Below are 230,686 nucleotides of genomic sequence, written 5' to 3'. Positions count from 1 at the left end.
GACTGGACCTCCCAGGAGGTGACCAGGGGCGGCAGGCCGCGCAGCTCCGACAAGGCGGCCTCAAGTGCCGCCGGATCCGGGTAGGTCGCCTGTTGCAGTGCTCCGTGCGACTGCCAGGAGCTTGGAGACCAGTCGCTCATCTCGGGGGACGCCCCCGGCCTTGCGATTCCGACAGGTGATCGGCGATCGGGAACCGATGGCTCCTCGCCTGCCGGTCGGCCTTACCGACGCTTGGACGCACGGAGGCAGCCACGCGGGATTCCGGCTGCCGGGGGTTCACCGCCGTCTCGGGACTCGAGGTCGCACGCTTCGAGGTCATCTCAGGCCCCTACAAGCTGTCGCCCAGGTCGGCGCGGAACTTGGCCACCAGCGCCTCCTGCCAGTCGGAGGTGGGAACGAGGCGTCCGAAGAAGAAGCGCAGGATGCTCGGCTCCTCGACGAAGCGCAGACCGCCGACCAGATGGCGGTTCTCGTAAAGCCAGACGATGCGGTCGACGGCGTACTTCACCTGCGACATGGTGAAGACCCGGCGCGGCAAGGCGAGCCGCAGCAGCTCCATGTCGGCGAGCTTCTCGCTCCCGTCCGGGTTGCGCTGCTCCGAAAGCGTGCCGCGCTCCATGCCGCGAACGCCGCCGACGAGATAGAGGGCGGAACCCAGCGCGCCGGCGGGATACTCGGCCTGAGGGACATGCGAGAGGAAGGCCCGAGCGTCGATGTGACAGCCCAGCCCGCCGGGCGGCGTGATCACCGGGACGCCCTTGCGGGCCAACTCCTCGACCATGAAGCGAATGAACTGCGGTCCCTGGCTGACCATGTCCATGTCCATCGTCTCCTCGAGGCCGACCGTGATGGCCTCGATCTCGCGCACCGACATGCCGCCGTAAGTCAGGAAACCTTCGTAGAGGGTGATTTTCTCGCGGATCGTCTTGTAGAGATCCTCGCTGTTCATGCAGATCCCGCCGCCGCGCGCGCAGCCCAGCTTGCGGGCCGAGAAGTAGATGAGGTCGTATTGGTCGGCCACGGCGCGGGTGATCTCGCGCAGACTCATGTCCCGACACTCAGGCTCGCGGATTTTGTTGAAGTAGAGGTTGTCGGCCAGGAGGCTGGCATCGAGCACGGCGAGGATGCCGTGCTCTCGGCAGACCCGGCCGACATCGCGCATGTTCTGCAACGACACGGGTTGTCCGCCGATCAGGTTCGTGCCGGCCTCGCAGCGCACGAAGGCGATCCGCTCGGCCCCCTGCTCCGCGATCAAGGCGCGGAGCTTATCGAGGTCCATATCCCCCTTGAAGGGCTTCTCGCTGGTCACCTCCAGGGCATCGGAGGTGAAGATCTCCTCGACCGTGCCGCCGTTGAGCGTGATGTGTGCCTTGGTCGTTGTGAAATGGTAATTCGTCGCCACGACGGTGCCCGGACGCACGAGCACCTGGGCGAGGATATTCTCGCAGGCGCGCCCCTGGTGGGCCGGCAGGAAGTAGCGCGTCCCGAAGATCTCCTGGATCTTCTCCTCCAGGCGATAGAAGGTCTCGGACCCGGCGTAGCTGTCGTCGGCGACCATCATGGCCGCCTGCTGCCGATCGCTCATGGCGTTGACGCCACTGTCGGTCAGCATATCCAGGAAGATGTCGCGGTTCTTGAGCAGAAAGGTGTTGTTGCCCGCCTCGGTGATGGCCGCATGACGCTGCTCGATCGGGACGAGATGAAGTTTTTGGACGATGCGGACCTTGTGCATCTCCAGCGGAACGGATTCACCGGAGTAGAATTTGACTTCGGACACGGACGTTCTCCTTGATATCGTGATCGGATCGCCTGGCCAACACGGCGCTCCAACGATACCACCGCGCCGTGTCGCGATCGACGGCGGGACCGGTGCCTCTCGACGCCCGTCGGGTGCAGGAATCCCTCGCGACGAGGCGCACCTGATTGGGCACCAGGCACCCGGCCCCGGATCGTTCTCCGGAACTCTTGCGGTTCAGCCGTGCAGCGCGGCGTCATGCAGGCACCAAGGCGCTGATCACTGAACGGTTGCGCCCGCGCGCCTTGGCCACGTAAAGCGCCCGATCCGCGATCGCCACGGCCTCGGACCAGCCAACGCCCGCCGGAATGCCCCAGCAGGCGCCGATGCTCAGTGTCACGAAGCGATCGACCGGCGACGCTGCATGCGGGATCTCGAGGCTTGCGACGCGCTCTTGGATCCGATCGATCACGGCACTCAGACCGATCTCGCCCGTTTCGGTCAGAACGACGACCAATTCATCGCCCCCGTAGCGCGCGACCAGATCTCCGGCGCGCCCGGCGGCCGTCCCGAGCGCACCGACGATGCGAATCAGGCAGTCGTCGCCGGCGAGATGCCCGTGTGTGTCGTTGTACAGCTTGAAATGGTCGATGTCGCAGAGCAGGATCGCGAGCGGCCATTGCCGACGCGCATGGCGGATCCATTCACGCTCCAGAAAGTCATCGAAGCAGCGCCGATTGGCCGCGCCTGTGAGACCGTCGGTGGTCGATAATTGCTGCAATTCGGCATTGGCTTGCTGCAGGCGCTCGTTGACCTGAGTCAGCTCGCCGGTGCGTTGGTCCACCATGTCCTCGAGGTGGGTATAGAACTCCGCATTTTGGATCGAGATGGCCATCTGACCCGAGAGCAGGTCGAGGACTCGTCGCCGGCTCTGCGTAAAGGCACCCGTCATCAGGTTGTTCTCCAGATAGACCAGGCCCAGCAGCTCGCCCCGCAGCGCCAACGGCAGGCAGAGCACGGACTTCATTGCGCTCGCCGAGAAATAGGGGTCTTTGCGGTAGGTGCGGTCGGCGGACGCATCCGTGAGCACGACCTGCTGCCGGGTCCGGATGCAGTAATGGACGAGTGTCAGCGGCAGCGCATCCCCCAAAGACTCGATGTCGGGGTCCGGCAGCCGCGACGGGCCCGGCCAGCTCGTGCGCGACTCCGCCTTGGCAACCCAACGCTGCGGTTCGGCGAGCATCAACACACAACGGTCTGCGCCGGCGTTCTCCATCAGGATCGCCATCATCCGGTTCAGCAGTCCTTCCAGGCGAAGCTCCTCGGCAAGACTCTGGGAGGCATGCAGGATGGAGATCATATCCAACGCGTCCGACGAAGCGGACACCTCGCAATCCGGGGGTGCGATCGATGCCAACGTCGCCGTTCCATCGTGCCCGCCGCGCGTCTCGAAGTCGTACAGCGTCGACAACAGCCGCGGCCAACGGCGCTCCAGCTGTCGGACTTTGGCGGCAGCGCCCGATTTGCGCCACAGGTAGCGGGCTTCGTTCATGTAAAAGGCGGCCGGCCGCTCCAAGCCATGCTCCGCACGGAGCACGGCGGAAAGCTCATACGCCAGGGCCTCGTTGTTCAGATAGCCAGCCGTGTGGGCTGCCTCGATCGCCCGCTCGAACAGTTCCAGCGCATGCCAAAGGTTCCCGTCGACGCGAGCAAGCTCGGCCTCCACCAGCAAACGCTTGTGCAAAAAGTTCTGCGGGCTCGCGTCCGCCCAGCGCCGCAACTGCTCTCGCCAGACGCGCACCCTGACCAGCAGCGCCGGGCGTTCATCGGCGGCGAAGCGGGACAGGCCGGCGAGAACGGTCAGCGACGCGAACAGGTACATCTCCGGCACCTTTGCCTGGGCCAAGGCAACCGTCGCGACGAATTCGACCTTGTCCACCAGCGCCATCGCCTCGTCGAATGCCCCCATCCAATACAGGGCGCGCAGCTTCACCACGTAGAAATAGGACAGGGCCAGAGCATCATCGCGGTGGGCGTCGAGGAACGCGGCCTCGGAAAAATCCGCGTCATCGAAGCGAGTATCGGCCTCGGTCATCCCCATCAGACACAACAGTGGCCCCAGACAGACCGGCCGGTAGAAGGCCTCCAGCACGACCGGGGCGTTGGCTTCCAGGAACGGGATGTACCGGCGGGCTTCCTCCAGCAGCGTCCGGCAGTCGCGCCCCGCGATCATCGGGTCCGAAATCATGAACTCCGCGCAGTAGCCGGCATAGGTCCAGTCGCCGTTTTCCGCCAGCAGCGGAAACGCCTTGCGACTGTGCTCCAGCGATGAGATCAACGGCGCTCGCCAGTGGTTGATGAACACGGCGAACAGCAGATGCACCTTGCCGCGCAGCAACAGGTCGTCGTAGCGCTCGGACAGCCGCAGTGCAACCCGGCCGAAGCGATGGCCGCGCTCGTATTGATCAAGCAGGGCGACGCAGACGAAGCCGTAGTTCATATACGCATAGGCGGTCAGGTGATTGTTGCCGTGCCGCAGCGAGATATTCGTCATCCGGCACGAGGCCCAGGCGACCAGCTCCTTGCGCGCATCCAGATAGGCGCTGGTCCAGAGGCTCATCAGCACATCCATCACCATCTGCTGTTGGCGAGAGCGCATCGTCGGGGCGTCGATCAGGCTCTCGATACTGCGCTCTCCAGCGTTCGATTCGACATCCGCCAGCTCGCGATGCAACAGTTGACGCAACGCCTCGGGGTCCTCCGGGACCGCGACTCCGAGCTGATCGAGGGCCTCGAGCTGCAGCCTGATGGCACCCGCGTAGTCTCCGCGCAGATGCGAGTGCTCCATCAGAATGCGATAGACCGCGACCCGGTCCGCCACGTCGGCAGCGTATTTCAGGAGCAGGTCGAACAGGTCGCCCAGGTCGTCGATCTCACCGGCAAGACAGCAACAGCGCGCCAGCTCGCAGAGGATCGCAAAGGTCAGATCGTAATGATCGGTCCAGCCGTCGGGCGGCAACAGCTCGCGTGCGATGCGTAGATAGCCGACCGCCGCCGCATAGGCCGCCGCGGACTGCGCTGTCCGTGCGGCCTCCAGGTTGAGCCGTGCCAGCGCCAGCCGCTCGTCGGCATCAACGATCAACACGAGACCGGCGTCGAGCTGGGTGACGATGTCGAAGACGCGTCGCTCCGCCGGGAGTCGATCGCGCTCCCGCAGCAGTGTTCGGCCGATCTGCAGATGCGTCCGTACACGTGCCTCCTCGGAGATCAGCGAATAGGCAGCCTGCTGAATGCGGTCGTGCGCAAACCGAAAGCCACTATCGCTATCCGGGAGCAGCAGCCCCTCCGAGACCGCCGCCTCCAGAGCGCGCGCAAGCCGTGGCTCATCACCATCCCCGGCGCCGATCAGTGCCAGGATACCGGCCCCGAAGCGATTGCCGACGCAGGCCGCCAGCTCCAGCGAGCGTCGGACATCCGGGGCAAGCGCGCGGATCTTGGCGGCCATCAGCGCGACCACGTCGTCCGCGATGCCATGGCGCTCGATCGCCGGGGTATCGCAGTTCCAGCGACCCGCGGCTGGATCGAAGCGAATCAAACCTTCCTGATGCAGCATCTTGAGAAGCTGATGGACGAAAAAGGCATTGCCCAACGTCTTGCGGTGGATCAGCACCGCAAGTCGCTCGATTTGCGAGGCTTCGGCCAACAGCGCGTCGGCGAGCAGTGCCGCGACGTCCTCGCACCCGAGATTGCCGACCTGGATCCGGCCCGGCGTCACGCCGTCATCTCTCAGTTGTCGGAGCAGATCGGACAGCGGGTGGCACTGGTCGACCTCATTGTCCCGATAGGCAGCGATGAGCAACAGATCGCGAATGTCGCGGTCCGTCAGCAGCGCACCCAACAGATTCAATGAAGCGAGATCGGCCCAGTGCAGGTCGTCGATAAAGACCACCAGCGGCTGCTCGCGGGTCGCCGCCGCCTTAAAGAAACGCCGACAGGCGAGATTGAGCCGGTTCTGGGCCTCGATTCCGGTGAGTTCCGGGAGCGCGGGCTGCGGACCGATGATGACGGCAAGCGTCGGTACCAGCTCGACCAGGACCTGGCCAAGGTCGCCGATCGCGGCCAGGATGCCGCCCCGCCTGACGGCCAGCGCATCGTCCGGCTCTGAGAGCCAGGCGGCGACGAGCCGCTCGATGGCGTGGCGGATCGCCGAATAGGGCTCGGCCCGCTGGTACTGATCGAACTTGCCCTCGGTGAAGTAGCCGTAGGTCCCGGCGATCGTCTTGTACACCTCCTTGACCAGCGACGTCTTCCCGGTACCGGAATAGCCCGACACCAGTAGGCATTCGAACGAGCCTGCGTCGGCGCGGCACTGCTCGAAGGCGTCCAGCACCCGCCGGACCTCCGCTTGTCGGCCGTAGAGCCGTCGGGGCAGGTAGAAGACGCCGGCCCGATCCTGTTGGCCCAACGAGAACGGGGCAACGCCCCCGGAAGCATCGAAACGCTGCAGGCACTCGCGCAGATCGTGCTCCAGTCCCGCGGCGCTCTGATAGCGGGCCTCGGCGGTCTTCGCCATCAGCCGAGCGACGATCTCGGACAAGGTCTCGGGAATCCTCCGGTCGACGGAGTGCACGGGCTGCGCCACCCGGGCAATCTGCGCATGCACCCATTCCAGCGCATGGCGTGCCGTGAACGGCAGACGGCCGGTCAAGAGCTCGTACATGGTGATGCCGAGGGCGTATAGGTCGGAGCGGAAATCGACGACCCGGTTCATCCGTCCGGTCTGCTCGGGAGCGAGATAGGCGAGCGTCCCTTCCAATCGATTCATCGCCTCCAGCTGCGGATTGCTCGGCGAAACCACCGCGGCAATACCGAAGTCGATGATCTTGGTCAGTCCTGTTGTCGGATCGTAGACGATGTTCGATGGATTGACGTCTTTGTGCACGACGTAGCGTGCATGCAGCTCACCGAGGGCCCGCGCTACGGCGATACAGATCCGCAATACGTCAGCCAGCGGGAACGCCTGCCGACCCGAGAGCACCCTCAGTGAATCGGCGCCGAAGTCCTCCAAGACGAGAATGCGTGTATTGCCGTAGTCCAGGAGTCGGATCGGTCGTATGACCCCTTCGATGTCCAGCGAGCTCAAGACCGCGTACTCATGCTCGTAGCGGGCGAGCTCATGGGCGTCCGGATGTCGGCCCTTGAGGATCTTGAGAACGACGGGCGTATCGTCGTGCCGCTGGCGCGCCCTGAAGACCAGCGACGTATCGCTCTCGTAGAGCGTATCGCCGAGCTCGTAGCCACGGATGTCGATCGTGTCGATCATGTCGGGCCCCATCCATGACGGTTGGAATGCTGCATGGTGCGGCATGCGGACCGAGCCCGTTGGCGGCGCCAAGGGTCATGCCCGCCGTAGTGTGCAACACTGGTCCCGGTCGGGCAAGCGGAGACGATTCCGATCACCCGCCACGGACGGCCCGCAGGTGCGGTGCTTGATCCGGTTGAGGTGCTGGACATCTCGTTGCCCGAGGTGCCTCAACACGGCCACGACCCCCGTGTCACGCTCCGCGGTCGTCAGCGGGTGGAGATGGCCGCCCCACCTCGGGCGGCCCTGCCGGTGTTGGCGAGGATCGTGGCTAGCCGTTCCGGACGCCGTTGATCCACACAGGTCAACGCACCCGAGACCGACCACGAGTGAGCCGGGTTTCGTTCATACGCCAGTCATCCGACGGGTTGGCGGCGGGCGCTCGATCTGCCGAAGACGGTGGCGGCGACGGCGCTGCTTCTGAAAGCATCCCGGTCGGAGATCATGTCCAGCAGCGGTTGCAGGGCAACCAAGGCATCGTCGGGTCCGGTAAAGTGGGCGGCGGCGCTCGACCGCGCCCGATCCTGCACGCAGGCGCAAGCAGGTCTCGCTCATCCATAAGGTGCAGCTCGACACACTGAACTGGGCGGCTACCATCGTCGGCAAGCGATTCAAGATCGAGCCAGTCGATCGAGATTGGCTTCACTGGCACCATGCCGAGACACGCATTGCGGTGACAGTGTGCTTCGGGATACGGTGTCCATCGACGAGGCAAGATAGGCCGTCTACCGGAGGAACCCGCCGTATGGTTGTTCTCTCGCTCATCACTCCACCGCAAACCGAGAACCGGCGACCGACTCCTGAAAGCCAGCGGCAACAGCATGTTGGATGACAGCGCGCCCTCCGCAAGCCCCCTAGCCGTCCAGACGCTCGGCGCCATGGGTGCGCAGATCACGCGGGTCGTGTCCTTGCTCGGGCGTTTCGACCTGGGGCTCAGCCTTCATGACGCAGGCAAGCCCATTCCCGGCTCTTATTGGGGTGAATCGGAAGCCGGCCTGGTCGGCGACGTCCTGCATGCCACACCCGAGACGCCTCTGCACTCGGTTCTGCACGAGGCGGGGCATTGGATCTGCATGGACCCGGATCGGCGCGCGCGCCTGCATACGGATGCCGGCGGCGACGACGCGGAAGAGAACGCCGTCTGTTATCTCCAAGTGTTGCTGGCGGACGCCGTCCCTGGTCTCGGGCGCGAGCGGATCTTCGCGGACATGGACGCGTGGGGCTACAGCTTCCGGCTGGGCTCGACAAAGCACTGGTTCGAGCAGGATGCAGAGGATGCCCGACTCTGGCTCTTGGCGAACGGCCTCGTGGATTCGGTGGATCGCCCGACATGGCGGGTGCGCCAACGTCCTCCGCCGCCCTATACTTGACGTATCGGATCCCCGCAGATGTAGGAGTCACCGATGCGTATCGTTCACCTGACCGTCGCGATTTTGATCATCGCTGTTTCCGCCCCGACCTTCGCGTGGGGTCCTTACGGACCGCCACCGCCCGGAGCCTACTATCCCGCAGCCCCATGGGCCGGCGAGTGGAGCAACCCGGGTTCCTTCGCGGATCCGGGCAATCCTTATGGGCAGGGGTCTTTCGGACCACCGCCGTTCATGGATCCGCCTGGGTTGCCTGCACCGCCGAGCGCCCCCTTCGCCGGACGATCGGATGCACCTCCCGCGCAGCCCGCAACCTGGAGCCAGCGGGGAAGACATCTTTCGATCACGCGACGGACGACGCCCGACGCCTACCTCGTCGAGATCAGGCTCGCGAACATCGATCCCGAGCAGGTTCAAATCATGTCCCGAGGGCGTGGATTGAGGATTGCCTACCGGACTCGTGCCGAAGAGTATCGGCAAGACAGCTTCGGCGCGGGCTATGGTCGGGGCTACAGTGTCGTGAGCGGGTCGGCGAGTCAGCATCTGGCATTGCCGCCGGACGCCGACATCGCGGCCATGGCGCGCGAGGTGACCTCCGACCGGATCCAGCTGCGCATCCCTCGTGTGGATCTGCGGCGACCGGCGCCTTGGTTTAGTCCGCCCGAGTCGGAGCGGAACACGGAACCGGGCCCGAGCGCATCCGCACCGGAGTGAGCCACAACCTCCGGGGCGAGCGGGGGCTATCAGCTTTCAGAGGATCGGCCAAGATGTAGGGGCGACTTCAGTCGCCCCTACCCGGCACCCCGCCTACCGCCAAAGATCAACCCATCAGTCAGGAACCCACGCCAATGCCGTTCGACACACCTCAGGACGCCGAGGACGCCTTCTACGATGCGCTGGAGGCGGGCGACCCCGCGGCCATGGTCCAGGTGTGGGAGGACTCGGAGAGCATCGCCTGTCTCCTGCCGATGACGCCGCTGGTGATGGGGTGGGAGGTTCTGCAGCTGTGGCGATCCATCTTCGAGCAGGCCGGGGCCTTCGACATCCAGGTGCGGCACATTGCCTGGATCGAGGCCGGCGAGACCGCGATCCACCTGATCGAAGAGCGTATGCAGGGCGGGGCACCCGGTCAGCCGGGCCCCGCGATCTACGGCACCAACGTCTTCAGAAAAGGGGCCGATGGCTGGCGCCTGCTGATCCACCAGAATTCGCCGACGCCGCAGGCGCCGAGTGCACCGGGGGCTTGAGATCGGACCCGATCAAGACGGGCCCGCAGTAAGCCTCGGTCGTCGGGTCCACATCACGACCCTCGGCTGCCGGCTCAACGAGGCCGAATCCGAGGAGTGGGCCGAGCGTTTCCGGGACGCGGGTTATCGCGTGGTCGATGCGAACGCCCCCGCAGACCTGGTCGTCGTCAACACCTGCGCCGTCACACAGGAGGCGGTGCGCAAATCGCGCGGAGTCCTGCGGCGCAGCCAACGCGCCAATCCAGGGGCGCGACTCATCGTCAGCGGCTGTCTCGCCACGCTCGGAGACAGCGCCATCTCCGCCGAGACCGGCGTCGATCTGATCGTCGCCAATCGCGACAAGGACCGCCTGGTCGAGATCGCGCTCGCCACCCTGAGCCTTCCGGCCATGCCCGAGACGGCCGCCACCGACGCCGCCGGGGCACTATTCGCGCGCGGCCGTCAGCGTGCCTTCATCAAGATCCAAGACGGCTGTCGCTACAGCTGTACCTTCTGCATCACCACCGTCGCGCGCGGTGCCGAGCGCAGCCGGACCCCTGCCGAGATCATCGGCGCCATCAATCGACTGGTCGAGCAGGGCATCCGCGAGGTTGTCCTGACCGGCGTGCATCTCGGCGGATACGGCAGCGACTCGGGCAGTACGCTCTCCGAGCTGATCGCGCGCATCCTCGGCGAGACCCGGATCCCCCGTCTGCGCCTCGGCTCGTTGGAACCTTGGGATCTCGGCGAGGCGTTTTGGCGATGCTTCGAGGATCCGCGACTGATGCCGCATCTGCACCTGCCGCTGCAAAGCGGCTCGGACCGCGTCCTGCGACGCATGGCACGGCGCTGCAAGACCGCGGAGTTTGCGACCCTGGTGGAGCAGGGTCGCGCGCGCGTGCCGGACCTCAACATCACGACCGACATCATCGTCGGCTTCCCCGGCGAGAGCTTCGATGACTGGGACGAGACCCTCGCCTTCGCCGAGTCGATGCGATTCGGGCACATCCATGCCTTTGCCTACTCGCCGCGGTCAGGAACCCGCGCGGCCGAGATGCCGGGCCAGGTCGATAGCCAGACCAAGCATCCGCGCTTGATGGCGCTCAAGGACCTCGCACTGAACATGCGCAAAGCGGTCCTGCACGAGCAGATCGGGAAGGTCGTCGAGATCCTCTGCGAGGGCAACCCCGGCGACGAGCGGCGGGAGTCCCGATTCGGCTACACCCCCAACTATCTGCCAGCTCAGGTCGCGGCACACCAGACCGCGATCGACGGCAATCAACTCGTCAAGGTCGTGCTTTCCGGATTGGAGGAAGGCGGACTCGCGCTGGTCGGGCAGCCAATCGATCCGGCGGATCGTGGAACAGGCATCCAGGACTAAAGGGATCCGAGACCGGGCTCAGAGGCCCCGGTCGATCTGCGCGGCGCGTGCGGCGCTGAGCTCGGTGGCAACGTAAGCGAGCGAAAGGCCCATCTCGCGCGTCCAGGACAGCTCGATGCGCCACGTCGGCGACGGCGTCCAGACATGCATGGCGACGCCTTCGCCGCGACGGATCGCCACCAAACGGCGCCCGGGCGTGGTCGCATCGGGGGAGAAGCGGCTGCGGTCTTCGCCGAGCCCGTAGATGTCGCGCAAGGCGCCATAGGTCTCCTCATACCGCAGTTGCGTCGAGACGCCGAAGGCGAGCACGACCTTGTAGATCTTATGATTGAAGGCGAGCACATAGAGTCGATCCGGGCCATCGACGAACACCAAGGCCAAACTCGCGTCCTGCTCCTGGCGCACAAGCGGCGGCGGCACGACCTGCAACAGCGGCCCGACATCACCGCCCAAACAATAACGCCCGAACACCATTTTGAGGCACGGCTCGTTGGCGAATGCACCTGAGGAGGCAAGCGCAGCGATGAGAAAGGTGACGATCGCGGCGATTCGGATTTCCATGGTCCCGCGCATGATGCCTCCGAAGCAATCTTGAAAGGCTGGGGCCATCATCGGCTGCACCCGGCGCCTTGAGCGATGAGGGCCGCGCCCTCTCTGAAAATCGGTGTCCCCGCCTCCCGGGTCAAGGGATGCAGCTCCAGAGGTGCACCCCAGAGCCGTTCCATCACCGCAGCGACCTTGGTTGGCTCGCCGCTCGTCCAGAAGCGCTCGGTCCCGACACGGCCGGACGGCGCCAGCAATCCGGCCTCGGCCAGACGGCGGTGAACCTGCCGCGCAACGGCAGCGCCGGAGTCCAACACGACCGTCCGCGGTCCGGCGATCTCGCCGATCAGCCTAACCAGGTGCGGATAATGGGTGCAGCCCAGGACCAGGGTATCGGCACCCTGCGCCAAGAGCGGCTCGACGTAGGCCCTCAACAGGGCTCGCGTGCCTTCGCCTTCCAAATCGCCAGCCTCGACTCGCTCGACCAGCCCCGGACAGGCCTGGAGGAGGATCTCGGGCCCCTCACCCAAGCGCGCGAGTAGCTGCTTGAAGGTGTGGCTCGCCAGGGTCTGTCGCGTGGCCAGAACACCGACCACACCCGAGCGGGTCTGCTCGATGGCTGGCTTGACCGCGGGTTCCATGGCGATCACCGGCACTGAATAGCGGGTCCGAAGCACCCGGGCCGCTGCGCCGGTCGCCGTATTGCATGCCACGACGATTGCCTTCGCCCCGCGTGCGAGCAACAGCTCCGTGACGGCAACGGCGCGACGCTCGATCGCATCGGCAGACTGATCGCCGTAGGGCGCATAGGCCGAGTCGGCAACATAGAGCAGATCTTCGTGCGGCAGCTCGCGATGAATCTCGCGCAGGACCGAGAGACCGCCGACACCCGAGTCGAAGACGCCGATCGGTTGAGGGGACGTCATCGCGTGAGCACGCTTGCCGAAGCAGGTTTTCGGGACATGATGTGAGGCATCAGGATCGCCGTGTTGATTAGGAAATGTTAAACCGCGCCCGGTGCGGCATGCGTGGTTTGTTGGATTGGCTTGGCCGCGCCAGCTCCGACAACGGTCGGAGCTGGCGCGGTTTCGACGCTCGACCTCGAGGGCGGACTCACAGATCGAACCGCGCCCAGACCGGACAATGGTCCGAAGGCTTGTCCATGCTGCGAATGGCATAGTCGATATCGGCATCCAGCAGACGCTCGCGCAGGGGCGCAGTCACCAGGAGATGATCGATCCGCAGCCCGTGCTTGGGGTCACGCTCGAAGCCGCGCGAGCGATAATCGAACCAGCTGAAGCGGTCGTCGACCTCGGGGTGCACCGTGCGATAGGCATCGACCAGACCCCAATCGGTCAAGGTCTCGAGCCATTCGCGCTCCTCCGGGAGGAAGCTGCATTTGCCGGTGCGCAACCAGCGCTTGGCGTTGTCCGCCCCGATGCCGATGTCCAGGTCGAGCGGCGCGACATTCATATCGCCCAGCACGACGAGGTTCTGGTCGGACGTGCAGAATTCCCGCAGATAGGCCGTGAGATCCGCATAGAACTTGCGCTTGTTCGGGAACTTGGTCGGATGGTCACGACTCTCGCCCTGCGGAAAGTAGCCGTTGATCACCGTGATATCGCCACCGCCGGGTGAGGGGTAGCGGCCGATGATGGCGCGCCGCTGAGCATCCTCGCCGTCTCCCGGAAAGCCTTTGACGACTGCGAGCGGCTCGACTTTGCTCAAGAGCGCGACACCGTAGTGCGACTTCTGGCCGTGGAAGTGGGTCGCAAACCCAAGCCCTCGTACCAGATCGACCGGAAAGGCATCGTCGGCGACCTTACACTCCTGCAGGCCCAGGACATCCGGATCATGGGCAGCCTTGATCGCTTCGAGCTGATGGGGTCGCGCGCGAATTCCATTGATATTGAAGGAAATAATCTTGAACACGACGAAGACGCTCGCTAACCTCGGTGGCCGACATGGCGCGAAAAGGCTACCACGGCGACGGCGGGCATCCAAACCGGTCGTTCACTGCGTCCGAGCAGCACGATCGAGCCGACTCAGATCGCGTCGACGACCCTGACAGCACCGGCTGGTGTATCTTGGGACACCCTTACAAGAGTCCACCCGTTCTCACTCATGAAGGCGATGATCCTCGCCGCCGGCCGCGGCAATCGAATGCGCCCCCTGACCGATCAGGTCCCCAAGCCCCTGCTCGAGGCCGGCGGTCGCCCCTTGATTCAGCATCATCTGGAGCGTCTGGCCGCGGCCGACATCCGGGACATCGTGATCAACCACGCCCATCTCGGCGAGCAGATCGAGGCGGCATTGGGTGACGGCAGTCGATTCAGCGTCCGCATCCGCTACTCCCCGGAGCAAACGGCCCTGGAGACCGGCGGCGGCATCTTCAAGGCCCTGCCGCTGCTTGGACCGGACCCCTTCCTCGTGATCAACGGAGACATCTGGTGCGATATCGATCCGGGCGCCCTGCACCTCGCCGGGACCGACCTCGCCCACCTGGTGCTGGTCGACAACCCGCAGCACCACCCGAGCGGCGATTTCATTTTGACGGGCGGCCGGGTTCAAGCCGGTGGAGAGCAAACCAGGGGCGACCACACCGCGGGGCCGAGGCGTCTGACCTTCAGCGGGGTCGGCGTCTACAGCCCGAGTCTGTTCGTGGGGTGTCGCCCCGGGGCCTTTGCGCTGGCGCCTCTGCTTCGAGAAGCAATGGCGCAGGGCCGGGTCGGCGGAGAGCGCCACCGCGGATGCTGGTTCGACATCGGCACGCCCGAGCGGCTCGCCGAGCTGGATCGGCTCCTGCGGGAGTGATCCCAACGCACTTCGCCTATCGAGCGGCCCGAGATCCGACCATAATGAAGCCCAAGTCAACCCTGATGGGGGACAAGGGATGGGCCAGGAGATTGCGGAGGCGCATTTCACCGAGCAGGACTTCGTCGAGTTCGCCGCCAGGCTGCGCGAGGAGACGGCGCTCCTGGAGCGCTGGCTCGCCTCCGATCGGTTCGAGACCGACGGGCCGACCGCGGGATTCGAGCTGGAGGCTTGGCTCGTGGACCCGCGGCTGGATCCGGCACCCGAGGTCGAGTCGCTCCTTGCGGGTCTGAACGACCCCTTGGTGGTCGCGGAGCTCGCGACCTTCAACGCGGAGATCAACGGCTCGCCGATGCCGCTGACGGGCGATTGCCTGTCTCGACTCGCGACCGAGCTCACCGCGACGCTGCAACGCTGCGACCGTGTGGCGCAAACCCTGGGGACCCGTCTCCTGACGATCGGCATCCTACCGACCGTGCGCCCGCAGCATCTGAGCCTCGGCGCGATGACACCGCGACAGCGTTACCGCGCCCTGAACGACCAGATCTTCGCCCTGCGGCACGACCGCCCCTTGAGGCTCGAGATCGCGGGTCGCGAGGGCCTCGCGCTGGAGTGGCACGATGTCATGTTGGAAGCCGCCGCAACCTCTTTTCAGATCCACCTCAAGGTAACCCCGGGGGAAGCGGCGCGCGTCTACAACGCCGCGAAGATCATCAGCGGGCCCATGGTCGCCATCACGGCCAACTCGCCTTATCTCTTCGGACACGACCTCTGGGACGAGACCCGGATCCCGCTGTTCGAGCAGGCGGTCTCCCCGGGCGGCCCCATCCTGCAGGAACGCGTGAGCTTCGGTTTCCGGTATGCCGCGCGTTCGATCATGGAGACCTTTCGCGCGAACCTCGACCGCTATCCGGTCCTGCTCCCGCACCTCATGGCGGAGGAGCCACAGGCGTTGGCCCATCTGCGTCTTCACAATGGTACCATTTGGCGTTGGAACCGCCCGCTGCTCGGCTTCGATGCAGCAGGGCGACCGCATCTGCGCATCGAGCACCGTGTCGTGCCGGCCGGCCCGACAGTGTCGGACATGCTCGCGAATGCGGCCTTGTATCTGGGTGCCGTACGCGATCTGGCCGGACAACCCGAGCCGCCGGAATCGCGGATGCCCTTCCTGCAGACCCGCGCGGCCTTTTATGCCTGCGCGCGCGAAGGGCTCGATGCCGAGATTCAGTGGCTCGACGGCGCGATCCTGCCGGTCAGACGCATCCTCGGGGAGGATCTCCTACCCCGAGCGCGACGTGGGCTGCAGGCTGCAGGCATCGACCCGCCGGAGATCGCACATTGGCTCAGCATCATCGAGCGACGGCTCGAAACGGGCCGAACCGGCGCCCGTTGGCAACGCGGCTGGGTTGAACGCCATGGCCCCGACATGGCCGGCCTGACCGCCGCCTACCTGGAACAGCAAGGCTCCGGGCGGCCGGTACACGAGTGGACCTTGCTCGGCTGATCGGAACCGGTCAAACCCCCGGCTCACTCGAATCGACCACGACAGGCTCGACTGGATACCTAAACCAACTCCCGTATCGACGACAAAGACGCCATGCTCCAAGAGCTCGATCACCTTCCGGAAGGCATCCTCGAGGCCGCAAGCCATGAGCTTGATTGGCTGCTCGGCGTGCCGACCTTGATCCATCTATCCGGCGCCCGCGAGCCCGCACTCTTCGTGTCGGTGCTCATGCACGGCAACGAGACGGTCGGGTGGGAGGCGATCCGAGCTTTGCTGCGCGACCGGCTCGAACGCTTCGGCGAGCTGCGTTTGCCGCGGTCACTGAGCCTCTTCATCGGCAACGTCAGCGCTGCGGCATCCGGGGTGCGCCGTCTGCCCGGACAACCGGACTACAACCGTGTGTGGCCCGGCACCGATCGTGCGCACACCCCCGAGCACGATCTCATGGCGGAGGTCGTGCGCATCATGGCCGGGCGCGGGCTGTTCGCCAGTCTGGACCTGCACAACAACACGGGCTCAAACCCGCACTATGCCTGCGTGAATCGGATCGACAACCGGTTTCTGAACCTCGCCAATCTGTTCGGGCGCATCGTCGTCTATTTCACCCGACCGACCGGGGTGCAATCTCTTGCGATGGCCGAGCTGTGCCCGTCCGTGACGGTGGAATGCGGCAAGGTCGGAGAGCAGCAGGGGATCGAGCACGCCCGCAGCTTCATCGAAGCCGCGCTGAATCTCGCACGCATCTCTCCCCATCCGGTCGCGCCGCAGGATATCGATCTCTTCCACACGGTTGCCCAAGTGAAGATCCGCGAGGAGGTCGGGTTCGGATTCTCTCCGGAAGAGGCCGACCTGCGGCTCAATCCGGCCTTGGAGCATCTCAACTTCTGCGAGCTACCCAGAGGCATGGCCTTCGCTCGCGTCAACCCAGGTCTCGGAATCGGTCTGGACGTGCGCGACGAGCACGGCCGGGATGTCGGCGAGCGCTATTTCCACGTCGAAGACCACGAGCTGCGGCTGTGTCAGCCTGTGATGCCCTCGATGTTGACGACCAATCAGGTCGTCATCCGCCAGGATTGTCTCTGTTACTTAATGGAGCGCTACAGCGACCATCTACCCACCGAAGACTAAGGCGGTTCCCGGAAACTTCCATGGCCGTAGGTTGTGCTGACGATAGGAAGCACAACCTGCACCGACGGTTGGTTGTGCCTCGCACGGCTCGGCACAACCTGCGGCCATCGGCGCCGGGGCGCCATCCGTCAGACATCCGCCGACGTCGCGCCGTCGAGAACCTCGCTCGCCTGACGATCGGCATGATAGGAGGAGCGGACCATCGGCGCGCTCGCGACATTGGAAAAGCCGATCGACTCGGCGAAGTGCCTGAGGTCGTCGAACTCGCCGGGCGTCCAGTAGCGCTTCACGGGCAGGTGATCGCGACTGGGCTGGAGATACTGGCCCACGGTGAGCATGTCGCAACCATGCGCGCGCAGGTCCCGCAGGGTCTCGTCGACCTCATCGCGCGTCTCCCCGAGCCCCAGCATCAACCCCGATTTGGTCGGAGCTCCGGGGTGCGCCGCCTTGAACGCAGCGAGTAGCCGCAGCGACCCCGCATAGTCCGCCCCGGGACGCACCTCCCGGTAGAGCCGCGGAACCGTCTCGAGATTGTGGTTGAAGACGTCCGGAACCCCGGCACCCCCGAACTGCGCCAGCGCGAGCGCCTCACGACCGCGGAAATCCGGCACCAAGACCTCGAGCTTGATCGCCGGACTGCGCTCCCGAACCGCGGCCAGGCAGGCCGCAAAATGCGCGGCTCCGCCGTCGCGAAGATCGTCTCGGTCGACCGATGTGATCACGACATAGCGAAGGCCCATCGCCTCGATCGACTCGGCCAGATGTCGCGGCTCATCCGGATCGACAGGCTGCGGACGCCCGTGCGCCACGTCGCAGAAGGGGCAGCGCCGCGTGCAGATATCGCCCAAGATCATGAAGGTCGCGGTGCCGTGACTGAAGCACTCGCCCAGGTTCGGGCACATCGCCTCTTCACAGACGGTCGACAGCTTGCCTTTACGCAGCAGGGCCTTGATCCGGCTGACTCCCGCACCGACGGGCGCCTTGGCACGGATCCATGCCGGTTTGCGCAGGATCTCCGTTGCGGGTTCAACCTTGACCGGGATACATGAAACCTTGTCGTGTCCGCGCTGATGGGTGTCGGGGGTCGTGCGAGAAGGGGCGTCTAGCGGATGTTCGGGTGGCATGGCTGATAGAGGGCACGGTTTGGAATGAGCAATCGGCACGTGGCGCTCGCGTCCACCGGACGGAGAGGCTGCGGGGTATGCCGGCATTCGCTGTTGTTGCTTGCAAATTCGCGCCGATCGGATTCGGCCGGGAGAGCAGTCGCGTCGCGATCACAGAGGGTTGGGGTGCGCTAGGCCGATCACCAGACCGACGTCCCGAAGGAACGGGAAAAAAATAAGTAACACAGCTCGACGAGAGAATATCTTTGCCACGCTCATCGTTGTCGTTGTCGTTGTCGTTCTCGATTACGACAACGACAACGACAACGACAACGATTGGATTCGGTGCCCAGTTTATTTCCGAAACGTGATTAAGGGCATTCTTGCGCGTGGGATTCTCGTCCGGCGGACGAACCCGTCGGATTCTGCTTCACCGCGGAAAAAGGCGATCCATCAGCAGTCCGAACCAGGGTGTAAACCACTCCGGTCGGCGTGTGAGGGTGCGATGAATGGCCGGAACGGACATCCATCGCCAAGCCCCGATCTCGGTGGGATCTGGCCGCGGATCCCCCGCGTAAACGCCGAAAAAGACATGAAGGTACTCATGCTCGACCAGACCCGATGCCTGATCCTCCGCGCGATAGACCATTTGGGTGCGCTCGGTAAGCGGCACGCGGAATCCGAATTCTTCCTTCAGACGCCGGCCGGCAGCCTGAATCGTCGACTCATCCGGCCGGGGATGGCCGCAACAGGTGTTGGACCAACGTGTCGCGAAATGATATTTGACATCGGCGCGTCGCTGCAGCAGTACCCGGTCGTCCGCGTCGAAGACCAGGATCGAGAAGGCGCGATGCAGTTGACCATCGCGATGCGCATCGATCTTGCCGGCGCGACCGAGGGCAAGATCCCGGTCGTTGACCAAGATGACCTGTTCGCAAGCGTCTCGTTGCGATGCCCGCTCCAAGGCATCGGCCGCAAGCGGCGGTACGATTCGAGCACTCAAGAATGACCTCCAACGAAACGTCTCGGCGCGACGTCGCCGCAGTCCAACTCAGGCGCTGCAACCGAAGGCATCGATCGCCGCGCTCAGCTCCGCGTGATGAATGGCGTGATCCTCGATCGGGATACCGGCAGCAATGGCATCCCAGGCCTGACGGATGCTTGCGGCACCACCGCGCGGGCCCATCGGATGCCCGAAGACGCCTCGCCCCGGCACGAAGCCGAAATCGCGCGTTCCGAGGTCATCGTAGACCCGCTTGAGCGTCCCGGCCCAATCGCTTCCGCCGGGCACCGGCAGACTCGGACGAAGATGACCCATCGGCCCAAGGCATGCGGCGGCGTTGCGGCGAACCTCGGCATCCGACATGAACATGCGACCGCCGAAGCCCGGCATGATGATGACGTCGAATCCGGCCAGCCGCTGCAACTTGGTCATGACCACGGAGCCGATGCCAAACCGTTCCAACCGACTCAGGGCGGCAATCATCGGGAAGTGCGCGACCAAGGGCACGCGAGTTTGCCGAGCAAGCATTCGAACAGCACTCAATCCGACCGGCAAGGCATTGACGAGCAGGGCATTCGCGCCGTTCTTAACCGCCATGTCGTGCAGATCGGTCAACCGACCCACCTCGTCGGTGACGTTGGCCAGGTAGACCTTAGCAGTCCCCGTCTCCGCTTCCGCCCGCCGCCGAGCCGAACCCAAGAGCGCGGATCGACGCTCAAGGCTACACCAATCGGTATCGCAAAGCATCTCGTCGTCTTTTGCGACATCCAGCCCACCCAACCAACCTTGGAGACCGAGCTCCGCCATATCCTCCGGTGCCAATCCGATATTCGGCTTGATGACCCCGAAGAAGATCGGACGATCGTAAACCCCGAGCAGGTTTCGGAAACCGCCGACTCCGTAGCGCGGACCGTCGAACCGGCTCAGATAGGCGTCGGGAAAATGAATGTCGAGCAGCTTCACGACCGGGGCACCGGGCGAGAAGAAGGTGCCTTCGCCGCAGACCGCACTCAGTAGGTTCGGGATACGCGGGCCGAAGTTGCGATGTGGATGGGCGATGCGGACACGACAGGCATGGATCGCGCCCTCACCCGGCGCCCTCAGACCATAGCTGAAGTCCGGGAGTGTCGCATCGACGGAAAGATGGACGACCTTCGCGCCGAACTCGCCGCGCAGATCCTCGCCCGAGCCGACCCGGTGCCATTGGGCGGTCGACTGCTCCGAGCAGAAGTGCGCAACGGCAACGCGCGGGTCTCCCCGGCACTCCAAGTAGTAGTCGAGACGCAGATAGGCGTCGGGATCCAGGGTATCCGCATCCGCAAAAAACCCTTCGAGATCGGCTGGCGTCATCCGCTATTGCTCTCCGCTGACCTGCATCAGAAGCCGACGCTCATCGCGCGGGCCATCCAATTCGACGAAAAAGATCGACTGCCATCCGCCGAGAAGCAAACGTCCATCGGCAACCGGGATGGTCTGCGATGCGGTCATCAGGAGCCCGAGCAGGTGGGAATGTGCGTTCAGCCGACCATCGACCGGCTCGCGATTGTGACGAAAATCCGAGTCGGCGGGAACGAGGCGGTGAAGGAAATCGAGCATGTCGCGCTGCAACATCGGCTCTTTTTCATTCAAGGACACGAATGCGGTCGTGTGGGGCGAGAACAAGGTCACTTGACCTTGAGCAATTCGGCATCCCTGAAAGCGTGCCTGGACGAGTGCCGTGATATCGATGATCTCGATCGGTGCGGCCGTGCGTAGGAAGATCGATTCGCAGGGAAAGAACATGCTTGGTGCTTCGGGGGGGCTTCGTGCGTTGCGATCTCGGGCGGGGGCCGCGTTGCACGCCGCCCGCCCGAGATCGCAACTCGCCGCCTGATCTAACGGCCGGCAGGCAGGGGAGCCATCTGTGCCGCAGGCGTCACAGCGGCAGCCTTACCGGAAGCCGGCACGCCGTCGGACAGCCAGTTGAAGTCGGCCGTGCTGAGCAGAATGAAGTGGATCAACAGCCCGAGCACCAACAGGAAACCGAACAAAGCAACCAGTGTTCTGCGCGGATCGAAGATCTGCCAAATCTTATGCATGAGTTAATCTCCTAAAGACATAGGCCGGGACGGCGCAGATCGCTGCGCTCCTCCCGTCGGAATCCATCGCGAGTCTAAGGCGCTCGACTACAGCCAGGGGCGCCAGAACCAGGCAAGGATGTGAGCAAAGACAGCAACCCCGACGAATCCGGACATGCTCTGCACGAAGATGCCGTGAAACTCCTTCGCCTCTTCTTCGGTCAGCCCGGACATGCTTTTCTCTTCAGCCATGGAATTACCCTCACTTGTCATGTTTTGGCCAGTTGGCCGTTACCGCGATCTTCCCCGCGGCGGGAACCACATTGGATCGGATCGCCCATAGGTCTCGAAGGCCAATGCGGACGATCCCGATGCGAACACCGGACTAAACGCCACCGAGCCAGTTAAAGGCAGGACTGCTGAGCAGGATAAAGTGGATCAACAACGCCAGGACGAGCAGGAATCCAAGCAAGCCTGAGAGTGCTCTACGCGGATCGAAAATCTGCCAAATTTTGTGCATTTTCAAACTCCAGTGTCTAAAAGATGGGACTTGCTGTGTCAGCAAACGCCCGGTGGGTCATCATTTGACGCCCGCCGCCTCGGTTAAAGCCAAGGACGCCACAACCAAACCAGGATGTGCGCAACGACCACGATCGATGTGAAGGTGACGAAACTCGACACGAAGATGCCATGAAACTCTTTCGCCTCGTTTTCTGTCAGACCCGATGTCGTGACGTTCCGGTTGGTCATCGATAGCTCCTCGCCTTGTGACCGGGACCCTTTCCCTATCAGGTGTTATACCCTAGCCTGAGCAACCTGACGGTTGCGAGCGGCAGGATAAGGGTGCGGTCTGCTGAATCATCTCACCCGCTATGCGCCGGACCGGAATCAGGCGCTGCCTTTTGGCATCCTTGCCTTTCCGGCCAGCCGAGCCGGCCGACTTGCTCACAACTGCTTCAGCCCCTCCGCGGGCGCTGCTTCTGCCGCGGGCTCGACCGGAGCCGCTTCCTCGGGCACCGCAATCAGGGTCGGACCTGCAAGTGCGGGGTAGTCCTTGAGCATCTGAGCACCGTAAAGTGGCTTATAAGCGCCCTGATGGCAAGTCACGCAGCTCACACGGTAGGGATCGCCCAACGGACCCTTTCGTGTTTCGGGCAACACCTCGTTCAACGGCCAGATGTATTCCTGGTTCATCTCACGCACCATCCGGATCCCATACCAGGCGGTGGTCCGCTGCGGGGTGCTCTGATCCCAGGCAAAGAAGGAGCGACTGTTGTGGCAGAAGGTGCAGTTGACGCCGAGTGCGTCGGACATGTACATCATCAATCCATAGGTCCACTCCGCCTGCTTGGTCGAAGCCAGATTGCCGCTCGGCAGGGCCGAATCGCCGATCACCCGAATCTCGTTTGCCTGATCGAGGAAGGGCGTGAAGGGGTCGAACGGCAAAGACGCATAGGCAACCGTCGACGCCGCGATGTTTTGGCCCGTCGGAGCCACACCGGAGGGCAGATTCGGACCCGGATCGGTCGTCCAGACATACTCGGGTACCGGCTTGCCGCGATGACAGGTGTAGCAGGTGACGCCCGTATCCGCGACATGGTCCTTCCAAGCGGAGTTGGCTTGCTGCGTCATCTGGAACATCTTGCGCGATACGACCTTCGTATAGATGTCGTCGGACGCCCAGTTGCCGGGAACGTGGCAGTAGTTGCATCCCTGCTCCGGAGAGACCCAAGTCGTTACGGCCACCATCAGACGGGTGAAATCCGCAACGGTGAGATCGCTCAGGACCTGGACATTCTCATAGACCTCGGAGACCTTCGGTCCACCTGGCGGTGCCGCCGGAATCGCCTCGGGGGGCTGGTTCGCCTTAAAACTTCGAGCCAGATTGCCGGGGTTTTGGACGTGCTCCATCGCCAGACCGCGGTAACCCAGTTGGACGGTCTCGGGAGGCGGCACTTCACAGCCGGCAACAAAAACCGAAGCGACAACAGCGGCGAGCGGGATCGACCTGTAATTAGCCATCTTCATTGCGAAACCCCCTGCAACAGCGTCGGATCCACAATGCCGCCATCAAGCGGGTAGACGGGAGCGACGCCATGCTTCACGGCCCACAGATACCAGTTGTCGACCACCGTGCCGGTCAGGAGAATCCCGATGCCGGCGGTGATAACCGTCAAGACCGCGAACCACCAAGCCCAGCGATGAATCGATTCCATCGTGGCATTGAAGCCCATCGTCCAGCGCCAGAAGAGTGCTGCCCGCTCCGATGCCGTGCCGCGATGCGTGATCTGGTCGATCTCACGATCGCCTCCGAACCGGCTGACGGCGAGGATGGTCGCACCATGCATGGCAAAGAGTAGGGCCGAGCCATACAGGAAGGCAATCGAGAGCATATGGAACGGGTTGTAATAGAGGTTCCCGTATCGGATCGAGAAGGCCGCGGTCCAGTCAAGGTGAGGGAAGATACCGAAAGGCACTGCCTCCGCCCAGCTTCCCATCAACACCGGGCGAATGAAGCCCAGGCTTAGATAGAAGAAGATCGCCGCTGCAAACGCCCACGACAGCCACTGACTTAAACCCAGATCCGCAGCACGCTTGTAGGTCCGGATCCACCAAAGGATGATGGAGGTGGTCAGGAAGAAACCGGCGATCAGCCACCAGCCGCCATCACCCAAAGGAGGGATACTGAGGCCGTAGGACGGTGGTGGCGGCTCAAGCGCCAACCAGAAGAAGTTCTTGACGAACTCGATCGGGCTCCAATTCACGGAAGCCGCCATGTTGAAGCCGATGATCTCGATGGCGATAAAGCCAAAGAGCAAGGATGCAACACCGGTGAATCCGAGGTAGATGGGACCAATCTGAGCGTCGCCGATCTTGCCTGCCCAGTAGGAGAAGATCGGCGTGCCGATACGCGGCAGATTGCCTTTCGGCATGGGCGTTCCGGGGTAAGCCGGAGAGCGCACCTGCACGCTTGTAAAAATGTTCTGATATTCAGCCATTGTTGTCTCCTAGACCCTACCAGAGCGGAAGCTCAAGCCACCAGTTCCACCATTCCGGCCAGCCGCGCGTCCAGAAGGGTCCGCTGATCACGATGCAGACGGCGCTCCAGAAGACTGCACTCAGCGCCAGGAAGAGGCCCAGGCGATGGATACCAAGTGCGCCGACGGAGTAGCCGATCAGATCCCGGAAGAAGGTGTTCTCGTGCTCACCGGTCTTGACCGGCTCGCCCTTCTTGGGATTAGTCACCGACAGGATCAGTGAGCCGTGCATCGCCAGCGCCAGAGTCGTGGTGAAGAAGAAAGTGATTGCGAGCATATGGGCCGGGTTGTAATGGAAGTGCAGGTACTGGTAACCCACATTCGAAACCCAGTCCAAGTGGCTCATGATTCCGTACGGGAAGCCATGACCCCACGCGCCCATCAAGATGGGACGAATCACCACGAGCGTGACATAGGCACCGATCGCGAAGCTGAAGGCGAAGGGGACGTGGAAACCGATTCCGAGCTTGCGGGAAATCTCGACCTGCCTCAACGCCCAGGAGACGAATGCCCCGATCGCGCAGACTGTAATGAACTGCCAAAGACCGCCCTGATCAAGCGGCGCCATTCCTAGCCCGTAGCTGAGATCCGGGGGAGCGATGTTGATCTGCCAGATGTTGTACGTCTGCAGCTCAGGCGTCGGACCGAGGGTGGCGCCCCAGACGATCAAGAGCGTACCTAACAATGCGAAGAAGAACGCCGAGACTCCAAAGAAGCCGACATAGAACGGCCCCACCCAGAAGTCGAATAGGTCGCCCCCTATCAGCGTCCCGCCACGGACGCGGTATTTTTTCTCAAAACTGAGCATGGCCATCGTAAAATCCTCTGCTGGGGAGGCATCCGATTCGGCTGCCTCCTCTTAGCACTGTCGGCGGTAGGTGGGGCCTGGCCAATGGGTCCAGCCTCCCCTGCCACCCCCGTAAAGGACGCTATTGCCTTTGCGGCACAACCGGCGTCACTTGCATCTGGCTGACCGCCGACTTGGCCGGGATGCCGTCTTCGAGCCAATTGAAGTCTGCAGTGCTGAGCAGGACCAAGTGAATGCCTAGGGCCAAGACGAGCAGGAACCCAAACAGGGCGATCAGGATGGGGCGTGGATTCATGATCAGCCAGATTTTCCACAAGCTTTCAGTCGAGATCATATTCATTTCTCCTCGAATCAGTACGAGTTAGATCATCTTGCGACCGGCACCCTCGGGCGCCAGCGCTGAATGGGTTGCCGTTACAGCCAGGGGCGCCACAGCCATGCCAGGATGTGCGCAACGATCACGATTCCGAAAAAGGTGGTCATGCTCTGCACGAAGATCCCGTGGAACTCTTTCGCTTCTTCTTCGGTCACGCCGGACATGCTGGTGTTTTCAGCCATTGATCGATCCTCCAGTAGGAGATGAACCTAAGTGACGCCGCACCGACCCCGTGCGGCGGGGGTTTCGTCGCGGACCAACGGACCGCGACGGAGAAGCCAACCGGATTGTCCGGGCAGGCTCTCGATTCCACCGCCCCTCAATCGGGGACGGACAACCTATGCCGAGCGAGGCGAAGCCCCCGACCGACGAACAAGACCCGGCTTCGCCCCGCAGCGCACCTTGCCCGTGGACCTCGACCTCGAAGGATGTCTTGAGCGACGCAAACGGCGTAACGTTCGGTGCTACGAATCGCGGATTGTTTAGGTCGGGTCTCACGGGTGCGGCACGAAAGCCTTGCGGGGTGGCTGGATTTAGGTGTCAGTCTAGCTTGACTGACGTAGATGTCAATCTACATTTACACCTCTTTTGCGCCGCAGTTGCGCGCGGACAACTCGCGGGTCGGGACCGGTCCCGGGGTCGCAGAGTCGAAGGAGAGATCGCTTGATAAACAGGGCCGGAAGGGTCGACAGGCGGGCGCCTGCCGATCCGACGCGCAGAGAAGGAAAGGGAGGAAGAGACACCGCCGCCGACCGGCCCGCTCGAGTGCGGGCGGGTCAGGCGACTCGTGGTCCGCTGTAGAATTCCCGAGATCGTTTGAGCGCCTCGTGCAGCACGGCAGAGGTGTCGGGACGTTCCTTGTCGTTGTCGACGATCGATACGACCACGATTACGATTACGATTACGATTACGATTACGACAACGACAACTAAGGTGATTTCCGCAAACTTCCATACCCGTAGGTTGTGCTGACGATAGGAAGCACAACTCGCGCCGACGGTTGGTTGTGCCTCGCGCGGCTCGGCACAACCTACGCTGTTGGTATGAGGGTTTCCGGTATTCGCCTAAGATGATCTCGGACGGTCTCGGAATTTCTGAACCCTTGCACTAGACCGAGCGCTGCGCCTCAAGCACGCGCTCGAGACCCACGCGGTCGTCGGCCGCATTGCGCGAGGCCCGCTCGGCGGCATCGCGCAGGCGTTTGGCGGCCGAAATCCGCACCAAGACGGGCTGGGCCTCGACAATCCGGTCGAACGCGGCGAGTGCGTCCTCGTCCCAAGGCAGCTCGCGATGCAACCGGGCCGGCGTGGCATCGACCTTGTCGAGATCGGTTCCGAGCGGGATGATGTTGAAGAGCGCGTCGAAGAGTGCGTTGCAGACCTCTTGGACGATGTAGGTCGCGCCCGAGTAGCCCATGAAGGGCGTGCCGGTATGTCGACGGATCACGGTGCCGGGGAACGACGCCGGGATATAGGTCGCGCGTGCGCCGACCTCGGACAGATACATACGCTCGTTGTAGCTTCCGAAGACGATCAGCGGCGTCTTTTTATGCACCGCCTCGCGTACGACATCGTTGTCCGGTTTCACGCCGGCCTTGCGCGAGAAGGCGAAATGGCAGGGCAGACCCAGCTCGTCTTCGAGGAAATGACGCAAGCCCCGCGCATAGGTGTCCGTGGCCACAACGCCGAAGCTGGCCGTGCCGAAGAAGTCCTGTGTCACCGATCGCCAGAGATCCCAGATCGGCTTGATGGTCGTGTGCTTTTCCTGCTCGATGAAGGGTTCCGGATCCAGCTCAAGCAGCTCTCCGAGGGTACGCAGGAACTTGGTTGTACTGTGCAGGCCGATCGGGGCCTGGATATAGGGCCGCTCCAGCGCCTCGCAGAGGCTGCGCCCGAACTCACGGTACATGCAGATGTTGACATCTGCATTGACTAGCTCGGGCACCAGATCGAGATGGCTGCCCAACGGGAAGACCTGATTGACCGTCGCCCCGATCCCTTCCACCAGCCGCCTGATCTCGGCGAGATCGGACGGGGTGTTGAAGGTCCCGTACATGGGTCCGATGATATTCACGCGCGGGGGCTCGCCCGGCTTGCGCGGCTTGGCCTTGGGCATCCCGCCCTTCTTCAGGCCGTACTGGCTCCACAGCCAGTACATGGCGCGATTCGCACTCTGCCACTGATCCTCGTCGATGGTGCGCGGCAGGAAACGATGGATGTTGGTCCCTTCGGGCGTCACCCCGCCGCCGATCATCTCGGCGATCGATCCGGTCACAACCACGGCGGGCTGCTTGGGATCCAGTGTGGCGTAGGCGCGACGCATCGCCTCCTCGGTGCCCTTCTGGCCCAGCTCCTCCTCGCCCAGACCGGTGACGACCACCGGCAGCTCGTGCGGCGGCAACCCGTCCGTATAGTGCAGAACGGCGGTCACCGGGAGGTTCTCGCAGCCGACCGGACCATCGATGATGACCTGCAGGCCCTTGATGGCCGCGAAGACATAGACGGAGCCCCAATAACCGCCGGCGCGGTCGAGGTCGTTGATCAACATGGGTAAAACGTCCTCGTGACCGGACTCATAGCGGCTTGACGACTGGGGATGGGACGGGCGCGGCGACAGAAACGGGCGGCTGATCCCAGATCCCGCAGGTCTCACCCACGCCCACGCCCTCGAAGAAGCTGCGCATGGCGGTGAAGCGATGCCGGTTGGCCAGCGCCGTATTGATGACCTGCGCCAGAGAACCGGCACCCGCGGGACCCATCAGCGGACGCGCCGAGATGAGATTCGTGAAGTAGAGCGCCGGGATGCTCATCTCCTTGGCCGCCTGCACGACCGGCGTGGTCCCGATCGCAAGATCCGGCTCCAGCGCCTTCACCGCCGCGATGTCCTGCTCCAGCGACGCACGGAACTGAACCGGCACCCCGCGCGACTCCAGCCAGGCCAGATCCGCTTCGGACCAGGGGGTGCGCCCGCAGGCGGTGCCGACATAGGGGACGTCCGCGCCGGACTCGATCAGCAGACGCGCGACCAGCAGCTCGGACCCCTCGTAGCCGGAGACCGTCACCCGGCCCTTGATCGGACTGCCCGAGAGGGCACCGGCGATGGCCGGCAGGATCTTGTTCTTGGCCAGATCGACCTTGGCCTGTGCGATCCCGCAGGCCGCTCCGATCGCATCGAGCCAGCTTGCGGTCCCTTCGCACCCGACCGGTGCCGAGCCGACGACGGGGCGACCCGCCAGAGCAAACTCGCGTGCGCTCGCGGCGTACTGAGGGTGAATCGCCGCGGCAACCCGACAATCGAGCGCCCCGTAAAGCTCGCGCCATTCGCGGGTCGGCACGACCGGCCCGGGTGCCAGCCCCATCGGCTCAAGCATCATCCCGATCCCCACCGGATCGGCCGGGAACATCTCCCCGAGCAGGGTCACGGTCGGCCGCTCGCTGCGACCGCCGCGCGGTGCCTGCACCGGGCCTTGCTCAGCTTCCGTGCGTGCATATTGCAGCATGGCACCGGCGAGCACGTCCTTCGCCTCGGCATGGGTCGGCACCCCGAATCCGGGTACGTCGATACCGAGGATGCGCACGCCGTTGAGCGCTTTGGGCAGGAGACGCAGCGGCACCCCCGAGGCGGTCGGCACACAGAGGTTGATCACCACGACCGTATCATAGTGCTCCGGATCGGCGAGCTTAAGCACCGCCTCGCGCACGTCCTCGAAGAGTGCGCCCGAGACCAGCGTCTCCGAGTCGAAGGGCACATAGCCGACCGAGCGACGCGCGCCGTAGAAATGGGAGGTGAAGGTCAGACCGTAGACACAACAGCCCGAGCCGGCGAGCACCATGGCCGTGCGCCGCATCCGCAGCCCGACGCGCAAGGCGCCGAACGCCGGGCACATCGTCTGGGGTTGATCGTGCGGGCCCTTCGGATAGTCCTTCGCGAACCGCTCCAACAACTCGCGGTTTCCCGACGCGACCGCAGCGGCGTGCAAGGTCTCGGCGCCACCGTGACAGCCGCTCCCCTCCCCCGCGTCGGCCGAGCGATCCCCGATCGGCCCTTCGCGCTCGGATGGCTCAGACATCGTCGTAGATCACCTCGAGCGAGGGTTTTTTGAAGGTCGCAGCACTGCACATGTCCTCGGCCGTCGCCGGCTCGAGCACCACATGACGGCCGACCACATCGCCCGTGAAGAGACCCAGCAGGCCGTCCTGATCGAGGGGTTTCGGATGAATCGGGGGCGCCAGGCCCACGTTGGTCGCCAACTCTTCGAACAGCGGACCCCAGCGATCGCCCGGTCGGCCGATGATCTCGTAGTTGGCGCTCATGCGGCGGATTTCGTCGTTCGCCGGGATAGTCGCCAGGATCGGGATCTCGACCGCCTTGGCAAAGGCTTGAGCCTCGCCGGTGCCGTCGTCTTTGTTGATCACCATACCCGCCACGCCGACGTTGCCGCCGAGTCCACGGAAGTACTCGACCGCGGAGCAGACGTTGTTGGCGACATAGAGGGATTGCAGATCGTTCGATCCGACCACGATCACCTTCTGACAGAGATCGCGCGCGATCGGCAGACCGAAGCCGCCGCAGACCACGTCGCCGAGGAAGTCGAGCAGGACATAGTCGAAGTCCCACTCGTGGAAGCCCATGCCTTCGAGCAGCTCGAAGCCGTGAATGATGCCGCGACCGCCGCAGCCCCGACCCACGTCCGGACCGCCCAGCTCCATCGCGAAGACACCGTCGCGCTTGAAGCAGACGTCGCCGATGCTGACCTTGTCGCCGGCGCGCTTCTTCTCGCCCGAGGTTCCCAGGATGGTGGGACAGGCACGCCCGCCGAACAGCAGGGTCGTGGTGTCGCTCTTGGGGTCGCAGCCGATCAACAGGACCTTCTTGCCCTGCTGCGCCATCATGTAGGAGAGGTTGGCTAGCGTGAAGCTCTTGCCGATGCCGCCCTTGCCGTAGATCGCGATGATCTGGGTCTCCTTGATGGCGGGCGTGGCGATCGAGGGTGCGCCGACCGGATCCTTGGTCGATTGGCGCCCGGGCACCAATGCGGGACTCTTGACGGATACACTCACGAGATCGATCTCCAATCCAGGATCATTTTCAGACAGTTGGGATCACCGAACGCGATGCGATAGGCCGCATCGGCACGGGTTGCGGGCTCGCGATGGGTGATGAGCCCGTCGAGCGACAGACGTCCCGAATCGACCAGCTGTTTGACCGCGACGATATCCGGCGGACGCCATTCGGCGGCGACCTGGATGCGCGTCTCGCGCATGAAGGCCGGCGGGAACGAGAAGGACAGGGGCTGGCTATAGAAACCGGCCAGGATGACCTCCCCGCCCGGCGCCATCCGAGCGATCAGGGTATCGAGGATCCCCGAGTCGCCGCTGACGTCGCAGATGCGCCGATAGTCGGTGCGGTGGTCTTGATCCGGCGCGACGACCTGGTAGCCGTGACCTTCGGCGCCTCGCGCACGTTCCGGATTGGTTTCCCAGACCGTGGGGCGAGCGCCTTCGATGAGTGCAGCGATCCGCGCCACCAGGCGACCCAGCACGCCGTGTCCGATAATGAGGTCGACGGGGCCGGCATTCAGGCCGCCGATCGCGTGATGAGCGGTCGCCGCCAGCGCGAGCAGAACGGCATCCTCCCCGAGCGCATCGCTGACCGGCACGGCCCGCTCGCCGGGGAGCACGATCAGCGAGGCCGCTCCGCCGAACAGACCGCGCGCCTCGTTGTAGCAGCGCGCCCCGGGCACGAAGACCCGCTGCCCGACCTCGAGACCCGACCGGTCTCCGGCCCAAGTCACACGGCCGACCGATTCGTAGCCGGGCACCAAGGGATAGCCCATGCCGGGAAAGCTCGGCATGCGCCCGGACCAGAGCAGACGCTCGGTGCCCGTGCTGATTCCGCTCCATTCAATCGCGACCATGACATCCGCGTCGCCCGGCGGGGTGAGCGTCAGCGGTTTGAGCGCGAGGGATTCAGGCTGATCGAGAACGACGGCGAGGGTATCGAGGTTCAATGTTCGACCCTGACAATGGCAATCAAAGGCGTTCGAGTTTAACCCAACTCAACCGCGTCAGGCAGAAGCTGCCGGACTTTTCCATCGAGAGGACCTCACGCCATCCGGGTCGCGGCCAACAGACGCGTCAGGCTCGGCCCCGCGGTCGGCACTAAACGCACCGGATCGAAGATGTTGATCCTCAGCATCTTCTCGATCCCCAAGGGGATACGCGAACGCCCGCCGCCCATGGCGACCAGGCGCAAACTGACCGCTGCGCGCAGCAGGCAAATCGAGCGAAATGGGGTCATTTTCACTTTGGGTTTGGCTTTGGGGATATCCTCGATCTCGGCGAGACGCGATTTAAGAGTTAAATCTTAATCTTTTTAATGCCTTAAACTGCGCCAGCTCCGACAGTCGTCGGAGCTGGCGCGGCCAAGCCAATCCGACAAACTTCGCATATCTCAACGGGCGCGGTTTAAGCGCGATCGGCGAGACCCTTCGGCATGATGTGGCGCGACTCGGACATCAGGACATCGGCAAGCTGCGCGGACCCCGGACATGGCGGGATCGCATCGATGGCGCCCTTGACCAGACCGCGAAGCAGCGCAACCGCACCGTCCACGCCGAGCTCGCCGGCAGCGCTCGGACGATTGAGCACTGCATCGCGCCCGACCGGCTTGCCGACCTCTTGCGCGCTGGCGGCGACGTCGCGCAGATCATCAGCGACCTGATAGGCTTCGCCGATCTTGTCGCCGACCACCCGCCAGGCATCGGCATCGGCGCCGGCCACTTGAGCGCCGGCGGCGGTTGCAGCGGCAAAGAGCGCGCCTGTCTTCGCCCGGTGATAATCTGCGACCGACACCTTGGGCTCGCACTCCCAGGCCTGCCCGGCGACGATGCCGGTCGGCATCCCGACGGCACGGCTGACGGTCATCAGAAGGGGCGCCAAACGCTCGGGGTTGTTGCCGAGGACGCGGGCCAAATTTTCGAAGGCGAGGACAATGAGCGCATCGCCGGCCAGCACGGCCAGCGGCTCGCCGTAGGCCCGATGGACCGAGGGCAAACCCCTGCGCAACGGGGAGTCGTCGAAACAGGGCAGATCGTCATGGACCAGAGACGCGCAGTGCAGCAGCTCGATGGAGGCGCCCGCCGCATCCGCCGCCTCGACATCGCGGCTGCCGCACGCCGCAGCGACGGCCAAGCAGAGCCTCGGTCGCACGCGCGCACCGCCCGGGAAAACGGCATGGCGAACCGCCTCTGCAAGCCTGGGCGGACAGGACGACGTCGTCACCGACTCCAAGGCCGCTGCCAATGCTTGCTCGATTCGCGTGGTTGGATCCATCGCCGCTCCCCCGGTCACCGCCGATCTGTAAATTTTAGTTGACACTTCGTAGTGTCATGTACAATAGACACGGACGCCAACGGCGTCAAATGCAAATCAGCATAGAGGCCATCATCCTGACGCTCGAACCGATCGAGATCTTAGCACGCCACGCTTGGAGCGAGCATGAGCGCTTCGACCTCTACGCCGACGAAGAGCGTATCAGCGAGGCGATTGGCGATTTCGCCGGCGCGAAGGATGGTCGCCTGTATCAGCTTGTGAGGGTATCAAGACTTCCACTCTGCGGCACTAGACCAGCGCGAGCCCCCGTGCACGATGCCGCATCAACAGGGTACACAACAACGCCCCCACCAAGATGGCGATCCCGGTCGCCCCGAGCTCGACAAGGTTCTTTGCCACCCCTAAGCTCGGGTCATAATCGCGATACAAGGCAACACCAAGCACGAGCACTGCGCCGATCAAGTCGGAGCGCCTTGGCGTCAGGCTCTGCCGCCAGGCACTGGGCATGGTATGCAGAGAAAAATGCAGGAACGCCAGCAGCCCCACAAGTAGATAGAGGCTGTTGATGGCCCCATGCTGGAGAGGTCCCCATAACGCGCGCTCGCTGCCGAAGAAAGGGACCGCGCAGCCAAGCGCAAGCAAAACCAAGGCAATGGTGACGAAGCCACGCAGACACCGCGAGCGAAAGGCATCGACATAGCACATCATCAGCATGGTCGCGCCCAGATAGATGGCCGCCTTGGTGATCGCTTGTGCATCAAAAACGGCCAGACTGAAGGACTCGGGCACCGCGTAGACGCCGAGCAAGATCGCCAGTGCGGCGATGACGAAGACCAGGATGAATGGAATAGGCCGACAATCGGCCGCGGATTCTGTCATGACAGACACTCTCTCGTGATGGTTGCAGGACCGCCCAACGACTGCTGCGCGCAGTCGTGCAGTAAACGCTGACTAAACCGCGCCCGGTGCGGTATGCGTCATTTGTTGGAGTGGATCGGCCGCGCCAGCTCCGACAACTGTCGGAGCTGGCGCGGTTTAGAAGAATGATTAGGGCTGTTCCGGGGTCCGCGCACGGCGCCCCCAGCCCTTTGGTGTCCAAGGGGCACCGACGTACATGATCCGCCACCAATCGACCAAGGTCGTTTCCATCGCAAAGAACCGGTGGATAACCGCGTCTGGCAGCAAATAGAAGCGCTCCATCAAGCGCCGCCGCTTATCGTCATGGAACCAGCGGAACATCAGCAGATTCAGCGCGGCAAGGAAGATCGACTGGAAGCGCAAGTAGCGCGTCATGCGACGCCAATCACGACCAAAGAGCTCGTCGAAGGGCGTTTTCGACAGATGCTCGGCTAAGCGCGAGGCCGCCGCCAATGAATAGCCCGTACTCGGATTATACCAACCCCCGGCATAGCCCGCCACGATCGGCCCGCGGGACTTAGGATGAAAGGTGCTGAGTGCCGGCATCGGCAAGACGCCGACCTCGGTGCGCAAGACCGCGTCGACCTCTAAGCCTAAATCAGTCGCTTCGGCCAAAATGGACGCTTTGATGGCATCGACATCCAGATCCGGGCGATTGGAGAAATAAGTATCCTCGATCAGCACCCGATCGGCAGCGAAGGGCAGGATGTAGAAGAAGCGAAAGCCATCGCGCTGCCGACAGCGTGAGTCCATCAGGATCGGCACTGTCGTCGGCGCGGGACGGCTGAGGCGGCATTCGAGACCAACGAACTTCTGATAGCCCCCGCCCGGGCTATGACCGCCTTGCTCCGGCCCGCGCGCATCGATCACCAGGCGCCCGCGCAACCGTGAGCCATCGGCAAGCTCGACCTCCTCGGCCTGCACCCGGCGCACCTCGACTTCAAACCGCAGCTCAATCCGCGATGACGCGTCGGCGACAGCACGCACGACCCGATCGAGATGATCGGAGCTCAGCGATCGATAAGCCCCCTTGACCCAACGCGAGGACTCCTTGAAGAACAGCTGATAGCCCGGCCACTCATACTCGATCAGCGGGACGGCCCAATCGAAGGCCGACTCCGGCAGATCGCGGGCTTGGAAGGACCAAATATGATTGCCGCCGATTCCGGCGTCGCGCTCAAGCAAGATGATCGACGCATCTGGCCGGCGCCGGGCGAGGGCCATCAAGATGAGTGCATTCTGAAGGCCACCGCCGACAAGCAGATAATCGGCGTCGGCCCGCAGTTGTACCTGGGTGGTCATGGCTATGATCTCGGGGTTTTGGAGCGGAGGGAAGGGGGAAACGGATCGGGATCGCGAGCTCTGTCCGTACTGGGCTCGGTGCTCAGGGGGGCGTATACTACCATTTTCGCAACAGACTCGTAGCGCCCTCGAGCCTACTCCGATGGTTGCTTGATCACCGTCTGCGCCCCTGCTTGAGCTGTCGATAGCCTTCGATGCAATCCTCCTCACACCCCTCTCATCCTGTCCGGGTTCGGATCATGCCTGCCTGCGGCGCACGGCGGCAGCGGCATCGAGACCCTATCCCGCACACTGCTTCATCGTTCCGGAGAACACCATGCACCGTCGCCACTTCATTCGAAATGTAGGGCTCATCACCGTCGCCGGCACCGCGCTCGGCACCGCTGGCTTGTACGCCATCCAGCCGCGGCGCTCTACCCTGCCCTTTGCCTCCGACAATAATGCAGCGCTCCCACTGAGCCCGAGCACACGCAAGCGGGTGGTGGTGGTCGGCGGCGGACTCGCCGGCATTGCCGCGAGCTATGAGCTCGCCAAGCGCGGCTTCGACGTCACCCTGGTCGAGCGCTCCAGCAACCTTGGTGGGCGGCTCACGGGCTGGGATGTCGACGTGAACGGCGAGACCATGGCCACGGAGCACGGCTTTCATGGCTTCTTCAATCAGTACTACAACCTCAATGGGCTACTCGCCGAGAACGGCCTGCGCGACAACTTCAAGCCGGTCTTGGATTACCCGGTGATTTTCAAAGACCCGGCCAAAGGCACCGAGAGCTTCACCAACACCACGACCCTGTTCCCATTCAACCTCTTCGCCGTCGTCAATCAAGCCAAGTCGGTCTCACTGCTCGACTTCAACAACCCAACCGGCCGGCTCTACGAGGTGATGCGCTACGATCCGGAGAAGACCTTCGCGCGCCTCGACGACCTCGACTTCAAGACCTTCTGCGAACGCGTCAACAAGCCGATGGTCGACACCATCATCGAGCCCTTCGCGCACACCTCCTTCAACCAGTTTCATCGCTACTCGACCGCCGAGGGCATCAAGTTCTTCCATTTCTTCTTCCTCGGCAATCCCGATGGCATGGGCTACAACCAAACCATCGACGATGCCATGACCTCGGTGATCACCCCATTGACCAACGCCCTCACCGAGCTTGGTGTCCGCGTCACTACCGGGGCGGAGGTTGATCGCTTGGTCGCGCATGATGGACGCATCAGCAAGATTATCCTCAAACGTCCCGGTGCCATCCTCGGCGCCGAGCACAGCATCGATGCCGCCGCCATCGGCACGGAATGGACCCCCTTCTGGAACGGCCCCAACCTCTACTACGCCAAGCGCGACGCGCAGGGCGAGATCCAGGGGGTCTCCGGGCGTTGCACCCACATGGGCTGCCCGGTCGGCCTCGATGCCGCCACGGGCGGCTTCGCCTGCCCATGCCATGGCGCCAAGTACGACAGCAAGGGCGTTCCCACGGCTGGACCAACCATCGTCCCTCTAGTCGAACTCGACGCCACTCCCATACCCGACGGGCAGGTCAAGCTCAGCGCTCGCCCCGAGCAATCGAACATCGAGCTGGAGGCAGACTATGTGGTGCTGGCCTGCGATGTGCCCGGTGTCAAAGCCATCATCGCCCAGTCCGAACTCCCAAGCCCCGAGCTGGTGAGCAGCGTCGAGCGCCTCGGCGTCGCCGATCCCTACATCGTCTGGCGACTCTGGCTCGACGGCGAATGCCCGCCGATGGCGGTTCCCTTCTATACCGTCAGCGGCTGGCGCTACACCGACTCGATCGCGATCTACTCACAAATGCAGCCCGAATCGGAAGACTGGGCGCGTCGTCATACGGGTTCGATCATCGAGCTGCATGCCTATGCGGTCGAGCCGGAGAACGTCATCGACGAGGCCGAGATCAAGCGCATCATGCGCGCTGAGCTCGACGAGCTGATCCCGGCCCTCAAGGGCGCCAAGATCATCTACGACATCTACACGATGCAGGAGAACTTCCCGCGCTGGGCGCCTGGCGACTATGCAGGGCGCCCAGGCGTGCAAACACCCATCGATAATCTGTTCCTCGCCGGCGACTACCTGCGGCTCGAGGTGCCGGCCAACCTGATGGAGGCGGCGACCATGACCGGCCGTATGGCAGCCAATCAGGTTCTCGTCGCCGAAGGGCTGCGCGAGAATCCGATCCCGACCGTCGACCCCAAAGGACCACTCGCACTCTAGGTCATCGCCTGGCTCGCGGCCGTAAACTGCGGGCCGGCGCTTCCAGTTAAGTTGAGTTGACGAAAACCACTAAAAACTTATGTAAATCGACCTTGACACACAGAGATGTCAGGTTAGAATGACAACCGTGGATTGAGGAAACACCAGCAACTGTATCGGGGCGGGCATCGACTCTTCCACACATGAAACACGGCGCAGCGATGTGCCGGACAGCACCTGAACCACGACCTTTACAGGAGCGTTTCCGATGGCCGAAGCCAAGAATCTCTCGGGCCTGAGCGACGAGCAAGCAAAAGAGTTTCATGAGCACTGGAAGCATGGCGTATGGAGTTGGGTCTCAATCGCCACCGTCGTTCATGTGGTGACTTGGGTCTATCAGCCCTGGTTCTAACCCGCTAGCCCAAACTCGACAAGGAGACACTGCATGCAAGTTCCTTACTTGATGGCCGACCCTTCCATTGCGAAGCCTGATCATCCAGAAGAAGACTGGAAGATCTGGACCGTAATCAATCCGGCCGTCTGGATGGTCCCGTTCTTCTTCATCCTGTTCATTCAGATGTGGATGGTCCACTCCTACGCGCTGAGCCTGCCGGGCTACGGCTTCAAGGATTCCGTGCGAGTTGCAGCGCCAGTCGCGGTTGTCGCGCCTGCACCGCAGGCCGAATAAGCGCCAGACGCATTGCTGACCGCGGTCCAGCCCTCGCAACGAGGGCGCCGCGGTTAGTGGCTTTAAACGATCGCACCTCCCTCCTGACGTTTCCGCCTCACGGCCTTCCTCGTTCGCGACCCTCTTACGATTCACTCAGATTCACATCGATCCTCGCTTCCTTTACCAGATCCAAACCACCGCGCTCCACCCGTTTGAAGGTCAAAGCCCGAGAATAGTCATCCCGACTGCGCATACCTGGATGGCATCGAACCCCCTTAGGCGATTTCCGCAAACTTCCATACCCGTAGGTTGTGCTGACGATAGGAAGCACAACTTGCGCCGACGGTTGGTTGTGCCTCGCACGGCTCGGCACAACCTACGCCATTGGCATGAAGGTTTCCGGAATTCGCCTTAGCCCTCAGTCTTGAGCAAACCGTCGCAGAAATTATCGTTGTCGTTGTCGTGTTCGTGGTTGGCCGGAATCCGATTACGATTACGATTACGACAACGAGTAGAGCCTTCGACCACTGTTCCTGGCTCCGGCTCTACCGGTAGATGCTTTTCCGGAAATCACCTACGGCATCTGATCCAAGCCGAATTGCGAGGGGGCACTGCTCGCTCCATCCCGACGTCGACGCAACAGCAGCGGAATCAAAACGACCAACGCAGCGAGCAGCAATAGGATCTCGATACCGTAAACGACACGATAGCCGAATGACGAGCTTGCCCCGCCGGGTCCAAAGGTTCCAGCGACAGCCATTGCCGAGACCAGATCACGCAGCGCGCCGCCCAGAGCAATCGCCACACCTTGCGCTGTTGCCTGAACCGCTCCCCAGGCACCGAGCGCCAGTCCAACGTGGCCGCGCTCGGCAAGCTCCATCGCCGCGGTCAGGGTGCCGACCGCAAACAAACCGGTCCCGAAGCCGATCAGCGCGGTGCCGACCCGGAACACCAAGGCCGACTCCACGGTTGCCGCAAGGATCACAAGGAGTAAGGCGAAGACACCAACCAAGGCGCCTATGCTGGCCAGCTGATAAGCGTTTCCGCCGCGGCTTAGGACATAGCCCGACAAGGCAAAGGCGATGAAGGCGCCACCGGCAAGGATCGCGGTCAGCGAGGTGGTTTGCGCAACCGTCAACCCCAGCACCTGCGCGCCGTAAGGCTCAAGCAGGATCTCCTGCATGCTGAAACCGGCGGTGCCTAAGCCAACAACAATCAGAAGCCGACTCGCATAACCGCCGCGCAGAAACTCGTTCCAGGTCTCACGGAAAGGTGGTCGCGGAATATTGGCCACCGCCCGTTTCAGATCGATCGATTCCTGCTTCCAAGCCGCGATCAGATTCATGATGATGGTGGCCAAGGCAGCGGCATGGACCACCCTGACCAGCTTCTCGTGCGAGAAGTCCTCGAGCAAATGACCAAACAGCAGCGCACTACCCACCATCCCGAGCAACAGCATCGAATAGAGTAGCGCAACCACCCGCGGCCGTTTCTCACGCGGCGCCAGGTCAGTCGCCAAGGCCAGTCCAGCGGTCTGCACGATGTGCAGCCCTGCCCCGACCATCAGGAACGAGATTCCGGCAAAGAACTGTCCGACGAAGACCAGATTATTGGTTTCATCGGAGAGGATCAGGATCGCGTACGGCATGATCGCGAAGCCGCCGTACTGCAGCATGCTACCGAGCGCGATATAGGGCACGCGACGCCAGCCGAACGCCGAATGATGGTAATCCGATCGATGCCCGATCAACGCACGCAACGGCGCGAAAACCAGCGGCAAGGCCACCATCAGAGAGACGAACCAGACCGACACACCCAGCTCGACCACCATGACGCGGTTCAAGGTGCCAAACAGCAGCACCATCGCCATGCCAACCGAGATCTGAAATAGCGACAGACGCAAGATCCGCCGCAGCGGCAGCTCGGTCGTCCCGGCATCGGCAAAGGGAAGGGTCACGAGATACTTGGTCAGGCGATTCATAGCTCACTCCAAGGCAGGCTTATTGCGTGCATCATCCGCATGATCGATGCCCGGCACAGGCAACAAAACGACCCCATTTCCGACGACGGACGGCTGCGAGGATGGGGCACAAGGCGGAACAGCGCCTTGCCGACATCCCCGCAATGGCCTGTCCTGCGCTCAAGCCGCCTTGGCGACGACGAGCCGAGTTTGCAGCGGCCGGCGCGTGCGGACGAAGCGAATCTGGTCGAATCCTGCGGCTTGCAGCATGGCACGATGCTCGCGCGGCGGACGTGTGCGCCCGCTGCCCATCGCCAGCAGATAGAGGCCGAAATAGGCGTCACCGACGGGCTCGGCCCCCGGCGTCTCCGACATCGGCTCGGTGATGATCAGGGTACCGCCCGGCTCGAGTGCGGCCCTAACGGCACGCAAAATGGCCATCGCGCCGTCGTCGTTATGGTCCAGGATCACGCGCACCAAAGAAATGATGTCCGACCCTCGCGGTAGCGGATCGACCTTCACATTACCGCCGAAGACCTCGGCACGGCCTTCAATTCCGGCATCGCGGAAGCGCTCACGGGCCCGGTCGACGACCGCGGGCAGATCGAACAGACGCAACTGCAGGTGCGGCCAGCGCTGGGCCGCCTGCAACAAGAACCGACCCTCGCCACCACCGACATCCATCAAGCAGCGATAGTCGCTCAGGGGGAAGGCATCGAGCGTGTCCTCGGCGACGAAGCCGCTCGACGCCGACATCAACAAACTGTACTCCGCCACCCGCTCGTCACCATCGGCCGCGGGGTCTGCGGAGCCTGCGTAAGACCAGTAGCGCCCCAGCTCGGTCTCGCTGCGCTCGCCGCGAAACAGCGCGAGCGGGTCATCGAGATCGTGATACAGCATGCGATGATGACGCACCATGGCCGCGATCCCCGGATTGCCCGGCATTGCAATCCCCAGCTTGCCGAGCCCGTAACGACCATTGCCGCGCCGCTCCAGGAGATCGATCGCGACCGCCGAGCGCAAGAAGCGGTCTGCCGCCGCCGGCGTCATACCCATCTTACTGGCCAGCTCATCGGCGCTACGCGGACCATCGGCCAGCTCGTCAAAGAGCCCCAGCTCGACACATCCATAGAGGATTTGGGAATAGACGAAGCCGGCGGTGATATCAAACAGTGCTCGGGCACGCTTTGATGCCTCGTGCCTGGTCAACGGGAAATCCGCTGCCCAGCGCTGAAAGCTCGGGCTAGCGAGCTTGCGATCGCGCCAAACGCGCCAACGCTCGATAAATGGAAGTTGCAACTGGATACCTTCGCGAGTTGAACCTGGCGATAGAAAAGAAGCGTATAGGGCTGGGACGGACGGGCGACACTGCTGGACTCGCCCCGTTAGCGGCGGGGTTTTAACATAACCCTAACGAAAGCGAAAGAAGGCCGGCGCTCGCCCTGCTTGCCGATGGTCTCGGCGCAGCACCGCAAGCAGGCGCGCGATCGTGCCTTAGGCCCGGCTCAGGTCGCCGCCGCCGAAGGCATTCAGGTGATTGATCACATGGCAGAGATTGTATAGCCACTTGCGCACCGGATCATCAGGCGACAGCAGCCAGGCCTCCTCGGTGCATTGCGACACGCTGACGCCAAGCAGCAATAGCCTCACCGCAACCCCCCCGAAACAAAACAGCGCCCATTACGGGCGCTGTTTACCACGTCCCTGTGTCATGATCCTTGGCTTGGCGCCAAAGCGGACGATCTAAGATCTCGTCCAGCGAGCGGCTCAGTTTGACGTGAAACGCTCCGCATCAAGCAGGGTCTTATTGGACCTGTGCAATCTGCTGACCTTGGACCTGCTCGACGACGACGGCGGTGCGAGCGTCAACCGCGGCTTGCGCCGAATCCTTGAAGCCGTAGCCCGGCAGGCTCAGCGCGTAGGAGTGAACCATCCACATCTGAATGAAGAGGATGAAAAAGAACGGGACCATCCAGGTGGCCGGGTTGATCACGGTCCAAATTTTCCAGTCTTCTTCTGGATGATCAGGCTTCGCAATGGATGGGTCGGCCATCAGATAAGGAACTTGCATGGTATCTCTCCTAATTAGACGTTAGACAGTGCAACGATGCGGAGTGCAAATGCTTTCAATGAACGACCGCGGGCTTAGAACCAGGGCTGATAGACCCATGTCACCACATGCACGACGGTGGCGATTGCGACCCAACTAAACACGCCGTGCTTCCAATGCTCATGAAACTCTTTCGCTTGCGCGTCGGTCAGCCCGGATAGGTTCGGTGATTTTGCTGCTGCTGCTTCGGCCATTGCCATTTTCCTCTGATCGGGGTGAGGGTTTTGGCACTTGTCATTGGACAAGTGCCTCTAGGTAACCGCAGCAGGTACAGGGCTTGTTGGCAGATGACCCTTGAACCAACTGCGTTCTAACTGAGTGTCAGTTTAACATGACACTTTGCCGTGTCAAGTGCGGATTACAAATTTTTCTGAGCCGCTGCCGAGGTTAGGGCTCGTGTCGAGCGCGCACGGACTACCAGGCGTTGAAGAGCCATTTGGCGAGAAAGATCGCGACCAAGAAGAAGAGCAAGGCTGCTCCGCCAGCCTTAACAAACATCAAGACGTTGGCGATGACACCGCGCCAGGCACCGGCAATTGCCTCGACCCCGCCGTAGTTGTCGTCCCCGCCCGCCGCGGCGGTTGGGTCGTCCTGCGGCGCGGCCTTGCCAGGGCCACTCTCGCTTTCGACCCGTGGGGCAGCCGTCACCAGTCCGTATGGCGAGACTCGCGTGACCTTGAAGAACTCGATCTCGGATTCCGCGCCGGCCTTTTCGATGACGACGAACTCGGTGTCGACCGTGAGTGCCTTGTCGGTTGCAAAGGCCAGGGCGAACTCTTCAAGGCTTTCGGACTCGCCCAGGTACTCCCATGATTTCGATTTTTCAGGCCAAGTACGTCTAGCGGTATACTTCATTTTGTCTGCGACTCCTCGTTACGATAATGAGGTGCTGGAGGGGGGCCGGTTGGGTTTCATCGGTTGCCCGATCAGCACTCGCTGCGCGAGCTTAACGGCGTCGTTGCCCGATCTGCCATCTGTCAAGTAATCTAGACATCTGCGGGTGTCTAGTTTAGCATACACCCGCACTAACTTCGCTAATTCGACGTACCTCAGCCTATGCCGACGCGCAGAAAACAGGTCATTGTGATCGGAGCCGGGATGGGCGGTTTGACCGCCGCTTTGAAGCTCGCTTTGAACGGCCTCGATGTCAGGGTGTTCGAGCGCGGTCATCACCCGGGTGGCAAGCTGCGCGAGCAACAGGTTGACGGTCAATCCTTCTACACCGGACCTACGGTGCTCACGATGCCGTGGGTCTTCGAGGAGATCTTTCGCGAGGCCGGTGCAAACCTGGGCGAGCGGGTTAAGCTGCATCAGGCAGATGTGCTTGCCCGCCATGCCTGGAGCGAGACCGAACGCTTGGATCTGTTCGGTGATCACGAGCGCTCCGCGCAGGCCATCGTCGCGTTTGCCGGAGCCAAAGAGGCGGACGGTTTTCGCCGCTTCGCAGCCCACGCCAAGCGGGTCTATGCGGCCTTGGATGTCCCTTTCATCCAGTCGCAACAGCCCACGCCGGTGACCATCTTCGCTCGCTTCGGCTGGAACGGGCTCGGCGAGCTGATGCGGATCAAGGCCGTGTTCACGCTGTGGCAAGCGCTCGGCAGTTATTTCAAGGACCCGCGCCTGCGGCAGCTCTTTGGCCGTTACGCCACCTACGTCGGTGCCTCTCCTTATCATGCCCCGGCCACCCTGATGCTGGTTGCCGATGTCGAAAGCCGCGGCGTGCATGCGGTGGAAGGAGGCATTCATCGCTTGCCCGAGGCACTGGCGGATCTGGCCGCGGAGAAGGGCGTGGAGCTGAACTATGGCGCGGGCGTGGCAGAGATCTTGATCGAAGGTGGGCGCGCTCGCGGCGTGCGCTTGGAAAACGGCGAGCGGATCGAAGCCGATGCGGTGATTTGCAACGCGGATGCGGCCGCGCTCGGTGCCGGTCTGTTCGGCGAGCAAGCCAAGCGTGCGGTGCCGCCGATTCCGCCCAAGAATCGCTCCCATTCGGTGGTAACCTGGAATCTGCTCGCGCGCCCGGCCGGGTTTCCGATGCAGTATCACAATGTCTTCTTCCCGCGCGACTATGCGGACGAGTTCAAGGCGGTCTTTGACGACCTACGACTCCCGGCGCATCCGACCGTCTACCTCTGTGCGCAGGATCGCGGCGATCCCTCGGCGCCGGAGCCAACCGAGCGCGAGCGGATGCTGATCGTGGTCAATGCGCCGTCGCGCGGTGATTCCCAGGTCATCCCCGACGAGGAGATAAGCCGCTGCGGTGAGCAGGTGACCGCCTTGCTCCGGCACTGCGGGCTGACGCTCGTCGAGCGTGAAGACATTGCCGTCACAACCCCGGTGCATTTCGAGCGTGCCTATCCGGCCTCTGGCGGGGCGGTATTCGGTCGCGTCAATCATGGCTGGTGGGGATCGTTCGATCGTCCCGGCGCGGTGACCAAGATCGAGCGGCTCTTCACCGCCGGCGGCAGTGCACACCCAGGCCCGGGAATCCCGATGGCATCGATTTCCGGACGTCTGGCGGCCGATATGGTCCTGAAAAGCCTTTGATCGAGACACTTGTTGAATCATTCCCGCAACCGCGTCAGCCGCTGGCCCGTTAGGCGTTGCGCTGCTCAAGCCGCGTTCCTCGCGACCGTTGTTCGCGACCGCGCAAAGTCGCGGTTAGCCGATGGCTGAGCCGCACGTCGTCGTGATCGGCGCCGGGATCGGCGGTCTGGCCGCCGCGATCAGGGTTGCCGCCCAGGGGATCCGAGTCACCTTGTTGGAGCGCTCGGGCTATCCGGGCGGCAAGATGCGTGAGGTCCAGGTCGCCGGTGCGCAGATCGATTCCGGGCCGACCGTGGTGACCATGCGCTGGGTGTTCGACGCTCTCTTCGCCGCGGCTGGAGCCAGGCTGGATGATTACCTCAGCTTGCGTCCGGTCGAGATCCTGGCGCGCCATGCCTGGAGTGAGGACGAGCGGCTCGACCTCTACACCGACATCGATCGCTCGGCAGAGGCGATCGGGGACTTTGCCGGTGCCGAGCAGGCGCGTCTGTTTCGCGCCTTCTGCGCGCGCGCCAGCGACATGTACCGCACCTTGGAGCATGCCTTCATCCAGCTTGCGGAGCCAACCCCCCTCTCGCTCGTGCTCGATTCCGGCCTGATTCCGGTTGCGCGCCTGAAGCCCTACTCGACGCTCTGGCAGGACTTGGGGCGCTTCTTCCCGGATCCTCGGCTGCGCCAGCTCTTCGGTCGCTATGCCACCTATGTCGGCTCCTCGCCGTTCCGCGCGCCGCCAACGCTCGGGATCGTCGCGCATGTGGAGCAGGCTGGGGTCTGGTCAGTCGATGGCGGTATCCATCAGTTGCCTAAGGCCTGTGCGGCGCTCGCAGAGGAACGAGGCGTCAAGCTGTGCTACCACTCCGGCGTCCGGGAGATCCTCGTCGAGCGCAAGCGCGTCGTTGGCGTGCAGCTTGAGACCGGTGAGCGTATCCAGGCGGATGCCGTGCTCTGCAACGCCGATGTCGCGGCTCTGTCCGCTGGATCCTTTGGGGCGGCAGCGCGCCGCGCGGTCTCGGCGCATCCACGCTCCGCGCGCTCTTTATCGGCGGTGACCTTCTGTGTCAATGCCAAGACTCATGGCTTCCCGCTGGTGCGGCACAATGTGTTCTTCTGCCGCGACTATGCCGAGGAGTTCAAGGCCATCTTTGGGCGTGGCGAGCTGCCCAAAGAGCCGACGGTCTATGTCTGCGCACAGGATCGCGATGACGACTCGGAGGTCCAGGGGCCGGAACGGCTGTTGTGCCTCGTCAACGCACCCGCGCGGGGCGATATCAAACCTTTCACGAGCGAAGAGATCGAGCAATGCGAGGAGCAGACCTTCAACCTGTTGCGCCGCTGTGGCCTCAGGGCCGACCTCAGTCCGGAGCGTCGGGTGATCACCACGCCAACGGAGTTCGAGCGCCTGTTTCCGGCCACCGGTGGCGCGCTCTATGGCCGCACCTCGCATGGATGGCGGGGGCCGTTCAGCCGCTCGGCGGCTCGCTCGCGTCTGGCGGGGCTGTATCTGGCGGGGGGCAGCGTGCATCCGGGCCCGGGGGTGCCGATGGCGGCGATCTCGGGGCGCCTGGCGGCGGAGGCGATCCTCAGGGACCTGACCTGAGCGTACAGGTTCCGCCGCGCGGGTATGCCTGGTGGTATGTGGACGCGCTCAGTGATGACGGCCGCCATGGGCTGACCCTGATCGCCTTCATCGGCAGCGTCTTCTCGCCGTACTACTTCAAGGGTAGGCGTCGTGGACGCGACGAGCCGAGCGATTATTGCTCGTTGAACGTCTGTCTCTACGGCAAAGAGCGGCGCTGGACCATGACCGAGCGGCGTCAGCATGCGCTCGCGCAAACCGCTTCACGCCTGCAGATCGGACCAAGCGCCCTGCAGTGGGATGCCGATGGTGGCCTGACGGTGGAGCTGGACGAGATCGGCACCCCGATCCCGCAGCGTGTGCGAGGGCAGGTCAAGCTCGCGCCGGCCTTTATCAACGAGCAGGTCTTCACGCTCGATCAGGCCGGTCGGCATCGCTGGCAACCGATAGCACCAAGCGCCACGGTTGAGGTGAGCTTCGAGCGGCCGGCGCTGAATTGGACCGGTCATGCCTACTTTGACCGCAACTGGGGCGACGAGCCGCTGGAGGATGCCTTCCGGTATTGGGATTGGTCGCGTGCCAGTCTTGGTGGCGATGAAAGTCTGATCCTCTATCATGCCGATCGGCGTGAGGGAGGAAGGCTGTCGCTCGGGCTGCACTTCGGTGCCGACGGTGGCTTGAGTCACTTCGATGCGCCGCCGGATCATCGCCTCGCGCGCACCCCGATCTGGCGCATGCCTCGCTCGAGTCAAGCCGATGCCAAACATCCGCCACGGGTCGTCAAGACCTTGGAGGACACGCCCTTTTATTCACGCTCGGTGATTGCTTCACACCTGCAGGGCCGTCCAATCGAGGCAGTTCATGAGAGCCTATCGCTGGATCGCTTCCGCTCGGCTTGGGTCCAGCACCTGCTGCCCTATCGGATGCCCCGACGCTAATCGGAGCGGTCTTGTTCCGTCGGATACGGATAGGAAGTCCGAGCCACCCTGAGCGTCTAGGTTGGCTCGGGAGAGGACGATCGCCGGATTGACGGAACACTTCGGACTCAGGGCTGACTTCCGGCAGGGGCCAGATTGGTCAATCCTTATCAGAAGCTTTTGATTACGAGCCGTTCTTGACAGCGGACAGCAGTGTCCAAGCGGCAGAAGTTTCCACTGACCTTCTGCCGCCGATCGGCCTCGAACATGAAGGAGCAGGCTCCCGGCCTAGCAAGGAGTGGTCGCCGGGATCAGAGTGTTCTCCAGACCAGCCGCTCTACGCCTAAGGCGACCACGGCAAAGGCGCGCAGGTCGCTCAAGCCATGACGCTGGGTCAAGGTGCCGCCGTAATCGCGCGCTTGAGCTTCGGCCTCGTCAAGCTTAGCCGCCACCGCCGGCAACTTGGCCAGCGCCGCACGCGATTGCTCGCGCACCTGCGCGCCACTCAGCCGCAGCTCCTGCAGGCTCAGGTATTTGAATTCCAGCAGCAGGTCCAACGCCTGGAAGCGACGCATGTCCGGCCGCAGGATCAGCGCGAGGTCGGCATAGCGGCGCCCGGTCTCCAGCTCGGAGACGGCCATGTAGAGTCGATCGTCGAACAGCAGGGTGAGAAAGGCGAATTTGACCAGCAGCTCGTTGCTCCAGCGGTAGTCACGATTGGACAGCACACTGAAATAGCGTTGCTCGATCAACTCGCAGAGTGGCTCCAGGTCGCCTTGCAAGTAGAGCGACTCGCTGGCCTGCCGTGCCAGGTCGCGAGTCTCGGGCGCCGGCAGCCAGCGCTCGCGCAGTCGCTCGACATAGAGCCCACGCGCGACCAGATTCGGGATGCGCAGAACCAACTTGGCCAATGCGCCTTCTTCGCCGGCCAACGTCAGGATGCCGAAGAAGTACAGCAGCGAGGCCATGAATGGCTGATCCTTGACCGCAGCGAGCACATCAGCGACGCCAAAACGCTGCACCAGCTCAGGGACCAGCACTCGGTCATCGCCGCTCAGGGCCTCGATCAGCAGTTCCTCTCCCTGCGGTAAGGAGGCGATATAGAGCAGCTTGTTGCGATCCATCGCCAGATTCTCGTCCAGCATGCGGCGTGGGTAATGACCCTGACGTCTTAGGGCATCGAAAAAATACAGGCTGAGGGTCGGATTGTAGAGACTGGTCGCGGCCTCTTCGCTGAACCGATACCCGTTGTAGAAGGTGCGCATGGTTTCCAACGCCTTCTCCGCAGACCAGCCACTGCCCGCTAGCGCCCTGGCCATCGCCACCTCACCGGCCTCCAGCGCCTCACCAGCCTCGTGCACCTCTTCAGTTCCCTGCGACTCGCCCTCCAACTGGCTCAGCACCGCCGCGACTTCAGGTTCAGTGAAGCCGCAGAGGTCGTTGAAGGCCGCGTCCAGATAGATATCCTTGGCGACGTTGTAGCCGCTGGTCATGTCGCTCAGCACCACCGGTGAGACGCCGGTGATGAACACCCGGTCCAGTCCCAGCCCGCCAGCAGCGGCCTTGATGGCTTTGAACACGGTCTTCAGAAGACCTTCGCCCTGCAGCAGCGTCTGGTAGCGGTCCTGGCTACCAAGGCGCGCGGCCATCAGCACTTCGTTGGCGAAGTTGTCGTATTCGTCGATCAGCAGGTAGAGCTTGTGTGGGGTCGCGTGAACCGCCCCGAGCACCGACTGGAAGGATGCCAGGGCGTCTTCGGGATGGAGATGAATCGCGCGCGTCCAGTGGCTCTGATAATCGGCGACGAATTGGGTGAGGCAGCCATTCAGATGCCGATGCAGCGCCGCTTCGATGTCCCCGATCTCGCCGTGCGCGGCGACCAGAGAAAAGTCCCACTTGAGCACGAAATACTGATTGTGCAGCGGCGTCGGCTCACGCCCGATGGCCAAGTTGCCGAACAGGGACTCGAATTGCTCGGCGCGATTGAGATCGTAGTAGTGCTCCAGCATCGAGAGCAGCAGACTCTTGCCGAAGCGGCGTGGACGCAGAAAGACCAGCTGTCGTCCAGCCTGCTCGAGGGCGGGAAGACGCTCAGTACGATCGAGATACCAATAGCCGTATTGCCTCAGGGTGCCGAAATCGCTCAGACCATAGGGAAACTGCATGCGCGTTCGACTCCATGAGGGGGCCAACTGATCTCTACGGATAGGAAATCCAAGCCACCCTGAGCCTCCGGGTTGGCTCGGGAGAGGACGATAGCGGGGGCGCGATACGTGGTCAACACCGACCAGCGTGGCTGACGGGCGTCGGGCGGTCAGGCGCATGTCCGCGCCGCAATTGGGGCAAGGCAGGGGCAGCGACTCGAACAGCCGGGCCAGCAGCATGCCCCAGAGATAGCGCACCCGGGAGCGCATCTTGGAGCCGGGCGTAGTTTAAACCGCGCCCGGTGCGGTATGCATACTTTGTGGGAGTGGATTGGCCGCGCCAGCTTCGACGACTTTCGGAGCTGGCGCGGTTTAAAGTGTTAAAAAATCTTAAATTTTAGACCGCGTCTCACCGAGATCGAGGGCATCTCCAAAGCCAAACGCAAAACGAAAATGACGCATGTCGCTCTGGACGCGGTTTAGCCTGATTTTTTCTCGTAATTTACTGCTAATCTGCTCCTATAAGGGTCTGCGGCAGACAGCCGCCTCAAGTAGGCACCCGCGATGACGGATCGTCACTGACCGGCGCAGGCCCTCGCGGTTGGCTCGCATCGGCTCCTGCTCGCAAACACCGGCGACTGGGCCCGCGAGTCAAGCTCTATGGATGGTGACAAGAGGGGTCATTGCACCCATGGCGGCAGACAATCAGAAGATCGCGCCGGCACCGCGCGAGGAGAGTCCCGGCGTGGTGCCGGAGACGGCCGAAGCGCTCCCGGAGCGCCTCCCCATCGTCGGTATCGGCGCCTCGGCCGGGGGGGGGGTGGCGGCCTTTGAAGCCTTTTTCTCCGGGATGCCCGCCGACACCGATCCGAACATAGCCTTCGCGCTGGTGCAGCATCTGGCCCCGGATCACAAGAGCATCCTCAAGCTACCGCCGGCCGAGATGCCCGCCCAGCTCATCGCCTACGCGATCCACGCCTTCGGACGCCCGACCCGGGCGGGTGCGGTCCCGCCGTCACGGACGCCGACTCGCGCATTGCCGCGCTCAAGGAGGAACTCACCTTCGTCGATCTCACCGAAATCGTGCAGGCGCGCGAGGCGTTGCGGCGGTCCGAGGATCTGGTGCGCCTGGCCGTGGTGGTGCGCGACGCGAACGATGCCATCACCGTGCAGGATCTGGATGGCCGCATCCTGGCCTGGAACCCCGGCGCGGAGCGGCTGTTTGGCTGGAGCGAGGCCGAGGCGCTGCGGATGAACGTCCGCGACCGCATCCCCGAGGGACTGCGCGAGGAGGCCCTGGCCAAGGTCCACCAACTGAGTCAGGCGGAAATTCCGGAGCCGTTTCTGACCCGGCGGACGACGAAAGAGGGGAGGCTCTTGGACGTCTGGCTGACCGCGTCCGCCTTGAGCAACGCGGCGGGACAGATGTACGCGATCGCCACCACGGAACGGGCGAACCGATCCGGGAGCGAGACATGACGAGCCGGGATCCTCGACCCGAGCACGACACCCCGGAGTCGGATGTGGCACGGGCGCTGCGCCGGCAGGCCGAGGCGCGCATCGGGAAAGACGCGACACACTCCTCGACGGACCTCGCCGCGCTCACGCCCGCGGAGATCCGGCGCACGCTCCACGAACTGCAGGTGCATCAAATCGAGCTGACGATGCAGAACGAGGAGCTGCGTCGGGTGCAGGCGGAGATCGACGCCGTGCGGGCGCGCTATTTCGATCTCTACGATCTGGCGCCGGTGGGTTATTGCACGCTCTCCGAGAGGGGATTGATCCTGGAGGCCAACCTGACCGCGGCGTCGCTGTTGGAGATGCCCAAAAGCGCGCTGATCAAGCAGCCGTTCTCCCGCTTCATCGTCAAGGACGATCAGGATCTGTATTACCTGCAGCGGAAACGTCTCTTCGAGACGGGCGAACCCCGGGAATGCGACCTGCGGCTGGTCAAGCCGGATGACGCACGCGTCTGGGTCCATCTGACGGCTACGGCCTCCCAGGCAGAAGATGGCGCGCCGGTCTGCCGGCTTGCGATCAGCGACATCACCGGGCACAAGCGAGCAGGAGAAGAACTGAAGGAGATCGAATGGATGCTGACCGGCAAGCCACCGGTGTACCCGTCGATTCCACCGGACAATGATATCGAAAATCAAGGCTACGGGGATTTGACCGCGTTGAACCGGGGCGGCCTCATTTCGCGCTCCATTGACAAGGGTACGCTGAGAGACATTTCTTCGGAATATCTGAACCTTCTGGAGTCATCCTCCGCCATATATGAAAAGAACGGCGACTACGCATTTGGGATTTTCTGTTCCGGTTGGTGTCGCCTGATGGACAGCGCGTCGCGAAAACTCTGCAACACCGAGAACAACGAAGCCGCACTTGCTTCCGGTCAATGGCTCTGTCACGAGTCATGCTGGACGGATTGCTCCAAACGGGCCATCGAGTCCCAATCACCTGTGGACATTCAATGCAACGGAGGGATCCATCTTTACGCAGTACCCATCTTTTCCGCAGGTGAGGTCATCGGGGCCATCAATTTTGGATATGGAGCCCCCCCAAAAGATGCCGCAACATTGAGATCCCTGGCCGATTCCTACGGATTGGATCCAGAAACATTGGCCAATGAGGCTGATGCATATGCCTCCCGACCGTACTTCTTTATCGCATTGGCCAAGCAACGGTTGCTGTCTTCAGCTGGATTAATTGGAATCATGGTCGAGCGCAAGGAGCACGAACGCCGGCTTGAACATCTTGCCCAGTTCGACACGCTGACCGCGTTGCCCAACCGCGTGCTGCTGGCCGACCGCCTACATCAGGCGATGGCACAGACCCAGCGGCGGGGACAGGGGCTGGCGGTGGGCTATCTCGACCTGGACGGCTTCAAGACCATCAACGACCGGCATGGACACGAGGTGGGTGACCAGGTGCTGGTCGCTGTGGCGGAGCGGCTGCAGGCGGTCCTGCGCGAGGGCGACACGCTCGCCCGGCTGGGTGGCGACGAGTTCGCCGTGGTGCTGATCGATCTCACCGACCCCGACGTCAGCGCGCCACTGCTCGAGCGCCTGCTCGCCGCCGCCGCCGAGCCGGTGCGGATCGGTGATCTCCTGGTGCAGGTCTCGGCCAGCCTCGGCGTCACCTTCTATCCGCAGGCCGGCGCGGTCGATGGGGATCTCCTGCTGCGTCAGGCCGATCAGGCCATGTATCAAGCCAAGCAGTCCGGCAAAAATCGCTTCTGCCTCTTCGACACGGAACTGGACCAGCGCATCCGTGGCCATCACGAAGACCTGGAGCAGATCCGCCACGCCTTGGCCGCGCGCGAGCTCGTGCTCTATTACCAGCCCAAGGTCAATCTGCGCACCGGGACGGTCGTCGGCGCCGAGGCCCTGATCCGCTGGCGGCACCCGCAACGGGGTCTGCTGGCCCCGGCGCTCTTCCTGCCGACGACCGAGAATCACCCGCTGGCGGTCGAGCTCGGCGAGTGGGTCATCAAGACCGCCCTCGCCCAGACCGACGCCTGGCGGGCGCTCGGCCTGGCGCTTCCGGTGAGCGTCAATGTCGGCGCCCGGCAGTTACAGCAGGTGGATTTCGTCGCACGCTTGCGCGCCCTGCTGGCGGAGTACCCGGGGGTCGCGCCGTCCGGTCTCTGTCTGGAGATCCTCGAAACCAGCGCGATCGATGATCTGGTCGGGACCTCCCGGGTGATCGATGCCTGCCGCGAGCTCGGGGTGAGTGTCGCGCTGGATGATTTCGGCACGGGCTATTCCTCGCTGACCTATCTGAAACGTCTGGCGGTCACCCAACTCAAGATCGATAAAAGCTTTGTATCCGGGATGCTGAACGACCCGGAGGATCTGGCGATCGTCGAGAGCATCTTGAGCCTGGCGGGCACCTTCAATCGTCAGGTCATCGCCGAGGGGGTCGAGACCCTGGAGCACGGGGAGATGCTGCTGAGATTCGGCTGCGACCTGGCTCAGGGCTTCGGCATCGCGCGTCCCATGCCGGCCCATGAGATGCCCGGTTGGCTGGCCGCCTGGCAGACCCCTGCCGGTTGGGCCGAGCTCCCGGCCGCGCGCCGCGAGCATCTGCCCTTGCTCTATGCCGGCGTCGAACACCGCGCCTGGGTTGCCGCCATCGAAGCTCATCTTCGCAGCGAGCAGGGCGTACCGCCGCTCCCGCCGCTGGATCGACGCCAATGCCGTTTCGCGGCCTGGTTACGGGCCGAAGTCGCGTCGGGTGATGGCGCGGAGCCCGGCTTCCAGCGCATCGATGCCTTGCACCGGCAGGTGCATGGGGTGGTGGACGAGCTACTGGAGCTGCGGGCGCGCGGTCGACATCCGGAGGCGCTGGCCAGACTGGGAGAGCTCCATGCCCTGAGGGACAGCTTGGTGGAGGCACTGAAGGAGTGGGTGCGGGCACGGGATCGGTCGACCGCGATGATCGGTGAGGCGCGGTTGAGCGACTTGTACGGCCATCTCGGACACGCGAGGTGATGGCATGTCAACAAGCGATCGCCATCGCTCTGGACGCGGTTTAATGCAGATCACGTCTAAAGAATCCTGGCTCGCCTGGGTGGTGCTCGGTTGCGGACTCTTGGCGACGCTCTTAGTCAGCGTTCAGGTCAAGCAGGGGATCGAGGCGGACGCCGTGCGTCAGTTCGCCTTCGACTGCGACCAGGTGACCCTGAAGATCCGCGAGCGTCTGGGCGCCTATGCGCTGATTCTGCGCGGCGGCGCGGCACTGTTTGCGGCATCGGGGACGGTCGACCGTCAAGAGTGGCGGCTCTATGTTGAAACCCTGCGGGCGCAGGACAGCCTGCCCGGCGTGCAGGGGGTCGGTTTTGCGCAAGTGATCGCGCCGGATCAGCTCGCCGGCCATCTCGCCCGCATCCGCGCGGAAGGCTTTCCCGACTATCGCCTGTCGCCACCGGGCGAACGCGCCAGCTACACCGCCATCATTTATTTGGAGCCCTTTCGCGACCGAAATCTGCGCGCCTTCGGTTACGACATGTTTTCCGAGCCGGTGCGACGGGCCGCCATGGAACAGGCGCGCGATACCGGCGAGGCGGCCTTGTCCGGCAAGGTCAAGCTGGTGCAGGAGACCGCCGCCGAGGTGCAGGCGGGAACCCTCATGTATGTCCCCGTCTATCGCAACGGCTGGCCCCTGGAGAACCTCGAGCAGCGACGGGCGGCCATCTTGGGCTGGTCGTACAGCCCCTACCGGATGAACGATCTCATGAGCGGGATTCTGGGCGATTGGTCGCATCACGAAGGTCAGTCGATCAATCTGCGCATCCACGACGGTGCTCTGGCGACCCCCGAGACGCTGCTGTTCGACAGCCGGAGAGAGGGGCCGGCACACGCCCCTCCCGTGCGGCGCCAGCAGGTACGGCAGCTCGATTTCAACGGTCATCGCTGGCTGCTGGTCTTCGAGCAAACCTCGCCGACGTCCGGGATTCGCGATGCCTTGGCCTGGGCAACCCTGAGCGGCGGACTGGTGCTCAGCGGCCTGCTGTTCGGCCTGATGCTGTCGGTCGTCAACACGCGCGCCAATATCCGCATCGCCCACAACCTGGCCGACAGGCTCCAGCGTCGCGAGCAATTGTTGGAAGAAAGCCGTCAGGCGCTTGCCGATGTGCTCGACAACGCCAGTATTCACATTTGGGCATTCAACGGGATCCGGTACAGTTACCTCAACAAGGCCTACTACGATTTCACCGGCATCCGGAAGGGCCAAGAACTGACGTTAGAAACCTGGGCTAACTACGTCCATCCCGACGACCTGGCCAGCGCGGGTGCTGTCTGGCAAGCCGCTTACGCGGCCAAGGCCGAACACGACAACTACTTTCGGCTCCGCAACACCGGGGGGGAGTACCGTGATTTTTGGTGCCATGCGGTCCCGATTTTTCACCGCAACGGAGAATTTATTCACTTTCAAGGCTTTAATGTCGATATCACCGATCGCAAACAGGCTGAATCCCGCCTGCGATTGGCCGCCAGCGTCTTCACCCACGCCAGCGAAGGCATCATGATCACCACCGCCGAAGGCACGATCATCGATGTCAATGACGCCTTTACCCGCATCACCAGTTACGCCCGCGAAGACGTGCTGGGTCGCAATCCGCGCCTGCTCAGCTCGGGGCGTCAGGGACGCGAGTTCTACGAGTCGATGTGGCGGACCCTGATCGAGAATGGCCGCTGGAGCGGCGAGATCTGGAATCGTCGCAAGAACGGCGAAGTGTACGCCGAGATGCAAACCATCAGCGCCGTGCGCGATGCGCTGGGCAGCCCCCAGCACTACGTCGCCCTATTCTCGGACATTTCCGCGCTCAAGGAGCATCAACGTCAGCTCGAGCATATTGCCCATTATGATGCGCTGACCTCGCTACCCAACCGCGTGCTGCTCTCATTCCGTCTGCTGCAGGCCATGGCGCAGACCAAGCGGCGCGCACAACGCCTGGCGGTGGCCTATCTCGATCTGGACGGTTTCAAGGCCATCAACGACACCCACGGTCACGAAACCGGCGACCAATTGCTGATGATCGTGGCGGGGCGCATGAAGCAGTGTCTGCGCGAGGGCGACACCCTGGCCCGTCTGGGCGGGGACGAATTCGTCGCCGTGCTGGTGGATCTGGGGGATGATGCGGGGAGCGTGCCGATGCTCGCCCGCTTGCTCATGGCCGCGGCCCAGCCCGTGCTCGTGGATGGTCTTACCCTAAGGGTCTCGGCCAGCATCGGCGTCACCTTCTATCCGCAGTCCGCCGAGGTCGACGCCGACCAACTGCTGCGCCAGGCCGACCAGGCCATGTATCGGGCGAAGCTGTCCGGCAAGAATCGCTATTCCGTTTTCGATGCCGCCGAGGATCAGAGTATCCGCGGCCATCATGCCAACCTGGAACGTCTCCGTCAGGCGTTGGCGGAACGAGAATTTATCCTCCATTACCAGCCGAAGGTGAACATGCGGACCGGCGCGGTCATCGGCGTGGAGGCGCTGATTCGCTGGCAGCATCCGGAACGCGGCCTACTGGCCCCGGCGCTGTTTCTGCCGGCGATCGAGGATCACCCGCTGGCGGTCGAGCTCGGCGAATGGGTCATCGAGACTGCGCTCACCCAAATGGACGACTGGCGCACGGGTGGTCTGGAGCTCCCCATCAGCGTCAATATCGGCGCCCGCCAGTTGCGGCAGGCCGACTTTTTAGCGTGTCTGCGCGCGCGGCTGCGCACCCACCCGGATCGCGTCCCGAACGGTCTTGAGCTGGAGGTGCTGGAGACCAGCGCGCAGGAAGATCTGGCCAGCGTCTCCAAGGTGATCGATGCCTGCCGGGAGCTCGGCGTCCTCTGTGCTCTGGATGATTTCGGCACCGGGTATTCCTCGCTGACCTACCTGAAACGCCTGGCGGTCCGTCTGCTCAAGGTCGACCGGAGTTTCGTGCACAACATGCTCGACGATCCGGGAGACCTGGCGATCGTCGAGAGCGTCCTGGGTCTGGCCGCCGCCTTTCACCTCGAGGTGCTCGCCGAAGGGGTCGAGAGCCTGGAACATGGCGAGATTTTGCTGCAGCTCGGCTGTGATCTGGCCCAAGGGTATGTCATCGCCAGACCCATGCCGGGCGAGTCTATCCCGCCGTGGGTGCGCGCCTGGCGGCCTGATCGACTCTGGACCCGGCAGCCGCCGCTGCGCAGCGAGGAGTTCCCGCTTTTGTTTGCCATCGTGGAGCACCGCGCCTGGATGCACGCGATCGAAGATCACTGGAGGGAGGATGGTCCGAGCACACCGCCGTTGGATTTCAACCACTGTCATCTCGGGCAATGGATCGCGCTGGATGGCAATGCACGCTATGGCTCTGAACCGATCTTTCAGTCAATCGCGCGGATCCATCGGCAACTGCATGAGTCGGCTCGGGAGCTACTGGACAATCGTGCCAAAGGCGATCAATTCGAGAACGCGACAAGGTTAGAGACGTTGCGAGGCTTCCATGCTTCGCTCCTGGAGCAGATGCGGCAATTTCTGGATGAGCGTTGTCGGAAATCGCTTTAGGTGATTTCCGGAAATGCATCGACCAACGCGTAGGGGCGACTTGAGTCGCCCGGTAAGCATTGGTGACGCGCACGGCCGGGATGATCATTCCCGGAAATCGCCTTAAACCGCGCCAGCGCCGACAGTCGCCGGAGCTGGCGCGGCCAAGCCACTCGACAAATTTCGCATACCGCACCGGGCGCAGTTGATTGACTATCCATTATCCGTCGCCTCAGGCGGCGCGCTGATCGAGCCTTGGGGCATCGGCGCAGAGGTCGACGTGCTCCATCTCCATCCTGACGCTGGACAGGATGCCGGCGGCATCGAGTCCGCAGACGCGTAGCTGTTCCTCATGCCCGGCTTGCTCTAGGCAGAGATCGGGCAGCCCGAGGTGCAGGCAGTAGACATTCAGGCCATGCGCGGCGAGCACCTCGGAAACGGCAGAGCCGGCGCCGCCGGCGATCGCATTCTCCTCGACCGTGACCAGCAGCCGATGGCGATCGGCGAGCTCAAGGATGAGTGCCTCATCCAAGGGCTTGACGAAGCGCATGTTGGCGACGGTAGCCTCCAGTATCCGCCCCGCTTCTTCGGCGGCGGGGACGCGACTACCGAAGGCGAGCAGCGCGATATCGCGTCCCATGCGCCTGATTTCGCCACGACCGATGGGCAATGTCTCGGCTCCGCGCTTAAGGGCGACGCCGGGGCCGGTGCCACGCGGGTAGCGCACCAGGGCCGGACCCGGATGCTGATAGGCGGTTTCGAGCAGTTGCCAGCATTCGTTCTCGTCGGCCGGGGCGGCGATGACGAGATTGGGCTGGGTGCGAGCGAAGCTGAGGTCGAAGCTGCCGGCATGGGTCGCTCCATCGGCGCCGACGAGCCCGGCGCGATCGACCGCGAGGGTGACATCGAGACCCTGCAGACAGACGTCGTGCACGAGCTGATCATAGGCGCGCTGGAGGAAGGATGAATAGATCGCGACCACTGGCTTCAGTCCCTCGCAGGCCATGCCCGCGGCAAGGGTGACGGCGTGCTGCTCGGCGATGCCGACATCGAAGTAGCGATCCGGAAAACGCTCGGAGAATTGCACGAGCCCGGAGCCCTCGCGCATGGCCGGGGTGATTCCGATCAGCCGGGCATCACGAGCCGCGGCGTCGGTGATCCATTCACCGAAGACCTCTGTATAGGTCGGCCCGGTGCCGCGCTTGCTGTGCATCTTGCCGGTCGCGCGATCGAACGGGGTTACCCCATGGTAGCGGGTGGGAGACTGCTCAGCCGGGGCGTAGCCGCGCCCTTTCTGGGTGATCAGATGCAGCAGGCGTGGTCCCGGCATCTGCTTCATGTTGGTCAGGGTGGTGATGACGGCGTCGAGGTCGTGACCATCGATCGGCCCGATGTAGTTGAAGCCGAGCTCCTCGAATAGGGTGCTCGGCATGAACATCCCCTTCAGATGTTCTTCCCAGCGGCCGACGAACTGGCGCAGCTCGGGCAGACTCGCAAGCACCTGCTTGCTGCCTTCGCGCACGTGGGTATAGGTGCGCCCGCTCAGGAGGCTGGCGAGGTGCTTGCTGAGGGCGCCCACCGGCGGGCTGATCGACATCTCGTTGTCGTTCAGGATCACGAGCAGGTCCGGGTCGAGCGGACCACCGTGATTCAATGCCTCGAAGGCCATGCCGGCGCCCAAGGAGCCGTCGCCGATCACGGCGACGACTTGCCGCGACTCGCCCTTGAGCCGAGCGGCGATGGACATGCCGAGTGCCGCGCTCAGCGACGTGCTCGAATGGCCGACACCAAAGGTGTCGTAGACGCTTTCGGAGCGTTTCGGGAAGCCCGAGATCCCGCCTTTCTGGCGCAGGCGCCCCATGCGTTGGCGGCGTCCGGTGAGGATCTTGTGTGGATAGGCCTGATGGCCAACATCCCAGACGATGCGATCGTGCGGCGTATCAAAGACGCGATGCAGGGCGATGGTGAGCTCGACCACGCCGAGTCCTGCGGCAAGATGGCCACCGGTGCGCGAGACGCTGTCGATCAAGAAGGCGCGCAGCTCGCTCGCCAGCGGCCTCAGGGCACTGCTCGGGAGGGCACGCAGATCGGTTGGGTCATCGATCAAGTCGAGGAGCGGATACTGTGGCGGGGCCGAAGGCTCGATATCAGTCATGGCGGACGCTCCGTAACGAGGTAACGCCCTCGGCACTCGGCGTGAGCTCGAGCTGCGCCAGCGTGGCCAGCGGCTTGCCGCCAGCGGCGAGCGACGGCAGCCAGGCACGCTTGCGGTGATGCCAGGGCAGGGGACGCAGCAGATTCCGCTGCGCGCGAAAGCGGATGCGCGGGGCCATCCCGGTGTAATCGCGCGGGTCCGCGATGCCAAAGCGGAAGCGGGTGCGCATCCGCCGAAAGGTGTTGCCAAGCCGGGAAAAGGCGAGCAACGCCGGATGATAGCCATCGACCAGGAGATCGGCCCCGGCGGGCGCCAGCCTGCCCAGTGCGGCGAGACAGTCTGCGACCTGCTCGGCATCGAGGTAGGGTAGAACCCCTTCCAGGATAAACACCGGCCGCGTCTCTTCGAGTGCCGCGGCGAGCTCATCGAGCTGATCGGGCAGCGTCGCGCGGACGTGCCGAATCCGCTCCGACGCCGGCAGGAGCTGGTCGCGTAGCGCCATGACCGGCGGCAGGTCGGCGCAGACCCAGCGGCGCACGCGCGCCCGCCGTGCGGGTGCGAGGGTTGCATCAAGCCGCACAGGAAGGGTATCGAGACCGCAGGCGAGCAGCACCAGGGTGCGCTCGATCGGCTCGCTCAGTAATGTACCGAGCGCTTCCTCGATCGCCAGTGAGCGGCTGATACAGAGCCGCATCGGGAAAGGGTCCGATCCCACCTCTGCGCGATCGACAGCAAGCCTTGCCGCCAGGTCGCGCGCTGCGGCATCGTCGAATGCGACCCCCGGCCACAGCCTTTGTGCCTCGGCGCGGGCAAGCAGCGGGATCAGTAGGGTGCGGCTGACGCCGTCGAGCGTCGGCGCCACCGGCGCAGCGCCGCCAGTGCTCGGAGTATCGGCGTTGGCTGCTTCGCTCACCGCGGGGTCACATGCAGCAGCAGCGGTGCCGAGGGCACCATCATGCCGGCAAAGCGAGGCTCGATCGGACCCGCGGTAGCGCGATCGAGCTGCAGTCCGCGCACGAGATGGGCCAGCAGCAGGGTGCCTTCGATCAGGGCAAAGCGACGCCCGATACAACTGCGCGGTCCACCGCCGAAGCCCAGATGATGCGCCTGCATCAGATGGTCCGGATTGATGTTTGGGTAGCGATCCGCCCGGAAGCGATAAGGCTCCGGCCACAGCCGCGGGTCGTGGTGGATGGCGAGGATGTTGATGATGAGTTGATCGCCGGCACGGATGAGGTAATTGCCAAGAACATGGTCGCTGACGGCATCGCGGAGCAGGATCGGTGGCTGCGGGTAGAGACGGAGCGCCTCCAGGAAGGCGCCCTGGGTCAACGGCAGGGCCTGCACTGCGGCGGCCTCGGTTGGCGCCTTCTCCAGCGGGTCCACCTCGGCGCGCAGATGCTGCTGCAGGTCCGGGTCGCCGGCGATCTCCCAGAGGGCCCAGCTCAGCGCGATCGCGAGCGAATGATGGCCGGCGATGAGCATGGTCATGAGCTCGTCGCGCATCTCGTCCGGGGTGAAATGCTCTGGATCTTGCTCGCGCTGGCGAAGCCATTGGCCGAGCAGATCGCTCGGGTCCTGGTCGTCGTTTAGATGGCGGCGACGGGTGTCGATGATACGCGCCAGGATCGCTTCCGCCTCGGTGATCTTGCGCCGAAAACGCAGGTTGGCAGGCGTCGGCCAGCTCAGCGGCGGTGCGAGGAGGCTGCTTCCGCGTTGTACGAGTGCATCGAGCAGGCGGTGAATGACCTCACTGACATCCGCGTAGCGCGCGTCGTAGTCGATGCCGAAGAGCGTCCGCAGCAAGGCGATGAGTGTCGTGCGGGAGATCTCCGCGATCAAATCCACCGACTGTCCCGCCGGAAGGGCACGCCAACGTTCGACCAGGAGTCGAGCTGATTCGGCCATCGCCGGCGCATAGCCGTCGAGGCGACGACCGGACATGGACGGATTGGCGAGACGGCGATGCTTCTTCCAGCGCTCGCCATCGTTGATCAGCAAACCCTCGCCGGTCACGGCGCTGAGCCGACGCATCAGGCGGCCCTTACGATAGCGACGCTCCTTGTCGAGCAGCACCTCCCGAATCAGTGTCGGATCGTTGAGCTGAAACAGCCGAAAGCCGAGATAGTCGAGACGAACGAACGGCGTCTGCGAGGCCCGCGCAAACAAGGTCAGGAGATCCCGACGGAACAGCGGGGGCAGGGACGCAAAGACCGACAAGGTAGGCGGTCTGGCGACGACCTGGTCGGGGGGCGTCACGGGGTCGGTGGCGGGATGCAGGTGCATGCTCAATCCTGACCGGCGGTGGTTCGTCGCGGCCCCAACCGCTTAGGCATCCAGGTCGGCGACCAAGCGCTGTTTCACTGTGCTGTTTGTGTCGGCGCTGCCGCAGTCGTCTGCGCCGGCTTCACGTCGTCGGCCTTGGTCCAGCTGTATTCCGGCATTGCGAAGACCAGCGCTTAGACGACGCCATCGCCCGAGGCCGGAGCGACAACTCCGGCCGTCGTCGGGCTTTTTCGGTCGGTGCACAGGCGGGGATGCACCGCCGGTGACCTAGGCTCAGGTCCGAAGGACCGCCACCAGGAGTCTGTCCGACTTATCGGATCTCGGTCTGGACATCGCCGAAAACCGGTCACGCAATGATCAAAGCCAGTGCACTACGCAGATTTCGGCGGCTTCGACATGCTCGAAACCGCGGAATCTCGCGCGAGCGCGTTGCGCACCGAAGTCGGACAGCCTCCCAGGCCGCGAGGAATCGGCTGAGGACTCAGCCGATGGCGCCGCTTATTGGGCAGCCGGAGCGGCCGGAGCGGCCGGAGCCGGGGCGGCAATCGCAGCGGGCTCGGCGACGCGCACGCTGTCTTTGAAGCCGTAGCCCGGCAGGCTCAACGCGTAGGAGTGGACCAACCACATCTGGATGAACAGGATGAAGAAAAACGGAACCATCCAGGTGGCCGGGTTGATCACGGTCCAGATCTTCCAGTCTTCTTCCGGATGATCGGGTTTGGCAATGGAGGGGTCGGCCATCAAATACGGGACTTGCATAAATATTCTCCTTGTCGCTCAGAGCTCAGAACCAGGGTTGGTAGACCCACGTCATCACGTGGACCAGAGTCGCGATCATGACCCAGCTCCACACGCCATGCTTCCAATGCTCGTGGAACTCCTTCGCTTGCTCGTCGGTGAGACCCGACAGGTTCTTCATTTCGGCCATCGAAATAACCTCCGGCTGAGGGATTGGTGCGAGTGCCGCCCGGCGATCCCGGACAGGACACTCCGACGTGTGGAAGGCGCTGCCTGCTTGCCGTCGAGTCCGGGAAACCCGGATGCGAGGTGCGATCCACAAGTGTTAGTTTAACCTGACAGTCGCATGTGTCAAGGCCGATTTACATATAATTCTTGTGGTCAGCCGACTCTGTGATTGGGATGCCGAGGAGCGGCGGGGGATAACACAAGTCTTCGGGATTCAAGCCTTCGAGGCGGTTTGCGCCATGGCGCGGATCAGGCTCCGGTCATATTTTCCTGAATCAAGGAGCGGAAGCTCGGCGACTCGCCTAAACGCGCGAGGGCGCTCGGCGCCCGACAAGGCTTGCTCGCACCAGGAACAAAGAGCCGGCTCGTCCGGTTTGCCGCGATAGATCGCAACCATGCGGTGGCCCCAAACCGGATCGTCGAGCGCGACCACCACCGCCTCGGCAACACCTGGAGCCTGAAGTAGCACGGCTTCGACCCGTGCAAGCGAGACATTGGTGCCGCCGATGACCAAAACCTCGTCGGCCCGCCCGACAACCCGCAGCTCACCGTCGTCGCCGACGTCGCCGAGGTCCGAGGTCTCGAACCAGCCGTCATCGAGGCCCCGCCCCGGCAGCCGCTGCGGATTTGCATAGCCGATCATGACCATCGGACCGCGGACTCTCAACCGAGCCGGGCTGGTCTCGGGCGGGCCGGAGGCGATCTCGACGCCGGGAAGGAGCGGGCCGATGCTGCCATCAACGCAAACGCGCTCCAGTGCACGGGCCGAGGTCGCGATCTGGGATGCGGTCTCGGTCATTCCATAGGTGAGATAGAGCGGCCATCCCGCGGCCAGCGCGCGCTCGGCGAGCGCCGGGCTGAGTGCTTGGCCGCCGACCAAGAGGACACGAAGGCTCCTAGGCGGGGTCGCGTCGACACCCAAGAGACGATCCAGCATCGGTGGCACCAGGGAGACATGGGTCACGGCATGCCGGTGCAGATCCTCGGCCAGCGTTTGCGCGTCGAAGCGCTCGTGCAGAACAAGACTCGCCCCCGCAAGCGCAGTGCGATCCAGAATCGCCAACCCGCCGACATGGCTCAATCGAAGACAACAGAGCCAGACATCGTCGACGCCAAACCCGAGCTGTCGATTGACGGCGGCGGCCGAGATCTGGAGATTTTTCGCGCTCAGCATGACGACCTTAGGTTGCCCGCTGCTGCCGCTCGTTTTCACCAATCGAGCAACCGGCGATGCTTGCGGGATCATCACGGCGGAAAGCACATCGGTGCTTACAAGGACACCGGACTCGGGCTGCCATTGCCACTCGGTCCCCGTTGCGACAGCCAGAGCATCCAGTTCCGCGCGTCCGAGGCCGGCACGAAAGGGAAACACGGCAACACCGAGCCGCGCTGCGGCGCTGCTCATCAAGAGCACATCAAGAACGGGGGCGTCGGGACAGAGGACGACGTGGCCGGGCTTGAGACCCCGAGCCTGGAGAAACGAGGCCCGTTGCCGTACGCGCGCTTCGAGCATCGAACCGTCCCATCGCTCGCCGCCGACGAGAACGGCCCGATAGGCCGAATCTGGTTGGGATGGTAGCCGGAGATCGAGACTGTCCATCGGATCTGGACGAGCACTCACGAAAGACGCGCTACCAGCGGACCTCGAAGACACAGGATTCCGCGCCGCCGGCCTGGCAGGCGATCTCCGTCACGCGGGCATTCTTATGGACGAGTTTTGAAAACAGCCGCTCGAAGCTACCGGCGTAGAAATCACAAATCGGCTCGCTCGCCTCCGCGCCGCGACAGATCGGACCGTCGGTCACGGTGAGACGGGTGGGACGCCCAGGGGTGCCGTCGAAGACCCCGCTGCCCACGAAGGTCCAGGCATTGCGGCGGATGGCCGAGATCAAGATGCGGCTCGCCAAGCGCGCGGGTAGGAAGGTCAGGAGACGCTGGACCGGGCGAGGGATCCGGTTGGCGAGTAGATAGTCGCCGGTGCGCAAACCCGCGTCCATCGAAACGGACCGAGCCAACGCCAGGCCCAGTTGCTCGCGCAGGGCCGATTGAAGGCGCGAAACCTCCTGCTCCTTGACCATCTCAGTCGGCAAGGTCGTCAGGTAAGGCTCAAGATCCGCGGCCCGGAAGACCCGCCCGACGACATCCGTTCCGCAAGCCTGCTCCAGCGCTTCGGCGACGCGGATGATGGCATTCGGACCGACCTTTGCCGCGGTCGGGCCGCGCCCGGTCGACGGGCTCAAGAACCGGCCGTCGCGCGCCACTGGGTGCATCCCCAGTCGACGGAGGCGTCCTGCTCGACACAGAGTCCGTGCAAAAGATAACGACCCTCCTCGGTGACCCGGATCCCGTCGTCCGTCACCTTGAGTAGGCCGCGTCCGCCGTCGCGGCAGAGGCTCTCGTACTCGAGCTCTATGCCATGCGCGGATGACGCGGGGAGCTCGAGGTTGCACATCAGATAGAGAATGGCCTCGCGGCGGCGCCGATCCTGCTCGCTCAGACGACGCCCCCAGGACACGGGAAGCAGCCCGGAGTCCAAACAACGCTGCCAGGTCTTGAGGTCCGGCGCGTTCTGAACCAGTGCACCTCCAACCTCGCCGATCCCGCTCGGACCGAAGGCCAACACCTGCTTGGCGGGCATCGGGGTGTAGCCAATTGTGTTGCGATAAAGGCGCCGCTCGTCCTGGGCACTGGTCAGCTCGTCGGCCTCACGAGCAAAGACATCCAGACCGACCCATCGATAGCCTGCCGCCGAGAAGGACTGCACGGCTTGGTGGAACAGGGCCAGCTTCTCGGCGGCGGACGGAAGTTGATCTGCACTGATGGCGTGCTGGTGGGGCCTGCTCACGGGGTCGTGAGCGTAGCTGAAACAGGCGACACGATCCGGCCCGAGCGCGACGATCTGGTCGAGTGTCGCCTGAAACCCCTCCGGCGTCTGGAAGGGCAGGCCGTAGATCAGGTCGAGATTGATGCTCTCGAACCCGGTGTCGCGTGCGGTTAGAAAGACGTCGCGCACCATATCGAGTGACTGGACGCGGCCGATGGCGCGCTGTACATCTGAGTTAAGGTCCTGCACACCGAAACTGATGCGCTTGAAACCGAGGCCGTATAGGAGGTCGAGCTGACCGGCGGAGGTGCGGCGCGGATTACATTCGATCGAGGTACAGGCTCGATCCGAAATCCGGAAGTGACGCTCGACGGTCTCGATGAGGCGAGCCAGTTGCGGCTCGTTGAGATGGTTTGGCGTGCCACCTCCGACGTGTAGCTGATCGGTGACCCGACCGCGGCCGATGATGTCGGTCACCAGCCCCATCTCCCGGTCGAGGGCGTCGAGGTACTGGTCGACCTTCTCCTCGCTGTGCGTGATGGTGGTATTGCACGCACAGTAGAGACAGCGCACGTGACAGAAGGGCACGTGCACGTATACCGAAACGTGCTCGTCGGGGCTTTGACGAAGCCCCATGAGCGCTTCCTTATAGTTCGAATCCGAGAACGACGCGTCACCGCCCATTTGCGATGTCGCCAAGGCACATCCCGGCGGTAAATGTCCGAACCGCTCGAGAAGCTCGATCGGTAGGCTTGAAGGGAGTGGAGGCGCCATGTCTTGAACCCGTTTAGTCAGGTTGGACTGCTGTCATCTTGGGCTTGGAGACGGCAGGCCTGACCGGGAGATCCGATTCCGAAACCTGCAGATCGTCCGGAGCGCCACACGCCACGACCTTGACCGGCGTCCCTTTGAAGTTCATATCGGCAGACAGCTCGGGGCGATCCCGCTTCAACTGCGCGATCTCGTCTGCAGTGAGGACCTTGGATGCATCGAAGCCCAGATCCACCTCGGTCGACATTCCCTTCATCTTGAGCCGCTCAAGGTCGTAGAACTTTTTCGACGCCGTGGTCTTGGCGAATGCCTTGAGGCAGCCGAGCATGTAGCGCCTGCGGAACTTGTCCTTGATCCAAGGATACTCCAAGAAGCTCTTGCGCATATAGAAGCGCGCATAATTCTTCAGCACGCCCTTGAGCACCTGCTCGCGCGTCATCGCTTCGGGCTTCATGATCGGCGTCACGAAATTGTACTTCGAGTAGTCGCGAACCTCCACCCTGTCGCCCAACTCCTCGAACAGCTCCGCGAAAGGCCATGGCGTGTACATGTTCCAGTTCGCCATGTCGGGTTTCCAGTCCTGGGCGAGTTTGTAGGTCTCCTCGATGGTCTCGGGCGTCTCGTTCTCGAGACCCATGATGAATTGGACCTCCGCGACGATTCCGGCCTGCTGCAGGAGCTTGACCGCCAGCTTGTTCTGCTCGACCGTGGTCTGCTTGCGGAAGGTGTCGAGGTTCAACTGCGAGACCGCCTCGGTGCCGAGCGAGACATGGACCAGACCGGCCTTGCGATACAAGGGCAGCAGCTCGCGATCGCGCATGATGTCGGTCACCCGCGTGTTGATGCCCCAGTGCAGCGGGAGATCGCGTTTGATCAACTCCTCGCAGAGTGCGACGAACTTCTTCTGGAAGATCGTCGGCTCCTCGTCGGCAAGGATCATGAAGCCGACGTTGTAGTCCCGAACCAGGGTCTCGACCTCATCGACAAACTTCTTGGGATCGCGATGACGATATTTCCGCCAGAACTTCCACTGCGAGCAAAAACGGCAGGTAAAGGGGCAGCCACGCGCGAAGTTCGGCACGGCGACCCGGCAGTTGAGCGGGGTATAGATGTATTTGTCCCAGTCGAGCAGGGACCAATCCGGCGTCAAGGTATCCAAGTCCTCGATGACCGGCCGCGCCGGTGTTGCGACCACCTGGCCGTCGTCGTCGATATAGGCAATCCCCCAGATCCGCTTGCGATCCTTCCGATGGGTTCCCGCCTCGATCGACTGCAGGAGTGCGACCGCGATCTCCTCGCCCTCGCCGCGCACGATGTAGTCGATCCAGGGCGCCTCGCTGAAGACCTGGGTATACATGAAGGTCGGATGGATCCCGCCGAGCACGGTAACACAATCCGGTAGCACCTCTTTGGCGATCTGCAGCGTGGTCTGCGCCTTGTAGATCTGCGGGGTGATGGCGGTGGCGAGCACCACGTCGGGCTGGTTGACTCGAATGATCTCACGCAGTTTCTCATCCGGGATATCGTAGGTCATGGCATCGATGAACCGGATGTTCGTCATGCCCGCGTGCTTGAGCGCACCTCCGATGTAGGCGACCCAACCGGGTGGCCAGTTGCCCGCGATTTCCGCACCACCACAGTGATAATTTGGCTGGATCATCAAAATACGCATGAGAATTCCTCAGGAACGGGTCGAACGGCAAACGGCCCTTCGAGCCTGACCGCATCAGTCCGATCTCGGGCGTAGCCGAGCTCATCGAGCCAGCGGGACCGGCGGCAACACCGAGTCGCGAGGTCACCCGGACGCGGTGCCTCCGCGATGCGTTGGCCTAGAGCTCGAGCCTGTCCGAATCGGGTCGTTTCGTATCGCGCCGTCCAGGCGCGCATTGCTTCACACCTTAGCTGATTCCCGAGCGTCTCGATATGATTCGCGTCAACCGGGCCGGGCGCTGCGACGTCGTCTTCCGCGAGTCGCCGTGATCGACGCGGGCGTAAGCCTAGCCGAGTCTCGGGCTCGGATCAAAGCGCACCTGCGGCCGAGAGTCCCGACACACCCTTGTCCCGGGTTCATGGGTGCTCCGTTATCGGAGCCCCGCCTCGACCGCCCACGGCGCAGCGGCCGGGTGACGGCGAGGCCGTCCGTGGCCGCAACGCTTTTCGGGAGGCGGCCATTCTGCGGGGCGATCCATCGGACCGCGTTCCGCCCCGACCGCCTTCTCCATCCGCTTCCCCGCCCGGTTCCCCGTCGGCATCCCGCGCAGGCAACGCCCAGGCCCAGAGCGCTTCATCCGGCAGGGGAAGCACGAGGAACCAGTGCTCGAGGATCCCCATCGCCAAAAGGGTCGCCACCAGGATCAGGCTCACGACCTCGAACGCGCTCGCACCCGGATTCAGCGCACTGGACACCATTAGAACCACGATCAGGGTGGCAAGGGTCACCGAGATCGGAAACAAGAGGTTCATGCTCCGCTTGGGCATGTAGGACTTCAGATACGCCAGATGCTCGGGCAACCAGTCGTTTAAATTGGGAACACCCAAGAAGAGATTGAGCTTTGCGCTCCAGCGCATCAGCCAGAGCACCACGAAGGTCCAGGTCCCGACCTGATTGGGCTCGCCCCATGTGATCAAGACCAGGAAGGCCACCGCCGAGAGGACCGCGAGCTCATGATAGAGGCTGGTCAGAATGGCGAGACCGAAGCGCTTCCAGGCCGCACAACCGGGTGGGCACGGCGTCTTGCGCGGCCCGGTCAAGAGACCGGTGAAATAGCTCATCTCCAACACGCCCCAGACCACCACACCGGAGGTAAAGGCGATGTAGGCCGCGCTCAGAGAAGTGGATGTGCTGCTGACGACAAGCGCAAAGACGGCAAAGGCCAGCACCGCGGAGCCGCCGAGCATCGTCCAACCAAAGGTGCGACCCGGCAGATTGTCCAGATAGAGCACCACACCCGTGCTGAACCACCAGAGCCCGAGCGCGAAAAGAACGGGGTAACCATATTCGAGCATGCAATTCGCCTTATTCTCTGGCCGATGGCGATCGGAACAACTCTCCTTCCGAGATCACCCCTGCCTTGCAGCGAAGGACCTCGCCGACGCCGGGTCGTGGATCAACCGACGCGTCGCTCGGTTGGCGCCGATCCTGCGGACACGGAATATCGAGGTCGGGGCGTCGGATAATAACAGGCGAGACGCCGCACGAGCATTCTTCGCGTCGTCGCGACGGCGGCCGCGCAGAGGGCAGCGCTCGCCCGAATACCCGGCCACAACCTTACTGAAGCGATGGCTGTGCCGATAGAAATCGGCCGACAGCGGCCTCGTTGGTCGGACCGAATGCCCTGAGATCGATGTAGAAATCGGTCGTTTGATCCTCCAAGGTAAAGCGACCGTTCTCGCGAAGGCTCAGCCGATAAGGTCCATCCAGAGCGACGCTGTGCATCCGACGCTCGCGCTCGAGCGTACGAAGCAGGCCGCGGATGAAACCGTCCTCGCCCGGCGGGAGTGTCTCCAACAGCACCCCGGACTCGGCATCGTAAACCGCCAAGTCGCCCTGGCCGACCTCGACGAAACTCAAATCGCGAACCACAACCTCGGGCGAGACGGGAGCCTGGCTCGGATCGAAGCCGGTGAGTCTTGCGACAGCGACGGCCAGGATCGTAAACCCGATCAGCGAGGCAACCGCGATCAGCATGCCCCGCGGAAACGGACGATCATGCAATTCAGTCAAGATTCAACCTCTTCTTCAGGATGTCGGTGCAGCATCGGATTCGACGCGATCGTCCGTGTCCAGGTCGGTTTGGGCCGCACCCGTTTCTGTTTGGGCCAGATAACGGTTGAGGGCATCCGAGAGAATTTCGGCGACCCGAGCCACGTCGGGAATCGCCCGGAGCATCGGCTGCGGTTGGGCGAAATGCCAGGGGCGAACATGCGGCCACAAGACCATATAAGACGTCCGCGCGGATGCAACCAGGATGATGGGAATGTTCCCGGTATCGTCGCGATAGCGCTTCATTTGCGCGGAATGGATCTGAGCAAACGGAAAGTTCACGATCATCGGCAGTGCCACACCGAAACGCATCACCACGCGACGCGTTGTAATGGTGTAGACCGTGGATCTCGCCATCGCCCAAGCGAGCAGCACAAGGCCGCCGATCGAGACGACACCGAGGGCCAGGATCCAGAGCGCACCGACTAGGATCTCTGCCGTGGTCTCCCCCCCGGAGAGATCCGCGATGATCCTCCAGATCAGGATGATGGCGAAATAGACGGCGACCTTCCGAACATGAAAAGCGCGCCGCGCCAGAGCGCTCCAGCGCGGCGCACCCTGCCAGAGCATCTCCTCGCCGGGAGGAAGATGCTCGGGCAAGCCCCGAATGGGCTCGAACTCATACTCTCTCACAGGAGAGGCTCAGACCGATCCGCAGTTGCGTAAAGTTGGCCACCGGCATAGTAGGCGCAGATCTTGTCCTCTTCATAAAGGGTGATCTGATCGGGCTTGGCCAGAACCGGCACGTTCGCAAAGTGCTTGCCTGCGAGCGTTTTGACGTTGACCTTGCGGTTCTTCTTGTCGAAGCGCGTGAAGTTGATCGGCAGCAGAACCTGCTTACCGCCCTTCGCGACCTTCACCTCAAGGTAACGGATCTGCGGCTCGGAGCGATCGACCCAGACGTCGGTTACGGTTCCGCCGACTTCGCCGTCGAATCCGACAACCGACATACCGCGCGGATCCGGATCCTTCTCGGCGATCGAGAAGTCGGTGGCAACGCGCAGCGGGACGATCTTGGGCGCGCCCTCGTAGGTCAGATCCGGGTGCTTCGCACGGTCCGGGGATGCAGACGGACCGAATCCGGAGAGCATCGGATCGCCGATCGGGATGAGCGGCGAGCCCGGATACGGCTGAGCGGGCGTGGCATTGACCTTCTCGGCGGCCTCGACACGCGGCACGGAGACGGTTCCGCCGTTATGCGGAAGCAGATAGGTCTTCGGCTCCGGCATGGACGGGAAACCTTCGATCTTGACGTTACCGCCACGCGTGGACTCAAGCGGATAGCCTTCCCGCTTGTTTTCACGATGCAGGTGGAAGATCAGTCCGGCGAAGAAGAACCAGAAGACATAGAGGACGAGCTGAGCGACGTCGATATAGCTGGTGATGGCTGCTGACATGAGGTGACCTCCGTAGGACGAAAGACTAACCGCGGGAACCGGTTAGGCCGAAGCGCGGTAACTGCCGATGACCGGGTTCGTTCGGGGGAGCGACGAGCGGGTCAATGGCGGCCAACGCGGGGAAAGATGCTCTGGATCTCGATGTGATAAACGCCCCCCTTGCCAGTGAAAGGGCCGGCACTCGCCAGCCCGAGACGACACCCGAGCGCCGCGCCGCAACAGGCAGCGGAGCCACACGCATGGGCGCGCGAACGGCAGTCTCGCAGCTCCACACTCGACGGCTCATGCCGGCACCAACTCCAGTGCCTGCGACGTATAAAAACCGACGGCGATCCGCCGGGTCCGCTGCGGCTCCCAGCCCGCGAGCGCCGGCTCGGCGGCCAGGAGCGCGCGCAGGCGATCCGGTCCGACCGGCACGATCGCAGGCGAACGGTTGCCACGCGGAAAGAGCTGACCGACGGCGTGCATGACCGCCAGCACGGGCGTCTTGGGCGCGAAGGTGAAGAGGATTGAGCCACCGGTTCGCCCGGCCAGCCCGGCCAGCACCTTCACCACATCCGCCGGTACGTAATGGATCAAGGAATCCATGGCGACCACGTGATCGAATCGGCCGTGCGCCGGATCCAGCATGTCGCCGGCCTCGAAACGGACCGACCCTGGACCGAGATCCTCCGGGGTGCGCTCCTGCGCGATCCGGATCAGGGTCGGTGCAACGTCGATAGCCACGACCTCCGCACCCCGCCGCGCCGCCTCGAAGGCCAGGGCGCCCGTTCCGCAACCGGCGTCGAGCAGTCGTTTGCCCGTCAAATCGGCGGGCAGCCAATTCAACAGGGTTGCCCGCATGTCGTCGCGGCCCGCGCGCACGGTCGCCCGGATGCGGCTGACCTTCACATCGGATGTCAGCTTGCGCCAGGCGTCGGCGGCGGTGCGATCGAAGTAGGTTTCGATCTCTTCGCGGCGCTCTTGATACGAGCCGTTAGCCATCAATCGAACCCCAGAAAATCAAAGATATCGCGGTCGCGCATGGGCTGCGCGTCCAATGGCTCGACCCCGTCCCACAGCATCTGAGCCAGGCGAAGATACTCGGACTTGGCATGCTCGAGTCCGTCTGCATCGTCCATCTCAAACAGCGTCGACTTCTTCAAACGGCTGCGCCGGATGACGTCGAGGTCCGGCAGATGGGCGAGCCGCTTCAGACCCACCGCGTCGTTGAAACGATCGATCTCGTCGGTGTTCACGCTGCGATTGGCGATGACGCCGCCGATGCGCACGCCGTAATGCTTGGCCTTGGCCTGGATCGCCGCAGCGATGCGGTTCATCGCGAAGATGGAGTCGAAGTCGTTTGCGGTGACGATCAGCGCACGCTCGGCATGTTGCAGCGGCGCGGCAAACCCGCCGCAGACCACGTCGCCGAGCACGTCGAAGACCACCACGTCGGTGTCTTCGAGCAGGTGATGCTGCTTGAGCAGCTTCACGGTCTGGCCGACCACATAGCCGCCGCAGCCGGTGCCGGCCGGCGGCCCGCCCGCCTCCACGCACATCACGCCGTTGTAGCCCTCGTAGACATAGTCGCTCGGCCGCAGCTCCTCGGCATGGAAGTCCACGGATTCGAGGATGTCGATGACCGTCGGCACCAAGCACTTGGTCAGCGTAAAGGTCGAGTCATGCTTCGGGTCGCAGCCGATCTGCAGGACGCGCTTGCCAAGCTTGGAAAAGGCGACCGACAGATTCGACGAGGTCGTGCTCTTGCCGATACCGCCCTTACCGTAGACGGCAAAGACCTTGGCTGTATCGATTCGGATATCCGGATCAAGCTGGACCTGAACGCTGCCTTCGCCGTCCAAGTGCCTTGGAAAGTCGCCGAGCATGCCGGCCGGGATCTCTTGGACCGTCACGCGGCGGCCTCCTCGATAATGCCTTCAAGACGGTCTTCAAGCTCCTCGCCGGCCTGACGCAGCGCCTCCAGCGTGGCCGCATCGGGCGACCAGTAATTGCGTTCGTGGGCCTCGATCAGCCGGTTCGCGACCTTGGCCGATGCCGTCGGGTTGAGCTGCGCGAGACGGTTGCGCATCTCCTCGTCGAGCACATAGGTCTCGGTGAGCTGCTGATAGACCCAGGGCGCGACCTGACCGGTGGTCGCCGACCAACCCATGGTGTTGGTCACATGGACTTCGATCTGGCGCACACCCTCGTAGCCGTGCTTGAGCATGCCCTCGTACCACTTGGGATTGAGCATACGCGTGCGCGTTTCGAGCGCGACCTGCTCGGCCAGGGTGCGGACCACGCCGTCACCGCGGGTCTGATCGCCGATATAGACGGGGACGTCATCGCCCTTGAAGCGCCCCACCGCGCGGGTGATCCCGCCGAGGGTGTCGAAATAATGGTCGACGGTGGTCACGCCCAGCTCGACCGAGTCGAGGTTCTGGTAGGCCAACTGTACGGTGGAGAGTACGCTCTTGAGCAGCTCGGCCTGACGGACCGGCTGACCGGAGCGCCCGTAGGCGAAGCACTTGCGACGCGTGTAGGTCTCGGCCAGCTCGTCCTCACCGTCCCAGTTGCTGCTGTCGACCAGGTAGTTGACGTTTGCGCCGTAAGCCCCGTCGGCGTTGCTGAAGACCCGCAGCGAGGCGGTCTCCAGATCGCAGCCCTGCGCCTCTTGATAGGCCAGTGCGTGCTTGCGCACAAAGTTCTGCTCAAGCGGCTCGTCGGCTTGGGCGGCAAGGAATGCGGCCTCGGCCAGCAAGCGAGTCTGCAGGGGCAACAAATCGCGGAAGATGCCCGAGAGCGTCATGACCACGTCGACACGCGGACGGCCCAGCTCTTCGAGCGGGATCAGGGTCGCGCCGGCCAGACGGCCATAGTTGTCGAAACGCGGGAGCGCGCCGAGCAGCGACAGGGCCTGTCCGATCGGTCCGCCTTCTGTCTTGAGGTTGTCGGTCCCCCAGAGCACGAGCGCGATGGTCTCGGGGAAGCTGTTGCCCTCCTCCGACATGTGACGCTCGATCAGACGCTGGGCCTGGCGCGCGCCGTCCTTGACCGCGTAGGTGCTCGGCAGACGGAAGGGGTCGAAACCGTGCAGGTTGCGCCCGGTCGGCAGGATCGCCGGGGTACGCAGCAGATCGCCGCCCGGCGCGGGACGAATGAAGCCACCGTCAAGCGCATGCAGGATGGCCGGCGTCTCGGTGTCCTGAACCAGAAGCCGGTCGGTCTCGGCCAGCTCGCGGAACAGCTCGAGGTTCTCGTGGGAGGTGGCCATACTGCCGGCCTTGAGCGCCTTCTCGGGCGTCTTGCCGGCGACCAGTGCCTCGACGGCCGCGCGCGTCGGGTGCATGTCCTTGGACGCCTCGGCGACCGCGAGCAGCAGGTCGAGCCGCTCCTCTTCGCTCGGCGCCTCGCCGACGACATGCAGCCCATGCGGGATCAGGGTGTATTCGAGCTCCAGCACCTTGTCGTGGAGCTTGGCGATGCGGCTTTCCGCATCGTCGGTCCAGGTCGGCTCAAGCTCTGCCAGATCAAGCTCGGCGGCCTGGGCCTGAATCAGCACGGCCAACTCGGCGCGCTCGTCTTTCTCCTCGGGGGGCAGACCGCGCATGCGCTCCATCGAGCCCTTCAGATCGATCAGACCCTTGTAGAGTCCGGCGTGGGCGATCGGGGGCGTGATGTAGCTGATCAGGGTTGCCGCGGCACGCCGCTTGGCGATGGTGCCCTCGGACGGATTGTTCGAGGCGTAGAGATAGACGTTCGGCAGATCCGTGATCAGACGATCCGGCCAGCAGGCGCCCGAGAGACCGGCCTGCTTGCCGGGCATGAACTCGAGTGCGCCGTGCGTTCCGAAGTGCAGCACCGCATGGGCGCCGAAGTCGTCGCGAATCCAGCGATAGAAGGCCGAGAAGGCATGGGTCGGGGTGAAGCCTTTCTCGAAGAGCAACCGCATAGGGTCACCCTCGTAGCCGAAGGCGGGTTGGATGCCGACGAAGACATTGCCGAACTGGGCGCCGAGCACGAACAGCGAGCCGCCGTCGGTCTGCTGCTTGCCGGGTGCCGAACCCCACTGGGCCTCGATCTCGGCCAGCCAGGGCTCGCGCCGGACATGATCGTCGACCGGGATGCGAACATGCACGTTGGCGTGGGAGCCGAAACGCCCGGAGTTGCCGTTGACGATCTGCTCGCGCAGCGCGTCGACATCCTTGGGCACATCGACCTTGTAGCCTTCCGCGTGCATCGTCTTGAGCGTGTGATAGAGCGAGGCGAAGACGGACAGATAGGCGGCCGTACCGGTGTTGCCGGCGTTCGGCGGGAAGTTGAAGAGGACGATGGCGACCTTGCGCTCGGCGCGCTTGGCCCGACGCAGACGCACCAGACGCTCCACACGCGAGGCCAAGCGTTGCGCGCGCTCGCCGTGCGACTGCATATCGCGTGCGCCGTCGCCCGAGCCGCCGCCGCTGCGACCGCCGTAGACCATGGAGCCGGTCGCGCCGTCGAGCTCGGGGATGGCGACCATCATGGTCGCCTCGACCGCGAGCAGACCCTGGCTCGACGCCTCCCATTGGTCCACATGCTGGAACTCCACCGCCAGGGTGGAGAGATAGGGCACGTCCAGTTTGGTCAGGATCTCGTCGGCGGCCTTGGAGTCGTTGTAGGCCGGCCCGCCGACCAAGGAGAAGCCGGTGAGCGAGACGACGGCGTCGACCGTCGCCTTGCCGTCCTTGAGGAAGAACCGCTCGATCGCCGGGCGCGCGTCCAGACCGCTCGCGAAGGCCGGAACGACCTGCAGGCCGCGAGCCTCGAGCGCCTCGATCACGCCGTTGTAGTGGGCGGCGTTGCCGGCCAGCACATAGGAGCGCATGAGCAGCAGGCCGACGCAACCGTTGGGGCGGCCGTTGACGGGCGGCAGGCTCGCGAGCTGATCGGAGATCCGGCCCTTCATTCTCGGATGATAGAGCCCGACGTCCGGATACTCGACCGGCGGCGCGGCCTTGATGGTCCCGCGCAGATGGCGCCTCGGGCCGTCGGCATAGCGGTCGACCAAGAACCGGATCATGTTGCCCAGGTTCTCGTCCGAGCCGGCCAGCCAATACTGGAGGGTCAGGAAATAGGCACGCACGTCCTGGGCGGTGCCCGGGATGAAGCGCAGCAGCTTGGGGATGCGTCGCAGCATCGACATCTGCTGGGCGCCCGCACTCTGTTTCTTTTCCTTGCCGCCGCGCAGACGCTTGAGCAGCGCCATCGGGCCGCCCGGGGATCCGTCCATCTTGAAGCCGCCGAGCCGGGTCATCTTCATCAGCTCGCCGGCCGACATGCAGACGATCATGGCGTCGCAGTCGTCACGACGGGCCGCCAGCGCGGGCAGGATGGGTTTGAAGTGCTCTTCCATGACCAACATGGTGATCATGATGATGTCGCCGCGGGCGAGGTCCGCGCGACAGCGATCGAGCATCTCCGGGGAATCGGCCCATTCGGTCGCGGCGTGCAGACTCAGCTGCAGACCGGGCAGCTCGCGCTGCAATGACGGACGCGCCCGCTCGGTCGTACCGGCGAGGTGCCCGTCGAGATTCACAATGACCACACGGACCGGGGTAATGTCCGTGGTCGAGGCGCGCCTGTCAGCGGCCGAAGTGCGCTTTGGCATCGTAGAGCGTCTCCACAGTGATGGTCTGGATGCCCTGTTCCTCCGCGAAGCGCTCGGTATTCCGACGCGCCTTGCCGCGCACGAAGAAAGGGATCTTTTTCAGCTCCTGCTCGGCTTCCGGTGCCCAAGTGATGGTGGAAGCATCGTCGGAAACCGGCAGATCCGCCGGCTCGGCCGCTGCTTGCGACTCGGACCCGGCGGGCCGACTCGCGCCGACCCGCGAGCCGAGATGCGACGGCGTCGCCGCATCGTGAAACTCGAAGTCCTCCCGAAACATGGTGATAAGATGCTCTTCGAGCCCCATCATCAAGGGATGGACCCAGGTGTCGAAGATCACGTTCGCACCTTCGAAACCCATCTGCGGCGCATACCGCGCCGGGAAATCCTGGACATGCACGGGCGCCGAGATGACCGCGCAGGGAATACCCAACCGCTTGGCGATGTGGCGCTCCATCTGGGTGCCCAACATCAGCTCGGGCTGAAGCTCCGCCGCCCGTTTCTCGACCTCGAGATAGTCGTCCGTGATCAGCGACTCGACCCCGTAGCGTTTCGCGCATTCCCGAACCTCGCGAGCAAACTCGCGGGCATAGGTCCCGATGCCGACGACCGTGAACCCCAACTCTTCGGCACACATCCGCGCCGCTGCGACCGCATGGGTTGCGTCGGCGAAGATGAAGACACGCTTGCCGGTTAGGTAGGTCGAATCCACCGACCGCGAGTACCAGGGCATTCTAGACGAAATCGGCGACTTGGCATCAGCCACGTCGATCCCGGCGATGCGCCCGACCTCGTCGAGAAAATCACGGGTCGCGCCGATGCCGATCGGCACCGTTTTCACCGTCGGCTGACCGAACCTACGCTCCAGCCACAGACAGGTCTGATCAGCCGTCTCGGGATAGAGACAGACGTTGAAGTCGGCCTCCGGGATCCGGAGCAGGTCTTCGGGGGTCGCCCCCAGAGGCGCGACCACATGGACATCCACGCCGACCGAGGCGAGGAGACGCGTGACCTCTTCCACATCGTCGCGGCAGCGGAAACCCAGCGACGTCGGGCCGAGCAGATTCGCACGCGGGCGCCGATCGGCCGGTCTGGGCTCGGGATGACGCCCCGCTTCCGGGACGCGGGGCTTCAGCAGACCACGGACCAATTGATAGAAGGTCTCGTTGGCACCCCAGCACTCCTTGCGCGCATAGGCCGGCAGCTCAAGCGACAGGACCGGCACCGGCAGACCCATCCCGCGCGCCAGCGCACCGGGCTGGTCCTGGATCAGCTCGGCCGTGCAGGCCTCGCCCACCAGGAGCACGCGCGGCTTGAAGCGCTCGAAGGCGTCGCCGACACTGTTTTTGACCAGCTCCGCGGTATCGCTGCCGAGCTCGCGCGCCTGGAAAGTTGTATAGGACACGGGCGGACGGGTGCCGCGCCGCTCGATCATGGTGAAGAGCAGATCCGCGTAGGTGTCGCCCTGCGGCGCATGCAGGACCAGATGCACGCCTTCCATGGAGGCAACGACGCGCATGGCGCCGATGTGCGGGGGTCCTTCGTATGTCCAGAGTGTGAGCTGCATCGCGTCAGACCCGCAGCAAGGCGGCACGCCGCAGCGGCCGCGCGAAGAGCTCGGCAAGATCGGCGGCCTGATCGAAGCCATGGACCGGCGTGAACACCAGCTCGATGGACCACTTGGTCCGCAAACCTTCGGATTCCAGCGGATTGGCCAGACCCAGACCGCAGACCGTGAGATCGGGACGATCCTCGCGCAGACGATCGAGCTGGCGTTCGAGATCCTGACCCTCGGTGAGGCGCACGCCTTCCGGCAGGAGACGCATCTCCTCGGCCATGAGCTGACGATCCAGGAAGGGTGTGCCGACCTCGACCAGCTCCATGCCGCATTCGCGCTGCAGGAAGCGCGCAAGCGGGATCTCAAGCTGCGAATCCGGAAGAAAGCTGATGCGCTTGCCCTCGAGAGACGCGCGATGATGCGCGAGTCCGCGTTGCGCCCGCGCGATCGCCGGCGCCGTCACGGCGTCGAGTACCTCGCCCGTTACGCCCCACGCCTCGGTCGCCGCACGCAGCCAGCCGAGCGTGCCTTCGATCCCGAAGGGATAGGGCGCGGACAGCAGACTGGCCCCCCGCGCCTGACAGGCCCGCGCCGTCTCCCCTAAAAAGGGCTGGGCCAGCAGGACCTTGGTCCCGCTGCCCAGGGGAGGAAACTCGGTGGTCCGGCGCGGCGGCAGGAAGTGCAGAGGCCCGATCCCCAGCTCGGCGAAGAGTCGGGCGAGCTGATCTTCGACCACGTCGGGCAAGGTTCCGAGGACCAAGAGCGAGCGCTCGCCGCTCGGCAGCTGCGGCAACTCGGGCACCAGCGCCTTCAGGCAGGCGTCCTCGCCTTGCGTGAAGGTCGTCTCCAGACCGCTCGCCGAATAGTCGAGGATTCGCACCCGTCCGCGATAGACAGCGGATAGACGCTCGGCGGCCTTCGCCAGATCGAGCTTGATGACCTCCGACGGACATGAGCCGACCAGAAAGAGGGTGCCGATGTCGGGGCGCCGCTCCAACACCTCCGCAACCACGCGATCCAGCTCGGCGTTGCAGTCTGCCAGACCGGCAAGATCGCGCTCATGTAGAATCGCCGTCGCAAAACGCGGCTCGGCGAAGATCATCACGCCAGCCGCGGACTGCAGTAGGTGCGCACAGGTGCGCGAGCCGATGACCAAAAAGAAGGCGTCCTGGATCTTGCGGTGCAGCCAGACGATTCCGGCCAGGCCGCAGAACACCTGCCGCTGGCCGCGCTCGCGCGTGACGACCGGGAGCCTATCGCCGGCGGCGGATCCCCGATCGTGCGTCTGCAGCCCGCTCATTCGGCCGCCTCCGCGAGGGTCTCGCGATCCTTTGCCTGATCGCGCGCTTGGTCGAGGGCCTGATCGAGTCGGGCGGCGCGCAGCTTGATCAGGAACTGGCCGGCATTGATGACATAAGCCGCATAAGCGGCCAATGCCAACCACATGAGTCCTCGCATACCGAGCGCGCCGGTGGCGAGGGCCACCAGATAGGCGGTGTGCAGGGCCAGCACCAGCATGCTGAAGACGTCTTCCCAAAAGAACGCGGGCGCGAAGAGATAGCGCCCGAAGACGACACGCTCCCAGATTGCGCCCGTAATCATGATGGCGTAGAGCACCAGCGTCTTGACGACGATCGAGACGGTCGCGGCGAACGCGCCATCGCCTGTCGCCAAATAACGCAGCACCAAAAAGAGGCTCACCAGAAAGACCAGAAACTGCACAGGCGCAAGTATGCCCTGGACCAGCGTCCACGGGGACTCGTCGCGGCGGAGGCGCTCCTCCGGTGTGTAGAGAGGTCTGCGTTGCTGCGGTTGCATTCCAGGATGGTTCATCAGTTGGCGAACTAGGGTATGATCCGTCGTCGCGTTCTACATATGACGAATCTAGTCCGCTTTCAGAGATGCGTCAACCAAACTTTACGTAAACCTGACTTGACAACCCCGCACCAGGCACCACAATAGGGTAGTGAGCCCGACAGTGGAACCGGCGTTTCTGCGTTGCCATCGGCAGCAGCTGCGCCCCGCAGCGAAGAAGCAACGACTGCGGCAAGGCCCCCGACTCGGACTCCGCACAACGGCGGCGCTCGGACGATCCAGATTGGAGCGACAGGGCGGCAGGCACCTCGCGCCTCGGCGTATTTTTTCGTTGACGAATGACGTCCCCGAGCGGCGCAAGCGGTCTCTTGTGATCATCGATACCAGACAGGATCCGTTAGAAGCCGGAAGCCGCGTCGAACGATGCGCTCGAGGCCGCCTGGCGCAACGGTGCGGGTGTTGGATACCGACGGGCATGCCGCTCCGTCTAGAGCGCTCCGGCGAGCCGGCCGCTCTCGGCATCGATAACGGGTTGCGCGGGCGCGCCCCGAGACATTGGAGGGTCTGGTCGTCGTGAGTCCGTTCAGAGCCCCGAAGGAATCGTTCGGCACCCTCGATGCCGAAACGGCGGCGACGTTGGTTGAAGGCGCAACCGATATTGCGGTCGTGGTCAATCAAGCGGGCATCGTCTGCGACATCTCGTTCGGCAGCGAGGATCTTTCGAGCGAGCTCAGCAGGGACTGGGTCGGACACCCCTGGCTGACCACCGTGCTGCCGGAGAGCCGCGCAAATCTCGAAGCCTTGCTCAGCGAGGCATCTGACTCCCGCGTCACCCGTTGGCGACAAGTCAACCATCCCTCCGTACGCGGGACCGATATCCCGATCCAATACCGGGCTTTGCGTCTTGGAACAAGTGTGGTTGCGCTGGGGCGCAACCTCCAGGGCATGGCCGCCCTGCAACAGCAGCTTGTCGACGCACAACAAGCCCTCGAGCGCGACTATTGGCGGTTCCGCCAGGTCGAGACTCGTTATCGTTTGTTGTTTCGCATGGTCTCGGAGGCCATCCTCATCATCGACGCGCCGACCCAGCGGGTCGTCGAGGCGAATCCCGCCGCCGGACAGCTCCTCGGCGAATCGCCGACACGGGTCATCGGCCGTCCCTTCCCGGAGGGATTCGACACCGAGGGCACACAGTCGATCAACGGACTTCTGGCCGCCGTTCGAGCCGCCGGTCGGGCGGACGACGTGCGGGCCAAGCTCGCCGACGGCATGCAGGAATTCTTGGTCTCGGCCTCGCTGCTGCGCCAGGAGAACCTCTCTTTTCTGCTCATTCGTCTGTCGCCGATCATCGCCGAGAGCGCCACCTTCACCTTGCCGGAGAACCGGGCTCGCTATCTTCGCGTCCTCGAGAACGCACCGGACTGTGTCGTCATCACGGATGCGGACGGTCGGGTGTTGAGTGCCAACAACACCTTCCTGGCCTTGACCGAGATCGCCGCGGAGCAACAGGCGCGAGGCGAGTCGCTCGACCGTTGGCTCGGGCGTCCGGGCGTAGACCTCAATGTGCTGATGGCCAACCTGCGCCAGCACGACACGGTCCGGCTCTTCGCGACCACCTTGCGTGGCGAGTATGGATCCACGACCGATATCGAGATCTCGGCCGCCGCAGTCCGCAACGGGGAGCGCCCCTATTTCGGGTTCTTCATCCGAGATGTCGGTCGCCGCCTGCACGCCGAGCAACCGACAAATCCGGAGCAGCCTCGCTGGCTCGATCAGCTCACCGACCGGGTCGGACGCGTTCCCCTCAAGGAGTTGGTGCGCGAATCGACCGACACCATCGAACGGCTCTGTATCGAGGCGGCACTGAAGCTGACCGGAGATAATCGAGCCTCGGCGGCCGAGTTGCTGGGCTTGAGCCGCCAAAGCCTATACGTCAAAATCGACCGTTACGGGATTTGAGACCAAGCAGCCGAGCCATCGGCGCCATCCGACAAGTGAGCGGCATGAATCGAAGCGCCTTGCCTGCGGCAGCGTCCGCCTATCCGTCCATGCCCGCGATCTTGGAAGTATCGCATCCCATCACTTGGTTCCCGCCGATGTGGGCCTTCGCGTGCGGCGTCGTGTCCTCAGGCGCACCCATCCTGCAGCAGTGGTGGCTCCTGCTCGCCGGAGTGCTGCTGGCCGGCCCCCTGATGTGCGGAACGAGTCAGGTCGTGAACGACTGGTACGACCGTCACGTCGACGCCATCAACGAGCCGAATCGCCCGATCCCCTCGGGGCGGATCCCGGGGCGTTGGGGCCTCTATCTCGCACTCATCTGGACCGCGGTCTCGCTGCTGCTCGCTTGGGTGCTCGGACCCTGGGTCTTCGGGGCATCGCTGATCGGCATGGCTCTGGCCTGGGCCTACAGCGCACCGCCGTTTCGTCTCAAGGGCAACGGCTGGTGGGGCAACCTCGCCGTCGGATTTTCCTACGAGGGATTGGCGTGGGTCACCGGGGCCGCCGTCATGCTCGGAGGCGCCATGCCGGACTGGCGGATCCTCGCGCTCGCCGTGCTCTACAGCATCGGCGCGCACGGCATCATGACGCTTAATGATTTCAAGGCGATCGAGGGCGACAAGCAGATGAACGTGCGCTCGCTGCCGGTTCAACTCGGTGTCGACGGGGCCGCGCGCCTGGCCAGCATCGTGATGGCTGTGCCTCAGGCGATCGTGATCGCGCTGCTTCTCGCCTGGGACACGCCGGCCCACGCCATCGCCGTCGGCGTGGTCCTGCTGATCCAACTGCTGCTGATGATTCGCTTCCTGCAGAGTCCGCGCGAGCGGGCGACCTGGTTCAGCGGACTCGGTGTCAGCGTCTATGTGACCGGTATGATGATCAGCGCCTTCGCCGTGCGCGGGCTTCTCGTTTGAGCCAAGCTCGACAAACGACTTGATCGCGCCTGCCCGGCGCCTTTGCTCCGGGCTTCGGAACACTTCGATTTACCCAACATCAGGGCCAGCATGCGATGACAACTCTTGAAACATTCGACGTCGTGATCGTCGGTGGCGGGCCCGCCGGTGCAACTGCCGCAACCGATCTCGCCAAGCGCGGGCGCCGTGTCCTTCTGCTCGATCGCGGCGGGCGCATCAAGCCTTGCGGCGGCGCCATCCCGCCACAGGCGATGCGTGAGTTCGAGATCCCGGAATCCATGCTGGCCAATCAGGTCAACTCAGCCCGCATGGTTTCACCGTCCGACCAGCGTGTGGACATGCCCATCAACGGCGGCTACGTCGGCATGGTGGATCGCGAGCATTTCGATGAGTGGCTTCGCGAGCGCGCCGCGCAAGCCGGGGCCGAGCGGCGCACCGGCACCTTCGAGGCGGTCGAGCGCGACACCGACGGCGTGGCACTCATCCGCTATCGACCTGGCGCCGGGCGCAGCGGCAACGCGTCCGAGCGGGTCCGCGCCCGTGCCGTGATCGGCGCCGACGGGGCACACTCGGCGGTCGGCAAGCAGTGCGTTCCGGGCGCCGACAAGATCAAATATGTCGCCGCCTATCATGAGATCGTGCGCACCCCGCCCAACGGCGGTCCGGCCGACTTCGACGGCACGCGCTGCGATGTCTACTACCAAGGCGACATCTCGCCGGACTTCTACGGCTGGGTCTTCCCGCACGGCGACACCACCAGCGTCGGCGTGGGCACCGCGGTCGAGGGCTTCTCGCTGAAAGGCGCAACCACCGAGCTGCGTCGCCGCGCGGGACTGGAGCACGCGGAGACCCTGCGGCGCGAGGGCGCTCCCATCCCGCTGAAACCGCTCAAGCGCTGGGACAACGGTCGCGACCTAGTACTGGCCGGCGATGCCGCCGGGGTGGTGGCCCCCGCCTCGGGCGAGGGCATCTATTACGCGCTGGTCGGCGGACGGTTGGCCGGTGACGCGGTCGACACCTTTCTCGCCACCGGCGATGCGCGCGCACTCAAGACCGCGCGGGTCCGCTTCATGAAGTCCCATGGCAAGGTCTTCTGGGTGCTGGGGATGATGCAGCACTTCTGGTACGCCAGCGACAAGCGTCGCGAGCGTTTCGTGAGCATGTGCAAAGACCCGGACGTGCAGTATCTGACCTGGGAAGCCTACATGAACAAGCGTCTGGTCCGTGCCAAGCCGGCTGCCCATCTGCGGATCTTCTTCAAGGACATGGCGCACCTCCTGGGTTTCGTTTCGGCACGCTGACGGGACGCGAGCACTCCGGGAGGCAACAGCGTGGCCGAGCTCTTCGCAAACGGGCGCTTGATCGATCTGATCCTCGGCTTGGTCGTGGTGGAGGCGATCGCACTGACTGTTATGCACCGCGTGACGGGGAAAGGTGTCGCTCCGCGCGATCTGGTCGGACTGCTGCTCGCGGGCGCGTTCCTGCTGGCTGCGGTACGTTTTGCCCTGACCGGCGCCGAGTGGGTCTGGATCGGACTCTGGCTGGCCTTGGCCCTGATCGCACATCTCGCCGATCTGGCCCTGCGCTGGCGCGCTTAAACCGCGCTTGGCGCGGTTTAAGCTGATTTCCGGAAAAGGATCTACCGGCAGAGCCCCAACCAGGAAAAATGGTCGAAGCCTCTTCTCGTTGTCGTTGTCGTGTTCGTCCGGAATCCGATGACGACAACGAAAACGACACCGAAAACGACAACGACAACGACAACGAAAACGACAACGAAAAATTCTGCGACGATTTGCTCAAGACCGACGGCATCAGGGACTCGATGCCCTCGAGGCACTCGCTGTCGGGATGACTATTCTCGGAAATCGCCTAACCCGCTCGCGTCAGTTACCGACAGGCGGATCGCCCTTAGTGTACTGCGCCGAATACCAGGCGAGGTGCTCGAGGAGCTGGGTGGTCCGCTGGACCGATGACTGAACGGCGTCGACCAATGCGGGCACCCGGCCCAAATCGACGCAGTCGGTCACCTCGAGCGCGGCAAGCTGCGCATTCGCGACAATGGCCGAGAGTAGCTCGCGGTACATGGGGTTGGCACTCCATTGCAACTGCTGGCGCATGATCTTCTGCTGCTCGAGCAGACCGGCCTGAACCCGATGCCGGGCATCCTCGGCCCGTTTGCGCTCGCTCAGGTCGGTCAGCAAGAGCACAAAGCCCAAGACCAGCTCCGGCGAAGAAAAGACTGGATCGGCGCGTACCAGAAATGGACGAAGGCCGATATCGCCGGTGTTCAACTCCACTTCTCCGCGCCAAGCCCGACGATGCGTCACCAACTCATCGAGACGGCGGCGTGCCTCCGCCTGCGTCGTCTCCGAGAACAAATCCAGTAGATCATCCAGACATCGCGGACGGGATTGGTCCGGATGCAGGAGTCGCTCGAAGGACTGCGTCGTCAGCAAGAAAACGCCGTCCGCATCGGCGATGAGGATCGGCTGCTCGGAGGCTCCGACCTGAGAGCGAACCTGGGCGAGCTGCGCTTGGGCGATCAGCACACGGACCGAGCGAAACTGCTGGATGACATCCGCCACGGATTCACCGATCAATCTGGCCGTCGCCAGATTTGCGGAGGTCCAGGGGTCGGACGTGCCCTCCACGACCTGATGCCATTGGGCGAAGGAACGCCGCGGCGAAAGCTGCGAGGGATCGTCTCCGCTGAAGACTGGCTTGAAGGGATTGCCACCCCAAGTCACTGTCCGTACCCGCTCGGGACGACACCAGATGAGGTATTCGCCCCTGCAGCTCGACACCGGCGCCGCGAGGATGCCGCTCGCCACCGGGGTCAGATCCGCGAGGCTCAGCTCGTCGCGCCGCAGCGAGGCGGTCGCCATCACTGCGCGCCGCGGCTGCGTATCGAGCCAGGCGCCGATCTCGCGCAGGTCACGGGTTCCGGGTACCTCTCCGGTAGTCAGAATTCTGCCGTCGCAGATCAAGGCCGCTCCCGCTGCATCGACGGTCTGAAGCAAGGTTCGGGGGTCGTCGAAGAGGGCGGATGTCCAGTCACCCTCGCGCGAGATCGCCTCCACCATCCGCTGCTCGAGGCGCCGAACCGATAACTCCGCCTGAGCCTGGACGAAGCTCTCCAAGGCGGCGATGCGTGTCGCCACCGCCTCGGCCAGCAGCTCGCAGACGGCGCGAATCTCGTACTGCACGAAGCGCGGCCCGCAATGATGACACGCGATCAGCCCCCACAGCCTGCCCCCGACCAAGAGCGAGGCGACCAAGGTCGCCCCGACGCCCATGTTCTTCAAATATTGGATGTGGATCGGCGACATGCTGCGCAGGCTGCACAGCGACATATCCAGATCCTCCCCCGTGACGGGCGAGGCCCGGGGATGGATGCGTACCGGTTCGTAGTCGACATCGACCAAGAGGCGGATCCGGTTGCGCTCGTAGAGCCGACGCGCGATTTGAGGGATATCGGAATCCGGATAACGGTTTCCGAGGTAGGCATCGAGCTCGGGCTCGCGCTGCTCGGAAAAGATCTCGCCGTGGCCCTCGTCATCGAACCGATAGACCATGACCCGATCGTAACCGACAATCGACTTGAAGATGCTCGCGGCCTCGTCGCACAAGGACCGCAACGAAGCCGATGCGATGATCGTCTGCAGCGCGGCATTGATCCGAGCCGATAGGTCGACCGCGGCCCCCCACGGCTCGAGCTCGACGACCAATCCACCCGCCGGCGGACGATGCACGATGGCATCGAAATCCCGCGCCGAGTGCGCCCCCACTGGCGTTCGCAACACCAGCGGGACCTGCGCCAGATCATCGTTGAGTCTCGGACGAACCCTCGCTGCCAGGATCGGTACCAACTCGTCGAGACGGGCGCCGATCGGATCCCGGTCGAGCCGCAACAGGGAGCGCGCATTCTCGCTGGCCTGGATCACGATGAGATCCGGCTCCGAAAGAACGATCATGGCGCCGTGCGGTTGGATGGATGCGGCGAGCTGAATCTGTTCGCGCTCGCAATTGGAAAGGTCGGCGTGCCCGAACGCCGGCGAGGAAGAAAGATCGGGGGTCAATTGGGCTGCACTCCGATGCTTAAACCGCGCCCGGCGCGGTATGCGATGTTCTTGGATGGGATCGGCCCCGGCAGACTTGACGACCGTTGGAGTCGGCGCGGTTTGAAAATTATATTATCTAAAACCGCATCCCCGCTAAGGGTTGCGGATGCACGAAACATCGAGCTCACTCGAACATGAGCATCGCGCTCGGGACGCGGTTTAGGGTCGATATCCCTGATCCGTGATCGTATCCTGATCGATCCCGTAGCGCTTGAGCTTGACGTAGAGACTCTGACGACTCAATCCCAAAAGATCGGCAGTTGCGGTGCGATTGCCGCGCGTGAGGTCCAACGCCTCTTCGATGTAGTGCTGCTCGAGGACGCTGACCGCCTCGTCCACCAGTGCACGCAAGGGACCTTTGCCGATCCGCCCGGTCAAGGCCGCCAGGCGTCCACCGAGACGTTCATCGTTGTCCTGCCGCGGCAGGCGCCTGCCGACATCACGGAACAAGATTCCGATCGACGTCGGCTCACTGTCCAGATCGCCAGCCGCCGAGATCTCGACCTCCGTCTCGGCACCGAGATCGCCGCGGAGTCTGGTCAAGAACGGACGTACGACACCGAGTCGCGCGATCGTCGTCAACAGCACGCCCATATCGGCGCCCGGTCGGTCGAGCCAACACCCGAGGCTCTGCTGCAACACCCCGCCCGAGGTCGGCATTTGAACGAGGTCTAGGAAGGCCGGATTCACCCAACGAATCAGGCCACCTCGATCGGTCACGACGAATCCATCGGGCAAGCGCTCGATCAGGACGTCGGCGAGCTCACCTTCGGCAGACTGCCGAGACGCCAACGCGGCCTCGGTGGCGGTCAATTGGAGTAGGTAGAGTGAACCGGCCTCGGATGCGAGCCGCGAAGCACGCACCATCCAAGCCGCTCGCTCTGCACCGAGATGCAACAGAATTCCGGGCGCGCTGCCGTGATCGTCGAGCCGTCGGAGCATCGCGCGAAAGAGGTCGCGCTCACCGTCGACCAACTCGCCGGAAAAGTCTTTACCGACCAGCGGCCGCTGCGCTCCGGTCGGACCAACGAGGGCGCGCGACGCAGCCGGGTTGACGTCCTGGATCGCGAGACTGTCGACTCGCAACAGAATGACCGCGTCGTTGGAGGATCCGAATAGGAGCCGATACCGTGTCTCGACCTCGCGCAGCTTCCAATAATCACGCTCCATCGTCTGCTGCGCCTCCACGAGGCGCGTCTGCAGCTCGGTCACGGCTTGGAGACTGCGGCCGATGGCGACCAGACCGGCATCGCATCCCAAACTCACCGCGGTATATTCGATCGGAAGACGCAAACCGGATGGAAAGATCTGGTTGACCTGCCGGAAGGCCGAGACACCCGAATCCCGGGCGTCGTCGACGAGGCTCTGCAGTCCCTCGCTTCCGACCGACTCGACCGTCTCGGCCCAGGGACGCCCGACCCAGGCATCCAGGGCCTCACCGCGAATCGCAGGCGACAGCGCCGCCCGCCGGATCACGCCGGCGTGATCGAGAAAGATGGTGACGTCGGGCTGGGCCAGATTGGTCATGGACATGGACGTATAGACCTGATCACGCTTCAATAATCACCGCTTCGCGGATGGATTTCAAACGATATCGGCATGGATCGGGATGGTAACCGGTGCCTGTCGCCATTCCCCGGGTTACACTAAAGCCGTTGGTGCACGACAGCACGCCCTCGTAGCTCAGTTGGATAGAGCGATCGCCTCCTAAGCGGTAGGTCACAGGTTCAATTCCTGTCGAGGGCGCCAAATCCCCGCACGCGACCGTCTGCTGCTCTCCACGCGCCGCGAGCCGAAGCACCTGTTCCAAGCCCAACCGGCGAGGCGGACGCTCATCCGATGTCCGGGGCTTCGCCCGAGACGACCTCGAACAGTCCCCGAAGGACCAGATCAGGCACCACCCGAGCGGGCCGATCCATCGCCGGAACCAGACGCTCGGCATCGCCGCCGGTCAAGATGAGCGCCGGGGGCGTCTGCGCCTGCTGCTCGAGTCGGTCGTAGAGCCGCGTCGTCAGGGCCGCGAGTGCCTGAAGACTGCCGGCTGCAACGGCGGGCCCCGTATCGACCGCCCAAGGTTCGTCGGTCGGCTCGGAAGCGATCCGCGGGATGAGGGTGCCGGCCAGAAGGCTCGCACGCATCATCTCGACCCCGGGCAGGATTAGGCCGCCGAGATGACGGCCATCGACAAGCAGGAGGTCGAAGGTGGCCGCCGTTCCGGCATCCACGACCAGCACTGCATCGGGAACCAGGCGATGGGCGGCGACCAAGGCCAGCCAGCGGTCGACACCGAAGCGCTCAGGCTCAGGATACGCGATGCGCAGCGCGCCGAAGCTCGCTCGGGTCTGCACGAATTCCACGTCGAGCCCCCAATAGACCCGGGTCGCGCGACCGATCGCCGCGGCGACCGATGCGCCGCCCACGTTGCTCGCGACGACACGCTCGGGCGCATTCAATCGCTCCCAGTCGGCCAAAAGATCGATCGGCGCCGCTCCGCCGTGGCGCACGACCCGCACCTCGCCGGGAGGGCCTCCGTCCGAGACCGCCCAGCGTAGGTTGGTATTTCCGATATCCAGCAGCAGCTTCATCGCTCGCCAACACCCTCGCCCTCGCGTCGCAAACTGACCTCTCCGGCATGGAATCGCCTTTCTCCGTCGGCGGTCTCAAGCCGTAAGGCGCCGTCCGACGCGATCCCGAGCACCCTGCCCCGAATCTCCCGGTCTGCAAGCAGGATGCGCGCCTGCTCGCCGCGAAAGGCGTCGAACCCGTCCCAGAGTGCAAGGAACGGGGTCAGGCCCTCGCAATCGAAACGCTCGAAGGCATCGATCAGGGCGTCGGCAACCCGCGCCGCCAAAGCGTTACGATCGACCCGCAAGCCACCGAGCACTTCGGCAAGATCGACCCACGGCTGGTCGATCGCGTGACCGTGATCGTGCGCCATCCGTACATTGATCCCGATCCCCACCACCAGAGCGCTGGGGCCTTGAGCCTCGCCGGCCACCTCCAAGAGCATCCCACCGAGCTTACGCCGATCCCAGAGCAGATCGTTCGGCCATTTGAGCGCAAGACCCTCGGCGCCGATCCGACGCAACGCGTCGGCGACGACGGCACCCGCAACCAAGCTGAAGCCACCTAGGACGGCTGGCGGCGCTTTGAACCGCCAGAGCATTGAAAGATAAAGGTTGGCCCCATACGGCGAGATCCAGGGACGTCCGAAACGGCCCCGTCCGGCAGTTTGGCATTCCGCAAGGCAAAGCGTTCCGCAAGGCGCGCCCGTCGCCGCCTCGCGCATCAGGTAGCGATTGGTCGAGTCGATCTCGGTGTGAACCTCCAGACGAGCAACCGCGCGGCGGGCGCCTGAGGACAGTGCTGCCAGAATCCGCTGCGCATCGAGGAGATCGGTGGGCACGTTCTGGCCGTGAAACGTCGAGTCGGGAATCACGCGTCGTCCCGGCCGTTAGAGACGACGCTGGCGAGCCAACGCGTGCGGGCCTCGAGCACCTCCGGCGGCACTGCATCCATGAGCATCAAATCACAGGTATCGGATCGCGCCGGCGTCGGGACGGCGAGCACCTCGATCAACTCGTCACGCCGAAACAGATGGACCCGGACCCCGGACGGGGTCGCAGCGCGTACGACCAAGGAATCGAAGTTCTCCGCAGTCGCACGCAGCCCGTCGACCGCGACCAAGACGTCTCCCGGGGCGATACCCGCGCGCTCGCCCGGACCGCCACGGATCACATTCTGCACGACGGCCTCGGAGGCGCCCGGACGCAAGCGCAGATCCAGGGTCGGGCGCGCCTCCCGGTGATCGAAGCACTCCGGACACCCGCCTTGGTCCTTCGGCCCATCCGCGGGGCGCAGCCGCATCGCGATCCCGACCCCCGCCAAGAGCGGCTCGAGATCGAGCTCCGCGGTCCCGTCCAAGGCGGACGAGAAGAAACCGTCCAGATCGAGTCCCGAAACCTCGGTCGCAACGGCCTCGACCCCGTGCTCGGGAACGCCGAGACCGGCGCGGCCATAGCGGCTCCAGAGCGAGCGCATAACGTCATCGAGCGATGCCCTGCCCTGCGTCCTTGCCCGAATGATCAAGTCCAGCGCCAACGCAACCAAGGCGCCCTTGACGTAATAGCTCACGATGGCGTTCGGCGCGTTTTCGTCTTGCTTATAGAACTTGATCCAGGCATCGAAGCTTGACTCGGCCAGGGTCTGCACCTCGCGCCCGGGGGTGCGCATCAGTCGGGTGATGGTCGCGGCGAGCAAGCCGAGATAGGCCCGGGCATCGATACAACCGCTGCGCACCAAGGCGAGCTCGTCGTAGTAGGACGTGATGCCTTCGAAGGCCCAAAGCGTGCGGGTGTGGATCTCCCGATCCAGCTTGCCATCCATCAGCGCCGCGGGCCGAATGCGCTTGACATGCCAGAGATGGAAATATTCGTGACTGCACAGGCCCAAGAAGCGGACATATGCATCGGTGCGCTTTTCGTCGGTCGGATGCGGTAGATCGGTGCGTGAGCAGAGCAGGCTGGTGGAGAACCGATGTTCCAATCCGCCGTAACCCTCGCCCAGCGCGGTGACGAGAAAGAGATAGCGGTCGATTGGCAGTTCGCCGAACAAGGCTGCGTGCTCGGCACAAATACGCAGGAGGTCGTTCTCAAGTCGTGCCTTATCGGTATGCTGGCGACCCGTGATCGCGATACGATGCGGCACGCCCGCAAGATTGAACGCGACGCGCTCGAAGCAGCCCATCTCGACCGGATGATCGATCAGGTCGTCATAGGTCTCGGCGCGATAGAGACCGAAACCGCGCGAATCGATCTGCTCCGGTACGAGACTGGTTGCGACCTCCCAAACCCCGTCGACACGCCCGTCGGGCGGCAATAGGTCGACCAGACGGGGGCGGTCGTCCATTTCGTGAACCCGCATCAGGAGAGCGGCGCCGTTGAAATAGGCGTGCGTCGTATCGAGATGCGCCGCGCGAACCGAGAGCTCCCACGCGTAAACGTGATAACGCACCCTGACCGCACTGCCCTCTGTACGGCAGACCCAGGTTTGTTTGTCACGCTTTCGACACTCGAGCGGCGTGCCGTCGGCCGATTCGGCGACGAGCGTCAGGATATTCCGAGCGAAATCCCGAATCATATAACTGCCGGGAATCCACGCAGGCAACGACAGCGCAACGGACTGGGCGCCCGAACCCGGAATCTCGACTTCGACGGTAAACTGATGGGCTTGCGGAGAGGCTGGGCAAACGCGATAAATCAGGTCGAGCAGCATCGGGAGTGCGCGGGGTGCGGTAAAGGGAGAATTCGCTTCTTAAGGTGCTCGAGGCCAACCTCGATAACGACCTCGGGGCAATGCCCCGAAGCCGAAGTCAGCTTACCAGCGCGGCCCGCGCGAGGGACGCTCACCGCGTGGCTTGGCTTGGTTGACCTTCAGGTTGCGGCCCTTCAGCGGCGTCTCGTTCAGCCCCTTGATAGCGGCATCGGCCTCGGAGTTGTTCGGCATCTCGACAAAGCCGAAGCCTTTGGATTCACCGGTGAACTTGTCGGTGATCAAGTTCACGCTCGAGATCTCGCCATAGGCGGAGAATGCGGTCTTCAGCTCGTCTTGGGTCACGCCGTAGGCCAGGTTGCCAACGTAAATATTCATCATTCAAGAGTTCCGTGAGAGCGCATTGAAGAGAAATTGAGAACGGTCGAAAAATCAATACGCAACTGTTTCGACAGTCTTTGTCCCCAACCGTTGGAGACGAAGGTATTGCGGGAGCGGCTTGACTCGCTTCCCCGCGAGGCCAATGCCTCAAAAACTAAGGCGTCACGACGCGCCCGCGCCGGTCACCGCCACGCCACGGACGTTTCGCCGACGGCGAAGCCGCCGCGGCCGGCTTTCGCGCCGGACGGCTCGGCCCGCGCGAATCGCGGCGACCGCCGAGGCTTCGATCGGGCTCGGACTCGGGCGGAACCAACGACGGCTCGAAACCGACCACGGGATTCATCGCGATCTCTTTACGCAGGAGCCTCTGTATCCCCTGCAGCAAACCCTGCTCGTCATGACTGACTAAAGACAACGCATTTCCGTCTGCGCCGGCTCGACCGGTTCGACCGATACGGTGGACATAGTCTTCGGCGACATTCGGCAGCTCAAAATTAACGACTTGGGGCAGATCGACGATATCCAATCCCCGCGCGGCAATATCGGTGGCCACCAGCGCCCGAACACTCCCGCGCTTGAAATCGTCCAGGGCGCGTGTTCTGGCCGACTGGCTCTTGTTGCCGTGAATGGCGGCAGCCGTAATGCCCTCTCGGCTCAGGTGCTCGACAAGCCGATTGGCGCCGGCCTTGGTCCGCGTGAACACCAACACCTGATGCCAGCCCTCGCGACGGAAGAGGTGCGCGAGCAGATCACGCTTGCGGGCCTTGTCGACCGGATGCGCCGCCTGCGTGACCGACTCGGCGGCCGTGTTGCGGCGTGCGACCTCGATGAGCTTAGGGCGCTTGAGAAGCCCGTCGGCCAGACGGCGGATGTCGTCGGAGTAAGTCGCCGAGAACAGGAGATTCTGACGCCGCTCGGGGAGCAACTGAATGATACGCCGGATGTCATGGATGAAACCCATATCCAGCATGCGATCGGCCTCGTCCAGGACGAGAATCTCCACGCGTGAGAGATCGACGGTGCGTCGGCCGGCGTGATCGAGCAGGCGGCCCGGGGTTGCGATCAGAACATCCACGCCCCGCTGCAACTGATTGATCTGCGGCTGCATACCGACACCACCGAAGACGATCGTCGAGCGCAAAGGAAGGTGCAGGCCGTAGGCGTGCACGCGCTCGCCGACCTGGGCCGCGAGCTCGCGCGTCGGCGTCAAGATCAGTGCGCGCGGATGCCGTTGCGGGTGACCCTTCTCGGAGAGCCGCTGCAGAATCGGCAGCACGAAGGCCGCTGTCTTGCCGGTTCCGGTTTGCGCCCCGGCAAGCAGGTCATGACCGGCCAAGATCTCCGGTATTGCCTGCAGTTGAATCGGGGTCGGACGGGCATAACGCTGCGTTGCTACGGCACGCAGCAAATCGGCCTGAAGGCCGAGTGAATCGAATGACATGAAAACTCCTGAAACCGGCCTAAAACCGTGCGAGCACGGGACCGGCCTAGGCAGAAAAGAGGCGTTCGGGGATGAAGCCTTGGGCAAAGGTGGGGTCAGCCGCGAGACGACGCATCGACCGGATGATGCGAAACCCGGAGTCTACGCGATGCGCTCAATGAAAGCCAGCGCCGCGAATATCCTATTTTCGGGGTTTACCCGAGTCAGCTAGGCCGGGTCAGCTAGGCCGGAGGTCGTAAACAGTCCCGACCTACCATCTCGACATCCGAGCTCGAAAATGCATCGCGCGACCCGAAGGAGACCGTCCGATGTCGACATAGATGCCGAGGTGGTTCTTCGGAAATCGCCGCAGTCATCGCGCGGCCTTGTTTATAACTCCGACCACATGGTCGGCCACCTGCGTAGTCAGGCCATCCTGGCCAGACAGAATCAGGGCTGGAAACCCTGACTACGCATTGTTCCTCAGCCACTGGCCGGAACGATGATCAAGGCCTAATCGCGCCTAGTCGTCGACCGCCTGGAGATAGCTTGATTTGAAGGCTTCGCGATCGGTCTTGGAAGACGGGTCGTAGCCTTGCTCCGCCATCTTCTGCTTCATCCAACCGGGAAGAACGCCACGCACATAAACGTTGTCGCCATTCTCCGGGTCGACATATCGCGTATACTGACGCTCCCCGGTGGACGAACGCCGGACCGACCCGACCGCACGCCGACGCTTGGATTCCACCAGAGGCAGAATTTCTTCCAATTCGTAGCCGTATTGCGCGATCAGCCCTCTGATTTGTTGCGCGACTTCCGATTTCGCCTCCTTACGGCGTACTTCCAGCGCGCGATTCAGCTCGGCCTTGCTGCTTTCGATCTCGGCAAGCTGCTGCCGAATTTCGTCGACGCTAAGGTTAGCGTACTCCACGTGGTATACCTCCAGAACGGTTAAAGGGTAATCTCTAAAAAGATTAGCGAGCCGTCATGCGGCTCGGTGTCTATAATTTATGCGATCTACATTGGATGTCAAGAAGAAACGGCAAAACGTGATCGGATGATTTGCCGGCAGCGATCCATGGTACATCTTTAAGAGAGCGTCCCCGCACGCGAGTTGAGTGAGAATGCCTGCAAAATCGCACACGCCGATTGAGCAATTCGGGGCCGAATCCGATTCGGCAGACCGGATGCTCATCGGCTCGATGATGGCTTCAGCGCCGCATCCTCCTCAGTGCAGCTCAGAAACATCGCGTCGCCGTAGCTGAAGAACCGATACCGAGCATGCACGGCGTGGCGGTAAGCGTCCATGACGAGGCGATAGCCCGCAAAGGCCGAAACCAACATGAGCAGCGTCGATTCGGGTAAGTGGAAATTGGTGATCATCGCGTCCACCACTCGAAACCGATAGCCGGGCCGAATAAAAAGGCGACTGTCGCCCCGAAAAGGTTTGATCTCGCCGTCGGCCGCAGCGCTCTCGAGGCTACGCACGCTCGTGGTGCCGACGGCGACGACACGTCCACCACTCGCGCGGGTCGAATGCACCGCACGGCAGACATCCTCATTCACGTCGATCCATTCGGCGTGCATCTCGTGCCGATCGATGTCATCCACTCGGACCGGCTGAAAGGTTCCCGCACCGACGTGCAGCGTCACCTCCGCGAGCCTGACGCCCATCTCCCGCAGACGCGCCAACATGGCCTCATCGAAGTGAAGACCCGCCGTCGGGGCGGCGACGGCACCGCTGTGGCGGGCGTAAACTGTTTGATACCGCGCATCGTCCGAGGCGTCGTCCGGACGCTGGATGTAAGGCGGCAAGGGGATATGACCATGCTCCGACATTAGATCGGCGAAGGTGCCCTCGACCAGACCGAGCCGGTGGATATCGCCTTTGCGCTGCCCCACGAGGAGCCGCGCACCTCCATCGAGCTCGATCCAGCCGCCCGGCTTGGGCGACTTACTCGCCCGAACCTGGGCCAATGCCGCGCGCGCATCCAAGACGCGCTCGATCAGGATCTCGACCCGACCGCCGGTATCCTTACGCCCGAACAACCGGGCACGCATCACCCGCGTGTTGTTGAACACCAAGAGATCGCCCGGCCGGAGCAACCGCGGCAAATCGGAGAAGAGAAGGTCGCGACACCCATCGCACTCGGGGTCGAGTGCAAGCAAGCGCGACGCGCCGCGATCAGGCAGCGGGCGCTGGGCGATCAGCTCGGCGGGCAGGTCATAGTGAAAATCGCGAAGGCGCATGGAGCGAACAACGAAGCAGCAGGATTCAAATGGTCTTCGACACGGGTCTCGAAGCCATGTCATTACCCCTATTTCTACGATCCTCTCACGGAGACACGGAGACACGGAGACACGGAGAGGAAGCACCCGACAACAGAGCCCGGCATCTCCATGACCAAGGCCGAAAGCGGGTCAGGCAGGCGGTAGGTATTGGCACGATCAAAATACGGCACGTCGTCACGGGCATAAACTATAGTTTCTCAAGTATTTCTTTCTTGGCGCCTGCGTGTCTCCGTGAGAGAAATTCTCTTTTTGAGGCAGGTTTGAGACAGGGATAAAGGGATGGCCTCGGCGAGGCTGGTCGGCGAGCGCGGCGAGCATGATAGCACCCGAAGCACGATCGTCTTCGGTTATCCTTCACGGCTGGATATCTCAATGACGCCCGCCTGAACATCGTGAGACTCGGTATCGATCGGCTATTGGAAGACCACGCGCTGCGCCGACCCCTACAAGGTCGCCGAGTCGCGCTCCTCGGGCACCCCGCGTCCTGCACATCCGACGGTCGGCACAGCCTGGATGCACTGATGGGCCTCGGCGAGCTGACTGTCACGGCCGCCTTCGGCCCTCAGCACGGGATGCGCGGCGACAAGCAGGACAACATGGTCGAGACCGAAGACGCACTGGATCCGCGACACGGCATCCCGGTCTTCAGCCTCTACGGCAAGGTGCGCTATCCGACCGACGCGATGCTCGATCGTTTCGATGTCCTGCTGGTGGATCTGCAGGACATCGGCACCCGCATCTACACCTATGTCACGACGCTGGCCTATCTAATCGACGCCTGCGCCGCGGCGGGCAAGGCCATCCGGGTACTGGACCGACCCAACCCCGCCGGTCGCCCGATCGAGGGCAGCATCCTGGAACCGGGCTGGGAGAGCTTCGTCGGCGCGGGTCCGCTCATGATGCGTCACGGGCTGACCTTCGGCGAGCTGGCCCGCTGGTTCGTCGACTATCGCGGTCACGATATCGACCTCGATGTGATCGCGATGGACGGCTATCGCCCCGAGGTCGGCCCCGGTTTCGGCTGGCCGGTCATGGAGCTGCCTTGGATCAACCCCAGCCCCAACGCGGCGAGCCTCAACATGACCCGCTGCTTCCCGGGCACCGTCTTGTTGGAGGGAACGACGTTCTCCGAAGGGCGCGGCACCACGGTATCGCTCGAGGTGGTCGGCGCCCCGGATATCGACTTCGAGCGTGTGCTCGGACGCATGCGCGCCGAATGTGCGGCCTGGACCGAGGGCGCTTTGATCCGCCCCTGCTGGTTCGAGCCAACCTTCCACAAGCATGCCGGCCGACTCTGCTCGGGGCTCCAGATTCACACCGACCATCAGGGCTACTGTCACGATCGCTTCAAGCCGTACCGACTGATTGCGCTTCTGTTGAAGGCCGTCCGATCGGAGTACCCGGACTATCCGATCTGGCGTGACTTCCCCTACGAATACGAGACCGAACGTCTCGCCATCGACCTACTCTCGGGCGGCACCTTTCTGCGCGAGTGGGTCGAGGATTCGGAAGCCTGGCCGGGGGACCTCGAGCGGCGTCTGAGTGCCGACGAAGCGCAGTGGGCCGAGTCGACAGCGGGGGTGCAGCTTTATTAGTGGCGAGTGGAAAGTGGTGAGTGGACAGCCGGAGCGTCGATTCGGCGTTACGCGGTGGAGGGGCGAGCATCGCGGAAGCGGATCGTCACGAGAAGTCCGTTGGCGTCGCCGCCGAGCGCGATGGATGCCTGATGTAGATCGAGCACGGCCTTCACGAGGCTCAGGCCGAGTCCGCTACCGGGCGTGGAACGGCTGTCGTCGAGGCGAACAAAACGATCGAGGACCCGTTCACGCGCCTCGGGCGGAATACCCGGCCCGGAATCGCGAATCGTTACCGTCACGCCATCCTCGCCAGAGACCCCGGCAAGCGCGATGGTTCCGCCAAACCGCGTGTACTTGATGGCATTGTCGACCAGGTTCGCCAAGGCTTGGAACAGGAGGTCGCGATCGCCCGTAACAGGGGCCGGCCCGTCGCACCGAAGCGTCAAGTCCTGCCCCTTCTCGGCCGCGAGCGGCTCGTAGAGCTCGGCCAAATCCTCCATCAAGGCGGCGAGATCCACACGGGCGAAGGCGGCCCGCCGGGTGCCGGACTCGATGCGCGCGATCCGCAACAGCGCATTGAATGTGGACAGCATCTCCTCGGTATCGGCGATCGTCTCCGCGGCGAGCGAGCGGGCGTTCTCGCAGCCGTTGAGCTCGGTGCGCAGCAGCTCGAGCTTGGTCCGCACCCGCGTCAGGGGCGTGCGCAGATCATGGGCAATGTTGTCCGAGACCTGTCTAACGCCCGCCATTAGCTGCTCGATGCGCTCGAGCATCCGGTTGAGATTCGCGGCGAGCGCGTCGAAGTCGTCGCCGCTACCGTTGAGCGGGATGCGTCGGGAGAGGTCCCCCGCCATGATCTCGCCGGCGGTCTGGTTGATCGTCTCGAGCCGCCGCATCACGCCTGCGCTCATCAGCCATCCTCCCAGCAGGGCCAGGGCCGCGGTAATCGCCAGCCCCCAAGCGAGCGCATCCAGGATCAGGGCACGCGTAGCCTCCAGATCACGAACGTCGCGCCCGACCAGGAGTCGCAGGCCGCTGCGCAGCAAGAAGACCTGTCCGCGTGCCGCATGCTCTTCGGTGCGGTCCGGTCCGCGCTCGCGTAGACGGAAACCGATCCAGCCCTCCGGGTCCGGAAAGCCAGCGGGCCAACGATCGAGATTTCCGGCAAGCGGCTTGAGGCTGTCGTCGACCAGGAGATAGACGTTCGACCCGACCGGATCGCGCGCGACGCGCTCGCTGATCACGGACGACAGACCGGCGAGACCGCGGCGCCGGTACTGCTCGGCAAGCCCGCGAATCTCGGCCTCGATGGTGGCCGCGGTCTGGCGATCCATGTAACCGGCGGTCGACCAATAGAGAAAGGCCATGAGGATGCCGACCGAGACGCCGAGCAGCAGCACATAGAGGACGGCCAGACGGAAGGTCGAGCTTCGCAGAATATTGGCGGCCCGCGCACGCAGGGCCGACGGTGAAGGCACTGCGTCGCTCACGCGCCGCGGATCATGTAGCCGACACCGCGAACAGTCTGGAGGAGCGGCGGGTCGAAGTCCTTGTCGATCTTGCCGCGCAGGCGGCTGATGTGGACATCGATGACGTTGGTTTGAGGGTCGAAATGATAGTCCCACACCTGCTCGAGCAGCATGGTACGGGTCACCACTTGGCCGGCGTGGCGCACCAGATATTCCAGCAGCCGAAACTCGCGCGGCTGGAGCTGGATCTCGCGGCCGGCGCGGGTCACCTCGCGCTTGAGCAGATCCATCTCGAGATCCGCGACTCGTAGGCGCGTCTCCGGGGTCTCGGCCTTGCCGCGACGCAGCAGGACATCGAGACGCGCATGCAGCTCGGAGAAGGCAAAGGGCTTGACGAGATAGTCGTCGCCGCCCGCCCGCAGACCCTCCACACGATCGTCGACCTCGCCCAAGGCGCTGAGAAAGAGCACCGGCGTGCGGTTGCCCGAGGCGCGCAACGTCCGCACGATGCCGACGCCGTCGAGGCCGGGCAGCATGCGATCGACGATCAGGGCGTCGTACTCGCCGCCGGCGGCCTGCAATAGGCCGGCGCGACCGTCCGCGACATGGTCGGTGACCGCGCCGGTTTCGGCGAGCGCCTTCAGGAGATAGTCGGCCGTCTGGCGATCGTCTTCGATCAGGAGGACTCGCATGGGTTCGGGGTTCGGGGTTCGGGGTACAGAATAGCGCGGAATCGGCTCGGTCAAGATATGTCGCGAGGCGCTCCAGCAATTCCAAGCTCGACCCACAAACGCCCGGGGCGACCCCCGGGCTGACGCAAATTTAGAACTGCTGGATGCGTTCGGTTGCGATCGCGGCCTTGCCTTTGAGCAAAGCCGCAATCGCGTGTCGCACTGCGTTCGATGCGCCTGAGGTGCGCGTGGGATCAGGTTGCGAACGTGACGGCGATGAACAGGGGGCGCCCGTCCTTCTCGACACGCAGAATCAGGCTCTCGCGCTTCTCCTCGATCGCTTCGCGGACCGCCGCAACGACCTGCTCAGGTGTGTCGACCGATTCCGTCCCGACCATCGAGATGAGGCTGCCCGCCTGCACTCCGGCGCGATCGGCCGGGCTGTCGGCCTCGACCTGCGCCACGAAGACGCCTGCGGCATCCGCGTCGAGCCCGCGCTCGGCACGCAACTCGGGAGTGAGCGGCGACAGATAGAGTCCCAGCCGAGGGCGGCTCGGCGCATCGGCCTCTTCGCTCGGCGCTGCGGCGACTTGGTCCTCGTCGGGCATCCGACCGATCGTCAATGTCAGGTCGCGAGGCTTGCCGTCGCGCAGCACGCGCAGCGTCATGGCGGTGCCGGACTTGGTCACGGCGACCAGCTTCGAGAGGTCCTTGGCGCTCGTGAGCTGCTGCCCGGACGCACTGAGGATCACATCGCCTGCTCGCAGATCGGACGCAGCGGCCGGACTGCCGGCAATGAGATCCGCGATCAAGACACCGGTCACCTCGGCGAGCCCGAGTCCGGCGGCCAACTCCTCGGTCACCGGCTGAATCTGCACGCCGAGCCAGCCGCGCTCCACACGACCGTTCTCGCGAAGGTCGGCCACCACACGCTCGACGGTCTCGGCCGGGATGGCGAAGCCGATCCCGACATTCCCGCCGCTCGGGGAGAAGATAGCGGTGTTGACGCCGATCACCCGGCCATCGATGTCGAACAGTGGCCCACCCGAGTTGCCACGATTAATCGGCGCGTCGATCTGCAGATAGTCGTCGTAGGGACCCGAATTAATGTCGCGTCCACGTGCGGAGATGATCCCGGCATTCACCGAGCCACCGAGACCGAAAGGGTTACCGACCGCCAGAACCCAATCACCTACGCGGGCCTTGCTCGAACCTCCGAGCTCGACGGCGACCAGCGGGCGATCGACATCGATCTTAAGGACGGCGAGGTCCGTCTTGGGGTCGACACCGACCACGCGCGCCACATGGCTAGTGCCGTCGTTCAGGACGATCGTCACCTCGCCAGCGCCTTCGATCACATGATGGTTGGTGACGATATGGCCGTCGCTGTCCACGATGAAACCCGAGCCCTGTCCGGTGGCTTGGCGCGGCATGGCCCGCCCCGGCTGTTCGAAGAAACGGCGGAAGGACTCCGGCACGTCCCCATCCGGCGGAAGCGCCGGGTGGCCGTGCATCGGCATCGGCGGGACGCCCTCGGCCTTGACCGACACGTTGACCACCGCAGGGGTGACCCGCTCGGCCACGTCCGCGAAGCCGGGAAACGCCGCCGATGCTGCGCGCGCATTGACAGGGATGGGTTGATCGGCAGCCACTGCACTACGGCCGTTCCAGTAGATGGCACCGGATGCGAGGGCAAGCGCCAAGGTCGCACTGACGAGTGCCGGGTAACGCAATGACGGCGACGGGGCCACGGCAATCGAACGAGTCGGGGTCGTGATTCGGCATTGTGACACGGGATTCTCCTGAACAAGATCTGGGCGACATCGCCGTCGAGACGGCTGCGCACCGGGACGTTACTGAACAAGCCCGGAGTATCCGGGCGCCTCCATTGCCCGAGGATGTCCGACACCTTAATTCTTGTTCATCCAAGCGCCGGCCCCGGGGCGCCGTCTTCGGAGCGCTTGCGAGGGTCGCGCGGACGGGGTACCGTGCGCGAACGGTCTGCACCGCTTCGGCGCTATTTGCAGCTCGGCGGGAATCCGAGAAACCGTACCTTCGCGCAAGCACCATTCACAGGTATAAACAGGCGGGTCGACGGCTCCGACAGAAGGATCCGAGTCGATCCGACGGCACAACAGGAGAGCGCATCATGAATGGAAAACCAATGGCTTTGGCCTTGGCTTTCGCACTTGCAAGCGGGATCATCGTCGTGGCTTCGACAGCGCAGGCGGACGTGACAGTCATACCGGTGACGGGCGCCGAGGTGACCTCGGAGATCAGCGGGATCGTCGAGATCGTCAACGTCGAGCGACGCATGCTGACGATCAAGACTCCGGATGGCCGGTTCCACGTTATCCATGCGCCGGAGCAGGCCGGGCGTCTCGACGAAATCAAGATCGGCAACAGGCTCACCATCACGGAGACCGAGGCCGTCCTCGTCGATCTGATCAAGGGTCCAGACGAGGCCGCCGTCGGCACGACTCAAGAGACGGTCGTGGACCGCGAGAGCGGGGCGAAGCCGGCAGGCACCATCACCGATACCATGACCCTTTACGGTCGGATAGCAGCGGTCGACAAGGCCAACCGCAGGGTCAGCGTCCAGGGCGCGCAGGAGACGGTCGATTTCACCGTCAACGACCCGGCGCTCCTCGACGAGGTGGCGGTTGGCGACGGCGTGGTCGCAACCTTCATCCGGTCGGTCAAAGGCAAGGTCGAGGTTCGCTGAGTACAGGTCTCCATATCGGGCATCGGCTCGGGGCAGCACCGACAGCATCGGCGTTGCCCGAGCAGCCGATCGACTCGAAGCAAAGCCGCCCGGTGATGCAGCCCGCATCCGAATCAATGTAAAGCCTTCCCGAAAACGATTGGAGGTCGATATGGCAACGATCGAAGAAGTCGAGATGGGACGATACGCGCAGGAGCTCGAAGACGACGTCCGCCATCTGGTGCGCAAGTATTGCCGCATCATGGCTTGGGACATCCCCGACCTCGACGAGCAAGCTGCGCGCAGGCTCATCCTTGCGGCACTAAGCTCCTCCTTGACCCGCGTCGAATCCGAGTAACCTGGCATCGATACGTCCAACGGGGTTGCCGCCCTCGCGGCTCGCCGACGCGATCGAACATGCGAAAGGTCGGCGCCCGTCCGGCTCGGGTTGGGTCCTGGCATACTCGGCGTTTTGATCTGCGTACTCGTGGTGGCCGGCTGTCAATCCAGGGCATCGAGCTCTCGCGGCGATGCCTGCACCTTCGTCCCCGGCATGACGACGGATGACCTGGCGCGTTGCGGCTGCATCGCCGGCAACTCGCGAAGCGACGGCTCCGTCATGCTGATGTCGGAGGAAGCACTCAACAACACGCGGACCGTCGCCATAGTCAACTACATGTGTCCGCTCGGCGCAGCCGGTGTCGCGAGGGTCGCGGTCATGAACGGCATCGCCACGACTGTCTACGAATAGACGATGAGAGCACTGGACAGGCTCGTGCGACGATGGCAGCTCAAGGCGATGGGCCGGATCGACGCGGCGGTGCTCGTACAGGCCGGCAATCGACGTCTCCTCGAGCGGTTTCAACGTGTTGCGCGCGACGTGCCGGCCTACGCCGCCATCCTGAATGCCCACGGCATTTCAGCGGACCGGATTCGGACGCTGGATGACTTTACCCGGTTGTGCCCGGTCATCGAGAAGCAGGACATCTTCGGCGCTTATCCCATCGATCAACTCTGCGTCGGCGGACATCTCCGCTCCCTCGGCGGCGTCCTGACGAGCTCCGGGCAAGGAGGGCAGTTCGCATTCGGCCTTTCCACGCGTCGACAAGCCCGTCGCGCCGCACAGGCGATCGAGCTGGCGCTGGAGCTCAGCTTCGGGACCGACCGCTACTCGACGCTTCTCATCAACGCCCTCCCGATGGGGGTGCGCTTTTCCTGCTCGACCGTCACCATCGCCGAGACCAGCGTCCGGGAGGATATGGTGTGCGCTTTGGTCGAGCAGTTTGCTCCGCATCACCAGCAAACGATCTTGGTCACGGATCCGCTGTTCTGCAAACGCATCCTCGATCAGGGTCACGATTGCGGTCTGAACTGGGGTCGTTTCAAGGTGCATGTCGTCCTCGGCGAAGAGACCTTCGGCGAGGCGTTTCGGGATTATTTAATGCGCGGGCTGGGGCAAGATCCGGACGGATGGACGGCTGGATTGGCGATCTCGTCCATGGGTGTCGGGGAGCTCGGCCTGAACCTGTTCTTCGAGACGCGCGAGACCGTTCGTTTGCGGCAGCTCGCCCACCGGCAACCGGAGGCATTACGCCCGGCCATCGGCGATTGGCGGGGCCGCGTCCCGCCTCTGCTCTTCGTCTATGACCCGCTGCGGATCTTTGTCGAGGTGATCGAGCCCGAACCGAGCGGATTCGGCGCCTTGACGATCTCCACCCTGGACCCGGCCTCGATGCTTCCGCTCATCCGCTATCGGACCGGCGACCGGGCCAGACTGCTGGACACCGAGACCGTCGCACACTTCGTGAGCGACATCGACGGACGTCCTCTGGATCTACCGAGGTTACCCATGATCGCCGTTGCCGGTCGCGACAGCGATCGTCTATCCGACGGACGCCCGCTGCTCGACATCAAGGATGCGCTCTACACAAGGCACGACATCGCGGACCGCCTGAGCGGCGCCTTTCGAATCGAGCATGAGGACATGGGCTGCTGCCTCCATGTGCAAATGGGCGCCGGTGCAGGGAATGGAGGACCGGAGCTCGCCGACGCAATCGACGCCTGCCTTCCCAAGCCGGCCTCCGGTGCCCACGACCGAATCCAGATCTGGCCACACGCCGAGTTTCCGTTTGGTCAAACGCTTGATTACGAGAGAAAATTCAACTATCTCAATGCTGTAGAAAAACGCTGATACGCATCCGGCAACCGCCGGCAGGCTCGACCAATCAGGTCAAGTCGCTCGGGCGCCGTCTTAACACCGATCAGTTGACTCCGGCACCCTGGTTCCAGCTTAAGTTGCCTCTCACGGAGACACGGAGAGCACGGAGAATTCGAGATCTTTCCTGAGTGACCTCTGTGTCTTCGTAAGTAACCTGTCAGAAATAAGTTGAGCACCGAATCCAGTCGTTGTCGATTACGACAACGACAACGACAACGACAACGACAACGACAACGACAACGACAACGACAACGACAACGATAACCGTGGCAAAGGTATTCTCTCGTCGAGTTGTTTTACTTTTTCTTGAGCCGTTCCCAAGAGATCTTGGAATCTGACCGGTGCGAAGGGCGCACCGGGCCGATGCGCTCACCGGGTGTCCTCATGCACAAACGGACCAGATCATATCGTCGGGCCCGATGCACTCGGGCAGGAGCTCGGGCTCCAGGCCATGAGCCAGGTACCGCAAGGTCGCCGGGAAGGTCGCGTGCAGTGCGGTCTCGAATGCCTGGATACTGGTCACATAGGGCCGTACGGGGCCGAAATAATCGACGTCCGGACCGGCGGGGATGTATCGGAAACCCAATCGTCTCAGCATCAGGTACAGCCCCCTCTCCATGGCCAACATCCAATGGGTAACCCCATGACGCTTGCTCTCCTGATACAGCAATCTGGAGAGTCCGATCAAGATCTCAGGCGTATTCCTCGGAGGGGCGAAGGGCACGACCTCGGCAGCCTCGTTGTGACCGGCGTCGGGACGAGGCGGGCCGCCAAAGATGGAATCGCCCTCGCGACGTCGAAAACTCTTCGAAACCGCCAAACGCGAGATCTCGGCAAAACCTGCCAGTGCAGGATGCGACGGGTCGTTCAAAAAGGCGTAATCGCCGGTGAAGACACAGTGACTCATGAGAGGAAAGCCGAGCGGTGAAGGCATGACGAGCCGTGCCGTGCCCGCGGGATGACCGGCACGGTGGGTGGCGAGCATGTGCAGGGAATGCGCGTCGAACTCGTCTCGCTCCGCTTCGTCCGGGTAATCGTTCTCGTCCAAAAAACCACGCTCTAGGCAATAGACCTGATAGCGGATTCGATAGGCGGTGTCCAGATCAGAGGCATCCTCGACACGGTTGAACCGAAAGTAGGGCTCTTGAACCGGCCCCGCCCCGGGATGACCTGCCGACTTGAAGGCATTCATGCTCATCCTACCCCCGTTGACATAAGCTAAACATGCGACCAGAGGCCACGAGAAAGCGAACAGGAAGCGAGATTGCGCTTGCGTCGAGCATCTCGTAAAGGTTTTCCCGACACGCGCTTGCATTCTCCCCGAGACTGAGCTTTATCCTGCCAGGAAGGCCATCACATCAACAACATGCCAGGTCAACCCAAGGCTTACAGATCCGCTTCACGCTCGGCCTTCGGCATCGACGCGACATGCAGCGTTTTCCGCAATGACCTAACCCTTGTGTCTAAGCCCCATCACCGACTAGACTTGAACCGTCGATTCATCTCCCCAGGCCCGGCCGCGACTCACGCGGCCGGGCTCGAACATGGCGAAGATCATGACAAGAGTTGCGATTCGCCGACGCCCAGATAAGACAGTCCACGCCGGCGCGCCCGTCAAGGGGGCAGAGCGGCAAGGCATCGGTGCCGGTTAAAATGGTGACCCGTCCGTAATCGTTTGGGTCGCGGCTGCCTTCGATACCTTCAACCGGCGCTTTTAGGGACCTCGGCACGGGGCATCGACTCTCGAGCGCACCCGTGATGGATGAGTCGATTCAGGACTTCTGGAACACGCCTTGATCTTCCGACGGTCTGTGCGCAACCTCCTCCAATGCTCGGCCGGTGTGGCCTTGTGCTGCATCTCCCTGTACGCCTGCCCGCAAGACTTGATCGCTCACCGGGGCGCGGGTGTCGAGAGATTGACACGCAACGAGGCGCGTCTTTTCTTCACGATGCGCCTCAAGAACTGGCCCAACGGAACGCTTGTCAAGGTTTTCGTGCTCCCCGACGACAACGCACTTCACAGTCGTTTCTCCAACGGAGTCCTCGGACTCTACCCCTACCAACTTCGCCGCGTTTGGGACCGACAGATCTTCTCCGGAACAGGGCAGGCGCCGACGACTGTATCGAGCGAGCAGGAAATGCTCGACCGCATCGCCACCACGCCGGGAGCGATCGGCTATGCAGACGGACCGATCGAGAATCCAAGCATTCGCCAGTTGGAGGTGCGTTGAGATGCGTACCCGGCCCTTAATAGCGGTCATCCTAGCATGGATGATTCCGAGCACGGCCCCGGCCATTGAGTTTGTCGAGGGGAGCTTGCAGGTCCACGGCTTCGCCAGCCAAGCCGTCATCAAGTCAACCGACAATCAGTATTTCGGCAACAGCCCCGACACCTCGTTCGACTTCACCGAGATCGGGCTGAATGCCTCTTACCAGAGCACGCCGAGCCTGCTGTTTTCCGGGCAGCTTTTGGTACGACGCGCCGGGGAGATGTACGACGGTACCCCATCGATCGACTATGGCTTGGTCGATTTTTCGCCCATCGCCGATACCGAGCGGCGTCTCGGGCTGCGTGTCGGGCGCATCAAGAACCCGTTCGGACTCTACAACGAGACACGCGACGTTCCCTTCACGCGTCCGAGCATCTTTCTTCCTCAGGTCATTTACTACGACAAGGTTCGGAATCTGCTGCTGTCATACGACGGGATCATGCTCTACGGCGACCGTTATCTCAAGCAGGGCAATCTCTCCTTGAACCTCGGCGTCGGGCAATCCGTCATCGACAACAACGTCGAATGGGCCTATCTCGCCAGCGACTTCGAAGGCGATCTCCGAGCCGAAGGCATCAACTGGGGGATCGGAAGCCTGTGGTTCTCGACGCCGGCCGACGAGCTCAAGCTGGGCCTCAGCGCGATTCTGACTGAAATGGACTTCAATGCCGGCCCGGAATCTCCCTTGAGCTCCGGGACCATCGATGTCTTCGACTGGGTGGCTTCGTTTCAGTACAACGCTGCGGATTGGACAATCTCGGCCGAGTACTCCCGAGCACCCACGCGCTGGAACGATCTCGGTCCCTACTGGCCTTTCAAAGACCAGGTCATGGAAGGGTACTATCTTCAAGGTGCCTACCGGATTCGCCCGAATCTCGAGATCATGGCCCGTTACGAGGAAGGCTTTGCAAATCGCACCGATCGCGACGGGCGGGGTTCCTCGAAGCTCACCTTCGGAACCACCCCGCGCTCTGATTTCTTCTCCAAGATCTGGACCGCGGGTCTGCGCTGGGACATCAACCCGAACATCATGTTTCGTCTCGAATTTCAGCGGCACGATGGGACTTATGCCTTGTCGATCAGGGAGAATCCGGACCCGGGCGATCTCGTCCGTGAGTGGAATGTCTTCGCCGCTTCCATTTCGGCTCGTTTTTGAGGCTCCCCGATGGACGACGCCGTTGTCGAGGAGAGACCGTCGGTCGACCTGAGTCTCCGCTGGAAGGCACTCATCGCCATGGCCCTGGCGCTCGTGCTGGTGAATGCATCGCTCGCGTTGATCTCGAACTTTCAGCTGACCGGTCAGTTCGAGCTCCAACAGAGCGCCGTTCGCGATCAGCAGGCTCGACAGTTGCGCGCTCTCGTCGAAGAGGACACCCAGGAGATGTCGAAGCTCGCCAGCCTGGTGCCTCTGCTCGGTGGCGGCGAATCGGCGATGACGGGCCCGGACGCAGTGCTCAAGGATGCGCTGCTCACCAACGGCGCTATGCTCGATCTGGAATGGGACATTCGATCCGTTCAGTGGATTCGACCCGACGGCTCCACGGCCATCGTGTGGCCGGAGGATGCTCAGGATATTCCGGACGCACTGCGCGCGGAGCTACTCATAGCGCCCGAGGAGGCGGTTGCCACACTCTTGTGCAGCCCGGAGTGCCGTCAGTACAAAGCAACCCCGCTGCTCTGGAAGGGTTCCTTCGCCGGCAACCTGGTCCTCGGTCGGTCGCTCGCCGACGCATTGCTCGCCTTCAACGCCTTGACCGGGGCCGAGGTCGCCATCACCTGGCGCGATGATGTCCGATCTGCCGAGCTGCTGGATCCGCGCAGCCCGGACTACCTGCGGTTCCCTGCCGTGACCTACCCCGACGACACCCTCCCCGTTCTACGCGCGGCCGCGCCGGCGCTCACGAGCGGCGACAGACTACAGGAGCCGCTGCTGATCCCGCATGGGCCGGGTTGGTACGAGATCTTTCGTATCCCGGCAATTGCCTCCGGCATCGACGCCCTGGTGGTCAACGACGTGACCACCCAACGCGAGGCGATTCGCACGGCCACGATCGGCAGCATCCTACTCGGAATCCTGGGCCTGATCCTCTCGGGCTCATTGCTCTTGCTGATCATCAAAGGACCCTTGTACCGACTCAGGGATCTTGCCACGGTGATCCCCTTGCTGGCCGAAAACCGCTATTCGGACCTGCGACGTCAGCTCCCGGTGCGCTCGAAGTCGCTCATGCTGCGCGACGAGATCGATCTCATGACCGACACGGTCAGAAGCCTCACCGACCGCATGGAGCTGCTCCAGTCCGACCGCGAGCAGGCCGAGGCCCGTCTCGTCTGGCTCGCCGACCACGACCCCTTGACACAACTCTGCAACCGGCGCCGTTTCAACGACGATTTCGAGCGCATCCTGGATCAAACCATCCGCTTCGGCCATCAGGGCGCCCTGCTGTTCCTGGATCTCGATCAATTCAAGGACGTCAACGACCTGAGCGGCCACCGCGTCGGCGATACCCTGTTGCAACGCGTCTCGGAGCAATTAAGGCAGGTCACTCAAACCAGCGACCTGCTCGCACGCTTGGGCGGAGACGAGTTCGCCCTGGTCCTGCCGGAGGCAACGGAGGACGACGCCCTCGCCACCGCCGAGTCGGTTCAAAAGGCAGTCTGCTCCATCAGTCTACAAGAGCACGGCCGCCGCCACAGGGTCACGGCAAGTATCGGCATCGTCATGTTTCCGACCCAGGGCACCGATATCGGCCAACTCATGGCGAGCGCCGATCTGGCCATGTATCAGGCCAAGGAGAAGGGACGCGGACGCTGGTATCTCTTTTCCGAAGAGGATCAAGGAAAGGAGCAGCTCGATGCCCGCGTGCTCTGGCGCGAGCAGATCAATCAGGCATTGACCCAGGGGCGATTCGAGCTGCACGTGCAACCCATCATCGAGATCGCCACCGGACTGATACGGCACATGGAGGTCTTACTCAGGATGCGCGACGCACGCGGCGGGATGATCTTTCCGGATCGGTTCATCCCGGTGGCGGAACGCACCGGGCAGATCCAGGCGATCGATCGATGGGTCATCGACAATGCCCTCGCCGCCATGGAGCTACGGGCCGACCTGAACCTCTCGATCAATCTCTCCGCCAGCGCCATGGACGACCCCTTGCTGCTGACGGACCTGCGACACCTTTTGGAAAGACACCGCATCGCGCCCGAACGGATCTCCTTCGAGGTCACCGAGACCGCCGCGATCAACAGCCTGCTGAATGCGACACGTTTAATGCGCGGAATGCAGGAGCTCGGGTGTCGTTTCGCACTGGATGACTTCGGCAGCGGCTATGCCTCTTACGCCTACCTGCGCAAGCTTCCGGTCGATGAGGTCAAGATCGACGGGGCCTTCGTGCGCGACATCGCCAGAAATCCGGAAGACCGGATCTTCGTCAAGGCGATCACCGATATGGCCCACGGCATGGGTAAGCGCGTCATCGCCGAGTTCGTCGAGAACGCCGAGATCTTAGGTATTCTGAAGGGGCTCGGCGTCGACGACGCCCAAGGGTACTATTTCAGCAAGCCGGTCAAGCTGGAGCAACCGGGCACGCCGATCGCATTTGACGGCGTTCTTCGATCCTAGGCGATTTCCGCAAACTTCCATACCCGTAGGTTGTGCTGACGATAGGAAGCACAACTTGCGCCGACGGTTAGTTGTGCCACGCACAGCTCGGCACAACCTACGCCCTTGGCATGAAGGTTTCCGGAGTTCGCCTTATTTCCGACGCGTGACTCAGAAACATCGGCTGGGGTTCTTGCGCCGATGCCGGAAGAGATCTACCCCTCGCCGACCGCCCCCCGGATCACCTCGAAGATGGCCGCGGAATCATCCTCGCCCATGCCTCGCTCGACCAGCAGATTCAGCCATTCCGTGACCATCGCCGCAGTCGTCAAGGAGATCCCCAACTCCTGCGCAGACTCAAGCACGATCCGCATGTCCTTGCGGTGCAGACGTGACTTGAAACCCGGGGTGTAATCGCCCTCGATCATCCGCAGGCCATGCACCTCAAGGATGCGGCTGCCCGCAAAACCGCCGAGCAGGGCCTCGCGCACCTTCAGCGGATCCACACCGCTCGCCTGCGCCAACAAGACCGCCTCTGCCACGCCGGCAATGGTCGCGCCGACGACGATCTGGTTGCAGGATTTGCAGACCTGGCCGGCACCGTTGGGGCCGACGTGCACGATATTTCCGCCCATCGCCTCGAACAGCGGCTGCACCCGTGCGAAGGTGGCGGCCTCGCCTCCGACCATGATGGACAGGGTACCGGCGGTTGCCCCGGCCTCCCCGCCCGAGACCGGGGCGTCGAGCATCGCGGCTCCGGCAACGCCGAGTCGCTCGGCCATCATCCGCGTGGACGCGGGCGAGATCGTGCTCATGTCCACCACCACCGCATCGGGTCGGACACCTTGGATGACACCCTCCGGCCCGAGGATTACCTCTTCGACATCCGGGGTATCCGAGACCATCGTGAAGAGGATCGACGCGTCTCGAGCGACCGCCGCCGGGCTTGAAGCCGTCCGGGCACCGGCCTCGGCCAGCGGCGCCATCGATTCGGGACGCCGGGCATGGACGACGAGGTCGTAACCGGCCTTGACGAGATTCAAGGCCATCGGCCGACCCATGATCCCGAGGCCGATGAATCCGACAGGTTCGGTCATGGTGCCATCCTCATTGATTGCCGAGAAAAGGAGCCGGAGACATTGATGCGGACGGCTGTCGCCGAACCGCGCAGCACACGGCCCCCGGGGCCTTGCCACCGATCGGTTGACGTCGGCACCCTGGTTCCCGCTCGAAATGTCTCTCACGGAGGCACGGAGACACGAAGCGCACGCAGAACAGATCTCGGATTCTCCGTGCCCTCCGCGTCTCCGTGAGAGATTCCGGAACCTGAAAGGTGCTAAGGCACAGGGCTTTGATCCGTTCGTGTTTCGCCCAAGCGGCGCCCCGCCGAAGGCAATCCGAGCTGACCGACCGCGGCTCAGCCGTCGAGCAGCTCAAGCAGCTCGAGCCAGTGGACGACGGGGATCTCGGTGCCGCCGCCGATCTGGAGCTGACAGCCGATGTTGGCCGTCGCGATCAGCTCCGGTCGACCCGACTCCAGGGCGGCGACCTTGTTCGCAAGCAGACGTGCGGAGAGCTCGGGCTGCGTGATCGAATAGGTCCCGGCGGAGCCGCAGCACAGATGGCCGTCCGGCACCGAAGTCATCGAAAACCCGAGCCGCGACAGGACCGGCTCGACGACCTGTTTGAGCTGCTGGCCGTGCTGCAGCGTGCAGGGCGCGTGGAAGGCGACCTTGCGGCCTGCGCCCGGCAAGCCGAGCGGTGCGAGATCCAGGCTCGCGATGACCTCGATCGGATCGCGTGCCAAGGCCGCCACGCGCGCGGCCCGCTCGGCGTATTGGGGATCCTCGGCCAGCGCATGACCGTAATCCTTCACCATGGCACCGCAACCACTCGCGGTGACCAGGATCGCCTCGCAGCCCGCCTCGATCTCGGGCCACCAGGCGTCGATATTGCGCCGCATCGCATCGAGCCCGTCCGTCAAGGCGTTCAGGTGATAGGCCGCAGCACCGCAACAGCCGGCGTCCGGCGACTCGACCAGATCGATCCCGAGCCGCGCCAGCACACGCGCCGCCGCGGCGTTGGTCTTGGGTGTGGCGACCGACTGCACGCACCCGCCGAGCACCAGCATACGACGTCGCCCGGCGGGCTTCGGCCAAGTACCGGCCGCACGCGGTGTCGGCAGCTTCGCCTTGAGCTTGGCCGGCAGCAGCGGCTTCATCCAACGCCCGATCCGCATCAAGGGGCCGAAACGCGATGGATAGGGCACCGTCTTCACGAGCGCCCAGCGCAGCAGCCGCTCGGACACCGGACGCTCGACCCGCTCCTCGACCAGGTGCCGCCCGATATCGAGCAGACGCGCGTAACGCACACCCGACGGACAGGTCGTCTCGCAGGATCGGCAGGTCAGGCAGCGGTCGAGATGCTGCTGGGTGATGCGGGTGGGCGTCTGGCCCTCCATCACCAGCTTGATCTGGTAGATGCGCCCCCGCGGACCGTCGAGCTCGTCGCCGAGCAGCTGATAGGTCGGGCAGGTCGCGGTGCAAAAGCCGCAGTGCACGCAGGTGCGCAGGATGGCGTCGGCCTCGCGGCCAGCGGGCGTGATCAAAAACTCGGGCAGGATCTCGGTCTGCATGCCTGGCTCCTAGAGGGTCGCGTAGAGTCGACCGGGATTCAGGATGCCGTTCGGATCGAAGGCCCGTTTCATCTCGCGATGCAGTGTCATGAGTCCGGCCGGGAGCGGGTGGAAGACCTCCGAGCGGCGGTTACCCCCACGAAAGAGCGTGGCATGCCCGCCGACCGAGCCGACGGCGGAACGGATGACGTCGGCCGAGGCATCGCTGCGTAGCCAGCGTTGCGCGCCGCCCCACTCGATCAGCTGGGCGCCCGGCAGAGACAGAGGCGTGACGGTCGGAGGCACCGACAAGCGCCACAAGGGTGCATCACCGGCAAAGTAGGGATGGCCTTGCTCGCGTATCCGATCGCGCCAGAACGCCAACGCTTCGGCCTCGTCGACCGCCTCGCCGCCGATGCGCTCGGCGGCGGCCGAAACCCCGCCGTGGTTACCGGATAACCGAACCCAAAGCTGCTCGCCGTCGAAGCAGGTTGCGCTGATCGGCAGAGGCTTGGCGGCCCAGCCGGTCATACGGGCGATCGCCTCCGCCTGCGAGCAGGTCTGCACCAGCGTCCGGCCGGTCGTCGGGTGGGGGAGCACCTTCACGCTGATGTCGAGTAGGACGCCGAGGGTGCCGAAGGCACCGGTCATGAGCCGCGAGATGTCGTAGCCGGCGACGTTCTTCATCACCTCGCCGCCGAAGCGCAGGACCTCGGCTCGCCCGGTCAGCACGCGGGTTCCGAGCACCAGATCGCGGGCCGAGCCCGCATAGGGTCGCGCGGGACCGGAGAGACCGCAGGCGATGGTTCCACCCAGGGTCGCACCCAAGGTCGAGGCGCCCCCGTCCGAGTCATCGCCGAAATGCGGCGGCTCGAACGGGAGCATCTGCCCCTGCTCGGCAAGCGCGGCCTCGATCTCGCGAAGCGGCGTACCGCAGCGCGCGGTGACGACCAGCTCCTTGGGCTGATAGTTGAGAATCCCGGTATGCCCCGACAGGGACAGGACCTCGCCATCGACCGCACGCCCGAGCCCCGACTTGGTCCCGTTGCCCTCCAAGCGCAGGGGTAACGAGGCATCGGCCGCATCGCGGACCCGATCTTGAAGCTCGGCGGTCAGGTCGTTGCTCACCCGTTTCCCCACACAAGAGTTTTGAACCACAATGGCGCATAGAGCGCAAAGGGTTTGAAGGATGTCATCTCGAAAACACCGGTCGTGCCGAGCAGGAGCGAGGCACGACAACCCCGAGCCGCAGCTCGACCTCCATCCGCCGACAGGCCCCACGCACCCCGGATCCTGCTTCACCGCAGTCGCTGTCGGACCGCCTTCCGAGCATATCACCGCCGGCGTTGCCCACGCACATTCAGCAGACCCAACCCAGCCGTTCTAGATTTGCGTCAGCCCGGAGAGCGTCCCGCTCCCGGGACCGCCGACTTCAGTCGGCGAAACATGCCGCGGACCCGCCCCACCCCCTGAAACCACAGCGCCTTCGCCTCGCGCCGACTGAAGTCGGCGGTCCCGGGGGTCGCCCCGGGCGTTCTTGGGTCGAACTTGAGAATTGCTGGACCCAAACTTTCTGAGGCCATCTACCCTGGTATCGCGTCAAGGGATTGCAACGAGCTGCGAGCTTCCGCTATCGGCTCTGAGCTCCAGGGTCGGGCAGAGAGAGATCATGAACGGCAGGGAGCCCTCCAGTCGGAACGGATACAGCGCGGTCGCCGCCTGCAGTGCAGCCACGGGCAAGGCTCTGCCGGCATAGCGAATCGCGGCTTCGATCAGCCAAGTGACCAGTGTCTCCTCGCGGATCATCAACGGCTCGCGCCGAACGATGCGGCGACCCTCGTCGGTGCGCACGATGCCGGTCCAACTGGCCTGCGTCTGAATCACCCGGTTGGTGGCACGATAGGCGGTCTCGCGCTCGCCGTAGGTCTCCGCCATGCGGCGCTGGACCTCGATGGTCGTGCAGTCGCCTTGAATGGCCGAGAGCCGCCCGATCACTTCCGCCACCTTGCCGAAAAAGGGATAGGCCGTGATCGCCATCCCCCAGCAGAGTGCCGGGATCGCGGCATCGGATGTCGCACGCGCGATCGCGGCCCCGCGATCGGCGAAGTCGCTGAGCTCGGGCCGTGGCTCCAGCCACAAGCCTTTCAGAACACTGCGGCTCTTCTTCCGGGACGCGGCGCCTGGCTCGGCCGCCTCGATCAGGGCGTCCAGGGTTTCCAAGCTGTCTTGACCGTTGCGCACCCGCAGCGCGCACTGCGCCCAATCGAGCGGAACGAATCGATCGAAGCCGATTTGGGGCGGGATGTTCGGACGCTTGCTCAACGGGTGCGACTCACCTTGACGAAGGGGACAATCAGCTCCTCGACTGCAAGGCCGCCATGAGCCACCAGCCGCTCGTCCTTCGGCACGAAGGCCGTGCGGCCGCCCGCGAAGAGCGGGAGGAAGTCCGGCGGCAGCGCCGGGGTCGCCAGGCTTGCCGTGCCGGGAAACGCCTGAGCCGATGCGGCGCGCAGCGCCTCGGTTCGATACACCCGAACCCGCTCGCCGGCCATATCGACGATCACGCCTTCTTGGGGTCGACCGATTCCGACGGCCGCGACGTTGCCGTGATCGGCAGTGACATAGACCTGGAAACCGGCATCGAGCAAGCCCGAAAACAGCCGATCGGCAAAGCCGGTGTCGCACCAGTCACGGATCTGGCCCGCGACGTTGGCCTTGCCGAGGAAAGCGCCATGGGCCATCTTGTCGACGGTATCGACGACGATCCCGGCGACCTTCACCGCAGGGTCGGCGAGCGTTTCGAGCAAGGTGTCGAGCTGGGCGTTCTCGCGGATGCTTTTGCGATAGATCACGGCGGACGTCGGCAAGCCCTCATCCCTCCAGAAGCGCTCCCAGAGTTGCGGCTCCCGGCCGGTGGTCTCAATCGAATCGGCCAGCTCTCGCGGCTGCATCCCGGCAAACAGCGCTTGCCGAGACACCGAGGTCAGGGTCGGCAGCCAGGCGAAGCAGGTCCCTTCGTCGAACGCCAGCGTCGGGGCACGCTCGGCGAGTCGTTCTCGGATCTCGATCCAATCGTCGATCGCCAGGCCATCGAACACCAGCAACGCGAGCTTGGTTTCACCCGCGCCACGGCGCAATGCAAGAAAACGCGGCACATGATGCACCATGACCGGTGCACCCGCGACAGGCAGCGACGGCAGATTCCAGTAATGTGCATCGAGCCATGACAGGAGGTGCGCGTCGGCTTCCCGTTGCACGCGTTCAAGCAGATCCCGGAGCGGCTCGGCGTAGCCGGCACCAAGCCGACGGAACCGCACCAGGACTTCCCCGAGTCGCTTGGCGAAGGCACCCCAATCCCGATGTGTCGCCGCCATTGTCGGCAGGCCGTCCAGAAGGGTTTGCAGACCCTCGGCCACCAGCCTTTGCAGCGCCGCCGGATCCTTCAGGATGCCGACCGCCGCCCAGACCGGAAGGTCCGACGGGACATGTCCGACCAAGAGCGGATGGAGACTTCCGTCCAGAAACATCGACTCCACCAACACGCGAATCTCAGGATGCGCGAACGGGATCTCGATCCGCACCGCGGGTCCGCGTGTCACGGTCTCCGCAATGCGGGAGCCCTGGATGCCGAGTCCCTGTAACTCGCTGGTCCAGGCGTCCTGGACGGTACGCAGCAGCAGCCCCGACGACGAGAAGAGTGCGCGCACGGGCAGTCCCGTGAACACCGGATTGGTGCTCAGGATGCTCTCGACATGCTCGGCCAAGACCTCGGGCAACGCGACATGCCGACGATGAAGCCGCAGCAGCTCGCGCCAGAGGTCTTGCGGACGCTCGATCAGGTGCGGAGCCAGACGGAAGACGTGGAGGAGGATGAAGTCTTTGGTCGCCACCTCGCCTAAGGTCTGCGACGCATGCCGCGCCTGGGCGTCGAACAATGTGGCCCGGTGCGTCGCATCGATCCGACGCACGACAGCGTAGCTCAAGCGCGGAAACAGATGCGCCAGGCTCAGCGCGGCGATGCGCGCCTGGCGCAGATAATCCCAGGGTAGATCGGCGTACTCGGCGGAGCGCCGATGCAGGACCAGCGCCGGGCGAGCGCCGGACTCGCCGCGGTCCCACGGCGTGCGATAGCGTTCTTCATAGTCGGTACGAAAGCCGATCGAATCGTCGAACGGCAGCACCTCGAACCCGCGCGACTGCAGCTCGGCGAGAATCTCCTCGTCGAGCAGCACGTCATCCGGATCGGCGGCGATCCAGAGCCGCGAGAGGTCGGGCGGAAACTCGCTCAGGATCCGCTCGCTCCAGGCGCTCATCGGGGTTCTCCTTGGGAACGGTTCATGAATAAGCTAAACACATCGATGAGCGAATGCCTTTGTCGACATAGTCGTTTGGACTCTGGTGACGAAGCTCCGGCTTCGTCACCCGCGAGAAGAAGCTCCGCTTCGCGAATCGGCCGTCCGTGCCGACGCCTCATGAAGCAGAGCTTCATCGCCTGGGTCACGCAGCCGGAGCTGCGTGACCAGAAAAACCCGGAGCCGGCCCCACGCGCAGCAGCATCAGCGGTTCAAGCGCCGGAATGCTGGTCTCGGCATCATCGAGCGACGCCAACCGCAGCGCGTGGTCCTACTCCAATCGACGCCGACGGTAAGCGCGCACCTCCGGCAGTCCGATCCGGCCCAGCGCCTGCCAGCGCGAATCAAAGGCGTCGCGCGCACGCGCTCGTGCCTCTCGGATGCGTTGTTGATGGCTCTCCAGCAGACCGGCGAAGATCTGCTCGCCTTGGCTCGTGGCCGCCTCACGGGATACTCCGAACGCCTGTTGCGCATCGCCGCCAACGTCGCACCCGAGCCCGACCACCCGGATCTCCTCAGTCAGCAAAAGGTCCCAGATGCGTCGCGCGGTCGGCATGAAGGTCCGCCCTTGATCGTTGACGAACACCGGCAGCCCTGTCGTGATCGCGCGTTCCAGCCAGAATTGGGCCGGGTGGTCACGCCAGCGGCGCGCATCGTCCGTGGAAAACAGCTGCCCTTCGGCCAGCAATGCGCTGTCAATGCGTGACTCGGCCATCTTGTCGCGGATCCGATCGAGCGCGGCATCGCACTCCCGGTCGATGGATGCCGGGTCCTGAATGCCACTCAGGTACAGCGCATCGACCAAGGGCTCGGTGTCGACCGAGTCCATCACGTCCGCAGCCTTGTCGACGCCGAACTCTTTGGCGATCAACTCAAGCTTTTCCTCCAGGACCTGGCGCACGCGCAACTCGACCGTGTCTTCGAGCACGAAGTTGGTCGCCCGCACGACATGCCGCTGGCCGATGCGATCGACCCGCCCGATGCGCTGCTCGACACGCATCGGATTCCATGGCCGGAACGACTCGCCGAAATGCAGCCGCATCTCCGCCTGCCATTGCCGGACCAGCCCCTTCGGCGCGACCACCAGGATCCGCCGCGCCAGACCGCGCAGCTTCAATTCACGCAGGATCAGTCCAGCCTCCACGGTCTTGCCGAGACCGACCTCATCAGCAAGCAAGAAGCGGATCCGCCCGCCGCTGCTCCCTCCAATCGCCCGATTCAACGCGTGGAGTTGATGCGGCAGAGGCACCACGCTCGATTGCATCGGCGCCAACAGCAGGTTGTCTTCCAAGGCGTCGAGCAGCTTCGCGGCGGCGGCGGTGTGCAGGATCTGATTCACCGTCGGCTCGGCGGCATCCAGCGATCCGAGATCCTGCGAGCGAACGCGGATGACGGCGTCCTTGGTCGGTAACCACACCCGATAGACGACATCGCCCCACATCTCCTGGCGATCCAGGATGCGGCAGGGTGTTGCCTGGCGGCTGTGCCAACACCAGTCGCCGACGGCCCAAGGCTGCCCGCGATCCATCGTCAGGTGATCTCCGCGATCAGGCTCCGCAACCCGTCGCGCAGCTTGCGGAAGCTCGGAGAGGTGTTGCGTTCGATATCCACCAGGATCTCGATGTGCATCCCTACCTCGCATCGAGATAATCGCTGTACCAAAGACCGCCCAGAGGCAACCCCTCGGACACCAGGTGACCGACATCGGCGAGCGCCGACGCCCGCTGGATCGCGGAGAAGCCGTCGGCACCCTTCTGGAGCACCCAGACCTCTTCCGGCGCCAAGGCATCGACGAAATAGGGCTGGTGCGTCGTCACGAAGATCTGCGGGGCGCCCTTTCGGCCCGTCGCATGGGCTCGAAACTCCTGGGCAAGCGCCTCAAGCAGCTTGTGATACAGGCCGTTTTCGGGTTCCTCGATGCAGATGAAGGGCGGCGGATCCGGGTCCTCCAAGAGGAGCAGATAGGCAAAGACTTTCAGGGTGCCGTCAGACATCTGTTGGGCGAAGAAGGGGTCTTGAAAAGCGCCATCGTTGAAACGCAGGAGGACCCGCTTGTCCGCGGTTTCCAAGGTATCGATGTCCGAGATCCCCGGGATTTTGGCCGCAATGCGCTGAAGGATGCGCTTGAACCGATCCTTGTGGTCGCGCTCCATGAACTGGACGACATTGCCGATGTTATCCCCGTGGATGTTCAGATGCCGCTGAGGACCGGCACTCGGTAAGCCGCGCGCCGCGTCGGGGTGAAAGTACGACAGATACCAACCCTTCAAGAAATCCCGAAAACGCTTGATGCGCGGATGCTCCATCAGCGTGCCGAGTGTGGCGATGCCCAATTGCCGCCGGTCGGTCAATTCAACATCCAAGCGCGCTTTGCCCTCCTCCTCGGCACCCTCCACGGCATCTTCGCCCGACCAAACCGTCCCTTTTCCATGCTGCAGGCGCAGAAAGGGGAACAGCCGGCCACGGGTGGTGCCTTTGCGCGCCTGTTTAAGCACCTCGGACTCGACGAAGGGACGCCCGGTCTTATCCAAAGCCACGGAAAGCTCGTAGGAGATCGGCCTCTCGTTCGGGGCCTCGCGATAGAAGACCTCGAATCGAATGGGACCCTGTTGGCCCTTGGACAGCAGACGCTCGTATCCGCCGCGTTGCTTGATGTCGCAGGCCGTCTCGACATCGGTCGCCAAGCAGTCCGCGACGAATCCGAAGGCATCGAACAGCGAGCTTTTCCCAGAGCCGTTCTTGCCGATGACGACCGTGAACGGGGTCAGCGGCTTGCCTTGACCGCCGGAGAGCCGGCCCAGCGCCACATCCTTCAGCGGCCGGAAGTTCTGCACCCGAAACCCTTCAATAATGGCCATTCAGCGTTCCTCGATGCGACACTCGAACCCCGTGCGGCTCCAGGCCCGCGGGACCCAACGCCGAATAATGGCATCAATCGACCCGGAGCGGCGCAATGTCCTCGTCGGCGAGCACCGGCACAAGCAGAGCAGTCAACACACGATTGAGGTCTGCCGTGCTCACTCGGTCCGGCGCGGTGATCTCGATCCCGATTGGCTTGCCGTCGGCCGTGTAGTCGACCAAGAATCCCGCGTCCATCGCCCCGACACGGTGGCTCTTGTCCCCGGATGCCCGCGGTAGGTAGAGATAGGCCGCGAGCGCGCGGCCATGGAGGAAGGTCACGTCGAGAGAGGGTGATCTCATCGGTTCAACTTCATACGCTTCAACAGGTGCGGTGCCAGGTCAAGATCCCAATCCGGTACGACGGCTCAGTTTGGTCGGCCAGCGGTCATCGCGGAAACCACCCGTGAAGCGTCCGGACGATCGAAGCGAAAGAGTCGCACTTCTGTAGAGACGTGACACTCGCCCGCTTGCCGATCTCCTCAAAGTCCCGTGGCGAAATCGTTCGCCTCAGCCGGTCGCGCATGATGTACTCGAACAGTTCCTTCGGCTGCGCTTCAATGAGCTTTGCGACCGGCAGCGAAAGCTTATCAGCCCTATCCTGCATCCACGCCCGGAGCTGATCCGGCGTGATCGAGCAGTAGCTGGCGATGGCACCTTCGCAAAACCAAAGCCATTGCTCCAGCTCCGGGACCAGCACAGCGACCGCGCTGTTGCCGCTCCAACTGACAGCATAAAGCTGTTGTCGGTCACTTTATTCCACGGGAATTCCTCAAAGTAATCCACGCTGACCCTACCGGATTCGTCCACCGCTTTTGCGGCTGCCTGCGGTCCAGCTGGTCGTAGGTCGGTTCAGGCGACCCTAACGGCAACAAGCGGCCCTGACCGCTCACCCATCGCCCGAAAGGCTGTGACTCTCCGATGCTGATACCGGTCACCTGCCGTCCGGCGATCGACGGACCGGTCACGACCCGGACCGGCCACCGAGCCGAGCCAGCCGACTGATCGCTGTGCCCCATCAGCGGTCACTGGATCCGAAAGGTCTGAGGGGAAGGACGCGGCCGGAACCGTCGTTGCGCATGGTTTTGCTCGCGGCGGCTAAGAGACGTTAAGCGGTCGTTCGTTAGCTTTCAGCAAAGGACTTGTTGTCCTTACGATAACGACAACTCATTCCAGACTGCCCCACGCTCGATCACTCCGACGAACGCTTCGGCCGAGAACCCTTGGGGATATAGGGTCGCCTGCTGATGAGGGTCTTCGAGAGGAACGAAATCGGGGTCCAAGAATCGACCCGAACAGATGCCGTCGGGATCGTTCAAGAGATGCCGATCATCGCGCAGCGCGATCAAGACTTCTTCTAGGGACACCTTGAGGAATCCGTCAAAGTATTCGTGATCGCACTCGATCGAGGTATCGACGATCCAGCCGAGCAGGTTCACGGTCTCGCGCGCATCTTCAAGCCCGAGCCTTCGCGCGAGCCCGGCATCCCGTCCCAAGGCTCGCCGGACGGCTGCAACTTTGTTTCTAACCTGCTGGCCAGCCTTGCGGAGGGTCGTTGTCCGGTGCAACCAGGCATCACGTTGCGACTGCCGAATGAAAGTCGACTTGAGTTCGACGACCAGCAGCGTCAGATCGAGGGCGCAGATCAGATCGACTTCGCCGGCCTGCGGATCGTCATCGGAAATCCAGTTCAGCACGACCCGAAAGCCACGCGACTCAAAAGCAGCGCCGAGTCGTTTCTCGATGCGCTGCGTTTCAAGTCGAGCCTCCTCGCGTCGCGCACCCAAACGTCGAAGGTTGTTGATGGCTGCCGTGCTGTTGTTCTGCAGACCAAACACCCAAGGCAACTCGATCAGTTGTTGACCGATCTTCAGGACCGGTCGTTCCAATAACTGCGGTGTAAGCCCAGGTTCCTGCTTCCGTAGTCGTTCAGCCAACGTTACCCAATCGTTTGTCCAGAAATCGAGCACCGCAGCGGCCATGGCATGGCTGCCACGCGGAGCCGCTTCGCAGACTGTCCAGCCCAGGATCCGATTGATCTTTGCCTTTCGGTCCGACCAACTGAGAGGAAAACGGTTCTCGAAACCGTTTTCCAGACCTTCGAGCGCGAGTCGGCTGAGAGCGGCTGCCCAATGCCCAAGGCTCGCAGCATGAGTAACGAATGCCTGGAGGAAATCGCTCTGATAAAAGGCATTCATCAACTCCGACGCGAGCAATGCCTGAAACAGATCGACACGCTGCCCGGTCTCAGATGTCACGGTTTGATCCAATCCGTAGACCTCAGTCAGCTGAAGCTGGGTGCGAATGGCTTTGATGTAGGCCAGCCGATTGGCTTCGTGGTTCTCCGGCCGGCCAATGGTGTGCCAACCGAGACCACGAAGGATGAACTCGTCCATAGCGCGGTAAAGCCAATAGTTGTGCAAACGCTCAAGTTTTTTACCATCCCTCGCCCAGGTCTCCCGCGCAGCTGGGTCTCGCTCGACAATCTCGAGCACCTTGCCCTGACGGACGAACTCGATGCTGTCATCGAAACTGAAGGCATCGGCTGACCGCGACTTGAAGGCATTCAGCTCGACTTGCGCGGAGACCGCTAAATCGAAGGCGGCGCGCAGATCGTGCCTGGGCTTTGGTCCCTGGGGGGCAGGAAAGAGGTACGGCGACAAATGTGCTTTGAGTGATCGTCCGAGGTCCTGCTCACGCAGTCGCAACATCGCTGGACGAGCGGTTCCGAGCTTCCAGATCAGCAGATCGTTGATCGCCTTCCATTGCGCCTCTGTGTCGTCTCCCGACTCGGAAGTGGGCGACGGCTGCGCGAAGCTCTTTGGAACCAAGTGTTCAAAAGCATAGAGGCTGGCGTAGATCAGGAGCTCGAAAGGCGTGAGTTCGGCGAGTTGGGATCGCCACTTTTCGACTGTCGCCATGCGCAGTCCATAGGCATCATCGAAGATGTCCAGCATGCGGCACAACTCGGCAATCTCAGGGCTGGAGTCGGCGATTTCGAAAAGCTCCTTCCGACGCGGCGACTCATGCTTGAGGACCAATCCAGACCAACGAACTGCTCGCTTCACCGCTGTCGGGCAGGCTTTGGCAATGCGTTCGATAAGCCCCGGATTCGCCACAGGCTCCTGTGCGAAGTAGCGCGACAATGCGAGCGTCCATCGGTCCGTGGACCAAGTCTCAAAAGGCAGGCAGTCGACCACTTGGCTGAACCAAAATGCCTCGTCGCGCTCACGCCGGTTATATTTGTGCTTTCCGCGTGCCACTGGCTTGCCGTCGAGGTACGCCTCAAGAACTGCGCCAATCGTGTCGCCCTGCTCAAAGCCCGGCGCGCATAGGCGATCGAGCATACGGTCGTAGAGGTTGACTCTTACGTCATCCAAACAACTCATAAATATCCAGAAATAGCCTCGGATTTCGGACGTTGAAGTAAGTGTCCTCGGGGTCAGACTGCCATCGGTTGCGGGATCGATTGAGCATGCAACGGGGGTTGGGGAAGTGCGAGCGCATTATGGCAGCATTGGGCGTTGAAGAAGGTGTCCGCGGGCTATCGCATGGATAGGTGGCCGCCATGTGGGGCTCAAACGACACCAAGGCTCCAAACCCGAAACTAAGCTGACAGCTCCCTGCGTGAAGTGATTCGGTGGCGTAAGCAGCCGCGGGAGTCCGCGAAGCTCGTCTTCTTGCTTTCTGTCGTGTCGCCGGGATCGCCGACGGATGGGCCCCATCAGCGGTCACAGGATCCGAGATGCGTGGGGTGAGGCGCTCGGCTAAAAACCAGAGGGTGATTCTCCTAAAACAGACGGCTGGTTGATTGCCATCACTGGCCACCCCGATTCAGCGTATGCAGCCGACAGTGCTCAAACTAGCTCCGGTCGCGCTCGTTTCGACCCACTTTAAACCCGAGCCTTGGCCCGACCCGCCTGCCTCACCCTCAACCGACCCCGAATCTGAGTGTAGAGCCGTGCACGCTCGTTCGCCCGATCCCGCAGACAGACCACCAACACATAGGGCTCCTCCGTGTGGCTCAGAGCCTCACCCCAGGGGTGATCGTTGCGCGTCACGACGACGAACAAGCGCTTTGTCTTTAGGATTGACCGTCCATTGATTTGCCGAAACCGCCAGGTGGCCTTCTGGACCGTACCCTTGCCACGCACCTGAGCACTGCAGTCAGGCGTCTTCAGCTCCGGGATGTTCTCGTGGTCGTCCTTGTCCGTAGCACGACTGAACATCCTGGAGACGTGCTCGATATCCGGCCCGGCCACAAGCTTGAAATCCATGCGGGTGGCCTTGTATGCAAGCCGGGTGGAGCGAACCGCCGGGGTGTACGCAAGCGCGATGGAGATCTCACGATCCCTGCGGCCGGAACTCAAGAAGTCTTTCGGAACCAGGATCTCGTAAAAGTGGTGGCGCTTGTTCGTGATGTTCTCGATGGCAACCAACGAGACATCATTCTCAAGGGAACGGAACAAGGCCAGACTATCAATCTGACCGTACCCGGCCACCGAACGGCACATATCTGGCTGGGGAATCAAATCTCTCGTGGATTCCGGAACGTTCGCATGCGCCAACAGCAGTGCCCGCAGCAGCTCCGGCGGTGCGTCGTGGCGCTCGACCAATATCCGCGCCGCCAGCTGCGCCACCTGCGGCGCGGCGAAGCTGGTCCCGGCATCAGCGGCAAGCAGGTTGCCGCCTGCGAACCCCAGATTCGTCGAGACCTCGCCGAGACCCTGGGTCACTAGGTAGTTGGCCCCGCCACGGGTATTCAGCGCCCAGTTTCCGCCATAGGCGACGACCTCAGGCTTCACGGCACCGCCCACCGATGGTCCATGACGGGTAAATGGGGAAGGCTGACCACGGCGGGCGAGCGGAACTTCCGACGGATCTGTCGGATGACGGCCACTGGCATGGCTCCTGTCGAAGCGGGCAATACTGCCGACTGTGAGCGCATTGAGCGCCGTGGCCGGATCGATCAGGGTCCAATCCTCCGACGACAGGTAACCGGGGTAATCGTCCTTCCAGGCGAGCCCAGTCAATTGGTCGCCGGACACGTTGCCGGTCGAGACGACAAACAGGATACCAAGCTCGCGGGACAGGGTATCGAGCGTAAGTGCCAGGCCGCGAACATGGCCGCCAAGGTAGGGCTTGTTACGGTCTCCGAAGGACAGGTTGAAGACCCGGCACCCGTATTGGCCACGGAAATAGCGGACGGCCTCGGCGATCTGGTTCTCGACGAACCCCGTTTCGTTCTCGTTGTTCCGGTCGAGGATTCGTCCGCTGAAGAGCCGAAGCTCCGGAACGAATGCCCCCGCTTCGAGTGCCTCCTGCACGTCGCCGTAGAGGGCCAGACCGGCCACATGGGTTCCGTGACCGTGCTCGTCATCCGGGCCATGGCCGGCAAGAAAGCTCTCCACGTGGCCAACCGCCGGGGCCAACAGCGGGTGTCCGGTCGCCAAGCCGCTGTCGAGCACCACGATACCGGGTGCGTTTTCCTTGGGTGAAGGCACCGGGGGAATGTCCTGGATGTCGGTCGTGAGGACGCGGAGGTCCAGGCCGTACCGGGGCGGCAGGTCAACGGTTCGAACGTCGCGATGCCGGAGCAGCCGTTCCGCCTGGGCGCGGCTACAGCGAACGCGTTGGAGCAGAAGTCCCGGCTGCCGGACGCTATCCAAGGCATCGATCCCGTTCTCGGCGAGCCAGGCCCGAAAGGCATCCCAGAGGGCGTCACGCTCCGCCGGGCGGGCATCCACAGGCCAAAGCTCCAAGTCGAGAAGGAAGGGCTCTCCAGCCGGCATCCCTTCTTTGCGCAACGCCCAGCCGGTGCGGTCTTCGGCGCTCCAGCCGTCGATGCCCTGTAAGGCATAGATCACCTGCTTATAGCTGACGGCGTCACCCTGGGCCATCGAGGCGAGCCGCGCCTCGAAGGAGGCGAGCGCAGCCTTGCTGACGAAGGCGACGACGACGGTATCCGCCTCCTGGCTGACCACCTCTATATCCGCGGAGAGATGCCCGATGTCGTCCGGGTTGAAGCCCTTGGTCACCTCGAAGCGGAACAGCCGCCGGTCGTCGAATCCGCCGAGATCACCGTCGGTCTGTTGCAACGCATCCGCGACGCGAGCCTTCAGGCCGCGGGCATGGGCGGCAGGATCGTCCGGGGCAACTGGACGCGGTCCGGACCCTTTGCGCTTCTCGGTGATTGGCACCTCCCGCTCCAGGGTCAGGTGCGAATAGCTCTCATCCATGGTCCGTCAACCCCGTTTCATGCGCGCCCTTCTTGCATCTTCGCGCCGCACTGCGGCCTCGACATTGCGACGAGTCAGGAACTCGACACCGTTGAGAACCATGTCCTTCACCGCGCGGCGCAGCACACGCTCCACGTCGGCATGGGACATACCTTTGAACATTCCGATGATGTCGCCGTCATCGGTTTCGAACTGGCGGCGCACCCCGCGGAGTTTGATGGCGAGCAAGCGCTTGACCTGTTCCTGGTTAGGCGGATCGAAGACCAGCACCTCGTCGAATCGGCGCCAGATGGCGGTATCCAAGATACGCTCGTGGTTGGTCGCCGCAATCAACAGGCTTGTGCCGCGGTAGCCATCGAGCATTTGCAGGAACGCATTAACCACCCTCTTCAACTCGCCGTGGTCGGAAGCATCCGACCGCTCCTTGGCCAAGGCGTCAAATTCGTCGAATAGGACCACCAGCGGGTAGGCCGTGATGAAATCGAACACCTGGCGCAGATTGGCGGCCGTCTCTCCCAGGTAGGACGACATGACACTGTCGATACGGACGATGGCGAGTGGCAGACTTAGCTCGCTGGCAACAATCTCCGCGGTGATGGTCTTTCCGCATCCGGGAGGGCCACAGAACAACAGGCGGTCCGCGGGATAGAGGCCGTGGCTGCGCAACAGTTCGCTACGATGATGCTCCGTGAGCAGTTCGCCCACGATGGAGCGGTTCTCGTCCGAGAGCACGACATCGTCCATCAGACGTGCGGGCTCACGGATCTGCAACAGCGGGAGCCCGCGCTCCTTGTCCTTGGGCAGGCGGTCGGCAAAAATCGGGGGTGCCCCCGGGATCTCTGCACGGCCGTAAAGGATCCGCTCTAGATCGTTTGCCAGCAGGTGGTGATTTTTGCTGCGCTCGTCGCGGATCACCGCCTGGGTCGCCTGCAGAAAGGCGTCCCGGTTGCCCTCCGCACCCGTTTTGATAAGCTGTCTCAAGAGCCTTCCGGATGCCATGATCTGGTTCTCTATTTGGTCGTTGCTCGCTGTGAGGCGAAGTTTACCCTGGATGCCTGAACAGCCTTATCGCACGATTGACAATGATTGTGAGCGATTTCGTGACAGAAAGGCGAGCATGCACTCCCGGCTCTGTCTTGCCCTAGCGGCCGCATCCTCTTCGGCATCAACGGTCGTCTAGCGTCGGCAAAGTCTGACCTTTCCTTTTCCCGCGAGGCAAGACGAACCGGATCGTGCCGTCTGCTGACCGCGCTATAGCGGACGCTCACGTGGCGTACGCGACAGACAGATCAGGGTCCTGCCTTGTCACTCGGCGAAGGTCGATCGACTTTCCGCTTCCAGGATTGAAGAGTCACCACGCTACGAAAGACCGGTGACGGCTTCCTGGAACACAGCGATCGGTCGGCTGGCTCAGCTCGGTGGCCGGTCTGGGTCGAGAAGGGACCCTTCCGCCGCCTCTCGGCCGGTGCCGCAGTCAGGAAAGATCGGCGGAAATCAGGTGAGCGAAGCTTAGAAATCTGTGACGAGATCATGCTTGGGTCCGGGGGTCACGTGCGTGCCGTCGCCGTCGCGGGAAAAGCACAGGAGGGATTCGAGCCCGCACTGTTGAACCACGAAGGGCGAGTGAGTCGCGAGCAGCATCTGCCCGTCCGGGATCGCCGAGAGCGAGCGCAAGATGATCTCCAGGGCCTTGGGGTGCACCCCGTTCTCCGGCTCCTCGACCATATAGAGTGCAGATTCAGCGGGAAGAAAGGCAGGCAAGGTCAGCGCCAGCATGCGCAAGGTGCCGTCGCTCAACACCCAGCTCGGGGCTTCGAGGCCATTCTCGTAGCGCAGCACCAGGAACTCGGCGTTGTCCGCCTGCCGCCGGTCCCAGCCGATGTTCACGAGGTCCGGCAGTGCATAGCGCAGGTGGTCCACCCAACGGGTGACTGCCGTGTCCGGCGTCGCCCACTGGGTGCCCGGCTCACCATTTCGCCCCAGCAGGCGGCCGACGACCCTGGCCATATTGCTTCCGTCCAGATCCAGATCCGTTCCACGGGTCGCCGGACAGGGCAGGCGCATCGCGCGGCTGTTGAGCTGGATGTACCGCACCCCCTGCATTAGGAAGCGGCGCACGGCGTTGGCCGTCGGGTAGCGCTCTTCGTCAGGTGGCGTGAGCGCCAGGGTCAGCTTGTCCAGGCCGAAATTGAAGGAATCCTGGTAGCTCCCCTTCTCTCGCGCGTAATAATCCGTCCCCTTTGAGGTCTTGCCGAGCAGCCGCTTGGGTTTGACGTTGGCGCTGAAGACCAGATCCCCGCTCTTGGGAAGCCAGGCACGCGAGTATTGACGCAGCGCCTCGTCCTCCACGCAGACGCCGAGCTTCGGGTCCTGCCGCACGGCGAGGCGATACTGCAACAGGCTGTCCGCCTGGTCCGGCAGGTCCTTGGACAGGTCCAGCCAGAGCTCGATCTCCACCGACCCGCCTTGGCGCAGCCAGGTCAGATCATTGAAGTCTGCAATGCCGCGCGATTCGACCGCACCGACCGGACCATGGGTCAGACAGTCCCGAACAAAGTCGATGGAGTCCAGCACGGTCGTCTTGCCGACACCGTTGGGGCCGACCAGGACTTGAAAGCGTCCGAGCTTGAGCGGTGGGCCAGGCCGAAGAACCTTGATGCGACCGGCAGGCGGCTCGAACCTGTCGGACAGCGACTGCACGCCTTTGAAGTTATGCAGTGTCAAGGCGGCAATCATGTCTGCGCGTCCGATAGCGTCAGCGCTTGGTCATACCAAAGCAGCAGTTTCTCGTCTTCCTGCAGCGCCAGCTCGGGGATCTTGCGGGCCACGGAGATGATGGTCCGATGATCCTTTTGGGACCAGGCCGCTTTGAAACCGGCGCGCAGCACCTCCAGCCGAAACTCCTTCAGGCGTCGCGCGGGATTGGCGCGATAGGTCTCGAACTCCTTGAGCAGGGTCTTCTCGCGTTTTTTCTCCAGGTCGGCTGCCTTGTTCGGGTCCGGGACATACCAGCGTTCCTTGGCCTTGGCGACCAGGCCCGGATCGTCCTTGCTCAGGCCGCGATACTCGTGAAAGTTCTTCGACAGATAGTTCGTGATCTGGGTGGGGACGTCCCCGGCACCCTCGTAGCGCAAAAAATTGTCTTCCAGAAGGGCGCTCAGCTCGGGCTTCTCCTCATGCTTACGCCAGCCCGCGCCGAGTTGGGCGATGTACTCGGGATGCACCTCTTGGTAGGTCGATGGGCGCTTCTTCAGGAAGTCCGTCAGCCAGTCGATCGCGCTGCGCTCATCCGAGACGAACAGCTCCATCTGCGGCGCCCGGGTGACTCGCGCGCGCTGCTTGTCGTACTCCCCAACTTGCTCGGGCAAGAAAACCATGCCGTCGCGCTCCGGGAAGTCGCGTTGGCTCAGCCCCTCCAGAAACGCGTCGCTCGACAGCGGAACCGGGGCGTCATGCCGCACGAACCAGGCGATCATCCGGTCGTAGATCCGCCTCGGGTCGCGCTCGACAATGAAATCCAGCTCGCCGTCTTTGGGCTTGGTCACCGAAAGCTGCTTCAAGTGGGTCTGTACGAAGTCCCAGGCCGACTCCGGGGTGGCGCCCCGTTGCGCGAAGCGCTGCTCCAGACCGCCGTTCGGTTTGTAGGCGGAGATCACCAGATCCTGTTTGACGGCGGTGGTCGAGGTGACCTGCCGATAGCTGCCCTGCTGTTTGTCGAGCGCGGTCACCTCGGCGACCACGAAACCGGCCTGTTGCAAGGCGACCTGGATGGCATTCCAGACGCTCGCCCGGCTGTTGGAGAAGACCACCGTCATCCACCGGCCCGGCTTGAGCACCCGGTAATACTCGGCGAAGCAACGCTGCATCAGACGCTGGTATTCGGGCAGGGCCTTCTTCTTGAAGCGATCGATGATCGCCTCGGGCCGCGCGTCGGTGGTCACGCCATGCCAGGACTCGACGAGGAAATTGAGATCGGCGTAGTAGATGTTCTCGCCGAAGGGCGGGTCGGTGAAGATGTAGTCGATGCTGGAGTTCTGCAGGAGTAGGTGGGCGGCGGTGCCTGTATTGAGTGCTCCAACCCCGGCGCTGGGGCGATAGCCGCAAAACGCCTTGCTGAGTCGTTTCAGCTTGCCTCCTAAGTTGTATGACGGGCTGCATTCGGAGTGTTGCGACGCGACGTAGTAGACGCCAGTGAGCTGGCGATTTACTTGTGATCCACCGGGACGGCCTTGCTGGATCGGCTGATAGCGATTTAGGACAGACAGGCCCCAAACTGCCTGTTCCACCATGAACAGCAGCATCTTTCGGGTCCGCGGATCCGGACATGCCGATGCCTTGCGCCAAAGCAGCGCCATCGCATGAGCTGCGCGGGGCAGGAAAAAGTGATGAACATGGCTGAAACCTTTCGGAGCGATTCGCGAGCCGTGGTACATCGCCTCGATGGGAAACCGAGCCGTCGGCATATCCGGCGGTAGCGGCTGTGACTCGATCTTCACCAGAAGCGCAAGATCGTCCTTGTCGGGTTGCTTCTCGTAAACCGATCGACCGACGAAATAGGAGATCAGCGCTGGGCGGAACTTGATGCGCCGCCATGCACTGTCGGTCGCCGGATCGGCGCGTGTCTCCAGTACACGCTCCAAGCGGTCCTTGTTCAAGTCGGCGCTGCAGTGGGGGCACGGAAAGGAATCCCTGACCCGCTTGCTGACCTGATCAAGCGCTTCGTCGAGAAAGTTCACCTCGCCTGCGCACTCGGGGCAGGTAAAGACCTCGCTCCAAACGGTGTATTGGATCCGCCCCTTGGTTCTGCCGTCCGTATGCAGCGTCTCGTACATCCAACCGATCTCTTGCTCGACCTCCTTGAGCAGTTGCTTGCCGGCTGCTGCGAAGGCGTCGACATTGAAGGGCAGGTTGTAGTTGGCCGCGATGAAGGTCGCCGCCGGAGACAGGTCGTTGAGGATCACCCGGCGCGCACCCCACTTGGGCGCCGCCTTGCCCTGCCGCTTCCACTCCTGCTCCAACTGAAGCCGGTAGACGGCGGGCGCGGAGCCGCACCACTGAGCCGCCACCCCGGTCATCCCCGAGCCGGCAAAGCCGTCCAGCACCAGATCGCCCGGCTCGGTGTAATGCAGGATCGAGGGCACGATGGCCAGATGCGGCACCTTGGTGTGATAGGAATGCGCCTTGTAGAGCTGATCCGTCTTGCCCACCGAGACATCGATCGCCAGCGGCTCGCGGCTGTAGCTCACCGCCGGATCATAGGGCGTGCCATGGTGCCGGACGAAGTCATCAAGCCAGGGATTCGGGCAAGCGGTGTAATAGGGCGGATCGGACATGGCGAGGATGGCCTCGTCCGCGCCCTTCGGAAAACCCTCCTGCGCGCGAAACGCCGGATCCTTGAGCTTCTCGGCCAGTAGTGCTAGGTAATGCTCCCGGCGCGCCTGGTCGCTCGGGAAGGTATGCCCGAGGCATTTGACGGGGCAGGATTGCGCATCCTTGTCGTGGAAAACATCATTCATCGGTTCTTGATCCCAATCATGCCAATCCGTTACTCCGCCGGGCAGTCATTTTTTGTCGGCTCGCTCGCGATAACGTAACCACATGTTTTCGAGACTGTGCTCCGACGCTCGCCCCCAGAAACCTTAACCTCCGATGCTCGACCAGAGGGAACCACTCAGGCACGCCACATCTCGCATCGGCACACCAATATGGACGACACTGAACTCCGTCGCTCTATATGCGCACTCTATGCGGCATGCCCATCTGCGTCGGCATAGATCGGCTCTTATGCGAATGTCTATGCGCAGTCATCTTGAGATCGCATAGCGCGCCCAGCGCCGCTCCCCATGTTGCTCCAGATTTCGGGTTCGCTCCAGTGAGCCGAGGGATGATCAACCACTCATTCTTTTCTTGAGCTCATCGACAAAGCGCTTAGCCCAACGTGAAGCGGAGATGACTTTGGCTGGATCGATTCTCGCCAGCAACTTGAATGAATGCTCGCCCTTGCCGTATTGGGCCTTGGTCTTACAGTCCTTGGTGGCATCGGCAAGGGCGTCGTAGAGCTGCGACTTGGCTACCACCTCGATTGAATCGGCCGACGCAGGGAGTTGGGCCTCGCGAAAGCCTTGACCGAAAAATGCCTTCAGCGCCAATTTGTCGGCAAGCAGCCAGCCCTCCATACATTGAACCATCAGATGGCAATCGGTGTCGGCGACGTTCGCTGGCTTCTCCCATCCATCGCCCTGGCGCTGCTTGAGATGCTGCCAAGGCGTCCAGTGCCGTGGTTCGCCGTTTTGATACCGCCCATCGACGGGAGCTTCGCTATCGACCAATAGAACAGCGTCCTCTCCGTTGGCGATGGCGGTGCAATAGGAGTCGTAAGCGTCTTTGCGACTACCGCAGGCCACGACGCGCGGCCGGCGATCGATGCCGGCTCGCGTGATGAAGCTGGTGAAACCCTCGCGGCATGCGGTCTTGAGCACGGCCGTATTGCCGCCGCCTTCAACATAGAGCTTTACCATCGGGTTCCCCCGATCTCCCCGCGTGTCCAGAGTTCACCCAGCCGGTATTTCTCCAGCCAGGGTTTGAGCTTCTCGGCATCCAAACGTGTCAGGGTGCTGCCGTTCGGGGTCTTCTCCGCGACCAACACGACCTCCGGTCGGTCGGTGAGCGCATCGACCAACACATCCGAGTGTGTGGTCACGATGAGCTGTGTCCGTTCGGATGCCTCCTTCAGGAGCTCGGCCACCGTTGGCAAGACGTCGGGATGGAGACCCAGCTCGGGTTCTTCGATACAGACCAGGGGCGGCGGATTGGGGTGACAGAGGATGGCGAGCAGACAAAGATAACGCAATGTGCCATCCGAGAGTCTGGTGGCCGGTATGGTGAAGCGTCCCTCGTGGAAAAAGACCTGAACCGTCCCGCCTTCGATCTGAACGTCGAAATCGTCGATTCCGTCGTACAAAGCGCGCAGGGCTTCGAGCACGCGTCTCTTTACCGTGGGCTCACGGCGCAGACGATTGAGCACCAGCCCAAGGTTACCGGCATCGGGCTCCAACCACTCGTTGGGAAGGTCTGCCTTTTGCGGGAGGCGTGGCAGGGTATAACGACCGAAGCTCCACTCTCGGTAAAGGCGTATCTTTGAAAAGGTGTTGCCGAGATAGGTCAACTCCGGATATTGATCCGGATCTTTTCGCTGGGCCATAATCGATGCAGTGGAATCGATCTCGTCATGCTGTAGGCGCCGCTGATTGCCCTTGACGTTAAAGACGGCCTGACCGTTATCGAAGCGATAGTAAAAAGAGGATTTCCAGTGACGACCCTTACCAGGTTCCTCGTTCTCGATACGCTCCTCAAGGATTTCGAAGCGCTGCGCCACTTCGGTAAAACGCAACAGATAGCGCAGATTGGGTGGTCCTTTCGGGTTGGCAAACACGGCATCGATCGTGGCAGCAGGGGTCTTCGGCGTGCCCTTGAACAACCAGTCGTGCACGCCCCCGCCGTCGCGGATCGCCGTCACCAGGTCTTTTGGTGCGGATCGAATCAGGTCGATCGCTTCGAGCAGATTGGACTTCCCGGAACCATTTGGGCCAATCACCACGTTGAGGGACAACAGCTCCACCGCTTGGGTCGGATCGCCGAAGCTCAGGAAGTTTGTGAGTTTGATGGACTTCAGCAGCATGGTCACTCCGCTGTGCAGGACCGAACGGCAACTCGCCTATATCGGTACGCCTGTGCCGATGGACTTACTCTCTCCGAGGCATGGCCAGCCTCAACGGCGGCTTGATCAGCCTGGCGGGCGGCGATCCCCGGCAGGCTGCTCGGCGAGAGGGCCCAGCATCGCGATGATCTCACGTGCGTCGCACATGCATCATTCCACCACGAACCGCAGCTTCCCGGCATCCTTGCCCTTGCAACGCTCGGCGAGAAAGGTCTCGAACCGCTTGCGCAGATCATCCGGCGTCGCCGGCGAGCCACCGGCAAGCAGGGCTTGTTTGATGTCGTCGCCGCTGACCGCGATCTTCTCCAGTCCCGACAGGGCCTCTTGGATCGCGAGAACGAACCCGGGCGTGACCGGACCGGGGAGCACCCGTGTCGCCATGAAGCTCTGGACGAGATCACGCTGGGGCGCCTTGAGCAGATCGAAATTGGTCTGGATGATGGGATCGTCCAGATTATCCAAGAGCGTCTGCTGCCAGCCGTCGACCAGCCGATCCAGCTCCTCGTCCAACGCCGTGAGGAGGTTCGCGGCCGGGAGCAGGTCGCCTTGTTCGTTGGCGGGCCGGAAGCCGCAGTGCGGGCAGACCGGGCTCACGGCCAGCTCGGCATCGACCAGCGCGGCGCAGCTCTTGAGCTTGTCGAGCTTGTCCTCGAACGCGGTGAGCTGGCCGGTCGGCATCAGGGCGATGCCGGCCAGGGTGCGCAGCATCGCCAGACGCGGGTCCTTGCGCAGCGCGGACTTGGTCTTGTCTTCCGACACGCCCAACCGGGCCTTGCTGTGCTGGGCGACATAGGCGGTCAGGTAGTCCTTTTTCAGCGCGGCGAGGCGTTGGCGATACTCAGGGGCGTGCTGCGCGGCGGGATCCTGCTGCAGTTTGTCGAGGATCTCCTTGCGGGCGATCTGGGCCTGCTTCACCCAGGCATGGCCGTTGTCGAGCACCAGCTCGGCCTGGGACAGGTACGCGGCAGCCGTCCCCAGCTCCGCGACCAGGTCGCGGAGACGCTCGACCTGGCTCAAGGTCTCCAGGTTCTTTCTCTGGGCATCGATGTCGTCCTGGGTCAACCGCAGGTTCTTGAGCTTGCCGACGCTGTTGTATGGCGACAGCCCTTCCAGGAAGGTCTTGAGTGCCGAGAGCCGCGCGAGCGCATCTTTGAGCGCGTCATCGCGCAGCAGCGTCTGACCCCAGAAGCTCAGGCGGCTCTGCAGATCCGTGCCGACGGTCAGCACCAGGCCGACCCACTTGGCGACGGCGCCCTGCAGCTCTTTCACCGGCTCTTCTTTGCCTTGGGTCGCCATTTGGGCCAAGCCTGACGGCAGGCCCAACAGCTCAAACAGCGCACGCAGAATGTCGACGTTGATTCCTTTCGGCACCTCGATGTACTTGAATGCCTTGAGTTCATCCAGGGAACGCTCGACCAGCAGCGAGAGCTTGCCGGAATCGACCTTATCGCCGGTAATCGCGAGCACCAGGTCACCCGAGTGAACCAGGCCGGCCAGCACGACGGTGAAGAGGTCGGGCTCCAGACGAAAGCGCACCGGCGCGAAATACTCAATGTCGGTGGCGCCGCTGACCAACTCGCCGCGGTTGAGAACCTGGCCGTGGCCTTTGGCCTTGAGACGGTTCAGGACCTCCTGCGCGTACTTGGATCGCGTCGGCTCGATGCGATCGCCGTCGAGCATCTCCAGCGCATCCAGCACGGCAACCGCGTCCTTGGTGCGAGGACCGCCCGCCAGCCAACGCAAGGCGCCGAGCATGAGCTGCTTGCGGTTCATCTCGGTCAAGAGGATCGAGAAGGTTGGATACTCGGGCGCCATGTCGGCAAACGATTGGCCCAGCGCCAGGCCGGAGACCACGTTGACGACATCCCGGAAGTTCACGCGTTCGTCCGCGCCCAGGTGGGCCTTGTCGCGCAGACCGACACCGCGCACCCAGTCCTGCAGCGGCTTGGTCTTGCCGCCGAAGGTGACATCAAGCGCCGTCATCTGTTTCTCTTGCAACCACTTGCTCATGGCCTGCAGCGACTCATTCGCCTTTGAGACATAGACCGACCTGGCGTTGCCACTCGCGGTGGCCGCCAGATCCAAGGCTGCGGCGTAGCGGGCGATCTGGTGCCGGATCTCGTCGTCGAGACCCTTGAGCCGGAAGAAGACCTCGTCGCTCAGGTGCTCGTCGCGAAAGCGCGGCGGGTCGAACGGCTGGATGAAGTAGATGTAAAAGTCACGCGGCGGCTGGGCCGTCGGACGGTCGTTTGGCGCACCGAAGAAGAGATAGCCGGTGCGCTCGACGCGGCGCTCCAGCCATTCAATCTGGTACTGCCAGATCTGAAAGCCGGAGACGTAGGTGCTTTCGTCGGTGCGCTCCATGAGCTGGCGAATCGCGCTGAAGTAGGCGCGGTCGAGGGCGTCGTCCGAGAGTGCATCGGCGCGCTTGTCGATCTGCGCGTCGTAGTCGATATCCTTTTTGAGGTCCAGGTAGAACTGGTCGGTGCCGGATGCCTTGGAGATGAACTGCCCGTTGACGGTCTTGAGGATCTCGCGCAGGCAGGTCAGGACCATGGTGAGGAGATCGGCGGCCGGCTCGCCGCCCATGTCCTCGATACCGGGGTGATACAGACAGAGGGTATCGCGCAGCTCCTCCGCCGTGGCCCCGATGGCGATGTAGATGTCGCCGCCGGTCGTGAGTCGATGCACCGAGAGGGCCGCGATCAGGCGCAACGCCATCGGCGTGTAGGCCGGTCGGGTGAAGGCTTGTTTGACGCGCCCGGTCAGCACCTCGGAGACCTTGATGACGGGGCTGATGCTCGGGTCCGAGCGCAACACGGAGTTGGCGGTGACGGTGTCCCAGAAGCGGTCGTAGGCGATCAGGCCGGGCCGATCCGTCGGGATCTCCTCGTCGAGGATGGCGTGGATCTGGTCGCGAATGGTGACGAGGGCGCCACGCTTCTCGGTGAAGATGAGCCGATCGAAGGTGGCGATATAGTCCGGGTGCACGGGGAACAGGCGGACGTAGTCGTCCATCCGTTCGTTCATGTTGCCGTAGAAGCGGGCAAAGGGTGTCAGGTAGGTCCGGATTTTCAGGTGTTGGTCGGAGGTCTTTTTGAGCAGCCGCTCGGCGACCACGAAGCTCACATCCTGACGTGCCAGGAGCACCTGGGTGAAACGATCCTTGACGCGGCGCAGGCTGTCGGCGACATGCTCGAAGCGGCTGCTGTCGAAGACGGCCTCCTGTACGCCGGCGACGAAGCGAAAGCGCAGATGCTTGCAGACCTCGCCGATCTCGCGCAGGAAGGACAGATCCAGCACCAGGGCGTGATCCTTGCGCGAGCGCAGGAACTCCAGGAACTCGTCGACCACGAGCAAGACGCCCTGGTCGGGGTAGACCTCGGCGAAGGCGGCCATCATCTGCTCGAAGGCGGCTTTGTTGTTGACGACCTGGTCGGCCGGCGGAAAGCTGAATTCCACCCCGAGCGTCGCGAGAAAAAGGGTCAACTCGCCGGTGACGATCTCGCGCAACGACATCTCACTCGAAATCTCGATGCGGTGCACTTTGAACTTGCCGGCGATACTCTCTGCCGCCGCCGCGACCTTGGGGTGGCCGAGCAAGGGTGTGTAGGCCGCGTTCTCCGCGACCAGCGAGACCACCGACATCAGGTGCGATTTACCGATGCCGTAGTTGCCGACCACGAGGACGCCTTTGTGGTCGACGGCCGGATCGAACGAGAGCTGCGGGATGATGACATCGGCGATGCGCGTGGCCATCTCGTCGGAGATCACATAGGTCGAAACGAGCTTTTGCGCCTCATCCGGACGGTTGGCGTCGAGCAGTTGGATGACCGACTCGATCGGCTCGAATTGAATGAGATCCCGGTAGCGCATGGCAGCGTCCTGTTTGGTCAAGGCGGTGTTCCGTCAATCCTGGAGGTCGAGGGTGACGACGCCATCCAGGGCGTCATCGCGATATTCCGGATGCCCCGGCTCGGCATAGGTCAGCCGCGGCCCGCGTTCGGTGTGGCGCAGCTCGCCCGGCCAGACGGCGACGATCACCCGCGCCTGTGCCAGGCGTTTGAGCAGAGCGAGTGGATTCAGCTTCAGGGAGGCATCGAACAAAAGCTCGATGTTGTCGACGAGTAACGGGGATGCTGTCGCACGGGTCGTCTCGGCGATCTCCCGCAGCAGAGTGCCGGCGAGCAGATGGCGTTGGGTGCGCGGCAGCGCGGCGAGACGCCTGCCCAGTGCCGAGCCCAAGGGACGGCGCTCGACACCACGATGCTCAGCGTAAGCGGCCAGCAGGGCCGTTTTTCCGCACCCCGGAGGGCCAACCAAAAGGATCAGCTTGTTGTGAAGGCTGGCGACGTCGTCGACCAACGCACTCAACCGCGTCAACATGGTGCCTATCGTCTCCTCGGCGCGGCGCCAACAGGGCGGCACTCGTCCGTGACTGTCAAATCCACGCGTTGCTCCCGATTGGCTCCAATCCACCAAGTCTCATGTCACGCGATATCGGGGCTATCTGGGGCCCTTCCGGTGATGGAACACACCGCAAGTAGCGAGCTCCGGCGCGATGGCTTGTGGACTCCGCCCGGAGCATATCACCGCCGGTGTCGTCCGCGCACATGCCGACGACCGAGCCTATCCACCGGAGCCTGCCCTCCCATCGCTGACGCGGATTCGTCCCCGGCGCTGTGCCCTCTCGTGTGGATAAGCTGATGGCCAAAGGCTCCGGACGGGGCAAATGCCCCGTCCGGCAAAAAGGAATCGATCAGGAGACGGGGTGGCTTCAGCGAAAGCGCTGAAACAGGGTCGCGAAATCCATGCTGACCGGGCAGTACACCTCCGCGAAGTCAAAGCGTCCGGTGCTGCACTCCGCAATCAGGCGAAATCTCTCGCCATCGTGACGATGGATTGCGGCGCGCAGCTCATCCGGGTCGATGAGCACGTAATACCGCACCCCTGCCGCCTCATATTCGCGCAGTTTCAGTCCCTGATCGCGCGTGGCGGTGGATGGGCCGAGGACTTCGAAGATCAGCTCCGGAGTCTTGGCGATGTGTCTCGGGTTGTCGTCCCGGCACACCAGGGCGACATCCGGCCGGAGCACGGTGTCAGGCCGGACGACCCAGTCGGTCTCCAAGAGGACCTCACCGTCAGGGCAATCACTCACCTCTGCCAGCAGTCCGCTACCGATGGCCAGCGTCAGCATCTGATGCCGTTTGACCGGTGCCGGCGCCATCGCGTAGGGGATCCCGTGGATCAACTCCCAGTCGCCTTCCCATTGACGATAGTCTTGGTCGGTGTAATGCGGCAGATCTTCCAGACGGAGGGGTGTGGTCATGGGTGTTGGGCCCTGTCAGGATCGTGATCTTGGAGTGTAGTCTGCGTTGGCCATCGTCCGGGCACCAGACGTCAGAACCCAATCTCAAGCCGCTGCTCACTGATCGATTCATCCCGCGTTCGCTACTGCGTCAACCGGCGATCGATCTCGGCAGCACAGGCTCCGACTCGGCCGGGTCCAGACGACCGGCTTGACGGCGCCGCACCAGGGTACGGCTCGGAATGCCGGCATAGGCAGATGGTCTCGCCGAATGTGCGGGTGGGGTTCGAGATAGGGTCGGAAAATGGTGCGGAACGCATCATTACATCCTGACGGTTGGCGTCGAGCAGTTGGATGACCGACTCGATCGGCTCGAATGAGCAGAGGGCCGGCGAGCAGATGGCGTTGGGTGCGCGGCAACGCGACGATTTAGCGCCCGCTCGCGGCCCGCAACGCGCTGCGGATGATCTCCTCCGCTCCGCCGCTGCCGTCATCCGCCGTGCGGGCCATCCGCGTCGCATCGACGGGGCGATAGCCCAAGGCCACCAGCGCGCTCACCGCATCGGCGAGCGCCTGCTCGCGCGGGTCCTCGGTGCCGGCACGCGTCTCGGGGAGATGGGGGGCGCTGCCCGGAATCAGATCCAGGCTGTCGCGCAATTCCATCACCAAGCGCTGGGCCGTCTTCCGGCCGATGCCCGGGACCCGAATCAGGGCATCGAGGTCTTCATGCTCAAGACAGTGCGCAAAGCGCGTGGCGTCCATCGAGGAGAGGATCGCCAAGGCCATCTTGGCGCCAACGCCAGTGACCTTGAGTAGACGACGAAAGAGCGCGCGCTCCTGCTCGCGGCCGAATCCGTAGAGCGACCAGGCATCCTCGCGCACCATCAGATGCGTGACCAGGGCGACGGTTTCGCCGACCGCAGGCAGGTCGTAAAAGGTCGACATAGGCGCCTCGACCTCGTAGCCGACACCGCCCACGTCCAGCAGCAGCTGAGGCGGATGCTTGGCGAGAATCCGGCCTTGCAGACGGCCGATCACGGGCGCCAATCCCGCCAGGAGGCAGAGGCCCGTCCGCGCGCCGGGATGCCCATCGAGTGGGCGTGGCAGAGCGCGATCGCCAAGGCGTCGGCCTCGTCCTCGCAGGGCGTCTCGGTCAGCGCAAGCAAGACTCGGATCATGTGTTGGACCTGGGACTTGTCGGCCCCACCGGTGCCGACGACGGCGAGCTTGACCGTCTTGGGACTGTATTCATGCACGGTCACGCCGGACTTGAGCCCGGCGCAGAGTGCCGCGCCACGCGCCTGACCGATCTTGAGTGCCGCGGTCGGATCGCGGGCGAAGATGAGCTGCTCGACCGCCATCTCATGGGGTGCGTGCTCGGCCACGATCGCGGCGACACCGTCGAAGATGCGGCCGAGACGATCCGGCCAGGGGAATTCGCCGACACGCAATGTACCGCTGGCGATCCACAGGCTGCGCTGACCGTCGGTGTCGATGACCCCGTAACCGGTCGTGCGCGAGCCGGGATCGATGCCCAGGATGCGATGGCGGAGCTTTGCCGGGGATCCAATCGGCGCGCGACCGGCGAATGCGCCTGCCGGCCGCTGCAGATCCTCAGGCATCGAGCTCGGCCAGGATCTCGTCGGCGATATCGGCGTTGTGGTAAACCTCTTGGACGTCGTCCAGATCGTCGAGGACATCGACCAGACGCAGCAGCTTCTCGGCCGTGTCGCGGTCGAGCTCGGCGAGGGTCGCGGCGTTGTAGGAGACCTCGGCGACCTCGGTATCGAACCCGGCTTGAGTGAGCGCGTCCTTCACCGAAGCGAACGCCTCGGGGGTGGTGACCACGTCGAGCGAGCCGTCGTCGTTGGCGAGGACATCCTCGGCACCCGCCTCCAACGCCGCTTCCATCACCGCATCCTCGTTCGTGCCGGGCTGGAAGCTGATGATGCCCTGCTTGGTGAAGAGATAGCCGACCGAACCGTCGGTGCCGAGGTTTCCGCCGTGCTTGCTGAAGGCATGACGAACCTCGGCCGCGGTGCGGTTGCGGTTGTCCGTCATGCAGTCGACCATGATGGCGACGCCGCCGGGGCCGTAACCCTCGTAGCGGATCTCCTCGTAGTCGTCGCCCTCCATCCCGCCGGCGCCCCGCTTGATGGCGCGCTCGACCGTATCACGCGGCATATTGGCGCCGAACGCCTTGTCCATCGCCAGACGCAGCCGGGGATTGGCACCCGGATCACCGCCACCTTCGCGGCTCGCGACCGTCACCTCGCGAATCAACTTGGTCCAGACCTTGCCGCGCTGTTTGTCCTGCGCCGCCTTGCGATGCTTGATGTTGGCCCATTTGCTGTGACCCGCCATCGATGACCTCTCTTCACTCGAAATCGATCAAGCGCAAGCCCCACACCCTGAACCCGCCCTGAGCCGAGCCGGTTGACACCGCGGGAGTCGCGCTGCATGTTGTTTGGCCGGCCATTCTAGCATCGGCCGGGAAACACCGGGTAAACCCCGGCGCGCGGATGCAAACGCGGTCCGCAGGCGGACTCGCGCCCGTACCTCGATCCGTCTCCGGCGACAACCCGGCGACACCCAAGTAACATCAGGACCAGAACATGTACGCGACCCCCGAAACCGGCGACGGTTGGATCACGGCCCTCGTCGGCACCGACGAGGAAGGCTTTCGGGTCGAGGCGCGGTTCGCGATCTCGCCACGGTTTCGCGCGATCGTGAAGGGACGGGAGTCCGATCTGGTCTTCGCCGCCCGTAGTCGGCTCGCACGGATCGGGATCAACATCTGTCCGCTCGACGAGCCGCTCTTCAACGGAGACCATTGCACAATCAAGCTCCAGGTCGTCTCGGCGATCCACTCCTTCGGCATCGCCGAGCATCTGCAGCATATCGTGGTGCCGGGCCTGCGGGTCGGACGCCTGGTGTTCTGCCCGCAGGACAACCGGCTCGACTCCGCCGCCATCCACGGACTTATCCAGGGCAACGAGATCCAGGTCCCGGCCGGCTTCTCGGTCGACAGCAACGGCTATCTCATCCTGCGGCCGCAGCGACAGATCTTCCGATTTCTCCACCCCTTGACGCTTGAGCAAATCACCGCGATCGCCACCCATGCCGACGGCAAGGACCTGCTGAACCGTCTGCAGATCCGCGAGGCGGTCGATCACATCGCGCTGCCCCCGCACGACGGCCTGGTGACGGCCTGCTCGATGTTTCTGCATCGTCATTACGTCGTGCTGCGCAATCTGGACGACGCGCTCGGCTTTCATCTGCAGGCGACGGTCCTCGACCCGGTCTCCACGCGCGGCACGAATGTCTATTTGGAATTCATCAACCGCTCCGAGCAGTTGATCATCAACCCGAGCGTCGCCGCATCCGTGCATGACGCGATCCCGGTCACACCGACTCGACGCTATTGGCACGGTCGCGCGAGCACCGCGTCCGCCGACGCGCAGCGCGGCAACGATTACCCTCGGCTCGCTGAGATCTTCGATCGGCTCGAAGCGGGTCCGCTCGAGGACCGCTACTCGCATCGCATGATGGCGGTCACGCAGCATCCCGATACCCTGCTCGACGGCGCTCGACCCGATCGCATCTGGACCCAGCCCGAGGAGCCGCGCGACCCACGCGGCGGAACCGACCTGGCGGCCGGTCTGGTCGCCGAGGGCCTGAAGCTCGATACCCGCACCGAATACGGCACCGGGATCCTGGAGGATCTGGCCGACGGGGTACGCGCCACGCTGCTGCTCGGCTATTTCCCGAATCTCATCGAGCACACCGAGATCTGCGCCGCGGCGCTGCGCCAACGTATCGGTCGCATCGTCTTTCGACGCGCATCCTTCGAGCATGGCCACTTCCTGTCCGCCCGCGACCACGGCCGACTGGCCGACTACGAGGGTCTCGGCATCGAGGTCTTCTGGTGCAACGATGCGCGCACTCAAGTCGTGCGACACGTCTTCCGCGGGCTACGCGGTTATTTCACCTCGCCCGAGCAGGTCGACCGCTTCCGCTCCAGCCTGGTCTTTGCCATCTACGGATCCATTAAGCCCTTGGACGAGGCCTCCGCCCTCCAGATCGAGCGCCTGCTGACCAACCTGAAGGGTCTGTTCGGCAGCGACATCAGCATCCTCACCGGCGGCGGCCCGGGCGCCATGCTTCAAGTCACCGAGGCCGCGCACCGGCTCGGCCTGCTGGTCGGCTCCAGCTATATCGAGACGCTGGACCAGAGGCCCAATCAAAGTGCCGACTATTACCAGACCTTCCAGGCACGCAGCCGCCAGTCGCGTCAGCGCTGGTTCGAGATCGCCAGCTTCCACATCTTCCTCTCGGGCGGCGTCGGAACGCTCGAAGAGATCGGCCTGACCCTGACGGACATGAAGCTCGGCGTCATCGAGGCCGGACCCATCGTCTTCTTCGACGGCTCGGGCGAGGGTTTCTACTGGGACGGCCTCAAGACCCAACTGACTCGCATGGCCGTCCAGGGCCGACTGCCGAGCTGGGTGCTCGACAACATCCTCATGACCGCAGACCCGGACGCCATCCCGCGCTTCTACAAACAGACGCTGCGGCTCGGGTGACCTTCACGGCGGTACGCGACCCGATCAGCCCGATATACTCGCGTTCAGCACAGCAGTGCCCCAAGGCAACTGGCCGATGATAGAGGCATCCGAAAAACGGTGGCGCAGTGCCCTGGGCATGCGACCCTGCCGCGCAGCGCGAAAACCGGCGGTTTTGGCGAGATAGCGTGACAACCCCTCGCGAAATCGGGAGAATTCCCGCCATGGTATCGCGCATCGCTTCGATGGGTGCGTGACGTTGGAACGACCGCCGCGCCGACCGAGCCGAGATGACCGGATCCGGGTCGCGCCGAGCCCCGAGGCGCCTTTGTGTCGACACTGATGACCTTCGAGCATCCGCTGAACGAGCGCGTCCGCACCTTCCTGCGGATCGAGCATCTGTTCGAGCGACTCAACCATTTCGCGCCTCAGTACGACGCCTGGGCGACCCGGGTCGCTGTCGAGACCTTACTCGACATCGCCTCGGTGACCGCGCGCGCGGACGTCAAGAACGAGCTGCTCAAGGAGCTCGATCGCAACATGGCCGCCCTCAAACGTTTCGGGGATCAGCCCGGGGTGGATCCGCGGGCATTGGAGCAGGTGCTCCGCGACCTTGCAGATGCCGTCGGCGGCGTCCAACGCCTGTCCGGACCCATCGGGCAGATCGCCCGCGAGGACGATCTTCTCAAAAGCGTCTCCCAGCGCAGCAGTATTCCGGGCGGGGCCTGCAGCTTCGATTTGCCCCAGTTCCATCACTGGCTCATCCAGGCGCCGGAGGTCAGGCAGGCGCGACTCGACCACTGGCTGCAGGATCTCCGGCCGGCGGAGCGGGCGATCCGACTCCTCCTCTCGCTTGCCCGTACCAGCGCAGCGCCGCGTCAGGTGCTCGCGGAGGGCGGTTTCTTCCAGGAGTCACTCGATGTCCAGGCGCCTGCGCAGATGGTACGGGTCGGCATCAACGGGTCCGGCACACTCTATCCCGAGATCAGCGGACACAAGAGCCGCTTCAGCATCCGTTTTATGAAGACCGGATCCCAAGGGCGGCCGTCTCAGATCCCGGAAAACATCCCCTTCAAGCTGACCTGCTGCGTCTTTTGAACCGCGTCCCGCACACGATCGTCGCCTGTCCGCGTTGCGGCAAGTCTGTCGTTTGGGGTCCGGAGTCACCGTGGCGCCCCTTCTGCAGCAAGCGCTGCCGTTTGGTCGATCTGGGCGAGTGGCTGGACGAGAATCACCGAATCCCCGGAACGGAGGAGGATCCCGACGAGGATTCGCCTATGAGCGAGCGTTCGCCGGGGGCACATTAAACCGATCAATCGATCGGCCAAAAGCCTCGAATCGCCGCCACACCCTGCGCGCCATGCTCACGGGCGACCTCCAGATCCGAACCCGTCAAGCCGCCCAGCGCATAGACCGGGAGTGTCGCCGCGTCGGCAAGCTCGGCGAAGCGGCGCCAGCCGAGCGGCTCGACGTCCGGATGCGAGGCGGTCGGCTGAACGGGCGAGAGCAGCGCATAGTCGAGCCCGAGGCGCGCCGCGCGCAGGAGGTCTTCGGCCACGTGACAAGAGGCACCGACGAGGTCGTCGGGCAGACCCGGACGCCCGCTCAGTCCTGCGAGGGTCTGGCCGTGGAGATGCAGGCCGTGACGCGGGATATCGAGCGTCTCGTAAGGATCGCGATTCAAGAGGAGACGTGCACCGCTTTGCGCGCAGAGCCTGAAGGCGTCTCGTGCCAGATTCCGATAGTCGGCCTGATCCAGCTCGTGCGCACGCAATTGGACGAGCCTTATGCCGCTCGCGACGGCGCGCGCCAGGCGCGCCAGAAAGACCTCGGGTCTGAGCGGGTCCGGACCCGTGATCAACATGCGGCCGGGCAGACGCAGCGCGGTGATGATGGGGCGATCGGCCGCGGGGAAGCAGGCCGGATCCATGGTCTCGGGTCGTTGCCAGGCGAGGGGTTGACCCTCCAGACCGACAGGGACGCCCGCGTAGGATCGGACACGGCGGACATCCAGCAGAACAAGCCGGTCGCCGTAATGGTGTCGGATGCGGATCAGCGGACGGCTGTCGCGGACCTCGATGCCCAGCTCTTCGGCCAGCTCGCGCGCTAGGCCCTGCTCGGGCGACTCGCCGGACTCGAGCTTGCCACCCGGAAACTCCCACAGTCCGCCCTGATGGACGTGATCGTGGCGCTTGGTGACCAGCACGCGTCCCACCGGGTCGGCAATCGCGCCGACCATCACATGAATCAGCTCGACGCTCAACTGCGGTATTCGGCGTTGATCCGGACGTAGTCGTAGGAGAGATCGCAGGTCAAGACCCGTGCCTCGGCCGGACCCCGACCAAGCGAGACGCTGATCAGGATCTCGGGCTCGGCCATGACGGCGGCTCCGGCCTCCTCGGTATAGTCGGGTGCGCGACCGCCGGCATCGACGATCAAGACCTCGCCAAGGTGGATTCGGATCCGATCGATATCGAGATCCCGAAGACCCGCACGTCCTACGGCGGCCAGGATGCGGCCCCAATTGGGATCGGACGCGAAGAGCGCCGTCTTCACCAAGGGCGAATGGGCGATGGTGTAGGCGACCGCGCGGGCCTCCTCGACATCGGCCGCGCCTTCGACTTGCACGGTCACCAGCTTGGTCGCACCTTCGGCATCGCGAACGATGGCGGTCGCCAGCTCAAGGCAGACCGCATCGACGGCGCTCTGGAGTGCAGCGTACTCCGGCGACGCGCCGTCGCGGATCTCTGTGTTCCCGCAGGCCCCGGTTGCAGCCAGCACGCAGGCGTCGTTGGTCGAGGTATCGCCGTCGACCGTAATGGCATTGAACGAGCGGGCGACCGCCGAGCCCAAGCAGGCGTGGAGCAGATCGGGCGACACGGCGGCATCGGTCGCGATGAAGGCGAGCATGGTCGCCATGTTCGGACAGATCATCCCGGCGCCTTTGGCGATCCCGGTGATCGAGGCGGTGCACCCGTCGATCTGGAAGCGGCGCGAAACCAACTTGGACACCCGATCCGTGGTCATGATGGCCCGCGCCGCGGCGGGCCAATCGGATGCATGCAATCGACCGAGCAAGCCCGGCAGTGCGGAGGAAATACGATCGACCGGCAAGTGCTCGCCGATCACACCGGTCGAGAAGGGCAGGACCTCCTCCGCGACACAGTCGCCGACAGCAGCGAGTGCCACGCAGCTCGCCTCGGCGTCCGCCATCCCGCGCCGACCTGTCCCGGCGTTGGCGTTACCGGCGTTGATCAGCAGGTAGCGCGGCATCCTTTGACCCAAGTGGGCCTTGGCGACCCTCACGGGCGCGGCGCAGAAGGCATTGCGGGTAAAGACGGCCGCACATCGGCTGCCGGGGGCGAGCTCCAGGATGACCAGATCGTCACGTCCCTGATAACGAATGCCGGCCGCCCCCGTGGCCAGACGCACGCCCCCGACGGGAAGCCAGGTTTGGTCCGACTCGCCGTGATCGGAGGTGGGCTGCTCGGACGGCGTCATGGTGCCGCTCAGCTCGCCTTGCCGTGGCATTGCTTGTACTTCTTGCCCGAGCCGCAGGGACAGGGCTCGTTGCGGCCCACCTTGCGATCGCCGCGGACATAGGGTTGAGCATGCGCGTCCTCGGCACCGCGGGCGCTCGCCCGGTCGCGACGGTCGGGCTCCGCGTCCTCCGCGGACCCTGGCCCCGGCCCGAAACCCTCGAAGCGCTCGTGCTTGAACTCGAACTCCCTTTCCCGAACAGGCGCCGCCCCGAGCGCGGCGACCGGCTGGGCCTCGGAACCGGGCTGCGTCTGCACCTGGAGTTTGGCGAGGGTGGCTACGACGTCGTGCTTGATGCTGTCGAGCATCGCGGAGAACATCTCGAAGGCCTCGCGCTTGTACTCCTGCTTGGGGTTTTTCTGTGCGTAGCCACGCAGATGGATCCCTTGGCGCAGATAGTCCATCGCGGCGAGATGGTCCTTCCACTGGGTGTCGAGAGTCTGGAGCATGACCGCCCTCTCGATCTGGCGCATGGTCGGCGAGCCGACGAGCTTCTCGCGCTCGGCATAGGCCGAAGCCAGGGTATCGTGGATGCGTGCGCGCAGCGGCTCCTCGTGGAGAGAGTCATCCTCGTCGAGCCACTTGCGGATCGGCCAGTCACCGCCGAAATGCTCGTTCAGCGCGACACTCAGTCCCTCCACGTCCCACTGCTCTTCGAGACTCTCGGGCGGCACATAGGTATTGATCAGACGCGTCAGGGCATCGTCGCGCATCGCGGTGACGGTATCGGAGACATCGACGCAGTCCATCAGCTCGCGGCGTTGGCGATAGATGACCTTGCGCTGATCGTTGGCGACGTCGTCGTATTCGAGCAGCTGCTTGCGGATATCGAAGTTGCGCCCTTCGACCTTGCGCTGGGCGTTCTCGATCGCCTTGGTCACCCAGGGGTGCTCGATCGCCTCGCCCTTCTGCATGCCGAGCTTCTGCATCATCTTGCCGACGCGGTCGGAGGCGAAGATACGCATCAAATTGTCTTCGAGCGACAGATAGAAGCGCGAGGAGCCCGGGTCGCCTTGGCGACCGGAGCGACCGCGCAGCTGGTTGTCGATACGACGGGACTCGTGCCGCTCGGTGCCCACGACATGCAGTCCGCCGGACGCCACCACCCGGGCGTGGCGTTCCTTCCAGGCGGCGCGGATGGCGTCGCGATCGGCGTCGGGACCGGCCTCCTCGAGCTCGGACTCGAGATTGCCGCCGAGCACGATATCGGTCCCGCGACCGGCCATGTTGGTGGCGATGGTGATGGCGCCGGGACGGCCGGCCTGGGCGATGATTCCGGCCTCGCGCTCATGCTGCTTGGCGTTCAGGACCTCATGCGGGATCTTCTGCTCGCCGAGCAGTCGGTCGATCAGCTCCGAGGTCTCGATCGAGGCGGTACCCACGAGGGCGGGCTGGCCACGGGCGATGCAGTCGCGGATATCCTCGACGATGGCCTCGTACTTCTCCTCCTGGGTCAGATAGACGAGGTCGCCCCGATCCTCGCGGACCATGGGCTGATTGGTCGGGATGACGACGACCTCCAAACCGTAGATCTGCTGGAACTCGTAGGCCTCGGTATCCGCCGTGCCGGTCATGCCCGAGAGCTTGGGATAGAGCCGAAAGAGGTTCTGGAAGGTGATCGAGGCCATCGTCTGGTTTTCGGGCTGGATCGCGACCCCTTCTTTGGCCTCGACCGCCTGATGCAGACCCTCCGACCAACGCCGGCCCGGCATGGTGCGCCCGGTGAACTCGTCGACGATGATGATCTGACCGTCGCGCACAATGTACTCGACGTTCTTCTGAAACAACGCATGCGCACGCAGCGCCGCGTAGACGTGGTGCATCAGGACGATATTGGCCGGATCATAGAGACCGCCTTCCTCGGCGAGGAGACCGATCTCCACGAGCATCTGCTCGACGTGCTCGTGGCCCTCCTCGCTCAGATAGACTTGGCGCGCCTTCTCGTCGACCGAATAATCACCGGGACCGAAGTCGGGCTGACCCTCTTCGTTGGTGATGGGGGCTTGGCGGGTCAGGCGCGGGATGATCTTGTCGATGTGCTTGTAGAGATCCGTGCTCCCCTCGGACGGACCGGAGATGATGAGCGGGGTACGCGCCTCGTCGATGAGGATGGAGTCGACCTCGTCGACGATGGCGTAGAAGGGGTCGCGCTGCACGCGCTGCTCGGCCACGAAGGCCATGTTGTCGCGCAGGTAGTCGAACCCGAACTCGTTGTTGGTGCCGTAGGTGATGTCCGCTGCGTAGGTCTCCTTGCGGGAGACCGGGCGCATGTGGCGGTAACCTTGACCGACCGGCGGCTCGTAGCTCGGATCGAAGAGGTAGGATGCGGAGTCCGGACCCGTCCCGCCCGATGAATTGATGACGCCGGTGGACAGGCCCAGGAAATGGTAGATCTGCCCCATCCAGGCCGCGTCGCGGCGAGCCAGATAGTCATTGACCGTGACCACGTGAACGCCTTTGCTCGGGAGCGCATTGAGGTAGGCCGAAAGGGTCGCGACCAGGGTCTTGCCCTCGCCGGTGCGCATCTCGGCGATCTTCCCGTCGTTGAGCACCATGCCGCCGACCATCTGCACGTCGAAGTGGCGCAGGCCGAGCGTTCGCTTGGATGCCTCGCGCACGACCGCGAATGCCTCGGGGATCAGGCTTTCGAGATCGGCGCCCGCGGCAAGACGCTCCCGAAACTCGGTCGTCTTCGCGGCGAGGGCCTGATCGGAGAGTGGCGCGAGCTCGGGCTCGAAGGCGTTGATCCGTGCGACGGACTTGAGCAGGGTCTTGACGAGCCGGTCATTCCGGCTGCCGAAGACCTTCTTGAACAGATGCTTGACCATCGGATACGTTTGAGACCTATCGGGAAAATCCCGGCATGATACCGGAATTCAATGACAACCGCAGGTGGCATCGGATGCGCGCCCGGGGCCGATCCCATCCAAAAACCTCACATACCGCACTGGGCGCGGTTTAGCCGGGTTGATCCTCGGACGCGCCGGCCAGCACGGGCCTGGGCTGACGGTCGATATAGCGGAAGGGATCGACCGCCTTACCGTCCTTGAGAACCTCGAAATGGACATGCGGACCGGTCGCGGTCCCGGAGGACCCGACCGTCGCGATCTTCTGTCCCTGCCGGACCATCTGGCCCTCCTTGACCAGATTGTCCTGGTTGTGGGCATAGCGCGTGACCAGCCCGTTGACATGCCGGATATCGACCATGCGCCCGTATCCACCCTTGCGACCGCTAAAGGTCACGACACCGTCGGCGACGGCGACGATCGGTGTTCCGCGTGGACTTGCGAAGTCGACGCCGTCGTGAAAGAGGCGCCTTTTCTTAATGGGATGTACCCGAAAACCGAATCTCGAGGTGATGTAACCGGAGCGGACCGGCCAACCGGAGGGCATCGCCTGCGCGGTGAGGTCCTTGTCCAGGATGACATCTTCGAGGACCTCGAGCTTACGCTTGCGATCCTGCACCAGACTGACCATGCTGCCGAGCTCGCTCGCGATCTCACGGATCGTAAAGTCTCGCGCCGGCCCGTCTTCGGCACCGCCCCGCGGAGGGGGATTCTCGAAATCGAATTCTTCGGGGCTCAGTCCGGACATCTGAACCAGTCGCTCGCCGAGTGCGTTGAGCCTGAAGAGCTCGGCTTGCATCTCACCGACGCGGGAGGCAATCGCATCGAGATCGTCGGAGGCGGCAGGATCGGCAATAGGTAGAAGAGGAGCGGGCGAGGATCGGGGAGTGAGCGCCGGCGGAGCTTGATTGTCGACAAGTGTCGTCAGATGTTGGTAATGCCCTATCCAAAATCCCAATCCTACGCCAGCTACGGTGAACAAGGTTACGGCCAAGAGTGTTATAACGGCCTGTCCACGATCGGTTTTTCGTCGGTCGAGGTGGTGCATCGTCTTCCCTCTGCTGCGGTCTTAAGCTGTATTGGCGCTGGGCACAAAGCGCGATTGTCGCCACAATCCGGCCTCAGGTCGATTCGTTTTTCGGCGCGAGCAACCATCGGAATGGCTCTCGGTCAGCCATTTGCATGTCGAGGATTACCTCCGATGCTTCATCCGGGATTGGCTCATGTTCGCGAGCTGCTTCAGTCCAACCGTCTCATTCGTAAGCATCTGGAGCACAGAGACCGCGAGCTGGCATTGCTCGGGATGGTGCTGAGTCGACTCCCGGATCCGCTGCGGGCGCATTGCCGCGACGCCGTGCTTGCCGATGGTGTCCTGACACTCTTTTTCGATTCGCCGGCCTGGGTTACCCGCGCACGCTTCCTGATCGAGGACCTGAGTCGATCGCTCGAGCGCGACGGCGTCGTCAAGGTCGCGACTCAGGTCCGGATTCGGACGGAACGCGACACTAAAACGGGACAACCAGCCGAGCCAGCTCAAGGTCCAGCGGTGCCACCGAGCGGCGGCAGCCGGTTGAGCCGTCGAGCGATCGCACATCTGCTCGCCGCGGCGGACGGGATGCCGGACCCGACGTTGGCCGAGGTCTTTCGGCGTTTCGCCAACCACCATAACCCGGCCGCTAAAACGGCGGCCGGGGACGGAAGGGATGAGCCGCTGGGAGCGCCCGACGCCGGAACGACGCACGCTCCGAATGCGGACTAAGCCAGTGCCAACGGATGCGCATAGCAGATGGGAGATTCGGCGGAGTCTGCGAACACCACCTCTTCCCACGCACTGGCGTCGGCCACCAAGGCCCGCAGCAGGTTGTTGTTGAGCGCATGCCCGGACTTGTGTGCCTGGAAGGACCCGATCAGGGTATGTCCCAGGAGATAGAGGTCGCCGATCGCATCCAGGATCTTGTGCTTAACGAACTCGTCTTCGTAACGCAAACCTTCGTCGTTGAGAACACGGTATTCGTCCACGACGACCGCGTTGTCCAGACTGCCGCCCAAGGCAAGATTCTGAGCACGCAAGGCCTCGATCTCGCGCAGAAAACCGAAGGTTCGTGCCCGGCTGACCTCCTTCACGAACGAGGACGTCGAGAAGTCCACGATCGCTCGGTTGGACCGTGCATGGAACGCGGGGTGGTCGAAGTCGATCGAGAACTCCACCTTGAAGCCGTTGTAAGGCGTAAAGCGGGCGTACTTGTCGCCGTCGCGCACCTCGACCGGCCGCTTGATTCGGATGAATCGTTTGGCGCGATTCTGCTCTTCCATCCCCGCCGACTGAATCAGGAACACGAAGGGCCCGGCACTGCCGTCCATGATCGGCACCTCGGCGGCGCCGACATCGACATAGGCGTTGTCGATCCCGAGTCCGGCAAAGGCCGACAGGATATGCTCGACTGTCGCGACGCGAACATCGCCCTTGACCAAGGTCGTCGACAGACGGGTGTCGCCGACATTGAAGGGTGTCGCCTTGATCTCGACGGGCGCCTCCAAGTCGACCCGGCGGAAGATAATCCCCGTATCGGGAGCCGCCGGCCGCAAGGTCAAAGGAATCTTCTCGCCGGTATGCAGACCGACGCCAGTCGCCCGGATCACATTCTTCAAAGTACGCTGCTTGAGCATCGGTCGAGGTCTCCCATCGCAAGCCGTGGCGGCTGTCGGCATCCGTTGCCGGCTGATCGACGACCGAGCGTGACCCGGCGAATCCATGCCGGAGCCACGATCGTTTTCCATTCGTCATGTTGTTTTGCGGCTCGCACGCGAGCCACCTGCCGACAAGCTTAGGGTTTTCCCCGACGTTTATCAAGATCAATGACGAACCATTTTGAAGATAACTGTTTTATAAGAACTATTGGATACAGGGAAACCCCTGATCAATCCGCTTGGCGGCGCAGGAACGCCGGGATATCGAGATAGTCGAGATCGCTCTCGACCACTGCTTCCGCCACCGCTGCGGCGCCGCCGCCGCGGCGATAGATGGCGGGACGCCCCAGGTCGTTGTAGTTGGGCGCACTCTCGTTGCTGCCCGTACTGCTGACCAGATGCATCGCTGCCGCTTCCTGGGCACCCTGACGTTTGAGCATAACGCGGCGCTCGCCCAGCCCGGTCGCCACGACGGTGACCCGCAGCTCGTCGTCCAGCACCGGATCGATCACGGTGCCCACCACGACCGTTGCATCGTCGTCGGCGAAATCACGCACCGTATTGCCGACCTCGTCGAACTCGCCGATGGTCAGGCTCAGTCCGGCGGTGATATTGACCAGGATGCCCTTCGCACCGGCAAGGTCGATATCCTCCAGCAGCGGGCTGCGGATGGCGGCCTCGGCCGCCTCGCGGGCACGATGCTCGCCGCGCGCGGCACCCGTTCCCATCATGGCCACGCCCATCTCCGACATGACGGTCTTGACGTCGGCGAAGTCGACGTTGATCAGCCCCGGACGGGTAATCAGCTCGGCAATGCCTTGGGTCGCATGCAACAGCACGTCGTTGGCAGCGCTGAAGGCACCGAGCAGGCTCATATCCTTGCCCAGAACCGCCAGAAGCTTTTCGTTGGGGATGGTAATCAAGGAGTCGACGTGCTTGGCCAACTCGGCAATCCCTTCCTCGGCGATGCGACGACGCTTGGTCCCCTCGAACGGAAACGGCTTGGTCACGACCGCAACCGTCAGGATCCCGAGCTCCTTCGCAACCTGCGCGACGACCGGCGCGGCACCCGTGCCGGTCCCGCCGCCCATGCCTGCGGTGATGAAAACCATGTCCGCACCTTCCAGCGCCTCTTGAATGCGATCGCGGTCCTCCATCGCGGAATTGCGACCGACCTCGGGGTCGGCACCCGCACCCAACCCCTTGGTGATGCCGGCACCGAGCTGGAGGATGGTCTTCACCTGCGAGCTCTTCAACGCCTGAGCGTCGGTATTGGCACAGATAAAGTCGACCCCTTCAATGGTCGCGGCGACCATGTGGTTGACCGCGTTCCCGCCGCCGCCACCGACGCCGACGACCTTGATGACGGCGTTCTGACTGTGGGTATCCATAAGCTCAAACATACTGTTGTCTCCTCTCGAATGCGTTTGTTGCACGACCTATATAACCTCGTACGTGCGCGCCTCGGCGCGGACGCCCCCCGACACCGCCGCGACGCAAGATGCGTCGCAGCCCGAGACCGCAGGCCGCGGCCCCCCGACCGATGGGGTTTGATGGAAGACCCATCCCAACCCTTCTGCAACGGGACCTGAGCTCCGTTGCAGGATCATCCTGGCCACTTAAACCGCGTTGGCTGGAAGCGCCTGGATCCGCGCAACGCCCGTCCGACAGGTAAATGCCGCAATGTCGCACCCTACGCGGTTCCATTAGAAATTGCCCTGAAACCAACTGCGCATCCGCGACCAAGCCCCACGCAGGCCGGCGGAATCTCCGATCTCCGGACGCCGCGAGAAACGGTGCTGACGCGCGTACATCAACAGGCCTACGCCGGTCGAATAGATCGGATTGTTCACCACCTCGTCCATCCCGATCACGTACTGCGGGACGCCGAGACGAACCGGCATGTGGAAGACCTCCTCGGCCAGCTCGATCAGACCGTCCATCTTCGAGCTGCCGCCGGTCAGCACCACGCCGCCTGCGACCAAGTCCTCGAAACCGCTGCGCCGCAGCTCGTTGTGGAGCAGGGTCAGGAGCTCCTCGTAACGGGGCTCGACCACCTCGGCCAGGGTCTGGCGCGAGAGCCTGCGCGGCGGGCGATCGCCGATGCTCGGCACCTCGATGGACTCGCTGTTGGCCGCCAGTTGCGCCAGGGCGCAGGCATGCTTGACCTTGATCAGCTCGGCATGCTGGGTCGGCGTGCGCAGTGCCACCGCGATGTCGTTGGTGACCTGATCGCCGGCGATCGGAATCACCGCGGTGTGCCGAATCGCCCCGTCGGTGAAGACGGCGAGATCCGTCGTCCCGCCGCCGATGTCGACGACACAGACACCGAGCTCCTTCTCGTCGTCGCCGAGCACCGAGTAGCTCGAGCTCAGCTGCGCGAGCACCAGGTCATCGACCTCGAGGCCGCAGCGACGGATGCACTTGATGATGTTCTGCGCCGCACTCACTGCACCCGTGACCATGTGCACGCGGGCTTCGAGCCGCACGCCGCACATCCCGATCGGCTCGCGGATGCCCTCCTGGTCGTCGATGATGAATTCCTGCGGCAGGATATGCAGAATCTTCTGATCGGCCGGGATCGCCACGGCGCGCGCCGCATCGATGACACGATCGACATCCGCCTGGGTGACCTCGACCTCCTTGATCGCGGTGATGCCGTGCGAGTTGAGGCTGCGCACATGGCTGCCGGCGATCCCGGCATGTACCGAGTGGATCTCGCAGCCGGCCATTAGCTCGGCCTCCTCGACCGCACGCTGAATCGACTGGACGGTCGATTCAATGTCGACCACCACACCCCTCTTCAGACCCCGCGAAGGGTGGGTGCCGATACCGATGATCTCGATCTGGTTGTCGTCCTTGAGCTCGCCGACCAAGGCGGCGACCTTCGATGTCCCGATATCCAGGCCCACCAATAGATTCTTGTCGTTACGTCTCGACATCCGGTCTTATCCTCGTTTGCCGGATCGCGTCGGGCGATCCGTTGTCGCACGAGCCTGCGGCTCGGCGTTCGCTGACCATTTCACGGCGAAACCGTTGCTGTAGCGCAGGTCCACCACCAGTGGCTGGCCGGCCGCCTCCAACTGCGTCGCGCTGGCGATGTAGCGCGCCAGCCGTTGATCGACCGCCTCCGTGCCGAGATACAACTCGACCCCCATGACCAGCTCGACCCGCCACGCCCCACGCGGGTCGACCGAGAGCGTCTGAATGAGATGACCGATCAACATCAGATCGTCGCGCCACTTCGCATAGCGCTTCACCACCTCGGGTGCACGTCGATCCTCGCCTTCGAGCAGCGGCAGACCCGCCGGGACGGTGCCCGTGCCGGGCCGAAAAACGATGCCCTCGGCGGTCACCAAACCATCGCGATTCCAACGCGCGATCGGGCGGTGCTCCTCGACCTCGACCTGCAGCCGATCCGGCCAGACGCGACGCACGGTGGCTCGCCCGACCCAAGCCAGATCCTCCGCGGCCTGCTTCAAATCCTTCAGATCCGCCGTCAGGATACCGCCGCTCAGTCGCTCGCTGATGGTCTCCTGCAACAAACGCGAGGAGTGATGATGCAGCTCGCCCTCCACCGCGATGATGCGCACCGGCAACAGCTGCGGCTCCCAATGACCGAGCAGCCAAACCCCGCTCGCCATCGCCGAGATCAAAAGGAATCCGACCAGAGCGAGCCAACGCCCGGAGCGACGCGGACGCACCTCCACGACCGGGGGGGTAATGCGTGTCGGATCAGCCACGGTCGAGACTCGTCTCGAGGATGCGCAAAACCAGGGTGTCGAAGTCCAGCCCCGCCGCCCGCGCAGCCATCGGGACCAGGCTGTGGTCGGTCATGCCCGGCACCGTATTGATCTCCAGCAGGAACGGCTCTCCGCTCCCGTCGACCATCAGGTCGACCCGGCCCCAACCACTCGCGCCGGTGGCCTCGAAGGCGTCGAGCGCGAGTCGTTGCAGGCGCGACTCCTCCGCTTCGGGCAAACCGCAGGGGCAGTGATAGCGCGTGCTGTCCGCCCGATACTTGGCCTCGAAGTCGTAGAAGGCGTGCGGCGTTTCGAGCCGGATCATGGGGAGTGCCTCCCGTCCGAGCACGGCGCAGGTGTATTCGGCGCCGTGAATCCACCGCTCGGCGAGGACCAGTGCGTCGTAACCGCGCGCCGTGCGCCAGGCATCGGCGAGTGAGTCCGTGTCCTCGACCCGTGCCATCCCGATGCTCGATCCCTCGTGGACCGGCTTGATCATGAGCGGGAAGCCGAGCGCCTCGGCAGCCGCCAAATCGGCATCCGTGCGCAGCAATACCGAGGTGGCCGTCGGCAGGCTGCACCCGGCCCAGGCCAGCTTACAGCGATACTTGTCCATGCCGAGCGCTGATCCCAGCACACCCGAGCCCGTGTAGGGCATCCCGATGGTCTCCAGGGCGCCTTGGATCTGACCGTCTTCGCCGCCGCGTCCGTGCAGGATGATGAAGGCACGATCGAAACCCCCGGTGCGAAGGTGCTCGAGAACACACTCGTCCGGATCCAATGCGTGAGCGTCGATGCCTTGACGCAGCAGGGCCGCCAGCACGGCACTCCCGCTCTTGAGCGAGATCTCGCGTTCCGCCGCGCGCCCGCCGAGGAGCACCGCGACCTTTCCGAACCGAGCACGTGCCCTGATTTTCTCTGGCGTCATGGATGCTCTCCGGCAATGCGTTTGACCTCGGGCACCAGCCTGATACCGGTGGCAGCCTCGACCCGGCGCTGCACCAGCTCGATCAGTGCTTGGATGTCCGCGGCTCTGGCCTCGCCCGTGTTGATGATGAAATTCGCGTGCTTCTCGGACACCTGAGCACCGCCGATCCGATACCCCTTGAGCCCCTCCGCCTCGATCAGGCGCGCAGCATGATCGCCGGGCGGATTGCGAAACACGGATCCGCAACTCGGCAGCCCCACGGGCTGTGTCTGCGCACGCCGGTCGAGCAGCTCGCGGATCCGCGCCATCCCCGCCTTACCGTCGCCGGGGGCGAGCTCGAGCGCGACGTCCAGGAACCACTCGCCGGGCGGCCCGATGACCTCGCGGTAGCCAATGGTGAAATCGCCGGGCACCCGCTCGCGAATCCGACCGACGCGATCGATGGTCCGCACCGAGACCACATGTGCCCAGGTCTCGCCGCCCCAGGCGCCCGCGTTCATGGCCAGCGCGCCACCCATGGTGCCGGGGATTCCGGCGAGAAACTCGCACCCGACCAGATCGTGCCGCGACGCAAACCGAGCCACCTTGGCGCAGGAGACGCCGGACTCGGCATGGATTCCGGTCGCACCTCGCCGTTCCAAAAGTGTTAGGCAGGCCTGGGTCTGGATCACGGTGCCGGGAAAACCGGCGTCGTCCACCAGCAGATTGCTCCCGAGACCCAGCCACAAGAGCGGCTCCTGCGGGTCGAGTCGCGCCAGGAAGGCGGCCAGATCCGCCGTATCCGTCGGCCGATAGAAGCGGCGCGCAGGCCCCCCGACCCGCCAGCTGGTGTGGCGGGAGAGTGGCTCGCGCTCGCGCAGCTCACCCATCATGGCCCCGACCCGACCATCAGGCTCGGCAAACGCGCCGCTAGGCCGCCGATGTCGCCGGCCCCCATCACCAGCACCATATCGCCGTCGAGCACCAGGTTGTCCAAGAGACCCGACACCTCGTCGATCGACTGTGCGAACACCGGGTCCAACTCCCCGCGCGTGCGGATCGCGCGGCTCAATGCACGCCCGTCCGCGCCCGGGATCGGCGCCTCGCCGGCCGGGTAGACCTCGCACAGAACCAGCGCGTCCGGGCTGGACAGCACCGCCACGAAGTCCTCGAACTGCTCCTGGGTCCGCGTATACCGATGGGGCTGGAAGACCAAGACCAGCCGGCGCCCGGGCCACCCGGCGCGTGCCGCCGCCAAGGTGGCCGCGATCTCGCGCGGGTGGTGCCCGTAGTCGTCGACCAAGAGCCATCGGCGACCGCGCATGTCGGTCAGCTCGCTGATCATGAAACGACGCCCGACCCCTTCGAAACGGGACAAGGCGCGCACGATCGCCTCCTCCTCGACACCCAGCTCGAGCGCGACGCTGATGGCCGCCAGCGAGTTCAGCACGTTGTGCCGACCCGGCAGATTGAGATCGATCTCCAACGGGGTCTCGAGGTCACGCGCCTCGACGCTAAAACGGGTGCGCATGCCGTCCTGCCGGATCTCGACCGCGCGCACGTCGGCCTCCGGGCGCGTGCCGTAGGTGCGCACCGGGCGCGGCATCGACTCGACCAGGGCACGAATCTCATCGTCGTCGATACAGAGCACCGCAAGCCCGTAGAAGGGCAGATGGTGCAAAAACTCCATGAAGGTGCTGCGCAACCGATTGAAGTCGTTGCCGTAGGTGTGCATGTGATCGGCATCGATATTGGTGACGATCGAGATCATGGGCTGCAGGTAGAGGAAGGAGGCATCGCTCTCGTCGGCCTCGGCGACCAGATACTTGGTGGTCCCCAGCTTGGCATTGGCGCCCGCGCTGTTGAGACGACCGCCGATCACGAAGGTCGGATCGAGCCCGCCCTCGGCCAAAATGCTGGCCACCAGACTGGTGGTTGTCGTCTTACCGTGCGTGCCGGCCACCGCGACGCCGTAGTAGAAGCGCATCAGCTCGGCGAGCATCTCGGCACGACGCACGATCGGGATACGTCCGGCGCGAGCGCTCTGGATCTCGGGATTGGTCTCGTCGATCGCGCTCGACACCACGACGGCGTCGGCATCCGCGACCTGCTCGGCCCGGTGTCCGATGAAGACCTCGACGCCCAACCCCTCGAGGCGACGCGTCGCGTCGCTCTCGCGCAGATCCGACCCCGCGACCTCGTAGCCCAAATTGGCCATCAGCTCGGCGATGCCGCTCATCCCGGAGCCACCGATCCCCACGAAGTGGAGTCGGCGAACCCGACCCATCCGGGCGGCGGTATGTTGAAGATGTGCGTTCATCGACCGGCAACCTCTAAACAAGCAGCCGCGATCCGTCCCGCGGCATCCGGCTGCGCGCACGCGCGGGCCGCATCGGCCATCGTCGACAGCGTCTCGCGATCGCCCAGCAATTCATGGAGCAGTGCAGTCAAACCGGCAAGGGTCAGATCGCGCTGAATGACGAGTCGCGCCGCGCCGACATCAGCCAGATAGCGAGCATTGCCAACCTGATGATCATCGACCGCGAATGGATACGGCACCAAAACCGAGGCGACGCCTGCCGCGGCCAGCTCCGAGACCGTGAGCGCGCCGGCCCGGCACACGACTAAGTCGGCCCAACCGTAGGCCGCGGCCATGTCGTTGATAAAGGAAACAACCTCCGCCTCGACACCGACCGCCCGATAGCCCGCCCGAGCGGTCTCGAGCGTGCGCTCGCCGGCCTGATGGTGCACGCTCGGACGCAGCTCCGTCGGCAGCCCCGCCAGCGCGGCGGGGACCATCTCATTGAGGACTTGAGCCCCGAGCGAGCCGCCCAAAACGAGCAGCCGAGCCGGCTCGGCGGTCCCTTCCGTGCGGCGCCGCGCCAGACGCTCGCGCGGTGGCGGCAGATCGACGATCGCGCGGCGCACCGGATTCCCGCAAGCTTGCGCACCACGCGCACCCGGGAAGCTCCCGGGAAAGGCCTCGAACACCCGCGTGGCGATTCGCGCCAACCACTGATTGGTCATCCCGGGCACGAAGTTCTGCTCGTGGATCACCAGCGGAAACCCCAGCACACGAGCGGCCAGACCACCGGGGCCGGAGGCGAATCCACCCATCCCCAAGACCACCGACGGACGACGCCGACGCAGGATCCGTGCAGCCTGCCAGAGTGCAACCGCAATCTTGAAGGGGGCGCCGAGGATCTGAGTGATCCCCTTGCCGCGCAGACCCTCGATGCGGATCCACTCCATCTCCAAGCCGTGCTCGGGCACCAGTCGCGACTCCATCCCGCGACGCGTGCCGATCCAAAAGACACTCACACCTTGCTCGCGCAGACGCTCGGCAACCGCAAGCGCAGGAAAGACATGCCCGCCGGTACCCCCTGCCATGACGGCTACGCGCGTACCCATGGCATTCCCCGTGCGGGTCCCTTCTCGGCCTCGATGCGACGCACCGTCGCGTCGATCCGCAGCAGGATCGCGATCGACATACAGGCGGCGATCAGGCTGTTGCTCCCGTAGCTCATGAAGGGCAGCGTCAAGCCCTTGGTCGGCAACATTCCGACGTTCACGCCGATATTCACGAAGGCCTGCAGACCGAGACCAAGGCCGATCCCCTGGGCGACATAGGCGGAGAACCGCTCGCCGACGGCCTCCGCGCGCGCCCCGATCGAGAAGGCCCGCCACGTCAGGAACGCGAAGGCCGCGATCAGCACCAGCATCCCGACCAGACCGAGCTCCTCGCCCACGACCGATGCGATGAAGTCCGTATGGGCCTCCGGAAGGAAGAACTGCTTCTGAATCCCGTTGCCAAGCCCCACACCGAGCCATTCGCCTCGCCCGAAAGCGATCAAGGCCTGGCTCAACTGATAGCCCGTGTTGAACGGATCCTGAAACGGATCGAGAAAAGAGGTGACACGCTGTAATCGATAGGGCGAGATGATGATCAGCACCAAGAGCCCGGCGGCGACAACCAGGAACAAGACCACGAAGGGCATGAGGCTGACACCGCCCAAAAACAGCATGCCCATGACAGTCGCCAGCATCACTGCCGTGGTCCCGAAGTCCGGCTGCTGGAGGATCAGCGTACCGGCGATTCCGATCAAAATCATGGGCCGGATGAACCCCGAGATCCGGTTGACCACGTCGTCGGCATGGCGCACCAGGTAGCCGGAGACATAGAGGACGGCAAACAACTTCACCAGCTCGGAGGGCTGAAGGTTCAGTGGACCGAGCGGGATCCAGCGCGTCGCGCCGTTGACCTCGCGACCCACGCCCGGCACCAGCACCAGCACCAGCGACAGAAGGCCGAGCAGCAAAAGCCAAACCCCGCCGCGCTCCCACCAATCAACGGGCACGCTGTAGGCCAACACAGCCGCGGTTAAGGCGAGACCCAAGGCCAAGCCGTGCCGCGTCACATAATAGAAGGGATCGTTGCAGCAGTTGGATGCGATCGACATCGATGCCGAGGCCACCATCACAAAGCCGAACGCCACCAACCCGAGCGCACAAATGAGCAAGGGGTAGTCCACCCCGGCGACCGAACGCTCGCGCCTGCGTTGTGTGCTGCGCGCTGGATTCCCACGCACCTGGCGGGCGGCGACCGTCATGATCCGAGTCCCCGCACCGCCTCGGCGAAGACCCGCCCGCGATGCTCGTAACTGTCGAACATATCGAAACTGGCGCAGGCCGGCGAGAGGAGGACCGTATCCCCGGGCCGGGCGATCGCCGCCGCCTGCGCGACCGCATCCTGCATGCTCGCCGCCTCCGACAGCGGGACCTCGCCGTCCAACGCCTGCGCGATCAGCCCGGCATCCCGTCCGATCAGGACCACTGCGCGCGCCGTACGCTTGACCGCCGAGCGCAAAGGTGAGAAGTCGGCACCCTTGCCATCGCCGCCGGCGATCAGGACGGCACGGCCCATGCTTCCGGGAGGAATCAACCCGTCGAGAGCCGCCACGGTCGCCCCCGGGTTCGTCCCCTTGGAGTCGTCGTACCAGCGCACGCCGTCGCGTTCGGCAACCAGCTCGCTGCGGTGCGGCAGGCCCGAGAAGCGACGCAGAACCGCACAGGACGGCTCCATCGGCAGGCCGCATCCGGATGCCAGCGCCAAGGCCGCAAGGGCGTTCGCCAGATTGTGCAGACCCGCGACGCGGACTTCGGAGGCCGGCATCAGGGGCTGCGTCCCTCGGCAGAGCCAAGGCGCCCCGTCATGGACGCATCGCCCGAAGTCGCTGCCCGTCGGCTCACCGAGGGTGAATCCGATCTCGAGTGCAGCCTCCCGCGGCATGGCCACGACGATCGGATCATCGCGATTCACGACGGCGACCCGCGCCCCCCGGTAGATGCGCCCTTTGGTCTGCGCATAGGCGTTCAGATCGGGGTAGCGGTCCATGTGGTCGGCCGAGACATTGAGCACGACCGCCACATCGGCGTGCAGACTGAAGGTCGTCTCCAACTGGAAGCTCGAAAGCTCCAAGACATAGCGCTCGATCGAGGCCTCGAGCAGTGCCAATGCAGGCTCGCCAAGATTCCCGCCGACGGACACGCGCTGCCCTGCTGCCGCGGCCATCTGCCCGACCAGGGTCGTGACCGTACTCTTGCCGTTGGATCCGGTGATGGCGCAGATCGGGGCCTGCGCGGCACGCGCGAAGAGCTCGACGTCGCCGATCACCTCGACACCACGCGCCATCGCGTCCCGAATCAAGGGATCGGAAACGGGAACACCCGGACTGACGACCAGACGCGCGGCGGCTGCGAAGGCTTCCGGCGCGAAGCCGCCGACGAAGACCGCGACCTCCGGCATCTCGTCACGCAATTGCTGCAGGCCGGGCGGATTCTCGCGCGAGTCGGTCACGGCCGTCGCAACGCCCTGCGAGCGCAAATAACGGGCACAGGAGAGTCCTGTCTTGCCGAGCCCGACCACCAGGGTCTTCGCGGTATCGGACAGCCGACTCATCGCACCTGCTCGTAAGACCTGCGCGGACCCGTGCCGCGATTGTCCGTTTCGATCGCTTTCATTCCCCCCCCGTCGAATCAAAGCCTACACGAACCCAAGGCTGTCGCTGCGCTTACCGAATTTTCAAGCTCGCCAATCCAATCAACACCAGAACCACCGTCACAATCCAGAAGCGGACGATGACGCGCGGCTCGGGCCAGCCTTTGAGCTCGAAATGATGGTGAATCGGCGCCATGCGGAAGATGCGTTTGCCGGTGAGCTTGAAGGACATCACCTGCATCATCACCGAGATGGTTTCGACGACGAAGACGCCGCCCATGATGAAAAGGACCAGCTCCTGGCGCGCCGCCACTGCAACCACCCCGAGCGCGGCGCCCAAAGCCAAGGCGCCGACGTCGCCCATAAAGACCTGCGCCGGATAGGCGTTGAACCAAAGAAAACCCAAACCCGCGCCGACCAGGGCACCGCAGAAGACAACCAGCTCGCCGACCTCCGGGATGTGCGGGATCAGGAGATAGCTGGAGATCGGTCCATGGCTTGCGGCATAGACGAAGATCGCCAATGCGCCGGCCACCAAGACCGTCGGCATGACGGCGAGGCCGTCCAGACCATCGGTCAGGTTCACTGCGTTGCTGGCCCCGACGATCACGAAATAGGTCATTAGGATGAACCAGGGCCCGAGTTGGATCGAGACGTCCTTCAGGTACGGAATCAGCAGCTCGGTCTCCGCCGGCGAGCCTGCCGTCACATAGAGCGCGATTGCCGCCGAGAAACCCGCGACGGTTTGCCAGAGATACTTCCAGCGCGCCGCCAATCCACGCGGATTGCGAAGCACCAGCTTCTTGTAGTCGTCCACCAAGCCAACCAGGCCGAACGCGAGTGTGGTCAGGAGCACGATCCAGACATAGCGGTTGTCCAGATCGGCCCACAACAGCGTGCTGACCACGACCGCGACGAGGATGAGTGCGCCGCCCATGGTCGGTGTCCCGGCCTTGGACAGATGACTCTGCGGGCCGTCGTCGCGCACCATCTGACCGACCTTGTAGGCGCGCAGGCGGGTGATCATCGGTCGGCCGACCAGCAGAGCGATCGCGAGCGCCGTGAGCACGCCCATGATGGCGCGCAGAGTCAGATACCGGAAGACATTGAATCCGGTCTGAAACTGCGACAGCCATTCGGCAAGGGAAAGCAACACCTAACTCTCTCCTACGGCGCACAGCGCCTCGACGACCTGCTCCATCCGAGCGGAGCGCGAACCCTTGACCAGGATACGGTCGCCTGCGGACATCTCGGTCCGCAGTGCACACACCAGATCCCCCTGGTCGGTAAAGTGGCGTGCGCCGTCGCCGAAGGCGGACGTCGCCGACGTGCTCAGGACACCCACGCTGAACAGACGATCGATGCCGGCCTCGCGCGCGATCTCGCCGACCTCGCGGTGCAGGGCCTCGGCCTCCGAACCCAGCTCGGCGAGGTCCCCCAGGACCAGCCAGCGCCGGCCCGACAGGCCCGCAAGGACCTGAATCGCAGCGGCGATGGAGTCCGGGTTGGCGTTGTAGGTGTCGTCGATGACGCCGACCTCGCCACAACGAAGGGGACAGAGACGGCCCTTCACGGGCATCAGCGTCGCAAGACCCGCCTGGATCGCGGCCGGCGCGATCCCGAGCGCCAGTGCCGTCGCAGCGGCGGCCAAGGCGTTGCGGGCGTTGTGCTCGCCGGCCAGACGCAGGGTGATCGGGATCGCCCTGCCCTCGTGATGCGCCACGACATGAGTGCTGAAACCCGCCTCGGTCCACTCGACCCGGATCGCCGAGCGATCCGCCCGGAGGTCGGTATCGCCCTCCAGTCCGAACGTCATGGTGCGACGACCCGCGGCCAGCTCGCGCCAGAGACCCGCGTACGGGGAATCGCCGGCGAACACGAAAACCCCCTTGCTCGGCAGACCTCGGGCGATCTCGCCTTTAGCGCTGGCAACGCCGTCGACGCTGCCGAAGCCCTCCAGGTGAGCGCGTCCTGCATTGGTGATGAGGGCGACATCGGGACGGGCGATGTCGGTCATATACCCGATCTCGCCGTGGTGGTTGGCGCCCATTTCCAGGACGAGAAAGGTCTCGTCACGGGCGCTCAAAAGGGTCAAGGGCATCCCGATATCGTTGTTCAGATTGCCGCGGGTCGCGCGAACGTTGCCGACCTGATCGAGGATGGCAGCAACCATCTCCTTCACCGTGGTCTTACCATTGCTCCCCGTGATGGCGACGACCCGTCCGGGGAAGAGGTCGCGCCAAGCCGCAGCGAGGGCCCCGAGCCCGGCGCGGGTGTCCTCGACGATCCACTGGGGTAGGTCCAACGGGAGCGGGTGATCGACCATCGCGGCGACGGCACCCGCGGCGCGGGCGGCGGCGACATGGTCATGCCCGTCGAAGCGCTCGCCGCGCAGGGCGACAAAGAGCTGGCCGCTGCAATCGGCACGGCTGTCGGTGCCGACCGAGACGAAGCGGCGATCCTCACCTTCGAGACGGCCACCGGCATGAGCAACAGCTTGAGCAAGGGACCACATCACCGACAACCCTCCTGCCATTCCCGCAGGGCCTCGACCACCTGGGCGCGATCGCTGAAGCGCACCTTGAGCTCACCGATCTCCTGGATCGTCTCGTGACCTTTACCGGCCACAAGCACGGCATCCTCGATGCCGGCCAGGGTGATCGCGGTGCGGATGGCGATGGCGCGCCGGCGTCGCACCCGCACGCGCCCCGGATCGACGACCCCGGCGAGGATATCCGCGACGATTGTCTCACCGCACTCCCCGCGCGGGTTGTCGTCTGCGAGGATCACCTCGTCGCTCAGACGCTCGGCAATGGCACCCATGACGGGGCGCATGGCGGGATCACGCTCGCCGGCGCAGCCGAAGACCGTGAAGATGCGTCGCGGACCGTGTTTCCGCAGATTCACCAGCGCCGTTTCAAGTGCGGCCGGTGTCCGGGCCTCATCGACCACGATCAGCGGCGTGCGCGCGTCGCCGAAGCATTCCATGCGCCCGGGCACGCCCTGGATGCGGCTCGACTCCCGTGCAGCGCGCTCGAGCGGAAGGCCGCGCGCAAGCAGCACGGCCATGACGGCGAGAAGATTGGCCGCATTGAAGGCGCCGATCAGGCCGACGGCGAGATCCGCCTCGGAACAGGCATCGCGCGCCTCGCAGGCGACGCGCAGACGCAGCCCCCTCGGCATCGGCGCGATCGATCGGGCACGGATGCAGATGTCGCATGCCGCGAGAAGGTCATCATCGGGCGGCTCCGCGGTCGGATCCGCAACGAACCCCGCAACCCCGACCCCGACGGGCAGAACGCTCAGGATCGTCTTCGAAAACGGATCGCTCAGATTCAGGACCGCCCACTTCAGACCCGGAGACCTGAAGAGGCGCAAAACAGCCTCGGCGATAGCCGGCGACTCGGACGTGTCGCTCGTGTCACATGTTCCGCCGAGATCGACACCGTCGAGCCCGGTAAACAGCGCATGGCTGAAGTGAAGGTCCTCCGCTCTGGAGCGCACGAGCGCGTCGAAGGAGACCTCGATGGCGACGGCCCGCGCACCCCGTGTGCAGAGTCCATCGAGCGTTGTCTCGAGACTGCACAGGTCGCGGTCGCCTGTCGTTTTGAGGTCGCCGGGAAACCCATAGCCGACGCTGGCGATGACGCCGCAAGGCAACTCGACGGCCAACACCTGAGCGAGCGCGTGGGCGACGCTGGTCTTGCCGCGCGCCCCGACAACAGCGAAGGTCTCCGCGCAAGCGTTCGGCGAGCCAAGGACGCGGTCCGCCATCATGGCTTGACCTCGCGTCGTGCCAGAAGCATCGAGGGCTGCGGATCATCCGGCGGGACATTGAACAGACGCAGGGCGCCTTCCATGACCTTCTGGAAGACGGGCGCGGCGACCAATCCGCCGTAGTAGGCCTTGCCCTTGGGCTCGTCGATCATCACGGCGATCACCAGGCGCGGCGAACCCGCCGGCGCAAAACCGGCGAACACCGCCTGATAGCGCCCGCCGCCATAGCCGGCACGCCCTGCGGATTTTTTGGCCGTTCCGGTCTTTCCGGCAACCCGATAGCCGGTGATGGCGGCACGTCTCGCGGTGCCTTGATCGGAGACCACCGTCTCCATCATCGCCCGCACCTTGCGCGCCGTTTCGGCGCTGAGGACGCGTGTCTCCTCGCCCGCACGCGCAGGCGACGCGGGATCTTGCCTCAACAGGGAGACCGGGCGCTTGATGCCGTCGGCAGCCAACACGCCATAGGATTGCGCCAGCTGCAGTGCGGTCACCGACAACCCGTATCCGAAGGCTTGGGTCGCATGCTCGAAGACGCGCCACGTCGAATGATGTCGCAGCACGCCCCGGCTCTCGCCCGGCACGCCGACAGCGGTCGCCTGGCCGAAGCCGAGCTGGTCGTAAAGACCCCAAAGATCACCGTAGCTCATCATCTGCGCGATCTTCACGACGCCGACGTTGCTCGATTTCGTGATGACGCCGGTCGTATCGAGGTTGCCGTAATTGCGCACGTCCTTCACGGTGTTGCGCCCGACCGCCATCGACCCGCCCCGTGTCGCGATCGTCGTCGTCGGCTTGATCAAACCACGCTCCAGTGCGGCGGCCACGACGAACGGCTTGATCGTCGAGCCCGGCTCCATGACGTCGGTTACGGCACGATTGCGGCGACGCTCGCTGCTGCCGCCGCGCTGGGCGTTCGGGTTGTAGCCGGGCTGGTTGACCATCGCGAGGATCTCGCCGGTCTCGACATCCAAGGCCACCAGCGTCCCGCCGACCGCCTTGTGCTCGGCAACGGCGGCCTTGAGCTCGCGGTAGGCGAGGAACTGAAGGCGTCGGTCGAGGCTGAGCGCGAGATCCGCGCCTTGGCGCGGCGCACGGACCTGCTCGATCTCCTGCACGATCTGTTGGCGACCGTCGCGAATGACGCGACGCAGACCCGGCTCGGACTTCAGCCAGGAGTCGTACGCAAGCTCGATACCTTCCTGGCCCGTGTCGTCGATGTCGGTAAACCCGAGGACGTGCCCGAAGACCTCGACACCCGGGTAGAAGCGACGGTACTCGGTCTCGAAGTCCACGCCACCGAGATGGTGCTCGGCGATGACCTGTCGCACCGCGCGCGCTTCTTCGAAGCTGACGCGCCGCTTGAGGTAGATAAACCCGCGTTCGGAGGTCGCGTCGAGCCGTTCCTGCAGCGCCTTCGGCTCGAGCCCCAACGCCACGGCCAACGGCGGGATCGCATCGCGTCGCTCCACCAGCTTGCGCGGCTCGCCCCAGACCGTTTCCACCGGGGTGCTCACCGCCAGAGGCTCGCCGTTGCGGTCGGTGATCATGCCGCGACGCGCGGCAATCTCGCCCACACGCAGATAACGGCGCTCGCCTTCGCTACGCAGATACTCGGTCTCGACGACTTGACGATAGAAGACCGCCGCCGAGAGGACGACGAAGGCGCTCGACAGAACACCGACCAACAGGCGACGACGCAGCGCGAGATTCGGCCTGGCTTGCCGCGGCTCCGGACGTCGGGCTCGGCGGTTACGGGTAGACACGGCCGACCTCCTCGATCATCAAGACATCCTCGAACCTTGGATTGAACATGCCCAGCTGGTCCCTGGCCTTGCGCTCGACCCGAACGTGCGTCGAGAGCGCAGCCTCCTCGAGACGGAGCCGATTCCACTCCACGTCGACGGCGTCGCGTTGGGCGCGCAGCTCCTGCAATTGACCGAAATGGATCCGCGTCTGGTACTTGGTGTACACCACGGCGATCGCCGATAGGGTGACGGCCAAGACCAACCCGACCAGAATCCAAAGCGGGCGGGCACTCAAGCGAGACGCTCCGCGACGCGCATGATGGCGCTGCGTGCGCGAGGATTGGACGCGACCTCGGCGGGCGAAGGACGCACCGGCTTACCGAGGATGCGCAAGCGCCCGCGCGATTCCTCGGCGGTCACCGGAAGGCCCTTGGGCAGAACGGGGCCACGCGACTCCGTGCGCATGAAACGCTTGACGATACGGTCCTCCAGGGAGTGAAAACTGATGACGACCAGCCGTCCGGCGTGCGCCAGGATGTCGCAGGATTGGCGCAGGCAATCCTGAATCTCCTCGAGCTCGTCGTTGATCCGGATGCGCAGGGCCTGGAAGGTCCGCGTCGCCGGGTGCTTGCCGGGCTCGCGCGTCGGCACCGACCGCGCGATCAAAGCGGCGAGCTGGGTCGTTGTCGTCAAGGGGCCCTCGCTGCGCTGCGCGACGATATTGCGCGCGATCCGTTTGGCGAAACGCTCCTCCCCGAAGTCGAACAGGACTTGGACGATCTCGGCTTGGGGGGCCTGGGCCAGCCATTGCGCCGCCGATTCGCCGCGGGTGGGGTCCATTCGCAGGTCCAGCGGACCTTCGGAAGAAAAACTGAAACCGCGCTCCGCCGTGTCGAGCTGAGGGGAGGACACCCCGAAATCCAACAGCATGCCGCAGAGGTTGCCCTGAACACCGATGTGCGCGAGCAGCTCGGTGATCGAGCCGAAGCGGCCGCCCACTATCGTGAAGCGCCGATCGGCACGCGCAAGCTCACACCCCGCGGAGACCGCCTCGGGATCGCGATCGATGGCGATCAGTCGCCCGGCCTCGCCGAGGCGCTCCAGAACGGCACGACTGTGCCCGCCGCGCCCGAAGGTGCCGTCGACATAGATGCCGTTCGGATCCACGACCAAGGCGTGCACACTTTCCTCCAGCAGAACCGGCAAATGTTGTTGGTGAGTCAAAGGAATGATCTAAAGCGTTAAGGAACCGAGCCCGGCCGCCATCGCCAATTCTCCGGTACCTGCATCGCCGAGCGCCGCTTCATTGCGCGCGTTCCATGCAGGCTCGTCCCAAAGCTCAAACTTCGAGCCTTGACCGACGAAGGCGACGCGCTTCTCGAGCGATGCGAAATCACGCAGATATTGCGGCAGCAGGATGCGACCCTGGGCGTCCATCTCGACCTCCTGGGCGTTGCCGATATAGAGACGCTGGATCGCACGGGCCGTGCTGTCGAACGCAGGAAGCGCAGCGAGTTTTGCCTCGATCAGCTCCCACTCGGGCTCCGGGTACAGAAGGAGGCAGCGGTCACGGTCGACGGTGACGACGAGCTGGGAGTTGCACGACGACTGCAGCCGCTCGCGGTATTTTGCAGGCACCGCGAGACGTCCTTTGACGTCGAGATTGACGATGAAGACCCCCCGAAACACGGCCGCTCCACGTGGTGACTTGCGCCCGGCGACTCCTTCCCCAATTCCCCACTTTCCCCCACTTGGGCCTCATCTTAGAGCCGCCCAAGGGGATCGTCAAGGTGATGCGTGCCGTTAATTCTTGACAGACAGCAACTTAGATGCGGCGCCACAGGCACAGCATAACCTCGCGGAATACATTTGTTTTCATGCAACTAAAGGGTAAAGCTGAAGAGGTTTACAGGAGAGACTCAAACGACGGGAATCCGGCAGCACGGCTGCCGTCGGTCGGATCCCGGGAAGGGCCCGGGTAAGGGTCTGGGAGCCGGCCTGTAAGCCGGGTTCTGTCGAAGACAGTCATTCATCTGGGACGTACGTCACCGTACGCCTCGAGCGACCTACCCGGGGGCACGCGCGGGCCGCGCGCTGCAGCACTGGGCTGCATGCCCCCCTATTTGGTCTTGCTCCGGGTGGGGTTTACCCTGCCGCTGCTGTTGCCACCAGCGCGGTGCGCTCTTACCGCACCATTTCACCCTTACCTCCCGTCATGAAGACGGGATCGGCGGTATCTTTTCTGTGGCACTTTCCGTGGACTTGCGCCCCCCAGGCGTTACCTGGCACCCTGCCCTATGGAGCCCGGACTTTCCTCCCTCGCCGCGAACGACGAGCGCGACTGTCCGGCCGACTCCCAGCCAGTAAGTATAGCGCTTACCGAGGCTTCCGGTCTCGGTCGATTGCGAGCGCATGCCGCACCGGCAGGCTTTATCACCCGTCGTCCGTCGCGGCGACGCCATGACCCAAATCCAGGGCGAGGCCGAGGCGGTAGAGCGCATTCTTCTTGAGGCCGGTCAGGCGCGCCGCAATCGCCACGGCCTGAGCCAGAGGTAGGGTCTCGCCGAGGATGCGCAGGACCCGCTCCGCCTCGGCCCGGTCCGGATCATCCGTATCGGCGTTCCCCTCGACCAGAACGACCAGCTCGCCGAGACGTTGCTCGGCGTCGCCCTCGAGGCGCTGTGCCAACTCGGACGCGGTACCGACGAGGAAGGTCTCGAAGTGCTTGGTCAACTCGCGCGCCAGGACCAAACGCCGTGTCTCGCCCAGTGCCTCGCCGAGATCACGCAGGGTGACGAGGATCCGCTTGCCGCTCTCGTAGAGGATCAGCGTGCCCCGCTCCCCCTTAAGCTCGCCGAGCCAGGCAAGGCGATGCGATCGGGTGCGCGGGGGAAATCCGACGAATAAAAAGCGGTCGCTCGGTAAACCCGCCGCCGAGAGGGCGCAGATGGCAGCATTGGCGCCCGGAACAGGTACAACGGCCAAACCACGCTCGCGCGCCGCGACCACGAGGCTGAACCCGGGATCGCTGATCAGGGGCGTCCCCGCATCGGAAACGAGTGCGATGCTGCGGCCGGTCTCGATCTCGGCGAGGAGCCGAGGCGCAACACTGGCTTCGTTGTAGTCATGATAGGCCACGAGCTTCGAGGAGATACCGAAATGGGTCAGCAGACGAAGCGTCTGACGGGTATCCTCCGCGGCGATCAAATCAACCTCGCTTAACACCTTACGTGCCCGATCGGTCATATCCCCGAGATTGCCGATCGGCGTGGCGACCACGTATAGTATCCCCGTTGACTGCTGCACCCTGCCTCCCGACATTTCGAACCGGAACGGATCATGCTCAAGAATCGCGTTGACCACCGTCCCCTGTCCACTCCCTTGACAGCGATCGCCCTGCTCGTTGCGATTTCACTGACCGGATGCGCAATCGATCCCACCCGGGACGAGGCCCGCCTGCTGGCGCCGGTCGCAGGGGAGCCTCTGAGACAAGCCGATGCGCTCGCCGCCCAAGGCCAGGCGCAAGCGGCGGCCGAGGCGTATCTCAAGATCGCCAAGGGAGCAACGCCGCCCGCTCGCGAGCAGCTCCAGCTGAAGGCGATCCGTGCCTACCTTGCTGCGGGCGACACCCGGCAGGCCCAACAGATCATCGGCGAGGTCTCGCGCCCGGCGCTCACGAGCGGTCAACGCGAGCTGATGTTGCTCATCGAAGCGGATCTCGCCCTCTTGGACGGACGCGCCAAAGATGCGATCGCGCGGCTCCAGTCCGTCCAGGTTCAAACCTTGCCGAAGGATTTAAAGATCCAACGGCTCGGGACACTCGCGTCGGCCCAGCGTCTCGCCAACGATCCAGTCGCCTCGGCCGAGTCGCTGATCGCGCTCGATCGGCTGCTCGACAACGAGGATGCACGGCTACTGAACCAAGTGTCTTTGGTGACGACCTTGAGCTCAATGAGCAGCGAGCAGCTAAGCAAGCTCGCACGCAGCTCGACCGGTGCCACGAAAGGCTGGGCGGAGATCGCGCTGTCGGCGCACAACGCAGGCGCGGATCCTGCTGAATTCCAGACCCGCTATCGTGAAGAGCACTCCAAACGGCTCGGCCATCCCGCCCATCCGAAGTTGGCCGAGGCGTACCTCAAGATCCTGTCCGGGGGTTACGCCTCGGGCGACAGCGTGGCGGTCATGCTCCCGCGCGGGGGACGCTTCGCGGGCGCAGCCACTTCGGTGAAGGAGGGCATCGAGGCCGCCAGCCGAGCGGACAGCAGCGGCAAGCGACCGGCGCTCGAGTTCATCGACAGCACCCAAACGGGGCGCGCGCGCGCCATTCACGCGAAGGCCGTGGAGGGCGGCGCGGACTATGTGATCGGCCCGCTCGAGAAGGAATCGGTGGATAGCCTCGCGGCCGGCCCTGCGCTCGCGGTGCCGACGCTGGCCCTGAACCAGACGACCCGCGACAGCCAGCCCGCAGCGAATCTCTTTCAGTTCTCGCTTTCGCCCGAGAATGAGGCGGCGGAGGTCGCCAACAAGGCCGCAGCGATGGGTCTGAAGCGCGCCGCCGTGTTGTATCCGGAAGGACCGTGGGGGGCACGTCTGGCCAGTGCATTCCGCAACCAGTGGCGCCGACTGGGCGGAACACTGGAGGCTGAAGCCGTCTACAGCCCGACGGCGCGGAGCTTCGAGAAGACGGTGACCGCCCTTCTCGGCAACTCGCAGGCGGATGTCGTCTTCCTGGTCGCGACCAACGAGCTCGCGCACAAGCTGTACCCGCAGATCCGGCTGAGCGCAATGTCGGTGACGGTAATGTCCACCTCGCACGTCTACTCGGGCGTCTTCGATCCGAATCGCGACCGGGTGCTGGCAGGTCTGTATTTCGTCGATATCCCGTGGATGCTGGACAGTCGCGCAGAGGGAGCCCTGTCGCGGCGACGCCTGAGCGGATCCTCCTTCGAGGTCGCCAATCCGCTGGCCCGTCTGTATGCGATGGGGATCGACGCCTATCGCATCACCCCGCGACTGCCGGCGTTGGCGAAAAGTCCGGGCGCCTTTTATCCGGGACAAACCGGCGGCCTCTCGATCGACGCACTTGGCCGCATCCAGCGCCAGCTCGCACTCGGACGCTTCGGCGAAACGGGCGTGCTCGAGGCCGGGAAACCATCCGACACGCCGGCAACGGAAACCCCTTGAACAGCGACACGCGGCGCCCGCCATCGGGGACGACCGACCAAGCAGCCGGAACCCGGGGTGTCGGCGACGCCAAGGAGCGGCTCGCCGAGGACTATCTGAAACGCCGACATCTGCAACCCATCGCGCGTAATCACCGCTGCCGCTTCGGTGAGATCGACCTGGTAATGCGCGACGGCGAAACGTTGGTCTTCGTCGAGGTTCGGTATCGACGCTCGGACCGCTTCGGATCCCCGGCCGAGACCATCGACCGACGCAAGCAACAGCGTTTGACGGCTGCCGCGAGCCATTATCTTCAAGCCCACCCGACCCTGTTACCCTGTCGATTCGACGTCGTCGCGGTCAGTGGCGGAGACCGCATCGAGTGGATCAAAAATGCCTTTGCCGTTGAATCCTAAATCCCCCTTCAGTCGCCTCATGCGAACGCCGCTCGATCAGATCGGCGCGGTCGTACGCTCGATCGCTCGACAAGGGCGCACCGCAGCGGCCCTGCTGCTGCTCGGTGCGACGCTCCTGTCCGGCTGCGCGCCGATGCTCTTCGGCGCAGCCGCCGTCGGTACCGCCGCGACGATCCACGACCGACGCCCGGCGAACGTCATCCTCGACGATCAGCAGATCGAGCTGGAGGCGATGAGCGCACTGATCGGCAATGCCGAAATCAGGGGCCGCTCCCAAATCTCGGTCACCAGCTACAACCGCACACTATTGCTCACCGGCACGGCCGACACGACCGAGGTGGCACAAGAGGCCGCGACGCGGCTCAGTCACATCGGAAAGGTGCAGCGGGTCGTCGACGAAATCAGGGTCGGCCCTCGACTCGATATGCAGCGTCAGGCCGAAGACACCTTCATCAGCGGCCGCGTCAAGACGGATCTGATCGGCGTACGGCTGCCCGGATTCGATCCGACCCGGGTCAAGGTGGTCACCAAAGACGGCGTGGTCTTTCTGATGGGGCTAGTCAGCCCCGCGGAGGCCGATGCCGCTGCGGAAAAGGCCAGTTACGTGCCCGGCGTAGAGCGCGTGGTGAAACTCTTCGAGTATGTCGACGACACAAACAACACCTGATCTGTCGTCGGGGTTCCTGAAGAGCCTTGCGCGGATCGCCGGCGCCGGATGCCTGCTCACGGATCCGGCCGATTGTTGGCCCTATGGATACGACAACAGCAGACTCCACGCACTGCCCCGAGCGGTCGTCTTCGCCGCCGACGAGGCGCAGATCACGGCGCTGGTCAGGCTCTGCCGCGACGCCGGCGTTCCGCTCGTCGCACGAGGACGCGGGACCGGCACCACCGGGGCGACGGTTCCGGACCGCGGCGGCATCGTGCTCTCCTTCGAGCGCATGAACGCCATCCTGCGCATCGCACCGGAGGATCGCCTCGCCGTTGTGCAGCCCGGGGTGCTCAACGAGCAGCTCCAGCAAGCGGTCGGCGCCTTCGGGTTCTTCTGGCCGCCCGATCCCACCAGTGCGGCAAGCTGTACCGTCGGCGGGAATCTCGCCTACAACTCGGCGGGGCCGCGGGCGGTCAAGTACGGGACACCGCGCGAGAACACGCTCGGGCTGGTCGCCGTCAGCGGTCGCGGGGAGCGACTGCGTACCGGCGTGCTCACGACCAAAGGCGTGGTCGGCTACGACCTGACCCGTCTCATCATCGGCTCTGAGGGTACCCTCGCCCTGATCACCGAAGCCACGCTGAAACTCACCCCGCTGCCCGAGGCAAAACGCACGCTGCGCGCCGCCTATGCGGATATCCACGCGGCCGCGGCAGCCGTTTCGGCGATCATGTCGCAGCCCGTGATCCCCTGCGCCCTGGAGATCATGGACGCCGCGGCGATCCACACCGTCCGGCGCCATGCCGGGCTCGACCTGCCCGAGGGCATCGGCGCGCTCTTGATGATCGAGGTCGACGGACCCGCCGCCTGTATCGATCAGTCCGTCACCGCCGTCGCCGCAGCCGCCGACCATGCCGGCCTGATCGAGCTTCGCCGGGCAGACTCGGCCGAAGAGGTGACCGCGCTCTGGACGATACGCAAGGCGCTTTCCCCGGCCTTGCGCCATATCGCGCCGAAGAAGATCAACGAGGATGTCGTCGTCCCGGTCTCGCGCATGGGCGAGTTCATCGAGGGCCTCGAGCGGCTATCGCGAGAGAGTGGCGTGCAGATCGTGAACTTCGGCCATGCAGGCAACGGCAACATCCATGTGAATCTCTTGATCGACCCGGACGACTCGACCGCCGTCGCGAGCGCACATCAGTGTCTGGACGCAATGTTTTCGCTCGTGCTGCAGCTCGGCGGCACACTCTCGGGCGAGCACGGTGTCGGGATCGCCAAGCGCGACTTCGTCGACCGCGAGCTCGAGGCGCCCGTGCTTCGGCTGATGCGCGACATCAAGCGCCAATTCGACCCGGCCGGGATACTCAATCCAGGGAAAGGCTTTCCGGAGACCGCCGAGCCCACTGCAACAAATCGTTGATGAACCGCAACCAAGCAACCCGGTCTCGGCTACTTACCCGGACGCACCAAGCCGCCGAGCCCGACCGCCTCGAGCGCATCCAGGAGCAGGCGTCGCACGGACGCCGCATCCTCGCATTGCAGGGCCACCTTGAGCACCTCGCGCGCCCGTGCCCGACTGATGCTGCGGATGACGCGCTTCACGCGCAGCAGGCTTCCCGCCCCCATACTCAGGCTATGCACGCCCATCCCGAGCAGGAGGAAGGTCGCCAGCGGATCCCCGGCCATCTCCCCGCAGACGCTCACCTCGCGGCCATGCACGCGGGCACCTGCGAGGATCTGCAGCAGCGCGCGCAAGACCGCCGGATGAAACTCGTCATAGAGCTTCGCGACATGGGCGTTGTTGCGATCGACCGCGAGTAGATACTGGGTGAGGTCGTTGGTCCCGACGGAGAGGAAATCGACCCGTCGCGCGAGCGCCTCGCACTGATAGACGGCGGCCGGAACCTCGATCATCACGCCGATCGGCGGCAGTTTGACCTGGTAGCCCTCTTCGAGCAGCTCCTCGTGGGCGCGATGGATCAGCAGCAGCGCCTCGTCAACCTCGCCGACCGTGCTGATCATGGGCAAGAGGATCTGCAGATTATCCAGCCCGATGGACGCGCGCAGGATCGCACGGATCTGGGTCAGGAAGATCTCGGGCTGATCGAGCGTGATCCGGATACCGCGCCAGCCCAGGAAGGGATTCGCCTCATGCATCGGGAAATAGGGCAACGGCTTGTCCCCGCCGATATCCAGGGTCCGGATGGTCACGGGTCGCGGGGCGAACAGCTCGAGCACTCGCCGATAATTCGACATCTGCGCGGCCTCGCCTGGAAAGGTATCGCGCACGATGAAGGGCAGCTCGGTGCGGTAGAGCCCGACACCCGCGGACTCCTCGATGCCGAGCGGCCGCGCCTCGGAGACCAGACCCGTGTTCAGATAGAGGGGCACCAGATAGCCGTCGGTGGTCTCGGCCGGGAGATGGCGCAACGCCTGCAGCTCGTTGGTCAGGGCCGCGTCGTCTTCGGCGAGACGCTGATACTCGGCGCGAACGGCCGGGCCGGGTGCGACGTAGACCCGCCCGCGATAACCGTCCACCACCAGCTCGCGTCCCTCGACACGCCCGACCGGCAGATCGGCGACGGCCATCGCCGCCGGCACACCCATCCCGCGCGCCAGGATGCCGACATGCGAGGAGCCCGAGCCGGTGGTCGAGACGATCCCCGCGAGCATCTCGCGCGGGACGTCGGCGATCTGCATCGCGCTGATCTCGTCGCCGACCAGGATGGTGTTGGGCACGTACTGGATCGGCGCCGCGGACAACTTCTGCAGATGGGTCAGGATGCAGCGACCGAGATCGCGCACGTCCGAGGCGCGTTCGCGCAGATAGGCATCGTCCATGTCGTCGAACACCTTGGCGTGCTCGGCGATCGTCTCGCGCAGCGCCCCGGGCGCCCAGTTGCCGGCGCGGATGCGCGAGAGGGTCCCGTCGATCAGGGTGTCGCTCTCGAGCATCAGACGCCAGGCGTCGAATAGGGCCATGTCTTCGGCACTGAGGTGCGCTTGGGTCCGGGCCGCGAAGCGATCCAGATCCTCGGCCACATGCTCCACGGCACCGAGAAAATCCTTGGCCTCGTTGTCCGCATTCTCGGCGCGCCGATCCGGAACGGCGTTGAGATCGGCCGGCGGGTAGACCACCACGGCGGTCCCGATGCCGATGCCCGGCGAGGCCGGCAAGCCGGGCAGAAAGCGCTGCGGGATCCCGTCGTCCTGCAGACGTGCCAGCTCGCCGTTGGTGCGTGCAAAGGTGATGGCGCCGGCGAGCTGGGACGCCAGAGTGACGACGAAGGTCACCTCGTCGTCGCCGAAATGGCGTTTCTCGCGTTGTCGCAGGACCAGCACACCCAGGACCTTGCGATTCTGGATGATCGGCGCACCGAGGAACCCGTGATAGTGCTCTTCACCGGTATCCGTGATGCGCTGGTAGCGCGGATGACTGACCGCGTCGTCCAGGTTGATCGGCTCGGCGCGCTCGCTGACCAAACCGATCAGCCCCCGCCCAAGCTCCAACCGCACCCGACCGACCGCCTTGGCACGCAGCCCGTCGGTGGCATGCAGGACATGTCGACGGTTGTCGAAATCGTTGAGATAGACCGAGCAAACGTCGGCCCCGACGGCGTGTTTGACCCGCTGAACAATGATGGTGAGCGCGCGCTCGAGGTCGGGTGCGTTATTGACCTCCTGCACGATGCGGCGCAGCGATTCGAGCATCGGCAAGCGTTGGCCCGTAGCCGCCGAGGATCCGGCGACCGACGCGCCGCTGTCGAGCCCGACCGACCCTCGCTCGAGGTGCTCCGCGGCGAGACCTGTCATTGTCCGCGCTGGTGCATTAAGCCGACCACCCGTGACTGGACGTCCTCGCGAGCGGGCGGGCCCTCCGGGTAAAGGCTCGGAGCAAGCTCTTCGAGCGCCTGCATGTAGACACGGCGTTTGAAGTAGACCACCTCGTGCAGCGGCTGCCAGTAGCGGACCCAGCGCCAGGCGTCGAACTCGGGCTTGTCGGTCTTATCCAGACAGAAGGCGTCCTCGCCGCAATCCACACGCAACATGAACCAGACCTGCTTCTGGCCGATGCAGGTCGGACCGCAATGCCGCCGGATGTAGCGCTTGGGAAGGTGATACCTGAGCCAACCGCGGGTGCAGCCGAGGATGGTGACCTGCCGGGGCTGAAGTCCGACCTCCTCCTCGAGCTCGCGATACATGGCCTGCTCAGGCGTCTCGTCGGAATGAATCCCGCCCTGCGGAAACTGCCAGGCATTCTGGCCAACGCGACGACCCCAGAATAGACGCCGGTCCCGATTGCTCAGGATAATGCCGACGTTGGGTCTGAAACCGTCGTGATCGATCAAGGAACCGAGTCCGTGAGGCCGTGTTGCCTCATTCTTCCACATCCGGCGCATGACCGGCAAGCAGACACCTGTATAAGCGATTGCCATTCAACGGCTTTCGCATGCCCTCGGAAACCGGCTCGAAGCCCCCCACGGAGCACCGAGCGAAGTCGCCCGCCCCGCCGGATCCAGGTTGAAACCCCGGTAGGATTTCGCGACCATCCGGCGAAGCGAGACAATACGCCTGCGCCCGAGCCGGACGCCGGGCTTGTTCATCACTCCGACCACAGGGTCGGCTGCCTGCGTAGTCAGGCCATCCGGGCCTTACAGAAGCAGGGCTGGAAGCCCTGACTACGCATTGGTCGTCAGCCAATGGCCGGGCATATGATCAAGGCCCGGACGCCGATACGCACCGCAAGACATCAACCGAAGGATGAAGGACATGGCTCTGGCAATCTTCGATCTGGACAACACCCTCCTGGATGGCGACTCGGATTATCTCTGGGGTCGCTTCCTCGCCGCCGAGGGGATCGTCGATGCAGATCGTTACGAAAGCGAGAACGAGCGCTTCTACCGCGAATACAAGGACGGGACCCTGGATATCGGGGAATTCTTGAGCTTCTCCCTGCGCCCGCTGCGCGATCACCCGCGCGCGTATCTGGAGACGCTGCGCGAGCGCTTCGTCGCCGAGCTGATCGAGCCCATCATGCTCCCGGCCGCCAAAGACCTCGTCGAGTCGCACCGCGAGGCCGGAGACACGCTCATGATCATCACGGCGACCAATGCCTTCGTCACGGCTCCGATCGCGCAACGCTTCGGAATCGCCCATCTGATCGCAACGCTGCCGGCGGAGGAGAACGGGCGTTTCACCGGCGAGCCGGCCGGTCGACCGTCATTTCGCGAGGGCAAGGTCGAGCGTCTGCAGACCTGGCTACGCGAGCATGACGAGACTCTCGGCGGGAGCAGCTTCTACAGCGACTCCCACAACGACATCCCCCTCCTGGAATGCGTCGACCGGCCGGTCGCGGTCGACCCCGATCCGCAGCTGCGCGCAACAGCCGTGTCGCGCGGGTGGCCCGTCATCTCGCTGAGACCCTGAGCACGGGCCGCAACGCTGCCCGCGTCCTTCACGGCGGCGTTCAAGTCGACGTTCACAAGCGCGTCACGCAGCCCACATACGCCCGCAATACTCCGAATCTATGATAGCCCTCCACGCAATGGTTCTATTTCCGAGGGCATGCAATGGTTGCGAGTGCGTCTGCATTGACCGCCAAGCGCGGCGAACGCCTTTTCGTCGAGCTCGCCGCGTCAGAGTCGGAGATCCGCGAGGCCCAAGCCCTCAGGTATCGGGTCTTCGGCGAGGAGTTGGGCGCGAAGCTGAAGGCGGGCCCGAGCGGACTGGACGTGGACGATCTCGATGCCTACTGCCAGCATCTCTTGGTACGCGATGCACACACCGGCGAGGTCGTCGGCTGCACGCGGATCCTGACCGACCGCAACGCCGCGCGTATCGGTCGATTCTATTCCGAGAGCGAATTCGATTTGGGGGCGATTCCCCGGCTCGATGGCCGCCTCTTGGAGGTCGGTCGCACCTGTATCTCGGCAGAATTTCGACAAGGCACGGCGATCGCCGTGCTCTGGTCGGGGCTGGCGGGTTTTATCCAGCTCCACGGCTTCGATTATCTATTCGGCTGCGCCAGCATGCCGCTCGGCGAGAACGATATCCAGGCCGCGGCCATCATGAACCGCTTGCGACGACACGCGATGGTCTCTCCCGATTTACGCGCAATCCCGCGGGTACCGCTACGCACCGCACAGGTGCCCGACGATGTCCTGGATGCACCGCTGCCCGCCTTGTTGCGCACTTACGTGAGGCTGGGTGCAAAGGTCTGCGGAGAGCCCTGCCGCGATCCTGACTTCGGCGTGGCGGATGTGCTGATGCTGCTCGACGTGGATGCGCTGAATCCGACCTATTCGCGGCACTTCTTCGATCGCACCGCGAGCCTGTAGCGCGGTGAGGTACGCGCGGTCGACTCGCAGGCTAGCGCGGATCCTCGCTCACCTGGGCAAGGGTGCGACGCTCGCGCTCTACATCGGTCTCCTCTCGCGACTCGGCCGGCGACCGACACGGATTCCGGACATGACGCGGCGCTGGTACCGACGACTTTGCGAGATCTTGGGCATCCGGATTCGCGTCGTAGGCGGCGCGCAGCCCGGATGCCTCTTGATCGGCAACCATATCTCTTGGCTCGACATCCCCGTGGTCGGCGCACAGAGCGAGATCGCGTTCCTTTCCAAGGCCGAGGTACGCGATTGGCCCCTGATCGGCTGGCTCGCCGAGACCGCGGGAACGCTCTTCGTCGAGCGCGGCGCCATCCGCATCGAGGAGATTGCCGGGAAGCTCCGCAAGATCGGCCGAGAGCGGACTCTGATGCTCTTTCCCGAAGGGACGACGAGCGACGGATCGGACGTGCTGCGATTCCACCCTCGCCTCTTTGCGCTGGCGCAGGAGACCGGACTGATGATCCAACCGGTGGCGCTCGCCTACCGCGGCGACGCTGACGGAGCGCCCGACACCGTTGCGCCCTTCATCGGCGACGACACACTCCTAGCTCATCTGCTGCGGGTGATTTGCCACCCCGGGCTCACGGCTGAGGTCCATTTCCTCACGCCGATGCCGATCGGCGAAGACAACAACACCCGGCGCCTGCTCGCCGAGCGCACACGCGGCGCGATCGTCGAAGCACTCGGCATGCGCCCGGACACCCTTCCGCGACACCCGAACCCCGCGAATCCCGTCCGGATCCCGGATATCATTCCAGGTCCGCCCCCGGGTCGACCCGAGTCCATACCGACCGGCGGAGTCGCTCATGTCGCCTGACATCATCCCGCGAGACACCGATACGCTTTCCGGGCGTCTGCGCATCGCGATCGTCACCGAGACCTATCCTCCCGAGATCAACGGTGTCGCCCACACCATGCGGCATCTCGCCGAGGGCTTGGCCGAACGTGGACATGAGATCCAACTCATCCGCCCTCGACAGCACGGCGAGCAACGCGACCCGGCTGAACCGACGCTCGGCCGAATCGGCGTACACCTCGTCCCCGGCCTGCCGATCCCCGGTTACCGAGGTCTTCGATTCGGACTTCCGGTTTTCTGGCGGCTGCGCCGCCTCTGGGGCCGCGCCGCGCCGGATCTCGTTTACATCGCGACCCAGGGCCCACTCGGCCACGCCGCGCTCTCCGCCGCGCACCGTCGCGGGATTCCGACGGTGACCGGATTCCACACCCAGTTTCAGCAATACAGCCAACACTACGGTCTCGGCCTCTTCACTCATCAGATCGCCGAGACGCTGCGTCACTTCCACAACCGATCGGATGCAACCCTGGTTCCCACCGTCGAGCTGAAAACCGAGCTCTCGGGCGAGGGATTCCACGATGTCCACGTCTTCGGCCGCGGCGTGGACGTCGACCTCTTCTCGCCCGCTTGGCGCGACGAGGCATTAAGACAGAGCTGGGGCTGCGACGAGGAGACCTTGGCTGTACTCTACGTCGGGCGAATTGCTCCCGAGAAGAATCTCGATCTCGCGCGGGACGCCTTTCAAGCGATCCAGTCGGCTCGACCGAAGGCCCGTTTCGTTCTGGTCGGCGAGGGCCCCGCACGCGAGCACATCCACCGCGAAAACCCCGATTTCATCTGTCCGGGGTCCAAAATCGGTGTCGAGCTCTCGAAATATTACGCCTCGGGTGACCTTTTCCTCTTCCCGAGCCTGACCGAAACCTTCGGCAACGTGGTGCTCGAGGCGATGGCCAGCGGTCTACCGGTCGTCGCTTTCGATTATGCCGCGGCTCGATCTCTGATTGATCCTTGGCGGAACGGGGTTACATTACCGCTACAGGACAATGCGGCGTTCATCGCTGCCGGATGCGAGCTGGCATGTGATCTGCCGCTTGTCAGACAGCTCGGCGCAAAGGCTCGCTGCGCGGCGGAGGAGATCAGTTGGGACCGCGTCATCCGGGGCGTCGAGGACCGTCTCTTTCAGGTCATCCACCGACAACGTGGAACGGAGGCTTGCCATGCGACTGTGGCTACAACATCTGAATGAGATCGAGGTCTCGCTCTGCCGCACCTGGAGCCGAGGCGGCCGGCGTCGCTGGATTCAACGCCCTTTCGCCGTCATCAGTCGGCTCGGCGACGGGGTCTTCTGGTACAGCTTGATCGCCATCCTGCCGATGACCCACGGTCTTCTGGGCCTCAAGGCCAGCATGCACATGCTCGCCACGGGGGGCGTCGCGCTTGTACTCTACAAGTCCCTCAAGGTCTACACGCGGCGCGAACGACCCTGCCACTACGCCGCCGAGATCATCGCCGTGGTCCCGCCGCTCGACCGCTACAGCTTTCCCTCCGGCCATACGCTGCATGCCGTAAGCTTTTCGAGCGTTGCCATCTACTATGTTCCCGGGCTCGCCTGGATACTCGTGCCCTTCACCATGCTGGTCGCCAGCTCAAGGATTGTCCTTGGCCTGCATTACCCCAGCGATGTACTGGTCGCGACCTTGATCGGACTCGCGCTGGCCTTTGCCGGCATCCTGATGGTCGCTTGACCCTCGAAACCGGTGCGTTCATATGAGTCGCCGGACTAAGAAGGTTGCGGAAAACTGAAAAGGCCGGGCGATTGCCCGGCCTTTTCGTATCGGCACACACGCGGTGCGCCAAACCATCGGAGGGGTCTTACTTGGCTTCAGGCTGAGCGGGAGCAACTGGCGCCATCGGGGCGACCGGTACTGCATAGGGGTAAGCGTAAGGGTAACCACCGCCGTAGTACGGAGCGCCGTAGCCGTAGTAGGGGTTGTTGTAGCCGTAGCCGCGCCCGTAGCCGCGACCCAGACCGCGACCGTAGCCGCGACCGCCGCCGCTCATGCCGAAGTTGAAGTCACCGTAGCCGTCGCCGAACATATCGCCGAAGGCATCACCGAGACCGGAGCCGTAGCCGGGGCCGTAACCGCCGTAACCCGGGCCCCACCAAGCGGACGCGGAAGCGGAAGCACCGAGGAGGGCGGCGACGGCAGCAGCGGTAGCAAGCTTGTTCATTCTATTCTCCATATCGATTTATGTTGTTGGCAGCAAGCGTGGATGCCTCATCGACATCCACACAAAGAAGTATATTAACAAATGATTAAATAGGAAATAAATAATGCCAATCGGATTGATTTTTGTCATTGCCTCTTCCGATTGCAGCACCTCATCCCGCACGCAAACGCCGCACAACCTCGACCAAATCCTCCCAGGCTTTCGCCTTCTGCTCGGGTGAGCGCAGGAGATAGGCTGGATGATAAGTGACACGCAGCGGAATCGCCCCGGTCCGAAACTTGAGCCAACGCCCCCTTAAACTCCCCAGCGGCGCGTCCGTCTGCAGGACATGCTGGGCCGCAACGCGCCCGACGCAGAGGATCGCGCGCGGGCCGAGCAGCTCGATCTGCCGCATGAGATAAGCCTCGCACTGCTTGGCCTCCTCGGGGCGTGGATCGCGATTCCCGGGCGGGCGGCACTTGAGCACGTTGGCGATGTAGACCTGCTCGCGCGCCAGCCCGATTCCCGCGAGCATACGGTCGAGCAACTGGCCCGCCCGCCCGACGAAGGGCTCGCCGGCGCGATCCTCGTCCGCGCCCGGGGCCTCGCCGATGATCAGGAGATCCGCGCTTCGATTGCCGACGCCGAAAACGGTATTGGTGCGGGTCTCACAGAGTCCGCAGGCACGGCAGCCGGACACCGCCGTCTCGAGCGCTTCCCAATCCATCCTCGCCGGAGCGGGCGACGACGGGCCATCGGGCAGATCGGGCTCGAGCAGATCCGGCTCGACCGCTCCGGACTCGACGGGTCCCGGCGCAACCGGGTTCGGCTCGACCTCGGGAGCCGCGGCACGAAACGGCTGGGTTTGATGCGCGGATTGCGCGGACGGGGTATCGAAGCTCGGGGCGGCTTGCCCCGGCGCGTCCAAGGCGGGCGCGACGAGGAGCGTCGCTTCGGGGCTCACGACCGCACCCGCCCAGACATGGCGTGGCATCCAGACATCGACCCCCATCGCACTCAAATAGCCCAGGCGCCGGCGCTCGTCCATCGCGATGCGGCTCAGACGTCGCCGGTCTGCGGATGGGCGCGCTGGGCAGGCTGGAGGATCTTGTTGCAGGCGTTGATGTAGGCCTTGGCCGAGGCGATCACGATGTCGGTATCCGCGCCCTGCCCGTTGACGATGCGCCCGCCGCGCTCCAGCCGGACCGTCACCTCGCCTTGGGCATCCGTGCCGCTGGTGATGGCGTTGACGGAGTAGAGCTTGAGTAGAGTTCCGCTGTCGACAATCGACTCGATCGCCTTGAAGGTCGCGTCCACGGGTCCGCCGCCGCTGGCGGTCCCGGTCAGCTCCTCTCCGTCAAACGACAGCACCAGGTTCGCACACGGGGTCTCGCCGGTCTCCGAGCAGACCCGCAGCGAGACCAGCTTGACCCGCTCGTTGGCCGCATCCAGGGTCGCATCCGTCACCAGCGCCTGCAGGTCTTCGTCGAAGATCTCGTGTTTCTTGTCGGCCAGATCCTTGAAGCGCGAGAAGGCCGCATTGAGCTCCTCCTCGGAGCCCATGGCGATGCCGAGCTCCTGCAGCCGCGTGCGAAAGGCGTTGCGACCCGAATGCTTGCCCATCACCATCCGATTGGCGTTCCAGCCGACGTCCTCGGCGCGCATGATCTCGTAGGTCTCGCGATGCTTGAGCACCCCGTCCTGATGGATACCGGACTCGTGCGCGAAGGCGTTGGCGCCGACCACCGCCTTGTTCGGCTGCACCGCAAAGCCCGTGATGCCCGAGACCAAGCGCGAGCAGTTCATGATCTGGGTCGCATCGAGTCGGGTTTGACAGTCGAACAGATCCTGACGGGTGCGCACCGTCATCACGATCTCTTCGAGCGCGGCATTGCCGGCGCGCTCGCCGAGACCGTTGATGGTGCATTCCACCTGGCGGGCACCGTTGCGCACGGCGGCAAGCGAGTTGGCGACCGCAAGCCCCAGGTCGTTGTGACAATGCACCGAGAAGATCGCCTTGTCGGCGTTCGGGATCCGCTCGCGCAAGGTCCGGATCAGGCTGCCGAACTGATCGGGGATGTTGTAGCCCACGGTATCCGGGATATTGACGGTTCCGGCACCGGCATCGATGACCGCCTCGAGCACCCGACAGAGGAAGTCGATCTCGGAGCGTCCGGCGTCCTCGGGCGAGAACTCCACATCGTCGGTGTAACGCCGCGCCCGCGCGACGGCATGCACCGCTTGTGCGAGTACCTGATCCGGGGTCATGTTCAGCTTGCGCTGCATATGGATGGGAGAGGTGGCGATGAAGGTATGGATCCGCCCGGCGACCGCCCCCGCCAATGCCTCGCCGGCGCGGTCGATGTCCTTGTCCAGCGCACGCGCCAGTCCGCAGACACGGCTCTCCTTGACCGTCTCGGCCACCGCCTTGACCGCCTCGAAATCGCCCGGACTCGCGATCGGGAAGCCCGCCTCGATCACATCGACACGCATCCGTTCCAACGCCTTCGCGATGCGGACCTTCTCGTCGCGGGTCATGGATGCGCCCGGACTCTGCTCGCCATCGCGCAGGGTCGTGTCGAAAATAATCAAGTGGTCTTTTGCGGTCATGGGTGGTCTCTGAGTCGCGCGGCCGTCTGGTAAGGAGGGAACCTGGCCTTCGGAAGGCTATTGTAGGCGATCCGCGCGGGAGCGATGCCCCCGGATCGAAGGCGGGGCGATCTCGCGACGGATCGGACCTGTGTCGGACGATTCGGAATCTGTCGACTCGGGATGTCGACTCGGGATCTTGTGACCCGCATCGGTTCCTGTATAAGCTGCCGTCGGCGGCGCTCGGAGCCGGGCCCGGAGATTACTGTCCCGAGCCCGCCGGAAACCGACAACTCGACGCCCCACGGATCCCGAGGAGGCCATTCACGCGATGATGCCGGACCTGCACGACCTGGAGATTCTATTGCGGTCGGACACCCCGATCGTGCTCATCGAGTCGATCGAGGAGCCGCGCGTCGTCGATCTGTTCGCCGGGCTTGCCGTGCGTCTCGCCGAGCCGGCCTTTCGCTGGTCGGTTACCGAAGGGCTAAGACGCATCGAGCTCGATACCGAGCCGCAAGGTCGCCTGGCCGATCCGACCGAGGCGCTTCGCAATATCCGCTCCACACAGCAACGCGGCATCTATCTGCTGCTCGACTTTCATCCCTATCTCGACAATCCGCTGCATGTGCGCCTTCTAAAGGAGATCGCTCAAGGCTACGCGGACCTGCCCCGCACCCTGGTCCTGGTCAGTCATGCGCTCGAGGTTCCGCCCGAGTTGCACCATCTGAGCGTGCGGTTCGGCCTGCGCCTACCGGACCGCCAGCGCATCATGGGCCTGATTCGCGAAGAGGCGAAGCGCTGGCAGGATTCCTCCGGCGGGCGCAGCTTCAGGACCGGTCGCGACGCGGTGGATCAACTCGCCCGCAACCTGCTCGGGGTCACCGAGTCCGACGCGCGCCGCCTGATCCGCAACGCCATTCGTCACGACGGCGCCATCACCCGGGAGGACGTAGAGGCGGTCAAACGCGCCAAATACGATCTGCTCAGCCCCGAGGGGGCCATCAGCTTCGAGTACGACACCCGCTCCTTCGCCGAGGTCGCCGGTCTGGGCAACCTCAAGGCCTGGATCGATCGCCGCCGCGATGCCTTCCTGGATCCCGGCCGCACCCGGGACCACCCGCGTGGCGTCTTGCTCCTGGGCGTTCAGGGCGGCGGCAAGAGTCTGGCCGCGAAGGCCGTTGCCGGCCGTTTCGGCGTGCCGCTGCTGCGCCTGGAGTTCGGTGCGCTCTACGATAAATATATCGGCGAAACCGAGAAGAACCTCCGCAAGGCATTGGCGACGGCCGATGTCATGTCGCCCTGCGTCTTGTGGATCGACGAGATCGAAAAAGGCGTCGCAACCGGTGCGGAGGACGACGGGGTCGGCCGGCGCATCCTCGGCACCCTGCTGACGTGGATGGCCGAGCGCAACACACGCGTCTTCCTCGCGGCGACCGCGAACGACATCTCCCGACTCCCGCCCGAGCTCATCCGCAAAGGGCGGATCGACGAGCTCTTCTTCGTGGATCTACCCGGCGCGCCCGTGCGACGCGAGATCTTCGCGATCCATCTACGCAAGCGCAGTCTCGATCCCGAACGCTTCGATCTCGCTCGCCTCGCCGACGCGAGCGACGGCTTTACCGGCGCAGGCATCGAGCAGGCCGTCGTCTCCGCACTCTATACCGACGAAACCGCCGGGGATGGTCTGACCACGAGCAGCCTCTTGCGCGAGATCGCCGACACCCAACCCTTGTCCGTCGTCATGCACGGCCAGCTTCAAGCGCTGCGCACCTGGGCACTCGGCCGAACCGTTCAGGCGCACGCACCCGATGAGCAAGACGAACCGGCCGCCGTCGCGCTCGATGACGCCGCCGAGATTGCATTCGCAGGCATGCAAATCGCTCGCACGACCATAGACGGGCAGCCGCCGGAGCGCCTTGATTGAGCCCCTTCACTTGACCGCGACCCGTGCAATGACCGTCGCCAGCCCATACCTCCCCCCACAACACGAGGTTCACGAGTCCGTGTCGGCCAAACCTTCGAGGCGCTGCGATGGAATACAAGGACTATTATAAATCGTTGGGCGTGGCGCGAGACGCTACCCAACCCGAGATCAAGCGGGCCTATCGAAAGCTCGCGCGCAAATTCCACCCGGACGTCAGCAAAGAGCCCGACGCCGAGGCCAGGTTCAAAGAGATCAACGAGGCCAACGAGGTCCTGCACGACCCGGAAAAGCGGGCCGCCTACGATGCGCTCGGCAGCAGCTGGCACGCCGGCCAGGATTTCCGCCCGCCGCCCGGCGGCGTTCAACACGACTTCCATTTCGGCGCCGACGATGCAGCCGAGTTCAGCGACTTTTTTTCCAGCATCTTCGGGCGCGAGTTTCATCAAGGAGCCCAGGGCCAACGACGGCGCCGCGGTCAGGATCAGACCGCGCGCATCGCGATCGACCTGGAGGATGCCCATCGTGGCGCGACGCGGCAGCTGCGCCTCGACATCCCCGAGGTCGGCCCGGACGGGCGCGTCACCTCGCGCACCCGCACCCTGAACGTGCGTATCCCGCCCGGCGTCACACAGGGTCGCCAGATCCGTTTGGCCGGCCAAGGAGCCCCCGGGGTCAACGGCGGTCATGCCGGCGATCTCTATCTGGAGATCGAGATCAATCCGCACCGATACTTCACCACGGACGGCAAAGACATCCACCTGCGACTGCCCATCGCGCCCTGGGAGGCCGCACTCGGCGCGTCCGTCTCGGTCCCGACACTCGGCGGAACAGTGAACCTTAAGGTCCCTCCGGGATCTCAGTCCGGGCAGCGCCTGCGCTTGAAGGGTCGGGGGCTGCCCGGCGAGCCGGCCGGGGACGAGCTGGTGATGCTTGAGATCGTCACCCCCCCCGCAACCACGGATACCGCCAAGGCGGCCTATCGCGAGATGGCCGAGCGTCTAAACTTCAATCCAAGGGCCGAGATGGGAGTCTGACCCATGACGCAGACCGAGACACGCATTGAAGGGATCGTGCTCGACGAGGGGCTGACGGTCACACTCACCGAGCTGACCCAGCTGTGCGGCTCCAGCGGCCGCGTGGTGAGGCTGATGGTCACCGAGGGGCTCCTGCGGCCCAAGGGCCAAGCCCCCGACGACTGGCGATTCGACGGCTTTGAAGTGCGTCGAGCGCGCCGAGCCGTGCGCCTGCAGCGCGACCTCGACCTCAACCTCGCCGGCACCGCACTCGCGCTCGATCTGCTCGACGAGCTGGAAGAGCTGCGCGAACGACTCCGCGCGCTCGAGCACCAACTAGGGCAAAGGCGCACGCGCGAGCTCGGTTAAACCGCGCCCGGTGCTCTATGCGACGTTGTTGGATGGGATCGGCTCCGGCCGACTTGACGACCGCCGGAGCCGGCGCGGTTTAAGATATTAAAAAATATTGGATTTTAAATTCTAAACCGCGTCTCGCCGAGATCGAAGCCAAACGCAAGTGATCATAACGAATGTCGCTCCGGACGCGGTTTAGCCGACGAACCGCATCGAGAGATCGACCGCGGTCACGTCCTTCGTCAGCGCGCCGACCGAGATGCGGTCGACACCGGTTTCCGCGATGGCCCGAATGGTCGCAAGCGTGATGCCGCCCGACGCCTCAAGTCGGGCACGCCCCGCGCTCATGGCGACCGCCAGACGCAAATCCCCGAGCGCGAAGTTATCGAGCAGGATCGACTCGGCTCCTCCGTCCAAGGCCGTCTGCAGCTCGTCGAGACTCTCGACCTCGATCTGAATCTCCACGCCGGCATCGGCCGCGACGGCCGCAGCGGCGGCGAGTGCGGACGGGATCGAGCCCGCGGCGAGGATGTGATTCTCCTTGATCAGGATCGCGTCGAACAGACCCATGCGGTGGTTGTGACAGCCCCCGCAGCGGACCGCGTATTTCTGTTGGACGCGCAGACCGGGCAGCGTCTTGCGGGTATCCAACACCGCAACGGGCAGACCGGCGACCGCGGCGGCAAATTCAGCCGCGCGGGTCGCCGTCCCGGAGAGGGTCTGAAGATAATTCATGGCCGTGCGCTCGCCGGTCAACAGAGCGGCCGACGGGCCCTCGATCAGCGCCAGACGCTGCCCGGGGCTAACGCGACCGCCGTCGGCAATCTCCCAAAGGACCGCAACTTCGGGATCAAGCACTCGAAACACCGTCTCGAACCAGACACATCCGCAGATGACTGCAGGCTCGCGCGTGATCAACTCCGCTCGGGCGCGTCGATCGCGCGGCAGCAAGGCAGCCGTAAGATCGCCCGTACCGACATCTTCCTCGAGCGCAGCTCGGACCTGGGCCTCGATCAGACGCGGGGCCGGAAGCTGCACCGGCCGAGCCGCACCGCGCGAGGGATTCATCTCTTGATACGATTCAGCCATCGGAGGGCGCCTTATGTAGACTTGTCAACATCGCGCGCAAGGCCCGATCCGTCAGCGGCATCTCACCGTTGCCCAGAATCCTGACCCGTCCGGCCGCGATCGCCTCGGCGAGACCCCGAGCGGAAAAACGCGTCGGAGACCGCCCATGTCGGTCGAAGAACAACAACTCCTCGCGCGCGGGGCTCCACGCGACCAGCTTGAGACGGACGCGCCCGACGTCCTCGCGAGCCCAATCGATCCAATCGCCGATCGCGCATCCGCACGGAACCGGGATCGGAGCCGGGACCGAGCGGCCGGCCTCGACAGCGGAGCCGCCGAGCACGGCGCAGCGCGCCGAGCCTTGAAGCACATCCAGATGCAGGGTCTGTAGCTCCCCCAGCCACCGTGCCGTCAGACGCGGATCGCAGCCGACCTCGGAGAGCCGCCGCCGCAAGGTCTCAAGTAGGCGCGGGATCCGATTGAGCAACTGGCGACGCTCCTCGGCGGTACCTTTCGCGCTCACGCTCCAGAGCAGTCGATCGATCAACTCGAGCGCGGCTTGCCAATCCGGGCTGCCCGAGCCCCGGGAGCGATGGATCTCAAGCAAAACCAGCGACCAGCCCTCGCGCAGCAGGACCTCGACCGTGCTCGGGATCCGCGCATAGGGCGCCAGGCGATCGGCGAGTGTAGCCTCGACCATCTCGCGTGCGAGATCGGCAGGCGCGCCGGGTCGATCGGCGTCGAAGATCACCATGGCCGGGCCGGCAAGGCCAGACGACAGCCCGCCGTGCGGCACGGCGGGAGGATCCCCGGCTACGGCAACGGCTCGGGCATCCTCTCGTGCAAGGAAGGCCCTGAAATACCGATCCATTCGGGCGAACAGTTTGGGATCCCCGTCGAAATCCAGCAACAGTCGCTCGATCACTCGCTCGATCATGCCGTAGAGACTGTCGGCACCGCGTCCGTCGGCATCGCTCCAACCGATCGCGGCCCGGCCGATATTGTTGATCAACACTCGTGCAGGATGTGTATCGTCGGAGAAAAAATCCTTGTCCAACAGCGCCATCTTCACGACCGGGATCTGCATCCTTGCGATCAGGACCTTGATGGCGTCGGGAATCGCACCGCCGGCCAACAGATGCTCGAAGAAGAGAAAAACCAGATCGAGCGTATCCTCGTCGCGCTCCGCCAAGGCACGTCTCGGACGATCCTCGACGCAAAGCGCCGCAGACAGTCGGGCACGCAGAAGCGCCTCCGACGCCGGATAGCCGATCGCCGGGTCCGGAGCGACATCAAGATTGTCCAACAAGCCCAGAAGCTCGGCCGTCCCGACCTTCACCGGAGCGCTATCGGTGCGCGGGGTGCCGCTTGGTCGTTGGCGTGCAAGCAAGCTCCGCAACGCATCGAACGGAATCGAGAGGCTGTCCGCGGGCTGGACCGGCATCTCCGGTTTGCGCTGCGTGCGGGAAGACGACGCGAGCGGCGAGGCGGCGTGCGGCCTTGCAGCAGGGATGGCGATCTCGGATGAAGCGGGCCCGAGCTGTCTCAGGCAACTACGGTAGAAATCGCCCAACTGATCCATGACATGCCGATCGAAGAGCTTGTAGACGACGAGCTTGACGGACGGCTCAAGCGGAGGAAGTGCGGTCAGGGCATCGCGAAACGCATGGCACAAGGCGGACGGACCGAACGGATTCTCCTCGAGACCGATCTCACCCCAGCCCATCACGGCGGCAAAACGCCGATCCAGCTCCATCAAATCGCTGCGATAGCGTGATTCCGCCTTCGAGACCAGGTTTTCGGTAGCCAGTATCTCCTCTAGATCGGACTCCGCGACCAAGGCCAGATCAACGAAACCCGACTCCCTGCCCCTGCCATGGACCTGCTCCGGCTCGCGATCCCGACCGACGCGATCGCCTGCCCCTTGTTCGACGCGCCGCAAAAAATCGATCTGAAGACGTTGGCGTTGTTTGAAGAGAATCTCGCGTGCATCGAAAAAGACCCGATAGCTCACATCGTTGGTCGACTTGTCCGCGAGATCGTGCAGAGCGTCGTCGAGCTTCCCGAACAAAGCGCCCCAGAGCGACGGCAGGCGCTCGCCAAGCAGACGCGCGCTGTCGGCCATGAAGCGCCCGCGCATGATCAAAGCATCGCCGCCGGGACCGGATGCTGGGTGGACTCGCGGGGACTTGATCAAGTGAATCTCGACGCCGATTGCCGGTCATGTCACCATCATGATCCGAGGCACGGGGCGGCCGGCAAACCTCGAGGAACCGATGGAATCTATTGCGATGATGGTAAGCAATGCAGGGATCGGTGTCACCTTGCATCGGCGCACTCACAGCCGGCTCATCACCGCTGCCCGCTTGCGATGCGCGTCATGAATCCCGAGACCGCTACAGCAGTCGACCCCCACCCGGGCGACATCGAGCCACAGACAAGGCGCGAGACCTGCGCGCGCAGCGATCCGGACACCGATGCCCGAGCGGGAGCCGAAGTGCAGGTTGGCGACGAGGGTCGTGTCGACGCGGACATCGACGCTGAGGGGTGGCTTGCGGGCGCGGAGCGTCGGCCCTCGCCGAGCCGGGACGCCCGCCCGCCGGGCACGGACATCGATCTGTTGGTGATCCACAATATCAGCTTGCCGCCAGGCGACTTTTCAGGCGATTGGATCGACGATCTCTTTCTCGATCGTCTCGATCCCGCAGCACACCCCTACTTTCGCGAAATCGCAGGTCTACGCGTCTCCGCACATCTCTTGATCCGGCGTAACGGTCGGCTCCTGCAGTATGTCCCTTTTGAGCAGCGCGCCTGGCACGCGGGCGTCTCGCGGTTCGCGGGACGAGAGCGCTGCAACGATTTTTCGATCGGGATCGAGCTGGAGGGGACCGACGACATCCCGTTCACCGAGGTGCAGTACGCGCGCCTTGCCAAGTGCACAGGACAAATTCTCGACCGCTACCCCGACATCACCGAGGAACGGATCGCGGGACACGCAGAGATCGCCCCCGGTCGCAAGACGGATCCGGGGCCGGCGTTTGATTGGAGTCGCTATCGGCGATCGATTTCGCGCAGGAAACTGCGCAGTTGAGCCGAAGCCGCCGGCCGAATGAACTGCCGACTGCCCCGCTCGACGATCCGTTAACCGGCCCGCGCCAAGGCCAAGCGATCCTGCCCGATACTCGCCGATTGGGGATAGGCATCGGTCCAGCGCAGCAGCTCGAGCCGACCGTCGTGATGCTCCACGAGGGCGGTGCAGCTCTCCACCCAGTCGCCGCAGTTGCAGTAGGCGACCCCGGCGATCTCCCGCATCTCCGCGTGATGGATATGTCCGCAGATCATACCGTCGACCTGACGGCGCTCTGCCTCGGTCGCGACCGCCGCCTCGAAGTTGCCGATATAGCTCACGGCATTCTTGACCTTGTGCTTCAGATACCCGGCCAGCGACCAATAATCCAGGCCAAGCGCCCGGCGAATCCGGCTGACCAGTCCATTGAGCATCAATAACCCGTCGTAAGCTCGCGCGCCGATCATAGCAAGCCATCGACCATTCTGAACCACCGCATCGAACGCATCCCCGTGCATCACCAGGAAGCGACGACCGTCGGCCGTGGTGTGGATCACCTCTTCGCGCACGGCCACATTGCCGAAATCGGCGCCGAGATGCGTGCGAAACAGCTCGTCGTGATTGCCGGGCGTATAGATAACCTCGGTCCCACACTTGGCCTTATCGAGCACCTCGCGGACCACCTGATTGTGGGCCTCCGGCCAATAAACACCGTTCTTCATCGCCCAGATGTCGACGATGTCGCCGACCAGGTACAACTGCTTGCACTCGGTCGATTGCAGGAAATCGAGCACGAGAGAGGCTTGGCACCCTCGAAAGCCCAAATGGATATCGGAGATGAAAATGCTCCGATACTTCAACGGATTCATGCGCTTGATGTCGGTCATCGTATTCCCGGCCTCGAGCCATCAACATCGGGAGATTATCTCCGAACGCGATTGCCGGGATATTGACGAACCGTGAAGATGCGATGAAATCTCGGGGCAGTGCAGAGATCTCGAGAACCTCCGAGATCATCTTCGTTGTCTTAGTCGTTGTCGTTGTCGTTGTCGTTGTCGACCATCGGTACGACCACGATCACGATCACGACAACGACAACGACAACGAACGGTCTCGACGCATCTGCGGTGCTGCACGAGGCCACCCGTGCGGTGCTCGGCTTACGGGAGCGAGGTTCAGTCCGCGCCCCACTGCGGGGTCGCGATCCCGTCGCCGAGGTCGGCGGCGACGAGCAGACGCCGAATCTCGAGCAGACGCTCGATGAGCGCCGGCTCGAACGCCTGGTAGGCGTCACGGTCGGGAACACGCTTGACCACGACCCCGAGCAGCTCGGTGATGGCGTTGCCGATCGAGTTCTGACTGATGGTCAGCATCAAGCGGCCGGAGTCATGCCGAAAGATGAGCTGCTTGAAGGCCGGCTCCCAACGGATCGAGCTGGCGTAGGCCGGGTCGCCGAGACAGCGCTCGCGAACCCGTTTGGCGCTTTGCATGAAGGCGTTGTCGAAGAGCAGGACCGATTCGATCTGATTCGGAAAGAAGACGTCCCGCAAGATCTCCGCGTTGCGGCTCGACACCTGCGAGAAGAAGGTGCGATAGAAGTCGAGAAAACCGCGCAGGATCTCGTCGTACTCCGCCCAAAAGGCGATGTCACCGAGGGCCGCGACCCCACCTTGGATCTCCCAGCAGGGCAAGCCCTCCGGGTAGCCGGTGAGCGCGAGGCGCGACTCGTCCGTATGCACCGTTCGCAGGATGCGCAGGTCAAGCGCCTCATCGAAGAAGCGGCGATAGACATCCCGCATGTGCGCCTGAAAGAGACTGTGCTGACCTCCATCGGTGAGGTTGGGATGACTCGGGTCGGCCAGCGAGGCTGCACGCAGCTGATCCATCGGGAAGACGATGAAGTGGTTGTGCAACATGCGGATGCTCGGCACGCCCGGCGAGGTCAGAGGCCAGGTGGCATCCAGGCTCGCCTCGCCGGCCATCACCAGCGCCTCGCCCGGGTCCGGATAGCGTCGCAGCATCTCCTCGATGATGATTCGATTCATCCGGTTCCAGACGCGCTTCACCGACGGCGAGACCTGGGTGCGGCGCACCGGACGACCGAGCGGGTTGAGGATTCGTTTGGAGGTGTCGTAGATAATGGAGCAATCCAGCTCGGTGGAATGCCCCAGCGCCTTTCGGTAGAGCAGCAGATCCTCTTGGTTGCGCAGCAGACCGTTGTTCTGCACCAGATCCCGAAGGTTCTCGGCGCTGTTGAAGAACTCGTTCGGCGTCAGACCCGCCGGAACGTCCAGCGGGATGGGCCGAAAAGGGGTGACGATCTCGCGCGGACCCGATGACATCGCTTAGGCCTTCTCTTGGTAACCTGTCAGAAATAAGTTGAGCACCGAATCTAATCGTTGTCGTTGTCGTTGTCGTTGTCGTTGTCGACAACGACAACCGTGGGAAAGGTATTCTCTCGTCTAGTTGTTTTACCTATTTTTGAACCTTTCTTTGATCTTCGTCTTCTATGCGCTGCTCGCGGAGTCGCTCGGCGTAGTCCAGACGTAATGTACAGCGCTCCCAATCGCCACCGACGCATTCCGCCCGCCGACAATCGAACTCGCAGCACGAGACCTCGTCCGGAACGCGCGGGACCAGCCGTTTCGACAACGCCGATCCGAGACGGCGCAGCAGGCCCGGCTTCTTCTTGGATGTCTCGTTCATATCGGCCCTCCGGAGATCGATCTGGTGTTGCCCGACACAGCGTCGTCGAGGGTGTCGGAAGCCAACCGGATCCATCCGCTCAAGGTCGGTCCGTGAAAATCCAAGCCGCTCGCTTGGTCTCTGCACGGAGTGCATCGTAACAGTTTCCTGACCCGAGCAAATCACAGCACCGGGCTTTGACGGTTTGACTCCAACCTTCGGTCGCAAACAAATACGGATCAGACGTCTACGACCGAGCTCAAAGCCGCTCGCGCCGGTGGCGCGCTCGACTTTTGCGCAGTCGCATCAGGGTCCACACCGGCCCGGAAACCGCATAGGTCGTCGCCATCAGGAAAAGCATCAGCGGCGGATTGACAAAGACGACGGCAAAGCCAAGCATCACTGCGACGGCCAAAAGAAAGGGGACCCGGCCCTGGACGTTGAGCTGTTTGAAGCTGATGTACCGAAAATTACTGACCATCAGCAGACCGGCGCTCGCAGTGAGGATGGCCGCGAGCCAGGCGACATCAGCCCCGGCGACCCCCGTATCCGCGCTAAGCCAGACCCCGCTCGCGATGATGGCCGCGGCAGCCGGACTGGCGAGACCTTGGAAATAACGCTTGTCGGCGATCCGCACCTGCGTGTTGAACCGTGCCAGGCGCAAGGCCGCTGCGGCAGTGAAGACGAAGGCGGCAAGCCAGCCGACCTTACCGAGTCCGCCCAAGGCCCAATGATAGGCGACCAGCGCAGGGGCCACCCCGAAGGCCACCATGTCCGAAAGGCTGTCGTACTCGGCACCGAAATCGCTTTGCGTCTGAGTAATGCGAGCCACGCGCCCGTCGATCCCGTCGAGCAACTGGGCAGCGAAGATGGCGAGCGCAGCCGCCTCGAAGCGTCCCTGGGTTGCGGCGAGGACCGCGTAAAACCCGGCGAACAGCGCCGCCGTGGTAAAAAGATTGGGCAGCAAATAGATTCCGCGTGGTCGCTTTCGGGTGTCTGGCACGTTGTCCATGGGATCGATCTCGTTGGCGGCCATCTGGTCGTGTTGCGAGTATAGCCGGGAGCGGTGCAGCACCGAAAGAAAGCGCGGCGACACCGAGCGCACCGAAAGTGCGCGTTAAAGAAGAACATCGTCGTGCTATCCATTTGCCGTCGACTTGTGGCATCGTTCGGTCGCATCGCCGTCGGCGACGCGATCGCTCGGCAACCATGACCCATTGAATCGGAGGGGAGATGAGTCTGCAGCAAGCCAAGCCGCCACTGCCCAGTGACGACAAGCGTTGGAAGCTCGTCAACGCAACCATGCGCCGCAACGGCTATGCCGACCACGCCTTGATCGAGACCCTGCACAGCGTGCAGGACGCCTTCGGGTTCCTCGACGAGGGCTCTTTGCGTTTCGTTGCCGCATCGCTCGACCTGCCGCTGAGCAAGGTCTACGGTGTCGCGACCTTTTACCACCTATTCACGCTCAAGCCGAAAGGACGCCATGCGTGCGTCGTCTGCACCGGCACCGCCTGCTATATCAAAGGGGCCGGTGCTCTCGTCGAGCGTCTGCAGGAGCGCTACGGCATCAATCCGGGCGAAACCACCGAAGATGACCGTTTGTCCCTGTTGACGGCACGCTGTGTCGGCGCCTGCGGCCTGGCCCCGGCGATCGTGATCGACGGCGACGTCCTCGGCAAGCTCGACAGCGAATCACTCATTGCCAAGCTCGAGGAGCTGAGCTGATGAATCTCGACGATCTGGCCGATCTGGCCGAGCAATACCGTGCTGTCGACGCGAACGTCGAGCGCGAGGTCCGCGTCTGCATGGCCGCCAGTTGCCAGTCATCCGGCTCGGCCCCCGTCATGGATGCACTCGTCGCCGGTCTCGGGGAGAGCAAACCCTCATGCAAGATCAAAGGGGTCGGGTGCATGGGACTCTGCTCTGCCGGCCCCTTGGTATCGATCGCCGACCGGGACGGCTCGCTCGAAGAGTCGACGATCTATCGCGACGTGACCGCGGATGACGCCGCCGACATCATCGCTAGCCTCGACGGGCCGCCCGTGGAACGCCTGCTCTGCCCGACGGATCAGCCCTTCTTCGCGCGCCAGCAGAAGATCGTGCTGGAGAATGCCGGCATCATCGATCCCGACAGCTTCAAAGGCTATGTCGCCGTGGGCGGCTACTCCGCCCTGATCCGGGCCTTGAGCGAGATGACCCCGGCCGATGTGCTGCGCGAAGTGACCGACAGCGGTCTGCGTGGACGTGGCGGCGGCGGTTACCCGACTGGACTGAAATGGTCGACCGTCGCCAAGATGCCCGCGACCCAGAAATACGTCATCTGCAACGCGGACGAAGGTGACCCTGGCGCCTTCATGGATCGGGCGATCCTGGAGTCGGACCCGCATCGTGTCCTCGAGGGCATGGCCATCGCCGCCTACGCAATCGGGGCGAATAAGGCCTACGTCTATGTCCGTGCGGAATACCCGCTCGCGGTCGAGCGACTCCAGACCGCCATTCGCAAAGCCAAGCGATCGGGATTCTTGGGCAACAAGATCGGCGATACCCAGTTCAGCCTGGAGGTCGAAATCCGCCTCGGCGCCGGGGCCTTCGTCTGCGGCGAAGAAACGGCGCTTATGGCCTCCATCGAAGGGCTGCGTGGCCAACCCCGCCCACGTCCCCCCTACCCCGCAGAGTCGGGACTCTGGGGCTACCCCACGCTCATCAACAACGTCGAGACCTTCGCCAACATCGCCCCGATCGTGCGCGAAGGGGGCGACTGGTTCGCCTCGATCGGCACCGAGCGATCAAAAGGGACTAAGGTCTTCGCGCTCGCCGGGACCATCACCAACACCGGCCTGATCGAGGTTCCGATGGGCACCTCGCTGCGCGACATCATCGAGGTCATCGGCGGCGGCATCCCGGGCGGGAAGGCCTTCAAGGCGGTGCAGACCGGCGGCCCCTCGGGCGGTTGTATCCCGGCGCAGCACCTCGACATCGCCGTAGACTACGACAGCCTCAGGACCCTCGGGACCATGATGGGCTCGGGCGGCATGATCGTGATGGACGAGACCTCGAGCATGGTCGATGTCGCGCGCTATTTCATGGAGTTCTGCATGACCGAGTCGTGCGGGAAGTGCGTCCCGTGCCGCACCGGCACGCAGCAAATGCACAGCATCCTCGACCGGCTGGCCAAGTCGCAGGCTACGCGCGCGGAGCTAACCCTTTTGGAAGAGCTCTGCGAAGTCGTGCAGGCAACCAGTCTCTGCGGACTGGGGCAGACGGCGCCGAATCCAGTGTTGAGTACGATGCGTTATTTCCGCGACGAGTATGAAGCGAAGCTCGGCGACGCTTAAACCGCGCCCGGTGCGGTATGCATGATGTGCTGGAGTGGCATGGCGGGCGCCGGCTCCGACGACTGTCGGAGCTGCCGCGGTTTAAGGTATTAAAGGATATGCAATTCTTAACTGCGTCGCACCGAGGTCGATGACATCTCCAAAAGCCAAATGCAACACAACAATAACGCATTCCGCTCTGGACGCGGTTCAGCGCGGAGAAGGCTTTAGCGATCACGAAGGCGCAAAGCGCGACAAGGAACACAGGGTGTCGAGCGGCCGGGCTCGACACCACAAGATACCACCGGAAGCGAACATCGACCGCGACGGACGCTGCGTTGCACCCTGCACGCCTTTGCGGTTCAAAATGCACGAACGAGGTTGACGGAGCCGATATGCCCCCACCCGCCAAGCAACCGAATGTCCGCGTCGTCACGCTCAATATCGACGGCCGGGATCTCTCCGCCCGCGGAGACGAGACCATCATCGAGGTCTGTCGCGAGAATTTAATCCCGATCCCGAGCCTCTGTTATCTCGAAGGTCTCTCGGTGTGGGGCGCCTGTCGTCTCTGTCTCGTCGAGCTGGCCGGTCAGGGACGCCTGTTGGCCGCCTGCTCGACGCGCGTGACCGAAGGGATGCAGATCCAGACCAACACCGAGAAGCTCCAGCGCTATCGCCGCACCATCGTCGAGCTGCTCTTCGCCGAGCGCAACCATGTCTGCTCGGTTTGCGTGTCCAACGGCCACTGCGAGCTGCAGCACCTGGCGCAGAAGTGCGGAGTCGACCATGTCCGCGTGCCCTATCGGCAGGCGAGCTACCAGGTCGACAGCTCGCACGAGATGTTCCGGCTCGATCACGACCGCTGCATCCTCTGCACCCGCTGCGTGCGTGTCTGCGACGAGATCGAGGGTGCCCACACGTGGGACGTCATGGGCCGCGGCAGCGAGTGCCGCGTGATCACCGACATGGCGCAGCCTTGGGGCGAGAGCGACACCTGCACCAGCTGCGGCAAATGCGTCCAGGTCTGCCCGACCGGCGCGCTGGTCAAGCAGGGCACTTCGGTCGGCGAAATGGTCAAAGATCAACACTTCCTGCCGATTCTCGCCCGCCGGAGACATGCCCAATGAGCACATCGCCCAAGATCACGGTCGCGACCACCTGGCTCGACGGCTGCTCGGGTTGTCACATGTCCTTTCTTGACATGGACGAGCGTCTGATCGAGCTGGTCCAGAAGGTCGACATCGTCTACAGCCCCTTGGTCGACACCAAGACCCTGCCCGACGAGGTAGATGTAGGCATCCTGGAAGGCTCGATCAGCTCGGAAGACGACCTGGAAAAGGCGCATGAGTTTCGCAAGCACTGCAAGATCCTGGTCAGTTTAGGCGATTGCGCCGTGAACGGAAACGTCCCGGCCATGCGCAACCACTTCAAGCTCGCCGATGTCATCGATCACGCCTACCGCGACACCGTGACCGTCCAACCGCAGACCCCGACTCGAGGAGTTCCTGCTTTGCTGCCCGTCGTGAAACCCATCCACGGTGTCGTGGGGGTCGATGTCTTCGTGCCCGGCTGCCCGCCGAGCGCCGACGCCATCTGGTACGTGCTGAGCGAGCTGATCGCGGGGCGCATACCGGATCCCAGCGCCGTGACGCGGTTCGGAGCCTAAAACCATGACCAAGCCGCCTGCCGGAAGCCAAGCACCACAGGACGCGGACACGGGCGTGATCGTCGCGCTCCTCGAGCGTCTGCGTACGCAACGCCTGCCGCGCCTGCTCGACATCAAGGCCAAGGTCGAGAGCGGCGCGCGTCTCGACAACTTCGATATCGAGTTCCTGACCGAGGTCTTCGCCGATGCCAGGGACAAGCAGTCCAAGTGGACGCAGCACCCGGAGCTCGACGACATCATCGCCAGGATGACCCATCTCTATCACGAGATCACCGAGCGCGCCTTGAGCAACGAAGGCGACGACTCGGACGCCACTCCGAATCCCAACCGCCAGGGGCCGCATCCATGAGCCGCACCGTCATCATCGAACCCGTCACCCGCATCGAGGGCCATGCCCGCATCACCCTGCAGCTCGGGGACGACGGAGAGGTCGAAGACGCCAAGTTCCATCTCACCCAGTTTCGCGGCTTCGAAAAATTCTGCGAGGGCCGGCCCTATCGCGAGATGCCCGCACTGACCGCGCGCACCTGCGGGATCTGCCCGGTCAGTCATGTGCTGGCATCCAACAAGGCCTGCGATCACCTGCTCTCGGTCGGCATCCCGCCAACCGCGGAGAAGCTGCGCCGCATCATCAACCTCGCGCAGATCACGCAGTCGCACGCCTTGTCGTTTTTTCATCTCTCCTCGCCGGATCTCTTGCTCGGCTGGGACTCGGATCCGGTCTCGCGCAACATCTTCGGCGTCATGCGCCAAGACCCGGCACTGGCCAAAGACGGCATCCGACTGCGCCAGATCGGCCAGACCATCATCGAGACCTTGGGCGGCAAGAAGATCCACCCGACTTGGGTCGTACCCGGCGGGGTCAGCGAGCCGCTGACTCCGGAGAAACGCGACGCGATGCTCAAGCTGATGCCCGAGGGGTTGGAGATCGCCAAGCGCACCTATGCCTTCTTCAAGACCTTGGTGCCCAAGTTCAAGGACGAGGCCAGTCACTTCGGCAATCAACCGACCATGTTCCTCAGCCTGGTGAGCCCCAAGGGCCACCTGGAGCACTACGACGGCTTCCTGCGCCTCAAGGATGCGCAGGGCCGCATCCTCGAAGACATGGTGCCGCCGCACGAGTATGAGCGCCTGATCGGCGAGGCGGTCGAGGACTTCAGCTACATGAAGTTCCCCTACTACAAACCGCACGGTTATCCCAAAGGGATCTATCGGGTCGGACCCCTGGCGCGTCTGAACAATGTCGATGCCTGCGGCACGCCCTATGCCGACGTGGCGCTCGCCGAGTTCCATATGCTTCAGGAATCCGGCCCGATCGCGAGCAGCTTCCACTATCACTATGCCCGGCTTGTCGAGATCATCTACGCGCTCGAGATGATGGAGCGCCTGCTCAAGGATCCGACCATCCTCGACGCGCGCGTGCGTGCCCGTGCCCGCAGCAACCGTTACGAAGGCATCGGGGTGACCGAAGCCCCCCGCGGGATTCTCATGCACCACTACCGCATCAACGACGAGGGCCTCATCACCTGGGTCAACCTCATCATCGCGACCGGGCACAACAACCTGGCCATGAACCAGAGCATCCGTCAGGTCGCCGACGCCTATGTCGACGGCAACAATCTCCAGGAGGGGATGCTCAATCGCGTCGAGGCGGTCATCCGCTGCTTCGACCCTTGCCTGTCCTGCGCCTCGCACGCCTTCGGCGAGATGCCGCTCGCCATCGAGCTCAAGGATGCGAGCGGTCGGATCGTCGACACGCTCAGGCGCGGCTGAATGGATCAGGCGCACATGGAAGGCCGGAAGGTCTTGATCATCGGCTACGGCAGCCCCATCCGCGGCGACGATGCAATCGGGCCGCTGGTCGCGGATCGACTGCAGGCCGAGGGCATGCCCGAAGGTGTAGAGGTGATCTCGCGCCACATCCTCACCGCCGAGCTGGTCGCCGATTTGGTCGAGCACGACCGTGTCGTCTTCCTCGATGCCGCGGTCGACGGCACGCCGGGCGAGGTCCGCTGCCGATCACTCGCCCCCGACGCCAGCGCCATGTCGACCATGGCGCATTTCCTCGATCCACGCGAGCTGCTCGCCTGGTGCGAGACACTCTACGGCCGGGTCCCCGAGACCTTCCTGGTTTCGGCATGCGGGACGTCCTTCGATTATTCCAATTACGTCCTGACGCCGACCGCCGAAGCGGCGATCGAGCCCATGCTGGATTGGGTGCGGCGGCTGATCGACCCGAGCATCCCCGTAACATCGGATCATCTTCCCGGCGCATCGTCGCGCGAGACAGGCACGCCGCTTCCGATCCCCTAGCTTAGGCGATTACCGCAAAATTCCCGACCCGTAGGTTGTGCTGACGATAGGAAGCACAACTTGCGCCGAGGGTTGGTTGTGCCTCGCTCGGCTCGGCACAACCTCCGCCCTTGGAACGAAGGCGTCGGGAATTCGCCTTAGTCGTCGGACTGCGCCGACGGCTTCACAGTCGTCAAGCCGAGCTGCTCCCAGACCTGCATCCCGCCGCGATACCACTTGATCCGATCCGCAGGATACCCGAGCGCCAACAAGGCACGGATATTGGTCGGAGACTGCCCGCACCAGGGTCCGTTGCAGTAAAAGATCAGGGTCTTGGCGGCGCTGAAGTTCCAGAGCGCATTCAAGCGAATCGCGCCAAGCTCGAATTCCAGCAACTCGGCGATGGCCTCGGGCTGCGCGTGCAACGGATCCAGTCGCGTGTAGGGGAGATGGATCGCACCCGGGATCATCCCCTGCGACACCCAGGGCTCGGTGCGTGAATCGATCACCAGGATCGGCTCGCCCTTGGCTGCGCGCCCGAGATAGGCAATCAGCTCGAGCTCGCCGATGGTCTCCACGCCGGGTGCGAGCTGCATCGGTTGGATGCAGTAGGGAGGACAGTCGCGGGCGGTCTGGTCGTAGGGCGCAACGATGGTGTGATCGGGCTCCTGGTGACGCATCAAGATGACCGGCTTTCCCGCGTGCTCGACCTCGACATAGGGAAGGGTCTCGGTGATCTTCACCCGAAGCTCGTCCAGATCGAAGAGCCCCTCCTCCGGGTCGGCTGCGCCGGCGCCCGCTGCAGCAGCGGCGAGCACAACGAACGACGCACTCAGGCACGACGGCAGAGTCAATCTCATCGATACCTCCTCCTACGAACCGCGTCTGCGGCAAGGGTTGTTGATCGACGACGGCCGGCATCCGCGGTCCGACGATGCATCGAACGGCAAGCGCGGCTCAGCCGTTCTCGAATAGGGCACGGAACAACGCCTGTTGCTCGTCGTGTAGATACCGGTCGAAAACATCGGCGAAGGCCGCTCGGGCCTGCGCCTGACGCTCCAAAAGCTGTCCGACGAGCGCACCCATCGCCAGCAGTGTCTCGGTATCGGCACTGCCATCGCAATGCATCTGCTTGGCCCAGTCGAGCAGGTGCTCGGCTTGAACCGCAAGATCCTGAACAAGACCGAGGTGATCGAGCAGCGCCTTCAGCAACTTGATCAGTCGGGCGATCTTAGCGCGCGGGTAGAGACTCTGAAACAGCTCCATGAGGTATCTGAGCTTCTTACAGCTCTTGCGCAGCTCATGCAGCTCGGCGGCGGGAGAGTCCGGCCGAATCGCGAGCCCCTCGCGTCGGACGCGTTTTACCATGCGTCGAATACGCTGGTCGGCGAGCGACTTGATCGGACGCATGGCCTTGGGCTCGGCCGGGTTCTCGACGATCGGCGCGTCGAGGAAGATCCGCCACTGCCGCATCAAATCGACAAAGGCCGGGGAGTCCAACGCGACGGCAAGGCGGCCCTGCTCCTCGCTCCGGCGGGCCGACAAGAAAGAATGGACCGCGCCGAGACAGGGGCGCAAACGCGCCGGCAGGGCCTCGCGATAGCGGTCGAAATCCAGAAGATAGACATCCAGGTCACGGACCGGCCCGGTGGCCTGCTGCAGCCAAGCAAACCTGGCCTTGTAATCCTCGAGTAGATCAGCCGGAAACACGCCCTTCGATTGACCCAGCGCCGACCGCGTGCGGCGCGTGGCGACGCGCAGGTCATGCAGGAACTCGCTGTCCAGATGCTCTCGCGCACCGCCCAGATTCGCGACCAGGGTCGCGAACAGACTCCGTAGGAGCGTCTTGAGCGCCTCGTCCGACCTCTGATCGGGATCGAGGCACTCATCGATCTTGGACGAATAGTCGCCGGGGGATCGACCGCACGCCGACAGCGCCTCAGACAGGATCGGTGTCTGGACGGCCTCGAGCCCGAGTCGCTCGGTGAGGAGATCGGTCACCTCCTGCGCAATCTGCTCGTGGTAGGGCTCCGCGACGAGGTGGATACGCGACGCGAGCGGTCCGCAGACCGCGCCGCCCGGGTTGCGTGCGCTCAGCGCCTCGATCTCGACACGCAGCACGGTCTCGGCATCGTCGTTGACGAGTCGAAAAACGGTGACATGACTCTCGACCTCGACCCGCGGGAGCAGCCGTCGGATCCCGCAAACCTCCAGTATGCGCTCGCGCACCGGACCGCGCGGAAGGTCGGAGGCGAAACCGGGATCGCCGACAAGGGTCTGCGACAGCGGCGGAGACCCGCCATCGAGGTCGCTTCGGATCAAGCGCCGCATCGAGCGTTGGGTGCGGCATTCCAAAGCACCGCCGTCGAGAAAGATCGCCCAGTCGAAGGTGTCGTAGAACACACGCGTCGTCGTCTCCGAGGGCGCGAGGATGGGGCGATAGAGTCCCGTCAGCAGATCCGAGACCTGTTGGAACGGCGTGCCGTCGGGAACCCGAAGCTCAGTTGTCGAATGGCTCATGGGATGTTCGGAACACCTCGTACCCTTGACCCGATAGGTCTTGAGTATGAACCTAAATCCGGCAGTTGACCGCTTATTGGTCCATGCAACAGATGGATGGAATCGAAGATTCCAGCGACCCGATCACTGACACGCCCGGTGATGCTCGCTAAGACCCCTAAGGCACGACAGGCGCGTTTTTTGCTTAAATGCACGACATGGCCTGCTTTCGAGGCACCTGGACCGCCGGGCCTGATTCGAAATCGTCATCGGATTCCGTTAAGGTCGACCCATCGACGCCGACGCGTCTCAACCTTGAAGAAAGGTGTAGAACCATGAGCAAGCTCGACCAACTCAAGACCATGACCACAGTCGTCGCCGACACCGGCGACTTCGATTCCATCGCCGCGTACCAGCCTCAAGACGCCACGACCAACCCGTCCCTGATCTTCAAAGCGGCCCAGATGCCGCAGTACCGCGAGCTGGTCGAAGACGCCGTCCTCTTCGGCACGCGCGGGGGCGGCAGCGACCCGATGGACCAGGCCCGCGCGACGATGGACAAGCTCGCCGTCAACTTCGGCACGGAGATCCTGAAGATCGTTCCCGGACGTGTCTCGACCGAGATCGATGCGCGGCTCTCCTTCGACACCGCGGCCACACTCAAGCGCGCAGCGGCCTTGGTGGAGCTTTACCAAGCCGCCGGCGTCGACCCAAGCACCCGAGTCCTTTTCAAGATTGCCTCGACCTGGGAAGGCATCCGAGCCGCGGAGATCCTGCAGCGCCAGGGGCTGCACTGCAACTTAACCCTCTTGTTCAGCTTCGCCCAAGCCGTTGCCTGCGCCGACGCGGGGGTCACACTCATCTCGCCATTCGTTGGGCGGATCCTCGACTGGTACAAGAACGCCGACAATGTCCCCGGCTATCCGGCCGATGAGGATCCGGGCGTACAGTCCGTCACCCGGATCTACAACTACTACAAACGCCACGGCTACGACACCGTCGTCATGGGCGCGAGCTTCCGCAACCTCGACGAGATCCTGGAGCTGGCCGGCTGCGACTACCTCACCATCTCGCCCGCCCTACTCGGCGAGCTCGCCTCGACCGAAGGCGATGTCCCGCGCAAGCTCGACCCCGAAAGAGCGCTCGGTATGGAGATCCCGAAGGTCGGTTTCGACGAGCCCGGCTTCCGCTGGGAGCTCAACGAAGACGCGATGGCCTCCGAAAAACTCGCCGAGGGTATCCGACTCTTCGCCGCGGATACGCGTAAACTCGAGCAATTCGCTCATGAAGTCTGCCACAACTGCTAAGTAACGCCTTAGAAATCAGTTAAACACCGAATCTAATCGTTGTCGTGGTCGTGGTCGTGGTCGTCCGGAATCCGATTACGACAACGACAACCCTGGCAAAGGCATTTTCTCGTCGAGTCGTTTTACTAATTTTTTTGAACCGCTCCCAAACCCAAACCGCGTCTCCTCCCTTCCTTGGCGCCGGAGCGCGCCCCCCTCGACGCCATTAACGACCTTAGAGCCGACGCGGTTTAAATGAATAAAAATACTCTCTTAAACTGCGTCGGCTCCGACGGCCGTGGATTGATCGGAGGCCGAATCGAGGTGCAACCAATCCATATCATGCCGGACGCAGTTTAATGGAGCACCGCGCACGCAAACGCTTTGGCCAGAACTTCCTTCACGACCGCCAGGTGATCGACCGTATCCACGGGGTGATTGCCGCGACGCCGGGCGAGCGTGTCGTCGAGATCGGGCCCGGGCAGGGCGCCATCACAAAAGGACTCCTGACCGCGGCCGGCTCGCTCGATGTCGTCGAGCTGGATCGCGACCTCGTCGGCCCACTTCGCGATCGGCTCGGCCCGCTCGGCGATCTGCGGATCCACCAGGCCGACGCCCTGCATTTCGACCTCCGCGCCCTCGTGCATGAGGGCGAGCGCTTGCGTCTCGTCGGGAATCTGCCCTACAACATCTCCACACCCCTGTTGTTTCGCTTCCTGGAGCAGGCCGACTGCATCGAGGATATGCACCTGATGCTTCAGAAGGAGGTCGTCGAGCGCATCGTCGCGGATCCGGGCGACAAGACCTACGGACGTCTTTCGGTGATGGTTCAGACGCTGTGCTCGGCGGACTGTCTCTTTCGCATCGGTGCAGGCGCCTTCACCCCCGCCCCGAAGGTCGAGTCCGCCTTCCTGCGACTGCGGCCCCATCGACCGCTTCCCCACCCCGTCGACGACCCGGCACTACACGCCCGCATCGTCGCCGCGGCCTTCGGGCAGCGTCGCAAGACCCTGCGCAACAGTCTTTCCAAACTGGTGGATGCGCAGCTACTGATCGCAACCGGGATCGATCCGACCTTGAGGGCCGAAAACCTCGATGTCGCGAGCTATGCGCGCTTGGCGAATGCCGCTTGCAAATCTACGCTCGTACCCTGAAATTGACCGATCACAGTGGGGTATTTACGAACGAGGACAACCTAATGGCGGTCGAGGATTTGGGCGAGGATTCGGGCGAAATCGGGGGCGACGAGGGTTCCGGAATCACGCTCGCGCGGGCCAACGATGTCCTCCCGACCCGCATCCCCATCCTGCCGGTCGCATCCCGCCCCTTCTTTCCCGGCCAAGCCGTTCCGCTGATGATGGACGCGGAGAGCTGGTCCTCGACACTCAAGGTGGTCGGGGAGAGCGAGCATAAGATCCTCGGCGTCGTGCTGGTGCGCAGCGAGACCTCCGAAGAGGCGCAGACGACCGACTTCTATCCCGTCGGCACGGCCTGCAGGGTCCACCGCGTCCATCAGCAAGACGGCCACCTCCAAGTCCTCGTGGAGTGCCTGCAGCGGTTCAGCATCGCCACCTGGGTCAGCCGCGAAGTCCCCTTCGACGCACAGGTGACCTATCTACCCGAGCCGGCCGGCCCGCCGAACGAGGAAATCAAGGCCTACGCCATGGCCGTGATCAACACGATTAAGGAGCTTTTGCCGCTCAACCCGCTCTATGTCGAAGAGCTGCGGATGTTCCTCGACCGCTTCGGTCCCGACGACCCATCGCATCTCTCCGATTTCGCGGCCAGCCTCACCACCTCGACCAAGGAGCAGCTGCAGGACGTCCTGGAGCTCGTTCCGCTGTTGCCGCGTATGGAGAAGGTGCTGGTTCTGCTCAACAACGAGCTCGAGCTCGCGCGCGCGCAGCAGAAGATTCGGCGCACGGTCGAGGAGAAGATGCACAAGCAGCAGCGTGAGTTCTTTCTGCGCGAGCAGCTCAAGGCGATTCAGAAGGAGCTCGGCATCGCCAAGGACGACCGCACCGCGGAGATCGACCGCTTCACCGCCCGGCTCGAAAAGCTCACGCTGACGGAGCAGGCGAGCAAGCGGATCGAAGAAGAGATGGACAAGCTGCGCATGCTCGAGACGGGCTCTCCGGAATACGCCGTGACCCGCAACTACCTGGACTGGATCACGATCCTGCCCTGGGGCAAGCACTCCGCCGACAAACTGGATCTCAAACGGGCGCGCCGCGTTTTGGATCGCGACCATTACGGCCTGGAGGATGTGAAGAAACGCATCCTCGAATTCCTGGCCGTCGGCATCCACAAGGGCGAGATCGCCGGCTCCATCATCCTGCTCGTCGGCCCGCCCGGTGTCGGCAAGACCTCAATCGGACATTCCATCGCCGATGCGCTCGGGCGGCGCTTCTATCGCTTCTCGGTCGGCGGCATCCGCGACGAGGCCGAGATCAAGGGCCACCGTCGCACCTACATCGGCGCCATGCCCGGCAAGTTTCTCCAGGCGATCAAGGACGCCGGCACGGCCAATCCGGTCATCATGCTCGACGAGATCGACAAGGTCGGCGCCTCCTACCACGGCGACCCCGCTTCGGCCCTGCTCGAGGTCCTGGACCCGGAGCAGAACAGCGACTTTCTCGATCATTATCTGGATCTGCGTTTTGATCTGTCCAAGGTGCTCTTCGTCTGCACGGCAAACCAGACCGACAGCATCCCCGGCCCCCTGCTCGACCGCATGGAGGTCATTCAACTCTCCGGCTATATCGCCGAGGAGAAGCTCCAGATCGCGAAGAAATACCTGCTGCCCCGTCAAATCGACCGGGCCGGACTCGCCAAACGTACGGTCAGATTGGACACCAAGGCACTGCGCGCCCTGATCGAGCGCTATGCCCGCGATGCCGGCGTGCGGCGCCTGGAAAAACAGCTCGGCAAGATCGTGCGCAAGGTCGCCGTACGCATGCTCGAAGGCGAGGAGACACCGATCAGCGTCGGCGAAGCCGACCTAAAGGATTATCTCGGCAGCCCGGTATTTCGCGACGAGCGCAAGCTCTCCGGCCCGGGCGTCGTGACCGGTCTCGCTTGGACCGCCATGGGCGGCGCTACACTCTCCATCGAGGCCGCCCGAACCCACAGCTTCACGCGAGGGTTCAAGCTCACCGGCCAGCTCGGCGACGTCATGAAGGAATCCGCCGAGATCGCCTACGGCTACCTGGTCGGCCACGCCGCCGAGCTCGGCGCCGATCCGGCCTTCTTCGAGAACGCCTTCATCCATGTCCACGTCCCTGCCGGCGCCACCCCGAAGGACGGCCCCTCGGCCGGCATCACCATCACATCCGCCCTGCTCTCGCTCGCCCGCAACCAACCCATCCGGCGACTCGCCATGACCGGCGAGATCACCTTGACCGGCGAGGTCTTCCCGGTCGGCGGGATCCGCGAGAAGCTGATCGCGGCACGCCGCGCCGGCATCCGCGAGATCATCCTCCCGGAGGACAACCGCGGCGAGTTCGAAGAGGTGCCCGAGCATGTCAGCAAGGGCTTCAAGGTCCATTTCGCCTCGCGCTACCTCGACGTCCTGCCGCTCTTGTTCGGGGCAGCGTCGAGGACCTAGGCGAATTCCCGAAACCTTCATGCCAAGGGCGTAGGTTGTGCCGAGCCGTGCGAGGCACAACCAACCGTAGGCGCAAGTTGTGCTTCCTATCGTCAGCACAACCTACAGGTATGGAAGTTTGCGGAAATCACCCTAAACCGCGTCCAGAGCGACATGCGTCATTTTCATTTTGCCTATGGCTTTGGAGATATCCTCGATCTCGGTGAGACGCGGTTTAAAATTTAATATTCTTTAATGCCTTAAACCGCGCCGACTCCAACAGCCGTCAAGTCTGCCGGGGCCGATCCCATCCAAAGACATCGCATACCGCGCTGGGCGCGGTTTAAGTCTTCTCGTCCAAGCACTGCTTCAAGGACAAACGCCAATCCGGCATCCACAGCCCGAAGGTCTCTCGAAAGAGGCTGTTGTCCAGGACCGAGTAGAGCGGGCGACGCGCCGGCGCAGGGTACTCCGACGAAGGAATCGGGATCAGGTTCGCGTCCAGGCCGGCGTCTTCCAGGATCGCGCTTGCGAACCCGAACCAGCTGACCTGACCCGAACCGGTCAGATGATACAGCCCGCCGACCTGGTCCAGATCCAGCTCGCCGCGCAAGACCCGGTAGAGAACCAAGGCCGTTGACGAGGCCAACATACGGCTCCAGGTCGGCGATCCGATCTGATCGTCGACGATCCGCAGCTCGTCGCGCTCTTTGAGCAGGCGCAGCATGGTCAGCAGGAAATTGGCGCCGCGGATGCCGTAGACCCAACTGGTGCGGAAGATCAGGGCACGGGCGCCGGAGCTCAGCAACGCCTGCTCGCCGGCGAGCTTGGTCTCGCCGTAGACATTGAGTGGTCCCGGAGCGTCGTCTTCCCGGTAGGGCCGATCCAGATTGCCGGAGAACACGAAGTCGGTCGAGTAATGGATGATCGGCGTCCCGCGCCCGGCCAGCATGGCGCCCAGCTCGCCGACCGCATCCGCATTGATTCGCTGCGCAATGTCGCGGTCCGTCTCGGCTTTGTCCACGGCCGTGTAGGCGGCGGCATTGACGACCGCGTCCGGGGAAGTGTCCTGAACAAGCCTCGCCAAGGATGCCGTATCCAGAAGATCGATCGTCGGGCCGTATTCACCTTCGAGGGAGGCCGGTATCACATCACCGAGTGTCGCGAGTGTGCGCCGCAACTCCCAGCCAACTTGTCCGTTGGCGCCGATCAGGAGGATACGGGGCCGTTCGGCGGTCGTGCGTTTGGTCGTCATAGGCTGGCCTCGTAATCGGGAAGACGTTCGGGTGGAATCTCGCTCAAACAGGCCGCGGCAGCATCCTTTGCAGACAGCTCGGGCGTCCCCTCGAACGGCCAGTCGATGCCGATCTCGGGGTCATCCCAACGTAGACTGAGCTCGGTCTCGGGGCTGTAATAGTCGGTGTTTTTGTAGATGAAGAGGGCCGAGTCGCCGGTGACCAAGAAGCCGTGAGCGAACCCCGGCGGAATCCAGAACTGGCGACGATTCTCTCCGGACAGGGTCGCGCCGACCCAGCGCCCGAAGGTCGGCGAGCCGCGACGGATATCCACCGCGACGTCGAAGACCTCGCCATCCATCACCTGGACCAACTTGCCCTGGGCATGCGGATGCTGAACGTGCAGCCCCCGCAGGACACCTCGGCGTGAGGAGGACAGATTGTCTTGGACGAAGGGCGCCGGGATGCCGAGCTCGGCATAGCGATTGGTCCGGTAGGTCTCCATAAAGAAGCCCCGCTCGTCGCCGAACACCTTCGGCTCGAGGATCAGGACACCTGGAATGGCTGTCTCGATGACATTCATACGTCGCCTCTCCGCAGCAAACTCAACAGATACTCGCCGTAGCCGCTCTTCTTCAGCTCCTCGCCCATCGCCCGAAGCTGATCGTCGTCGATCCAACCGTTGAAGTAGGCCACCTCCTCCGGACAACAGATTCGAAGACCTTGGCGGCGTTCGATCGTTTCGATGAATTGCCCGGCCTGCATGAGCGACTCGTGCGTGCCGGTATCGAGCCAGGCGGTCCCGCGGCCGATGCGGCTCACATGCAGCTCACCCTGCTCCAGATAGCGGATATTGAGGTCCGTGATCTCAAGCTCGCCGCGCGGCGACGGTCGCAGCCCCTCGGCAAGTCCGCAGACCTGATTGTCGTAGAAATAGATGCCGGTCACCGCCCAGTTGGACTTGGGCTTGCTGGGTTTCTCTTCCAGGCTCAGGACATGCCCGCTCGCATCGAACTCGACCACGCCGTAGCGCTCAGGGTCCGAGACGTAGTAGCCGAAGACGGTGGCGCCGCGCTCGCACGCACCGGCGGCCTTGAGCTGATCCACCAGGCCGTGGCCGTAAAAGATGTTGTCGCCGAGAACGAGACAGGAGGGCGATGTGCCGACGAAGTCCTTGCCGATCAGGAAGGCTTGGGCGAGCCCGCCCGGATGGGGCTGCTCGGCATACTCGAGATGCAGTCCCCATTGGGATCCGTCCCCGAGCAGCGATCGGAACATCGGCAGGTCGTGCGGCGTGGAGATGATCAGAATCTCGCGAATCCCCGCCAACATCAGGGTCGAGAGCGGGTAATAGATCATCGGCTTGTCGTAGACCGGCAGCAACTGCTTGCTGATCGCCCGTGTCAGCGGATAGAGACGCGTGCCGGAGCCCCCGGCCAGGATGATGCCTTTTCGATTCATAATTTAAATCCCTCAACCGGCGGCGCCGAGACGTTCGCCGAGATAGCTCCCGTCGGTGACCCGCCGACACCAGTCCGGATGGTCCAGATACCAGTCGACCGTCAGGCGCATGCCGGACTCGAAGGTCTCCGTCGGCTCCCAACCCAGCTCGCGCTTGAGCTTGCCGGCATCGATCGCATAGCGTCGGTCGTGTCCGGGACGGTCTTTGACGAAGCTCTTGAGACCCGTGTGCGGCCGATAGGGCGAATCGGTCAGGCGCTCGTCGAGCAGAGCACAGAGGGTATCGACGACCTCAAGATTGGTCTTCTCGCTGTTGCCGCCGACGTTGTAGACCTCGCCCGGTCTTCCGGCCTCGAGCACCCGCAGGATCGCCCGGCAATGATCGATGACGTACAGCCAGTCGCGCACATTCCCGCCGTCGCCGTAGATGGGCAAGGACTCGCCACGCTGCGCCTTCAGGATCATGAGCGGAATCAACTTCTCCGGGAACTGGTAAGGCCCGTAGTTGTTCGAGCAGTTGGTCGTCAGTACCGGCAGGCCGTAGGTGTGAAACCAGGCGCGCACCAGATGGTCCGATGCGGCCTTGGAAGCCGAATAGGGCGAGTTTGGCGCATACGGGGTCGACTCGGTGAAGAGACCCGTCGGCCCGAGCGAGCCGTAGACCTCGTCGGTCGAGACATGCAGGAAACGAAAGGCGTCCTTGGCCGCGCTGCTGCGCTTCGCCCAATGCGCACGGGCGCAGTCCAGCAGATTGAAGGTGCCGACCACGTTGGTCTGGACGAACTGCGCCGGGCCGTCGATCGAGCGGTCGACATGGCTCTCGGCCGCAAAGTTTACGACCGCGTCGACCTCGTAATCGGCAAGGAGTCGGGCCACCAGCGCAGGATCGGCGATATCGCCCTGCACGAAGACGTGACGCGGGTTGTCGTTCAGTTCGGCGAGGGTGTCCAGATTGCCGGCGTAGGTCAGGAGGTCGAGGTTGACCACCCGAGCATCGGTTGTCCCGATCATGTGATGAACAAAGTTGCCGCCGATGAATCCGGCCCCGCCGGTGACGAGAAGGGTCAGCACACGCGATACTCCTTGACGATAGTGGAGGGGCGCTTAGGGTCGCGTCCCCGGGGAACTAAACCTAGCATTCATCGTGCCTGCGATAGCGTATGCCTCGGAAACGGAGAAGCCCTCTTGCCATCGACGCGTAGGACGCCTTTACATTCCTGAGCCGCGTCCGCCCCGAGGCTAATCGATTCACGCGAGATCGAGCGCATTCGACAAGAGCGCATGTCGCGCCGGACGCGGTTCAGCTCAAAAGGGGATGTCGTCGTCGAAATCCGCCGAGCCTTGGCTGCTGCTGCCTCCGGATGACGGCGCCGGACTCGAGGACTGCGGCCGCCCGCCGCCGCGCGACTGATAGTCAGGTGCGTCCTCGAAGGGCACCGATGATCCGACACCACCGCCGGGACGGCTGTCGAGCATCTGCATGGTCCCTCCCACGTCGACCACGACCTCGGTCGTGTAGCGATCCTGTCCGTCCTGCCCCTGCCACTTGCGAGTACGCAGCTTCCCCTCGACGTAGATCTTCGAGCCCTTATGCAGATACTGCTTGACGATTTCCGCGATCTTCCCGAAAAACACAACTTTGTGCCATTCGGTGCGCTCCTGCTTCTCGCCCGTGTTCTTGTCCTTCCAGGTCTCCGAGGTGGCGATCGAGACGCTCGCCACCGCATCGCCGCTCGGCATATATCGCACCTCCGGATCAGCCCCGAGGTTGCCGATGAGAATCACCTTGTTGACGCCTGCCATGCAGTCCTCCCGCTCCGCGCCGCACGCGGGCGATGGTTGTCTCGCAAAAAATGACGCGGCCGAACCCGGGGTTCCGCCTCAGGCCCTGGCCGAAAACGTCTGCAATGTTGCCCAATCCAGTCGACCACTGTCCACCTTGAGATAAGCGACACCCTCGTCGAGCGCGACGACGGCATCCTCCACACCCGGAATCGCCAGCAGACGCGCCTCGAGACCCAGGCCCTCGTCGGCCGGCCGATCGCCGAGCGAAAGGACATGCGCCGTCAGATTCGCCGGCATCGCCATCGTCGCCGCCAGGCCGATCCACACCAGCGAGGTCGCGGCCCCGACCAGATAGACGGCATCCGCCCCGAAACTCTGGTGCGCCAAGCCGCCGAGCAGCCCGCCCAGGAAGGCACCGACGAACTGCGAGCTTGAGAAGACCCCCATCGCGGTTCCCCGCGCGCCGGCACGCGCGGCCTTCGAGACGAGCGACGGCAGGATGGCCTCCATCAGGTTGAAAACGGTGAACATCACCAGCAGCAGGACCCCGACGACCCAAATCGACTGATTGAAGACATAGAAGCCCACCATGGACGCACACATCGCCGTGACCGCACCGAGCAGCACGGCCTTCACCTTGCCGCCGCGCTCCGCCATGATGATGAAGGGGACCATGATCACGATGGCGAGCAAGACGACCGGCAGATAGAGCAACCAATGATCCACGGGCGCCAAACCGGCCGACTCGATCGACAGCGGCAGCACCACGAACATACTCACCATGGTGAGGTGCAGCAGGAAGATGCCCAGATCCAGACGCAGCAAGGTGGGGTTACCCAGCACGCCCGCGAACTGATCCATGACAGGCTGGGCCTCGCGGTGGACGCTGGAGCGCTCCGGCTCGGGCACGATATAGGCCAGCACCAGCATGCCGGCGATCGCCAGAAACGCGGTCAGCCAGAAGATGCCCGAGATACCGAGCCAGCGCGCCAGCGGCGGTCCGACGACCAATGCCGCCGCGAACGACAGGGCCACGCTGATGCCGATGGCCGCCATCGCACGTGTCCGCACCGCATCGCGTGTCAGATCGGCGGTGAGCGCAATGGTCGCCGCCGCGATGGCGCCGCTGCCCTGGATCACGCGTCCCAGGATGACCAGCTCGATCTGATCGGCAAGGGCCGCGACGACGCTGCCGATCGCGAACAACACCAGCCCCCCGTAGATGACCGGCTTGCGCCCGATGCGATCCGACAACAGACCCAGCGGGATCTGAAACAGCGCCTGCGTCAAGCCGTAGGCGCCGATCGCCAGCCCGACCAGCAAAGGGGTCGCGCCGTCCAGGTCATGCGCATAGAGCGCGAAGACCGGCAGGACCATAAAGAGGCCCAACATGCGCGTGGAGAAGATCGCGGCCAGACCGGCCGCGGCGCGCTTCTCCAGCCCGGTGAAGGCGACAAGGGGTTGATGGGAGGGAGTCAAAACCGGTGGCCTTCTACGTCGATTCGGCGGAAGACGCGAGTATAAGGGCTTGTCGGCGATCGTGCCCGATCGCGATTGACAGGCCATCGACAGAGATCCCCCCGCAGCCCGGTCAGTAAACGACTCGACGAGACAATACCTTTGCCATGATTGTCGTTGTCGATGACGAGTTCTTGATTCATCACTCCGACCACATCGGCAGTGACCCGGTTGACGACCGCGACCGCCCGGGTACGCCGACTTTAGTCGGCAACTGGGTACGAGGGACTTCAGTCGCCCGAGCGCGCCCGCGCGGCGGACTGAAGTCCGCCTCCCCCAGGTCGGTCCCCCCCAAGTGCCGACTAAAGTCGGCGTACCCAGTTGCCGACTAAAGTCGGCGTACCCGGGCCGCAGTCTTGCGTTCGGTCGGGGAACCAAGATGCCTAGATGACGGGATGACCAAGGCCGTGCGCGCGCACCGGCCGCGATAACGATCAAGCCCGACAACGCCGACTTCAGTCGGCAAGGATTCCCTAAGCTGGAGCAGACCCAACCAAGCGCGGCGCGCTTGCCGCTAACGCCGACTGAAGTCGGCGGTCCGGGGAAACCGGAAATCTGCCAAAGTTACTGAGGTCGACGGCAAGTCTGCATTTGCTGAATCGGAGTTAACGGGCGGACTCCCAGCCGACGTTTACGGGATAATCGTGAACTGGCCGCCCACCGCCGAAGGTCTCCCAACACCATGGACACAATCCGCATCCGCGGCGCACGAACCCACAATCTGAAGAGCATTGATCTCGATCTCCCCCGTCAGCAGTTGATCGTCTTTACCGGGCTGTCGGGCTCGGGCAAATCATCGCTCGCCTTCGACACCATCTATGCCGAGGGTCAGCGCCGCTATGTCGAGTCGCTCTCCTCCTATGCCCGGCAATTTCTGTCGGTCATGGAGAAGCCGGACCTGGACCATATCGAGGGGCTCTCGCCGGCCATCTCGATCGAGCAGAAGACGACCTCGCACAATCCGCGCTCGACCGTCGGGACCATCACCGAGATCTACGACTATCTGCGCCTGCTCTTCGCGCGCGTCGGCCAGCCGCGCTGTCCGGCGCATGACGAGCCGCTGGAGGCACAGACCATCAGCCAGATGGTCGATCAGGTGATGGCGCTGCCGGAGGGCGATCGGCTGATGCTGCTTGCCCCTGTGGTCTCGGCGCGCAAGGGCGAGTACCAGCGGCTGATCGGCGAGCTGCATGCGCAAGGCTTCGTGCGCGCACGCATCGACGGTGATCTCTACGAGCTCGACGACCCGCCCGAGCTGGACATCAAGAAGAAGCACGATATCGAGGTGGTCGTCGACCGCTTCCGGGTGCGTCCCGATCTCGCCCTGCGTCTGGCCGAGTCCTTCGAGACCGCGCTCAAGCTCTCGGGCGGCATCGCCCGCGTCGCCGCGATCGACGAGCCCGAGCGGCCCATGATCACCTTCTCGGCGTCCTTCGCCTGCCCGGTCTGCGGCTACAGCATCCCGGAGCTGGAGCCCCGGATCTTCTCCTTCAACAACCCGGTCGGCGCCTGCCCCACCTGCGACGGGCTCGGCATGGAGCAGTTCTTCGACCCCGCTAAGGTCGTGCTCCATCCGCAGCTGAGCCTGGCCGGCGGCGCGGTGCGCGGCTGGGACCGGCGCAACGCCTTTTATTTTCAGGTGATCCGTGGGCTGGGTGAGCATTACGGCTTCGATGTCGAGACCCCTTGGAACCAGCTCAACGCCCCGATTCAGGAGCTGATCCTGTTCGGCACCGGCAAAGAGAAGATCAAGCTCAAGCTGCCACACGAGCGCGGCGCGGCCAAGGTGCGCCCCTTCGAGGGCATCATCCGCAACATGGAACGGCGCTACAAAGAGACCGACTCCAACACGGTCCGCGAGGAGCTGGCGCGTTACCTCTCGCACCAGCCCTGTCCGGCCTGCGGTGGCGCGCGTCTGAACGAAGCGGCCCGCCATGTCTTTCTGGAGAGCCACAACCTGCCCGCGGTCGCAGCCAAGCCCGTGGGCGACTCGTTGCGCTTTTTTGAGGGGCTGGAGCTGCCCGGCAAGCGCGGCGAGATCGGGGCGCGGGTCATCAAGGAGATCGCCACCCGGCTGCGCTTCCTGGTCGACGTGGGTCTCGACTATCTGACGCTCGACCGCAGCGCCGAGACACTCTCCGGCGGCGAGGCCCAGCGCATCCGCCTCGCCAGCCAGATCGGCGCCGGGCTGGTCGGGGTCATGTACATCCTGGACGAGCCCTCGATCGGCCTGCATCAGCGCGACAATGCCCGCCTGCTCAAGACCCTGACCCACCTGCGCGAAATCGGCAACACGGTCATCGTGGTCGAGCACGATGAGGAGGCGATCCGCTCGGCCGATCTGGTCGTCGACCTGGGACCGGGCGCCGGCGTGCATGGCGGCGAGATCGTCGCCCAAGGCACTGCCGAGGAGATCGCGGCGGTACCCGGCTCACTGACCGGGCGCTATCTGTCCGGCGATCTGCGGATCGCCATCCCGACGCAGCGCACGGCCAACGACCCGGATCGTCAGTTGCGCATCCTTGGCGCGCGGGGCAACAACCTGCGCACCGTCGACGCCGCGATCCCGGTCGGCAGCTTCGTCTGCATCACGGGCGTCTCGGGTTCGGGCAAGTCCACCCTGATCAACGACACACTCTTCCCACTCGCCGCCCGCCACCTCAACGGCTCCAGCCTCCAGCCGGCGCCCCACACGGCCATCGAAGGGCTCGACTACTTCGACAAGGTCGTCAACATCGATCAGAGCCCCATCGGTCGAACCCCGCGCTCCAACCCGGCCACCTACACCGGGCTCTTCAACCTGGTTCGCGACCTCTTCGCCGCCGTCCCCGAGGCCCGCTCTCGCGGCTACGGACCCGGCCGCTTCAGCTTCAACGTCAAGGGCGGACGCTGCGAAGCCTGCAAAGGGGACGGACTGATTCGGGTCGAGATGCATTTCCTGCCGGACATCTATGTCCAGTGCGACACCTGCAAGGGCCGGCGCTACAACCGCGAGACGCTGGAAATCCGCTACAAGGGCAAGACCATCGACGAGGTCCTGAACCTCACCATCGAAGACGCGCTTGAGTTCTTCTCGCCCGTGCAGCTCATCAAACGCAAGCTGCAGACCCTCATGGACGTCGGCCTCGCCTACGTGCGACTCGGCCAGAGCGCCACCACGCTCTCCGGCGGCGAGGCCCAGCGCGTCAAGCTCAGCCGCGAGCTGAGCAAGCGCGACACCGGCCGGACGCTCTATATCCTGGACGAGCCCACCACCGGCTTGCACTTTCACGACGTCCAGCATCTGCTCGATGTGTTGCACCGCTTCCGCGACCAGGGCAACACCGTGGTCGTGATCGAGCACAACCTCGATGTCATCAAGACCGCGGACTGGATCATCGACCTGGGGCCGGAGGGCGGGCACCGGGGGGGCGAGATCATCGCGGTCGGGACACCCGAGCAGATTGCGGCGAACGAGCGGTCGCATACCGGGCTGTTTTTGGCGCCGTTGTTGGAGCGTGGGTGGTGAGGGCCGGATCATCACCCGACCATGGGTCTCTCCCCTCGCGGGAAAGGGGTTGGGGAGAGGGGGGAATGAACCAGAATGGCTAAGTTGTTTCTGAACCTTTACTAAGGAAGGTCTTGCACCCCTTGCACCGGATTTGGTCGTCGAGTTGCGCTCGAAATCGCACGGTTTCTCGATCGCTACAGCAAGCCGTCCAGCGGACTCAGCACGCCCTGCCCGCCCCTGTTGAGCACATGCGTGTAGATCATGGTCGTCGACACATCCGCGTGACCGAGCAGCTCCTGAACGGTGCGGATGTCGTAGCCGCTCTCCAGCAAATGCGTCGCGAAGGAGTGCCTCAGTGAATGGCAGTTGACCTTCTTCGGTATTCCAGCGAGCTGAGCGGCCCGCTTCACGGCCTTCTGCAGCCCGTTCTCGTGCAGATGATGGCGGCGTGTCTTGCCGCTGCGGGGATCGACCGACAGCCTGCCGCTCGGGAATACATACTGCCAGATCCATTCGCGCGGGGCCTTCGGCCACTTGCGCGCCAAAGCATCCGGCAGAAAGACCTCGCCATAGCCCTGCTCCAAGTCTTGCCGGTGCAGCGCCTGTGCCTTCTCCAGGTGTTCCGTCAACGGTTGCTCCAACCGCTTCGGCAAGGGAACCACACGGTCCTTCTGGCCCTTTCCGTCCCGGACGACAATCTGGTGATACTGGAAATCCACATCCTGAACCCGGAGCCGAACACACTCCATCAGCCGCATGCCGGTGCCGTAGAGCAAGGCGGCCATCAGATGCGGCATGCCATCGAGCTGCTCCAATAGGCGGGCGACCTCCCCACGCGTCAGCACCACCGGGAGCCGTCGCGGCCGCTTGGCCCGCGTGAAGTCTCCCAGCTCGTTCAGGGCTTGACCGAGCACCTGCTTGTACAGAAAGACCAAGGCATTCAACGCCTGATTCTGGGTGCTCGCCGAGACCTGGCCGCGAACGGCAAGGTCCTCGAGAAATGCGACAATGCGATCCGCGCCCACCTCCGACGGATCGCGCCCTCCACAGAACAGGATGAAGCGACACACCCAAGACTCGTAGGTCTGTTCGGTGCGGATCGAGTACTTGCGCCTGCGGATCTCCGCCGCCAGCCGTTCCATCAGCCGAGGGTGCGACCGACGAACCTCGTCCAAAGCGGACGGCGGGTTTCGCTTCTCCTTGAATCGGGCCCCCGAGACAGGCTCTTGGTCCGCTGATGCGCCAGCCCGCGCCGGCCTTTCCCGAGCGATGGTCGGATGGTCCGGTGCCAAGGTTCGGGCGGAATCGCGCCAGTAGGCCCAGTCGACCTCGCCAACGACGTTGGCGTGGGCCGTCGACAGCAACATCTGCACGGCGTGAACGATCTGCCGGAACTGCCAATCCTCGATTCCGCCTATCCTCCCCACCGACTCCAGGTAGCCAGTCACATCCGCGCCCGTGTGCTCCGCAAGGCGCTTACCGGACAGCGCCTTCAGGTAGCGCTCCGCATGCCGGACATACCAGCGCATAGCGGTATCCTTGACACCGTTTTTCCGAGCGAGATCAATGAAACGGTCCCAAAAACGATCGACCGATGTCGTCCGTGTTGTCTGAACGTCTCCCATCTGTTAGCGTCTCCGCGCGGAATGCCGTGCACGGGGATTATACACGTTTCGCTATGCCCGGCGAGTCGGTCGGGCATCGGCTAGGCAGAATCTGTCCCGACTGAGATAGGCAGAATCTGCCTATCTCACCTGACCGACACTCTGTCTAATCAACTGTTGGGCAACTCATGAAAAGCATCGATGAACTCCCGCTTCGCTGTCCCTGCTGCGGATACAAAACACTGGGGGAGCGCGGTGTTTATGAGATTTGCGATGTTTGTTTTTGGGAGGATGACGGCCAGGACGACGAGGATGCCGACGAAGTTTTTGGTGGGCCAAATGGTTCAATCAGTCTTACTCAAGGGCGCGCAAATTTTCGCGAATTCGGAGCGTCTCAACGCAAACATTTACCTCATGTACGAAAGCCTCGTCACGATGAGCAGTAAATTGCCCAACAATCCGCTCCAGCCGACCGTCAAAAAGCTGCGCTTTTTGCCGTCGGCTGAGCTTCCACGTTGGGCTCGGAACGCTAAGCACCGGAACCCATGAAGAAACTTCGCGTCTACGTTGATACATCCGTTGTAGGCGGCTACTTCGACGTGGAGTTCGAAGAGTGGTCCAAAGCGCTTGTAACGGACTTTCGTGCCGGCCGATACAAAGCGGTAGTGTCAAACGTAGTCACCAAGGAAATTGCTGCCGCACCTGATTTTGTTCGCGAATTATACGCGGAAGTGTTGTCCTGGCCAGCCGAAGTCGTTAGTGTCGATGATGAGGCGTTGGCTCTTGTGGCGCAATACAAGGCACACGGAGTTCTTTCCGACAGGTTCCTAGAAGACATGCTCCATATAGCCCTGGCAACAATCTCAGAAGTCGACGTACTTGTGAGTTGGAACTTCAAACACATCGTCAGGTTGGACAAGATTCGCTTATTCAATGCAGTCAATTTGGAACAGGGATACAAGCCGCTAACGATATACTCTCCACGCGAGGTGATCTCTTATGAAAGAGAATAGCGATTTTCATTCCGTCGAGTTTTTCCGAAGCGTCCGCGATAAACACGCAGAGCTACTGTCTGGCATGCATCCCGACCAAATTGTTGCTTTTTTCCAGAGCCAAGAAGAGCCCAACAACGGCGCCACCTCCGACCGTGGGCTTGCTGGCCTTCGCTCCCGCTCCGGCCAGCAAGCCCACGGCGGGGTGCGCTAATCGTTAGACCACAATAAAAGAAATGGCCTCACTGGAATATAGTCTGTTTCGCGCTAGGTTTGTAAAGTCCCAGCAAACAACCCTTTTCGAGTCCGATATTGCGCCGAAGGACGCTTTTCTGCAGGCCCTTGCAAGCCGCCCCTCGGCAGAATTGCGCAAAGACAACGTCTGGCATATAGGCAATCTGCGCTACTTTAATGATCACGCCGGATATTTTGCTGTAGGCCGCACAACCAAATCTACAATAGAAAAGTTCAACGAAAGAACCGGAAACTTCGTCGAAGAAGAGCAGGAGGCCAGCCCCTACACCCACTGCGTCTTCGACGCTCAAATTGGAATCGTCGGTATTGCGAGGAAGCAAAGCTTAGCAGGGTCCACGAAGGGCATCGCAGGGCGTATTGAGCAACTTCTCGCTCAGACTACAGTTGTTGCCGAAAATGGATTCTTCGTTGAAATCTCGCCAATCCCTGATCCAGAGGGTTTCATACGAACACTGCGTTCCGCGTACCGAGTCTATCGATTCACCGCTACATTTCGCGGACCCAACCCATTCGATGCAGACGAGCACTTTCAAAAGCCACTTTCTGTATATCTTGCCTCCGCAAACGGAGAAAAAGGAAAAGCGCAGATCAACGGCGAGGACCTAAATCGAGACGTTTTGGAAGCGGTCACAAGGAGCACGGCTGCAACTGGAAACGATGCGTCGGCGCGGGTAGCAAAAACGAACACACAGAAAGCTATAACCATAAACCTAAAGGGCGACCCTGTTAAGAGGCGCTACGATGAAGACGAGCACGTTCCTGAGACGGTACTCACAGACCTAACGAATTTGTATCGGCGCGTAAGGCATGATGAAAGAAAAGACAGTTGAGTCCGTGGCAGAGATGTTAGAGTGCCTCAACAATCTCCCTAACCATTTTGTCTATCGGGGACACGCAAACGCAGATTGGAAACTTGAGTCATCACTTGAACGCGTTATAGGACGCGCATGGACAGGAGCTAATGCAAACAAGTTCGAGGAATTCTCTCTCGCGGAATTTCAATCGAAATTCCATTTGTACGACCACGAGAACATACAGCCAGCATCCAAGCTGGCTTGGCTGTCAATAATGCAGCACTATGGCGTCCCCACTCGCTTGCTGGATTTCACGGCCAGCCCATACGTTGCGTTGTACTTCGCGCTTGAAGCATACAATCCGCAGCTTCACTGGGATTTTGCGGTTTATGCTTTCGATTACGCAGCGATTCTGGAAAAATCAATACAATATATAGCAACTAAGGACGCAGCGTTCAAAGAAACAAGGCGGACGATTTACCAGAAGCAAGACGAAATATTTGATTCTATCGTGGACCGCTTTTCTTATGATATCGCGTGGGTGGCAGAACCGCGGTTATTAAATGCAAGACTTGATCGACAGGCGGGGTCTTTCCTCCTTTCGGGCAACAGGGAGTTGCGAATTGAGGCTGTTTTGGCGAGCGCCATTTATGGTGAAGTGGAAATGACGAAATACCGCATGCCAAGCGCGTTATACGAAGGCATCTTTGCCCTATTGCGAAAAATGAACATCACCAGCAAGAGTCTGTATGGCGACTTAGATGGGCTTGCTCGGTCCATACGGATGAGTATGCAGGTCTACTCGGTCTAACGAGTCCACCAGCTCCGACGCCAAACTGCGGCCTTCGCTCTCGCTCAGGCCGCAGTTTGGCGCGGGCTGTGGTTGACGTTAGTTTTCTCAAGGAGCGCCTGTGACCAACTACGAATGTGCGACACTTCTGGTTCAAGGGTTCGTAGCTGTCTTCACCTTGGGTGCGCTAGTTGTGTACTTTCTCCAGATGCGAATAATGGCGAAGCAGCTTGCATCCATGCAGGAAACTGCTAGAGCGGAAAGCAGCCTGTCACTCGTGGGCTTTCTCCAAAGTCCCGAGATTCGGGAGGCACGGCACACGGTCCGCTCCGTTCTCTCCAAGAAGCCCATGGAACACTGGACTGACGAAGAAAAGGACCACGCGTCTAGGGTAACCGCGAACTACGACGTCGCCGGTGCCCTTATCAAGTCTGGCCTCGCACCCGTTGACGTGATCGCTTCCAACTGGGGACCCAGCATCATCCACTGCTATGACGTTCTTGAGCCATGGATTGAATCACACCGAGATCGACCCGGCGGACATAACAAGTATTGGAGCAACTTCAAATGGCTCTACGACGAGTCAAAGAAGTCATGTCCCTAATGCCAGTGATGTCTCAGACCGGAGGACAAAGATGAGCCGATTAGATAGGTTTTTGCAGGCTCAGGAGATGTCGTACGATTCCGCGCTCACAGAGCTTAAGCAGGGACTCAAGGTAGGCCATTGGATGTGGTATATCTTCCCTCAGATTCGCGGCCTTGGCTTCAGTTTGAAAAGTCAACACTACGCCATTGAGGACTTGGAAGAAGCGCGGGCCTATCTGTCCCACCCAGTCCTCGGCCCGAGGCTGATGGCGTGCACAGAAGCTGTCAATGCCATTGATGGCAAGTCCTTGTACGAGATTTTCGCGGATCCGGACAATCTCAAATTTTGTTCTTGTATGACGCTCTTCGCCCGCGCTAGTACAGAACAATCAGTATTTCACTTCGCCCTGCAGAAGTATTGCCACGGTCAAATGGATCATCGAACGCTTTCGCAGCTTGGAGAGAAAGAAAACTAACCAGCGCGCAAGCCCGACCGCCAACTGGCCAGCCGCCGCTGACGCGGGCGGCTGGCCAGTTGGCGGCGGGCTGCGCACAACGTTAGCGAAAAGTGCGGCCGGCTTTGGTCTGAGTACAATAGAATAAGGAATTCTCAATGGCGCCAGTGCCAATACCTAAGCCATCATTTCTGGATGCTTGTGAATACATAGGTACCTTCTCAGGAGAAAGAAGGTGGCGCTCCCATGATGGGAAGCGCATCTATACGTGGGACTATCTACACGGAGAGATCGAGGTGTTCAATAAGCGGGGCAAGCACCTAGGAGTAATTGAGCCGGTTCATGGGGCGATGATAAAAGATGCAGTTAAAGGGAGGGCGATCGATGTCTAATTTTATTGAGCAGTGCCTTGCGGGGCGTGCGCTACCAGAAGATGTCGATGACTTTGTAGATTCTTGGCATGATGGCGATAGCAAACTTTCCTTGCATCGCTACCTCGGAATGTCGAAGTCAGAATATTCATTGTGGGTCGCAGATCCGGACGTGCTTCCCTATATCATCAACGCCCACTATTTTGGACGAGACGTATCCGAGATTCTAGATGAGGTCGAAGCGCTTCCCTTGGCGGCGAGATCGGATGGCCCCGATAAAGCATTAATAATAATGAGATGGCTCAAGAAAGAGGGAATGTGGGATTAGTTGTGGACGCCGCCGCGAACTTTGCTCGCCGCTTGGTTGCGAAATACAAACTAAGCCCCCCAATCGACGTTGAGTCATTGGTGAGGAGATACGCTGAGCTGATTTTTGCGCACATACCTTTTGAGGGCGCAGATGGAATCTCGTTGAATCTGAAAGTAATTGGAAAGACCACGAGAGTTATAGTAAACAAAAACATGCCACCGATCCGGCAGCGCTTCACCGTGGCGCATGAGTTGGGCCACGTCATTATTCCGTGGCATGTTGGCACAATCATCGATCATGTGAATCCGGAAGAAGCTCAAGAAGTAAGCCACTACTGGAAAGTGGAAGCGGAAGCAAATGTGTTCGCAGCAGAGCTACTTATGCCGCTAGAGTATGTTGAAGACGTGCTATCCAAGGTCCGGGATTTGGCTGAGGCTAACCGCTTGCTATCTAGGCAGTGTCAAGTCTCTCCAGTTGCCTCGGCCAAGAGGCTGGCAAGCTTTGCTCCAGAGAATGTTGTGTACGCTTATGAGCGGGACGGTGTCACCGAGTTTTCGGGAAGAACCGAAGGAACAATTGCGAATTCATTGAGTTGGGGTAATGATTTTCCGCCTGACCCATTCGATTATGCTGAGTCACATTTCACGGCAAGCCTCAATGGTGGGCATATCCATTGGTGGGTGCTTCCTGGGGAGATGCATTTCGACATAGACGACGGGCGGACCTGGCGCGAAATTCTCAGTTCGATCGTTGAGGATATCGGCGTTCCATCCTCAAATGTTGAAAAATTTAAAGCGTCTGTTAACGGAGTCGTGGCGTATGCAAATGGCGCATGTAAGCGAAGCGGCAGACATACCGTTGATGCGGTAGTTTCTGCGGGTATTCAGCGGTTCAAAGACAGGGGCGGCTATGAACAATTCGTTGAGCACAAGGATTTTCATTCGTTTTTGGTGAAAAAGGCGCAGGAGCTTGTTGGCAAATGATCGCTAACAATTGGCTCGGCGCCGACCCAATACCGCGCGCGCAGCTCAGCGCAAGTCCGCAAGGTAGGAGAGGAAAAGGGGACGGATTTATTTTATTTTCCACCCTTGGGATCAAAATCGCCTAACACGCCCATCTAGCCGAGGCCATACTGCGCACCGACCTCAGAGCAATACCGTTGCGTGATGGATGGTGCATTATGGCCCGGCTTATGGGTGACGTTGGCTGGTGATCAAAAAGCGCCTACGTTTGATGTTCTCCAAAATTTCGAGCGGAAGGGTCAATTTAATATGATTAAGTTACAATAATTGAATCGAATTGACTCAATCGCCAAACGATGTGCTCCAGCCGAAGCCGGCTTCGCTCTCGCTCAACCGGCTCGCCTGAGCATGGCGTTAGTTGGCTAAACTCGCATGACTAAACTCCCCAATCTCGACGAATATCCAACGGTGATGGAATTCGACGAAGTATCCGACCTATTGGAAAAGATAGTACAAGCGGCGGAAGACGATAGGGTGTTGGATTTAAATCGGGTGATCGATTTAATGGTCGGTGCAATATCTGCGCTGCCACATCGATTAGACAAAAAGCTAGACATGGGCGTATCGAGCCGTATTCTTAGTTGGATTGAGTCAAACTGGCAGCGCGGAGATGAGGAATTCGCCGATGCGGCCGCAACCGTTCTGTTAAATATTAATATTTCATGCTCAGAGCTGAGAGGTTGTATCAGTGAATTGTTGGCGTCAGAGAAACGGGAAAAAGTTATCGGTTATCTTATAGAGTGTGAAAGTGAAATACATGACGCCACCTAACGAATAAGGTTAGATCGTCCGAGCGCAGCGAGCGACGATCTGAACCGTTTGTTGGACGAGCCCGGTAGTGTGGCGGCGTTGGGGGGATAGAAAATAGCTTTTCGAGGCGGAGGGGGCGT

At 63.4% G+C, this 230,686-nt stretch carries 197 protein-coding genes, 1 tRNA gene, 1 other RNA gene and 1 pseudogene (1 of these 200 cut by a window edge); 69 read left to right on the top strand and 131 right to left on the bottom strand.

Features of this window, described 5'->3' with window-relative positions; all coding sequences use genetic code 11:
* From AADX97_RS03675 to AADX97_RS03665, 3 genes are all read right to left on the bottom strand, one after another.
* Positions 1-140 carry the beginning of a class II 3-deoxy-7-phosphoheptulonate synthase gene (locus AADX97_RS03675; protein ID WP_374231648.1) on the bottom strand. The gene continues 1,192 nt to the left of window position 1, outside the view, so only the first 140 of its 1,332 coding nucleotides appear in the window; its start codon is at positions 138-140; its stop codon lies beyond the left edge, outside the window.
* Positions 141-328: 188 nt separating this feature from the next.
* Entirely contained in the window at positions 329-1,777 is a 1,449-nt protein-coding gene (locus AADX97_RS03670) for a tryptophanase (RefSeq protein ID WP_374231647.1), read from the bottom strand.
* Positions 1,778-1,991: 214 nt separating this feature from the next.
* The gene (locus tag AADX97_RS03665; RefSeq protein WP_374231646.1) at positions 1,992-7,058 is read right to left on the bottom strand and encodes a diguanylate cyclase domain-containing protein; all 5,067 of its coding nucleotides are present in this window, start codon (positions 7,056-7,058) and stop codon (positions 1,992-1,994) included.
* Positions 7,059-7,975: 917 nt separating this feature from the next.
* On the opposite strand from AADX97_RS03665, the gene AADX97_RS03660 reads away from it, so the two are divergent.
* The 4 genes from AADX97_RS03660 to mtaB all read left to right on the top strand — a co-directional run bounded on the left by AADX97_RS03660 (position 7,976) and on the right by mtaB (position 11,071).
* Entirely contained in the window at positions 7,976-8,467 is a 492-nt protein-coding gene (locus AADX97_RS03660; protein WP_374231781.1) for a hypothetical protein, read from the top strand.
* Between the two features lie 33 nt (positions 8,468-8,500).
* Positions 8,501-9,178, top strand: a complete 678-nt coding sequence (locus tag AADX97_RS03655; RefSeq protein ID WP_374231645.1) for a hypothetical protein — start codon at positions 8,501-8,503, stop codon at positions 9,176-9,178.
* Positions 9,179-9,312: 134 nt separating this feature from the next.
* Positions 9,313-9,711, top strand: a complete 399-nt coding sequence (locus AADX97_RS03650) for a nuclear transport factor 2 family protein (RefSeq protein ID WP_374231644.1) — start codon at positions 9,313-9,315, stop codon at positions 9,709-9,711.
* Positions 9,695-11,071, top strand: coding sequence for a tRNA (N(6)-L-threonylcarbamoyladenosine(37)-C(2))-methylthiotransferase MtaB (gene mtaB, locus AADX97_RS03645; RefSeq protein WP_374231643.1), 1,377 nt, complete (start codon positions 9,695-9,697; stop codon positions 11,069-11,071). Before AADX97_RS03650 ends, mtaB begins: the two co-directional genes overlap by 17 nt.
* A gap of 18 nt (positions 11,072-11,089) precedes the next feature.
* On the opposite strand, the gene AADX97_RS03640 is transcribed toward mtaB, so the two are convergent.
* The 3 genes from AADX97_RS03640 to xthA form a co-directional block, all read right to left on the bottom strand.
* Positions 11,090-11,644, bottom strand: a complete 555-nt coding sequence (locus AADX97_RS03640; protein WP_374231641.1) for a hypothetical protein — start codon at positions 11,642-11,644, stop codon at positions 11,090-11,092.
* Between the two features lie 35 nt (positions 11,645-11,679).
* Positions 11,680-12,540 (bottom strand): glutamate racemase, encoded by an 861-nt coding sequence (gene murI / locus AADX97_RS03635; protein ID WP_374231640.1) that lies wholly within the window; start codon positions 12,538-12,540, stop codon positions 11,680-11,682.
* Positions 12,541-12,727: 187 nt separating this feature from the next.
* Positions 12,728-13,546 carry an exodeoxyribonuclease III gene (xthA, locus tag AADX97_RS03630; protein ID WP_374231639.1) on the bottom strand — a complete coding sequence of 273 codons (819 nt, stop codon included), beginning with the start codon at positions 13,544-13,546 and terminating at the stop codon, positions 12,728-12,730.
* Between the two features lie 192 nt (positions 13,547-13,738).
* Here xthA and murU point away from each other — a divergent pair, with 192 nt between their 5' ends.
* From murU to AADX97_RS03615, 3 genes are all read left to right on the top strand, one after another.
* Positions 13,739-14,428, top strand: coding sequence for an N-acetylmuramate alpha-1-phosphate uridylyltransferase MurU (murU, locus tag AADX97_RS03625; protein WP_374231638.1), 690 nt, complete (start codon positions 13,739-13,741; stop codon positions 14,426-14,428).
* Positions 14,429-14,507: 79 nt separating this feature from the next.
* Positions 14,508-15,932: a glutamate--cysteine ligase gene (locus tag AADX97_RS03620; RefSeq protein WP_374231637.1), complete on the top strand. Its 1,425-nt coding sequence runs from the start codon at positions 14,508-14,510 to the stop codon at positions 15,930-15,932.
* A 93-nt stretch (positions 15,933-16,025) separates the two neighbouring features.
* Positions 16,026-17,060: a M14 family metallopeptidase gene (locus AADX97_RS03615; protein WP_374231636.1), complete on the top strand. Its 1,035-nt coding sequence runs from the start codon at positions 16,026-16,028 to the stop codon at positions 17,058-17,060.
* 128 nt (positions 17,061-17,188) lie between these two features.
* Here the strand turns inward: AADX97_RS03615 and lipA are convergent, their stop codons facing one another.
* The 21 genes from lipA to crtY all read right to left on the bottom strand — a co-directional run bounded on the left by lipA (position 17,189) and on the right by crtY (position 34,999).
* Positions 17,189-18,184, bottom strand: a complete 996-nt coding sequence (gene lipA, locus AADX97_RS03610; RefSeq protein ID WP_374231635.1) for a lipoyl synthase — start codon at positions 18,182-18,184, stop codon at positions 17,189-17,191.
* 409 nt (positions 18,185-18,593) lie between these two features.
* A complete protein-coding gene (gene idi, locus AADX97_RS03605; protein ID WP_374231634.1) occupies positions 18,594-19,166 on the bottom strand; it encodes an isopentenyl-diphosphate Delta-isomerase in 573 nt (190 codons plus the stop codon).
* Between the two features lie 48 nt (positions 19,167-19,214).
* Complete coding sequence (locus tag AADX97_RS03600) at positions 19,215-20,516, bottom strand: RuBisCO large subunit C-terminal-like domain-containing protein (RefSeq protein ID WP_374231633.1); 1,302 nt, start codon at positions 20,514-20,516, stop codon at positions 19,215-19,217.
* A 3-nt stretch (positions 20,517-20,519) separates the two neighbouring features.
* Complete coding sequence (locus AADX97_RS03595) at positions 20,520-20,948, bottom strand: secondary thiamine-phosphate synthase enzyme YjbQ (protein ID WP_374231632.1); 429 nt, start codon at positions 20,946-20,948, stop codon at positions 20,520-20,522.
* A gap of 92 nt (positions 20,949-21,040) precedes the next feature.
* A complete protein-coding gene (gene pufA, locus AADX97_RS03590) occupies positions 21,041-21,244 on the bottom strand; it encodes a light-harvesting antenna LH1, alpha subunit (protein ID WP_374231631.1) in 204 nt (67 codons plus the stop codon).
* A gap of 87 nt (positions 21,245-21,331) precedes the next feature.
* Positions 21,332-21,475 carry a light-harvesting antenna LH1, beta subunit gene (pufB, locus tag AADX97_RS03585; RefSeq protein ID WP_374231629.1) on the bottom strand — a complete coding sequence of 48 codons (144 nt, stop codon included), beginning with the start codon at positions 21,473-21,475 and terminating at the stop codon, positions 21,332-21,334.
* A 133-nt stretch (positions 21,476-21,608) separates the two neighbouring features.
* A complete protein-coding gene (gene pufA, locus AADX97_RS03580) occupies positions 21,609-21,743 on the bottom strand; it encodes a light-harvesting antenna LH1, alpha subunit (RefSeq protein WP_374231628.1) in 135 nt (44 codons plus the stop codon).
* 83 nt (positions 21,744-21,826) lie between these two features.
* Positions 21,827-21,973 (bottom strand): light-harvesting antenna LH1, beta subunit, encoded by a 147-nt coding sequence (gene pufB, locus AADX97_RS03575; RefSeq protein ID WP_007191994.1) that lies wholly within the window; start codon positions 21,971-21,973, stop codon positions 21,827-21,829.
* 195 nt (positions 21,974-22,168) lie between these two features.
* The gene (pufC, locus tag AADX97_RS03570) at positions 22,169-23,251 is read right to left on the bottom strand and encodes a photosynthetic reaction center cytochrome PufC (RefSeq protein ID WP_374231625.1); all 1,083 of its coding nucleotides are present in this window, start codon (positions 23,249-23,251) and stop codon (positions 22,169-22,171) included.
* Positions 23,248-24,222, bottom strand: a complete 975-nt coding sequence (pufM, locus tag AADX97_RS03565) for a photosynthetic reaction center subunit M (RefSeq protein WP_374231624.1) — start codon at positions 24,220-24,222, stop codon at positions 23,248-23,250. The genes pufC and pufM overlap by 4 nt, the downstream gene beginning before the upstream one ends.
* 16 nt (positions 24,223-24,238) lie before the next feature.
* Positions 24,239-25,075 (bottom strand): photosynthetic reaction center subunit L, encoded by an 837-nt coding sequence (gene pufL, locus AADX97_RS03560; RefSeq protein WP_374231622.1) that lies wholly within the window; start codon positions 25,073-25,075, stop codon positions 24,239-24,241.
* Positions 25,076-25,190: 115 nt separating this feature from the next.
* Positions 25,191-25,403 (bottom strand): light-harvesting antenna LH1, alpha subunit, encoded by a 213-nt coding sequence (pufA, locus tag AADX97_RS03555; RefSeq protein WP_007191990.1) that lies wholly within the window; start codon positions 25,401-25,403, stop codon positions 25,191-25,193.
* A gap of 80 nt (positions 25,404-25,483) precedes the next feature.
* A complete protein-coding gene (gene pufB, locus AADX97_RS03550; RefSeq protein ID WP_007191989.1) occupies positions 25,484-25,627 on the bottom strand; it encodes a light-harvesting antenna LH1, beta subunit in 144 nt (47 codons plus the stop codon).
* Between the two features lie 925 nt (positions 25,628-26,552).
* A complete protein-coding gene (gene bchZ, locus AADX97_RS03545) occupies positions 26,553-27,992 on the bottom strand; it encodes a chlorophyllide a reductase subunit Z (protein WP_374231621.1) in 1,440 nt (479 codons plus the stop codon).
* A gap of 25 nt (positions 27,993-28,017) precedes the next feature.
* Positions 28,018-29,514 carry a chlorophyllide a reductase subunit Y gene (gene bchY / locus AADX97_RS03540; RefSeq protein WP_374231620.1) on the bottom strand — a complete coding sequence of 499 codons (1,497 nt, stop codon included), beginning with the start codon at positions 29,512-29,514 and terminating at the stop codon, positions 28,018-28,020.
* A complete protein-coding gene (locus AADX97_RS03535; protein ID WP_374231780.1) occupies positions 29,507-30,430 on the bottom strand; it encodes a chlorophyllide a reductase iron protein subunit X in 924 nt (307 codons plus the stop codon). The genes bchY and AADX97_RS03535 overlap by 8 nt, the downstream gene beginning before the upstream one ends.
* A 71-nt stretch (positions 30,431-30,501) precedes the next feature.
* A complete protein-coding gene (gene bchC, locus AADX97_RS03530) occupies positions 30,502-31,455 on the bottom strand; it encodes a chlorophyll synthesis pathway protein BchC (RefSeq protein WP_374231619.1) in 954 nt (317 codons plus the stop codon).
* 95 nt (positions 31,456-31,550) lie between these two features.
* A complete protein-coding gene (locus tag AADX97_RS03525; protein WP_374231618.1) occupies positions 31,551-31,745 on the bottom strand; it encodes a hypothetical protein in 195 nt (64 codons plus the stop codon).
* A gap of 167 nt (positions 31,746-31,912) precedes the next feature.
* On the bottom strand, positions 31,913-32,779 hold the full coding sequence (locus AADX97_RS03520) for a polyprenyl synthetase family protein (protein WP_374231617.1): 867 nt from the start codon (positions 32,777-32,779) through the stop codon (positions 31,913-31,915).
* Positions 32,780-33,067: 288 nt separating this feature from the next.
* Complete coding sequence (locus AADX97_RS03515) at positions 33,068-33,658, bottom strand: hypothetical protein (protein WP_374231616.1); 591 nt, start codon at positions 33,656-33,658, stop codon at positions 33,068-33,070.
* Between the two features lie 168 nt (positions 33,659-33,826).
* Entirely contained in the window at positions 33,827-34,999 is a 1,173-nt protein-coding gene (gene crtY, locus AADX97_RS03510) for a lycopene beta-cyclase CrtY (RefSeq protein WP_374231615.1), read from the bottom strand.
* A gap of 316 nt (positions 35,000-35,315) precedes the next feature.
* Between crtY and AADX97_RS03505 the strand changes: the two genes are divergently transcribed.
* From AADX97_RS03505 to pufA (AADX97_RS03495), 3 genes are all read left to right on the top strand, one after another.
* Entirely contained in the window at positions 35,316-37,220 is a 1,905-nt protein-coding gene (locus tag AADX97_RS03505) for an FAD-dependent oxidoreductase (RefSeq protein ID WP_374231614.1), read from the top strand.
* A gap of 247 nt (positions 37,221-37,467) precedes the next feature.
* On the top strand, positions 37,468-37,611 hold the full coding sequence (pufB, locus tag AADX97_RS03500; RefSeq protein ID WP_007191978.1) for a light-harvesting antenna LH1, beta subunit: 144 nt from the start codon (positions 37,468-37,470) through the stop codon (positions 37,609-37,611).
* 33 nt (positions 37,612-37,644) lie between these two features.
* Positions 37,645-37,887 (top strand): light-harvesting antenna LH1, alpha subunit, encoded by a 243-nt coding sequence (gene pufA, locus AADX97_RS03495; protein ID WP_007191977.1) that lies wholly within the window; start codon positions 37,645-37,647, stop codon positions 37,885-37,887.
* Between the two features lie 556 nt (positions 37,888-38,443).
* Here pufA (AADX97_RS03495) and AADX97_RS03490 read toward each other — a convergent pair.
* From AADX97_RS03490 to AADX97_RS03465, 6 genes are all read right to left on the bottom strand, one after another.
* Complete coding sequence (locus tag AADX97_RS03490; RefSeq protein WP_374231613.1) at positions 38,444-39,850, bottom strand: BCD family MFS transporter; 1,407 nt, start codon at positions 39,848-39,850, stop codon at positions 38,444-38,446.
* A 159-nt stretch (positions 39,851-40,009) separates the two neighbouring features.
* Entirely contained in the window at positions 40,010-41,128 is a 1,119-nt protein-coding gene (locus AADX97_RS03485) for a methyltransferase (protein WP_374231611.1), read from the bottom strand.
* Between the two features lie 195 nt (positions 41,129-41,323).
* The gene (locus tag AADX97_RS03480; RefSeq protein WP_374231608.1) at positions 41,324-41,470 is read right to left on the bottom strand and encodes a hypothetical protein; all 147 of its coding nucleotides are present in this window, start codon (positions 41,468-41,470) and stop codon (positions 41,324-41,326) included.
* 163 nt (positions 41,471-41,633) lie between these two features.
* Positions 41,634-41,900 (bottom strand): light-harvesting antenna LH1, alpha subunit, encoded by a 267-nt coding sequence (pufA, locus tag AADX97_RS03475; protein ID WP_374231607.1) that lies wholly within the window; start codon positions 41,898-41,900, stop codon positions 41,634-41,636.
* A gap of 74 nt (positions 41,901-41,974) precedes the next feature.
* Positions 41,975-42,133, bottom strand: a complete 159-nt coding sequence (gene pufB, locus AADX97_RS03470; RefSeq protein ID WP_374231605.1) for a light-harvesting antenna LH1, beta subunit — start codon at positions 42,131-42,133, stop codon at positions 41,975-41,977.
* 220 nt (positions 42,134-42,353) lie between these two features.
* A complete protein-coding gene (locus AADX97_RS03465; RefSeq protein WP_374231604.1) occupies positions 42,354-42,794 on the bottom strand; it encodes a hypothetical protein in 441 nt (146 codons plus the stop codon).
* 201 nt (positions 42,795-42,995) lie between these two features.
* On the opposite strand from AADX97_RS03465, the gene crtD (AADX97_RS03460) reads away from it, so the two are divergent.
* From crtD (AADX97_RS03460) to AADX97_RS03450, 3 genes are all read left to right on the top strand, one after another.
* Positions 42,996-44,486, top strand: a complete 1,491-nt coding sequence (gene crtD / locus AADX97_RS03460) for a 1-hydroxycarotenoid 3,4-desaturase CrtD (RefSeq protein ID WP_374231603.1) — start codon at positions 42,996-42,998, stop codon at positions 44,484-44,486.
* 121 nt (positions 44,487-44,607) lie between these two features.
* On the top strand, positions 44,608-46,083 hold the full coding sequence (gene crtD, locus AADX97_RS03455) for a 1-hydroxycarotenoid 3,4-desaturase CrtD (protein WP_374231602.1): 1,476 nt from the start codon (positions 44,608-44,610) through the stop codon (positions 46,081-46,083).
* Positions 46,084-46,121: 38 nt separating this feature from the next.
* A complete protein-coding gene (locus AADX97_RS03450) occupies positions 46,122-47,000 on the top strand; it encodes a carotenoid 1,2-hydratase (protein ID WP_374231601.1) in 879 nt (292 codons plus the stop codon).
* Between the two features lie 290 nt (positions 47,001-47,290).
* On the opposite strand, the gene AADX97_RS03445 is transcribed toward AADX97_RS03450, so the two are convergent.
* A complete protein-coding gene (locus AADX97_RS03445; protein ID WP_374231600.1) occupies positions 47,291-49,144 on the bottom strand; it encodes an AAA family ATPase in 1,854 nt (617 codons plus the stop codon).
* A 643-nt stretch (positions 49,145-49,787) separates the two neighbouring features.
* Between AADX97_RS03445 and AADX97_RS03440 the strand changes: the two are divergent.
* The 4 genes and pseudogenes from AADX97_RS03440 to AADX97_RS03425 form a co-directional block, all read left to right on the top strand.
* Positions 49,788-50,036, top strand: a pseudogene (locus AADX97_RS03440) (chemotaxis protein CheB); the annotation flags it as partial.
* 170 nt (positions 50,037-50,206) lie between these two features.
* On the top strand, positions 50,207-50,602 hold the full coding sequence (locus AADX97_RS03435; protein WP_374231599.1) for a PAS domain S-box protein: 396 nt from the start codon (positions 50,207-50,209) through the stop codon (positions 50,600-50,602).
* Positions 50,599-53,619, top strand: a complete 3,021-nt coding sequence (locus AADX97_RS03430; protein ID WP_374231598.1) for an EAL domain-containing protein — start codon at positions 50,599-50,601, stop codon at positions 53,617-53,619. The genes AADX97_RS03435 and AADX97_RS03430 overlap by 4 nt, the downstream gene beginning before the upstream one ends.
* A 43-nt stretch (positions 53,620-53,662) precedes the next feature.
* Positions 53,663-57,163: an EAL domain-containing protein gene (locus AADX97_RS03425; protein WP_374231596.1), complete on the top strand. Its 3,501-nt coding sequence runs from the start codon at positions 53,663-53,665 to the stop codon at positions 57,161-57,163.
* 211 nt (positions 57,164-57,374) lie between these two features.
* Here the strand turns inward: AADX97_RS03425 and dxs are convergent, their stop codons facing one another.
* The 19 genes from dxs to bchF form a co-directional block, all read right to left on the bottom strand.
* On the bottom strand, positions 57,375-59,297 hold the full coding sequence (gene dxs / locus AADX97_RS03420) for a 1-deoxy-D-xylulose-5-phosphate synthase (RefSeq protein WP_374231595.1): 1,923 nt from the start codon (positions 59,295-59,297) through the stop codon (positions 57,375-57,377).
* Positions 59,290-60,210, bottom strand: a complete 921-nt coding sequence (locus AADX97_RS03415) for a class I SAM-dependent methyltransferase (RefSeq protein WP_374231594.1) — start codon at positions 60,208-60,210, stop codon at positions 59,290-59,292. The genes dxs and AADX97_RS03415 overlap by 8 nt, the downstream gene beginning before the upstream one ends.
* Positions 60,207-61,583: a cytochrome P450 gene (locus tag AADX97_RS03410; RefSeq protein ID WP_374231593.1), complete on the bottom strand. Its 1,377-nt coding sequence runs from the start codon at positions 61,581-61,583 to the stop codon at positions 60,207-60,209. Before AADX97_RS03410 ends, AADX97_RS03415 begins: the two co-directional genes overlap by 4 nt.
* 498 nt (positions 61,584-62,081) lie before the next feature.
* On the bottom strand, positions 62,082-62,342 hold the full coding sequence (gene pufA / locus AADX97_RS03405; RefSeq protein ID WP_007191961.1) for a light-harvesting antenna LH1, alpha subunit: 261 nt from the start codon (positions 62,340-62,342) through the stop codon (positions 62,082-62,084).
* A 25-nt stretch (positions 62,343-62,367) separates the two neighbouring features.
* Positions 62,368-62,511, bottom strand: coding sequence for a light-harvesting antenna LH1, beta subunit (pufB, locus tag AADX97_RS03400; protein WP_007191960.1), 144 nt, complete (start codon positions 62,509-62,511; stop codon positions 62,368-62,370).
* Between the two features lie 252 nt (positions 62,512-62,763).
* The gene (locus tag AADX97_RS03395; RefSeq protein WP_374231591.1) at positions 62,764-64,062 is read right to left on the bottom strand and encodes an AMP-binding protein; all 1,299 of its coding nucleotides are present in this window, start codon (positions 64,060-64,062) and stop codon (positions 62,764-62,766) included.
* A gap of 118 nt (positions 64,063-64,180) precedes the next feature.
* Positions 64,181-64,789 carry a bacteriochlorophyll 4-vinyl reductase gene (bchJ, locus tag AADX97_RS03390; RefSeq protein ID WP_374231590.1) on the bottom strand — a complete coding sequence of 203 codons (609 nt, stop codon included), beginning with the start codon at positions 64,787-64,789 and terminating at the stop codon, positions 64,181-64,183.
* Positions 64,786-66,057: an oxygen-independent coproporphyrinogen III oxidase gene (hemN, locus tag AADX97_RS03385; RefSeq protein ID WP_374231779.1), complete on the bottom strand. Its 1,272-nt coding sequence runs from the start codon at positions 66,055-66,057 to the stop codon at positions 64,786-64,788. The genes bchJ and hemN overlap by 4 nt, the downstream gene beginning before the upstream one ends.
* 103 nt (positions 66,058-66,160) lie before the next feature.
* Positions 66,161-67,816: a magnesium-protoporphyrin IX monomethyl ester anaerobic oxidative cyclase gene (gene bchE / locus AADX97_RS03380; protein ID WP_374231589.1), complete on the bottom strand. Its 1,656-nt coding sequence runs from the start codon at positions 67,814-67,816 to the stop codon at positions 66,161-66,163.
* 395 nt (positions 67,817-68,211) lie between these two features.
* On the bottom strand, positions 68,212-69,150 hold the full coding sequence (gene puhE / locus AADX97_RS03375; protein WP_374231588.1) for a putative photosynthetic complex assembly protein PuhE: 939 nt from the start codon (positions 69,148-69,150) through the stop codon (positions 68,212-68,214).
* Between the two features lie 262 nt (positions 69,151-69,412).
* Positions 69,413-69,868 (bottom strand): photosynthetic complex assembly protein PuhC, encoded by a 456-nt coding sequence (puhC, locus tag AADX97_RS03370; protein WP_374231587.1) that lies wholly within the window; start codon positions 69,866-69,868, stop codon positions 69,413-69,415.
* Positions 69,869-69,883: 15 nt separating this feature from the next.
* Positions 69,884-70,540, bottom strand: a complete 657-nt coding sequence (puhB, locus tag AADX97_RS03365) for a photosynthetic complex putative assembly protein PuhB (protein ID WP_374231585.1) — start codon at positions 70,538-70,540, stop codon at positions 69,884-69,886.
* Positions 70,537-71,304, bottom strand: a complete 768-nt coding sequence (puhA, locus tag AADX97_RS03360; RefSeq protein ID WP_374231584.1) for a photosynthetic reaction center subunit H — start codon at positions 71,302-71,304, stop codon at positions 70,537-70,539. The genes puhB and puhA overlap by 4 nt, the downstream gene beginning before the upstream one ends.
* Positions 71,305-71,586: 282 nt before the next feature.
* A complete protein-coding gene (gene bchM / locus AADX97_RS03355) occupies positions 71,587-72,288 on the bottom strand; it encodes a magnesium protoporphyrin IX methyltransferase (protein ID WP_374231583.1) in 702 nt (233 codons plus the stop codon).
* A complete protein-coding gene (bchL, locus tag AADX97_RS03350) occupies positions 72,288-73,172 on the bottom strand; it encodes a ferredoxin:protochlorophyllide reductase (ATP-dependent) iron-sulfur ATP-binding protein (RefSeq protein ID WP_374231778.1) in 885 nt (294 codons plus the stop codon). The genes bchM and bchL overlap by 1 nt, the downstream gene beginning before the upstream one ends.
* A 23-nt stretch (positions 73,173-73,195) precedes the next feature.
* Positions 73,196-76,933 carry a magnesium chelatase subunit H gene (locus AADX97_RS03345; RefSeq protein ID WP_374231582.1) on the bottom strand — a complete coding sequence of 1,246 codons (3,738 nt, stop codon included), beginning with the start codon at positions 76,931-76,933 and terminating at the stop codon, positions 73,196-73,198.
* Positions 76,908-78,497, bottom strand: a complete 1,590-nt coding sequence (gene bchB / locus AADX97_RS03340; RefSeq protein ID WP_374231581.1) for a ferredoxin:protochlorophyllide reductase (ATP-dependent) subunit B — start codon at positions 78,495-78,497, stop codon at positions 76,908-76,910. The genes AADX97_RS03345 and bchB overlap by 26 nt, the downstream gene beginning before the upstream one ends.
* Positions 78,498-78,501: 4 nt before the next feature.
* Entirely contained in the window at positions 78,502-79,788 is a 1,287-nt protein-coding gene (locus AADX97_RS03335) for a ferredoxin:protochlorophyllide reductase (ATP-dependent) subunit N (RefSeq protein ID WP_374231580.1), read from the bottom strand.
* Positions 79,785-80,306: a 2-vinyl bacteriochlorophyllide hydratase gene (gene bchF, locus AADX97_RS03330; RefSeq protein WP_374231579.1), complete on the bottom strand. Its 522-nt coding sequence runs from the start codon at positions 80,304-80,306 to the stop codon at positions 79,785-79,787. The genes AADX97_RS03335 and bchF overlap by 4 nt, the downstream gene beginning before the upstream one ends.
* A gap of 570 nt (positions 80,307-80,876) precedes the next feature.
* On the opposite strand from bchF, the gene ppsR (AADX97_RS03325) reads away from it, so the two are divergent.
* The 4 genes from ppsR (AADX97_RS03325) to AADX97_RS03310 all read left to right on the top strand — a co-directional run bounded on the left by ppsR (AADX97_RS03325) (position 80,877) and on the right by AADX97_RS03310 (position 84,813).
* The gene (gene ppsR / locus AADX97_RS03325) at positions 80,877-82,262 is read left to right on the top strand and encodes a transcriptional regulator PpsR (RefSeq protein ID WP_374231578.1); all 1,386 of its coding nucleotides are present in this window, start codon (positions 80,877-80,879) and stop codon (positions 82,260-82,262) included.
* Positions 82,263-82,306: 44 nt separating this feature from the next.
* Entirely contained in the window at positions 82,307-83,215 is a 909-nt protein-coding gene (chlG, locus tag AADX97_RS03320) for a chlorophyll synthase ChlG (protein ID WP_374231577.1), read from the top strand.
* Positions 83,216-83,310: 95 nt separating this feature from the next.
* Positions 83,311-84,516 (top strand): geranylgeranyl diphosphate reductase, encoded by a 1,206-nt coding sequence (locus AADX97_RS03315; RefSeq protein WP_374231576.1) that lies wholly within the window; start codon positions 83,311-83,313, stop codon positions 84,514-84,516.
* 30 nt (positions 84,517-84,546) lie between these two features.
* Positions 84,547-84,813: a hypothetical protein gene (locus AADX97_RS03310; RefSeq protein WP_374231575.1), complete on the top strand. Its 267-nt coding sequence runs from the start codon at positions 84,547-84,549 to the stop codon at positions 84,811-84,813.
* A 285-nt stretch (positions 84,814-85,098) separates the two neighbouring features.
* Here the strand turns inward: AADX97_RS03310 and AADX97_RS03305 are convergent, their stop codons facing one another.
* Positions 85,099-87,294: a GAF domain-containing protein gene (locus AADX97_RS03305; protein ID WP_374231574.1), complete on the bottom strand. Its 2,196-nt coding sequence runs from the start codon at positions 87,292-87,294 to the stop codon at positions 85,099-85,101.
* Between the two features lie 201 nt (positions 87,295-87,495).
* The gene (ppsR, locus tag AADX97_RS03300; RefSeq protein WP_374231573.1) at positions 87,496-88,896 is read right to left on the bottom strand and encodes a transcriptional regulator PpsR; all 1,401 of its coding nucleotides are present in this window, start codon (positions 88,894-88,896) and stop codon (positions 87,496-87,498) included.
* Between the two features lie 112 nt (positions 88,897-89,008).
* Here ppsR (AADX97_RS03300) and AADX97_RS03295 point away from each other — a divergent pair.
* Positions 89,009-89,085, top strand: a tRNA-Arg gene (locus AADX97_RS03295).
* Positions 89,086-89,168: 83 nt separating this feature from the next.
* Here AADX97_RS03295 and AADX97_RS03290 read toward each other — a convergent pair.
* The 7 genes from AADX97_RS03290 to queA all read right to left on the bottom strand — a co-directional run bounded on the left by AADX97_RS03290 (position 89,169) and on the right by queA (position 96,658).
* Positions 89,169-89,921, bottom strand: coding sequence for a type III pantothenate kinase (locus AADX97_RS03290; protein ID WP_374231572.1), 753 nt, complete (start codon positions 89,919-89,921; stop codon positions 89,169-89,171).
* On the bottom strand, positions 89,918-90,775 hold the full coding sequence (locus AADX97_RS03285; RefSeq protein WP_374231571.1) for a biotin--[acetyl-CoA-carboxylase] ligase: 858 nt from the start codon (positions 90,773-90,775) through the stop codon (positions 89,918-89,920). The genes AADX97_RS03290 and AADX97_RS03285 overlap by 4 nt, the downstream gene beginning before the upstream one ends.
* A complete protein-coding gene (locus tag AADX97_RS03280; RefSeq protein WP_374231570.1) occupies positions 90,772-92,610 on the bottom strand; it encodes a M61 family metallopeptidase in 1,839 nt (612 codons plus the stop codon). Before AADX97_RS03280 ends, AADX97_RS03285 begins: the two co-directional genes overlap by 4 nt.
* A 102-nt stretch (positions 92,611-92,712) precedes the next feature.
* Positions 92,713-92,985, bottom strand: a complete 273-nt coding sequence (locus AADX97_RS03275; protein ID WP_007191936.1) for an RNA-binding protein — start codon at positions 92,983-92,985, stop codon at positions 92,713-92,715.
* Between the two features lie 157 nt (positions 92,986-93,142).
* Positions 93,143-94,429 (bottom strand): DEAD/DEAH box helicase, encoded by a 1,287-nt coding sequence (locus AADX97_RS03270; protein ID WP_374231569.1) that lies wholly within the window; start codon positions 94,427-94,429, stop codon positions 93,143-93,145.
* A gap of 502 nt (positions 94,430-94,931) precedes the next feature.
* Entirely contained in the window at positions 94,932-95,339 is a 408-nt protein-coding gene (locus AADX97_RS03265) for an H-NS histone family protein (RefSeq protein WP_374231568.1), read from the bottom strand.
* 260 nt (positions 95,340-95,599) lie between these two features.
* Complete coding sequence (gene queA / locus AADX97_RS03260) at positions 95,600-96,658, bottom strand: tRNA preQ1(34) S-adenosylmethionine ribosyltransferase-isomerase QueA (RefSeq protein ID WP_374231567.1); 1,059 nt, start codon at positions 96,656-96,658, stop codon at positions 95,600-95,602.
* A 431-nt stretch (positions 96,659-97,089) separates the two neighbouring features.
* On the opposite strand from queA, the gene AADX97_RS03255 reads away from it, so the two are divergent.
* Positions 97,090-98,295 (top strand): exo-beta-N-acetylmuramidase NamZ domain-containing protein, encoded by a 1,206-nt coding sequence (locus AADX97_RS03255; RefSeq protein ID WP_374231777.1) that lies wholly within the window; start codon positions 97,090-97,092, stop codon positions 98,293-98,295.
* 47 nt (positions 98,296-98,342) lie between these two features.
* On the opposite strand, the gene AADX97_RS03250 is transcribed toward AADX97_RS03255, so the two are convergent.
* The 3 genes from AADX97_RS03250 to AADX97_RS03240 all read right to left on the bottom strand — a co-directional run bounded on the left by AADX97_RS03250 (position 98,343) and on the right by AADX97_RS03240 (position 102,210).
* A complete protein-coding gene (locus AADX97_RS03250) occupies positions 98,343-99,767 on the bottom strand; it encodes an ATP-binding protein (RefSeq protein ID WP_374231566.1) in 1,425 nt (474 codons plus the stop codon).
* A complete protein-coding gene (locus AADX97_RS03245; protein WP_374231565.1) occupies positions 99,764-100,438 on the bottom strand; it encodes a winged helix-turn-helix domain-containing protein in 675 nt (224 codons plus the stop codon). Before AADX97_RS03245 ends, AADX97_RS03250 begins: the two co-directional genes overlap by 4 nt.
* A gap of 233 nt (positions 100,439-100,671) precedes the next feature.
* Positions 100,672-102,210, bottom strand: a complete 1,539-nt coding sequence (locus AADX97_RS03240; protein ID WP_374231564.1) for a Do family serine endopeptidase — start codon at positions 102,208-102,210, stop codon at positions 100,672-100,674.
* Between the two features lie 356 nt (positions 102,211-102,566).
* Between AADX97_RS03240 and AADX97_RS03235 the strand changes: the two genes are divergently transcribed.
* The 4 genes from AADX97_RS03235 to AADX97_RS03220 all read left to right on the top strand — a co-directional run bounded on the left by AADX97_RS03235 (position 102,567) and on the right by AADX97_RS03220 (position 105,312).
* Positions 102,567-103,142 (top strand): hypothetical protein, encoded by a 576-nt coding sequence (locus AADX97_RS03235; RefSeq protein WP_374231563.1) that lies wholly within the window; start codon positions 102,567-102,569, stop codon positions 103,140-103,142.
* Between the two features lie 151 nt (positions 103,143-103,293).
* The gene (locus AADX97_RS03230) at positions 103,294-103,479 is read left to right on the top strand and encodes a hypothetical protein (RefSeq protein ID WP_374231562.1); all 186 of its coding nucleotides are present in this window, start codon (positions 103,294-103,296) and stop codon (positions 103,477-103,479) included.
* Between the two features lie 195 nt (positions 103,480-103,674).
* A complete protein-coding gene (locus tag AADX97_RS03225) occupies positions 103,675-103,872 on the top strand; it encodes a hypothetical protein (RefSeq protein ID WP_374231561.1) in 198 nt (65 codons plus the stop codon).
* A gap of 3 nt (positions 103,873-103,875) precedes the next feature.
* A complete protein-coding gene (locus AADX97_RS03220; protein WP_374231560.1) occupies positions 103,876-105,312 on the top strand; it encodes a hypothetical protein in 1,437 nt (478 codons plus the stop codon).
* Positions 105,313-105,721: 409 nt separating this feature from the next.
* Here the strand turns inward: AADX97_RS03220 and AADX97_RS03215 are convergent, their stop codons facing one another.
* A complete protein-coding gene (locus tag AADX97_RS03215; protein WP_374231559.1) occupies positions 105,722-106,531 on the bottom strand; it encodes a PEP-CTERM/exosortase system-associated acyltransferase in 810 nt (269 codons plus the stop codon).
* Positions 106,532-107,150: 619 nt separating this feature from the next.
* Between AADX97_RS03215 and AADX97_RS03210 the strand changes: the two genes are divergently transcribed.
* Genes AADX97_RS03210 through AADX97_RS03200 form a run of 3 tightly spaced genes read left to right on the top strand, consistent with a single transcriptional unit; the run spans position 107,151 to position 111,231 of the window.
* Entirely contained in the window at positions 107,151-107,570 is a 420-nt protein-coding gene (locus AADX97_RS03210; protein ID WP_374231558.1) for a hypothetical protein, read from the top strand.
* A 40-nt stretch (positions 107,571-107,610) separates the two neighbouring features.
* The gene (locus AADX97_RS03205) at positions 107,611-108,765 is read left to right on the top strand and encodes a hypothetical protein (RefSeq protein WP_374238539.1); all 1,155 of its coding nucleotides are present in this window, start codon (positions 107,611-107,613) and stop codon (positions 108,763-108,765) included.
* A 9-nt stretch (positions 108,766-108,774) separates the two neighbouring features.
* The gene (locus tag AADX97_RS03200; RefSeq protein WP_374231556.1) at positions 108,775-111,231 is read left to right on the top strand and encodes a putative bifunctional diguanylate cyclase/phosphodiesterase; all 2,457 of its coding nucleotides are present in this window, start codon (positions 108,775-108,777) and stop codon (positions 111,229-111,231) included.
* Between the two features lie 194 nt (positions 111,232-111,425).
* On the opposite strand, the gene AADX97_RS03195 is transcribed toward AADX97_RS03200, so the two are convergent.
* The 22 genes from AADX97_RS03195 to AADX97_RS03090 form a co-directional block, all read right to left on the bottom strand.
* A complete protein-coding gene (locus AADX97_RS03195; protein WP_374231555.1) occupies positions 111,426-112,307 on the bottom strand; it encodes an NAD(P)-dependent oxidoreductase in 882 nt (293 codons plus the stop codon).
* 320 nt (positions 112,308-112,627) lie between these two features.
* On the bottom strand, positions 112,628-113,845 hold the full coding sequence (gene glcF / locus AADX97_RS03190) for a glycolate oxidase subunit GlcF (protein ID WP_374231554.1): 1,218 nt from the start codon (positions 113,843-113,845) through the stop codon (positions 112,628-112,630).
* A gap of 9 nt (positions 113,846-113,854) precedes the next feature.
* Positions 113,855-114,952: a glycolate oxidase subunit GlcE gene (gene glcE / locus AADX97_RS03185; protein WP_374231553.1), complete on the bottom strand. Its 1,098-nt coding sequence runs from the start codon at positions 114,950-114,952 to the stop codon at positions 113,855-113,857.
* 471 nt (positions 114,953-115,423) lie between these two features.
* Positions 115,424-116,146: a hypothetical protein gene (locus tag AADX97_RS03180; RefSeq protein WP_374231552.1), complete on the bottom strand. Its 723-nt coding sequence runs from the start codon at positions 116,144-116,146 to the stop codon at positions 115,424-115,426.
* The gene (gene pglZ / locus AADX97_RS03175; RefSeq protein WP_374231551.1) at positions 116,143-118,137 is read right to left on the bottom strand and encodes a BREX-3 system phosphatase PglZ; all 1,995 of its coding nucleotides are present in this window, start codon (positions 118,135-118,137) and stop codon (positions 116,143-116,145) included. Before pglZ ends, AADX97_RS03180 begins: the two co-directional genes overlap by 4 nt.
* A 310-nt stretch (positions 118,138-118,447) precedes the next feature.
* Positions 118,448-119,704, bottom strand: a complete 1,257-nt coding sequence (locus tag AADX97_RS03170; RefSeq protein WP_374231550.1) for an SNF2-related protein — start codon at positions 119,702-119,704, stop codon at positions 118,448-118,450.
* A 103-nt stretch (positions 119,705-119,807) separates the two neighbouring features.
* Positions 119,808-121,034: an AAA family ATPase gene (locus AADX97_RS03165; RefSeq protein ID WP_374231549.1), complete on the bottom strand. Its 1,227-nt coding sequence runs from the start codon at positions 121,032-121,034 to the stop codon at positions 119,808-119,810.
* Between the two features lie 73 nt (positions 121,035-121,107).
* Positions 121,108-121,377, bottom strand: a complete 270-nt coding sequence (locus tag AADX97_RS03160) for a hypothetical protein (RefSeq protein ID WP_374231548.1) — start codon at positions 121,375-121,377, stop codon at positions 121,108-121,110.
* A gap of 85 nt (positions 121,378-121,462) precedes the next feature.
* Positions 121,463-121,774, bottom strand: a complete 312-nt coding sequence (locus AADX97_RS03155) for a hypothetical protein (RefSeq protein WP_374231547.1) — start codon at positions 121,772-121,774, stop codon at positions 121,463-121,465.
* Positions 121,775-122,225: 451 nt separating this feature from the next.
* Positions 122,226-124,454, bottom strand: coding sequence for a hypothetical protein (locus tag AADX97_RS03150; protein WP_374231545.1), 2,229 nt, complete (start codon positions 124,452-124,454; stop codon positions 122,226-122,228).
* 513 nt (positions 124,455-124,967) lie between these two features.
* Positions 124,968-127,313: a S8 family peptidase gene (locus AADX97_RS03145; protein ID WP_374231544.1), complete on the bottom strand. Its 2,346-nt coding sequence runs from the start codon at positions 127,311-127,313 to the stop codon at positions 124,968-124,970.
* A gap of 6 nt (positions 127,314-127,319) precedes the next feature.
* The gene (locus AADX97_RS03140; RefSeq protein ID WP_374231543.1) at positions 127,320-128,228 is read right to left on the bottom strand and encodes an AAA family ATPase; all 909 of its coding nucleotides are present in this window, start codon (positions 128,226-128,228) and stop codon (positions 127,320-127,322) included.
* A gap of 594 nt (positions 128,229-128,822) precedes the next feature.
* Positions 128,823-130,049, bottom strand: a complete 1,227-nt coding sequence (locus AADX97_RS03135; protein ID WP_374231542.1) for an AAA family ATPase — start codon at positions 130,047-130,049, stop codon at positions 128,823-128,825.
* Positions 130,046-132,829 carry a DNA methyltransferase gene (locus tag AADX97_RS03130; RefSeq protein WP_374231541.1) on the bottom strand — a complete coding sequence of 928 codons (2,784 nt, stop codon included), beginning with the start codon at positions 132,827-132,829 and terminating at the stop codon, positions 130,046-130,048. The genes AADX97_RS03135 and AADX97_RS03130 overlap by 4 nt, the downstream gene beginning before the upstream one ends.
* A 372-nt stretch (positions 132,830-133,201) precedes the next feature.
* Positions 133,202-133,831, bottom strand: a complete 630-nt coding sequence (locus tag AADX97_RS03125) for a DUF4276 family protein (RefSeq protein WP_374231540.1) — start codon at positions 133,829-133,831, stop codon at positions 133,202-133,204.
* Entirely contained in the window at positions 133,825-134,991 is a 1,167-nt protein-coding gene (locus AADX97_RS03120) for an AAA family ATPase (protein WP_374231539.1), read from the bottom strand. Before AADX97_RS03120 ends, AADX97_RS03125 begins: the two co-directional genes overlap by 7 nt.
* Before the next feature lie 189 nt (positions 134,992-135,180).
* Complete coding sequence (locus tag AADX97_RS03115; protein ID WP_374231538.1) at positions 135,181-138,927, bottom strand: DUF6079 family protein; 3,747 nt, start codon at positions 138,925-138,927, stop codon at positions 135,181-135,183.
* 12 nt (positions 138,928-138,939) lie between these two features.
* On the bottom strand, positions 138,940-139,416 hold the full coding sequence (gene brxF, locus AADX97_RS03110) for a BREX-3 system P-loop-containing protein BrxF (protein ID WP_374231536.1): 477 nt from the start codon (positions 139,414-139,416) through the stop codon (positions 138,940-138,942).
* A gap of 391 nt (positions 139,417-139,807) precedes the next feature.
* The gene (locus AADX97_RS03105; protein ID WP_374231535.1) at positions 139,808-140,359 is read right to left on the bottom strand and encodes a Uma2 family endonuclease; all 552 of its coding nucleotides are present in this window, start codon (positions 140,357-140,359) and stop codon (positions 139,808-139,810) included.
* Positions 140,360-140,767: 408 nt separating this feature from the next.
* Positions 140,768-141,376, bottom strand: a complete 609-nt coding sequence (gene ruvA / locus AADX97_RS03100; protein ID WP_374231534.1) for a Holliday junction branch migration protein RuvA — start codon at positions 141,374-141,376, stop codon at positions 140,768-140,770.
* Positions 141,373-141,960 carry a crossover junction endodeoxyribonuclease RuvC gene (gene ruvC / locus AADX97_RS03095; RefSeq protein ID WP_374231533.1) on the bottom strand — a complete coding sequence of 196 codons (588 nt, stop codon included), beginning with the start codon at positions 141,958-141,960 and terminating at the stop codon, positions 141,373-141,375. Before ruvC ends, ruvA begins: the two co-directional genes overlap by 4 nt.
* Complete coding sequence (locus tag AADX97_RS03090; RefSeq protein WP_374231532.1) at positions 141,953-142,702, bottom strand: YebC/PmpR family DNA-binding transcriptional regulator; 750 nt, start codon at positions 142,700-142,702, stop codon at positions 141,953-141,955. The genes ruvC and AADX97_RS03090 overlap by 8 nt, the downstream gene beginning before the upstream one ends.
* A gap of 251 nt (positions 142,703-142,953) precedes the next feature.
* Between AADX97_RS03090 and AADX97_RS03085 the strand changes: the two genes are divergently transcribed.
* From AADX97_RS03085 to yacG, 3 genes are all read left to right on the top strand, one after another.
* Positions 142,954-144,924 (top strand): LOG family protein, encoded by a 1,971-nt coding sequence (locus AADX97_RS03085; protein ID WP_374231531.1) that lies wholly within the window; start codon positions 142,954-142,956, stop codon positions 144,922-144,924.
* A 309-nt stretch (positions 144,925-145,233) separates the two neighbouring features.
* Positions 145,234-146,001, top strand: coding sequence for a cell division protein ZapD (zapD, locus tag AADX97_RS03080; RefSeq protein ID WP_374231530.1), 768 nt, complete (start codon positions 145,234-145,236; stop codon positions 145,999-146,001).
* Positions 145,998-146,210, top strand: coding sequence for a DNA gyrase inhibitor YacG (gene yacG, locus AADX97_RS03075; protein WP_374231529.1), 213 nt, complete (start codon positions 145,998-146,000; stop codon positions 146,208-146,210). Before zapD ends, yacG begins: the two co-directional genes overlap by 4 nt.
* Positions 146,211-146,215: 5 nt before the next feature.
* Here yacG and AADX97_RS03070 read toward each other — a convergent pair whose 3' ends face one another.
* The 4 genes from AADX97_RS03070 to AADX97_RS03055 form a co-directional block, all read right to left on the bottom strand.
* Positions 146,216-147,166 carry a Nudix family hydrolase gene (locus AADX97_RS03070; RefSeq protein WP_374231528.1) on the bottom strand — a complete coding sequence of 317 codons (951 nt, stop codon included), beginning with the start codon at positions 147,164-147,166 and terminating at the stop codon, positions 146,216-146,218.
* Positions 147,163-148,404: a bifunctional glutamate N-acetyltransferase/amino-acid acetyltransferase ArgJ gene (gene argJ, locus AADX97_RS03065; protein ID WP_374231776.1), complete on the bottom strand. Its 1,242-nt coding sequence runs from the start codon at positions 148,402-148,404 to the stop codon at positions 147,163-147,165. The genes AADX97_RS03070 and argJ overlap by 4 nt, the downstream gene beginning before the upstream one ends.
* An 8-nt stretch (positions 148,405-148,412) precedes the next feature.
* The gene (gene secA, locus AADX97_RS03060) at positions 148,413-151,271 is read right to left on the bottom strand and encodes a preprotein translocase subunit SecA (RefSeq protein WP_374231527.1); all 2,859 of its coding nucleotides are present in this window, start codon (positions 151,269-151,271) and stop codon (positions 148,413-148,415) included.
* A gap of 130 nt (positions 151,272-151,401) precedes the next feature.
* Positions 151,402-152,088, bottom strand: coding sequence for a M23 family metallopeptidase (locus AADX97_RS03055; RefSeq protein ID WP_374231526.1), 687 nt, complete (start codon positions 152,086-152,088; stop codon positions 151,402-151,404).
* A gap of 402 nt (positions 152,089-152,490) precedes the next feature.
* On the opposite strand from AADX97_RS03055, the gene AADX97_RS03050 reads away from it, so the two are divergent.
* Positions 152,491-153,048: a DciA family protein gene (locus AADX97_RS03050; protein ID WP_374231524.1), complete on the top strand. Its 558-nt coding sequence runs from the start codon at positions 152,491-152,493 to the stop codon at positions 153,046-153,048.
* Here the strand turns inward: AADX97_RS03050 and lpxC are convergent.
* The 19 genes from lpxC to rsmI form a co-directional block, all read right to left on the bottom strand.
* A complete protein-coding gene (gene lpxC, locus AADX97_RS03045; protein WP_374231523.1) occupies positions 153,045-153,956 on the bottom strand; it encodes a UDP-3-O-acyl-N-acetylglucosamine deacetylase in 912 nt (303 codons plus the stop codon). The two genes, AADX97_RS03050 and lpxC, sit on opposite strands and share 4 nt — an antisense overlap.
* Before the next feature lie 251 nt (positions 153,957-154,207).
* On the bottom strand, positions 154,208-155,380 hold the full coding sequence (ftsZ, locus tag AADX97_RS03040; RefSeq protein ID WP_374231522.1) for a cell division protein FtsZ: 1,173 nt from the start codon (positions 155,378-155,380) through the stop codon (positions 154,208-154,210).
* Between the two features lie 303 nt (positions 155,381-155,683).
* A complete protein-coding gene (gene ftsA, locus AADX97_RS03035; protein ID WP_374231521.1) occupies positions 155,684-156,919 on the bottom strand; it encodes a cell division protein FtsA in 1,236 nt (411 codons plus the stop codon).
* Between the two features lie 6 nt (positions 156,920-156,925).
* Positions 156,926-157,720: a cell division protein FtsQ/DivIB gene (locus tag AADX97_RS03030; protein WP_374231520.1), complete on the bottom strand. Its 795-nt coding sequence runs from the start codon at positions 157,718-157,720 to the stop codon at positions 156,926-156,928.
* Positions 157,713-158,648, bottom strand: a complete 936-nt coding sequence (locus AADX97_RS03025; RefSeq protein ID WP_374231519.1) for a D-alanine--D-alanine ligase — start codon at positions 158,646-158,648, stop codon at positions 157,713-157,715. The genes AADX97_RS03030 and AADX97_RS03025 overlap by 8 nt, the downstream gene beginning before the upstream one ends.
* Complete coding sequence (murB, locus tag AADX97_RS03020; protein WP_374231518.1) at positions 158,645-159,520, bottom strand: UDP-N-acetylmuramate dehydrogenase; 876 nt, start codon at positions 159,518-159,520, stop codon at positions 158,645-158,647. The genes AADX97_RS03025 and murB overlap by 4 nt, the downstream gene beginning before the upstream one ends.
* A complete protein-coding gene (gene murC, locus AADX97_RS03015) occupies positions 159,517-160,947 on the bottom strand; it encodes a UDP-N-acetylmuramate--L-alanine ligase (protein WP_374231517.1) in 1,431 nt (476 codons plus the stop codon). Before murC ends, murB begins: the two co-directional genes overlap by 4 nt.
* Positions 160,944-162,038: an undecaprenyldiphospho-muramoylpentapeptide beta-N-acetylglucosaminyltransferase gene (gene murG, locus AADX97_RS03010; protein ID WP_374231516.1), complete on the bottom strand. Its 1,095-nt coding sequence runs from the start codon at positions 162,036-162,038 to the stop codon at positions 160,944-160,946. Before murG ends, murC begins: the two co-directional genes overlap by 4 nt.
* Complete coding sequence (gene ftsW, locus AADX97_RS03005; RefSeq protein WP_374231515.1) at positions 162,023-163,237, bottom strand: putative lipid II flippase FtsW; 1,215 nt, start codon at positions 163,235-163,237, stop codon at positions 162,023-162,025. The genes murG and ftsW overlap by 16 nt, the downstream gene beginning before the upstream one ends.
* Complete coding sequence (murD, locus tag AADX97_RS03000; RefSeq protein ID WP_374231514.1) at positions 163,234-164,586, bottom strand: UDP-N-acetylmuramoyl-L-alanine--D-glutamate ligase; 1,353 nt, start codon at positions 164,584-164,586, stop codon at positions 163,234-163,236. The genes ftsW and murD overlap by 4 nt, the downstream gene beginning before the upstream one ends.
* 112 nt (positions 164,587-164,698) lie before the next feature.
* Positions 164,699-165,781 carry a phospho-N-acetylmuramoyl-pentapeptide-transferase gene (mraY, locus tag AADX97_RS02995; protein ID WP_374231513.1) on the bottom strand — a complete coding sequence of 361 codons (1,083 nt, stop codon included), beginning with the start codon at positions 165,779-165,781 and terminating at the stop codon, positions 164,699-164,701.
* Entirely contained in the window at positions 165,782-167,140 is a 1,359-nt protein-coding gene (gene murF, locus AADX97_RS02990; protein WP_374231775.1) for a UDP-N-acetylmuramoyl-tripeptide--D-alanyl-D-alanine ligase, read from the bottom strand.
* Entirely contained in the window at positions 167,140-168,402 is a 1,263-nt protein-coding gene (locus tag AADX97_RS02985; RefSeq protein ID WP_374231512.1) for a Mur ligase family protein, read from the bottom strand. The genes murF and AADX97_RS02985 overlap by 1 nt, the downstream gene beginning before the upstream one ends.
* Complete coding sequence (locus AADX97_RS02980; protein WP_374231510.1) at positions 168,399-170,168, bottom strand: peptidoglycan D,D-transpeptidase FtsI family protein; 1,770 nt, start codon at positions 170,166-170,168, stop codon at positions 168,399-168,401. Before AADX97_RS02980 ends, AADX97_RS02985 begins: the two co-directional genes overlap by 4 nt.
* Positions 170,155-170,445: a cell division protein FtsL gene (gene ftsL / locus AADX97_RS02975; RefSeq protein WP_296701281.1), complete on the bottom strand. Its 291-nt coding sequence runs from the start codon at positions 170,443-170,445 to the stop codon at positions 170,155-170,157. The genes AADX97_RS02980 and ftsL overlap by 14 nt, the downstream gene beginning before the upstream one ends.
* Positions 170,442-171,383 carry a 16S rRNA (cytosine(1402)-N(4))-methyltransferase RsmH gene (gene rsmH / locus AADX97_RS02970; RefSeq protein ID WP_374231774.1) on the bottom strand — a complete coding sequence of 314 codons (942 nt, stop codon included), beginning with the start codon at positions 171,381-171,383 and terminating at the stop codon, positions 170,442-170,444. The genes ftsL and rsmH overlap by 4 nt, the downstream gene beginning before the upstream one ends.
* Positions 171,384-171,839 (bottom strand): division/cell wall cluster transcriptional repressor MraZ, encoded by a 456-nt coding sequence (gene mraZ / locus AADX97_RS02965; protein ID WP_374231509.1) that lies wholly within the window; start codon positions 171,837-171,839, stop codon positions 171,384-171,386.
* Between the two features lie 296 nt (positions 171,840-172,135).
* Positions 172,136-172,507, bottom strand: an RNA gene (rnpB, locus tag AADX97_RS02960) — RNase P RNA component class A.
* A 76-nt stretch (positions 172,508-172,583) separates the two neighbouring features.
* Positions 172,584-173,456 (bottom strand): 16S rRNA (cytidine(1402)-2'-O)-methyltransferase, encoded by an 873-nt coding sequence (gene rsmI, locus AADX97_RS02955; RefSeq protein WP_374231508.1) that lies wholly within the window; start codon positions 173,454-173,456, stop codon positions 172,584-172,586.
* A gap of 33 nt (positions 173,457-173,489) precedes the next feature.
* Between rsmI and AADX97_RS02950 the strand changes: the two genes are divergently transcribed.
* Genes AADX97_RS02950 through AADX97_RS02935 form a run of 4 tightly spaced genes read left to right on the top strand, consistent with a single transcriptional unit; the run spans position 173,490 to position 177,801 of the window.
* A complete protein-coding gene (locus tag AADX97_RS02950; protein WP_374231507.1) occupies positions 173,490-175,334 on the top strand; it encodes a penicillin-binding protein activator in 1,845 nt (614 codons plus the stop codon).
* Entirely contained in the window at positions 175,331-175,729 is a 399-nt protein-coding gene (locus tag AADX97_RS02945; RefSeq protein WP_374231505.1) for a YraN family protein, read from the top strand. Before AADX97_RS02950 ends, AADX97_RS02945 begins: the two co-directional genes overlap by 4 nt.
* 19 nt (positions 175,730-175,748) lie before the next feature.
* Positions 175,749-176,396, top strand: a complete 648-nt coding sequence (locus AADX97_RS02940; RefSeq protein WP_374231504.1) for a BON domain-containing protein — start codon at positions 175,749-175,751, stop codon at positions 176,394-176,396.
* On the top strand, positions 176,371-177,801 hold the full coding sequence (locus AADX97_RS02935) for an FAD-binding oxidoreductase (RefSeq protein WP_374231503.1): 1,431 nt from the start codon (positions 176,371-176,373) through the stop codon (positions 177,799-177,801). Before AADX97_RS02940 ends, AADX97_RS02935 begins: the two co-directional genes overlap by 26 nt.
* 29 nt (positions 177,802-177,830) lie before the next feature.
* Here the strand turns inward: AADX97_RS02935 and ptsP are convergent, their stop codons facing one another.
* Both ptsP and AADX97_RS02925 read right to left on the bottom strand, forming a co-directional pair.
* Positions 177,831-180,092 (bottom strand): phosphoenolpyruvate--protein phosphotransferase, encoded by a 2,262-nt coding sequence (gene ptsP / locus AADX97_RS02930; protein WP_374231773.1) that lies wholly within the window; start codon positions 180,090-180,092, stop codon positions 177,831-177,833.
* Positions 180,093-180,190: 98 nt separating this feature from the next.
* Complete coding sequence (locus AADX97_RS02925) at positions 180,191-180,730, bottom strand: RNA pyrophosphohydrolase (protein ID WP_374231502.1); 540 nt, start codon at positions 180,728-180,730, stop codon at positions 180,191-180,193.
* Positions 180,731-181,151: 421 nt separating this feature from the next.
* Between AADX97_RS02925 and AADX97_RS02920 the strand changes: the two genes are divergently transcribed.
* From AADX97_RS02920 to AADX97_RS02900, 5 genes are all read left to right on the top strand, one after another.
* Positions 181,152-181,808, top strand: a complete 657-nt coding sequence (locus AADX97_RS02920; RefSeq protein WP_374231501.1) for an HAD family hydrolase — start codon at positions 181,152-181,154, stop codon at positions 181,806-181,808.
* Between the two features lie 143 nt (positions 181,809-181,951).
* The gene (locus AADX97_RS02915) at positions 181,952-182,719 is read left to right on the top strand and encodes a GNAT family N-acetyltransferase (RefSeq protein WP_374231500.1); all 768 of its coding nucleotides are present in this window, start codon (positions 181,952-181,954) and stop codon (positions 182,717-182,719) included.
* 130 nt (positions 182,720-182,849) lie between these two features.
* Positions 182,850-183,590 (top strand): lysophospholipid acyltransferase family protein, encoded by a 741-nt coding sequence (locus AADX97_RS02910; protein WP_374238540.1) that lies wholly within the window; start codon positions 182,850-182,852, stop codon positions 183,588-183,590.
* A complete protein-coding gene (locus AADX97_RS02905) occupies positions 183,580-184,815 on the top strand; it encodes a glycosyltransferase family 4 protein (RefSeq protein WP_374231498.1) in 1,236 nt (411 codons plus the stop codon). Before AADX97_RS02910 ends, AADX97_RS02905 begins: the two co-directional genes overlap by 11 nt.
* Positions 184,787-185,314: a phosphatase PAP2 family protein gene (locus AADX97_RS02900; RefSeq protein WP_374231497.1), complete on the top strand. Its 528-nt coding sequence runs from the start codon at positions 184,787-184,789 to the stop codon at positions 185,312-185,314. Before AADX97_RS02905 ends, AADX97_RS02900 begins: the two co-directional genes overlap by 29 nt.
* Before the next feature lie 127 nt (positions 185,315-185,441).
* On the opposite strand, the gene AADX97_RS02895 is transcribed toward AADX97_RS02900, so the two are convergent.
* The 3 genes from AADX97_RS02895 to AADX97_RS02885 all read right to left on the bottom strand — a co-directional run bounded on the left by AADX97_RS02895 (position 185,442) and on the right by AADX97_RS02885 (position 188,390).
* The gene (locus tag AADX97_RS02895; RefSeq protein WP_374231496.1) at positions 185,442-185,801 is read right to left on the bottom strand and encodes a sulfur globule family protein; all 360 of its coding nucleotides are present in this window, start codon (positions 185,799-185,801) and stop codon (positions 185,442-185,444) included.
* Positions 185,802-185,952: 151 nt separating this feature from the next.
* Complete coding sequence (locus AADX97_RS02890; protein WP_374231494.1) at positions 185,953-186,828, bottom strand: uracil-DNA glycosylase family protein; 876 nt, start codon at positions 186,826-186,828, stop codon at positions 185,953-185,955.
* 11 nt (positions 186,829-186,839) lie between these two features.
* On the bottom strand, positions 186,840-188,390 hold the full coding sequence (locus tag AADX97_RS02885) for a 2-isopropylmalate synthase (protein WP_374231492.1): 1,551 nt from the start codon (positions 188,388-188,390) through the stop codon (positions 186,840-186,842).
* 313 nt (positions 188,391-188,703) lie between these two features.
* Between AADX97_RS02885 and AADX97_RS02880 the strand changes: the two genes are divergently transcribed.
* The 3 genes from AADX97_RS02880 to AADX97_RS02870 all read left to right on the top strand — a co-directional run bounded on the left by AADX97_RS02880 (position 188,704) and on the right by AADX97_RS02870 (position 191,678).
* A complete protein-coding gene (locus AADX97_RS02880; RefSeq protein ID WP_374231772.1) occupies positions 188,704-190,296 on the top strand; it encodes an AAA family ATPase in 1,593 nt (530 codons plus the stop codon).
* A 107-nt stretch (positions 190,297-190,403) separates the two neighbouring features.
* On the top strand, positions 190,404-191,330 hold the full coding sequence (locus tag AADX97_RS02875; protein WP_374231491.1) for a DnaJ C-terminal domain-containing protein: 927 nt from the start codon (positions 190,404-190,406) through the stop codon (positions 191,328-191,330).
* 3 nt (positions 191,331-191,333) lie between these two features.
* Complete coding sequence (locus tag AADX97_RS02870) at positions 191,334-191,678, top strand: chaperone modulator CbpM (protein ID WP_374231489.1); 345 nt, start codon at positions 191,334-191,336, stop codon at positions 191,676-191,678.
* A gap of 180 nt (positions 191,679-191,858) precedes the next feature.
* Here AADX97_RS02870 and nadC read toward each other — a convergent pair whose 3' ends face one another.
* Together nadC and AADX97_RS02860 are read right to left on the bottom strand one after the other, a co-directional pair.
* Positions 191,859-192,752 (bottom strand): carboxylating nicotinate-nucleotide diphosphorylase, encoded by an 894-nt coding sequence (gene nadC / locus AADX97_RS02865; RefSeq protein ID WP_374231488.1) that lies wholly within the window; start codon positions 192,750-192,752, stop codon positions 191,859-191,861.
* Positions 192,745-194,871 carry a DUF1631 family protein gene (locus AADX97_RS02860; protein WP_374231487.1) on the bottom strand — a complete coding sequence of 709 codons (2,127 nt, stop codon included), beginning with the start codon at positions 194,869-194,871 and terminating at the stop codon, positions 192,745-192,747. The genes nadC and AADX97_RS02860 overlap by 8 nt, the downstream gene beginning before the upstream one ends.
* 240 nt (positions 194,872-195,111) lie before the next feature.
* On the opposite strand from AADX97_RS02860, the gene ampD reads away from it, so the two are divergent.
* Positions 195,112-195,822, top strand: a complete 711-nt coding sequence (gene ampD / locus AADX97_RS02855) for a 1,6-anhydro-N-acetylmuramyl-L-alanine amidase AmpD (protein WP_374231485.1) — start codon at positions 195,112-195,114, stop codon at positions 195,820-195,822.
* A gap of 50 nt (positions 195,823-195,872) precedes the next feature.
* On the opposite strand, the gene AADX97_RS02850 is transcribed toward ampD, so the two are convergent.
* From AADX97_RS02850 to pssA, 4 genes are all read right to left on the bottom strand, one after another.
* On the bottom strand, positions 195,873-196,685 hold the full coding sequence (locus tag AADX97_RS02850) for a UDP-2,3-diacylglucosamine diphosphatase (protein ID WP_374231484.1): 813 nt from the start codon (positions 196,683-196,685) through the stop codon (positions 195,873-195,875).
* 288 nt (positions 196,686-196,973) lie between these two features.
* A complete protein-coding gene (locus AADX97_RS02845) occupies positions 196,974-198,140 on the bottom strand; it encodes a hypothetical protein (protein WP_374231483.1) in 1,167 nt (388 codons plus the stop codon).
* Between the two features lie 133 nt (positions 198,141-198,273).
* The gene (locus AADX97_RS02840; protein ID WP_374231482.1) at positions 198,274-198,504 is read right to left on the bottom strand and encodes a hypothetical protein; all 231 of its coding nucleotides are present in this window, start codon (positions 198,502-198,504) and stop codon (positions 198,274-198,276) included.
* A gap of 238 nt (positions 198,505-198,742) precedes the next feature.
* Positions 198,743-199,495, bottom strand: coding sequence for a CDP-diacylglycerol--serine O-phosphatidyltransferase (gene pssA, locus AADX97_RS02835; protein WP_374231481.1), 753 nt, complete (start codon positions 199,493-199,495; stop codon positions 198,743-198,745).
* 221 nt (positions 199,496-199,716) lie between these two features.
* Here pssA and hoxE point away from each other — a divergent pair, with 221 nt between their 5' ends.
* From hoxE to AADX97_RS02800, 7 genes are all read left to right on the top strand, one after another.
* On the top strand, positions 199,717-200,211 hold the full coding sequence (gene hoxE / locus AADX97_RS02830; protein ID WP_374231480.1) for a bidirectional hydrogenase complex protein HoxE: 495 nt from the start codon (positions 199,717-199,719) through the stop codon (positions 200,209-200,211).
* Complete coding sequence (nuoF, locus tag AADX97_RS02825) at positions 200,211-201,821, top strand: NADH-quinone oxidoreductase subunit NuoF (protein ID WP_374231479.1); 1,611 nt, start codon at positions 200,211-200,213, stop codon at positions 201,819-201,821. Before hoxE ends, nuoF begins: the two co-directional genes overlap by 1 nt.
* A 374-nt stretch (positions 201,822-202,195) precedes the next feature.
* Positions 202,196-202,927 (top strand): bidirectional hydrogenase complex protein HoxU, encoded by a 732-nt coding sequence (gene hoxU, locus AADX97_RS02820; RefSeq protein ID WP_374231478.1) that lies wholly within the window; start codon positions 202,196-202,198, stop codon positions 202,925-202,927.
* Positions 202,924-203,466 carry an NADP oxidoreductase gene (locus AADX97_RS02815; protein WP_374231477.1) on the top strand — a complete coding sequence of 181 codons (543 nt, stop codon included), beginning with the start codon at positions 202,924-202,926 and terminating at the stop codon, positions 203,464-203,466. The genes hoxU and AADX97_RS02815 overlap by 4 nt, the downstream gene beginning before the upstream one ends.
* Positions 203,467-203,470: 4 nt before the next feature.
* Positions 203,471-203,815, top strand: a complete 345-nt coding sequence (locus AADX97_RS02810; RefSeq protein WP_374231476.1) for a hypothetical protein — start codon at positions 203,471-203,473, stop codon at positions 203,813-203,815.
* A complete protein-coding gene (locus AADX97_RS02805; RefSeq protein ID WP_374231475.1) occupies positions 203,812-205,239 on the top strand; it encodes a Ni/Fe hydrogenase subunit alpha in 1,428 nt (475 codons plus the stop codon). Before AADX97_RS02810 ends, AADX97_RS02805 begins: the two co-directional genes overlap by 4 nt.
* A gap of 15 nt (positions 205,240-205,254) precedes the next feature.
* Positions 205,255-205,779 carry a hydrogenase maturation protease gene (locus tag AADX97_RS02800; RefSeq protein ID WP_374231473.1) on the top strand — a complete coding sequence of 175 codons (525 nt, stop codon included), beginning with the start codon at positions 205,255-205,257 and terminating at the stop codon, positions 205,777-205,779.
* A gap of 137 nt (positions 205,780-205,916) precedes the next feature.
* On the opposite strand, the gene AADX97_RS02795 is transcribed toward AADX97_RS02800, so the two are convergent.
* Both AADX97_RS02795 and AADX97_RS02790 read right to left on the bottom strand, forming a co-directional pair.
* The gene (locus AADX97_RS02795) at positions 205,917-206,618 is read right to left on the bottom strand and encodes a rhodanese-like domain-containing protein (RefSeq protein ID WP_374231472.1); all 702 of its coding nucleotides are present in this window, start codon (positions 206,616-206,618) and stop codon (positions 205,917-205,919) included.
* Positions 206,619-206,715: 97 nt separating this feature from the next.
* Positions 206,716-208,278: a CHAD domain-containing protein gene (locus AADX97_RS02790; RefSeq protein WP_374231471.1), complete on the bottom strand. Its 1,563-nt coding sequence runs from the start codon at positions 208,276-208,278 to the stop codon at positions 206,716-206,718.
* Between the two features lie 314 nt (positions 208,279-208,592).
* Between AADX97_RS02790 and tal the strand changes: the two genes are divergently transcribed.
* From tal to lon, 3 genes are all read left to right on the top strand, one after another.
* The gene (gene tal / locus AADX97_RS02785; protein ID WP_374231470.1) at positions 208,593-209,564 is read left to right on the top strand and encodes a transaldolase; all 972 of its coding nucleotides are present in this window, start codon (positions 208,593-208,595) and stop codon (positions 209,562-209,564) included.
* 338 nt (positions 209,565-209,902) lie between these two features.
* Positions 209,903-210,697, top strand: a complete 795-nt coding sequence (rsmA, locus tag AADX97_RS02780; protein WP_374231469.1) for a 16S rRNA (adenine(1518)-N(6)/adenine(1519)-N(6))-dimethyltransferase RsmA — start codon at positions 209,903-209,905, stop codon at positions 210,695-210,697.
* A 44-nt stretch (positions 210,698-210,741) separates the two neighbouring features.
* Positions 210,742-213,150 carry an endopeptidase La gene (gene lon / locus AADX97_RS02775; protein ID WP_374231468.1) on the top strand — a complete coding sequence of 803 codons (2,409 nt, stop codon included), beginning with the start codon at positions 210,742-210,744 and terminating at the stop codon, positions 213,148-213,150.
* 322 nt (positions 213,151-213,472) lie between these two features.
* Here the strand turns inward: lon and rfbD are convergent, their stop codons facing one another.
* The 6 genes from rfbD to AADX97_RS02745 all read right to left on the bottom strand — a co-directional run bounded on the left by rfbD (position 213,473) and on the right by AADX97_RS02745 (position 219,089).
* Positions 213,473-214,384, bottom strand: a complete 912-nt coding sequence (rfbD, locus tag AADX97_RS02770; RefSeq protein ID WP_374231466.1) for a dTDP-4-dehydrorhamnose reductase — start codon at positions 214,382-214,384, stop codon at positions 213,473-213,475.
* Positions 214,381-214,947, bottom strand: a complete 567-nt coding sequence (gene rfbC / locus AADX97_RS02765) for a dTDP-4-dehydrorhamnose 3,5-epimerase (RefSeq protein ID WP_374231465.1) — start codon at positions 214,945-214,947, stop codon at positions 214,381-214,383. Before rfbC ends, rfbD begins: the two co-directional genes overlap by 4 nt.
* Positions 214,944-215,825: a glucose-1-phosphate thymidylyltransferase RfbA gene (gene rfbA, locus AADX97_RS02760; protein ID WP_374231463.1), complete on the bottom strand. Its 882-nt coding sequence runs from the start codon at positions 215,823-215,825 to the stop codon at positions 214,944-214,946. Before rfbA ends, rfbC begins: the two co-directional genes overlap by 4 nt.
* A gap of 12 nt (positions 215,826-215,837) precedes the next feature.
* A complete protein-coding gene (rfbB, locus tag AADX97_RS02755; protein ID WP_374231462.1) occupies positions 215,838-216,896 on the bottom strand; it encodes a dTDP-glucose 4,6-dehydratase in 1,059 nt (352 codons plus the stop codon).
* 234 nt (positions 216,897-217,130) lie between these two features.
* Entirely contained in the window at positions 217,131-217,628 is a 498-nt protein-coding gene (gene ssb / locus AADX97_RS02750) for a single-stranded DNA-binding protein (protein ID WP_374231461.1), read from the bottom strand.
* Positions 217,629-217,706: 78 nt separating this feature from the next.
* Positions 217,707-219,089, bottom strand: coding sequence for an MFS transporter (locus AADX97_RS02745; protein ID WP_374231460.1), 1,383 nt, complete (start codon positions 219,087-219,089; stop codon positions 217,707-217,709).
* Between the two features lie 721 nt (positions 219,090-219,810).
* Between AADX97_RS02745 and uvrA the strand changes: the two genes are divergently transcribed.
* Positions 219,811-222,636 (top strand): excinuclease ABC subunit UvrA, encoded by a 2,826-nt coding sequence (gene uvrA, locus AADX97_RS02740; RefSeq protein WP_374231459.1) that lies wholly within the window; start codon positions 219,811-219,813, stop codon positions 222,634-222,636.
* 176 nt (positions 222,637-222,812) lie between these two features.
* On the opposite strand, the gene AADX97_RS02735 is transcribed toward uvrA, so the two are convergent.
* Positions 222,813-224,147 (bottom strand): integron integrase, encoded by a 1,335-nt coding sequence (locus tag AADX97_RS02735; protein WP_374231458.1) that lies wholly within the window; start codon positions 224,145-224,147, stop codon positions 222,813-222,815.
* A gap of 263 nt (positions 224,148-224,410) precedes the next feature.
* Here AADX97_RS02735 and AADX97_RS02730 point away from each other — a divergent pair, with 263 nt between their 5' ends.
* The 11 genes from AADX97_RS02730 to AADX97_RS02680 all read left to right on the top strand — a co-directional run bounded on the left by AADX97_RS02730 (position 224,411) and on the right by AADX97_RS02680 (position 230,567).
* Positions 224,411-224,668 carry a CPCC family cysteine-rich protein gene (locus AADX97_RS02730; protein WP_374231457.1) on the top strand — a complete coding sequence of 86 codons (258 nt, stop codon included), beginning with the start codon at positions 224,411-224,413 and terminating at the stop codon, positions 224,666-224,668.
* Positions 224,669-224,767: 99 nt separating this feature from the next.
* Positions 224,768-225,235: a hypothetical protein gene (locus AADX97_RS02725; RefSeq protein ID WP_374231456.1), complete on the top strand. Its 468-nt coding sequence runs from the start codon at positions 224,768-224,770 to the stop codon at positions 225,233-225,235.
* On the top strand, positions 225,222-225,428 hold the full coding sequence (locus AADX97_RS02720; protein ID WP_374231455.1) for a hypothetical protein: 207 nt from the start codon (positions 225,222-225,224) through the stop codon (positions 225,426-225,428). Before AADX97_RS02725 ends, AADX97_RS02720 begins: the two co-directional genes overlap by 14 nt.
* A 22-nt stretch (positions 225,429-225,450) precedes the next feature.
* Entirely contained in the window at positions 225,451-226,299 is an 849-nt protein-coding gene (locus tag AADX97_RS02715) for a hypothetical protein (RefSeq protein ID WP_374231454.1), read from the top strand.
* Positions 226,277-227,074: an FRG domain-containing protein gene (locus tag AADX97_RS02710; RefSeq protein ID WP_374231453.1), complete on the top strand. Its 798-nt coding sequence runs from the start codon at positions 226,277-226,279 to the stop codon at positions 227,072-227,074. The genes AADX97_RS02715 and AADX97_RS02710 overlap by 23 nt, the downstream gene beginning before the upstream one ends.
* Before the next feature lie 100 nt (positions 227,075-227,174).
* A complete protein-coding gene (locus AADX97_RS02705; RefSeq protein ID WP_374231452.1) occupies positions 227,175-227,657 on the top strand; it encodes a hypothetical protein in 483 nt (160 codons plus the stop codon).
* 31 nt (positions 227,658-227,688) lie between these two features.
* Positions 227,689-228,114, top strand: coding sequence for a DUF1810 domain-containing protein (locus tag AADX97_RS02700; protein WP_374231451.1), 426 nt, complete (start codon positions 227,689-227,691; stop codon positions 228,112-228,114).
* Between the two features lie 137 nt (positions 228,115-228,251).
* Positions 228,252-228,485, top strand: a complete 234-nt coding sequence (locus tag AADX97_RS02695) for a colicin E3/pyocin S6 family cytotoxin (protein WP_374231450.1) — start codon at positions 228,252-228,254, stop codon at positions 228,483-228,485.
* Complete coding sequence (locus AADX97_RS02690; protein WP_374231449.1) at positions 228,478-228,792, top strand: hypothetical protein; 315 nt, start codon at positions 228,478-228,480, stop codon at positions 228,790-228,792. Before AADX97_RS02695 ends, AADX97_RS02690 begins: the two co-directional genes overlap by 8 nt.
* A complete protein-coding gene (locus AADX97_RS02685; RefSeq protein ID WP_374231448.1) occupies positions 228,762-229,757 on the top strand; it encodes an ImmA/IrrE family metallo-endopeptidase in 996 nt (331 codons plus the stop codon). Before AADX97_RS02690 ends, AADX97_RS02685 begins: the two co-directional genes overlap by 31 nt.
* Before the next feature lie 411 nt (positions 229,758-230,168).
* Positions 230,169-230,567 carry a hypothetical protein gene (locus AADX97_RS02680; protein WP_374231447.1) on the top strand — a complete coding sequence of 133 codons (399 nt, stop codon included), beginning with the start codon at positions 230,169-230,171 and terminating at the stop codon, positions 230,565-230,567.
* The last annotated feature ends 119 nt before the right edge of the window (positions 230,568-230,686 follow it).

This window comes from Thiocapsa sp. C2-2m, assembly GCF_041903745.1.
Lineage (GTDB): Bacteria > Pseudomonadota > Gammaproteobacteria > Chromatiales > Chromatiaceae > Thiocapsa > Thiocapsa roseilacustris.
The sequence above is the reverse complement of the archived record's forward strand: the minus strand, read 5'-3'. Positions and strand labels throughout refer to the sequence as shown.

Coding starts and splice junctions, on each gene's coding strand:
- AADX97_RS03665 (WP_374231646.1), bottom strand. CDS start 7,058: ATGATCGACACGATCGACATCCGTGGCTACGAGCTCGGCGATACGCTC.
- AADX97_RS03660 (WP_374231781.1), top strand. CDS start 7,976: ATGGGTGCGCAGATCACGCGGGTCGTGTCCTTGCTCGGGCGTTTCGAC.
- AADX97_RS03655 (WP_374231645.1), top strand. CDS start 8,501: ATGCGTATCGTTCACCTGACCGTCGCGATTTTGATCATCGCTGTTTCC.
- AADX97_RS03650 (WP_374231644.1), top strand. CDS start 9,313: ATGCCGTTCGACACACCTCAGGACGCCGAGGACGCCTTCTACGATGCG.
- AADX97_RS03640 (WP_374231641.1), bottom strand. CDS start 11,644: ATGCGCGGGACCATGGAAATCCGAATCGCCGCGATCGTCACCTTTCTC.
- murI (WP_374231640.1), bottom strand. CDS start 12,540: ATGACGTCCCCTCAACCGATCGGCGTCTTCGACTCGGGTGTCGGCGGT.
- murU (WP_374231638.1), top strand. CDS start 13,739: ATGAAGGCGATGATCCTCGCCGCCGGCCGCGGCAATCGAATGCGCCCC.
- AADX97_RS03620 (WP_374231637.1), top strand. CDS start 14,508: ATGGGCCAGGAGATTGCGGAGGCGCATTTCACCGAGCAGGACTTCGTC.
- AADX97_RS03615 (WP_374231636.1), top strand. CDS start 16,026: ATGCTCCAAGAGCTCGATCACCTTCCGGAAGGCATCCTCGAGGCCGCA.
- lipA (WP_374231635.1), bottom strand. CDS start 18,184: ATGCCACCCGAACATCCGCTAGACGCCCCTTCTCGCACGACCCCCGAC.
- AADX97_RS03600 (WP_374231633.1), bottom strand. CDS start 20,516: ATGACGCCAGCCGATCTCGAAGGGTTTTTTGCGGATGCGGATACCCTG.
- AADX97_RS03595 (WP_374231632.1), bottom strand. CDS start 20,948: ATGTTCTTTCCCTGCGAATCGATCTTCCTACGCACGGCCGCACCGATC.
- pufA (WP_374231631.1), bottom strand. CDS start 21,244: ATGCATAAGATTTGGCAGATCTTCGATCCGCGCAGAACACTGGTTGCT.
- pufB (WP_374231629.1), bottom strand. CDS start 21,475: ATGGCTGAAGAGAAAAGCATGTCCGGGCTGACCGAAGAAGAGGCGAAG.
- pufA (WP_374231628.1), bottom strand. CDS start 21,743: ATGCACAAAATTTGGCAGATTTTCGATCCGCGTAGAGCACTCTCAGGC.
- pufB (WP_007191994.1), bottom strand. CDS start 21,973: ATGACCAACCGGAACGTCACGACATCGGGTCTGACAGAAAACGAGGCG.
- pufC (WP_374231625.1), bottom strand. CDS start 23,251: ATGAAGATGGCTAATTACAGGTCGATCCCGCTCGCCGCTGTTGTCGCT.
- pufM (WP_374231624.1), bottom strand. CDS start 24,222: ATGGCTGAATATCAGAACATTTTTACAAGCGTGCAGGTGCGCTCTCCG.
- pufL (WP_374231622.1), bottom strand. CDS start 25,075: ATGGCCATGCTCAGTTTTGAGAAAAAATACCGCGTCCGTGGCGGGACG.
- pufA (WP_007191990.1), bottom strand. CDS start 25,403: ATGATCTCGACTGAAAGCTTGTGGAAAATCTGGCTGATCATGAATCCA.
- pufB (WP_007191989.1), bottom strand. CDS start 25,627: ATGGCTGAAAACACCAGCATGTCCGGCGTGACCGAAGAAGAAGCGAAA.
- bchZ (WP_374231621.1), bottom strand. CDS start 27,992: ATGTTGATCAACGACCTCGACCGCGCCGGCGGTTATTGGGGCTCCGTC.
- bchY (WP_374231620.1), bottom strand. CDS start 29,514: ATGTCTGAGCCATCCGAGCGCGAAGGGCCGATCGGGGATCGCTCGGCC.
- AADX97_RS03525 (WP_374231618.1), bottom strand. CDS start 31,745: ATGACCCCATTTCGCTCGATTTGCCTGCTGCGCGCAGCGGTCAGTTTG.
- AADX97_RS03520 (WP_374231617.1), bottom strand. CDS start 32,779: ATGGATCCAACCACGCGAATCGAGCAAGCATTGGCAGCGGCCTTGGAG.
- AADX97_RS03515 (WP_374231616.1), bottom strand. CDS start 33,658: ATGACAGAATCCGCGGCCGATTGTCGGCCTATTCCATTCATCCTGGTC.
- crtY (WP_374231615.1), bottom strand. CDS start 34,999: ATGACCACCCAGGTACAACTGCGGGCCGACGCCGATTATCTGCTTGTC.
- AADX97_RS03505 (WP_374231614.1), top strand. CDS start 35,316: ATGCACCGTCGCCACTTCATTCGAAATGTAGGGCTCATCACCGTCGCC.
- pufB (WP_007191978.1), top strand. CDS start 37,468: ATGGCCGAAGCCAAGAATCTCTCGGGCCTGAGCGACGAGCAAGCAAAA.
- pufA (WP_007191977.1), top strand. CDS start 37,645: ATGCAAGTTCCTTACTTGATGGCCGACCCTTCCATTGCGAAGCCTGAT.
- AADX97_RS03490 (WP_374231613.1), bottom strand. CDS start 39,850: ATGAATCGCCTGACCAAGTATCTCGTGACCCTTCCCTTTGCCGATGCC.
- pufA (WP_374231607.1), bottom strand. CDS start 41,900: ATGCAAGTTCCTTATCTGATGGCCGACCCATCCATTGCGAAGCCTGAT.
- pufB (WP_374231605.1), bottom strand. CDS start 42,133: ATGGCCGAAGCAGCAGCAGCAAAATCACCGAACCTATCCGGGCTGACC.
- AADX97_RS03465 (WP_374231604.1), bottom strand. CDS start 42,794: ATGAAGTATACCGCTAGACGTACTTGGCCTGAAAAATCGAAATCATGG.
- crtD (WP_374231603.1), top strand. CDS start 42,996: ATGCCGACGCGCAGAAAACAGGTCATTGTGATCGGAGCCGGGATGGGC.
- crtD (WP_374231602.1), top strand. CDS start 44,608: ATGGCTGAGCCGCACGTCGTCGTGATCGGCGCCGGGATCGGCGGTCTG.
- AADX97_RS03445 (WP_374231600.1), bottom strand. CDS start 49,144: ATGCAGTTTCCCTATGGTCTGAGCGATTTCGGCACCCTGAGGCAATAC.
- AADX97_RS03430 (WP_374231598.1), top strand. CDS start 50,599: ATGACGAGCCGGGATCCTCGACCCGAGCACGACACCCCGGAGTCGGAT.
- AADX97_RS03425 (WP_374231596.1), top strand. CDS start 53,663: ATGCAGATCACGTCTAAAGAATCCTGGCTCGCCTGGGTGGTGCTCGGT.
- dxs (WP_374231595.1), bottom strand. CDS start 59,297: ATGACTGATATCGAGCCTTCGGCCCCGCCACAGTATCCGCTCCTCGAC.
- AADX97_RS03410 (WP_374231593.1), bottom strand. CDS start 61,583: ATGCACCTGCATCCCGCCACCGACCCCGTGACGCCCCCCGACCAGGTC.
- pufA (WP_007191961.1), bottom strand. CDS start 62,342: ATGCAAGTCCCGTATTTGATGGCCGACCCCTCCATTGCCAAACCCGAT.
- pufB (WP_007191960.1), bottom strand. CDS start 62,511: ATGGCCGAAATGAAGAACCTGTCGGGTCTCACCGACGAGCAAGCGAAG.
- AADX97_RS03395 (WP_374231591.1), bottom strand. CDS start 64,062: ATGCTCGAAGCGCGCGTACGGCAACGGGCCTCGTTTCTCCAGGCTCGG.
- hemN (WP_374231779.1), bottom strand. CDS start 66,057: ATGGGCGGTGACGCGTCGTTCTCGGATTCGAACTATAAGGAAGCGCTC.
- bchE (WP_374231589.1), bottom strand. CDS start 67,816: ATGCGTATTTTGATGATCCAGCCAAATTATCACTGTGGTGGTGCGGAA.
- puhE (WP_374231588.1), bottom strand. CDS start 69,150: ATGCTCGAATATGGTTACCCCGTTCTTTTCGCGCTCGGGCTCTGGTGG.
- puhA (WP_374231584.1), bottom strand. CDS start 71,304: ATGTCAGCAGCCATCACCAGCTATATCGACGTCGCTCAGCTCGTCCTC.
- bchM (WP_374231583.1), bottom strand. CDS start 72,288: ATGGCTAACGGCTCGTATCAAGAGCGCCGCGAAGAGATCGAAACCTAC.
- bchL (WP_374231778.1), bottom strand. CDS start 73,172: ATGCTCGGCGACTTTCCAAGGCACTTGGACGGCGAAGGCAGCGTTCAG.
- AADX97_RS03345 (WP_374231582.1), bottom strand. CDS start 76,933: ATGCCAAAGCGCACTTCGGCCGCTGACAGGCGCGCCTCGACCACGGAC.
- bchB (WP_374231581.1), bottom strand. CDS start 78,497: ATGCAGCTCACACTCTGGACATACGAAGGACCCCCGCACATCGGCGCC.
- AADX97_RS03335 (WP_374231580.1), bottom strand. CDS start 79,788: ATGAGCGGGCTGCAGACGCACGATCGGGGATCCGCCGCCGGCGATAGG.
- bchF (WP_374231579.1), bottom strand. CDS start 80,306: ATGCAACCGCAGCAACGCAGACCTCTCTACACACCGGAGGAGCGCCTC.
- chlG (WP_374231577.1), top strand. CDS start 82,307: ATGAATCGAAGCGCCTTGCCTGCGGCAGCGTCCGCCTATCCGTCCATG.
- AADX97_RS03315 (WP_374231576.1), top strand. CDS start 83,311: ATGACAACTCTTGAAACATTCGACGTCGTGATCGTCGGTGGCGGGCCC.
- AADX97_RS03290 (WP_374231572.1), bottom strand. CDS start 89,921: ATGAAGCTGCTGCTGGATATCGGAAATACCAACCTACGCTGGGCGGTC.
- AADX97_RS03280 (WP_374231570.1), bottom strand. CDS start 92,610: ATGCTGCTCGACCTGATTTATCGCGTTTGCCCAGCCTCTCCGCAAGCC.
- AADX97_RS03275 (WP_007191936.1), bottom strand. CDS start 92,985: ATGAATATTTACGTTGGCAACCTGGCCTACGGCGTGACCCAAGACGAG.
- AADX97_RS03270 (WP_374231569.1), bottom strand. CDS start 94,429: ATGTCATTCGATTCACTCGGCCTTCAGGCCGATTTGCTGCGTGCCGTA.
- queA (WP_374231567.1), bottom strand. CDS start 96,658: ATGCGCCTTCGCGATTTTCACTATGACCTGCCCGCCGAGCTGATCGCC.
- AADX97_RS03245 (WP_374231565.1), bottom strand. CDS start 100,438: ATGCGAGTCCTCCTGATCGAAGACGATCGCCAGACGGCCGACTATCTC.
- AADX97_RS03235 (WP_374231563.1), top strand. CDS start 102,567: ATGAATGGAAAACCAATGGCTTTGGCCTTGGCTTTCGCACTTGCAAGC.
- AADX97_RS03230 (WP_374231562.1), top strand. CDS start 103,294: ATGGCAACGATCGAAGAAGTCGAGATGGGACGATACGCGCAGGAGCTC.
- AADX97_RS03225 (WP_374231561.1), top strand. CDS start 103,675: ATGACGACGGATGACCTGGCGCGTTGCGGCTGCATCGCCGGCAACTCG.
- AADX97_RS03220 (WP_374231560.1), top strand. CDS start 103,876: ATGAGAGCACTGGACAGGCTCGTGCGACGATGGCAGCTCAAGGCGATG.
- AADX97_RS03215 (WP_374231559.1), bottom strand. CDS start 106,531: ATGAATGCCTTCAAGTCGGCAGGTCATCCCGGGGCGGGGCCGGTTCAA.
- AADX97_RS03205 (WP_374238539.1), top strand. CDS start 107,611: ATGATTCCGAGCACGGCCCCGGCCATTGAGTTTGTCGAGGGGAGCTTG.
- AADX97_RS03200 (WP_374231556.1), top strand. CDS start 108,775: ATGGACGACGCCGTTGTCGAGGAGAGACCGTCGGTCGACCTGAGTCTC.
- AADX97_RS03195 (WP_374231555.1), bottom strand. CDS start 112,307: ATGACCGAACCTGTCGGATTCATCGGCCTCGGGATCATGGGTCGGCCG.
- glcF (WP_374231554.1), bottom strand. CDS start 113,845: ATGCAGACCGAGATCCTGCCCGAGTTTTTGATCACGCCCGCTGGCCGC.
- pglZ (WP_374231551.1), bottom strand. CDS start 118,137: ATGAGCGCCTGGAGCGAGCGGATCCTGAGCGAGTTTCCGCCCGACCTC.
- AADX97_RS03170 (WP_374231550.1), bottom strand. CDS start 119,704: ATGGATCGCGGGCAGCCTTGGGCCGTCGGCGACTGGTGTTGGCACAGC.
- AADX97_RS03165 (WP_374231549.1), bottom strand. CDS start 121,034: ATGGCCATTATTGAAGGGTTTCGGGTGCAGAACTTCCGGCCGCTGAAG.
- AADX97_RS03160 (WP_374231548.1), bottom strand. CDS start 121,377: ATGAGATCACCCTCTCTCGACGTGACCTTCCTCCATGGCCGCGCGCTC.
- AADX97_RS03145 (WP_374231544.1), bottom strand. CDS start 127,313: ATGGATGAGAGCTATTCGCACCTGACCCTGGAGCGGGAGGTGCCAATC.
- AADX97_RS03135 (WP_374231542.1), bottom strand. CDS start 130,049: ATGATTGCCGCCTTGACACTGCATAACTTCAAAGGCGTGCAGTCGCTG.
- AADX97_RS03130 (WP_374231541.1), bottom strand. CDS start 132,829: ATGAATGATGTTTTCCACGACAAGGATGCGCAATCCTGCCCCGTCAAA.
- AADX97_RS03125 (WP_374231540.1), bottom strand. CDS start 133,831: ATGGTAAAGCTCTATGTTGAAGGCGGCGGCAATACGGCCGTGCTCAAG.
- AADX97_RS03120 (WP_374231539.1), bottom strand. CDS start 134,991: ATGCTGCTGAAGTCCATCAAACTCACAAACTTCCTGAGCTTCGGCGAT.
- brxF (WP_374231536.1), bottom strand. CDS start 139,416: ATGTTGACGCGGTTGAGTGCGTTGGTCGACGACGTCGCCAGCCTTCAC.
- AADX97_RS03105 (WP_374231535.1), bottom strand. CDS start 140,359: ATGACCACACCCCTCCGTCTGGAAGATCTGCCGCATTACACCGACCAA.
- ruvC (WP_374231533.1), bottom strand. CDS start 141,960: ATGCCTGAGGATCTGCAGCGGCCGGCAGGCGCATTCGCCGGTCGCGCG.
- AADX97_RS03090 (WP_374231532.1), bottom strand. CDS start 142,702: ATGGCGGGTCACAGCAAATGGGCCAACATCAAGCATCGCAAGGCGGCG.
- AADX97_RS03085 (WP_374231531.1), top strand. CDS start 142,954: ATGTACGCGACCCCCGAAACCGGCGACGGTTGGATCACGGCCCTCGTC.
- argJ (WP_374231776.1), bottom strand. CDS start 148,404: ATGACGCCGTCCGAGCAGCCCACCTCCGATCACGGCGAGTCGGACCAA.
- secA (WP_374231527.1), bottom strand. CDS start 151,271: ATGGTCAAGCATCTGTTCAAGAAGGTCTTCGGCAGCCGGAATGACCGG.
- AADX97_RS03055 (WP_374231526.1), bottom strand. CDS start 152,088: ATGCAAGCCGAGCTCTTCAGGCTCAACGCACTCGGCGAGCGACTGGTT.
- AADX97_RS03050 (WP_374231524.1), top strand. CDS start 152,491: ATGCTTCATCCGGGATTGGCTCATGTTCGCGAGCTGCTTCAGTCCAAC.
- lpxC (WP_374231523.1), bottom strand. CDS start 153,956: ATGCTCAAGCAGCGTACTTTGAAGAATGTGATCCGGGCGACTGGCGTC.
- ftsZ (WP_374231522.1), bottom strand. CDS start 155,380: ATGTTTGAGCTTATGGATACCCACAGTCAGAACGCCGTCATCAAGGTC.
- ftsA (WP_374231521.1), bottom strand. CDS start 156,919: ATGTCGAGACGTAACGACAAGAATCTATTGGTGGGCCTGGATATCGGG.
- AADX97_RS03025 (WP_374231519.1), bottom strand. CDS start 158,648: ATGACGCCAGAGAAAATCAGGGCACGTGCTCGGTTCGGAAAGGTCGCG.
- murB (WP_374231518.1), bottom strand. CDS start 159,520: ATGATGGGTGAGCTGCGCGAGCGCGAGCCACTCTCCCGCCACACCAGC.
- murC (WP_374231517.1), bottom strand. CDS start 160,947: ATGAACGCACATCTTCAACATACCGCCGCCCGGATGGGTCGGGTTCGC.
- murG (WP_374231516.1), bottom strand. CDS start 162,038: ATGGGTACGCGCGTAGCCGTCATGGCAGGGGGTACCGGCGGGCATGTC.
- ftsW (WP_374231515.1), bottom strand. CDS start 163,237: ATGACGGTCGCCGCCCGCCAGGTGCGTGGGAATCCAGCGCGCAGCACA.
- murD (WP_374231514.1), bottom strand. CDS start 164,586: ATGAGTCGGCTGTCCGATACCGCGAAGACCCTGGTGGTCGGGCTCGGC.
- murF (WP_374231775.1), bottom strand. CDS start 167,140: ATGTGGTCCCTTGCTCAAGCTGTTGCTCATGCCGGTGGCCGTCTCGAA.
- AADX97_RS02985 (WP_374231512.1), bottom strand. CDS start 168,402: ATGATGGCGGACCGCGTCCTTGGCTCGCCGAACGCTTGCGCGGAGACC.
- AADX97_RS02950 (WP_374231507.1), top strand. CDS start 173,490: ATGCTCAAGAATCGCGTTGACCACCGTCCCCTGTCCACTCCCTTGACA.
- AADX97_RS02940 (WP_374231504.1), top strand. CDS start 175,749: ATGCGAACGCCGCTCGATCAGATCGGCGCGGTCGTACGCTCGATCGCT.
- AADX97_RS02935 (WP_374231503.1), top strand. CDS start 176,371: ATGTCGACGACACAAACAACACCTGATCTGTCGTCGGGGTTCCTGAAG.
- ptsP (WP_374231773.1), bottom strand. CDS start 180,092: ATGCTCGAATCGCTGCGCCGCATCGTGCAGGAGGTCAATAACGCACCC.
- AADX97_RS02920 (WP_374231501.1), top strand. CDS start 181,152: ATGGCTCTGGCAATCTTCGATCTGGACAACACCCTCCTGGATGGCGAC.
- AADX97_RS02915 (WP_374231500.1), top strand. CDS start 181,952: ATGGTTGCGAGTGCGTCTGCATTGACCGCCAAGCGCGGCGAACGCCTT.
- AADX97_RS02910 (WP_374238540.1), top strand. CDS start 182,850: ATGACGCGGCGCTGGTACCGACGACTTTGCGAGATCTTGGGCATCCGG.
- AADX97_RS02905 (WP_374231498.1), top strand. CDS start 183,580: ATGTCGCCTGACATCATCCCGCGAGACACCGATACGCTTTCCGGGCGT.
- AADX97_RS02900 (WP_374231497.1), top strand. CDS start 184,787: ATGCGACTGTGGCTACAACATCTGAATGAGATCGAGGTCTCGCTCTGC.
- AADX97_RS02895 (WP_374231496.1), bottom strand. CDS start 185,801: ATGAACAAGCTTGCTACCGCTGCTGCCGTCGCCGCCCTCCTCGGTGCT.
- AADX97_RS02890 (WP_374231494.1), bottom strand. CDS start 186,828: ATGGACGAGCGCCGGCGCCTGGGCTATTTGAGTGCGATGGGGGTCGAT.
- AADX97_RS02885 (WP_374231492.1), bottom strand. CDS start 188,390: ATGACCGCAAAAGACCACTTGATTATTTTCGACACGACCCTGCGCGAT.
- AADX97_RS02880 (WP_374231772.1), top strand. CDS start 188,704: ATGCCGGACCTGCACGACCTGGAGATTCTATTGCGGTCGGACACCCCG.
- AADX97_RS02875 (WP_374231491.1), top strand. CDS start 190,404: ATGGAATACAAGGACTATTATAAATCGTTGGGCGTGGCGCGAGACGCT.
- AADX97_RS02870 (WP_374231489.1), top strand. CDS start 191,334: ATGACGCAGACCGAGACACGCATTGAAGGGATCGTGCTCGACGAGGGG.
- nadC (WP_374231488.1), bottom strand. CDS start 192,752: ATGGCTGAATCGTATCAAGAGATGAATCCCTCGCGCGGTGCGGCTCGG.
- AADX97_RS02860 (WP_374231487.1), bottom strand. CDS start 194,871: ATGCGCGGGCGCTTCATGGCCGACAGCGCGCGTCTGCTTGGCGAGCGC.
- ampD (WP_374231485.1), top strand. CDS start 195,112: ATGAATCCCGAGACCGCTACAGCAGTCGACCCCCACCCGGGCGACATC.
- AADX97_RS02850 (WP_374231484.1), bottom strand. CDS start 196,685: ATGACCGACATCAAGCGCATGAATCCGTTGAAGTATCGGAGCATTTTC.
- AADX97_RS02845 (WP_374231483.1), bottom strand. CDS start 198,140: ATGTCATCGGGTCCGCGCGAGATCGTCACCCCTTTTCGGCCCATCCCG.
- AADX97_RS02840 (WP_374231482.1), bottom strand. CDS start 198,504: ATGAACGAGACATCCAAGAAGAAGCCGGGCCTGCTGCGCCGTCTCGGA.
- pssA (WP_374231481.1), bottom strand. CDS start 199,495: ATGGACAACGTGCCAGACACCCGAAAGCGACCACGCGGAATCTATTTG.
- hoxE (WP_374231480.1), top strand. CDS start 199,717: ATGAGTCTGCAGCAAGCCAAGCCGCCACTGCCCAGTGACGACAAGCGT.
- nuoF (WP_374231479.1), top strand. CDS start 200,211: ATGAATCTCGACGATCTGGCCGATCTGGCCGAGCAATACCGTGCTGTC.
- hoxU (WP_374231478.1), top strand. CDS start 202,196: ATGCCCCCACCCGCCAAGCAACCGAATGTCCGCGTCGTCACGCTCAAT.
- AADX97_RS02815 (WP_374231477.1), top strand. CDS start 202,924: ATGAGCACATCGCCCAAGATCACGGTCGCGACCACCTGGCTCGACGGC.
- AADX97_RS02810 (WP_374231476.1), top strand. CDS start 203,471: ATGACCAAGCCGCCTGCCGGAAGCCAAGCACCACAGGACGCGGACACG.
- AADX97_RS02805 (WP_374231475.1), top strand. CDS start 203,812: ATGAGCCGCACCGTCATCATCGAACCCGTCACCCGCATCGAGGGCCAT.
- AADX97_RS02800 (WP_374231473.1), top strand. CDS start 205,255: ATGGAAGGCCGGAAGGTCTTGATCATCGGCTACGGCAGCCCCATCCGC.
- AADX97_RS02795 (WP_374231472.1), bottom strand. CDS start 206,618: ATGAGATTGACTCTGCCGTCGTGCCTGAGTGCGTCGTTCGTTGTGCTC.
- AADX97_RS02790 (WP_374231471.1), bottom strand. CDS start 208,278: ATGAGCCATTCGACAACTGAGCTTCGGGTTCCCGACGGCACGCCGTTC.
- tal (WP_374231470.1), top strand. CDS start 208,593: ATGAGCAAGCTCGACCAACTCAAGACCATGACCACAGTCGTCGCCGAC.
- rsmA (WP_374231469.1), top strand. CDS start 209,903: ATGGAGCACCGCGCACGCAAACGCTTTGGCCAGAACTTCCTTCACGAC.
- lon (WP_374231468.1), top strand. CDS start 210,742: ATGGCGGTCGAGGATTTGGGCGAGGATTCGGGCGAAATCGGGGGCGAC.
- rfbD (WP_374231466.1), bottom strand. CDS start 214,384: ATGACGACCAAACGCACGACCGCCGAACGGCCCCGTATCCTCCTGATC.
- rfbC (WP_374231465.1), bottom strand. CDS start 214,947: ATGAATGTCATCGAGACAGCCATTCCAGGTGTCCTGATCCTCGAGCCG.
- rfbA (WP_374231463.1), bottom strand. CDS start 215,825: ATGAATCGAAAAGGCATCATCCTGGCCGGGGGCTCCGGCACGCGTCTC.
- ssb (WP_374231461.1), bottom strand. CDS start 217,628: ATGGCAGGCGTCAACAAGGTGATTCTCATCGGCAACCTCGGGGCTGAT.
- uvrA (WP_374231459.1), top strand. CDS start 219,811: ATGGACACAATCCGCATCCGCGGCGCACGAACCCACAATCTGAAGAGC.
- AADX97_RS02735 (WP_374231458.1), bottom strand. CDS start 224,147: ATGCGCTGGTATGTCCGGCATGCGGAGCGCTACCTGAAGGCGCTGTCC.
- AADX97_RS02730 (WP_374231457.1), top strand. CDS start 224,411: ATGAAAAGCATCGATGAACTCCCGCTTCGCTGTCCCTGCTGCGGATAC.
- AADX97_RS02725 (WP_374231456.1), top strand. CDS start 224,768: ATGAAGAAACTTCGCGTCTACGTTGATACATCCGTTGTAGGCGGCTAC.
- AADX97_RS02720 (WP_374231455.1), top strand. CDS start 225,222: ATGAAAGAGAATAGCGATTTTCATTCCGTCGAGTTTTTCCGAAGCGTC.
- AADX97_RS02715 (WP_374231454.1), top strand. CDS start 225,451: ATGGCCTCACTGGAATATAGTCTGTTTCGCGCTAGGTTTGTAAAGTCC.
- AADX97_RS02710 (WP_374231453.1), top strand. CDS start 226,277: ATGATGAAAGAAAAGACAGTTGAGTCCGTGGCAGAGATGTTAGAGTGC.
- AADX97_RS02700 (WP_374231451.1), top strand. CDS start 227,689: ATGAGCCGATTAGATAGGTTTTTGCAGGCTCAGGAGATGTCGTACGAT.
- AADX97_RS02695 (WP_374231450.1), top strand. CDS start 228,252: ATGGCGCCAGTGCCAATACCTAAGCCATCATTTCTGGATGCTTGTGAA.
- AADX97_RS02690 (WP_374231449.1), top strand. CDS start 228,478: ATGTCTAATTTTATTGAGCAGTGCCTTGCGGGGCGTGCGCTACCAGAA.
- AADX97_RS02685 (WP_374231448.1), top strand. CDS start 228,762: ATGGCTCAAGAAAGAGGGAATGTGGGATTAGTTGTGGACGCCGCCGCG.
- AADX97_RS02680 (WP_374231447.1), top strand. CDS start 230,169: ATGACTAAACTCCCCAATCTCGACGAATATCCAACGGTGATGGAATTC.